Source organism: Alteribacillus sp. YIM 98480, from assembly GCF_009765375.1.
Lineage (GTDB): Bacteria > Bacillota > Bacilli > Bacillales > Marinococcaceae > Alteribacillus.
The window spans coordinates 57672-265572 of record NZ_VTOK01000006.1; the positions used below are offsets into that span (position 1 = coordinate 57672).

At 38.7% G+C, this 207901-nt stretch carries 205 protein-coding genes, 1 tRNA gene, 1 other RNA gene, 1 pseudogene and 1 riboswitch (1 of these 209 running past the window's edge); of the genes and pseudogenes, 85 read left to right on the plus strand and 123 right to left on the minus strand.

The genetic code is table 11. The annotated features are described in order from the left end of the window. Both bioD and FZF09_RS09090 read left to right on the plus strand, forming a co-directional pair. Window positions 1–587, plus strand: the 3' portion of a protein-coding gene (gene bioD / locus FZF09_RS09085; protein ID WP_158736281.1) for a dethiobiotin synthase. Its footprint begins 148 nt before the window's first position; 587 of the gene's 735 nt are visible here — the last part of the coding sequence; its start codon lies beyond the left edge, outside the window; the stop codon is at window positions 585–587. A gap of 445 nt (window positions 588–1032) precedes the next feature. Continuing rightward, on the plus strand, window positions 1033–2145 hold the full coding sequence (locus FZF09_RS09090; protein WP_158736282.1) for an S-layer homology domain-containing protein: 1113 nt from the start codon (window positions 1033–1035) through the stop codon (window positions 2143–2145). A 66-nt stretch (window positions 2146–2211) separates the two neighbouring features. On the opposite strand, the gene FZF09_RS09095 is transcribed toward FZF09_RS09090, so the two are convergent. Then, entirely contained in the window at window positions 2212–3654 is a 1443-nt protein-coding gene (locus FZF09_RS09095) for an NADP-dependent glyceraldehyde-3-phosphate dehydrogenase (RefSeq protein ID WP_158736283.1), read from the minus strand. Between the two features lie 672 nt (window positions 3655–4326). Between FZF09_RS09095 and purT the strand changes: the two genes are divergently transcribed. The 17 genes from purT (at window position 4327) to bluB (ending at window position 22886) form a co-directional block, all read left to right on the plus strand. Beyond that, complete coding sequence (purT, locus tag FZF09_RS09100) at window positions 4327–5514, plus strand: formate-dependent phosphoribosylglycinamide formyltransferase (protein WP_158736284.1); 1188 nt, start codon at window positions 4327–4329, stop codon at window positions 5512–5514. Window positions 5515–5569: 55 nt separating this feature from the next. After that, window positions 5570–7408, plus strand: coding sequence for a LysM peptidoglycan-binding domain-containing protein (locus tag FZF09_RS09105; protein WP_158736285.1), 1839 nt, complete (start codon window positions 5570–5572; stop codon window positions 7406–7408). Window positions 7409–7673: 265 nt separating this feature from the next. After that, complete coding sequence (locus FZF09_RS09110) at window positions 7674–7871, plus strand: cold-shock protein (protein ID WP_091580023.1); 198 nt, start codon at window positions 7674–7676, stop codon at window positions 7869–7871. A gap of 353 nt (window positions 7872–8224) precedes the next feature. Further along, window positions 8225–8421, plus strand: a riboswitch (cobalamin riboswitch). Window positions 8422–8696: 275 nt separating this feature from the next. Then, window positions 8697–10313, plus strand: a complete 1617-nt coding sequence (cobJ, locus tag FZF09_RS09115; RefSeq protein ID WP_158736286.1) for a precorrin-3B C(17)-methyltransferase — start codon at window positions 8697–8699, stop codon at window positions 10311–10313. 13 nt (window positions 10314–10326) lie between these two features. Beyond that, entirely contained in the window at window positions 10327–11235 is a 909-nt protein-coding gene (locus tag FZF09_RS09120; RefSeq protein ID WP_158736287.1) for a sirohydrochlorin chelatase, read from the plus strand. Next, window positions 11232–12008, plus strand: a complete 777-nt coding sequence (gene cobK / locus FZF09_RS09125) for a precorrin-6A reductase (protein WP_158736288.1) — start codon at window positions 11232–11234, stop codon at window positions 12006–12008. Before FZF09_RS09120 ends, cobK begins: the two co-directional genes overlap by 4 nt. After that, window positions 12009–12683: a precorrin-8X methylmutase gene (locus FZF09_RS09130; RefSeq protein ID WP_158736289.1), complete on the plus strand. Its 675-nt coding sequence runs from the start codon at window positions 12009–12011 to the stop codon at window positions 12681–12683. Then, window positions 12661–13791: a cobalt-precorrin-5B (C(1))-methyltransferase gene (locus tag FZF09_RS09135; protein WP_158736290.1), complete on the plus strand. Its 1131-nt coding sequence runs from the start codon at window positions 12661–12663 to the stop codon at window positions 13789–13791. Before FZF09_RS09130 ends, FZF09_RS09135 begins: the two co-directional genes overlap by 23 nt. Beyond that, window positions 13788–14996 carry a precorrin-6y C5,15-methyltransferase (decarboxylating) subunit CbiE gene (gene cbiE / locus FZF09_RS09140; protein ID WP_158736291.1) on the plus strand — a complete coding sequence of 403 codons (1209 nt, stop codon included), beginning with the start codon at window positions 13788–13790 and terminating at the stop codon, window positions 14994–14996. The genes FZF09_RS09135 and cbiE overlap by 4 nt, the downstream gene beginning before the upstream one ends. Then, window positions 14993–15721 (plus strand): precorrin-2 C(20)-methyltransferase, encoded by a 729-nt coding sequence (cobI, locus tag FZF09_RS09145; RefSeq protein WP_158736292.1) that lies wholly within the window; start codon window positions 14993–14995, stop codon window positions 15719–15721. The genes cbiE and cobI overlap by 4 nt, the downstream gene beginning before the upstream one ends. Continuing rightward, window positions 15718–16509 (plus strand): precorrin-4 C(11)-methyltransferase, encoded by a 792-nt coding sequence (gene cobM, locus FZF09_RS09150; protein WP_158736293.1) that lies wholly within the window; start codon window positions 15718–15720, stop codon window positions 16507–16509. Before cobI ends, cobM begins: the two co-directional genes overlap by 4 nt. Next, complete coding sequence (locus FZF09_RS09155; protein ID WP_158736294.1) at window positions 16502–17590, plus strand: cobalt-precorrin 5A hydrolase; 1089 nt, start codon at window positions 16502–16504, stop codon at window positions 17588–17590. Before cobM ends, FZF09_RS09155 begins: the two co-directional genes overlap by 8 nt. 17 nt (window positions 17591–17607) lie before the next feature. Further along, window positions 17608–18987, plus strand: a complete 1380-nt coding sequence (locus FZF09_RS09160) for a cobyrinic acid a,c-diamide synthase CobB (RefSeq protein ID WP_370514442.1) — start codon at window positions 17608–17610, stop codon at window positions 18985–18987. Further along, window positions 18984–19775, plus strand: coding sequence for a uroporphyrinogen-III C-methyltransferase (gene cobA / locus FZF09_RS09165; protein ID WP_158736295.1), 792 nt, complete (start codon window positions 18984–18986; stop codon window positions 19773–19775). The genes FZF09_RS09160 and cobA overlap by 4 nt, the downstream gene beginning before the upstream one ends. Then, window positions 19765–20799: a FecCD family ABC transporter permease gene (locus FZF09_RS09170; RefSeq protein WP_158736296.1), complete on the plus strand. Its 1035-nt coding sequence runs from the start codon at window positions 19765–19767 to the stop codon at window positions 20797–20799. The genes cobA and FZF09_RS09170 overlap by 11 nt, the downstream gene beginning before the upstream one ends. Before the next feature lie 21 nt (window positions 20800–20820). Further along, the gene (locus FZF09_RS09175) at window positions 20821–21744 is read left to right on the plus strand and encodes an ABC transporter substrate-binding protein (RefSeq protein ID WP_158736471.1); all 924 of its coding nucleotides are present in this window, start codon (window positions 20821–20823) and stop codon (window positions 21742–21744) included. 497 nt (window positions 21745–22241) lie between these two features. After that, the gene (bluB, locus tag FZF09_RS09180; protein WP_158736297.1) at window positions 22242–22886 is read left to right on the plus strand and encodes a 5,6-dimethylbenzimidazole synthase; all 645 of its coding nucleotides are present in this window, start codon (window positions 22242–22244) and stop codon (window positions 22884–22886) included. Window positions 22887–23110: 224 nt separating this feature from the next. Here bluB and FZF09_RS09185 read toward each other — a convergent pair whose 3' ends face one another. After that, entirely contained in the window at window positions 23111–23500 is a 390-nt protein-coding gene (locus FZF09_RS09185) for a cbb3-type cytochrome c oxidase subunit I (protein WP_199256766.1), read from the minus strand. 107 nt (window positions 23501–23607) lie between these two features. Between FZF09_RS09185 and FZF09_RS09190 the strand changes: the two genes are divergently transcribed. From FZF09_RS09190 to FZF09_RS09200, 3 genes are all read left to right on the plus strand, one after another. Continuing rightward, complete coding sequence (locus tag FZF09_RS09190; protein WP_158736472.1) at window positions 23608–24603, plus strand: zinc-binding dehydrogenase; 996 nt, start codon at window positions 23608–23610, stop codon at window positions 24601–24603. Window positions 24604–25020: 417 nt separating this feature from the next. After that, the gene (locus FZF09_RS09195; protein ID WP_255450476.1) at window positions 25021–25203 is read left to right on the plus strand and encodes an aspartyl-phosphate phosphatase Spo0E family protein; all 183 of its coding nucleotides are present in this window, start codon (window positions 25021–25023) and stop codon (window positions 25201–25203) included. Between the two features lie 244 nt (window positions 25204–25447). Further along, window positions 25448–26107: an SIMPL domain-containing protein gene (locus FZF09_RS09200; protein WP_158736299.1), complete on the plus strand. Its 660-nt coding sequence runs from the start codon at window positions 25448–25450 to the stop codon at window positions 26105–26107. A gap of 3 nt (window positions 26108–26110) precedes the next feature. On the opposite strand, the gene FZF09_RS09205 is transcribed toward FZF09_RS09200, so the two are convergent. Then, entirely contained in the window at window positions 26111–26557 is a 447-nt protein-coding gene (locus FZF09_RS09205) for a hypothetical protein (protein WP_158736300.1), read from the minus strand. Window positions 26558–26696: 139 nt separating this feature from the next. Here FZF09_RS09205 and FZF09_RS09210 point away from each other — a divergent pair, with 139 nt between their 5' ends. The 5 genes from FZF09_RS09210 to ytxJ all read left to right on the plus strand — a co-directional run bounded on the left by FZF09_RS09210 (window position 26697) and on the right by ytxJ (window position 31005). Beyond that, complete coding sequence (locus tag FZF09_RS09210) at window positions 26697–27137, plus strand: hypothetical protein (RefSeq protein ID WP_158736301.1); 441 nt, start codon at window positions 26697–26699, stop codon at window positions 27135–27137. A gap of 140 nt (window positions 27138–27277) precedes the next feature. Next, window positions 27278–28318 (plus strand): ion channel, encoded by a 1041-nt coding sequence (locus FZF09_RS09215; RefSeq protein WP_158736302.1) that lies wholly within the window; start codon window positions 27278–27280, stop codon window positions 28316–28318. A gap of 108 nt (window positions 28319–28426) precedes the next feature. Beyond that, window positions 28427–29365 (plus strand): AEC family transporter, encoded by a 939-nt coding sequence (locus FZF09_RS09220; RefSeq protein WP_158736303.1) that lies wholly within the window; start codon window positions 28427–28429, stop codon window positions 29363–29365. A gap of 80 nt (window positions 29366–29445) precedes the next feature. Beyond that, complete coding sequence (locus FZF09_RS09225) at window positions 29446–30645, plus strand: class I SAM-dependent rRNA methyltransferase (RefSeq protein ID WP_158736304.1); 1200 nt, start codon at window positions 29446–29448, stop codon at window positions 30643–30645. 15 nt (window positions 30646–30660) lie between these two features. After that, window positions 30661–31005, plus strand: a complete 345-nt coding sequence (gene ytxJ, locus FZF09_RS09230) for a bacillithiol system redox-active protein YtxJ (RefSeq protein WP_233269459.1) — start codon at window positions 30661–30663, stop codon at window positions 31003–31005. Here ytxJ and FZF09_RS09235 read toward each other — a convergent pair. Then, on the minus strand, window positions 31002–32564 hold the full coding sequence (locus FZF09_RS09235; protein ID WP_158736305.1) for an FAD-dependent oxidoreductase: 1563 nt from the start codon (window positions 32562–32564) through the stop codon (window positions 31002–31004). The genes ytxJ and FZF09_RS09235 overlap by 4 nt on opposite strands. 98 nt (window positions 32565–32662) lie before the next feature. Between FZF09_RS09235 and FZF09_RS09240 the strand changes: the two genes are divergently transcribed. From FZF09_RS09240 to FZF09_RS09255, 4 genes are all read left to right on the plus strand, one after another. Further along, window positions 32663–34321 carry a thiamine pyrophosphate-dependent enzyme gene (locus FZF09_RS09240; protein ID WP_158736306.1) on the plus strand — a complete coding sequence of 553 codons (1659 nt, stop codon included), beginning with the start codon at window positions 32663–32665 and terminating at the stop codon, window positions 34319–34321. Between the two features lie 271 nt (window positions 34322–34592). After that, a complete protein-coding gene (locus FZF09_RS09245) occupies window positions 34593–34748 on the plus strand; it encodes a hypothetical protein (protein ID WP_158736307.1) in 156 nt (51 codons plus the stop codon). A 197-nt stretch (window positions 34749–34945) separates the two neighbouring features. Continuing rightward, window positions 34946–35629 carry a M50 family metallopeptidase gene (locus tag FZF09_RS09250; RefSeq protein WP_158736308.1) on the plus strand — a complete coding sequence of 228 codons (684 nt, stop codon included), beginning with the start codon at window positions 34946–34948 and terminating at the stop codon, window positions 35627–35629. Continuing rightward, complete coding sequence (locus FZF09_RS09255) at window positions 35623–36093, plus strand: hemerythrin domain-containing protein (protein WP_233269460.1); 471 nt, start codon at window positions 35623–35625, stop codon at window positions 36091–36093. The genes FZF09_RS09250 and FZF09_RS09255 overlap by 7 nt, the downstream gene beginning before the upstream one ends. A 91-nt stretch (window positions 36094–36184) precedes the next feature. On the opposite strand, the gene FZF09_RS09260 is transcribed toward FZF09_RS09255, so the two are convergent. Next, on the minus strand, window positions 36185–36604 hold the full coding sequence (locus FZF09_RS09260) for a VOC family protein (protein ID WP_158736309.1): 420 nt from the start codon (window positions 36602–36604) through the stop codon (window positions 36185–36187). A gap of 130 nt (window positions 36605–36734) precedes the next feature. Between FZF09_RS09260 and FZF09_RS09265 the strand changes: the two genes are divergently transcribed. After that, window positions 36735–37205, plus strand: coding sequence for an SRPBCC family protein (locus FZF09_RS09265; protein WP_158736310.1), 471 nt, complete (start codon window positions 36735–36737; stop codon window positions 37203–37205). Here the strand turns inward: FZF09_RS09265 and FZF09_RS09270 are convergent. Further along, window positions 37195–37914: a DUF421 domain-containing protein gene (locus FZF09_RS09270; protein WP_233269461.1), complete on the minus strand. Its 720-nt coding sequence runs from the start codon at window positions 37912–37914 to the stop codon at window positions 37195–37197. The two genes, FZF09_RS09265 and FZF09_RS09270, sit on opposite strands and share 11 nt — an antisense overlap. A 155-nt stretch (window positions 37915–38069) precedes the next feature. Between FZF09_RS09270 and cypC the strand changes: the two genes are divergently transcribed. The 4 genes from cypC to FZF09_RS09290 all read left to right on the plus strand — a co-directional run bounded on the left by cypC (window position 38070) and on the right by FZF09_RS09290 (window position 41301). After that, complete coding sequence (cypC, locus tag FZF09_RS09275; protein ID WP_158736311.1) at window positions 38070–39326, plus strand: CYP152 family fatty-acid peroxygenase CypC; 1257 nt, start codon at window positions 38070–38072, stop codon at window positions 39324–39326. 177 nt (window positions 39327–39503) lie between these two features. After that, window positions 39504–40334 carry a GNAT family N-acetyltransferase gene (locus tag FZF09_RS09280; RefSeq protein WP_158736312.1) on the plus strand — a complete coding sequence of 277 codons (831 nt, stop codon included), beginning with the start codon at window positions 39504–39506 and terminating at the stop codon, window positions 40332–40334. 126 nt (window positions 40335–40460) lie between these two features. After that, window positions 40461–41051 (plus strand): DsbA family oxidoreductase, encoded by a 591-nt coding sequence (locus FZF09_RS09285; RefSeq protein WP_158736313.1) that lies wholly within the window; start codon window positions 40461–40463, stop codon window positions 41049–41051. A 94-nt stretch (window positions 41052–41145) separates the two neighbouring features. Continuing rightward, window positions 41146–41301 (plus strand): small acid-soluble spore protein P, encoded by a 156-nt coding sequence (locus FZF09_RS09290; protein WP_158736314.1) that lies wholly within the window; start codon window positions 41146–41148, stop codon window positions 41299–41301. Between the two features lie 61 nt (window positions 41302–41362). On the opposite strand, the gene FZF09_RS09295 is transcribed toward FZF09_RS09290, so the two are convergent. Further along, window positions 41363–42214 carry a protein-glutamine gamma-glutamyltransferase gene (locus FZF09_RS09295; protein WP_158736315.1) on the minus strand — a complete coding sequence of 284 codons (852 nt, stop codon included), beginning with the start codon at window positions 42212–42214 and terminating at the stop codon, window positions 41363–41365. 328 nt (window positions 42215–42542) lie between these two features. Between FZF09_RS09295 and FZF09_RS09300 the strand changes: the two genes are divergently transcribed. Further along, on the plus strand, window positions 42543–42686 hold the full coding sequence (locus tag FZF09_RS09300) for a hypothetical protein (RefSeq protein ID WP_158736316.1): 144 nt from the start codon (window positions 42543–42545) through the stop codon (window positions 42684–42686). A gap of 247 nt (window positions 42687–42933) precedes the next feature. On the opposite strand, the gene FZF09_RS09305 is transcribed toward FZF09_RS09300, so the two are convergent. Next, entirely contained in the window at window positions 42934–43848 is a 915-nt protein-coding gene (locus FZF09_RS09305; protein WP_158736317.1) for a patatin-like phospholipase family protein, read from the minus strand. Window positions 43849–43997: 149 nt separating this feature from the next. Then, window positions 43998–44396 (minus strand): ion channel, encoded by a 399-nt coding sequence (locus FZF09_RS09310; protein ID WP_370514443.1) that lies wholly within the window; start codon window positions 44394–44396, stop codon window positions 43998–44000. 153 nt (window positions 44397–44549) lie between these two features. On the opposite strand from FZF09_RS09310, the gene FZF09_RS09315 reads away from it, so the two are divergent. The 3 genes from FZF09_RS09315 to FZF09_RS09325 all read left to right on the plus strand — a co-directional run bounded on the left by FZF09_RS09315 (window position 44550) and on the right by FZF09_RS09325 (window position 45689). Then, complete coding sequence (locus FZF09_RS09315; protein ID WP_158736318.1) at window positions 44550–44987, plus strand: SRPBCC family protein; 438 nt, start codon at window positions 44550–44552, stop codon at window positions 44985–44987. Continuing rightward, the gene (locus FZF09_RS09320; RefSeq protein ID WP_158736319.1) at window positions 44987–45307 is read left to right on the plus strand and encodes an ArsR/SmtB family transcription factor; all 321 of its coding nucleotides are present in this window, start codon (window positions 44987–44989) and stop codon (window positions 45305–45307) included. Before FZF09_RS09315 ends, FZF09_RS09320 begins: the two co-directional genes overlap by 1 nt. A gap of 181 nt (window positions 45308–45488) precedes the next feature. Then, window positions 45489–45689, plus strand: a complete 201-nt coding sequence (locus FZF09_RS09325) for a hypothetical protein (protein WP_158736320.1) — start codon at window positions 45489–45491, stop codon at window positions 45687–45689. A gap of 76 nt (window positions 45690–45765) precedes the next feature. Here the strand turns inward: FZF09_RS09325 and FZF09_RS09330 are convergent, their stop codons facing one another. After that, window positions 45766–46515 (minus strand): sulfite exporter TauE/SafE family protein, encoded by a 750-nt coding sequence (locus FZF09_RS09330; RefSeq protein ID WP_158736321.1) that lies wholly within the window; start codon window positions 46513–46515, stop codon window positions 45766–45768. Between the two features lie 180 nt (window positions 46516–46695). Here FZF09_RS09330 and FZF09_RS09335 point away from each other — a divergent pair, with 180 nt between their 5' ends. The 4 genes from FZF09_RS09335 to FZF09_RS09350 all read left to right on the plus strand — a co-directional run bounded on the left by FZF09_RS09335 (window position 46696) and on the right by FZF09_RS09350 (window position 49399). Beyond that, on the plus strand, window positions 46696–47577 hold the full coding sequence (locus tag FZF09_RS09335; RefSeq protein WP_158736322.1) for a LysR family transcriptional regulator: 882 nt from the start codon (window positions 46696–46698) through the stop codon (window positions 47575–47577). Between the two features lie 162 nt (window positions 47578–47739). After that, on the plus strand, window positions 47740–48258 hold the full coding sequence (locus tag FZF09_RS09340; RefSeq protein ID WP_158736323.1) for an acyl-CoA thioesterase: 519 nt from the start codon (window positions 47740–47742) through the stop codon (window positions 48256–48258). A gap of 15 nt (window positions 48259–48273) precedes the next feature. Then, the gene (locus tag FZF09_RS09345) at window positions 48274–48639 is read left to right on the plus strand and encodes a hypothetical protein (protein ID WP_158736324.1); all 366 of its coding nucleotides are present in this window, start codon (window positions 48274–48276) and stop codon (window positions 48637–48639) included. Between the two features lie 157 nt (window positions 48640–48796). Then, window positions 48797–49399: a trimeric intracellular cation channel family protein gene (locus FZF09_RS09350; RefSeq protein WP_158736325.1), complete on the plus strand. Its 603-nt coding sequence runs from the start codon at window positions 48797–48799 to the stop codon at window positions 49397–49399. A gap of 33 nt (window positions 49400–49432) precedes the next feature. Here FZF09_RS09350 and FZF09_RS09355 read toward each other — a convergent pair whose 3' ends face one another. Then, window positions 49433–49888 (minus strand): divergent PAP2 family protein, encoded by a 456-nt coding sequence (locus FZF09_RS09355; RefSeq protein WP_158736326.1) that lies wholly within the window; start codon window positions 49886–49888, stop codon window positions 49433–49435. A gap of 645 nt (window positions 49889–50533) precedes the next feature. On the opposite strand from FZF09_RS09355, the gene FZF09_RS09360 reads away from it, so the two are divergent. From FZF09_RS09360 to FZF09_RS09380, 5 genes are all read left to right on the plus strand, one after another. Further along, window positions 50534–52384 carry an assimilatory sulfite reductase (NADPH) flavoprotein subunit gene (locus FZF09_RS09360; RefSeq protein WP_158736327.1) on the plus strand — a complete coding sequence of 617 codons (1851 nt, stop codon included), beginning with the start codon at window positions 50534–50536 and terminating at the stop codon, window positions 52382–52384. A 22-nt stretch (window positions 52385–52406) separates the two neighbouring features. Continuing rightward, window positions 52407–54134, plus strand: a complete 1728-nt coding sequence (gene cysI / locus FZF09_RS09365) for an assimilatory sulfite reductase (NADPH) hemoprotein subunit (RefSeq protein WP_158736328.1) — start codon at window positions 52407–52409, stop codon at window positions 54132–54134. Between the two features lie 74 nt (window positions 54135–54208). Beyond that, window positions 54209–54346 carry a hypothetical protein gene (locus FZF09_RS09370; RefSeq protein WP_158736329.1) on the plus strand — a complete coding sequence of 46 codons (138 nt, stop codon included), beginning with the start codon at window positions 54209–54211 and terminating at the stop codon, window positions 54344–54346. Window positions 54347–54514: 168 nt separating this feature from the next. Next, entirely contained in the window at window positions 54515–55180 is a 666-nt protein-coding gene (locus FZF09_RS09375) for a protein kinase family protein (RefSeq protein WP_158736330.1), read from the plus strand. 196 nt (window positions 55181–55376) lie between these two features. Further along, a complete protein-coding gene (locus FZF09_RS09380; protein WP_158736331.1) occupies window positions 55377–55694 on the plus strand; it encodes an ArsR/SmtB family transcription factor in 318 nt (105 codons plus the stop codon). A gap of 41 nt (window positions 55695–55735) precedes the next feature. Here the strand turns inward: FZF09_RS09380 and FZF09_RS09385 are convergent, their stop codons facing one another. After that, complete coding sequence (locus tag FZF09_RS09385; protein ID WP_158736332.1) at window positions 55736–56632, minus strand: cation diffusion facilitator family transporter; 897 nt, start codon at window positions 56630–56632, stop codon at window positions 55736–55738. 138 nt (window positions 56633–56770) lie between these two features. Between FZF09_RS09385 and uvsE the strand changes: the two genes are divergently transcribed. Continuing rightward, entirely contained in the window at window positions 56771–57736 is a 966-nt protein-coding gene (gene uvsE, locus FZF09_RS09390; RefSeq protein ID WP_158736333.1) for a UV DNA damage repair endonuclease UvsE, read from the plus strand. On the opposite strand, the gene FZF09_RS09395 is transcribed toward uvsE, so the two are convergent. Together FZF09_RS09395 and FZF09_RS09400 are read right to left on the minus strand one after the other, a co-directional pair. Then, window positions 57724–58290, minus strand: coding sequence for a hypothetical protein (locus FZF09_RS09395; RefSeq protein ID WP_158736334.1), 567 nt, complete (start codon window positions 58288–58290; stop codon window positions 57724–57726). The genes uvsE and FZF09_RS09395 overlap by 13 nt on opposite strands. A gap of 11 nt (window positions 58291–58301) precedes the next feature. Beyond that, entirely contained in the window at window positions 58302–58547 is a 246-nt protein-coding gene (locus FZF09_RS09400; RefSeq protein ID WP_158736335.1) for a YczF family membrane protein, read from the minus strand. Between the two features lie 123 nt (window positions 58548–58670). On the opposite strand from FZF09_RS09400, the gene FZF09_RS09405 reads away from it, so the two are divergent. From FZF09_RS09405 to FZF09_RS09415, 3 genes are read left to right on the plus strand one after another with little or no spacing between them, the layout of a single operon-like run. After that, window positions 58671–60254 carry a spore germination protein gene (locus tag FZF09_RS09405; RefSeq protein WP_158736336.1) on the plus strand — a complete coding sequence of 528 codons (1584 nt, stop codon included), beginning with the start codon at window positions 58671–58673 and terminating at the stop codon, window positions 60252–60254. A 41-nt stretch (window positions 60255–60295) separates the two neighbouring features. Beyond that, window positions 60296–61519: a Ger(x)C family spore germination protein gene (locus FZF09_RS09410; protein ID WP_158736337.1), complete on the plus strand. Its 1224-nt coding sequence runs from the start codon at window positions 60296–60298 to the stop codon at window positions 61517–61519. Window positions 61520–61537: 18 nt separating this feature from the next. Beyond that, window positions 61538–62641 (plus strand): GerAB/ArcD/ProY family transporter, encoded by a 1104-nt coding sequence (locus FZF09_RS09415; protein ID WP_158736338.1) that lies wholly within the window; start codon window positions 61538–61540, stop codon window positions 62639–62641. A 27-nt stretch (window positions 62642–62668) separates the two neighbouring features. Here the strand turns inward: FZF09_RS09415 and FZF09_RS09420 are convergent, their stop codons facing one another. Genes FZF09_RS09420 through FZF09_RS09430 form a run of 3 tightly spaced genes read right to left on the minus strand, consistent with a single transcriptional unit; the run spans window position 62669 to window position 64393 of the window. After that, the gene (locus FZF09_RS09420) at window positions 62669–63679 is read right to left on the minus strand and encodes a DUF3231 family protein (protein ID WP_158736339.1); all 1011 of its coding nucleotides are present in this window, start codon (window positions 63677–63679) and stop codon (window positions 62669–62671) included. 36 nt (window positions 63680–63715) lie between these two features. After that, window positions 63716–64195: a hypothetical protein gene (locus FZF09_RS09425; protein WP_233269462.1), complete on the minus strand. Its 480-nt coding sequence runs from the start codon at window positions 64193–64195 to the stop codon at window positions 63716–63718. A 9-nt stretch (window positions 64196–64204) separates the two neighbouring features. Further along, the gene (locus tag FZF09_RS09430) at window positions 64205–64393 is read right to left on the minus strand and encodes a hypothetical protein (protein WP_158736340.1); all 189 of its coding nucleotides are present in this window, start codon (window positions 64391–64393) and stop codon (window positions 64205–64207) included. 317 nt (window positions 64394–64710) lie between these two features. Between FZF09_RS09430 and FZF09_RS09435 the strand changes: the two genes are divergently transcribed. Continuing rightward, complete coding sequence (locus FZF09_RS09435; RefSeq protein ID WP_199256767.1) at window positions 64711–65307, plus strand: polysaccharide deacetylase family protein; 597 nt, start codon at window positions 64711–64713, stop codon at window positions 65305–65307. A 338-nt stretch (window positions 65308–65645) separates the two neighbouring features. On the opposite strand, the gene FZF09_RS09440 is transcribed toward FZF09_RS09435, so the two are convergent. Both FZF09_RS09440 and FZF09_RS09445 read right to left on the minus strand, forming a co-directional pair. Then, the gene (locus FZF09_RS09440) at window positions 65646–66107 is read right to left on the minus strand and encodes a CBO0543 family protein (RefSeq protein WP_233269463.1); all 462 of its coding nucleotides are present in this window, start codon (window positions 66105–66107) and stop codon (window positions 65646–65648) included. Beyond that, the gene (locus tag FZF09_RS09445) at window positions 66028–67194 is read right to left on the minus strand and encodes a DUF2515 family protein (RefSeq protein WP_158736341.1); all 1167 of its coding nucleotides are present in this window, start codon (window positions 67192–67194) and stop codon (window positions 66028–66030) included. Before FZF09_RS09445 ends, FZF09_RS09440 begins: the two co-directional genes overlap by 80 nt. 92 nt (window positions 67195–67286) lie before the next feature. Between FZF09_RS09445 and shc the strand changes: the two genes are divergently transcribed. The 9 genes from shc (at window position 67287) to FZF09_RS09490 (ending at window position 74258) form a co-directional block, all read left to right on the plus strand. After that, window positions 67287–69167, plus strand: a complete 1881-nt coding sequence (gene shc, locus FZF09_RS09450) for a squalene--hopene cyclase (RefSeq protein ID WP_158736342.1) — start codon at window positions 67287–67289, stop codon at window positions 69165–69167. An 81-nt stretch (window positions 69168–69248) separates the two neighbouring features. After that, window positions 69249–70178 (plus strand): hypothetical protein, encoded by a 930-nt coding sequence (locus FZF09_RS09455; protein ID WP_158736343.1) that lies wholly within the window; start codon window positions 69249–69251, stop codon window positions 70176–70178. Window positions 70179–70530: 352 nt separating this feature from the next. Next, window positions 70531–70734, plus strand: a complete 204-nt coding sequence (locus FZF09_RS09460) for a DUF1657 domain-containing protein (RefSeq protein WP_158736344.1) — start codon at window positions 70531–70533, stop codon at window positions 70732–70734. Between the two features lie 88 nt (window positions 70735–70822). Then, window positions 70823–71275 carry a YhcN/YlaJ family sporulation lipoprotein gene (locus FZF09_RS09465; RefSeq protein WP_158736345.1) on the plus strand — a complete coding sequence of 151 codons (453 nt, stop codon included), beginning with the start codon at window positions 70823–70825 and terminating at the stop codon, window positions 71273–71275. A gap of 18 nt (window positions 71276–71293) precedes the next feature. Beyond that, the gene (gene spoVAC / locus FZF09_RS09470; RefSeq protein WP_158736346.1) at window positions 71294–71773 is read left to right on the plus strand and encodes a stage V sporulation protein AC; all 480 of its coding nucleotides are present in this window, start codon (window positions 71294–71296) and stop codon (window positions 71771–71773) included. Continuing rightward, entirely contained in the window at window positions 71773–72792 is a 1020-nt protein-coding gene (gene spoVAD / locus FZF09_RS09475) for a stage V sporulation protein AD (RefSeq protein WP_158736347.1), read from the plus strand. Before spoVAC ends, spoVAD begins: the two co-directional genes overlap by 1 nt. Then, window positions 72789–73139, plus strand: coding sequence for a stage V sporulation protein AE (spoVAE, locus tag FZF09_RS09480; protein WP_158736348.1), 351 nt, complete (start codon window positions 72789–72791; stop codon window positions 73137–73139). Before spoVAD ends, spoVAE begins: the two co-directional genes overlap by 4 nt. Window positions 73140–73152: 13 nt before the next feature. After that, the gene (locus FZF09_RS09485; protein ID WP_158736349.1) at window positions 73153–73359 is read left to right on the plus strand and encodes a DUF1657 domain-containing protein; all 207 of its coding nucleotides are present in this window, start codon (window positions 73153–73155) and stop codon (window positions 73357–73359) included. Between the two features lie 38 nt (window positions 73360–73397). Next, entirely contained in the window at window positions 73398–74258 is an 861-nt protein-coding gene (locus FZF09_RS09490; RefSeq protein WP_158736350.1) for a DUF421 domain-containing protein, read from the plus strand. Window positions 74259–74423: 165 nt separating this feature from the next. On the opposite strand, the gene FZF09_RS09495 is transcribed toward FZF09_RS09490, so the two are convergent. Both FZF09_RS09495 and FZF09_RS09500 read right to left on the minus strand, forming a co-directional pair. After that, window positions 74424–75650 carry a zinc-dependent alcohol dehydrogenase gene (locus tag FZF09_RS09495; RefSeq protein ID WP_158736351.1) on the minus strand — a complete coding sequence of 409 codons (1227 nt, stop codon included), beginning with the start codon at window positions 75648–75650 and terminating at the stop codon, window positions 74424–74426. A gap of 276 nt (window positions 75651–75926) precedes the next feature. After that, a complete protein-coding gene (locus FZF09_RS09500) occupies window positions 75927–77018 on the minus strand; it encodes a class II aldolase/adducin family protein (protein WP_158736352.1) in 1092 nt (363 codons plus the stop codon). A 126-nt stretch (window positions 77019–77144) separates the two neighbouring features. On the opposite strand from FZF09_RS09500, the gene FZF09_RS09505 reads away from it, so the two are divergent. Further along, window positions 77145–77813: a lysophospholipid acyltransferase family protein gene (locus FZF09_RS09505; protein ID WP_158736353.1), complete on the plus strand. Its 669-nt coding sequence runs from the start codon at window positions 77145–77147 to the stop codon at window positions 77811–77813. A gap of 28 nt (window positions 77814–77841) precedes the next feature. Continuing rightward, window positions 77842–78726 (plus strand): diacylglycerol/lipid kinase family protein, encoded by an 885-nt coding sequence (locus tag FZF09_RS09510; protein ID WP_158736354.1) that lies wholly within the window; start codon window positions 77842–77844, stop codon window positions 78724–78726. 211 nt (window positions 78727–78937) lie between these two features. Here the strand turns inward: FZF09_RS09510 and FZF09_RS09515 are convergent, their stop codons facing one another. Next, window positions 78938–80416 (minus strand): alkaline phosphatase family protein, encoded by a 1479-nt coding sequence (locus tag FZF09_RS09515; protein WP_199256768.1) that lies wholly within the window; start codon window positions 80414–80416, stop codon window positions 78938–78940. Window positions 80417–80617: 201 nt separating this feature from the next. Between FZF09_RS09515 and FZF09_RS09520 the strand changes: the two genes are divergently transcribed. Beyond that, window positions 80618–81751 (plus strand): MGDG synthase family glycosyltransferase, encoded by a 1134-nt coding sequence (locus FZF09_RS09520; RefSeq protein ID WP_158736356.1) that lies wholly within the window; start codon window positions 80618–80620, stop codon window positions 81749–81751. A gap of 120 nt (window positions 81752–81871) precedes the next feature. On the opposite strand, the gene FZF09_RS09525 is transcribed toward FZF09_RS09520, so the two are convergent. Further along, complete coding sequence (locus tag FZF09_RS09525; protein ID WP_158736357.1) at window positions 81872–82717, minus strand: alpha/beta hydrolase; 846 nt, start codon at window positions 82715–82717, stop codon at window positions 81872–81874. Between the two features lie 145 nt (window positions 82718–82862). On the opposite strand from FZF09_RS09525, the gene FZF09_RS09530 reads away from it, so the two are divergent. The 5 genes from FZF09_RS09530 to FZF09_RS09550 all read left to right on the plus strand — a co-directional run bounded on the left by FZF09_RS09530 (window position 82863) and on the right by FZF09_RS09550 (window position 86372). Next, entirely contained in the window at window positions 82863–84017 is a 1155-nt protein-coding gene (locus tag FZF09_RS09530) for a glycosyltransferase family 4 protein (RefSeq protein ID WP_158736358.1), read from the plus strand. Window positions 84018–84326: 309 nt separating this feature from the next. Continuing rightward, window positions 84327–84806, plus strand: a complete 480-nt coding sequence (locus FZF09_RS09535; protein WP_158736359.1) for a spore coat protein — start codon at window positions 84327–84329, stop codon at window positions 84804–84806. Between the two features lie 641 nt (window positions 84807–85447). Then, complete coding sequence (locus FZF09_RS09540) at window positions 85448–85813, plus strand: DUF2512 family protein (RefSeq protein ID WP_158736360.1); 366 nt, start codon at window positions 85448–85450, stop codon at window positions 85811–85813. A gap of 79 nt (window positions 85814–85892) precedes the next feature. Beyond that, the gene (locus FZF09_RS09545; protein WP_158736361.1) at window positions 85893–86093 is read left to right on the plus strand and encodes a spore coat protein; all 201 of its coding nucleotides are present in this window, start codon (window positions 85893–85895) and stop codon (window positions 86091–86093) included. A gap of 9 nt (window positions 86094–86102) precedes the next feature. Next, window positions 86103–86372: a spore coat protein gene (locus tag FZF09_RS09550; protein ID WP_158736362.1), complete on the plus strand. Its 270-nt coding sequence runs from the start codon at window positions 86103–86105 to the stop codon at window positions 86370–86372. Window positions 86373–86618: 246 nt separating this feature from the next. Here the strand turns inward: FZF09_RS09550 and FZF09_RS09555 are convergent, their stop codons facing one another. Beyond that, a complete protein-coding gene (locus FZF09_RS09555) occupies window positions 86619–88088 on the minus strand; it encodes an alkaline phosphatase family protein (RefSeq protein WP_158736363.1) in 1470 nt (489 codons plus the stop codon). Window positions 88089–88207: 119 nt separating this feature from the next. Here FZF09_RS09555 and FZF09_RS09560 point away from each other — a divergent pair, with 119 nt between their 5' ends. Beyond that, window positions 88208–88933: an endonuclease/exonuclease/phosphatase family protein gene (locus tag FZF09_RS09560; RefSeq protein WP_233269464.1), complete on the plus strand. Its 726-nt coding sequence runs from the start codon at window positions 88208–88210 to the stop codon at window positions 88931–88933. 17 nt (window positions 88934–88950) lie between these two features. Here FZF09_RS09560 and FZF09_RS09565 read toward each other — a convergent pair whose 3' ends face one another. Next, a complete protein-coding gene (locus tag FZF09_RS09565) occupies window positions 88951–89859 on the minus strand; it encodes a YegS/Rv2252/BmrU family lipid kinase (RefSeq protein WP_158736364.1) in 909 nt (302 codons plus the stop codon). A gap of 279 nt (window positions 89860–90138) precedes the next feature. Between FZF09_RS09565 and FZF09_RS09570 the strand changes: the two genes are divergently transcribed. After that, window positions 90139–91245: an MGDG synthase family glycosyltransferase gene (locus tag FZF09_RS09570; RefSeq protein ID WP_158736365.1), complete on the plus strand. Its 1107-nt coding sequence runs from the start codon at window positions 90139–90141 to the stop codon at window positions 91243–91245. 586 nt (window positions 91246–91831) lie between these two features. On the opposite strand, the gene FZF09_RS09575 is transcribed toward FZF09_RS09570, so the two are convergent. The 15 genes from FZF09_RS09575 to FZF09_RS09645 form a co-directional block, all read right to left on the minus strand. After that, window positions 91832–92770, minus strand: coding sequence for an MBL fold metallo-hydrolase (locus FZF09_RS09575; protein ID WP_158736366.1), 939 nt, complete (start codon window positions 92768–92770; stop codon window positions 91832–91834). 33 nt (window positions 92771–92803) lie between these two features. After that, complete coding sequence (locus tag FZF09_RS09580) at window positions 92804–93205, minus strand: MaoC/PaaZ C-terminal domain-containing protein (RefSeq protein ID WP_158736367.1); 402 nt, start codon at window positions 93203–93205, stop codon at window positions 92804–92806. Next, the gene (locus FZF09_RS09585) at window positions 93183–93653 is read right to left on the minus strand and encodes a MaoC family dehydratase N-terminal domain-containing protein (RefSeq protein WP_158736368.1); all 471 of its coding nucleotides are present in this window, start codon (window positions 93651–93653) and stop codon (window positions 93183–93185) included. The genes FZF09_RS09580 and FZF09_RS09585 overlap by 23 nt, the downstream gene beginning before the upstream one ends. Before the next feature lie 128 nt (window positions 93654–93781). Then, entirely contained in the window at window positions 93782–94282 is a 501-nt protein-coding gene (locus tag FZF09_RS09590) for a metal-dependent hydrolase (protein ID WP_158736369.1), read from the minus strand. A 55-nt stretch (window positions 94283–94337) separates the two neighbouring features. Next, window positions 94338–96797: a DNA topoisomerase IV subunit A gene (parC, locus tag FZF09_RS09595; RefSeq protein ID WP_158736370.1), complete on the minus strand. Its 2460-nt coding sequence runs from the start codon at window positions 96795–96797 to the stop codon at window positions 94338–94340. 3 nt (window positions 96798–96800) lie between these two features. Further along, window positions 96801–98768: a DNA topoisomerase IV subunit B gene (parE, locus tag FZF09_RS09600; RefSeq protein ID WP_158736371.1), complete on the minus strand. Its 1968-nt coding sequence runs from the start codon at window positions 98766–98768 to the stop codon at window positions 96801–96803. Between the two features lie 200 nt (window positions 98769–98968). Further along, window positions 98969–99385, minus strand: a complete 417-nt coding sequence (locus tag FZF09_RS09605) for a CoA-binding protein (RefSeq protein ID WP_158736372.1) — start codon at window positions 99383–99385, stop codon at window positions 98969–98971. Window positions 99386–99407: 22 nt separating this feature from the next. After that, a complete protein-coding gene (locus tag FZF09_RS09610) occupies window positions 99408–100940 on the minus strand; it encodes an ABC transporter permease/substrate-binding protein (RefSeq protein WP_158736373.1) in 1533 nt (510 codons plus the stop codon). 1 nt (window position 100941) lies between these two features. Continuing rightward, window positions 100942–102006 carry an ABC transporter ATP-binding protein gene (locus tag FZF09_RS09615; protein WP_158736374.1) on the minus strand — a complete coding sequence of 355 codons (1065 nt, stop codon included), beginning with the start codon at window positions 102004–102006 and terminating at the stop codon, window positions 100942–100944. A 333-nt stretch (window positions 102007–102339) separates the two neighbouring features. Then, window positions 102340–103080, minus strand: coding sequence for a 3-oxoacyl-[acyl-carrier-protein] reductase (gene fabG, locus FZF09_RS09620; RefSeq protein ID WP_158736375.1), 741 nt, complete (start codon window positions 103078–103080; stop codon window positions 102340–102342). A gap of 112 nt (window positions 103081–103192) precedes the next feature. After that, window positions 103193–104476 carry a GntP family permease gene (locus FZF09_RS09625; RefSeq protein WP_158736376.1) on the minus strand — a complete coding sequence of 428 codons (1284 nt, stop codon included), beginning with the start codon at window positions 104474–104476 and terminating at the stop codon, window positions 103193–103195. A 42-nt stretch (window positions 104477–104518) separates the two neighbouring features. Continuing rightward, window positions 104519–106072, minus strand: coding sequence for an acyl CoA:acetate/3-ketoacid CoA transferase (locus FZF09_RS09630; RefSeq protein WP_158736377.1), 1554 nt, complete (start codon window positions 106070–106072; stop codon window positions 104519–104521). Window positions 106073–106825: 753 nt separating this feature from the next. Further along, complete coding sequence (locus FZF09_RS09635; RefSeq protein ID WP_158736378.1) at window positions 106826–108115, minus strand: sigma-54 interaction domain-containing protein; 1290 nt, start codon at window positions 108113–108115, stop codon at window positions 106826–106828. A gap of 35 nt (window positions 108116–108150) precedes the next feature. Next, a complete protein-coding gene (locus FZF09_RS09640) occupies window positions 108151–108870 on the minus strand; it encodes a CBS domain-containing protein (protein WP_158736379.1) in 720 nt (239 codons plus the stop codon). A gap of 97 nt (window positions 108871–108967) precedes the next feature. Beyond that, a complete protein-coding gene (locus tag FZF09_RS09645) occupies window positions 108968–110152 on the minus strand; it encodes an acetyl-CoA C-acetyltransferase (protein ID WP_158736380.1) in 1185 nt (394 codons plus the stop codon). Window positions 110153–110322: 170 nt separating this feature from the next. Between FZF09_RS09645 and FZF09_RS23030 the strand changes: the two genes are divergently transcribed. Beyond that, the gene (locus FZF09_RS23030) at window positions 110323–110457 is read left to right on the plus strand and encodes a hypothetical protein (RefSeq protein WP_255450463.1); all 135 of its coding nucleotides are present in this window, start codon (window positions 110323–110325) and stop codon (window positions 110455–110457) included. 459 nt (window positions 110458–110916) lie between these two features. Here FZF09_RS23030 and FZF09_RS09650 read toward each other — a convergent pair whose 3' ends face one another. Then, window positions 110917–112467, minus strand: coding sequence for a carboxypeptidase M32 (locus tag FZF09_RS09650; RefSeq protein WP_158736381.1), 1551 nt, complete (start codon window positions 112465–112467; stop codon window positions 110917–110919). A 105-nt stretch (window positions 112468–112572) separates the two neighbouring features. On the opposite strand from FZF09_RS09650, the gene FZF09_RS09655 reads away from it, so the two are divergent. After that, a complete protein-coding gene (locus FZF09_RS09655; RefSeq protein ID WP_158736382.1) occupies window positions 112573–112875 on the plus strand; it encodes a HesB/YadR/YfhF family protein in 303 nt (100 codons plus the stop codon). Window positions 112876–112884: 9 nt separating this feature from the next. On the opposite strand, the gene FZF09_RS09660 is transcribed toward FZF09_RS09655, so the two are convergent. Continuing rightward, window positions 112885–113067: a hypothetical protein gene (locus FZF09_RS09660; RefSeq protein WP_158736383.1), complete on the minus strand. Its 183-nt coding sequence runs from the start codon at window positions 113065–113067 to the stop codon at window positions 112885–112887. A 212-nt stretch (window positions 113068–113279) separates the two neighbouring features. Between FZF09_RS09660 and FZF09_RS09665 the strand changes: the two genes are divergently transcribed. Continuing rightward, entirely contained in the window at window positions 113280–113465 is a 186-nt protein-coding gene (locus FZF09_RS09665) for an H-type small acid-soluble spore protein (protein WP_158736384.1), read from the plus strand. Window positions 113466–113661: 196 nt separating this feature from the next. Here the strand turns inward: FZF09_RS09665 and FZF09_RS09670 are convergent, their stop codons facing one another. The 4 genes from FZF09_RS09670 to FZF09_RS09685 are packed head-to-tail and all read right to left on the minus strand — an operon-like array spanning window position 113662 to window position 114765. After that, window positions 113662–113979 carry a hypothetical protein gene (locus FZF09_RS09670; RefSeq protein ID WP_158736385.1) on the minus strand — a complete coding sequence of 106 codons (318 nt, stop codon included), beginning with the start codon at window positions 113977–113979 and terminating at the stop codon, window positions 113662–113664. Window positions 113980–114023: 44 nt separating this feature from the next. Beyond that, a complete protein-coding gene (locus tag FZF09_RS09675) occupies window positions 114024–114266 on the minus strand; it encodes a hypothetical protein (RefSeq protein WP_158736386.1) in 243 nt (80 codons plus the stop codon). 47 nt (window positions 114267–114313) lie between these two features. Then, the gene (locus FZF09_RS09680) at window positions 114314–114532 is read right to left on the minus strand and encodes a hypothetical protein (protein WP_158736387.1); all 219 of its coding nucleotides are present in this window, start codon (window positions 114530–114532) and stop codon (window positions 114314–114316) included. Between the two features lie 26 nt (window positions 114533–114558). Then, window positions 114559–114765: a hypothetical protein gene (locus FZF09_RS09685; RefSeq protein WP_158736388.1), complete on the minus strand. Its 207-nt coding sequence runs from the start codon at window positions 114763–114765 to the stop codon at window positions 114559–114561. A gap of 283 nt (window positions 114766–115048) precedes the next feature. Between FZF09_RS09685 and FZF09_RS09690 the strand changes: the two genes are divergently transcribed. Beyond that, window positions 115049–116095: a YheC/YheD family endospore coat-associated protein gene (locus FZF09_RS09690; RefSeq protein WP_158736389.1), complete on the plus strand. Its 1047-nt coding sequence runs from the start codon at window positions 115049–115051 to the stop codon at window positions 116093–116095. A gap of 215 nt (window positions 116096–116310) precedes the next feature. Here FZF09_RS09690 and FZF09_RS09695 read toward each other — a convergent pair whose 3' ends face one another. The 44 genes from FZF09_RS09695 to metA form a co-directional block, all read right to left on the minus strand. Further along, the gene (locus tag FZF09_RS09695) at window positions 116311–117453 is read right to left on the minus strand and encodes a THUMP domain-containing class I SAM-dependent RNA methyltransferase (RefSeq protein WP_158736390.1); all 1143 of its coding nucleotides are present in this window, start codon (window positions 117451–117453) and stop codon (window positions 116311–116313) included. A 103-nt stretch (window positions 117454–117556) separates the two neighbouring features. Next, window positions 117557–119605, minus strand: a complete 2049-nt coding sequence (locus FZF09_RS09700) for a sigma-54-dependent Fis family transcriptional regulator (RefSeq protein WP_233269465.1) — start codon at window positions 119603–119605, stop codon at window positions 117557–117559. Window positions 119606–119665: 60 nt separating this feature from the next. Beyond that, window positions 119666–120406: an SDR family NAD(P)-dependent oxidoreductase gene (locus FZF09_RS09705; RefSeq protein WP_158736392.1), complete on the minus strand. Its 741-nt coding sequence runs from the start codon at window positions 120404–120406 to the stop codon at window positions 119666–119668. 58 nt (window positions 120407–120464) lie between these two features. Beyond that, a complete protein-coding gene (locus FZF09_RS09710; RefSeq protein ID WP_158736393.1) occupies window positions 120465–121670 on the minus strand; it encodes an acyl-CoA dehydrogenase family protein in 1206 nt (401 codons plus the stop codon). A gap of 266 nt (window positions 121671–121936) precedes the next feature. Next, the gene (locus tag FZF09_RS09715) at window positions 121937–123484 is read right to left on the minus strand and encodes a class I adenylate-forming enzyme family protein (RefSeq protein WP_158736394.1); all 1548 of its coding nucleotides are present in this window, start codon (window positions 123482–123484) and stop codon (window positions 121937–121939) included. 90 nt (window positions 123485–123574) lie between these two features. Then, window positions 123575–124585, minus strand: a complete 1011-nt coding sequence (locus tag FZF09_RS09720; protein ID WP_158736395.1) for a zinc-binding dehydrogenase — start codon at window positions 124583–124585, stop codon at window positions 123575–123577. A gap of 69 nt (window positions 124586–124654) precedes the next feature. Next, complete coding sequence (locus FZF09_RS09725; protein ID WP_158736396.1) at window positions 124655–125815, minus strand: CaiB/BaiF CoA transferase family protein; 1161 nt, start codon at window positions 125813–125815, stop codon at window positions 124655–124657. 31 nt (window positions 125816–125846) lie between these two features. Next, entirely contained in the window at window positions 125847–126992 is a 1146-nt protein-coding gene (locus tag FZF09_RS09730; protein WP_158736397.1) for an acyl-CoA dehydrogenase family protein, read from the minus strand. Between the two features lie 21 nt (window positions 126993–127013). Next, window positions 127014–128168, minus strand: coding sequence for a thiolase family protein (locus tag FZF09_RS09735; protein ID WP_158736398.1), 1155 nt, complete (start codon window positions 128166–128168; stop codon window positions 127014–127016). A 66-nt stretch (window positions 128169–128234) separates the two neighbouring features. Further along, a complete protein-coding gene (locus FZF09_RS09740; protein WP_158736399.1) occupies window positions 128235–129005 on the minus strand; it encodes a 3-hydroxyacyl-CoA dehydrogenase in 771 nt (256 codons plus the stop codon). A 211-nt stretch (window positions 129006–129216) separates the two neighbouring features. Further along, window positions 129217–129294 (minus strand): AMP-binding enzyme, encoded by a 78-nt coding sequence (locus FZF09_RS23320; RefSeq protein WP_370514445.1) that lies wholly within the window; start codon window positions 129292–129294, stop codon window positions 129217–129219. Between the two features lie 674 nt (window positions 129295–129968). Continuing rightward, window positions 129969–131567, minus strand: coding sequence for a sodium:solute symporter family protein (locus FZF09_RS09750; protein ID WP_158736400.1), 1599 nt, complete (start codon window positions 131565–131567; stop codon window positions 129969–129971). 2 nt (window positions 131568–131569) lie between these two features. Next, complete coding sequence (locus FZF09_RS09755; protein ID WP_158736401.1) at window positions 131570–131746, minus strand: hypothetical protein; 177 nt, start codon at window positions 131744–131746, stop codon at window positions 131570–131572. 36 nt (window positions 131747–131782) lie between these two features. Next, window positions 131783–133132, minus strand: a complete 1350-nt coding sequence (locus FZF09_RS09760; RefSeq protein WP_199256769.1) for a phenylacetate--CoA ligase family protein — start codon at window positions 133130–133132, stop codon at window positions 131783–131785. Window positions 133133–133213: 81 nt separating this feature from the next. Continuing rightward, window positions 133214–133831 (minus strand): TetR/AcrR family transcriptional regulator, encoded by a 618-nt coding sequence (locus FZF09_RS09765; RefSeq protein ID WP_158736402.1) that lies wholly within the window; start codon window positions 133829–133831, stop codon window positions 133214–133216. 89 nt (window positions 133832–133920) lie between these two features. Further along, window positions 133921–135102: a thiolase family protein gene (locus tag FZF09_RS09770; RefSeq protein ID WP_158736403.1), complete on the minus strand. Its 1182-nt coding sequence runs from the start codon at window positions 135100–135102 to the stop codon at window positions 133921–133923. A 20-nt stretch (window positions 135103–135122) separates the two neighbouring features. Beyond that, window positions 135123–135311 (minus strand): ferredoxin, encoded by a 189-nt coding sequence (locus FZF09_RS09775; protein ID WP_158736404.1) that lies wholly within the window; start codon window positions 135309–135311, stop codon window positions 135123–135125. Further along, on the minus strand, window positions 135308–136528 hold the full coding sequence (locus tag FZF09_RS09780; RefSeq protein ID WP_158736405.1) for a cytochrome P450: 1221 nt from the start codon (window positions 136526–136528) through the stop codon (window positions 135308–135310). Before FZF09_RS09780 ends, FZF09_RS09775 begins: the two co-directional genes overlap by 4 nt. Window positions 136529–136760: 232 nt before the next feature. After that, an RNA gene (gene rnpB / locus FZF09_RS09785) (RNase P RNA component class B) lies at window positions 136761–137145 on the minus strand. A gap of 77 nt (window positions 137146–137222) precedes the next feature. Next, complete coding sequence (locus FZF09_RS09790) at window positions 137223–137615, minus strand: reverse transcriptase-like protein (RefSeq protein WP_158736406.1); 393 nt, start codon at window positions 137613–137615, stop codon at window positions 137223–137225. A gap of 159 nt (window positions 137616–137774) precedes the next feature. After that, window positions 137775–138554 (minus strand): nitrilase-related carbon-nitrogen hydrolase, encoded by a 780-nt coding sequence (locus FZF09_RS09795; protein ID WP_158736407.1) that lies wholly within the window; start codon window positions 138552–138554, stop codon window positions 137775–137777. Further along, the gene (gpsB, locus tag FZF09_RS09800; protein WP_158736408.1) at window positions 138547–138885 is read right to left on the minus strand and encodes a cell division regulator GpsB; all 339 of its coding nucleotides are present in this window, start codon (window positions 138883–138885) and stop codon (window positions 138547–138549) included. The genes FZF09_RS09795 and gpsB overlap by 8 nt, the downstream gene beginning before the upstream one ends. A gap of 108 nt (window positions 138886–138993) precedes the next feature. Beyond that, the gene (locus FZF09_RS09805) at window positions 138994–139557 is read right to left on the minus strand and encodes an SLOG family protein (RefSeq protein ID WP_158736409.1); all 564 of its coding nucleotides are present in this window, start codon (window positions 139555–139557) and stop codon (window positions 138994–138996) included. A gap of 191 nt (window positions 139558–139748) precedes the next feature. Continuing rightward, on the minus strand, window positions 139749–140999 hold the full coding sequence (locus FZF09_RS09810) for a ribonuclease H-like domain-containing protein (RefSeq protein WP_158736410.1): 1251 nt from the start codon (window positions 140997–140999) through the stop codon (window positions 139749–139751). After that, entirely contained in the window at window positions 140983–143280 is a 2298-nt protein-coding gene (locus tag FZF09_RS09815) for a DEAD/DEAH box helicase (RefSeq protein ID WP_158736411.1), read from the minus strand. The genes FZF09_RS09810 and FZF09_RS09815 overlap by 17 nt, the downstream gene beginning before the upstream one ends. Window positions 143281–143616: 336 nt before the next feature. Continuing rightward, window positions 143617–144318, minus strand: a complete 702-nt coding sequence (locus FZF09_RS09820) for an ABC transporter ATP-binding protein (protein WP_158736412.1) — start codon at window positions 144316–144318, stop codon at window positions 143617–143619. Next, the gene (locus tag FZF09_RS09825; protein WP_233269466.1) at window positions 144311–145081 is read right to left on the minus strand and encodes an ABC transporter ATP-binding protein; all 771 of its coding nucleotides are present in this window, start codon (window positions 145079–145081) and stop codon (window positions 144311–144313) included. Before FZF09_RS09825 ends, FZF09_RS09820 begins: the two co-directional genes overlap by 8 nt. Window positions 145082–145085: 4 nt before the next feature. Next, a complete protein-coding gene (locus tag FZF09_RS09830; protein ID WP_158736413.1) occupies window positions 145086–146051 on the minus strand; it encodes a branched-chain amino acid ABC transporter permease in 966 nt (321 codons plus the stop codon). Between the two features lie 5 nt (window positions 146052–146056). Beyond that, window positions 146057–146932, minus strand: coding sequence for a branched-chain amino acid ABC transporter permease (locus FZF09_RS09835; protein WP_233269467.1), 876 nt, complete (start codon window positions 146930–146932; stop codon window positions 146057–146059). Window positions 146933–147032: 100 nt separating this feature from the next. Next, window positions 147033–148316 (minus strand): ABC transporter substrate-binding protein, encoded by a 1284-nt coding sequence (locus FZF09_RS09840; RefSeq protein WP_158736414.1) that lies wholly within the window; start codon window positions 148314–148316, stop codon window positions 147033–147035. Window positions 148317–148699: 383 nt separating this feature from the next. Next, the gene (locus FZF09_RS23325) at window positions 148700–148897 is read right to left on the minus strand and encodes an alcohol dehydrogenase catalytic domain-containing protein (protein WP_370514444.1); all 198 of its coding nucleotides are present in this window, start codon (window positions 148895–148897) and stop codon (window positions 148700–148702) included. 401 nt (window positions 148898–149298) lie between these two features. Further along, window positions 149299–149448 carry a hypothetical protein gene (locus FZF09_RS09850; RefSeq protein ID WP_158736416.1) on the minus strand — a complete coding sequence of 50 codons (150 nt, stop codon included), beginning with the start codon at window positions 149446–149448 and terminating at the stop codon, window positions 149299–149301. A gap of 113 nt (window positions 149449–149561) precedes the next feature. Continuing rightward, window positions 149562–149696 carry a hypothetical protein gene (locus FZF09_RS23035; protein ID WP_255450469.1) on the minus strand — a complete coding sequence of 45 codons (135 nt, stop codon included), beginning with the start codon at window positions 149694–149696 and terminating at the stop codon, window positions 149562–149564. A 354-nt stretch (window positions 149697–150050) separates the two neighbouring features. Continuing rightward, entirely contained in the window at window positions 150051–150968 is a 918-nt protein-coding gene (locus FZF09_RS09855) for a chemotaxis protein (protein WP_158736417.1), read from the minus strand. 134 nt (window positions 150969–151102) lie between these two features. Next, a complete protein-coding gene (locus FZF09_RS09860) occupies window positions 151103–151891 on the minus strand; it encodes a SurA N-terminal domain-containing protein (protein ID WP_158736418.1) in 789 nt (262 codons plus the stop codon). A 216-nt stretch (window positions 151892–152107) separates the two neighbouring features. Further along, window positions 152108–152923, minus strand: coding sequence for an ABC transporter ATP-binding protein (locus FZF09_RS09865; RefSeq protein WP_158736419.1), 816 nt, complete (start codon window positions 152921–152923; stop codon window positions 152108–152110). A gap of 88 nt (window positions 152924–153011) precedes the next feature. After that, window positions 153012–153302: a HesB-like (seleno)protein gene (locus FZF09_RS23455; RefSeq protein ID WP_483296080.1), complete on the minus strand. Its 291-nt coding sequence runs from the start codon at window positions 153300–153302 to the stop codon at window positions 153012–153014. Window positions 153303–153376: 74 nt separating this feature from the next. Further along, window positions 153377–154303, minus strand: coding sequence for a dipeptidase (locus FZF09_RS09870; protein ID WP_158736420.1), 927 nt, complete (start codon window positions 154301–154303; stop codon window positions 153377–153379). Between the two features lie 82 nt (window positions 154304–154385). Then, window positions 154386–154556, minus strand: coding sequence for a hypothetical protein (locus tag FZF09_RS09875; protein ID WP_158736421.1), 171 nt, complete (start codon window positions 154554–154556; stop codon window positions 154386–154388). A gap of 243 nt (window positions 154557–154799) precedes the next feature. Further along, window positions 154800–155138 carry a cyclic-phosphate processing receiver domain-containing protein gene (locus FZF09_RS09880; RefSeq protein ID WP_158736422.1) on the minus strand — a complete coding sequence of 113 codons (339 nt, stop codon included), beginning with the start codon at window positions 155136–155138 and terminating at the stop codon, window positions 154800–154802. A gap of 102 nt (window positions 155139–155240) precedes the next feature. After that, the gene (locus FZF09_RS09885; protein WP_158736423.1) at window positions 155241–158945 is read right to left on the minus strand and encodes a dynamin family protein; all 3705 of its coding nucleotides are present in this window, start codon (window positions 158943–158945) and stop codon (window positions 155241–155243) included. Between the two features lie 21 nt (window positions 158946–158966). Next, window positions 158967–160133, minus strand: coding sequence for an MFS transporter (locus FZF09_RS09890; protein WP_158736424.1), 1167 nt, complete (start codon window positions 160131–160133; stop codon window positions 158967–158969). Window positions 160134–160210: 77 nt separating this feature from the next. Then, window positions 160211–161431, minus strand: coding sequence for an EAL domain-containing protein (locus FZF09_RS09895; protein WP_158736425.1), 1221 nt, complete (start codon window positions 161429–161431; stop codon window positions 160211–160213). A gap of 211 nt (window positions 161432–161642) precedes the next feature. After that, complete coding sequence (gene metA / locus FZF09_RS09900) at window positions 161643–162551, minus strand: homoserine O-acetyltransferase MetA (protein WP_158736426.1); 909 nt, start codon at window positions 162549–162551, stop codon at window positions 161643–161645. A 333-nt stretch (window positions 162552–162884) separates the two neighbouring features. Here metA and FZF09_RS09905 point away from each other — a divergent pair, with 333 nt between their 5' ends. Continuing rightward, on the plus strand, window positions 162885–163022 hold the full coding sequence (locus FZF09_RS09905) for a hypothetical protein (protein ID WP_158736427.1): 138 nt from the start codon (window positions 162885–162887) through the stop codon (window positions 163020–163022). Window positions 163023–163375: 353 nt separating this feature from the next. Here FZF09_RS09905 and FZF09_RS09910 read toward each other — a convergent pair whose 3' ends face one another. From FZF09_RS09910 to FZF09_RS23040, 10 genes and pseudogenes are all read right to left on the minus strand, one after another. Next, window positions 163376–163900 (minus strand): DUF4352 domain-containing protein, encoded by a 525-nt coding sequence (locus tag FZF09_RS09910; protein WP_158736428.1) that lies wholly within the window; start codon window positions 163898–163900, stop codon window positions 163376–163378. Window positions 163901–164004: 104 nt separating this feature from the next. After that, complete coding sequence (gene nadE, locus FZF09_RS09915) at window positions 164005–164829, minus strand: ammonia-dependent NAD(+) synthetase (protein ID WP_158736429.1); 825 nt, start codon at window positions 164827–164829, stop codon at window positions 164005–164007. A 26-nt stretch (window positions 164830–164855) separates the two neighbouring features. Beyond that, on the minus strand, window positions 164856–165197 hold the full coding sequence (locus tag FZF09_RS09920; RefSeq protein ID WP_158736430.1) for a hypothetical protein: 342 nt from the start codon (window positions 165195–165197) through the stop codon (window positions 164856–164858). Between the two features lie 75 nt (window positions 165198–165272). Beyond that, window positions 165273–165695: an acyl-CoA thioesterase gene (locus FZF09_RS09925; RefSeq protein ID WP_158736431.1), complete on the minus strand. Its 423-nt coding sequence runs from the start codon at window positions 165693–165695 to the stop codon at window positions 165273–165275. Further along, a complete protein-coding gene (locus FZF09_RS09930; RefSeq protein ID WP_158736432.1) occupies window positions 165670–168045 on the minus strand; it encodes an AAA family ATPase in 2376 nt (791 codons plus the stop codon). Before FZF09_RS09930 ends, FZF09_RS09925 begins: the two co-directional genes overlap by 26 nt. A 239-nt stretch (window positions 168046–168284) precedes the next feature. Next, a complete protein-coding gene (locus FZF09_RS09935; protein WP_158736433.1) occupies window positions 168285–168785 on the minus strand; it encodes a VanZ family protein in 501 nt (166 codons plus the stop codon). Window positions 168786–169002: 217 nt separating this feature from the next. Next, complete coding sequence (locus FZF09_RS09940) at window positions 169003–169128, minus strand: FbpB family small basic protein (RefSeq protein ID WP_158736434.1); 126 nt, start codon at window positions 169126–169128, stop codon at window positions 169003–169005. A gap of 326 nt (window positions 169129–169454) precedes the next feature. Continuing rightward, window positions 169455–172190, minus strand: a complete 2736-nt coding sequence (acnA, locus tag FZF09_RS09945; protein ID WP_158736435.1) for an aconitate hydratase AcnA — start codon at window positions 172188–172190, stop codon at window positions 169455–169457. 220 nt (window positions 172191–172410) lie between these two features. Then, window positions 172411–173829, minus strand: a complete 1419-nt coding sequence (gene selA, locus FZF09_RS09950; protein WP_158736436.1) for an L-seryl-tRNA(Sec) selenium transferase — start codon at window positions 173827–173829, stop codon at window positions 172411–172413. 136 nt (window positions 173830–173965) lie between these two features. Further along, window positions 173966–174148, minus strand: a pseudogene (locus FZF09_RS23040) (Rdx family protein); the annotation flags it as partial. A gap of 155 nt (window positions 174149–174303) precedes the next feature. On the opposite strand from FZF09_RS23040, the gene selD reads away from it, so the two are divergent. After that, window positions 174304–175356 (plus strand): selenide, water dikinase SelD, encoded by a 1053-nt coding sequence (selD, locus tag FZF09_RS09960; RefSeq protein ID WP_158736438.1) that lies wholly within the window; start codon window positions 174304–174306, stop codon window positions 175354–175356. A gap of 165 nt (window positions 175357–175521) precedes the next feature. Here the strand turns inward: selD and FZF09_RS09965 are convergent, their stop codons facing one another. Further along, window positions 175522–176112 (minus strand): TMEM164 family acyltransferase, encoded by a 591-nt coding sequence (locus FZF09_RS09965; protein ID WP_158736439.1) that lies wholly within the window; start codon window positions 176110–176112, stop codon window positions 175522–175524. A gap of 277 nt (window positions 176113–176389) precedes the next feature. Between FZF09_RS09965 and FZF09_RS09970 the strand changes: the two genes are divergently transcribed. After that, on the plus strand, window positions 176390–176578 hold the full coding sequence (locus FZF09_RS09970) for a hypothetical protein (RefSeq protein WP_158736440.1): 189 nt from the start codon (window positions 176390–176392) through the stop codon (window positions 176576–176578). Window positions 176579–176768: 190 nt separating this feature from the next. Here the strand turns inward: FZF09_RS09970 and FZF09_RS09975 are convergent, their stop codons facing one another. From FZF09_RS09975 to phnD, 6 genes are all read right to left on the minus strand, one after another. Continuing rightward, window positions 176769–178220 (minus strand): carbon starvation CstA family protein, encoded by a 1452-nt coding sequence (locus FZF09_RS09975; protein ID WP_158736441.1) that lies wholly within the window; start codon window positions 178218–178220, stop codon window positions 176769–176771. A 386-nt stretch (window positions 178221–178606) separates the two neighbouring features. Continuing rightward, window positions 178607–179344: a LytR/AlgR family response regulator transcription factor gene (locus tag FZF09_RS09980; RefSeq protein ID WP_158736442.1), complete on the minus strand. Its 738-nt coding sequence runs from the start codon at window positions 179342–179344 to the stop codon at window positions 178607–178609. 4 nt (window positions 179345–179348) lie between these two features. Beyond that, window positions 179349–181082 carry a sensor histidine kinase gene (locus FZF09_RS09985; RefSeq protein WP_158736443.1) on the minus strand — a complete coding sequence of 578 codons (1734 nt, stop codon included), beginning with the start codon at window positions 181080–181082 and terminating at the stop codon, window positions 179349–179351. 147 nt (window positions 181083–181229) lie between these two features. After that, a complete protein-coding gene (gene phnC / locus FZF09_RS09990) occupies window positions 181230–181979 on the minus strand; it encodes a phosphonate ABC transporter ATP-binding protein (protein WP_158736444.1) in 750 nt (249 codons plus the stop codon). A gap of 21 nt (window positions 181980–182000) precedes the next feature. Then, window positions 182001–182762 carry a phosphonate ABC transporter, permease protein PhnE gene (phnE, locus tag FZF09_RS09995; protein WP_158736445.1) on the minus strand — a complete coding sequence of 254 codons (762 nt, stop codon included), beginning with the start codon at window positions 182760–182762 and terminating at the stop codon, window positions 182001–182003. 29 nt (window positions 182763–182791) lie between these two features. Next, complete coding sequence (gene phnD / locus FZF09_RS10000; RefSeq protein ID WP_158736446.1) at window positions 182792–183703, minus strand: phosphate/phosphite/phosphonate ABC transporter substrate-binding protein; 912 nt, start codon at window positions 183701–183703, stop codon at window positions 182792–182794. Window positions 183704–183833: 130 nt separating this feature from the next. Here phnD and FZF09_RS10005 point away from each other — a divergent pair, with 130 nt between their 5' ends. Further along, a complete protein-coding gene (locus tag FZF09_RS10005; protein ID WP_158736447.1) occupies window positions 183834–184721 on the plus strand; it encodes a selenium metabolism-associated LysR family transcriptional regulator in 888 nt (295 codons plus the stop codon). A gap of 5 nt (window positions 184722–184726) precedes the next feature. Here FZF09_RS10005 and FZF09_RS10010 read toward each other — a convergent pair whose 3' ends face one another. Continuing rightward, the gene (locus FZF09_RS10010) at window positions 184727–185749 is read right to left on the minus strand and encodes a glycosyltransferase (protein WP_158736448.1); all 1023 of its coding nucleotides are present in this window, start codon (window positions 185747–185749) and stop codon (window positions 184727–184729) included. 1 nt (window position 185750) lies between these two features. Beyond that, the gene (selB, locus tag FZF09_RS10015; protein WP_158736449.1) at window positions 185751–187646 is read right to left on the minus strand and encodes a selenocysteine-specific translation elongation factor; all 1896 of its coding nucleotides are present in this window, start codon (window positions 187644–187646) and stop codon (window positions 185751–185753) included. 142 nt (window positions 187647–187788) lie between these two features. Here selB and FZF09_RS10020 point away from each other — a divergent pair. Then, window positions 187789–187885: transfer RNA gene (locus FZF09_RS10020), tRNA-Sec, on the plus strand. Between the two features lie 79 nt (window positions 187886–187964). Here the strand turns inward: FZF09_RS10020 and FZF09_RS10025 are convergent. From FZF09_RS10025 to FZF09_RS10040, 4 genes are all read right to left on the minus strand, one after another. Further along, window positions 187965–188423 (minus strand): gamma-glutamylcyclotransferase family protein, encoded by a 459-nt coding sequence (locus tag FZF09_RS10025; protein ID WP_158736450.1) that lies wholly within the window; start codon window positions 188421–188423, stop codon window positions 187965–187967. A gap of 107 nt (window positions 188424–188530) precedes the next feature. After that, on the minus strand, window positions 188531–188887 hold the full coding sequence (locus tag FZF09_RS10030; protein WP_158736451.1) for a YuzC family spore coat inner layer protein: 357 nt from the start codon (window positions 188885–188887) through the stop codon (window positions 188531–188533). 247 nt (window positions 188888–189134) lie between these two features. Next, window positions 189135–189881 (minus strand): YheC/YheD family protein, encoded by a 747-nt coding sequence (locus tag FZF09_RS10035; protein WP_158736452.1) that lies wholly within the window; start codon window positions 189879–189881, stop codon window positions 189135–189137. A 74-nt stretch (window positions 189882–189955) separates the two neighbouring features. Then, window positions 189956–190684, minus strand: coding sequence for a YheC/YheD family protein (locus tag FZF09_RS10040; RefSeq protein WP_255450474.1), 729 nt, complete (start codon window positions 190682–190684; stop codon window positions 189956–189958). Between the two features lie 893 nt (window positions 190685–191577). Between FZF09_RS10040 and FZF09_RS10045 the strand changes: the two genes are divergently transcribed. Then, the gene (locus FZF09_RS10045) at window positions 191578–191829 is read left to right on the plus strand and encodes a hypothetical protein (RefSeq protein WP_158736454.1); all 252 of its coding nucleotides are present in this window, start codon (window positions 191578–191580) and stop codon (window positions 191827–191829) included. A gap of 53 nt (window positions 191830–191882) precedes the next feature. Here FZF09_RS10045 and ectB read toward each other — a convergent pair whose 3' ends face one another. Beyond that, a complete protein-coding gene (gene ectB / locus FZF09_RS10050; RefSeq protein WP_158736455.1) occupies window positions 191883–193157 on the minus strand; it encodes a diaminobutyrate--2-oxoglutarate transaminase in 1275 nt (424 codons plus the stop codon). 3 nt (window positions 193158–193160) lie between these two features. Continuing rightward, complete coding sequence (ectA, locus tag FZF09_RS10055; RefSeq protein ID WP_158736456.1) at window positions 193161–193682, minus strand: diaminobutyrate acetyltransferase; 522 nt, start codon at window positions 193680–193682, stop codon at window positions 193161–193163. A 116-nt stretch (window positions 193683–193798) separates the two neighbouring features. Between ectA and FZF09_RS10060 the strand changes: the two genes are divergently transcribed. Continuing rightward, window positions 193799–195037 carry an aspartate kinase gene (locus FZF09_RS10060; protein ID WP_158736457.1) on the plus strand — a complete coding sequence of 413 codons (1239 nt, stop codon included), beginning with the start codon at window positions 193799–193801 and terminating at the stop codon, window positions 195035–195037. 152 nt (window positions 195038–195189) lie between these two features. Here the strand turns inward: FZF09_RS10060 and FZF09_RS10065 are convergent, their stop codons facing one another. The 4 genes from FZF09_RS10065 to FZF09_RS10080 all read right to left on the minus strand — a co-directional run bounded on the left by FZF09_RS10065 (window position 195190) and on the right by FZF09_RS10080 (window position 202728). Next, the gene (locus FZF09_RS10065) at window positions 195190–196674 is read right to left on the minus strand and encodes a glutamate synthase subunit beta (protein ID WP_158736458.1); all 1485 of its coding nucleotides are present in this window, start codon (window positions 196672–196674) and stop codon (window positions 195190–195192) included. Between the two features lie 3 nt (window positions 196675–196677). Further along, a complete protein-coding gene (gene gltB / locus FZF09_RS10070) occupies window positions 196678–201279 on the minus strand; it encodes a glutamate synthase large subunit (RefSeq protein WP_158736459.1) in 4602 nt (1533 codons plus the stop codon). Between the two features lie 571 nt (window positions 201280–201850). Then, window positions 201851–202285 (minus strand): YueI family protein, encoded by a 435-nt coding sequence (locus FZF09_RS10075; RefSeq protein WP_158736460.1) that lies wholly within the window; start codon window positions 202283–202285, stop codon window positions 201851–201853. Between the two features lie 50 nt (window positions 202286–202335). Next, the gene (locus FZF09_RS10080; RefSeq protein WP_158736461.1) at window positions 202336–202728 is read right to left on the minus strand and encodes a hypothetical protein; all 393 of its coding nucleotides are present in this window, start codon (window positions 202726–202728) and stop codon (window positions 202336–202338) included. A gap of 142 nt (window positions 202729–202870) precedes the next feature. Here FZF09_RS10080 and FZF09_RS10085 point away from each other — a divergent pair, with 142 nt between their 5' ends. Beyond that, on the plus strand, window positions 202871–203299 hold the full coding sequence (locus FZF09_RS10085) for a DUF2621 domain-containing protein (protein WP_158736462.1): 429 nt from the start codon (window positions 202871–202873) through the stop codon (window positions 203297–203299). Between the two features lie 497 nt (window positions 203300–203796). Here the strand turns inward: FZF09_RS10085 and FZF09_RS10090 are convergent, their stop codons facing one another. The 4 genes from FZF09_RS10090 to tkt form a co-directional block, all read right to left on the minus strand. Then, window positions 203797–204291, minus strand: coding sequence for a CcdC family protein (locus FZF09_RS10090; RefSeq protein WP_158736484.1), 495 nt, complete (start codon window positions 204289–204291; stop codon window positions 203797–203799). 237 nt (window positions 204292–204528) lie between these two features. Next, window positions 204529–204753, minus strand: coding sequence for a YneF family protein (locus FZF09_RS10095; protein ID WP_026701153.1), 225 nt, complete (start codon window positions 204751–204753; stop codon window positions 204529–204531). Between the two features lie 192 nt (window positions 204754–204945). Next, window positions 204946–205386 (minus strand): sporulation inhibitor of replication protein SirA, encoded by a 441-nt coding sequence (sirA, locus tag FZF09_RS10100; protein WP_158736463.1) that lies wholly within the window; start codon window positions 205384–205386, stop codon window positions 204946–204948. Between the two features lie 218 nt (window positions 205387–205604). Beyond that, a complete protein-coding gene (gene tkt / locus FZF09_RS10105) occupies window positions 205605–207602 on the minus strand; it encodes a transketolase (protein ID WP_158736464.1) in 1998 nt (665 codons plus the stop codon). Window positions 207603–207901: the final 299 nt, after the last annotated feature.

Sequence of the window (207901 nt, forward strand, 5' to 3'; positions counted from 1 at the left end):
CTAACAGCGATAGCTTTCTATTAAAACAAATGGCTGGAGATGAAAATGCCTTACAAGACATCACTCCTTTTGTTTTCGAAGAGGCTCTAGCTCCTTACCTTGCAGCGAAACGGGCCGGTGTTTTTGTGAAGTTAGAAGATATAATAAAAAAATGGAGAAATATTCAAGCAGATCATTCATTCTTTATTGTAGAAGGAGCTGGCGGCATCACTGTGCCTTATGGGGAAGAATATTTAGTAAGCGATGTTGCAAAAGAAATAGGTTTTCCTATTTTAGTAGTAGCCAGAGCTGGTTTAGGTACAGTCAATCACACCATTTTAACTGTAGAACATGCCCGCTGTAAAGGTTTAGAGGTCGCTGGTGTTGTTATTAATGGGTTCAAAGAACAAGGGGATGATCTTGCTTCAAAAACTAACCCCAAACTGATTGAAAAATTTGCTCAAGTGCCTGTGCTAGGAGTGGTGCCATGGGCAGAGAATCTCAATAAAGCGGAAATGGCTGCCTTTTTTAAGAAACATGTGAAGCTTTCTTCGATAGAGTATCATGGAGAAAAGGGCAAGCCGAGCACCATCCCTTTTTTTGCTTAAATGGGTTACCAATTAATTCCTGTTTATTTTCATTAGTTCAAGATAGTTAGAAATCCTGCGAATAATCGAGTATTTGAAAGAAAACTCATTCACACAGAGGGAGTTTTTCTAACAATGATAGGAAAGAATAAAATTCTAGCATGGATTAATCTCGACGTCGTCAAAATGTTGAGGAAATCAGTATAAGTGCAACTAGGAAAATCATCTTCACCTGAATGCTTGGCGCTTGCAAACTTTTATAATGTAAAAAAACAATAATGGTTTAAAAAAACGAGCAGGGAAATATCCTATGCTCGTTTTGCTATTATCTCTAAGTTTTTGAAAATTTTTCTATAAAATACGTTGAATTTTTCTAAAAACCTTCTATAATAAATTTAGCTCACAACTAGATTAATAGATTAGATGGCTTCGTTTTGAAAGCCATTCTTTCAGACAGGAGAAGAAAATGAAGAGACATATATTAATTATGGCAGCTGCTCTATTGTGGAGCACTCCGGTTGCTGTAAATGCAGATAGCCATTTGTCTGCCACTCAAGGAGAAGAATCGGTGTTTACTGATATTAGTTCTGCATATTGGGCTTATAACGAAATTGATCGTATGCGGACATTGGACATTTTTCAAGGATATGCAGACGGAACGTTTCGCCCGAGTAATTCAATTACGCGTATGCAGACTATTATAACTGCTGTAAGACTGCTAGGACTTGAAGAGGAAGCAAATGCAAAAGATTTCAGTACTCCGGTTGATTTTAAAGATGCAGAAAACTATTTTGGCAAAGAGCGCAACCAATGGGCTAAAGGTTATGTGCTTGTAGCCATAGAAGAAGGGCTTCTTTATGAAAATGGTGAACGTTTAGATCCAAATAAACCAGCTGAGCGGCTTTGGGTAGCTAGTGTTTTGATTAGAGCGCTAGGATATGAAGAGGAAGCACAGGAACTAATGTCAGCTGATGTCACATTTAAGGACAAGGAAGAAATTCCGAAAGATGCTGCTGGATATGCTGTTGCAGCAGAGAAATATGGCATTTTTTCGGGTTCCAGTAACGGAGAGTTCCAGCCTTCTGTTTCTATTACAAGAGCTCAGATGGCAACAGTACTCGACCGAACGTATAAAAAACTTCTTGCAAATCCACAAAGTAAAATGTCAAAAGATACGTTCATTTATGCAGAAGGTAACGAAGAGAAAATAAAAGAATTGATTCGTCACGGTGAATCGTATCAAGGCGCAGAATACCTTTTTGGTGCAGACCCGTCTAGCACAGAGTTTTTTGATTGTTCTTCATTTACGAAAAAGATTTATGGGGAGATAGGGATAACCTTGCCGAGAACGTCCAGAAGTCAATTTCAGGCAGGTGAAAAAATAGAACAAGAAGAGCTTCAAACAGGTGATTTAGTGTTTTTTGACACAAACGAAGATGAAGGTATTAACCATGTAGCTGTTTTTATAAATGAAGAAACACTTCTCCACGCTACGCGAAGTAAAGGTGTAGATTACACGGCATTCACAGATTACTGGAAAAAATACTATACAGGAGCCGTTCGCGTTATTGAACAATAAAAGAAAAATGAGCCCCCGACCTTCTTACAGAACGGGGGCTTCATTAATACCTTATGAGTTTGGCAGTTATCCGTTAAAAACTTTAACTTTTTCTCGGCTTAAAGAAAGGAGACTATAGCGCACACCCTGAACTCCTTGTCCAGATTGTTTCACCCCTAAGAAAGGGAAATGGTCTGGACCACGGGAAGTTTTGCCGTTCAGCTGAACGCTCCCTACTTCTAATTGATCAGCTATACGGTTGGCGGCGTCTATATCTTGTGTAAATACGCTTGCTTGCAAACCGTATTCTGATTCGTTCGCAATTTGGACAGCTTCTTCTTCTGATTTAACTCGAATGATTGGCAAGACTGGTCCAAAAGGTTCTTCCCAAGCAACGCGTGATTCAGTTGTTACTTTATCTAACAAAGTAGGGGCCAATAGACTGCCGTTTCTATCATCCCCAGTAATAACTTCCGCACCTTTGTCTATCGCATCATCAATCAGCCCTTGTACATAGTCTGCACTTTTTTTATTAATAAGAGGAGTAATATCTGCATTTTCTTCTGGCTGTCCGACTTTCAGTTCTTCTGCCTTTTCTTTAATCTTCGCAACGAGCTCATCCGCGGTGTCTTCTTTTACGAGCACTCTTTTGATTGCAGTGCAGCGTTGTCCAGAATAAGAAAATGCACCTGCTGCAATTTCTTTTGCTGCCTTATCCAGGTCTGCATCCTCAAGAACAATAGCAGGATCTTTACCGCCAAGTTCTAGCACCATTGGAACCATGCTTGCTTTTTTCGCCATATTCATGCCTGTTTCAGAACCGCCTGTAAAGGAAATTTGATTAATTCCAGGGTTGGTAACAAGCGCATCGCCGATTTCAGATCCACGGCCTGTGGCAATATTTACAAGCCCTTCAGGCAAACCTGCTTTGTCGAGTTCTTCAATCATCATAATTCCACTTAAAGAGCCTTGTGTTGCTGGTTTAAAGACTATACCGTTGCCCATCATAAGAGCAGGAGCTATTTTAGATGCTGAAAGATTGACCGGATAATTAAATGGGGCAATAGCAAGAACCACACCTAAGGGAACGCGATTGACCTGTGCAATTTTCTTAGGTGAACCGCCATTATAGCTGTCTCCAGTAAGAAGATCTCCGGTGATGCGGCACGCTTCTTCGGCCGTGTGACGGATTAAGTCTGCTGTACGCACCACTTCATCAATGGCAGATGATTTTTTCTTAGCCACTTCATGCATAATCATAGAGCCGATTTTCTCTTTGTTTTCTACGAGATTATCAGCCCAGCGGTATAGTAATTGTTTTCTCTCATGAAGTGGGGTGTTTTTCCAATCTTTTTGCGCTGCATTTGCAGTTTTTACTGCTTCATCTACTTCCTTTTCTGAAAGCGCTGGAACACTTCCGATTTCTTCGCCCATTGCTGGGGAATATAAGGTGATACGGTTTCCATTTTCGCTTTCTTTCCATTCACCATTTAAAAGAATATTTTTTTGTTCTGTTTTTACACTATTCATTAACATAAAGACCTCCGCTATAAAATGTGTTTTGCTGTACTAGTTATGAATTTTTTCTGTATCAGTTTTGGAGCTTGTTATATACCTTAACAAAAGTTGCCGAAAAAGTTAATTTTCCTGCTTATGTGATCTAACTCTCGTCAACAAAGGGAATGAAAGCGTTACAATAAAGTTCAGTAAAATCAATTTTTTCAAAAAACTTAAAATAAGGTACTAAAGTAATGGTTAATAAGACTTAATATTTAAGGTTTAATAATGTAAAAAGATCTTAAAAAAAGGAAAAAAATAACTTTAACCTGATATATTTGGTGATATATTCCATAAAAATATTTTTGAAGGTAATGGTTTAAAAAAGGATTGTGTAGAAGAGATTTTCAATAGTAATCCTAAACTAGAATAATAAATAGAACTATTTTGAAATAAAACAAATAAAGTATAACAGAATAAAAAATAAAGTATAACAGAATGTTGGGAGTGGATTTTTCTCAGCAAAAATATAAACCGGTTGCAGAAAAAGATGAAAAATAAATAATGACCTATATATTGTACGGATTTTTCAAATAAATTCAGAGGGTTTTGAAGTTAAAATAAAGGTGTGATACATTTAAAAGCGAATAAAAATATTTATATTAATAAAAACATTCGTATTATAATCATAGAGGAGTGAGAGAGATGTTTGGAGCACCATTAAAAGAAGATGCAAAAAAAATAATGATTCTTGGAGCAGGGGAACTTGGAAAAGAAGTTATTATAGAAGCCCAGCGTTTAGGCGTAGAAACAATTGCTGTTGATCAATACGAAGATGCTCCTGGTATGCAAGTGGCCCATAAATTTTATACGATTAATATGTTATCTAAAAAAGAACTCCAAGGTGTTATTGAAAAAGAAAAGCCAAGTTATATCGTGCCTGAAATCGAAGCGATAGATACAGCAACATTAAAAGAATATGAAGAAAAAGGCTATACTGTTATTCCGGCTGCTTTTGCAACGAAATTAACCATGGACCGAGAAGGAATAAGGGAGCTAGCTTGTAAAGAACTGAATTTACCTACAGCAAAATATACTTTTGCAAATAATATAGAGGAATTAAAAGTGGCAGTTGAAAATATAGGCACGCCATGTGTTATCAAACCGGTAATGAGTTCGTCAGGTAAAGGCCAGAGTATTTGCCGATCTACCATGGAATTTGAAAGTGCATGGAATGAGGCTATTGAAAGCGGAAGAGGTAAAAATTCTCGAGTGATCGTTGAAGAGCTTATTCCGTTTGAGGCCGAAATTACTTTGCTAACCGTTCGCTCTGTGAGTGGGACTGCCTTCTGTGCACCGATTGGCCATGTTCAAAAGGATGGGGATTATGTTGAGTCGTGGCAGCCAGCTGACATTGCTGAGGAACAATTAAAAGAAGCAGAAGAAATTGCAAAAAAAATTACAGATTCATTAGGTGGTTATGGCATTTTTGGGGTTGAATTATTTATCACCCCTGAACGAATATTTTTCAATGAAGTTTCTCCTCGCCCCCATGATACTGGCATGGTGACGATGACAACCCAGGATTTGTCTGAATTTGCTCTTCATGTACGAGCGTTGTTAGGTTTTCCAATTGATGATGTTCATCTTGTGAACAGCGGGGCCACCCGGACAATAAAAGCTAAAAATGAAAGCAATGCTTATCAAATAAGTGGAATGGAAAAGGCTTTACATGTACCGCGGACACAAGTAAGGCTGTTTGGAAAGCCGACTGCTAAACCAGGAAGAAGGATGGGAGTCGTACTTAGCTCGGCAGATACAGTCGAGGCTGCGAGAAAGAAAGCCAATGAGGCAGTTTCTTATATAAACATTATAGATAATCACTCAACGTAATATTGTTCGAATCTCCTCTTGCCTATGTGAATACGTATAGGCAGGGGGGGATTTTTTGCAAGAACTACCATTACAGCATTTTTACACGGTCCGTCCAGGAGATACTTTGTATAACATAGCCAGAAGGTGGGCACTTCCTATTGAAACAGTTATAGCTGCAAATAATGTAACCATTCCTGATATGTTATTTCCAGGGCAGCAGCTATCTATTCCGCCAGGGGTTACCTCTTACAGGGTGGATACTGGTGAAACTATATATCAAATATCTCAATTTTATGGTGTACCTATGTCTGTCATTATAAAAGCTAATAGTTTGCAGGCACCTTATTTCATTTATCCTGGCCAATTGCTTTCTATCCCGGCTGGGGTACCTTATTATACAGTACAGCCAGGAGATACCCTTTTTCAGATAGCTAGAAGGTTTAATGTAGTAACAGCAGGGCATAGCAGACCTGAATTAATTAGACAGGTCAACCAGCTGCCATCTGTTGAAATTATACCTGGGATGAGAATAATGATTCCTTTTGCTCCACCCGGAACTGATGGATTAATAGCTTATACATCTGATAAAAGTGGTATTTTCGATATCTGGCTTTACTCGTTATCTAATGGTAAGCACGTTCAACTAACGAGAAGATTAGGAGCTTCTTTTAGTGAACCTATTTGGGCGCCTGACAGTACTCGCATTGCTTTTACAGGTGAAAACCGATTCATTTATGTACTTTATCTAGAAAGTGGTAAGGCGGCCTTGATCGATCAATTTGAAGTAGAAACCCTTTTTACTTTACATTGGTCTCCAAACAGCCAAATGCTTGCTTATACAAAACATGATTACATTGTATTATATAATGTGATTTCTCATCAGGCTCAAAGCATACCAGAGCCTGGTGCAAGTGATGTACAGTGGTTTCCAAGCGGGGAGGAGATCCTTTTTCAAGCCCCTGATGAGTCAGGTATCAGCCAGTTATTTCGCATGAAAACAGATGGCACGAGTAAACAACAAATTACGCAAAATCAAGATTTTCCGCTTCATAATGTTCGCTTGTCCCCTGATGGGCGTTTTGCTTTGTATACTTCCCCTGGAGTTAGTATCTCTATTATTTATAGTATAGACTTGACGTCTGGTGAATTATTTGAAGTTAGAGGCGGTCCATTAGCTAAAAATTATTACCCTGAATGGTCACCAGATGCTGCTAGAATAGGGTATAGTGCTACTGCTTTTTCTGAAAAGGGAAATTTTTCACTTATCCGAACTGCAGGGAAAAGAGGGGAGAATGATCGTACATGGGCAATTTCTGATTGTTTTGCAACGCCGGTGACCTGGTCTTATGACAGCAAAAAAATTGCTTATCTTTCTGGTTGTAAAGCCGAACAATTATTTGCCGGAGAAATGTGGTATCTAGATCTTTCTCATCCAGTACCTATTGCCCTAACAGCTGGTATAAGAATTACTTCTTTTCAATGGTCTCCACAACCTATTAGTCTGCCAAGAAAAACATATTATAATGAAACTTATAATGTAAGCTTTGAATACCCATTAAATTGGCATAAAGTGACTCCAGAACGCTATGAGGGAGAAGATGGTTTTTTCCAGATTGCTGCTATTTCTGCCGGCCCAGATATAAAAGAAGTTTGCAGAAATGAGGCTTTTCATTCCTTAATGCCCTACGGCTCGCGACCTCAGATCATAAAAACAGAGAAACATTCTCAAGAAGCTTGTTTCATTTTTCCATCTAGTGATCAACCTCTTGAACTAGAAGAGCAAGCTGCTTTCATTGTAAGATATCCTTCTCCGGTTTATATACAAGGGGAGCAATACAATTACTTTATTCTATGGGCAAGCAAGGATGAAATCCACGAACTCGTTTCTACATTAGCTTTTATAAATACGTAAAATTATCGTTAAGTATGTTAATGAACTACTTTATGACTAATGTTTATTTTAAAAATGAAAAGTAATATTGGATATTCATTACAACAAGTTTTTTAATGAGCGTTCTTGCATTCATTTGAAAAACATGGTAAAGTGAATTTACTTAAGTTTGTTCATGCTTCTTAAAGTTAGAAAAAGGGATAACCTATTTCGTCTTACCGCAGAGTAGAACAAGATTTAAGAATAAATGTTGTGTGTTTTAAAACACACAAGGAGGAAATGGAACATGGAACAAGGTACAGTAAAATGGTTTAACGCAGAAAAAGGATTTGGATTTATTGAACGTGAAGGTGCTGACGATGTATTCGTACACTTCTCTGCTATTCAAGACGAAGGGTTTAAAACTTTAGAAGAAGGACAAAGCGTTTCTTTTGACATTGTGGACGGTCAGCGCGGACCACAAGCAGCTAACGTACAAAAATAATACACCAAATCAAGCATATACAAGCATATATATGTGAACATCTACTCGGATACAAACCACCAAAGCTTTATTTGGTGGTTTTATTTTATAAGGTAAGAAGTGATAAATATTTGGCGTTTTTGATGTCTAGCTTTACCGCCCAGCCGCTCGGGGTTTCTTCCCTTTCGACTCCGGGCCGCAGGCGACCCTGCTCGAAAGCTCCAGAACCTGTCGCGGCTGACCAGGGCGCTTACGCTTTTCTGATAAATACCATTTTAGAGTCGGCAGAAATAAACAAAGCGCAAAATAGGATTGACAGTAATAGAAATTTATTCTAGTCTGTTTTGTATAGACTAATATTCATAATCATAAAAAACTACATATTGGGAAAAGGTGAAAACAGTCTATGAAACTGTTTTCTTAATAGGGAAGTCCGGTGAAAAACCGGCGCGGTCCCGCCACTGTAACTGGGTGTCTGCTTGCTAAACCACTTTCGGCTTCATAAACCGGAGGGAAGGATAAGTTGATGAAAACCAGGAGCCAGGAGACCTACCTTTTTCAACAACATCGTTTAACCTACGGGTCATAGGGAGGTGTTAAAGTGCGTGGGTTTCACTGCTCTGTTTGACAGCAGGCGCAACCTATTAATCTCGTGAATACTAAGCATCTTTAACATTCTCCATGAAGTGTTGAAGATGCTTTTTTATTTTTCATAAACTTTTACTAATTCTATTAGATAAACTTGACTTGCCGCCGAGTCCTTATGGTGGAAGTCCTAGTTTTTCTTATACTTTGATCCTTTAACAAAGTAAACTTTCCTAAAGTACCCATGAAAGGATGATACGTATGACAGCCGGAAAGATATTTGTAGTTGGCTTTGGTCCAGGTGATGAAGCCCATATGACACACCGGGCAAAAGAAGCAATTGTAGACTCTGATAGTGTCATTGGCTACAAAACGTATATGGATCTCGTCAGCCATTTAATACAAGGGAAAGAGCTAGTGCGTACAGGGATGACAGAAGAAGTAAGCAGAGCCCAAGAAGCTGTCAAGCAAGCCGAAAACGGAAAAAAAGTCTCGGTTATATCGAGTGGAGATGCTGGTTTATACGGGATGGCTGGTCTTGTTTACGAAGTGTTAATCGAAAAAGGCTGGAAAGAAGATGAAGGAATTAGTGTCGAAATTATTCCTGGCGTTTCAGCAATTAATTCTTGTGCTTCCCTTCTAGGTGCTCCGGTGATGCATGATGCTTGTACTATCAGCCTCAGCGACCATCTAACTCCTTGGGAACTCATTATGACAAGAGTGGAAGCAGCAGCAAAAGCAGATTTTATTATCGCTCTTTATAACCCGAAAAGCGGTAAACGAACGCGCCAAATAGAGGAAACGCAGCGGATACTATTAGAACACCGTGACCCGAAAACACCAGTAGGTCTTGTGAAAAGTGCTTTTCGAGAAAGACAGCATATTGTTATGACGGACCTTGAACATATGCTTGAGTATGAAATTGGAATGCTGACAACGGTCATTATCGGAAATAATTCTACGTTTTACTATGATGGAAAAATGATCACTCCGCGAGGATATCAACGAAAATATACGTTAGGAGAAGAAAAACAGCCTTTAAAGCCAGCACAGCGACTGAAACGTGAAGCTGAACCTTGGGCAATGCATGGCGGAAAAGACGAGAAAGTGGATTCATCTGTAAACCCAAAACCATCACCCATGAATTCAGTTGAACTAGCTGAGGAAGCCCTTTTCGCTGTAACAGGGGAAGCTCCTGAAAAACCGGCAAATGAAAGTCCAATTTTTAAACAAACGGCTGTTTTTGAATTTGCTGTATCTCCAGGTGTTTGGAATAAAAAAGTGAATGCAAAGCAGCTCGCATTTTTAGCAGAGGTAATTGGTGAGAAGGGGGAAGTTTCCTATACAACCAGTCACTATTTGCAGGTGTCTCTAGAAACGGATGAGCCGCAGACGATTACAAGAAAGCTTGAACAGGACGGGTGGCTGATTTCCCCTGTTGGAGATGTCATACATGTGAAAGCATGTGACTTTTGTGACGGAGAAAAGAAAGACGGTATCCCATATGCAGAAGAATTACAAGATAAACTGGGCGGTTTGAAAGTTCCTAAAGTAATGAATATAGGGTTTAACGGCTGCGGAATGGCTTGTTATGGAGCGGTCACTGATGATATTGGGATCATTTACCGAAGAGGGGCGTTTGACTTATTTCTAGGCGCCAAAACAACCGGACGAAATGCTCACACCGGCCAGCCCGTAGCGGAAGGTCTTTCCCCAGATAAGCTAGTGGAGACGATGGTAAACGTCATTGAAGAATATAGAGAAAAAGGGCTGCCAAACGAAAGGTTTCACAAATTTTTTAAACGCATACAAAATATCCAAGGTTTCCAATATCAAGAGATGCCGGAACCTGTCAAAGTGGACAATCCATGCGAATAGAGGGAGGAAGCTAATGAAAGCCGTACTTTTTATTGGCCACGGAAGCCGTAAACGAGAAGGAAACGAGAATATATTATCGTTTGTAGAGAAAGTAAAACAGACCATAGACGTACCAATTGTTGAAACGGGGTTTTTAGAATTTGCGGCGCCAACGATATCAGATGGCATTGACGCGTGTGTTAAACGAGGAGCCGATAATGTTGCATTGGTACCTATTATGTTTTTCCCAGCAGGACATTCCAAAATTCATATCCCTCATGCAATGGATGAAGCGAAAGAAAAATATCCAAACGTTCGTTTTACTTACGGACGGCCAATTGGAATTCACCCAGAAATGGTAAATATTTTACAGGGAAAGTTAACAGATGAAACCGGGCTGCCAGAAGAAGGAGATGTGGACACCGCCGTTCTCCTTGTCGGCCGAGGCAGCAGTGATGCAGATGCTAATAGTGAATTGTTTAAACTCTCCCGGCTGCTTTCCGAAAAATTAAATCATCAGTTAGCAGAAATCTCTTATATCGGTGTTACTAAACCAACGGTAGAAGAAGGGGTGAACCGGCTTTCACGACTTGGAGCGAAGAAAATAATCATGGTTCCGTACTTTTTCTTCAGCGGTATTTTAGTAGATCGAATGGATGAGAAACTATCTGCCTTTGAAACCGAATATCCAGATTTGGATTTTTCTATGACGAAACCAATTGGCTTTCATCCTCGGCTTGAAATCATCTTGGAAGAAAGAGCGAAAGAAGCACTTCAAGGAAATGCCAGCTTAAATTGTGACATGTGTCAATACAGACTGTTTGCCATAGAACATATGGGAATTGATCATCACCATCATCATGAACACGATCATGATCATCCTCATAGTCATAATGAGGACAATGAAGATGCAGTTCAAGCGGTGAAAGGAGAACAGCCATGATATTTATGCTCGCAGGCACAAGTGATGCAAAAGAACTGGCTGAAAAGATAAAACAAGATGGACACTCTCTTTTAGCGTCGGTTGTAACAGAAGAAGCTGCTGATAAACTGGAAGCAAGCGGGATCAAGGCAAGAACGGGACGGTTATCAGCAGATCAAATGACGTCAGTGTTAAAAGAAAACACGGCCAGAGTGGTAGTCGATGCCTCTCATCCGTTTGCAGAAGACGCTTCCCGCCATGCGATACAATCTGCCGAAGAAGCTGGTATTCCATATATTCGCTATGAGCGAAGTTCGATTCATACCTACGATAAAAAAGTAAACAAAGTAAATTCTTATGAAGAAGCAGCCGAGAAAGCAGCTGAAAAAGGCGGCACCGTTTTTCTTACAACAGGAAGCAAAACATTAAGCGTTTTTGCTGAAAAACTTGTGAAAGACGAAAATGTAAGAATGATCTGCCGTATGCTTCCGCGCTTAGAAAACATGGAAAAATGCAAAGAGCTTGGTATAGCTCAAAAAGATATTGTGGCGATGCAAGGCCCTTTTTCAAAAGAACTTAATCATGCTTTGTACAAGCAGTTTGATGTCGATGTTGTCGTTACAAAAGAAAGCGGTAAACAAGGATCATTTGATGAAAAAGTAACCGCAGCACTTGACCTTGATTTAGAAGTGATTTTAATTAAAAGACCTAATGTAGATTATGAAAAAGTGACAGATTACCCTGAGGAAGTACTCGATTATCTTCGAGGTTTACTAATAAAGGAGGAGCAGTAAATGGATTTTTCAACCGAATTTAAACCACTAACAGTGCAGCCAACTGAAATTGAAGGAAAAAGCTTTGAAATGATTACAGAAGAGATCGGAGAACACTCTTTTACAAAAGAGCAATATCCTGTTGTTCAGCGTATCATTCATGCTTCTGCTGATTTTGAATTAGGAAGAAGTGTACAATTTCACCCTGATGCTGTACGAGCAGGCGTAGCTGCAATCCGCTCAGGCAAAGGAATAGTAGCAGATGTACAAATGATACAAGCGGGGATCAGCAAACCGAAGCTCAAAAAATTCGGCGGAGACGTAAATGTTTATATATCCGATCCAGATGTGATTGAAGAAGCGAAGCGTTTAAATACGACCCGTGCGATTGTCTCCACCCGAAAAGCGATCAAACAGGCGGATGGAGCCGTATTTGCCATTGGGAATGCACCAACTGCTCTTTTGGAACTTATTCGTCTTGTGAAAAGTGGAGAAGCTAATCCCGGGCTGGTGATTGGAATGCCGGTGGGATTTGTTTCCGCGCAAGAGTCGAAAGAAGAGCTAGCTAAATTGGACATTCCTCATATTACAAATTTGGGAAGAAAAGGCGGCAGTCCCGTAACCGTTGCTGCTGTAAATGCGCTTATCCGTATCGCAGAAGAACAGGTGGCTCATGAAGAAAAAATCCGCACCTAAAAAAGACCCGAAAGATTTACGATATGGGTATACGACAGGAGCCAATGCGACAGCTGCAGCAAAAGCAGCGATGCTAAGCTTGGCTTCTCAAACAAAGATTATGACAGTAGAAATTACGCTTCCAATCGGAGAGCGTGTGACCTTTCATATGAAAGATATAGAATACGATACGGAATCGGCGCAAGCAAGCATTATTAAAGATGCAGGTGATGATCCTGATGCTACACACCAAGCTGAAATTATAGCGTCAGTAAAGTGGAATGATGAGTTAGTCATAGACGGGGGCAAAGGGGTTGGACGTGTGACCAAAACCGGCCTTCCCGTTCCTGTAGGTGAAGCTGCAATAAACCCGGTGCCGCGAAAAATGATAACAGAAATGGCGAAGGAAGTTCTTGGCGAAACAAAACATGCAGGAGCTGAAATTATTATTTCTGTCCCTGAAGGGGAAACCATTGCAGAACAAACCATGAATGGAAGGCTGGGCATCATCGGAGGAATTTCTATTCTCGGTACACGCGGCACAGTGGTTCCTTTTTCTACTGCTGCATTTAAAGCAAGCATTGCACAAGCAATAAGTGTAGCTTCTGAAAGCAGCTGCGAACATATAATACTTTCAACCGGCGGGCGAAGTGAAAAATATGCGATTACGTTATTCCCAGAGCTGCGAGAAGAAGCGTTTGTAGAAATGGGAGACTTTGTTGGATTCAGCTTAAAACAGTGCAAAGCAAAAAGAAGAAAAAGGGTAACCCTTGTTGGAATGATGGGGAAATTTTCAAAAGTGGCGCAAGGAATTATGATGGTACATTCAAAAAGTGCGCCGGTCGATTTTGGATTTTTAAAAGAATTGGCTGCACAAGCAGGTGCTGATGAGAAGCTGCAGCAAGAAGTAGAAAATGCCAATACGGCAACAGAAGCCGGTAATGTTATGAAAGAAGCAGGTTTGGATGACTTCTTTTCCCTTTTGTGCGAACGTGCAGCTAAATCAGGTTATGAGCATGCAGGCGGAGGAATAGAAGTTGAGGTTATTTTAATGACGATGAAAAATGATCTGCTCGCTCGAGTCGTTTATGAAGGACCGCTTGAAGAGAAAGAAGGGAAACAGGCATGACGATTAAGGTAATTGGTATTGGAGAAGACGGAAAAGAAGGCCTTCTGCCGCTTTATCATGAGTGGATCTATAACAGTGAGCGTTTAGCAGGAGGACATCGCCAGCTTTCTTTTTTTCCAGAATATAAAGGTGAAAAAGTCGTGCTGGAGGGAGGTTTAAAACAGAAAATTGACGGCTGGGAGAACAATCCAAAAGATACTGTTGTTCTCGCTTCTGGAGATCCGCTTTTTTACGGAATAGGTGCTTACCTTTCTAAAAAACTTCCTGATGTCACAACTTATCCTGCTTTAAGCTCGCTTCAACTTGCTTTTGCAAGAATAAAAGAAAGCTGGCAGGATGCAAAATTTCTTAGTGTTCATGGCAGAACATTAAAGGGTCTGGCCCAAAAAATTGCGGGACAGAAGAAAGTATGTTTATTAACTGATAAAAAAAACAATCCAGCTGTGCTGGCCCGATACTTGCTGGATTACGGGATGAAAGAATACGAGATCTGTATTGCTGAACATCTTGGTGGTAAAAACGAAAAAGTACAATGGTTTTCGCTTGAAGAAGCAGCGGGCTATGAGGCAGAACCGTTAAATGTTGTTATTTTAAAAGCAGAAAACCCTAAACCAAAGCCATCTATTGGTATTGCCGATGATTTGTTCAAACAGCGCAAGCCAGATAAAGGGTTGATTACAAAAAAAGAAGTGCGGGTGTTAAGTCTTTCTGCTTTAAACTTAAAAAAAGACAGTACAGTCTGGGATATTGGGACATGCACAGGATCAGTTGCTATTGAAGCCGCTCATATATGTACAGAGGGCAGTGTTTACGCAATAGAAAAAAATGAAGCGGACCTCGCGTATGCGAAAGAAAACGCTGCTGTCCTGCGTGCTGATATACACTTACATCACGGAAAAGCTCCTGAAAATATGGAAGAATGGCCTGCTCCTGATGCCGTGTTTTTAGGAGGTACGGGCGGAAACATCAATAAATTGCTGACATTATGTGTGGAAAAAATGCAGCCGCATGGCAGAATCGTTTTGAACGCAGCTACGATTGAGACACTGCATGAAGCCCAGGACATTTTTAAACAACTTGGCTGTGACGTGGATATAACCATGGCTCATCTTGCACGCAGTAAACCTATTTTACATATGACACGTTTTGAAGGATTGAACCCAGTTTATATTATTACAGCGAAACCAAAGGAGATGACAGAATGAGCCGTTACGGAAAAATTATTGGTACAGGAGTTGGACCGGGGGACCCGGAACTTTTGACGATTAAAGCGTATCGTGCTTTAAAAGAAGCGGATGTCGTAGCGTACCCGCGAAAACGAAAAGGCGCAAAAAGTTATGCTTATCAAATAATTGAACCTTATGAACACATGATTAAAGAAAAAATTGGTCTCGTCTTTCCGATGACAAAAGATAAAGAAATACTAGAAAGAGAGTGGAACCAAATCGCTGTAACTTTATTTGAACAAGTGAAAATGGGCAAAAATGTGGCATTTGTCACAGAAGGAGACCCAATGCTTTACAGTACGTTTATTCATTTATGGAAAACCGTAAAAAAACATTACCCCGAAGTTGAAATTACTTCCATCCCAGGGATCTCTTCTATAACTGCGATTTCTTCCAATATTATGGTTCCGCTTGCAGATGGTGATGAATGGACTGCAATTGTGCCCGCAACAGAAGACCGCGATAAAATGAAGCAAGCACTGTTGCAGCATGACGGGATTGTATTTATCAAAGTGGCGAAAGTACTGCCGATGATGATCAGCTTACTTGAAGAATTAGGACTGGCAGATTCAGCAGCGGTAGCCACAAAAGTGACGTCCAAAGAAGAATGGATTTGGAAAAACGTGGCCGAACTTAAAACAGCAGAACTTGAATATTTAACATTAATGATGGTGCGAAAAGAGAAGAAAGAGGTGCTGACATGACTGAACCAATGGTTTATATTATCGGGGCAGGACCAGGGGATCCTGAACTTGTTACCGTAAAAGGAAAACGTCTCATTGAAGAAGCAGACCTTATTCTTTATACGGATTCTCTTGTTAATCCTGACCTTTTCAAAAACATTAAACCAGAAGCTGTTGTACAAAAAAGTGCAGGAATGGATTTGGAAGAAATTGTACAAGTGATGGTAGAAGCTGCAAAGGATGGCAAAAAAACAGCTCGGGTTCACACTGGGGATCCAACCGTTTATGGCGCTATATTAGAACAAATGAAAAAGCTCACCGAAGAAGGTGTAGAAGCAGAAATCGTTCCCGGAGTGAGCTCTGCTTTTGCCGCTGCAGCAAGCGCCGGTCTGGAACTGACTGTACCTGAATTAACACAAACCGTCATTTTAACAAGAGCAGAAGGGCGCACCCCAATGCCGGATAAAGAAAAACTGGTTGATCTTGCCAGCCACCAGTGCAGTATTGCTCTGTTTCTAAGTGCGACTTTGATTAAAAAAGTAGTTCGTGAGTTTCTTGAAGCTGGCTGGACACAAGAAGATGCTGCGGTTGTTGTATACAAAGCAAGCTGGCCCGATGAAAAAGTAGTCCGTACAACGCTTGGAAATCTTCATGAAGACATGCGTGCAAACGGAATTACAAAACAAGCAATGGTGATCATCAGTAAAGCGGCAGATAAAGAACTCATTCAAAGCGGGACTTATGAATCCAAATTGTATGATAAAACATTTACACATGGCTACCGAAAGGGTGTAAGCGCCCATGAATAAAATAGCGGTTGCTGCTATCACTAAACATGGTACCGAATTAGCTCGTCACATTCATAAAGGGTCCCCTCAAGTAGATGTGTTTTATATGAGCAAGTTTGAAAAAGGAGACGAAAAAGAAAAAGGTTTCACTCTTTTTGAAGGATCTGTCCGCAAACAGCTGCCGGCTTGGTTTGAAAAATATGACGGAATTGTCATGATTATTTCTCTAGGTGCGGTTGTAAGAATGATCAGCCCTCTTTTAAAAGACAAGAAAATTGATCCGGCAGTTGTTGTCATTGATGATAAGGGAGAGTTTGTCATTAGTGTCCTTTCCGGGCATTTAGGGGGAGCTAATAGTTTAACAAGACAATTAGCTTCTCAGCTTCATGCTGAGCCTGTCATTACAACGGCCTCAGACGTACAGGGAACCATTCCAGTCGATATCTTCGGACAAACTTTTGGCTGGACCATTGAGGATTTTACCCATGTCACTCCCGCCAGTGCAGCTGTTGTTAATGAAGAACCGCTTCTCATTATTCAGGAGGCAGGTGAAAAAAATTGGCAGCCTTCCTCTAAACCACTTCCGACCCATATGAAAGTAGTATCTTCCATTAATGAAGCGGAAAATGAAACCGCTAATGCGGCCCTTTTAATCACACATAGGGAGCTTTCTGAAGAAGAACAAGCCAAACTGCCCGATACTCATGTTACTTACCGTCCTAAAGTGATTCATGTAGGGATCGGCTGTAACCGAGGGACAAAAGCAGCTGAAATTGAAGAAGTGATTACCAGCACATTTCAAAAATTGCAGCTAAGTAAATCTTCTATAAAAAAAGTGGTTACCATTGATCTAAAAAAAGATGAAGAAGGACTTTTGCATGTGTGTGAAAAGAACAATTGGCCTTTTGATTATTACTCACCGGAAAAATTAAACCGTGCCCCCATCCAAAATCCTTCAGAGGTCGTGTATAAGTATACAGGAGCTTACGGTGTGAGTGAACCAGCAGCTGTGCTTTCTTCCGGTAATGAAACATTGCTGCTAGAAAAAGAAAAGTCAGGAAATGTAACGATTTCTGTGGCTGTTCAAGAGGAATTTGAATAAAAAGGAGGTAAATTAACATGAATCCAAGAATTGTGATTGCTGGCACAGGAAGCGGCGCGGGTAAAACGACGGTTTCCATCGGTTTAATGGCTGCATTAAAAAAACAAGGATTACACGTTCAGGGGTTTAAATGCGGTCCCGATTATATTGATCCAAGCTATCACACAGCTGTTACAAAAAGACCTTCTAGAAACCTGGACAGCTGGATGTTAGAAGAAGAACTGATGAAAAGCGTGTTCCAACAGGGCAGCCAAGAAGCAGATATTTCTGTCATTGAAGGGGTTATGGGAATGTATGACGGCAAAAGTCCAGAATCCGATGTTGGAAGCACGGCTGAAATCAGTAAAATGCTAAAAGCACCTATTATTCTCGTTATAAATATAGGAGCAATGGCGCGTAGTGCTGCTGCAATTGTGAAGGGATTCCAACTGTTATCTCCGGAAGTTAATATTGGCGGTGTGATTGTCAATCAAGCAGGAAGTGAAGGACATGCTAAACTGTGTCAAAAAGCCATTGAAAAAGAATGCGGTATTCCGGTAGTGGGCTATTTAAAAAAAGGAGATGTGCCGGCCATTCCTGAGCGTCATCTAGGACTTATTCCAGCAATTGAACGCGGAGAATTGGATGATTTTTTTGAACAACTGGGAGAAACAATGAAAGCCCAGGTTGATCTTAAAAAAATACAGGAAATAGCAGGACAGGCCCCTGAATGGACGGTAAAGCCTATAAAACAAGAGCAAGCAGACAAAAAGGTAAACATTGCGATTGCTTATGATGCAGCGTTTAACTTTTATTACCCGGAAAACCTTGAGCTATTAGAAGAAAACGGGGCAAATTTATTGTATTTCAGCCCGCTAGCCGGAGAACTTTTGCCTGAAAACAGTCATGCGCTGTATATTGGCGGCGGCTTTCCTGAAGAATTCGCAAAACAACTGGCAGAACAAGAAGACGTGAAACATTCCATCCGAAACTCTATAAAAAGTGGACTGCCTGTATACGCTGAATGCGGCGGCTACATGTATTTAACAGAAGAGATCATTACAACAGACGGAAACAGCTACCAAATGCTCGGTCTTATCCCAGCCGTAGTTACAATGAAAAATAAGCTGGCCGCTTTAGGATATCGTGAAATTACTGCATTAGAAAATACAACTATTTTAAAAGCTGGTGACACAGCAAAAGGCCATGAATTTCATTATTCCGTTTCTGACGTGAAAGACGATTGGAATGATGCTTATCACGTAAAAGCTCTTAGAAAATCCGGTCAAGAAGGTTTTGTGAAAAACAACATTACAGCCGGTTACACCCACGTTCACTTTGGATCTAATTCTTCTATTGCTAACCGTTTTGTCGAGCAAGCTGCAGAATGGAAAGGCGTCCGGGAGGAAGTTAAATGAAAAAAGGATGCGTTTTTTTAACAGGAGCAGGGCCTGGTGATCCTAAGCTCCTCACGTTAAGGGCTGTTGAAACTCTTCGTATCTCTGATGTTGTGGTGTATGACAGGTTAGTAAACCAGGAAATATTACAAGAAGTAAAACATGGTGCAGAAAAGATATATTGCGGGAAACTGCCGAAAAACCACACGCTTCGCCAAGAACAGATCAATCACATTTTAAGTGAAAAAGCACTAGAAGGAAAAGTGGTAACCCGGTTAAAAGGCGGAGATCCTTTTGTTTTTGGCCGCGGTGGAGAAGAAGCCGTTCATTTAGCATCGTTAGATATTCCTTTTGAAGTTATTCCTGGTATCACCTCTGGTATTGCGGCACCTGCCTATGCAGGCATTCCAGTTACACATCGTGCTTTTGGCGGGACATTAGCTGTCGTAACCGGACATTTGCCAAATGAACAAGACAAAGAGCAATGGAGAGCGTTAGCAAAGGGGATAGATACAGTTGTGTTTTATATGGGTATGAATCAGCTTGAGTCAATCACTACTAGATTAATAGACAGCGGGCAATCTCCTGATACTCCAGCAGCTGCTATTGAGTGGGGAACGACAAGCAGACAGCGTACGGTAACGGCTGCGCTAACGTCACTTCCCTCTGAAGCAAGGAAAGCCGAGATCAGCAATCCGGCTATTATAATAGTAGGCGAAGTAGTGCAGCTTCGTGATAACATGCGCTGGTTTATTGGAGAAGCGGATATAGCCTCGGAGCTATCTGCATTTACACACAATGAAACATAAATACCTGGTACCTATCCCTTTTTTATTTGCCGGATTAACTGCATTCTTGTTTTTATCTTTTTTTGCTTCTTTGATGCTTGGTTCGGCCTCTGTTCCAGTCAATGATGTGTTTGGTGTGTTATGGAAGGCAGCAGCAGGTTATAGCCCAGCTGATATGACAACTTATGATCATATTGTTTGGAGCTTACGTATCCCTAGAACGATTTTAGCTCTTACGGTTGGAGCAGGTCTAGCTATTGTGGGAGTTGCCATTCAAGCGCTCGTTAAAAATCCGCTTGCCGATCCCTACATACTAGGTGTATCTTCTGGTGCATCTGTCGGGGCAACGCTTGTCATATTAGCGGGGGCCTTTTCTTTTTTTGGAACGTATGCCGTTTCCGGAGCTGCTTTTTTAGGAGCTTTATTAACAGTAGTAACGGTTTATATACTTGCTCAAAATCGTTTTAAAATTTCTGTATCGAGACTGCTTTTATCAGGAGTGGCTGTTTCGATGATGCTTAGTGCCTTAACGAGTTTTCTTGTTATGATGAATCCGCGAGAAGAAGGCATACAAACGGCACTTTACTGGATGCTTGGCAGCTTATCCGGAGCAGCTTTTGATGAGTTATGGCTCCCTGTAGCAGTAGTAGCTTTAGGTTACTGCTTTTTGCACCAATCGTTTCGTTCATTAAATGTACTTGTCACAGATGATGCAACTGCGCAGTCTTTAGGATTAAATATAGAATCGTTTAAAGCAGTAATCATTATCATTACTGCGTTAATTACTGGCGTACTGGTAGCGTTCAGCGGTGCGATTGGCTTTGTTGGCTTAATGATTCCTCATATGGCACGCATCATCGTTGGAGCAGATCATCGTGTGCTGCTCCCAGCCAGTGCCATGCTTGGCGCTGTATTTATGGTACTAGCAGATATTGCTGCTAGAATGCTAGTGGCACCAGAAGAGCTTCCGATTGGTATTGTTACAGCTATTTGCGGAGGACCGTTTTTTATATGGCTTTTGCGTAGAAGTAATTACGTAGTCTAGGAGGAAAAAGAATTGAAGAAAATGATCGTTATACTCTCTTTATTGTTTCTAGCAGCGTGTCAAGTTGAGAGTAAAGAGACGACAGCAAGTGATAGTGAAGAAATAAAAGTAGAAAACCAAGACGAAGAAATCATTCTAAAAAATGCTCCAGAACGTGCCATTTCTCTTAATCAGCACGTTACAGAAATAATGCTTGCCCTAGGATTAGAAGATCGTATGGTTGGAACGGCTTATTTAGATGACGCTATTCACCCCGATTTCAAAGACGCGTATGAAAAAGTACCTGTTCTTGCGGAGCAGTATCCCTCTCAAGAAAATATACTTGCAGAAGAACCGGATTTTATTTATGGCGGCTGGGAAAGTGCCTTTCAAAATGAAGCAGCAGGCAGCCGAAAGGAGCTTGAGCAATTTGGGATTGCATCTTACCTACATGAGTCTTCCAATAAAAAAAATCCGCAGCTCGAAGATATTTTTCAGGATATTGAAAATATAGGAAAAATTTTTCAAGAGGAAGATGCAGCTGAAACCTTAATCAATGAAATGCAATCTAAAGTTCAAGAAATAAAGAAAAACATCCCGGATACGGAAAAAAAAGAAGTATTTGTATATGACAGCGGAGATTCTGCCCCATTAACAGCCGGACAGAATTTTTTAAACACACTTATTGAAATCGGAGGAGCCGAAAACATCTTTGGTGATTTAAATAAAGGGTGGGCAACGGTCAGCTGGGAAGAAGTAGCTGAAGCAGATCCTGATGAAATAATTATTATAGATTACGGGGACACAAGTGTTGAGGACAAAAAAACCTTTCTTAACAATCATTCTGTCATGAAAGAGCTGAAAGCTGTGAAAGAGGAAGATTTCACCGTTATTCCGTTGTCTGAAGCTTCCGAAGGCATTCGAGCACCTGAAGCATTGGAAAAAATAGTTGATGGCATATATTAACTTTAGCTGTGGTCACTTTCCATTCCATAATACTGAAAGAGCAGCACGTTCTTTTTTGTAACCTAATTAAAATAATTTACCCTCTTTTATAATATACATAAAAAGAGAGTATTGTGGGAGTAGTATCAATAGAAATGATTGACGAAATTCATTCATGTAAATAAATTATGCAGCTTCAATTGGTGCGGGGATTGCAGGGGATTTGATGTAGGTGTGTTCAAGGAATTGAAGTGGAAAATCCAATACAATTAGCTTATTATCACGGACACAGCAGAAAGTTCATAATATGACTGCTCTGCTTTAACTCACCTTATTTGTCATCGGTCTTCTCCTTTCTACGGTTGTAATTATTTTTCTTCTCTCCTGGGGTTTTTGGAAAGCCCCCAGTGAGAAAAAAGTATATATTTATACTCTATTCTGTGACAGGAATATATTGCATCAGCCTGGGGGCTTGGATGGCCGTCGAATTGTTTTAAAAGCATTTGAGGAGTGAAACAATGAAATTTTTTTCAGAGGAAGAAAAACAAGCTGTTTATCAAACTATTTTTAATAGAAGAGATGTACGCAGTTTTCGTAGTGATCCTGTCCCCTCAGAAATCATTGATCGATTATTAAACGCTGCCCATCACGCACCCTCGGTAGGGTTTATGCAGCCTTGGAATTTTATTATAATAACGTCGGCTGAAAAAAAAGATCGATTAGCATGGGCTGCTGAGAAAGAGAGAAAAGCTCTGGCCATTCATTATGAAGGAGAAAAAGAGACGAAATTTCTTCGTTTAAAAGTAGAAGGGATAAAAGAAGCTCCGTTAACGATCTGTGTTACGTGTGATCCAACACAAGGGGGAGCACATGTTTTAGGGAGGAATTCCATACCGGAAACGGATATGCTATCAACAGCTTGTGCTATTCAAAATATGTGGTTAGCTTCGTATGCCGAAGGATTGGCTATGGGATGGGTCAGTTTTTATAAGAAAAATGATGTCCGTAATATTTTGAAAATACCTCCGCACATTGACCCCATTGCCCTCCTTTCTTTAGGGTATACGGATAACTATCCAGAAAAGCCTATTTTGGAATCGGCAAATTGGGAAAAAAGACAGTCATTACAGGATCGGGTATTTTATAATGAATGGAAAAATTAATTAACAACAAGGAGAACCATGTGCTCGAAAAAGTCGCACATGGTTTTCTTTGCCCAGTTAAGAATAAAAACTCTCTTAGGTAATTAAGTTTAATTTTATGAAATGGATGAAAGTATAACAAAACGATTTTTGCCATAAGGACTCAGCGGAAAGCCGGGTTTTGCTAATTTGGCGACAAGTTGAGTTTTTCTAAAAGGAATTATTATGTTTTTGTTGAATGTAGACTAAGGGTGTGAGGAAGAGGCTTGATTAGCTGAATGACTGAATAAATTAATCATAAATAGGACGGCACCGACAACAACCATAATTGAACCGATAATCGTAAAAAGAACAAGGGAGTGATTATTTGTAAGTATCATAACAAAAAGGGTTCCTTGCATAATAGGAAGCCCTAGATTATGCAGCCAAAAATGGATGCTTGCTAATTTAGTTTGACTTGCAGTTGGATATATATAATAAATGATTCCAAATAGCGACATAGACACCCATCCTAATAAATTGATATGGGCGTGGACAGTGGTGTACTGAAATTGTTGAACGATTCCCATATATAGGCCCATACAAATACCAATGACAAAGTACACAACCGCAATTTTTAAAAATCGTGAAGTCATTTAAATAATCAACTGCCTTTCTTTATTAGTATTTAATCCTATATTTGTTTGTGGTATAAAATGACTAAATAATGAAAAATGACGAAAAGTTTTTAAGGAGGCAAATGATGAAAGCAGTCGTACATGAACGCCAATCTGGAATGGACGGGCTTCATTATCGAAACATGGAACAAATGGAACCAAAAGAAGGGGAGGTAAAAGTAAAACTGAAAACTGCTGGTTTAAATCACCGGGATATATTTCTGCTTGAGCGGCATAAACCTACTGAACCTCCTATCATTCTGGGCTCAGATGGGGCAGGAATTGTTGAAACAGCGGGACAAGGAGTTGAAAATGTAAAAATTGGCGATGAAGTCATCATTAATCCATCTATTGGATGGAAACACAATAGCGAGGCACCGCCTGAGGGTTTTAATGTTCTTGGGTATCCGGATCACGGTACTTTTGCGGAATATATTATTATTTCTGCTGATAACGTAGAGTTAAAACCTGCTTATTTATCGTGGGAAGAAGCAGGAGTATTGTCATTGGCTGCATTAACTGCTTATCGGGCTTTATTTACAAGAGGTCATTTGCGTGCCGGTTCAACTGTGCTCATCCCAGGTATTGGAAGCGGAGTGGCGACTTTTTTATTACAATTTGCAAAGGCTGCTGGAGCAGCAGTTTACGTGACTTCTCGTTCAAAAGATAAATGTGAGAAAGCTCTTGAACTTGGTGCAGATAAAGCTATTGACAGCAATGAAGACTGGAATAAGCAATTAAATAATGAAAAAGTGGATATCGTCATTGAATGTGTAGGTGCTGCAACATTTAATAAGTCTTTTGATCAAGTTCGACGCGGCGGCACCGTTGTCACATTTGGAGCGTCTGCCGGTGATAAAGTAGAAATCGATATTCGGAAATTTTTTTATGGCCAGTACAATTTACTGGGAACAACGATGGGAAGCGCTGAAGAATATAGAGAAATGCTGGAGTTTATACAAAAGCATCAAATAAAACCAGTGCTTGATCAAATATATCCTATTGAGCAGTTTCAGGAAGGATTTTATCGAATGGAAAAAGGGGCTCAGCTCGGAAAGATAGGGTTTGATATTAATACTTAGATGATTACGTAATTTGGGAGTTTGCATATGGTATACTTGAAGGAGGTACATGACTATAATGCCATTTGAAAACCTTTTCATAAATGAATTTGGCTCTTGGTATGCATGAGCCCCGCGCAAGTGTCGAAGATTCAGACTGTTCATTCCTGTTTTTGTACTAAGATACGTTTTGGTTTCCCTTCTTCCATTGACATGTAACTGGGAAGGGAAGAAAAGCTGGATACAGAAGGGTTGGTAACCCCTTCTCCTTTTTCAAAACATCGTCGAAAAAAATTTTCTACAGAAACAATTTTCTACAATATTTTAATTCATTTTCCTGTATGATAGTCTGTGTGAATTCATAACAGCTAAGAATCTTTTCCAATAAAAACATGTGTATTAAAAAAGATAGAGGAGATGGAAACAATTTTTAGGGAAATGGTCTTGCTGAGTCAAATAACGTTGAAAAAAAAGGAAATGCATAAGAAAGCGGATCTTTACGGACTGACTGATCCTAGAACAGTAGATTCGAGCCAGGAGTTAGATATTTTACTTAATGAATTCCAAAGGATACAGACAAAATCAAAAAAAAGCTTGTTCAATATTATTAAAGAATTTTAAGGGATTTGGAAAAACTCGACTTGCGGCCATTTTAAAGCAAATCGCCTAGAAACCCCGTGTCCTGCGGAAACAGGCGGTATAGTCCATCCCTTTGTACTGTTGAGCAACTTATTCTTTATCAGTGTAAAAAAGAACACTGCTTTCCTTTTGGGAGGCAGTGTTTTCTCATGAAAAAACAATCATGCATATTAATGTATCCTTTTTCATGAACTTAAATAATAAATGTTTTAAGGGGGAAGGGATCTTGTACTTTGTCCCAACTTATAATGAATGTCTGTGGAACATTCGCAGTAAACGTATAATGACAGTCTATGGTGCAGGAAACATTTTAGTGGAACCAAACATAGCTAAAGTGCAGTTAGGAGTGGTGACTCAAAGTAAAGAACTTAGCGTTGCACAGCAAGAGAATGCGGCAATAATGCATCAAGTGATCACTTCTTTGATCGAAGCTGGAATCCATGAAGAAAACATTCAGACTGTTGACTTTTTCATTACGCCTCAATATGATTATGTGGATGGAAAACAGGAATTTAGAGAATTTCAGGTAACTCACATGATTACTGTCATGATAGATAACATAAATCAGACTGGAAACATTATAGATATGGCTGTAGAAAACGGAGCGAACCGCGTTTCAGATATTCATTTTTCATTAGAAAATGCTCAACCCTACTACCTGCAATCCCTTCGCGCTGCTTTAGAAGATGCCCTCGCAAAAGCTCAAACCATCGCTGAAACGATGCAGCTTCGTCTGGATCCTTCTCCGATTGATATTAAAGAGCAATTTACTTCTCCTGTTGTAAGTGATTCACCTCAAACGTTTTCATTGTCTGCCGTATCAGTTGAACCCGGACAGTTAACCATTGCTGCACAAGTAGAAGTTCAATTTCAGTTTTATTCCTAACTATTATAGTACTTGATATATCTTCAATATCTTCACATAAAAAGACGTAATCATAAAGCCTATGAGATAAATAAGAAAAGTGAAGAAAATGTTCCATTGCCCGTAATAGTGAATCTTATCCAATAAGACACCTAAATATTCCATGCACGTCGTAACGAAGGTAAACACTATTAGCAGCAAATTGCTGTTCATTAGCTGTTTTATTTTTAAATAAGAAAAAAGACAGCAAATAAAGGGAAAATAACCAAAATTAAACGGAAGCACAGGTAAGGAAGGGTTGTCATGAAATGGTGCTACTAACCAAAAGATTTTAAATCCCCAGTCATTTGCTGCAAAAGCAATAGAAACTCCTAATGGATAGAAAAAGACAATAATTTTGGGATATTTCTTATATAAGAAAAAAGATAAGATTAATGGAATAATAAATCCTAACACTATATTAAAAAACATTCCCTTAACCTCCAGATTCGTCTTAATAAACTTTTCCGATTTTTGATTTATTGATTCTTTGCTTTTTGAAGTCAGTATTCTTATAAGAATGAATAGTTGAATTTTGGTCTGGCTATCATCTCATTAGAGGTGATTTTATATGGCTGTAAATATTATATTTGGATTTATTATCCCCTGGATATGCGGCATTTTATTATTCAAAGATGATAAAAATATAATAAAAAAAGTAGTGCCATTTGTGAGTTTTCTTTCTGTCTTGATAAATGTAGCAGGCAATAAATATTGGCTTGTCAAGCCACGAGTTAACAAATGGCAGTTTTTAACTACTTTTCCACAAAATTTCGGTTACTTTCCCATTTTGGGATGTATCTTTATTTCCACTCTATATAAAAAATATACATTTACTGACATATGGGTGATCTTATTTGCTATTTTTTCTACAGCGGTGGAATATGCAATGGTTGTTATACGAAAAGTTGAATATAGCAAAGGCTGGACGATTGTCCATACGTTTTTTATTTATGTTCTGTCCTTGTGGCTGTTAAAAAACTATTATATTTGGGTTAAAAATGGTTCCTAAACGTAACCCGTCTTACCCATTTTTTACATCGGCCTTAAACTATAAAAGGCAACGAAGATTCTTGGAGACAAGAGTTTTTCAAAAGTATCAGGATACCTTTCCGATAGATAGGGAAAAATGGGAGTAAGGAGGGGAAAGTGTTGTTATTTATTTTTGATTTAATGAAAAACGTAGTAAAAGCAAGGAAGCTTACGATTTTCTTTATTACTATTTTATTTATAGCGTTAAGTTCTTTCTTTATTTCGTATTTAGAGCCGGGGGAATTTACTTCACCTTTTCTTGGTTTCTGGTGGGTAATGACCACCATGACAACGACTGGTTATGGGGATTTGGTTCCTAAAACTGTATCTGGAAAGTTATTTGCGGTATTTTTATACATTTTTGGGGTAGGCTTAATTGGTGTAGTGATTGGAAAAATAGTGGAAAGCTTTGGGATATACAGAAAACTAAAGGAGGAGGGGAAATTGAGTTACAAAGGGAAAGATCATTATGTGATTGTTGGGTGGACGGAAAAAAGTCAAAATACAATTAAAGAGCTGCAGCTTTCTAATCCTGACGTTAATATCGTAGTCATCGATTCATCCTCTAAAGCGCCATTTACGCCATCTGCACGGTTGTTTTATATAAATGGAGATGTAACCGATATAGATACTTATGAAAAAGCAAACCTAACATATGCGAAAGCAGTGCTTGTATATTCTCCTCATGGAATGATCGATGAAACAACTGCTGATGGAATGACTTTACTCATTACAAGTTCTATAAAAAGTTTTATGAGACAAACCAATAAAAATGTTTATACGCTCGTAGAAATAAAAAAGGAAAACCATATAGCCAATTTTAAACACTTAGAAGTAGATGAGTTTGTGCTGGCGGGTGAAGCGTTATCTGATTTAATGGCAAGGTCCGCTATGTTCAAAGGATCGAGTACTTTATTTATGAAGCTGTTAAGCAGAAAATATGATGTCAGCTTATGGAACGTACCTAAAAGTGAAAGCTGGGTAACTTACGAGGATGCTTTTGAAGACTTAAAGAAAAAAGGTGCTCATTTAATAGCTGATAAAGAAAACTTCAATATCATTAAACACTTAGATGAAACGCTGCCAATGGATTCGAAACTGTTTATTATTTGTGAGGAACAAGTGTACAAAAATGTAATGGATTCCATGAAGGAAGGTTAGTCTTGAGCAGTAAATCTCAAGACCTTGTATGGTGAACGGATATAAATCATCTTCTCTCTTCTAACCTATTGTGACAGCTTCACATAGAGTAAAGAGGGAGGATTTTTAATGAATACAATGGTGCCGTTTCTTCAAGAGATGTTAGCCCTTTATGGTATGGTTGTTATTGGATATTTAGCAAGAAAAAAGGCTATCTTAAACACACATGCGGACCACACCCTTACTCAATTAGTATTATGTATCACCCTGCCTGCGTTAATATTGTTTTCAATGGATATTTCCTTTTCAAAAGTTTTGGTGCTGGACATGGTTATTCTAGTTTGTTTATCTGTATATATTTTGTTTCTCGCTTGTGTAATAGGCAGGTTTATGAGAAAGCATTCTACATTATCTGCAGACCGGGAAAGTGTTTTGGAAGGACTTATTATATTCGGGAACCAAGGTTTTCTTGGTTATGCTGTCGCTTATATAGTGTTTAACGAAGTTGGTATTGTCTATGCAACCATGTTTAATGTCGTTTATTTAATATTAATTTGGACATATGGTATCTATCTGTTCGTTCGTTCTAAGGATACGATCGATTGGAAAAGCATATTTATTAATCCAGGTATTATGGCTGTAATGGGAGGGGTGGTGATATTTTTTGCCCCCTTCAGCTGGCCTCATCCCGTTTCAAGTTTATTAGAAAGTATAGGCAAAATGACTATTCCTTTATCAATGATTCTGCTTGGAAGCTTACTTAAAAATGTCACTAGTAATGATATAGTAATTTACTTGAAAAACAAGCTAATGTGGCAAGTGGCAGCCGTTAAGCTCATTATTATACCGTTGTTGTTTATACCAGTAATATATTTATTTCCTATCTCTTATCCTCTGATCACCATAGCTGTGCTTATTGCTGGCATGCCATCAGCTCCAACCATTTCGATATATGCGAAAAAATATGGAGGAGACGCACAATTTGCCTCTACGGTGGTATTTTTTACTACAACTGCTGCTTTTGTTACCATTCCGCTTTTATTTTTTTGTATAAAATTATTCTATTGATTAGACACTTTGCTCGCCAATCCTGTAAAGTACGAGGAAGATAACTCAATAAGACTTGATGCAATGATAGGGTGAAAATAATGTCAAAAGAAATATCACTTAAAGTAAAAAACAAGTTTATAAACAAATATAAAAATGGGTACCCATTATTGTTGAAAGAAGCCATTTTAAACGTAGAACAATTAAAAAAAGAAGGAATGCTGCTACGACTTACGGATGAAAACAACCGTTTTCTCGGAAAAGGTTATTATGGCAGGCAAAATAAAGGAGTTGGCTGGATACTGACTCAAAAGGAAAACGAATCAATCAATCAGAATTTTTTTGATAATAAAATAAGTAAAGCATTAAATAGACGCCGTTCGTTTTTTCAGGATAATACAACGACTGCTTTTCGTGTGTTTAATGGAGAAGGGGACGGCATAGGTGGATTAACGATTGATTATTATGACGGCTATTACGTCATTACTTGGTACAGTCACGGTATATATGCGTTTCAGGATTTGGTCATTCGCTCATTACAAAATGTGACGGCCTTTAAAGGAATTTATCAGAAAAAAAGGTTTAACACTGGTGGTAAATATGTGGACGAAGATGACTTTGTTACCGGAGTAAGAGGAGAGTTCCCTATTATTGTAAAGGAAAATGGCGTTCGTGTGGCGGTAAATGTAAATGAAGGTCCAATGACGGGAATATTTTTAGATCAAAGAAATGTAAGAAAAGCGATTCGAGATAAATTTGCAAAAGGGAGAAGAGTTCTTAATACTTTTTCCTATACCGGTGCTTTCTCTGTGTTTGCTGCACTTGGCGGAGCAGAAAAAACAACCAGTGTAGATCTGGCAAATCGAAGTCTGCCAAAAACGATAGAACAATTCAGTGTAAACGGATTAGATTATGAAGCGCATGACATCAAAGTGATGGATGTTTTTAAATATTTTAACTATGCTTTCAAAAAAGGAATTACCTTTGACATGATTATTCTAGACCCGCCAAGTTTTGCCCGTTCAAAAAAGCACACCTTCAGCGCAGCAAAGGATTATAAAGACCTGTTAAAACAAGCTATTAACATAACAGAAGATAATGGGGTGATTGCAGCGTCAACGAATTACAGCGGTTTTGGCATGGATAAATTTAAATCGTTTATTAAGCAGGCATTTAAGGAGACAGAAAAGAAGTATAAAGTGCTAGAGGAACATGATTTACCAGAAGATTTTCAAACAGTTACAGCATACCCAGAAGGGAACTACTTAAAAGTTGTATTTATTAAAAAATATAGTGAATGAAAGGAAGTTATTGAAGTGGCAGCACTCACCGAATTGACAACAATGGAAGATTGGGAACATACTTTGGAAAAATCTAATGAGCAGGCAGTGATGATTATTAAACACAGTACTGCCTGCCCGATAAGTGCTGAGGCATGGGAGGAAGTACAGGCTGGCGTTAAAGAAATAAACGAAACAGAAGCAGAATTTTTATTTGTTAAGGTTATTGAATCAAGACCCGTCTCCCAGAAAATTGCAGATGATATAGCAATTAAACATGAATCTCCTCAGGCTATTCTTATAAAAAACAAAAAGGCTGTGTGGAACACTTCGCACAGTGATATCACAAAACAAGCAATTCAGAATGCTGTACGCAGCTAGTATCCAGAATCTTCGTCTGTAGCATTTTCTAGCATGGTGTGGTCTTCTCGCTGCAAAGGCTTTTCAGCTGGACCTTCTATGACTTCTCCTGTATAGGAAAATCTTGAACCATGGCATGGGCAGTCCCATGTCCTGTCGCCATGGTTCCACTCAACTTCACACCCAACGTGGGTGCACGTTGTATCTACTATGTGAATCTGCCCTTCTTTATCTTTATAAGCTCCTTTTCGTTTGCCATCGATCGTTACAACAGCCCCTTGGTCAACAGCTAAATCATCCGTGTTTTTATAAGGAATATCTAGCTTTCCTTTCACTAAATGTTTTGCAACATCGACATTTTCCATAAAAAATTTCTTTAAACTAGGATCAGCGTAAAAACGGGAAGGTGAATAAAGGGATGTATATGGGTTTTCTTTTTTCAATACGATGTCGGTTAACAATCGTGCAGCCGCTGTCCCATTTGTCATTCCCCACTTTCGGTACCCTGTGGCGATTAAAACTCGGTGCTGTGTCGATGTAATTGCTCCAATATACGGAATTTTATCGAGTGTTGTTAAATCTTGAGTAGACCAGCGATAGATAATGTTTTCTAGATTAAAAATTTCATTTCCAAACGCTTCTAATGCTTCATAATGTTCTAGAGTATCTTTACCTTGACCGGTTTTATGGCTCTCCCCGCCAATCAAAACTATTTCTTCCCCATTAATGGATGCAGACCGCAAAGAGCGTGTTGGCTGATCAACGTTTAAGTACATGCCTCCTGGGTACGCTTCTTTCGTCTTAACACCTAAAATATAAGAGCGGTCAGCATACATTCTCGTTGAATAAAAGCCCATTCCTTCATAAAAAGGAAAGTGGGAACAAGCTAATATATGACTGCCTGTGATTCGGTGGCCGTTTCTGGTCAAAACCGTCGCTTCTTGACTGTCTGCTTCCACATTTACTGCAGTCGTTTGTTCAAATATGAGACTGCCAGCATCTGTAATAACTTTTAAAAGGTGAGCTAAATATTTTAATGGGTGAAACTGCGCCTGATTTGGCATAGATAAGGCATTATTTACACGAATAGAAAAAGGAATACTCTCTTCCATGCTTCCATCTATAGCTAGTTTTTGATAGGCTTCCCATTCTTTTTCCAGTTTTTGTGCATATTGTTTGGTAGTAGCATATAAATACGCATCTTGTTTTTTAAAATTACAATCGATTTTCTGTTCCTTAACGGTTTGTTCAATAAATTGAAGCGCTTCTGTATTTGCTTCATAATACATTCTAGCTTTACTCTGACCCATGTGCTGGATGATTTCATCGTAAATTAATCCATGCTGAGCCGTAATTTTGGCAGTTGTATGCCCAGTCGTCCCATTCAATACATTATCAGCTTCGATTAACGCAACTTTTACTCCTTCTTTTACTAATCGATATGCGGCCGTGATGCCGGTAATCCCTCCGCCTACTATGATTACATCTGCTTTAATGTCATCATGCAGCGTTTTAAATTCTGGTAAGTCTACTGTGTCTCGCCAATAAGGTTCTGGGAATTGTGGTAATTTTTCAGTCATTGGATTCACTCCGTTTCTTTAAACGTAAGAAGTATAACAAGTGTTTACATTTTAAATAAAATCTATAACCCTCATGGATAGATAGAAGGGATGGTAAAATGAATGTTTATAAAACCGTTGCTGCTCAAATTGTCGACATATTAAAACGAGAAGCGATTAATCGGGTTTTTTCCGTTCCAGGAGAAAGTTTTCTTGATTTAATGGATGAAATATATCTTGAGGAAGCTGTAGATTTTGTTTCCTGCCGTCATGAAGGCGGGGCTTCCTTTATGGCGGAAGCGTATGGAAAACTAACCGGCAGGCCAGGGGTGGTAATGGCTACAAGAGGGGTTGGGGGATCGAATCTTTCTATAGGTGTCCATACTGCACATCAGGATTCTACCCCGATGGTCGTTTTTTTAGGACAGGTGGACCGGAAATTTCGCGGACGAGAAGGCTTTCAGGAAATTGAGCTCGATCGGATGTTTTCTCATGTGGCAAAGTGGACCTATGAACTGACTGATCCAGACCGGGCCAATGAAATGATCAGCAGAGCTTTTCGGGTTGCTCAGTCTGGACGCCCTGGTCCAGTTGTTGTCTCACTGCCTGCCGATATTTTAGAAGAAGAAAGTATTTATCATCCACAGCCTCCTTATACACCTTCTCGACCTGCACCTAATCAAGAAGAAATAAGAAAAGCTCTTTATCTGTTAAAACAATCGAAACGACCTTTAATCATTGCTGGCGGAGGGGTACTTCGTTCAAAGGCTGAAAAAGAACTGTTAGCGTTTGTGCAATCATCAAACATTCCTATAATAGCTTCTTTTCGCAGGCACGATATATTCCCGAATAATCACAGGTTATATGCCGGCCACACTGGCTTAGGAACCTTCCCGGAAATTTTAAATACAATGAGACAGGCAGACACCGTACTAGCTATAGGAACACGACTATCTGAAATAACGACCCAAAGCTATTCCATATTTCAAGAGAATATGACGCTTATTCATATAGATATAGACCCGGATACATTGGGAAAAATTTATTCACCGCAGGTAGGTATTGTGGCAGACGCCTCTCAAGCATTGACTGCTTTATTAGAAAATGGAATAAAACCAAATCAGGAATGGGAAAAGTGGGCCATAGAACGCAGGCAGGTTTATAATAAAGCAACTGCTATTACGGAACATCCAAATAGTGAAACAGTAGATATAGCCCAAATCATCCAAAGTTTACAGGAACTTCTTTTGGATGATGCTGTTATTACAAATGATGCAGGAAACTTCGCGGCTTGGCTGCATAATTATTACAGCTTTAATGAACCAAAAACGTATGCAGGGCCGACGTCAGGAGCAATGGGATACGGTCTTCCGGCAGGTATAGCTGCAAAAATGGTTTTTCCTGAAAAAACGGTCGTTTCTTTGTCGGGAGATGGCGGCTTTATGATGACCGTTCAGGAACTCGAAACCGCCGTTCGTCATAAAGTACCGATCATAGCCGTTGTTTTTAACAACAATATGTACGGAACGATTCGTATGCATCAAGAGAAAGTATTTCCTCACCATGTCATCGGTACAAGTTTAAATGAAATTAATTTTAGTAAATTAGCTGAAGCAATGGGCGTGTATGGGCAGCGTATTAATCATCACAGATCATTTAAAGGAGCTCTGCAAAAAGCAATCCAGCACGAAGGTCCAGCACTTATTGAAGTGATGTGTGATCCGGAAAACATCTCTGTTTTGTCCAATCTATCCGATATTCATAAATCTAATAAATGAATAAGGCTGTCATTAAAGGTTAGTGTAGAGGATGAAATTGGGCAGCGGAAGACCGTGCTGTAAAAGACGAGGAGGCTAAACCGTCGCCCGCGGCAAAGAAGACACTATGAGAACGAGCAAACAGTGCTGGGTTAGAGCTCGCTGCTTGTGCCCTAATGGTGAAAGCGAGTATAGACCAGTTGCGTTTGCTGAGAATGGACTTATGGGACAGCGCCTTCGTCAAATTGGGTTTTTTTAAAAGGTAAGAAATTATAAATATTTGGCGTTTTACATGTCTAGCTCCAGCGCCTATTCGCTCGAAATTCCTTCGGTTCGTCAATGGAAATCAAAGATCAGCTTTCCATATACCGCCCCTCCAGGACTTGTCGCTCGTGAGCAAGGCACTTGCGCTTTTCTTATGGGAAGTTGCTCCATAAACCACGTTTAATCATTAAATTTATTGTATCTTCTTTGCTGTTGTAGAGTTAATTTTTTATCCTATGTGGTGTTTCCCATTGTTTTTTAAAATTACACTTGAGTTAAATATAGGCCTAAGGTTTTTGTTTTCTGAAGGATTCAGAAACAGTACAATTAATCTAGACACTCATAATAACCGACTGTTCTGCACATACGTGAGGTGAATCAATGGAAACTGTTTTTATTGTTGTCGTTATTGGTTTACTTATGTATATACCAGTTATAGGACCATACTTTTCTCTTTTTAATACACTCGTTCATGAAAGCGGGCATGCAGTAATTGCACTATTAACCGGAGGGAAAGTGAAATCTATCTCTCTGTTTAGCAGTACAGAAGGGGTTGCAGCGACTCATCATCACCAGTTTGGTCTCATTTTAACATCATTTTCTGGCTACCCATTCGCATCTGCAGTCTCTGTTCTTTTTATTTACATGGTTGAAAAAGAATGGTATATAGGTGCTGGAATCAGCTTATTGGTTTTGTTGGGGTACAACTTGATGTTTTGGGTGCGAAATTTATTCGGCATCTTTTGGATTCTTTCAATATTGATCGGTACCTATATATTGTGGTACCAGAATTATTTGGGTGTCTTAGAGTACCTGATCATCGGTATTAGTTTAGTGTTATGGATTCAAGCATTCTTTAGCTGCTGGCATATTTTTTTAATTAGTTTTAAAACGCCAAAACAGGCCGGTGATGCATCGATTTTGGCTCGATTAACATTTATTCCTGCCCAGCTATGGGGATTTTTGTTTTTGTTACAAGGATCCCTGTTGTTTTTGATAGGATGGGCTATATGGTTTGACATGGACCTTTTATCAAATTGGAGAGAGGTGGTTCAACTGTGGTAGAGAAGCGCCAGGGGATTATAAGACATAAAGCATTATATCCATTATCGCATCATCATCACCGCGCTCTTTTTGTTGCCATGAATTTAAAACGGGCAGGGACTGAAAAATCTCGGTATTCTTTAGAAGAAACGATAGAAGATGCAGCAGCTTTTTGGGATCCGAGTGGAATCAATCATTTTCGTGATGAGGAAGAAATACTGCTGCCGGCTTTTTCTCAATATGCTTCTATTGAACGTAACGAAATAAAGGAAATGCTGATAGAACATGTAGAAATTCGTGCACTGTTTGACCGTTTATTAAAAAAAGAAGACACTCGTGCTGCTTTTTTAAATCAGTTAGGTGTAAAACTCGAAGCACATATAAGAAACGAAGAAAGAGTTATTTTTCCAATGATAGAACAAGCATTGCCAGAGGAAAAATTAAAGCAGTTATTTTCTTACTTTCATGGGCGCCGTGAAAAGTAAACAGTGGATCCGATATACTGTTTTTAAATGGTTAAAACGTGCGAATTACAAGAAATATCATATTGAATGAGGCAAAACTAGAGCTTGAATGCTATTTCATGTTTGGATAATCACAGTATTCGATGATTGTTCCTTCTGTGTCGGCAGGATTCAAGTAAATTAACCGTCTGCCATGTTTATTAATACGCAATGTTTCTTCCATGACTCGTATCTTTTTCATTTCCAGATCTTTTATCGCACTATCTAAATTATCTACACGATAGGCAATATGATGAACGCCTTTTCCTTTTTGCTTTATAAAGCGGGCAATAGGGGAAGTGGTGTTATTTGTTGGCAGGAGTAATTCTATTCGGTTGCCGCTTACTTCCATAATAGCCACTTCACTTTCTACCCCTTTATCCTCACTTCTATAACGATCCAGTAATACTCCGCTTAAGACATTTTTGTAGAAATTTATGCTTTCTTCTAAGTCTCTTACAGCAATTCCAATGTGATCGAGTTCTTTTTTCATATATTTTCTCCTTGTTCTATAGTGGTTTCATTTTAACATAGGCTGTTTTCGTACGCAGAAAAAGGTTTTCCGCGAATTACTAGAGAATATTTTTAATGAAAAGAAACTTATATGTATGGGGGAAACTTTTATGAAAAAATGGACAGAAGAAACAGAAATCGATGCTCCGATAGAAGAAGTCTGGACATTATTAAATGGCTCTTTAGACAATATGCAGAAAATTATGCCAAACGTTGTGGAACATGAACCGATTAACGTTACAGATGAAGGGGTGGGGAGTGTGTACCGGCAAAAATATAAAGAAGGAAAACGTGTGGAAGAATATGAGGTGGAAACAGTAGAATATATGAACACACCGGAATATAAGAAACTTAAAATTGCTTTTGTACTTGCAAACATGTTTGATATTACTGCGAAATACGAATTAAGAAAACTTACGGATAATAAAACCCATTTTATTTATACAACTACTAACCGTCCTTTAAAATGGTTTGTGAACATCATTTTACTGTTTGCTGGAAATAAGGTAACGGCACAGTTTGTGGAACGTGTAAAACATACAGCAGAAGCAGAATACAGCAAAACAGCGTTTAATGTTTAATGGGCGGTACTGTAATTGTTTCATCTTGTAAAGATACGTGTATGTCTAACTGCTGTGTAATCGAGGCGAAAAAAATATTTGAAATGTCGTCTATATCCTCTTCCGCTAGCTTAGTACGCAGCCATATTTCATCTACATTTAAGTGTGAAAGTACACTTGAATAAACTTCCCCTTCTATTATTACCGGGAAAGCAATCAAAGAATGTTTATTTATACCGATATCTGCAGCGGTTACAGTATTTTTCTCCGGTTTTTTTAATACGCTTAGTGCACCGTTTGCTTCTACGACTGCAGTTTCAACTTCCTTCACATCAAACACGTCTTTTTCACGAAGCATTTGCAAAATATTATCAATGGAATACCTGATCTTTTTTATGTTTTTAACGAGAAAGATTCCATTTTGCACAACTACGGTTGGTTCAAATGTAATCAGCCGTCCTACTTTTCGGCTTGATATTTTCCATCTGGCCACGAGCCGCTGCAAAAGACCAACCGCTAAAATAGCAGCAGCGCTAGGAATGTGGTTAATAGTTGGGTCAGCAATATCTGCTCCTACTATGGCTCCAAGTGTAACAATGATTAAAAAATCGAATATAGGAAGTTCTCCGATCGCACGTTTTCCCATGAAAATAGTAATAACTAATAATAAAGGTAAAATTGTAATAATTCTCCCAAGTACCAGGGCGATATCTTTTATGGTTTCTACCAATGTTTCCACCTCGATAACTATGATAGTGATCTATTTTACAGTTTTTCCAAAACTTTTAATACGGATACAAAGTAGTTTTTTGGTTTATACAATGACACCTTTAGGGAAAATATAGATATGACTTTGATCATTTTCCTGAGGAGGAACGAAGGTGTATGAAACCAAATAACTCTATCCCTCAAGATAAAACATTAGATAATACACTGGCTTTGTTGCAGGAAGGGTTTCAATTTATCCCAAATAGACGGAAACAATTGGACTCTGATATTTTTCAAACCCGATTGTTTGGGCAAAAGGTTATTTGTATGAGCGGAAATGAGGCAGCTGAACTGTTTTATGATAATGAACGATTTCAGCGAAAAGGTGCAGCCCCTAAACGCATTCAAAAAACGTTATTTGGTGAAAATGCCATTCAAGGAATGGACGGGGAGGACCATAAACATCGAAAGCGAATGTTTTTATCCCTCATGACACCGGAACGTTTGAATCACATGGTGGATCTGACCCTGAATCAGTGGAAAAATAAAGTTATAGAATGGGAAAAAGCAAATGAAGTGGTGTTATTTGATGAAACCGAAGAAATGATGTGCAGGGCAGCATGTGAATGGGCAGGTATTCCAATAAGAGAAAAAGAAGTGAATCAAAGGAGCAAAGATTTAGGAGCAATGATAGATGCGTTTGGAGGTGTCGGTCAGAGGTATCGACAAGGTAAACATGCACGTAAAAGAACAGAAAATTGGATAAAAGATTTAATAAAAGAAATTCGTTCTGGTGAATTAAATCCTCTAGAAAATACCGCTTCATATATTGTAGCATGGCATAGAGAACGAAATGGAAAGAAATTAAGCCCTCAAATGGCAGCAATAGAGCTAATTAACGTAATCAGACCGATTGTAGCTATCGGCAGGTATATAACCTTTGGGGCTTTAGCGCTGCATGAATATCCAGAAACTCACAAAAAACTAGAAGAGGATAAGGAAGAGTACAGCAAAATGTTTGTGCAGGAAGTTCGTCGGTTTTACCCGTTTGGACCTTTTACAGGCGCAAGGGTACGCAAACATTTTACCTGGAAGCAGTGCCGTTTTAAAAAAGGGAGGTTAGTATTGTTAGATATTTACGGAACAAATCATCATCCAGATCTATGGGAAGACCCAAATGATTTTAAACCAGAGCGTTTTAAGAATTGGGAAGGCAGTCCTTTTCGTTTTATTCCGCAAGGCGGGGGAGACCATTACATAGGACACCGTTGTGCAGGAGAATGGCTTACGGTGATGGTGATGAAAGAAAGTATGAAATTTATAACAACAGAAATGGAATATGAAGTACCACCTCAAAATTTAAATTACAGTATGGTTAGAATGCCTTCGATACCAAAAAGCCGTTTTGTTATTAGAAAGGTTAGACCAAAATAACGTAACATACGTTTAACAGCTAAGAGCATAGTTTGAATCTTTGGTTTTGATAATGTCAGCTTTTTCAGCAAAAAGTCTGCACCTGCTTGTTAATTATTAATATACTTCTGAAAATGGTATGAAATACAACAAAAAATGAGAACTCGTACTAAATTTAATCAAATGGCAGGGATACAAATGATTTGTGAATTAGAACCAGATGCTTTTGACAGATGCATACCATTACTTGAACCAGATAGTCACGTCGAAGCAAAAGCAGTAGTAGAGGGGGTTAACAGCGGGCGGATATTTGTTAATAATTCTTTATCACCGGAAGCAGGAATGGTTTGGCTTGGTAATAATGATGGTTTCTTTTTTATTGGAAATGAAGGGCAGGCCGATTTCAATAACGAAATTGTAAAGTATGTTGAAGAAGTTATAAAGCCCGAAATGGTAGAAAAAGAGCTCTTTTATTTTGAAATGATGGGAAATCATTCTGGATGGCACTCAACCGTACAAAAACTGTTTATCCACCGGTCGTTAACGAGCTGTACGCAACATGTTTTTATTTTAAAGCCGAATGATTATGTTCCTAAAAACACTGCAGTACGTCCTCCATATAAAATAAAAAAGATTACAAAAGCATTTTATGAGGAGGAGCGTAATATAATAAATATTTCTTATTTAGATCGAAAAATTCAAGAATCCTGGTCCTCAAAAGAGGATTTTTTTAAAAAGGGACTGGGGTATTGCATTGTATGTGAAGACGAGATAGTAGGTATCTGCCACACAAATTTCGCTGCAGACAAGAGGCAGTGCATTGCAATTGAGATATCGGAGGCCCATCAAAACCAAGGACTTGCAAAAACAATAGGACACTATTATGTGAAAGATTGTTTTAGACAAGGGTTTCTTCCATATTGGGATTGTATGGATAGTAATAAATCTTCTCAAGCAGTGGCGGATCATTTAGGTTTTACCCATCAGTTTTCTTACCCAAGCTATGCTTTTTCATTCATAAATTTTTGATTTTATTTGTAGATATTTTAAATTCGAAAAATTTGGCTTACCGCCAATTCTTAAGGGTAGAGGCCATCGTTTTTCTCTTTAACATAGTTAAACTATCTGAAGTTTAAAGAAAGGAAGTGCTGGGTTTTGACTCTTAAAATAAAAGTTTATTCTGATTTTGTGTGACCGTTTTGTTTTCTAGCGGAGGTGCCGCTTCAAGAAGCAATAAAAGGTAAAGACGTGGAAATAGAATGGATGCCGTTTGAATTACGACCTTATCCGAATGAAACGCTAAGACCAGAAGACAATTACTTGCAATCAACTTGGAAACAATCCGTGTACCCGATGGCAGAGAGAATGGGAATCGATATTGTCCTTCCCGGCGTTTCACCTCAACCGCATACCCATTTAGCATTTGAGGGGTATCAATATGCTAAAGAAATGGGAAAAGGAAATGTTTATAATGACAAAGTACTTCGTGCTTTTTTCCAACAAGGACGAGACATTGGCAAGATAGATGTGTTAACGCAGATAGCAGAAGAGGCAGGCTTAAATAAAAACAAATATCAAGAGGTATTAGAACAGCGAACGTACAAAGAAAAACACCAAAAAGCATTAACACATGCCTATAAAGAAGCAAATATTACAGCTGTACCAACTTTTATAATTGGTAATACGACCATTACGGGGATGCGTTCGAAGGAAGCACTCGAGCGCATGATCGAGCAGGAAATGTAGAGAGAAAGAGAAAATCAATTTTTGCAAGTATAGACTGTATTAATATAACAAACCCTATCCTTATAGACGCAATAAGCAAGAAGGAGATAAGGATATGGCAAAACAAAATCCAAAAGGTCCGAAACAACAGGAAAAAGTAAACTTGCCTCAAAGTCCGAAACAACCGTATGGAGAGCCAATGGATGGTTCTCATAAAGTGAAAAACAGAAATCATACACGACAAAAAAAGAACGCTTCTCATGATATGTAAAGTAAGGCCCGCATTTCTTACGATGCGGGCCAAATACGTAGGGTGCATTTTATTCTTCCCCCTAAATGAAAGGATTGGGGAGGGAATATAAATAAAAGATATAACGGTCTAATGATATCGAATTTTCATTGTGCTGAATAATCATATACATCCATTTTCGTCTAACAAAGTCAGGTCGCTGCATGGCAATGTTCGCTAAATGGAAAAAGTTTGGTCTGGCAACTATACTTGATAGGTATGCGGATTGAGTGGCATTTGGTTTTCTTAAATCATTTAAAATCTCCACCATTTCACTAGCGGTCGTAATGCCTATGCCGTGTCCAAAATACATACCGTCATCCAGAACAACGGCATTTTCCCCGCGCCATTGCGACATTTGTGGATGATAGTCCGGATTTTCAAAATATACAACGTCCCCAGGAATAAAGTTATTGGTATTTCTAGTTGTTAAACCTAAATCTGGGTCAAAATTCCAACTGTACAATTGAATATTTTGAAAGAGGCGATTGAATAAATTTTCTCCAATAACATGTAATACAGCATGGTAATAAATAATAATCATAGCCGTTGCACATTCAAATCCGTAAAGAGAGCTGTTTGTAAAGATATCTCGAATAGCATCTGACGGCCTTGCTCCAGGTAATAATTCGATAGCACCGATATTGGTTACGAACCAGTACTGCGGGTTTGCTCGAGTCATAGAAAAGATTTCAAATTCCACATTGCTGTCATGTAAAGCTCTTGCGTTTAAAATGATATTTTTACGCAGTTCTACTTCAAAAGACAATACGTTCATAGAAGGAAAGGAATAGATTAATGAATCCTGCATTAACGCTTTTACAATGCTATTTTCTATACTTCCTGACGGCCAAAGGTTCGTCTGTTGAAAAGCCATTCCCGCCACTTGAATCATAAAATACCTCTTTCTGAGAATAGATATTTATTGTAGCTTATTTTCAAACGGAGGCTTTTATGCGTCATTATTAATACAGACAATAGAAAGGCGATCGGACTTCAAAAAATCCGCTGGTGCAATATCTCCTGGACTGCGGTGAGGAAACAAGTTAATTCCTGTCCTGTAATAAGATTGATCAATCCCTTCAGTACATATAAATCTTTTTTTAAAACTTAGTATCTACTTTAATAACATATTTCAAGATCATGCCAAGTATCCTAAGGTAATCATAAGAACTGCCTTTCTTTTTTAAAAGGTAAGAAATTATAAATAGTTGGCGTTTTACATGTCTAGCGCAAGCGCCTACTCGCTCGAGATTCCTTCGGTTCGTCAATGGAAAGCAAAGATCAGCTTTCCATATGTGCCGACCCTCCAGGACTTGTCGCTCGTGAGCAAGGCGCTTGCGCTTTTCTTAATGCTAAATGAATGATATTGTTTAATTGCTCCTGATGGTATCTACTACTTTAAAAAAATTCGTGTCAATCATTTTTGTTTTATCCATCGCTAAGGCTACATGAGTATATGGCGATTTTGTAGCCCATGAAACCAAGTTTGCTTGGCAGCGTGTTGTTTTTTTATAGAGTAATATGTCTCCCTTTTGCACACGCACCTGTTCCATATGTCACCCAAATTCCTTTCATACTTGTCTGCTATTAGGATGTCCATTTCGATTAATATTAAAAAGATGGATGTTTTCGCGTCTTTTTATGTTTTTCAAAGTCCCAGTTTGATAAAAACTTTTTTGCTGAGACGTATCCCGATTGATAAAGGAATGTAATATCTTCATCCGTAAGGTCAAAATCTGTAGAAGTAATCTTTCCTGTCGGGATTTGTATTGTGCGTTCTTTGGTTTCCTCATTGATATGCCTTAAATCATGCGCTTGCATCATTGTCTTAAAGATATTTTTAAAAAGGTGGATCGGGGTAGGAATAACAGAACAGATGTTTATTTCTTCTTTTACAAAACGAAAACCAAATGTTGGAAAACGAGGAGTGGGAACATCAAAAATCCATATAGGAAAATTACTAAGCAGTCCACCATCTAAAATATATGATTTATGATCATCTTTTGTTTTCCAAATAACCGGCCGAAAGAAAAAAGGCATAGAAGCACTCATCATCACGGCAGTTGATATTTTTAAATCCTGCGGGGTCATATTATAGCGTGCTAAATCATCAGGTAATATGAGCATCTGTCCATTTGAAATATCAGAAGCAATAATTTTTAATTTGTCTTCTGGAAGATCTGCAAAGGTGTGGACGCCTTTTTTCGCTAGCAGGGTATCCATCCAGTTTTCTAAATAGTCATTTTTATAAATTCCTAAGTGAATAGTTAATTCTAAAAAGCTCCCTATAAGAGGAATGTGATGGAGGAAAGTTCTGCCGCGAAACTTCGAATAATCCATCTTTTTTAGCAATTCTTGCATTTCACAGCTTTTATAACCGCTAGCTAAGAGGGCAGCAATGGCAGCTCCTGCTGATGTGCCCGCTAGCCGCTGCCATTCTAAATTTTCTTCTTCCATCGCGTGAATAGCCCCTGTAAAGGCAATCCCGCGAACCCCGCCGCCTTCGAATACTGCATCTGCTTTCAATATAACCCACCTCACGATACCGGTTGAGTACTTCTTTTCCTATATTCTGTCTTTGACAGGAGATTCCTCTGTTCATTCTTTTTCTTTATACTTTTTTGGAAGTTTATTTGTGCTTCCGCCATTTGAATTTGGCAGTAAGCCAAGCTTTTCTAATCCGAACTGCTGATCGCTTTCATAAAATAGGCTGCCGGAAGCAATAAACCAATTGCAGCTTCAATAAGAGAAAAGAACCTGGCGCTTCCAACAGGCACAAGGTCTCCATACCCAACTGATAAAATAGTAACTCCGCTGTAATACACCAAATTTAAAAAAGAATGGTCTGCTGGCTCCCCAGTAGGATCATTTACTTTTAAGACTACTGTCTCTAAAGATATTACATAATAAAGGACCGCAAAACCAAAAGTGATACTTAAAAGCACAAAAAACAATTTATAAAAGAGAGCGGGACTTGCATAACTTTGTTTGTATGATTTGTTAGTAAAAAAATAAAACAGGTTTACGAGAAGAAATAAAATGGTTATTCCGATTAAAATGACAGATAGCATCATAACTCTCCTTTCTACACAATAATTTTCTGTTTACCCGATTTGCTTCAAAATAAAAAGTGAATGTAAGAAAATTGTTGACATGCAACCTTTAGGTTTCGTATTTTTAATATGAAACATAAAAGTTACATATAATCCTGGCAGGAGGAATTTATTATGAGTAAACATTCATCAGAAACGCCTGATATTTGTAAAACGACAGTGATTCATGCGGATATCGAAAAAGTATGGGAGGCAGCGGCGACTTCAAAAGGCATAGAGACTTGGTTTATGCCGAATAATTTTACCCCGCAGGCTGGAGCAGAATTCACGCTGCACACTCCTTTTGGACCTACTCCTTGTAAAGTTTTAGAGCTCGAAGCTCCTTATAAACTGGTTTTTGCGTGGGGAGAAGATGGCTGGACTGTTTCTTTCGAATTAAAAGACTTAGGTAATAAAACGGAATTTACTTTAATTCATTCAGGATGGGGAAAGCCAGAAGATATCGTACCTGGCCCAGGACCGGATCAGACGAACGAAGAGATCAGAAATCGAATGGACGGCGGCTGGGACTCATTAGTAAATGAAAAACTTCGAAAAGCAGTGGAAGAATAATGGGGGCCAAAGAGAAACCTGATATATTTCAAGCCATTGCGGATCCTACGCGGCGAAAAATGCTTACGTTATTAGCAGAGTGCGAGATGCCGGTAACAAGATTGAGTCAACATTTTCCAATGAGCCGTACAGCTGTTTCAAAACATTTGCGTATTCTGTCAGATGCGGAGCTGGTAAGCGTAGAGAAATCTGGACGGGAAAAGCGTTACAAACTACAGCCAGACTCCCTTATAGAACTGAAAGAGTGGCTGTCCTTTTTTGAGCAGTTTTGGGAAAACAAAATGGCTATGTTAAAGCATTACGTAGAAAATGAAGATTAATAAAAAAAGGGAGTAAATCCACCATCTAAATAGGTAGAGAAGGGTTTACTCTTTGTTCTTTTTTAGTATGTGGAAAAAATTGACGAAACTGTTCGAACACCTGTATGATAGTATATAATAGCTCATTGATAGCAGATGCTATCACTTTGATAGTGTCTGCTATTTACAGGAGGTGGGGTTTATGAATTCAGAAAGCACAAAGGTCCAGCTGAATGTTCGTGTCCATAAAGAAACAGCTCAATTGCTAGATGAAGTTGTACATTACTATCAGGAAAACACGAAATATGGAAAGGTACATAAGGGAGAAGTTTTAACAGATATCATCGAAAAATCTCATAAAATTATGGAAAAGCAAAAATTGATGACAAGGCGTAATTACTAGAAGCTGAAAGAAGGAGGAATCAACTGTTATGGATTCCTCCCTTCTAGCTGCCATCATCCCAGTCAGCAGATCGTATCTATGCCAAGAGCAGGCGGAACCCGCCAAACACGGCTAATAATAAGATGATAATATTAAATTGTTTTTGAGGAATCAAAGGCAGAAATTTTATACCTAAATAGGTACCCCCAAAGATAGCCGGGATAAGCCAAGCGTTAAAAGATACTGTTTCCCATGTAATTAATCCTAAGCCAATATACATTGGTACTTTAATGAGATTAACGGAAAGGAAAAACCATGCCCCTGTCCCGATAAATTCTTTTTTGGGAAGAGCGATTGCCAGCAAAAATATGGCCATGATCGGTCCGGCAGCATTACCAACCATTGTAGTGAAACCAGCTAACGTACCCATTATTCCTACAAACCATTTTGATTGAGGGATGGCATCGAGCCACTTTGCACCCCAGCGCTCTCTTAAAATTTGAAGGGCTAACATTATTAATATGATTACCCCTAAAATGATCTCAATCGGCCTGCTTGAAACAATAAAATATAATAAAATGAACCCGCTGAACAATCCTCCTAATACCCAGGGAAGTAAAGAAAACAAGGTTTTCCAATTAACACTTCGTCTATAATATGTAACAGCAACAATATCTGCTGTAATTAACATCGGCAAAACGATGCCTATGGACTCCCGTGCCGGAAAAATAGAGGCCATAACAGCAACAACCAAGATGCCAAGCGTAGGCAATCCAGTTTTAGAAATACCAATTAAAATGGCACATAATACGACGAGAATTATATCTAACGTAGTCAACTCAAACATACTTTTGTGGTCACCTCCTTTAAATGAGTAACATGTCTCATTTTAATAGAATATAAAGAAAACTCAATTAAAATGTTTTTAAAATTGCACTTATTGGTTAAAACGTAGACTTTATCATATGCTGCGTTATAATTATGAATGAAATTATCGTCTGAGAACGGGCCGGGGCAGGTGAAAACGTTGGATATCAAACAACTCCAATATTTTATTGAAATAAATCGTTTCAACAGCTTTAGTAAAGCAGCTGAGCATTTATATGTGACACAACCTACTATTAGTAAAATGATTAAGAATTTAGAGAAAGAGTTTAATGTTAGTTTATTTGACCGCTCGAAAAAACGGGTAGTACTAACAGATGCAGGTAAAATTATTTTGGAGCAAGCTCAAGTAATTCTTAACGCGTTTAAGGATTTAGAAAATCAATTAGAAAACCTGTCTGGGGTAAAACAAGGGCACATTCGGATCGGTTTGCCCCCCATGGTCGGTTCTAGCTTTTTTCCGAATATCATAGGAGCGTTTCGTGAATGTTATCCTGCAATCTCGATTGAATTAATGGAAAACGGATCAAATAAGATTGCAGAAGATGTAGAAGATGGAACCCTTGATCTTGGAGTCGTCGTCTTGCCGATTAATAATGATATATTCGATTCTTTTTCCTTTGTAACAGAAGATATTAAACTGGTCGTTCATCCATCACATGCTTTAGTTAAAAAAGAAAAGATAACATTAAAAGATTTAAAAAGAGAACATTTTATGTTGTTGAATAGTGATTTTGCGTTAAGAAACCGAATCATGTCTGCGTGCAAAAAAGAAGAGTTTCAACCTTTTATCGTTTTTGAAAGTTCGCAATGGGACTTATTAGGAAAGATGGCCGCATCTAAATTAGGGGTGACCCTTTTACCGGAGAGCATATGTGATCAATTAAAAGGGGATATTGTAACATTGCCGATTGAACATTCTGATATGTATTGGAAACTTGCTGTCATTTGGAGAAAAGATAGTTATTTATCTCATGCAGCTAATGAGTGGCTTCGATTTGCCAAGAAAAAGCTTCATTCGTAACGTCTTTTCAAATAGATAATGTGCGGGTCTTTATTTTGTAACCGCCACCATAGACAGAAGTTATCTACTCTCATATAATAATTCCATTTTACGCATAAAACGTTTCATACTATTATAAAGACTGTAAATGAATCGTTTTTTGGTAGAAAAGGTGAATGAAAAATGGAAAGAAAGCACCCGAAAGAAAGCAGAGTTGTTAACACTGATCAGGTTTTATGCAGTGATTTAAATAATTACAATACGTTATTTGGCGGCGTCTTAATGAAAAAACTCGATGGTTGTGCCGTATTGTCAGCAAGGCGTCATTCTAGAGCAAAAGAGTGCGTTACCGCCTCAACAGATTCCATTGATTTTTTAAGTCCTATTTATCAAGCAGATTCGGTTTGTATTGAATCGTTTGTTTCTTATACAGGTGAAAGTTCGATGGAAATATTTTGTAAAGTGGTTGCAGAAGATATGATATCGGGAGAACGCCGTATTGCTACAACCGCTTTTTTAACATTTGTAGCTTTAAATGAAAGGAAAAAACCTATTAAAGTGCCGGGAATTTCCCCTGTCACAGAAGAAGAAAAAAAGCTATTTGAAACTGGCCCGGAGAGGGAACAACTGCGAAAACTAAAAAGAGAAAAAAGTAAGGAATTAGCTGGGTCCATCAGTTTGGAAAAACCATGGGAGATCTAGAAGGGGGAAGAAATAATGATTGCATTATCAAGTTTAGAAGAATTATATTCTATTAAAACAAAGCTTAATGAATTAATGCAGCAGCACCCGGATTTGTATGAAGAATTAGTACACGTGACAAGTTTAACACGACAATTGCACATTAAATACCGGTACTTGGGTTGTATATTAATAGAAGAAGATCCCGATATATATGCAAACCCTCACTTAAGAGCATCTGTTATCAATTTGTATAACGATGAAGTACAGAAATTAAAAAATCATTCTCATTTTGAGGAAATTAGAAAATTGTTTTTTCTTTCTAAAGAAATGGAGCATGAAAACCTCTGCAAGTTAATCCTTGGTCAACGTCCAGAGACTTTAAAAGGGTACTCGGGATAAAAAACGTATATGAATAAAAAAAGCTTGTCTCCGATAAAAAGACAAGCTTTTTTAAATGGTTATAAAAGCATTAAAATTTACTACTATTTAACAGATATGGATAAAATAATATGCTATCCTTTAAGGATAGTGTACTTTATACAAAGGAATGGAAACGATGACCTGGGATATATTAAATGTCATAGGAACAATTGCATTTGCACTTAGCGGTGTGATTGTGGCTATGGAAGAAGAATATGATTTAATGGGTGTTTATATATTAGGGTTTGTAACGGCGTTTGGCGGAGGGGCTATTCGTAATCTTCTCATAGGTGTGCCTGTATCTGCATTGTGGGAACAAGGGGACTTATTTGTTATTGCTTTTATAGCAATGACTATCGCATTTATTCTGCCGAAATTGTGGATACATAAATGGATGAAGTGGGGGGTATTTTTTGATGCGATCGGTTTAGCCTCTTTTGCTATTCAGGGAGCGATTTATGCTGCAAATATTGGGCACCCAGTTAGTGCTGCAATTGCAGCCGCCGCTTTAACAGGTACAGGGGGCGGAATGGTAAGAGATGTGTTAGCAGATAGAAAACCAATGTTTTTACGACAAGAAATCTATATCGCCTGGGCGATGCTGGTAGGTTTAATTATTGGGCTGGGACTGGTTGATTCTGCACCTGGTTACATTCTTTTGCTTATCCTAATTGTAACACTTAGAATGCTTTCCGTTTCTTTTCATTGGCGCCTTCCGTACCGGCGAATAAATGATTAACGAGTGAGTTAAAAATGTGTCTCAGTTATGTTATCAATTTTCTAAGTTAGCGCTAATTAATCCAAGCAGGGTTCCCAATAAAGCTCCCCCAACTACTTCAGCCGGCTGATGGCCAAGGAGTTCATTCAACTGCTCTTCTTGTTTTTCATGCCTTAAACTAGGGAAGTCATCTGAAATCACTTCAATATCTTCGTCAATGTCATTTACCAGTGTGGCAATTTCGCCAGTATGACGTCTGATTCCTTGGGCGTCGTACATTACAATAGCACCAAAAATGACAGCAATAGCCGTTTCAATAGACGTGGTTCCTTTATTTGCTGCAATGTAAGAAGCAAGTGAAGCCACCCCTGCTGAGTGGGAGCTAGGCATGCCGCCGGTCTGAAATACAGTCTTCCATTTCCATTTGTCTGTTTTTCTTTTATGTGTAAAAACTTTAAGACCTTGTGCGATACCAATCGCAGATAATGCCGTCACTATTCCTCGATTCATTTGAATTCACCTCTTATATGGTTTTGTAATTCTTAAAGGTGTTATGTGAATTCCAAAGTATAAGTCTTGCATTTTATAAGGTGCTCGAATTTTTGCATTGTTACTTGATTTGTACAATTATTTTATCCCTTAATTCTTTGATTTATCCGGCATTTTTACAGTTAATAAAGACGCCTGAGCGGCTGGGCGCTGAAGCTAGACATGTAAAACGTCAACTATTTATCATTTCTTACCTTTTAAAAAAGGCGTCAAGTGGAGTTTTAAAAATGTATCATATTGACAAATCCAGTTTAGCTTTAGCATCCCAATCCCACGAAAAGGGTGAAAACAGCCTATCTAGGGTATGTCAGGGGCTTGCACTTTACTAAAAAACTGTTTTTTCTTTTCATTAGTATCAAAAACCAACTTGACACATAGGAATAATAAAGATACGATTAAACATAATAATTCTGACGCTAGATTGCAAGTTTAGTCATCCCTGTATTTTCTCATAGATGCTGTCGAGTTTAAACCAAGGATGTGCCTGACTCAAACATGTCACCGGCATTTGATTCTCATACATAATGGTGATGATTTATCTAGCATTATGTCCGTCTGAAAAATTATGGAGATGGATAAAAAATATGCTTTGTGAGGTGGATACTGTTGCAGCTTCTCATAAATAACAGTCCTTTTAGTCAAGAACAAACGGATTTACTTAATCAAGTGTTGCCAACACTAACAGAGGAACAAAAAATATGGTTGAGCGGGTACCTAGCTGCCAACCAAACAGCAGCTGCGCCTGCAGTACAAAATGCTGCTGCATTGCAAGAAGCACCCCAAATGCTCTCGCAAGGTGCTGCGCAAAGTATTTCTAAAGAAATAACTATTCTCTATGGCTCCCAAACCGGGAATGGGCAGAGTATAGCGGAGGATGCAAGCCAAAAGTTAAAAGAACAAGGTTTTGACGTAACTCTTTCATCAATGGATAGCTTTAAACCAAAAACACTTAAGAAAATAGAAAACCTGCTAGTCATCGTGAGCACCCATGGTGAGGGCGATCCGCCGGACAATGCTCTTTCTTTCTATGAATTTCTGCATGGCAGACGTGCACCTAAATTAGAGGATCTTCGTTACTCTGTCCTTGCCTTAGGTGATACTTCTTATGAGTTTTTCTGTCAAACAGGAAAAGATTTTGATAAGCGATTAGAAGAGCTAGGAGGCGAACGTCTTCACGAGCGTGTTGATTGCGATGTCGACTTTGAAGAGTCTGCTGAAGAATGGTTAGACGGAGTATTAGGTTCACTGCAAGAAGCTACGAAAGAAAACGCAGCTGCTAATCCTTCAGCACCATTGCAAGAAGAGACAGTTACAGAAGGAGCTCCATCATCTTATTCTAGAAAAAACCCTTTTCGAGCAGAACTTTTAGATAATATTAATCTAAATGGACGCGGCTCTAATAAAGAAACACGTCATCTTGAACTATCCCTTGAAGGATCAGGTCTTGAATACGAACCAGGAGATAGTTTAGGAATTTATCCTGAAAATGATCCTGAACTCGTGGATAAATTATTAGATGAAATGAGCTGGGATCCTGACGAATTAATTACAATAAATAAAAAAGGAGAACAGCGGACTTTACGAGAAGCATTAATTTCTATTTATGAAATTACTGTTCTGACCAAACCGCTTCTCGAAAAAGCAGCACCGCTTTCTGATAATAGCGGCCTGCAGCAGCTGGTGGAAAAAGGCAATGAAGATAGCTTAAGAGAATATATTACAGGAAGAGATCTTCTGGATTTAGGCAGAGATTTTGCGCCTTGGAATGTTCCGGCAAGTGAGTTTGTTAAGATTCTTAGGAAAATTCCTCCGCGTTTATATTCTATTGCCAGCTCTCCAACAGCAAATCCAGATGAAGTACACTTAACGATTGGTACAGTTCGTTATGAAACACACGGACGGGCACGTACAGGAGTATGCTCTGGACAATGTGCAGAACGTACGGAACCAGGTGACTTGCTCCCGGTATACATTCAAAAAAATCCAAACTTCAAACTTCCTGAGGATACGGATACACCGATCATAATGATAGGGCCAGGTACTGGTGCCGCACCGTTTAGAGCTTTCTTAGAAGAAAGAGAAGAAACGGAAGCAGAAGGAAAAACGTGGATGTTCTTTGGAGATCAGCATTTTAGATCCGATTTTATTTACCAGGTCGAATGGCAGAGATGGCTAAAAGAAGGTGTCCTAACAAAAATGGATGTGGCCTTCTCGCGTGATACTGCGGAGAAAGTGTATGTACAGCACCGTATGCTTGAGAAGAGTGAGGAGTTTTATAACTGGCTCATGGAAGGCGCTGTCGTTTATGTGTGCGGGGATGAACAATATATGGCCAGCGATGTCCATGAAGCAATAAGAACAATTCTGCAGCAAGAAGGCGGCATGAGTGAGCAGGATGCCGATGCTTATATTGAAGATATGCAGCAGCAAAAACGTTATCAACGCGATGTGTACTAATGGAGAGGAAAGGGGATAAACCATGGAAAAAAATAAAGTAGTGGTACCAGCCCAATCTGGACCTCCCAGTGATAATGAAAGAATAAAAAGAGAAAGTAATTATCTACGGGGAACGTTGGAAGAATCTCTTGCAGATCCGCTTACTGCAGCGGTTTCTGCCGATGATGCCCAATTGACAAAATTTCATGGAAGTTATTTACAAGACGACAGAGATGTACGTAATGAAAGACGTCAGCAAAAGTTAGAGCCAGCATATTCCTTCATGGTACGTGTACGACTTCCTGGCGGAGTGGCTACACCGAAACAATGGTTAACAATGGACGATGTGGCTCATAAATACGGAAATGGTACGCTGCGTTTGACAACGCGTCAAACGTTTCAATTGCACGGTATCTTGAAGTGGGACATGAAAAAAAATATGCAGGCGATGGACGAAGCAATGATGGATACGATTGCTGCTTGCGGTGATGTGAATAGAAATGTAATGTGTAATTCAAATCCATACCAAACAGAGGTCCACGCGGATGTCTACGACTGGGCTACGAAGATCAGTGAGCACCTTCTTCCAAAAACGAGAGCCTACCATGAAATTTGGCTTAACGAAGAAAAAGTAGTGGACAGCTCTCAGACTGAAGATGAAATCGAGCCTATGTATGGAGCATTGTATTTGCCAAGAAAATTTAAAATTGGTATCGCTGTTCCTCCATCAAATGACATTGATGTATTTTCCCAAGATATCGGCTTTATTGCGATTGTGGAAGACGGACAACTGCAAGGATTTAACATTTCCGTTGGCGGGGGACTTGGAATGACCCATGGGGAAACGGACACTTATCCTCAGTTAGGACGAGTCATTGGGTTCTGTAAACCAGAAGATTGCCTTGAGGTAGCAGAAAAGATTCTGACTATCCAGCGAGATTATGGCAACCGCTCGAACCGAAAAAACGCTCGCTTTAAATATACCATTGATGCCAGAGGTTTAGATTGGTTAAAAGATGAACTTCATGAGAGATTGGGTTGGAATTTAGAAGGACAACGAGACTATCATTTTGAAAATAACGGAGACAGCTATGGCTGGGTAAAAGGAATAAACAACCGCTGGCATCTTACGCTGTTTATTCAAAATGGCCGAATTAAAGATACGGAAGATTACCAGCTCATGACTGGGCTTAGAGAAATTGCAAACATTCATACCGGCGATTTTAGACTCACTCCAAATCAGAACTTGATTATTAGCAATGTGACAGCTCAAAAGAAACGTAAAATTAATGAGCTTGTTGAAAAATACGGTCTGTCAGATGGCAAACGCGATTCAGCATTACGTAGAAATTCTATGGCTTGTGTTGCTTTTCCAACATGCGGACTTGCCATGGCAGAATCAGAACGTTACTTGCCGTCTTTAATTGACAAACTGGAGCTTATTATGGAAGAAGCAGGATTGCAAGATGATGAAATAACGATTCGGATGACTGGCTGTCCAAACGGATGTGCTCGCCCAACTTTAGCTGAAATTGGCTTTATTGGTAAAGCACCAGGAAAGTACAACATGTATATGGGTGCTGGATTTGCCGGGGAAAGACTTAATAAACTATATCGTGAAAACATTGGAGAAGAAGAAATATTAGAAACATTACGTCCGATTTTATTAGAATATGCAAAAGAAAGGCAGGAAGGCGAGCACTTTGGTGATTATGTCATCCGTGCCGGGTATGTAAAAGAAGTGGAATCGGGATTAGATTTTCATAACTAATAAGAGTGAAAGCAGGGCCAGTTGAGGTCCTGCTTTTTTAAAAGGTAAAAAATTATAAATATTTGGCGTTTTACATGTCTAGCTACAGCGCCTACTCGCTCGAGGTTTCTTCAGTTCGTCAATGGAAAGCAAAGATCAGCTTTCCATATGCCGACCCTCCAGGACTTGTCGCTCGTGAGCAAGCCGCTTGCGCTTTTCTTATTTCACTTTAAGAACGTTTCTAATCTGCTAATTACAATTCAGGCAGCTTTGTAAAGAAAACTGTCTAAATTTTCTTATTTAAAATTGATTGGTAATCCGAGTTTTTTTGTTCAAGCATCTAAGCAAAGTTTTTCACTCCGAATATGATATAGAATATAACTTCTGTAAACAAAAAGAAGGTGTGCCAAATAGTTAAATGGGATCAGTATAAGGTAGAAGTATCTCCAAAAGGCAGAGGAACATATGGAGAAGTATATTTTGGGTTGGATCTTAAAAATAGACGAAAGGTTTGTATCAAAAAAGTTCCCAATGTCACTATTGCGAAGAAAGAAGTATCAATCATGAAAACGTATGGAAAATCAAAGCATTTACCCGTTTTTTATAAATATTTTGAAAAAAATAATCAAGCACATATTGTAATGGAAGCCATTAAAGGCGAAACACTTGGGACAAGTAATTTTTATTATGCAGGGAAAAAAAGAACTCAGAAGCAAGCTGTACGAATCGTTATTCGTATTTTAAGTGCTCTGCAGCATCTTCACCATAAAGGCATTGTACACAACGACCTTTTACCTAAAAATGTAATGATTCATGATGATACCCCTTCTACAGTAAAACTAATTGATTTTAACTTATCCAAACATACAAAAAGTATAACGAGCAGACAAATTGATTTATACAAAGCGGCTCTAATGTGTGTGTTTCTCATGAATGGAAAAGTACCACAAAGAGTATTCACCTTCGCTATGAAAAATGTACAGCTAAAGAATGTATTATTAAAGGGGATGAAGTCAGGCTATAATTCGGCCCAAGATTTTATGGGAGCTTTGCGTCCTTTTTCATAACAGGCCATTCAGTAAACGGTGAGTTTTGGATAGTATGTTGTTTGATTTGCATTTATGAAAATATGGATTAAAAAAAGCGAAATACTAAACATCACCCCGCAAAACAGAATTTTTCAAGGTATTTACCTTTTCTTTTCTTAGCTGTTTTCGGTATGCTAGTAGTAAAGTGATTTACTTCTTAAAGGAGAATAGATTGATGAGTGAAGCAGACAACCTTAAAAGTAAGGATTTAGATGAAGAGACGTTGTTACTTGTTACTCAAACGTTTAAAGCATTGTCCGATCCGACCCGGGTGAGGATATTACATTTATTAACGCAAAAAGAGTGTGCTGTTTCTCAAATCTCACAGGAATTATCATTGCTTCAATCGACGGTATCCCACCAGTTAAGTTTTTTAAAAAAGCTTCGTTTAGTAAAATTCAGAAGAGAGGGGACATCTATATACTATTCTCTAGAAGACCAGCACGTGGTGTCTCTTTTAAACCAATCGATAAATCACTGCCTGCATGACTAAAAAACAAACCATCCTCATAAATGTGCACATGGTTTGTTTTGTTAGTTACACGTATCATCGTGACGGTGAATCATCGCAGGCCCTTCTAATTGGATAGTGGTGTGATGGATGCCAAATTCCTCTCTCAGCCGATCTGTAACGTTTTGCAGCAACTGGTCTCTGTCAACATCGTCATTAACGACAAGGTGGCAAGTTAATGCAGGAAAATCAGAAGTAATCGTCCAGATGTGTAGGTCATGAATATTGACAACTCCGTTAAAATTTTTAAGACAGTCCCTGACTTCGGAAATTTTTACATGGGCAGGATGTCCTTCCATCAAAACATGAACAGAATCTCTAGTGACTCGCCATCCACTGATTAATATAAGAACAGCAACGATGACACTGGCTATCGGATCGGCAATGCCCCAATCAAAAACCAAAATGAGAAGTGCTGCAATTATCGCGCCCACAGATCCTAATAAATCACCAAGAACATGCAAAAAAGCACTTCTAAGATTTAGGTTATCTGAGGTATCCCCACGCATTAAAATAAAAGCCATGATAATATTAATGAAGAATCCGAGAGAAGCGATAGTTAACATGCCGAAACTGGCTACCTTAGGTGGAGCAGCAAAACGATGAAACGCTTCGTAAAAAATATAGGCGGAAATCACCATTAGAGTGATGCCGTTTAAAAATGCCGCTAGTATTTCAAATCGTTTGTACCCAAACGTTTTGGCTGCATCAGCTTTTTTTTCTCCAAGTTTAAACGCAAGCAAGCTTAACCCCAGAGCAGCAGCATCACTTAGCATGTGTCCGGCATCCGATAAAAGTGCTAAGCTGTTGGTTAGTACACCTCCTATTACTTCTATTATCATAAATAAAGAGATAAGAATAAAACTAATGAGTAATGCCTTTTTGTTTGCGTGATGGGAATGTCCGTGATTATGATCCATTCACAACACCTCTTTACAGAACGTATTAGCTTTCATATGTTATTATATGATCATATATTCATACAGACAATGCTTTTTATATGATTTTTTTGTATCCAAGCACCATATCTTTTCCATACTACAAATGAGGTGAATAACATGACAATAGTGCGTCTTGGTTATGTCGCGATGAGTATGGGATTACAAAATGCTTCCCCATCAAAAACGATGACATATGCTCAATTTCAAAAAATAGGAAATAGGGAAGCTGCCATTCGAAAATTAGAGAGAATAGCACTTTCCAATATACAAAATACGTACCGTCTCCTTATGCATAATGCTGGATCGGATATCCATTTTTATCGTTTAACTTCTCGGCTTATTCCACTGGCAAACCATGAAGAATTAGCTGATTGGGATTACATAACACCCATACAAAAAAAGCTCAGAGAACTAGGTTCTTTTGCTGCGAAACATAAAATGAGAATAGACTTTCATCCAGATCATTTTGTACTTATTAATTCAAAGAAAAAAGAAGTATTAAAAACCACGATTAAAACATTAAGCCTTCATTATCAATTGTTAAAAGAAATGAGTGTAGACACGACTCACCGCTGCGTCATTCATGTGGGAGGTAATTATAAGGAAACAGAGAAATCCCTTGAGCGATTTATAACCAATTGGATGGTTGTACCAAAACACCTTCAAACCATGATCATGCTGGAAAATGATGATACATCTTTTACGCTGGAGGATACACTATATTTGTGTGAAAAATTAGGAATACCACTTGTTTTTGACTATCATCATCATCTTGCTAATCATAAACAGTTACATTGGGAAAAGGAGTGGGACCGCATTATTCAAACATGGCGGTATTCTCCGCTGCCTGTAAAAATGCACATTTCCAGTCCTAAAAGCGAGAAAGAATTTCGCCATCATGCGGACTTAATCGATATTAATATGTTTTTAACCTTTCTAAAAGAAATAAAAGGAAGTGTTCCGCAAATTGACTGCATGATTGAAGCAAAGCGAAAAGATGAAGCCCTTTTTCAATTAATGAATGATATTAAAACTAGCGAAGATATCGACATCGTTGACGGTTCAACTTTTTATTTAAAATGACTCCTTTTAAATTTACAGAATAACTTTGTTACCCAATAACTTACAAAAACAACCGCTATATCAATGAAAAACAAATACGTAAAATTCATGCCTTTATGCATCTTTAACAACTCAACAGCATAAGAAATGCCTCCAAAACCATATGCAAATAGCAGAGAAGCGACAGCAGCATACATATAAAAATTTTTATCTCTATTTGTACAATGCTGATACAATAGCATGAATGTCACGGGGAATAAAACTGCTGTTACCGTCACCCCAAAAGGAAGCAAGTGGGTAAGTGTATGGGGATGGACAAGAATGTTATTCTCAGACAGTATGTTGTCCACATTTGCCCATAACATATGTGCGGTGTATCCAAAAAAGCAGATTTCAAATAGCTTCTTTTTGTCAATATAAAAGTATAAGATCACAAGAGGAATAATAACAGTTACCATATTAAACCAAAAATACCATGTATCGAAACTAGAATAAGAAGTCCAGTATTCATTGATGAGTTGATTGAGCTTTTCCTTTTGTTCTATTATTTGATTATAAAGTTGTTCTTGACCCATATCGTGCCCACCTAAGCTGTATTAACATAGCGTTTATTGGTGTTTTTTTTTTTTGATATCCACATGATAAATGCTTCAGCAAAAAACATCACAACAAAAAACGATAAAACAAACAATTCTACTGGTTCCATGACACGAAATGGATTAAACGCGTTTTTTAAAGCAGCTTTTATATCAATCCCTATAACGAGATCCAATCCAATTACTAAACTCATCAACAGTCCCAGCATAAAAAGAGAAATTCCAACTATTTTCACTTCTATCATCTCCATTTATTATGTTTATCCAAATTCGATTTGTTATACGGCTAAAAAATATGGGAATAAATTATGGCTTCCTTGCAAAAAACTAACAAAAACATACAAAGGAAATTGTGCATTATGAAATTTAAGCTGAGAAAGCTTTCTAGACCTATAACAAAGTCAATACCTAAAAAGCCGGGCAAAAAGGAAGAGCCTTTAGATCATTCGCTGCCGAATAATTTAGACGAATTGATGAAAAGAACGGGAAATAGCTCAGACATTGTGGTACGAAAGCTGACGCTTAATAACGATGCAAAATCAAGGGCAGCGATCATTTTTGTCGAAGGAATCGTGGATAATCGGTCGATTGATGATTTTCTCATTCACTCGCTCATTAATGACGATGACTTACACCGTGTCGAAGCCGAGGATGAAGTATTGGAAAAGATTGCTGCCAAAGTCGTTTCTCTAGGAGACGTAAAACGAATCAATGGTTGGGATAAGCTTTTTCAATCTTTGTTTGCTGGAGATACAATCATTCTTGTAGATGGCATAGCTCAAGGGTTAAGTACGTATACCAAGGGCGGCGAGTCACGTTCTATTGAAGAGCCGCCAACTGAAATTTCTTTACGTGGGCCGCGAGAAGGGTTTACAGAATCCCTTCGTACAAATACTGCATTGGTAAGGCGCCGTATTAAAAATCAAGATTTATGGGTGAAGTCGATTACGCTTGGTGAAATGACCAATACTAATGTGGAAATTATGTATATTGATGGATTGGCAAGAGATAAAGTCGTACAAGAAGTGTGTGACCGGTTAAATAGAATAAATATAGACAGCATTTTGGAATCTGGTTATATTGAAGAGCTGATTGAGGATCAGACTGCAACCACTTTTCCAACCGTTCAACATACAGAACGGCCGGACTCGGTTGCAGGCAATCTTTTAGAAGGCAGGGTTGCCATTTTTGTAGATCGTACGCCATTTGTGTTAATTGTGCCGGCCGTCTTTATTCAATTTTTTCAGTCGGTAGATGATTATTACAGCCGCGCTGATATTGCGACCAGTATTCGTATGTTACGAATTCTTATCTTTTTAATTTCTCTATTTGCTCCTGCTGTGTATGTCGCGGCTACTACATTTCATCAAGAAATGATTCCAACCCAGCTGTTGATTGTTTTAGCTGCTCAACGTGAAGCGGCCCCTTTTCCAGCCGTCATTGAAGCTATTCTTATGGAATTAACATTTGAAATATTGAGGGAAGCAGGCGTAAGAATGCCAAAAGCAGTTGGACAAACGATATCTATTGTTGGTGCTCTCGTCATTGGTCAAGCGGCTGTGCAAGCTGGGATTGTTTCTCCGGCAATGGTCATTATCGTAGCTATTACTGCCATAGCCAGTTTTGCTACCCCTTCCTATTCGATTGCGATATCAGCCCGCCTTATTCGATTTGGGATGATGATCGCCGCAGCTACCTTTGGCTTTTACGGGATTATTCTTTCGTTTATTATTTTGTTGGTGCATTTGTGCAGCCTTCGTTCTTTTGGGGTCCCTTATATGGCACCAATGGCTCCATTTATTGCTTCAGGAGCAGATGATACGATAGTTCGGTTACCATGGTGGGGAGGGAAGGAACGACCAAGGTTAACGGTAGATAAAAATTCAATCCGACAAGGAGATAATCAAAAACCAAAACCTCCATCCAGTCGAACGATGAAATGATCTTTCTATTAAGGTAAAGATCGAATAGGTAAGGTGACAACATGAAAATAGGATCAATTATTATTCTATTGCTGATGAATATGATATTTCTTTCGGGGTGCTGGAGCAATAGAGAACTTCCGGACTTGGCTTTAGTTTCTGCCTTAGGAATCGATAAGGCCGAAAATGGTCAATATGTCGGTACGATACAAGTGATAAATCCGGGAAATGTTGCGGGAGGAGAGGGAACACAGGCAACAGGTTCAGAGAGCACCCCGATCACGACGTATACAGCTTCAGGAGGAAACTTGACAGAAGTCAATAGACATGTATCGAGTCAAGTATCACGCAGGCCATATTATGCTCATACAAATTTACTTGTTATCGGTGAAAAACTTGCCCGCGAAGAAGGTATTGCAAAAATTTTTGATGCATTAGAGCGGGACCCGGAATTCCGAACGACTACAAAAGCAGTAATTGCAACGAATAATACGAAAGCAGAAGATATTATTAGTACATTGACAACCATTGATAAAATCCCTTCCAACAAAGTTATTAAAACATTGGAGTCGACCGAACAAATTTTGGGGCAACATATGAATGTGGACACAAGAGATGTACTATCAAAAATGGCAACACCTGATCAAGCCCCAATCATTACTTGTTTTAGCATGGAAGGAGATGAAAATCAAGGGAAGAGTTTAGAAAACATCCAAGCAACTGTACCAGAGGCGCGACTTCAAGCATCTGGAATAGCAGTTTTAAAAGATGGAAAGATGATTGATACCATTACAGAAGATGTGTCAAAAGGGACAATGTGGGTATTAAATAAAATTAAAGCTACTGCTGTATCCATTGATTGGAAAGGAGAAACAGATGCAATCGTTTACCAAGTGACCCGCCAGAAAACAGACGTTACAGCAGACATGAAAAATACAAATAAGCCTAAAATTTCTGTTGAGGTTTCAGCAGAAGGGAGGATAGGAGAAGCAGCCGTACCCGTTGATCTTAGTAACCCTCTTCTATTAGTCGAATTTGAAGAGGCGTTAGGAGAAAAAATAAAAGAAAACATCATGTCCTCCATTCATAAAGCGCAAGAGCTGAAAGCAGATTATTTAGGCTTCGGTGGCGCTGTTCATCGGGCCGATCCAAACGCGTGGGAAAGCATAAAAGGGGAGTGGGAAGACTCCTATTTTCCTGAAGTGGAGGTTGATGTTACGGTCGATGCATTTGTGAGAAGAACGGGGTTAAGAAATGAACCGCTGCTTTCTAATATGGAGAACTGATAAAGGAGGGTTAAAAGTGTGGAGAATGCGAAAATAAACGCAATGCAGCTGTTTGTTCTCATCTTTTTGTTTGAACTAGGCAGCGCGCTTTTAATTCCTCTTGGAACAGAAGCAAAACAGGATGCCTGGCTTGCCATTCTAGCTGGAGTGGCAGGAGGGGTGTTCTTGTTTTATATATATCTACGGCTGTATAAATATTATCCTGATATTCTGCCGACTGAGTATATGCAAATGTTGCTTGGAAAAATTTTCGGGAAAATACTTGCTTGTATTTATATAGTATATTTTTTGTATATTTCTGCAAGAGTCCTCCGCGATTTTGGAGAAATGCTCGTAACGTTTGCATACGAAGAAACGCCATTATTTATAGTAAATGCTCTGTTGCTGCTTACGATAGTTTATACAGTACATAAAGGTATCGAAGTTATAGCCCGTACAGGTCAGCTGCTTTTTGTCGTGCTGTATTTTTTAGCCGTGGCTGGGTTTATTTTGGTCATCGTATCAGGGTTAATAGAAATTAAAAATTTGAAGCCGGTGCTTGAAAATGGAGTAATGCCGGTAGTAAAAACATTTTTTAAGGAGACATGGTATATTCCATTCGGCGAAGTCGTTGTTTTTATTATGATATTTCCTTATATAAACAGACCGAAAAAGCTGAAAAAAGCGGGGATTGCAGCGATTGTTTTAAGTGGGATAAACCTAGTAATTACGATGGCTATTAATATTGCTGTCCTTGGTGTTGACCTTACTTCACGCTCTCAATTTCCGCTGCTAAATACAATACAAGCAATCCAAGTAGCAGAGTTTTTGGAACGCTTAGACGTTTTCTTTATGATTGCTTTAATTGTTGGTGGATTTATTAAAATAACCATCTATTTTTATGCTGCTGTGACCGGAGTGTCCAATTTATTTCATGTAAAAGAAACATCAAAGCTTGCCTATCCGTTAGGGATTGTTGTACTGATTTTATCGTTATCCATTGCAAGCAGCTACACTGAACATATTCAAGAAGGGCTGATGATTGTCTCGTTGTACATGCATTTACCGCTGCAAGTGATTATACCTATCCTATTGTTAATCGTTGCCTATTTTAAAAATAAAAAGAAAGAGCGCTCTAAGTAAAGAAAACGCTCCATGATTTATATAGGGTTATTCTTTTTTTCTAGCCAGTTTTTCTCTGTCTTTTGTCCCGGGGGGTTGTTCGAGCCAGTTGTGTTTAATCATAATATCGGCTCCGCTTTTTGCATATTTCGCAATTTCAAGAGATAATCGTTCATAGTTTAGAGCTAAATCATTTCGCTGGCTGGCTGCTGCGGCGGTAGCGTAATTCCCTGTTCCAGCCGAGCTTAAAAGCGCCATATGAAACATAATTAATTTGTCAGAAAATGTTTTCGTCGTTGAATCGCTCACGCTCAGATCCGGTAAACGAGGCGTTGTAATATCGTTTTCAAGTAAAATATCAGAAAATATTTGAATATGTTTATTAGATATCTCTTTTCCGCGCAGAATATAATCTTGAATTTCTTTGGAGTGTGACGTTTGTGCAAAACTAAGGCTTAGATTTACACCGAGCGAATTGGTTAATATATTTATATATAAATGAGAAATCTCGATAGCATTTAATGGCCGTTTTCTTGTAAAAGGATTTAAACCGCTGTAATATTTTTTGCTCTCCACATAATCCGTTTCTTTTGGTAATTCAATGTATGGGTGGGTTGCATACAGCTCTTTTGATTCTGCAATTTCTGTCGTTTGATTATAAAGAGTGGAAGTGTCTATCAGCGACTGCGTGAAAAAATCTCTTATATCTTTTCTTTTGCTCATACTTACAAACCCACTGTACGTTATCATTCCAACTTTAGACATGTGGTTCACATATGTTAAACAAAACGCATCGGAATATAACCAAGGAGCATTCATATATACATCTTCTTCGGTAAAACCTCGAGGAACTGCATAATCTTCTTCGGAAAAAAGGCTCAATAATTGATCCAAATGCTTAGATGTTATATCATAACCAAATTGAACAGCTGGTATTATATCTTTGTCTTCTAAATGTTTAAGCATAAACCCAAGAATACATTTTGCCATACTATCATTCATATACGTCGTCCAAAGACAACCAATTTCTGCTGAAGTTAAGCGATTTTTTTTAAGCATTAAGTAACCTCCTAAGATGGACTTTAATCGAAATATTTAAGTATGTCTCATTAACAGTATCCATCTGATCACACTCCCTACTACTAATCCAATGGGTAAAAAGAGAATCGGCAGCCAAATTGGGCCTATTAGCGTTCCAAAAATTGTAAATGAAGGAGAAAAAATTAAGCCTATTGTTACAAAATAGGCCGAAAAGGCGAGCGGCAAGTAGGAAAAAGGTTTTTCGCCTCCTCCTGCATCTTTATATGCATCCCATATGGCAAAGAAATAGAGACAAGGATAAAACATAAGCCACTGATAGTTTGTCTGATCAATTGCTTGTTGAATATTTCCGTGAAAGCTTAATACAATCACATGATTAAAATTCCCCATAACATTAACAAGAAACTCTAAAAAAATTAAAATGATGCCTTTCGTATATTTTCCGTTTAATAAATGTCCAAATCCAGGCAGGGCAATACTCCATAGCAGCATTTCTAGTTTTTTACTACTTGTATGATTTACCTTTTTCATCATGTCTATATATTACCTAACATTCAAATTTACATTTACATTTGCTGCTATAAAGGACTGCATATACCCGCGGGTTGTTTTTATACCCACACGATCCCAGCTTGAGGGGCGTTGTTTCTCTAGCAGCCTGACAAGTTGTAAGTAAGCCCATTTGGAAAGGTCTCTGAATCCTGATTTTATTAAATTTTTAGCTGGTTCCATACACTGTCTTCCTCCTCAGTAAATAACGCACATCGAGAATAGTTTGTCGAAAATGAAATGGGTTTATACAGTGTATCAATAAGAATATATAAACGTAGTACTTAATCGAATTTTACGAATACATATAAGTAGTGATTCATTATTAAAACGCATATAACACAAGCTTCTGCTTGATGCACGTTTATCTTTTGATATAATGAAATCTGGATATTCGAATGGATTCGCCAATAACAGTGCTAAAATCTAATTTTAAATAAATTTACATGTTAGAGGGGTTATATTCTATGCCTCATCCGTGAGTAATAAAAAAAGAAATCGTGTACGATTTCAAAGATGAAAGATGGATAAAAAATATCGAACAACTAAGACAAAAAGATAATAAAGTAATCCTTACGTTTGATGACGGTCCAAGCCGTAAACTAGAAGAGATTTTAGATGTTTTAAAAGAAAAACAGGTTCAAGCAGTTTTTTTCTGGAACTCAAGATTACTTTATCCGCAAAGACCCTGGCAAAGAGTTGTACAAGAAGGCCATATAATCGGTTCCCATGCTCATAACCATAAAAACTTGACGACTTTAACGAAAAACGAACAATATAAGCAAATAAAAACAAGTGTGGAAAAAATACAAGAAATCACAGGGATAGACGTTCATTGGTTCAGGCCGCCATTTGGCCAATATAATGAGGAAACAATGGAAGTTCTTAGAGAGTTATGTTTAACACCTGTATTGTGGGAAATTTCTTCTTATGATTGGGAGAACAAGTCTTCTCCTGAAATGATTGTTACGAATGTGGTAGAACACATTCAGGAAGGATCTATTATCCTTCTCCATGAATTGGAACAAACCTTAAAGATACTTCCAGAACTCATCGATCAAATGAGAGAAAAAGGGTTTGAGTTTGCTTTATTATAGAGGTTCTTTTGACCAGCCCCTAATCGGAAGCGGGCTGGTATTCTTTATCTTTCAGGATCTCTACATATCCTTGATCTCCATCGACTCTACCAGCTTGAATTATTTTGATTGCCTCATCAATTTCCAACCACTACAGGGATGTCTTACCACGGGGCTATGACGGATCCGTGAGTCATCAAACTGCTGACTTCTGTTATCAATCCTTTGGCTGACTGAAATAATGGTAGGTTTGGAAATAGTGCTGTTCTGGGCTGCTATGTTCATTGTAAGGAACGGTGATATAAGAAAAATAATCATATTCAAAAAGGAAAAAGAGGTTTGAATGTATTAAAAGGTATTTAAAAAGACTGGGAAAAGCGGTAAAGCTTCCAAACGATAAATAAAAACAGCATATAGCCGAAAAAAGAATAAGCATGATTCCAATCAGTCCCATGTATAAACCACCCTAATCGTTCGGACAATTGTTCAATTAAACAAACCACAACACTAATAAGAATGATAACCACCCCGCGGACAAGAGAAGAAACTCTTCTTGCTGCAAGTAAAAAGAAAACAGTGAATAAAGGCAGAAGTAATAACGTAAATCCAATATTAATCGTAAAAATTTCAGGAAAGAGCCTAATCGGAAAATGATATACTCCTATTCCAACAAAAAGTAAATCTAAATAAGTCCCAACCAGAGAAGCAAACAGCGCTGTTATAATATAGGCATAAACATTATTACTCCCGTTTAAGAAAGATTGCTTTTTTTGCGATGATAGTTGTCTCGATTTTTTCGATCGTTTTACAATAATTATCATAGATATCCCCGCCAGTGCATATTTCGTCTTCCATTAAATAATCCATTATTCTCCAATCATCAAACCAATCGCCTTTTTCCGCTTCAGGATGATCAATATTTTTCCAGGCGAATTGTAATGGAGGGCTGTAAATACGAGGTGCTCCTTTTTTTAGTTTGCATTCTTTGGTTCTTCGCCGGTAATGGTGACCTGGAAGCATTTCGTTCACGTGATGAAAGAGATGTTCCCAATAATCTTTTCGTGAACCTGTGTGAGGTGTTTGACTAGCCCAAAGCAAAACACCATTTAGCATAGCAGGTGTTTGCTGAAAAAGCAGGGAATACAAGCGTTTGCCTAACAGTATCCGCTCATGAAGAGAAGAAAATTGGTGCAGTGTATCTCCTATCAATTCTTGTTCAGCTGTCGTTTTATTTTTATAAAAGGGAAAAATAATATGATTAAAACGCAAAAAATCATACAGCTTAAAACCAATAGTATTTAATACTGTTTTTTTGAAATGAGGGTGCTGTATCACCCTTTTTTCTAAATAACATTGTTCGTTAATCACCGTAGCAATGGCTAAAAGGGAGCAGTCGCCATACTCCCAAAAGTAATTCCACATTGTTTCCATAAATATAGAAACGTTCAAATATGGAAGCAGATAAAAAAGGTTTTTATTGATTTTTAAACATTGCTGATACAGTAGAAATTGTGGATATACATCTTGAAATATTAACCAGTTTCCCCGTTCTAGAAATAAAAAGAAATCTTCCTGTTCTTTTTCAGATAGCAGTCTTGTAAGAAGATCTCCTTTTAAATCTGTCATATACCACCCCCCGTTGCGAGATACCATATGACCTAATAAAGCCCAATGGATTTCAGGATGCTGAAGAAAAAAATTAAAATATGCCTTTGTTCTTGTAACATTATTTAGATTCCATTTATGCGTCATATCTTTAATATCTTTTAATAGGTTTTTTTCCTCGATAGTCAGCTTGTGTTCTGGAAAAGAGTTTGGTTTATTGTTTTTTTTCTTCTGTAATTCTTTTTTTATTTGAATATAAGGTTGTTTCGTCATTTTCTTTTTGTTCAGCCAGCTGATCTTCATCGATTACCCTTCCTTTCCGTCCTGGAATATCCTTGTGGAGAAAGGAATAAGGATGTAAAAAGTGTTTTAAATAAGAGAGGGTAAGCGATCTGATGAAACAAATTGAAGCAGAAGTAAATCGGTTGGTAAACATATTGATAAAAGAGCAAAATCAAAATGGCTCATGGTCCAGCCCATTTGAAACAGGTATTTCAACCGATTGTTATATGATCATCTTATTACGCACGTTAGAAATAAATGATGAAGAATTCATTTACAAGCTGGTTTGTAGAATTCTAAATAAGCAAGAAGAAAATGGATCATGGAAGTTATTTCATGATGAGGAAAAAGGGAATATATCGACAACAGTTGAAGCTTATTATGCTTTGCTGTACTCGGCTTATCGAACAAAAAACGATCCGGGTATGCGTAAAGCAAAACAGTTTATTTTAAAAAACGGCGGTTTAAACGAAATCAATATGTTTACCAAAGTCATGTTAGCATTAACGGGTCAATACAAATGGCCACATCATTTTCCAATGCCCGTGGAATTACTACTTTTGCCAACTTCTTTTCCAGTTAACTTTTTTGACTTTTCTGTGTATGCCAGAGCGAATCTAATTCCGATATTAATAGCTGCTGATTATAGATTTAGTATAAAGACAGAACGGTCTCCGGATCTATCCGATTTATTTTTAAATAGAATTGATTATGGCTGGGAAAGAGAGTTACATGAATTTAGGTCCTTTCTTTCATTTATTCAACAAGGAATAAATAAGCTGATAGGGTATCCGTACGAGCTTCATCAGTTAGCGTTAGAACGCGCTGAGCAGTATATGCTGCAGCGAATAGAAGCAGATGGGACATTTTATAGTTATTTTAGTTCTACCTTTCTAATGATTTTTGCTTTAATTGCAAGGGGCTATTCGATGCAGCATCCTGTTATCAAGAAAGCTGTTCAAGGATTGAAATCGTATCAGATCAGCATAAATAATGAAACTCATATACAGTTTACAACCGCAAATGTATGGAACACCGCTTTAATCAGCTATGGCTTACAAGAAGCAGGAATATCTTCTTCTTCGAAGACGATTCAAAAGGCTAACCAGTATTTATTGTCTAAACAGCACTTTTTATATGGTGATTGGGCTGTTCATAATCAAAACGTGTTACCTGGAGGGTGGGGGTTTTCTGACATTAATACCATCAATCCTGATATAGATGATACAACGGCTTCCTTAAGATCATTGCAATCCTTTATTTTAAACGAACCCATTTATTATCAAACGTGGGACCGAGCAGTTCAGTGGCTTTTATCCATGCAAAATAATGACGGAGGATGGCCTGCGTTTGAGAAAAATGTCAATAAATCTATTCTTCAATGGCTTCCGGTTGAAGGGGGAGGGAAAATGATACTAGACCCTTCAACTGCGGATTTAACAGGGAGAACATTGGAATTTTTAGGGAATTTCACCCATGCAGATCAATACCATCCTTTTGTAAAGAAAGGGGTGGATTGGCTCTTTCAAGATCAGAAAAAGGATGGGACATGGTACGGCAGATGGGGCATTTGTTATATATATGGAACGTGGGCGGCTGTCACAGGATTAAGGGCCGTAAAGGTACGCAAAGATCATCCGTCTATTCAAAAAGCGATCCGATGGTTATACAACATTCAAAATAAAGATGGTGGTTGGGGCGAGTCGTGTAAAAGTGACATAGAAAAAAGATATGTTCCATTACAGGCAAGCACTCGTACTCATACCGCATGGGCCTTAGACACACTTCTTGCAGCAGAAAAGAAAGAGACAACCGGCATAAAGCAAGGAATTCATTTTTTGTTAGAGACATCTGAGAAAAATGATTGGACAACAACGTATCCAAAAGGGCAGGGTCTCCCCGGAGGATTTTATATTCATTACCATAGTTACGAAAATCTTTTTCCTTTACTAGCATTGAGTCATTATAAGAAAAAGTTTATTTCGGCACTATAGTAAATCAACACTAAGTCATAAAGCAACATTCAAAAAGATCAAAAAAATTATTTTAGAGGTTGGTATAAAGTAAAAGGGGCAGTGCAGAATAGGATTACAAATAACTTGGAAGTGATGGAGTTGAAAAAACAAAAAAGTATTGTACTGTCCTTAGTAATCTCAGCCATTGTTATGAACAGCTCCTTGGTTGTACATGCTTTTGAATCAGAAAAGGTTGATAACATGCAGCAAACAACACCTCCTCACTCTCCATTTGATTATATTATACGTGAGCATTATTATGGTGAAATGCTTTCATGGAAAGACGTTCGACCATTAATACCCCGTAAAGCAACATTTCAAGTCATTGATCTAGACACTGGGATAAGTTTTCAAGTTCAAAAGCGTGCCGGTAATCAACACGCTGATGTACAGCCTTTAACAAAAAACGATACGCAAATCATGAAAGAAATTTATGAGGATAAGTGGAGCTGGAAAAGAAGGGCCATTCTTGTAACCATTGAAGATCGTATGATTGCCGCTTCTATGCATGGGATGCCTCATGGCGGAGGGGCATTATCAAATGGGTTTCCAGGCCATTTTTGTATTCACTTTGCTGGAAGTATGACTCACCGTACGAAAAACACAGATCCAACTCATCAACTGATGGTTTTAAAAGCAGCAGGAAAACTAGAAAAATACCGTGATCAGATGGATCCATATGAAGTAGTTGATCTTTTTTTTACTGCCATTAACCAAAGTGATCTGTATTTATTACAGATGACTCTAGCAGAACCTTATAGGGAACATGCAGCAACTATTTTAAAACGCTTCCATCGGATTGGGGCGGCTGCAAAAGACTTACCATATAAAAAGTCCGATCAACTGCCTGTCATAGCATTGGAATTACCTGTAGATCTTCCATATTATGACCTCAGACAAAAGAAGAAGAGTAAATCAGTTACTCTAACCCTTATACGGGATGGATTAACGAATCGTTGGGAGATTTATTCAAAGGATTTTTTTAACTAACATTATTTAATTTCTTACGATGCGGGCCAAATACTTAATACAGGGAGAATTGTAAAGTGAGACCAACTAGCGTTAAACACTAGAGTTTAAATAGAAATAAAAGGCAGTCGATAAAAACATATTAAAAACCAAATCAAACAAAGCCGGTTCCATCATTTATATAGAACCGGCTTTGTTATGTTTAAAGCATTTCTATATAGAGGAAAGAGTATCGATAATAATTATTAAAAGTTACCAACTATTAACAAAATAACCACATTACCACACTTTGGGTACTAACTATATATTACATAATAGATACTACTTTGAGCATTCTAAAAGCTGTAATAAAAGTTCAGCTAGGAGGAATTATATGACAGTAGCAAGTGATCTAAAAACGACAGTAGCTAATTTGAAGAGTGCTCAAGCCAGCTTTGAATCGTTTGCGTTGGCAACGGAAAATGAACAAGCAAAACAAATGTATCAAAATGCTGCCCAGCAAACTCAACAACTGGTGGATAGCGTTTCCCCGCGTGTTCAACAAATTGAACAAGAAGAACCTCAGTATAAAGAGTAATGAAAAGGAAAGAAAGGTTGGAAAACGCAACCTTTCTTTCCTTTTCATCCGATGACAAGTAGATGATAAAACGAAAAGAGTGTTATACATGAAAACCTTAAACTGTTTGCTTTTAGTTATACTTGTACTAAGTTTTGGTTCCGGATGCACCGAAAACCAAGATCAACTTAGCGATAATGAAGAGCCGACAAAAATAAATACAACAAAACCTAAAGACCAATCCCTTTCTAACCAGGCTAAGGACTTTGCCATTGATAAGGATGAAATAACAGATGTCAAGGCTGTAAATACTGATAATGATCTTTTGCTTGCGATAAAGGTAGGACAATTTGAACGTTTTCAAATCAAAAGCATTGAGAAAAAAGTTAAATCAGATCTTGGAAAAAAGTATCCAAATACAACTGTAGAGGTATCTACTGATCAAAAAATTATTTGGGAGCTAGGAACACTTGAGGAAAAATTGCAGAAAGATAAGATAAAAATGAAAGAGTTAAAGGAAGATATTAAGAGAATTAAAGATCTTATGAAAGAAAAAACATAGAAGAATGGAGGTCAAACCATGGCCAACAATAAAAAGAAAAATTTAACTCCTGTTCAACAGGAATATCAAACATTTGAAAATGAGCGAGAAACGAAAAGACCTCTGATCGGGAACTGTATAAAAGCGTTTATAACCGGAGGGATCATTTGTTTAATTGGCCAGGGGGTGCAAACTCTATACATTTATTTTTTCAACTTCACAGAAGAAACAGCAGATAATCCGACAATAGCAACGATGATATTTATTGCATTGCTGCTTACAGGATTTGGTTTTTACGATCGTATTTCTCAATTTGGAGGAGCTGGTTCTGCGGTCCCCGTTACCGGATTTGGAAACGCGGTTATCTCCGCTGCCATTGAACATCGATCAGAAGGGTTTGTGTTAGGTGTAGGCCCTAATATGTTTAAATTAGCCGGTTCCGTCATTCTATTTGGAACGTTTGCCGCTTTTGTCGTAGCAACGATCAAAACGATTCTTATACAGTGGGGTGGATTGTAATGTTAACCGGACATCGCACGTGGATTTTTGATCAAAAGCCCAAAATCACTTCTACAGGAACGACAGGCGGACCTTTTGAAGCAAAGGGAATGTTGGCAGAAGACTTTGATTTCCTCCATTCTGATTTATGGTTAAAAGAAGATTCATATGAAAAAGCCCATAAGGTTTTGTTAGAAGAAGCGTGTGAACGAGCAATAGAAAAAGCAGGTCTTCAAAAGGAGCAGATTCAATTTTTTTTAGCAGGGGATCTTATAAACCAAATAACACCGACAAGTTTTGCCGCTGAAACCCTTGGTGCCCCGTATTTCGGATTGTTTGGTGCTTGCTCCACATCGATGGAAGGACTGGCTCTTGCAGCCTATATTGTGAACACAGGAGGGGCTAATTATATTTTAACTGGAGCTTCTAGTCACAATACAGCAGTAGAAAAACAATTTAGATATCCAACGGAATATGGGGATCAAAAGCCGCCCACCGCCCAGTGGACTGTTACAGGAGCCGGAGTTGGATTAGTAAGTGATAAAGGAGAGGGGCCCTCTATTACATCTGCTACGATTGGTCGAATTGTAAATATGGGGATGACCGATCCCTACAATATGGGTGGAGCAATGGCTCCCGCAGCTGTGGACACGATTGAAACCCATTTAAAGGAACGGAATATTGATCCTTCTTATTATGATTTGATTGTGACAGGGGATCTTGGACACATAGGGAGAGAAGTATCTTACGATTTGCTTAAAAAACATGGGGTAGAAATACAGGAAGAAAATTATCAGGACTGTGGACTTATGATTTACCGAGAAGGACAGCCCGTTTTATCAGGAGCGAGCGGAGCAGCTTGTTCGGCAGCCGTTGTTTATGGTCATTTGTTAAATCGCATGAAAAAAGGGGATTTAAAAAGAATGTTAGTAGTAGCGACAGGAGCTTTATTATCTCCTTTAACAGTCCAGCAAAATGAAACTATTCCATGCATTGCCCATGCCGTTTCCATTGAATATGGAGGTGATTTAAAGAAATGATATTTTTTTGGGCTTTTGTAGTTGGTGGATTAATTTGTGTAATAGGCCAAATTATGTTCGATGTATTCAAACTATCACCGGCCCATACTTTAAGCACTTTCGTTGTTCTCGGCGCGATTCTCGATGGATTTGGTTTATACGAACCTCTTATTGCGTTTGCGGGTGCTGGAGCTTCGATACCTATCTCAAGCTTTGGTAATGCTCTTGTGCATGGGGCGATGGCAGAAGCAGAACAACACGGATTAGTAGGCGTTGTTACTGGAATGTTCGAAGTAACAAGTTCTGGTATTTCCGCCGCTATTATCTTTGGCATGATAGGAGCATTAATTTTTAAACCAAAAGGATAAGGAGGAAGGTTTCGTGACAGTAGGTTCTGATGTAAAACAATGTCTTTCAAGTATTAAAAACGTTAAAAATAGTTTAGCTAGTGTAGAGTTGCGAACAGAGGATGAGAATGCAAAACAAACCTTCCAAGAAACGATATCAATCATGGAGGAGATAATGGATGACTTGAAAAAAAGGGTTGGCCGACTGGAACTGGAAGAAGATCAATATAGAGGTTTTTAGCCTAGCCGAATATTTAAACATAAGAAGGGGGTCATACAGTGCCAGATTGGTTAGATATTGTTGTCCGGTCGTTAATCTTTTTAGTTATCCTTTTTATAATCACAAAAATAGTAGGAAAAAAACAACTTTCCCAACTTTCCTTTTTTGAATATGTTAGTGGTTTTACGATTGGTAGCATAGGGTCAGAAGTAATCATGAATCTTGATCTTAAGGTTATGCATGGGATTATAGGTATTGTAATTTTTGGAGTAATGCCGTTTGTGGCAGGTTATATTTCATTGAAAAGCAAGAAATTTCGGGATGTTATGGAAGGGAAAGGAACCGTTTTTATTAAGAACGGGAAAGTTATGGAAGAAAATTTAAAAAAGGAAAAATATACGATTGATGAACTGATGCAATTACTACGAACGAAAGATGTTTTTCAAATGTCCGATGTGGAATTTGCTGTATTAGAAGCTAATGGGGAATTAAATGTGTTATTAAAGAAAGAAAATCAACCTTTAACAGCAAAAGATTTTGGAATTAAAGTTCCCTCCTTTAAGGAACCACAAACCGTCATCATGGATGGTGAAATATTAGATGAACCCTTATCTACTATTGGTCAAAATCGAAATTGGTTAAAAACCGAATTAGAAAAGTTAGGTGTAACGATCGAAAACGTTTTTCTCGGTCAGGTGGATTCATTTGGACAGTTATCTGTAGATCTTTTCGATGATAAACTTAAAGTTGCTGACTCCGTAGAAAAACCCTTAATGCTAGCAACAATGAAAAAATGTCAGGCGGATTTAGAACTGTTTGCTCTTGCGACAAATGTAGAAGAAGCAAAGCAGATGTATAGTAAAAACAGCAAGAAATTAGAAAAAGCCATAAATAAAGTAACTCCTCTATTAAGAGAATAAGTAAGAGAATAAGATCATTTTATATCTTGCATAGAGGAGTGCTTCCTTTGTCGAATCAACATATATTTTATCTTGTAATATAAAGATATAGATATAATGTGTTTTATGAAAATCGTTTTACAATTCATTTCATGAAGCAAACGAATGTTGTGCAAATATTTTCCATTATGGTTCAAAAACAACTTTCATTGTGTTTCTTTTTTTCTTATTAGAGGCAGTAGCGATTGCTTCCCGATAACGTTCCAACGGAAAGTAATCGGTGATGAGTGATTCAAGGTTTACTTTTTGTTGAGCCATTAAATCTACCGCAATTTGTAATGTTCTTTTTTGTTTCCCATTGTACAAATCCATACCATAAGCGAAACTTCCTTTGATTTCTAGTTCGTTCAGCCAGATCATCGTCATATCAAGTTTATCCACAAAACTTGCTAACCCTAATAAAACAACCTTTCCTCCTTTTCTGGCAAAACGAAGGGCATCATGTAAACTTTTACGATTGCCTACACATTCGTAAACAATATCAGCCCCTCCATGGACAATAGGATCACCGAAAACAGGATGTAATACATTCGCATCGAAAGATTTAGCTACTTCAGAAACATACTCTTGCTGTCTTGATAAAAAAAAGACTTCATCAGCTCCAAACGCTTTTGCTAACTCCGCTTGAAAAGGATACTTCACTAACACCGCCACCTTGCAAGAAATATCTAAGGACCGAATGGCAGCTATAACACAAATTCCAATAACACCGGAACCTATCACAAATACTGTATCTGTGTTTTTCGGAGGATTATGTAAAACAGTATGTAAAGCACAGCTAAACGGTTCAACGAGAACGCCATTTTTATCATTTACCTTTTCAGGAAGTTTAATGATTTGACTTTCATGAGCTACAACGTTATTCCCCCAGCTTCCACCTGTATCCTTGCATGTGCCAGTGAGCAATCCGGGTGAAATCGAGCCGCTGCTCATGTTTTTACAAAGGTTGTAGTTGCCCTGATTACATTCACGACAAAGAGGTGTGATCCCCCTTGCTTTACAAGATAAAATAGGATCAATAACTACTCGCTCTCCTACAGATAAATGTTCCACCTTACTTCCAACTTTTGAGATAGTTCCTACTATTTCATGGCCAATAGTAAAAGGAAATGAAATAAATGGAGATGTGGCAGGGCTGTCTTTTAGAGAAATTAAGTTTAAATCACTCCCACATATGCCGCCATATTTCACTTTTATCTCAACCCATTTATCTGTAGGAAGTTCTGGAGTTCTAACATCTCGTAATTGAACACATGTGAAGGGTCCATTAACATAAAGCGATGGATGCATTTTGCCCATCGCTTTACTAAAGGTATATTTTGGCAAGTTTAAGTTAAATTGTACAGCTTTCATTATAACTACTCACTTTCTTGTTATTAAATTTTCTCTCTTTATACTTTAGAAAAGGAAAAAAGTATAAGTATAACTACGGCTTCCGCCATTAGGGCTTGGCGGCAAGCCAAGTTTTTCTAAAAAGGTAAGAAATTATAAATAGTTGGCGTTTTTGTCTAGCTTCAGCGCCCAGCCGCTCGGGGTTTCTTCCCTTTCGACTCCGGGGCGCAGGCGACCCTGCGCGAAAGCTCCAGAACCTGTCGCGGCTGTCCAGGGCGCTTTCGCTTTTCTTATATTTTATTGCATGGGTACTTGCGGTATGATTTTTCCTTCGATTCTCTCAAAAATATCATCCAAATCCCGTCCTGTAATGGTAAGACCGTGGTTTTTTAAACCAATAACTGTTTGAGACGGGTTTTTCGATTCACTGACTAATCGAGCAACTGATTCTGCTAGTTCCACTGTTCCACATGGATAATTAAATTCCGTAGCCTTAATTCCATCCATCCACGCATGAATATGAACAATAGCTCCTACTTCAGGGTGTTCTTGATAGATCATCCAATGTTCAATCGCATCAACTGAAGCGCGTTTGGGTGTAATACGAGGTGGAACGCTTACTTTCATAGTATTCTTTTGGTCATCGTAACCAGAAATATAAAGAAAATCTTTTCCTATTTTCCTCATGTTTGATTTATCTATCCCACTTGCACTCATCCAAAAGCTATTTTTATCTTTACGGGCACTGAGATTTCCATAACTTAATCCGCCAATTCCATACAGCTTTTTCAGGTGACGTATGTCTCTTTCGGATAATATCTCCTCAAGGGGAAAGGGAGCAGGCAGAAGGTTCATTTCATCTAGTTTTTTTCCTGATACTCCTAAAGATTTGGTAATTTCATCTCCATTCCAGAGGGTTTCCGGTAAATCTTTATAAAAATCATTATCAATAACAAGTTTAGATGAGGCAAGGGGTTCTAACCGTTCAAAAATCTGTTGAAAAACCTGTTCGTCTCTTTTCTTTGTATCAAACGTTATACTGTAGTTTCCTTGTTCAGGAGTCAAAAAGTATAATTGGGTCTCCTTTTCACCATGAACTATATACATAAGGTGATTCGCCAAACTTCTTATTAGATAAGGATAAGCCTCTTTGTGAATGTCATAAGGTGTAGTTTCTGTTTCAACGATAGAAACGACAAAAGTTCCTTGGGATTTTCTTCGGTATGGACGAGGAGCGTTCCTATTAAGTACATGAAACACAAGCTTTATATTATCCTCTGGAGTCGAATGATAAGTATATCCGTGTTCTAAAAATATGTTCCGTACCCCTTCAAACAACCATTGTGAACAAGGGTTTTCAGGTTTTCCTGTAAACGTAAATGAATTCATATTCCATTCCTCCATTTCCTGATTGAAAGTCGTTTGAATGATGTAATAGATTCCATGCTCAGGAATAATATCATCAAAAAAAGCGAAAGTTATACACGTATATTTCAGTCAGCAGGAGGAAAGAAATTGGTCTATAAGGTACTTAAAATCACAGCTAAATTCATACTTCCGCTATTTTTTACTGTCAAAATTGTGGGGCGTGAAAATATGGTAGAAGACGGTCCCTATATTATTTCTTCCAATCATCTTACTAACTATGATCCAATTTTGATTAGTTTAATTTTTCAAAACCACATTCATTTTTTAGCAAAAGCTGAGTTATGCAATCATCGTTTAACAAGCTGGTTTTTTAATAAACTGCGTGTTATACCAGTAAATCGTCACAGCGGTATAGTCATTCGGCCCGTAAGAAAAACGTTAAAACTATTACAAGAAGGAAAAATGATAGGAATTTTTCCAGAAGGAACAAGAGTTGCAAATGGAAAAGAAATAGAGCCGAAAAAAGGAGTAGCTTTTTTTGCAGTTAAAAGCAACGTCCCTGTTTTGCCGGTAGCCATTACTTTTCACAAGAGCAAATTTAGGTTAAGACAAAAGGCTTTGATTAACATAGGTTCTCCGATTGATTTATCATCGTGTGAAACGGTTGATTATAAGGAGTTGGCTTTTGATATATTGCAGCAATCAAAAAAATTAGCATTAAAAAATACCGAAAACGAAGTAATTTTAAAAAAGGAGCAACGCAGTAAGTTAAATAATATTTTTGAAATAATACCTTCACTATTAAAAAAATCATAACGCCTTGCTACAAGAAGGAGTATAGAAAATGTATGCATTTATCATCAATAAAACTTCTGGCAACGGGAAAGGACATCGAGTATGGAAACGTGTAGAAAAAATATTAGAACAAGAAGACCTTTCCTTTGTTGCTCGGTTTACAGAAGGCCCTCAACATGCCCGAGAGATAGTTAAAGATCTTAACAGGGAAAATTTGAAAACCATTATAGTAGTAGGGGGAGATGGCACTATTCATGAGGTTGCAAATGAGCTTGCGTATAAAAATATATCTTTAGGGATTATTCCAGCAGGTTCAGGTAATGATTTCGCCCGCTGTATAGGAGTTCCAATGAACCCTTTAAAAGCTTTAGAACGGATTACTGCAAATGAAACGAAACAAGTTGACTTACTTCATCTTGGCCATCAATATTGCCTAACTGTAACTGGAATAGGTTTGGACGGACAGATAGCTAAAAACGTGAATGACGGAGCATATAAAAAATTTTTTAATCAATTACGACTAGGTGGGTTGTCTTATGTCATAAGCTTGTTAGAAACATTAAGAGACTACAAACCAACCAATGTTCAAATTACCATTGATGGAGTAGATATGACATTTTCAAACGTTTGGCTTGTAGCTGTTGCAAATGCACCAAACTATGGGGGCGGAATAACTATTTGTCCTGATGCTTCTTATAATGACGGTTTTCTAAACCTTTGTATTGTGCACGGAATAAAAAAATGGGAATTGTTGCGGTTGTTTCCGAAAGCCTATAGAGGAAAACATAAATCAGAAAAAAATGTTACTTTTTTACAGGGAAAGGAAGTGCGGGTCCGTTCTGGAACCTCTATCATGGTACATAGTGATGGCGAACAGATGGCGGTAAGTCCCATTCATATACGTATTGAAAAAGATGCTCTACGAGTGGTGTAAGAGCATCTTTTTCATTTAAAAGCGGTAGCTTAAAACATAACTATTCAACTTCGAAATTATTTGTCTTTTCCTTTATCTTCAAAAATATTCTCATATTCGAGAATAAAGAAGGAGTAAAAGAAATCAGTCAGGAATTCATTTACTATTTCGATAGTATTCTTCATATATGAATCCTCCCTCTTAAGATTAAATATTATGGAGATAGAATTTATTATTTCATCAGGTTAAGAATCCACTTTTTTAAATCAACCAAACGTAAAGACTCAGGAATGGATTCTGTGCCTGTCACTAGCATAGGAATATGTGAATCATTTTTATGAAAGCCTCCGTGACTTGCTCCACCTGGATGGGAAGGAGTAACTTCTCCGCTGAATTCGTAGCCTGGTTTGACGGAGGTGACAACAAAGTTGCCTTGATGGGAATGAAGCGTGCTATGGAGTCTCTTTAAAGCGTCAGGGAAGTTTCCAAAATGAATATTGTGCTCTTGTATGTGAAGGTCAAGTATAGAAGGATCACCGTCTACTGACCACGTTTGATTGTATTCATCTTTCATTTCTCCATCTTCTTTGAAATGAAAGGTATCTTTATTGTTTGTTGAAGTAACATGAATCCAATCATTCATTTTCCAGGCAATGATTTCTACTCGATCATCTTCTTTTAATTTCTCAACAATAGTGGTCAGTGGAACGTCCTCGGTATTTAATGAATAAATCAAACAAGACCTCAGGTTATTAGCTACAACAACTTGGTCATCTTTATGAACACCTCTGCTAAGTTTAGTGATTTTAAGGGGGAGTAAAAGCTTCCGTATGTCAACCATTGCTTGTCTGCGATCTTTTTTTACATGGGACTGGCCATTATCCCCAATAAGTATCCAAATATAATTTTTTAGTGCTTCTTCCCATGTTGGAAAAGAGTCTAATATCGTCTGTAAGTTTTTATCCATATCCTTGATCCCTTTCGTATCCATTGGCCCGTTTTTATGAACATTTTTATCATGATCCGGCAGATAGACAAGTGAAAAGTCGGGAATTTCATTATGATCAACCAAATGTGTAAATTCCTGAACGGAAAAATTATTATTAAATCCGTATTTATTCCACACACGGCTGTATTTTTTCAAAGGACTTAGTTTTGATAGTCGTCCGTATACAAACTTCTCAGCAGTAAACGTTTCCACTTGTTTATCTATAGGAACAAAATAACGAATGAAACGAGGAATCGTTAATTTTTGAGGAGTCTTGCCTCTATGAACCAGCGGGTTTATAGAAGCTGAGTGTTTTCCTTGTTCGTGCAGGTCCTCATGGATGGTTTTTACCTGTTTATTCAAATGTTCATTATTTAATCGGTAGAGAGCATCATACATACTTTTAGAGAGACCTAATTTCATTAGATCCATCACGTGGGTTCCATAATTAATAATTCTATTTTCTTCTTTTTTGTACCACACAAGAGCAGGGACGCCGTGCTGATCGGAATACTGTCCAGTTAATAAAGTACTCTCTACATTTACAGACATAGTGGGAAAAGGTGTAACAACGTTGGAAAAATAATTTCCATGTTCCATAAAATATGTAAATGCGGGTATTCTTTCCTCTTTTAAAGCCCGTTGCAAAGGTTTATCCATTAAGGTATCAAGCATTATCATAATCACACTTTTTGAAGAAGGGCTTGAAGACACGTTAATCATCCTTTTACGTTAATAATTACGTTTTACATTTTATGTGATTTAGTATGGAAGGATCAGAAAAGATTATGTAATAAAATAGCTGGTGGATACCTGGTAGAAAAAAAGGGGGATGACCAATGAAAAAATCATTATAAATATTACAAATTGAGGTGATAGTAAAAAGGGTGAGTGACGAGGCTATTGTGAAAGTGAGGTATTAAGATGAAAAGTCAGCCATTGATTTTTTCTGCATCAATTGGACATGGGCACAATCAGGCTGCGAAAGCTTTAAAATACGAATTTAATAAAAAAGGTTTTTATCCAGAAATGGTTGATACATTTCACGTGATTAGCCCAAATCTTCATCACTTTATGCTTAGCAGTTATATTCGTCTATTGAAACTTGCTCCTTTTATTTGGAGAAAAATTTACTTTTATGCAGAAGAGTATCCATTATATTTATTATTAGATCGGTTTGGTTCTTTTTTTATTGAACATTTGTATACGATAATGAATAGGCAGGCTTGTCCGTTTATCATTTCAACTCATCCATTTGTCACTGCTTTTTTATCAAGGGTTAAAGAGGTAAAGCAATTAGATTTTCCTTTGTATACAGTTATAACGGATTTTGGTTTACACCCTGCATATATCAGGAAAGAAATTGATGGGTATTTTACAGCATCACCTGAGATTGAGGAATTTGCTAAGTTGCATAACGTGCCTTCTCACCTTTTTAACTTAACAGGGATACCAATTTCGAACAACGGATCTATACACACATCAAAATGGAAAGTCCGATATGATTTAGGGCTCGATCAGGGGAAGAAGACATTATTAATAGCCGCTGGCGGCATTGGTTTAACAAATTTTGTACATGTTCTGCAGGTATTAGAGCATTTAAAGGAACAGATCCAGATTTTATGTATGGTAGGACATAATCATAGAGCAAAACATAGGATACTTCAAAAGAAAAGTAAGCACATAATTAAAGTGATAGAATTTACAGATCAATTTTTGTTATATTTAAAAGCGAGTGATGGTATTCTTTCGAAAGCAGGAGGACTAACTATGGCAGAAGCGCTTGCTTGCGAAACACCTATTATTATTTTTAATCCGGTTCCAGGCCATGAGGAGCAGAATGCAAACTATTTAACTCATGCGGGTGCTGCGGTAAAAGTAGATAAATATATTGAATTACCCAATGTTTTGAAGAGAGTCTTATATGAGAAAACATATTATACAAATTTGCAATATAACGCCCAAAAGTTAAAGAAACCAAACGCTGCAAATCAAATTGTGGATCGAATACTTACGTTAACCAATCAAAAAAATGTTTCTGTTACAAAAAAACATTAATGCGGGGGCAGAAAAACTTAAAAATTTTCTTCCCCCGCACATTTATAAATCGTTTTTATTGATTCTGTGGACTTTTCTAGACTGTTCCCACTCAAAAGCAATCAATGAAGTGATTCTTCTTTATATACGAGTATTTAACCATGTCATAACATTATTCAAAGCTTGTTGTTTGTGGTTAGCGTGCCAGGGTCTATGGAGCCCTTCTGTATACATAACATGTTTTTTATCTTCAATTGTAATGGAATTTAAAAAGCGATGGACAGAACCTGGGTGAATAATAGGGTCTTTCTGGTCATAAATACACAAAATCGGAAATCGAAATGTTGAGGCTTCCGCTAATGCGTGAATTCCATTACGAAGTAATTCCGTCAGCCAACGCGGCGTATATTCGAATGTAACAAAAGGATCTTTTAATAAAGTATTACTCTCTGGAAAATAGGGCTTTAACTGACGGACTTTTCGCAGTATCCCAGCCCATTTATACGGTTTGATGGATAATTTCGGTGAAACCCAGGAAATTAAATCTAACGTTCTTTTGAAAAGAAAAGGCATACGAAAACGGATCCCTAATGCAGGAGATGATAAAATAAATCCTTCTGCAGTATGGCGGTACAATTGTCCATAACGAATCACAATAAGTCCACCAAAGCTGTGCCCAAATAAAAATAAGGGGAGGGAGCTATATTGGTTATTAAACAATTCGATTAATGTTTCCAAGTCATGTAAATAATCTTTAAATGAATTAACATGTCCGCGTGCTCCTCCCGATTGACCAAACCCTCGCAAATCGGGAGCAATCAATGCAATTTGATGATCCATACATACTTCCCCAATGTTAGAATAACGACCGGAATGCTCTCCTGCACCATGAACCAAAATTAAAAGGGCGCGCGGTTTTTGAGGTATCCATCCACGATAAAACAGGTTTACATCCTCAGCTCCTTTAAAATAACCGTCAATATACATTTTACACACCTCCCCGTGTCTTTTTATAGACTAACCACATTTTTTATCTCTACACTTGAGTGAGTGCTAGTAATTTTTGTACATACCCTGTGAGTTTATGGAAAATAATAATCTGTATTCGATAACAGATTTGGAGATGGTTTCCTTGAAAATAGCTATTGTCACTGAAACATTTTTACCACAAGTAGACGGCGTCGTTACTCGCGTTACAGCTACTGTTAAATGGCTTAAGGAACAAGGGCATACATTGTTGATTATAGCTCCAGAAGGGGTAAATGAATTTGAAGGAATTCAGGTCAAAGGTATTCCTGCACGGTCCTTTTTTATTTATAAGCACAGAAAGGTAGCACTGCCTAACCCAAAAGTCGGACAGCTGCTGAATGAATTTCAACCGGACGTCGTCCATGTGGTAAATCCTGCGCTTCTTGGGATGGCCGGCATTTTTTACGGCAGAAAATGGCCGCTCGTTGCTTCCTGGCATACGAACATCCCGCAATATGCAGATTATTACAAAGTATCATATTTGAAGCCGGTGTTATGGTGGATTTTGAAAACACTTCATAACAGGGCGGATATAAACTTATGTACATCTAAGTCCGTTCAGGAAGAATTAACAGCACGGGGCTTTAAAAATGTCCACTTATGGAAACGCGGGGTAGATCTAAACAAATTTGGAGTACAATATCGAGATGACGATGTTCGATATCGTTTATGTGAAGGTGAGACCGATAAAACGCTTTTATTATACGTAGGACGTTTAGCGGCAGAAAAAGAAATAGAAAAAATTCGTGACGTTCTGGATGGTTCTAATCGTTTTCGGCTGGCTATTGTAGGGGATGGTCCGCATCGAAGAACACTTGAATCCTACTTTCAAGGAACACCGACAGTTTTTACAGGATTTTTGCATGGAGAAGAGTTAGCAAAGGCTTATGCTTCCTCGGATATTTTTGTTTTTCCTTCAAGAACCGAAACCCTCGGCCTCGTTATTTTAGAAGCGATGGCTTCTGGTCTTCCAATTGTTGTAGCGAATTCTGGACCTACTGCTGAACAGGTGTTAGACGGGGAAAACGGGATGTTGTATAACCCGAACATAAAGGGAGATTTAAAAAATACCATATTAAAACTTCAAGATGTGACAGAGAGACAAATGATGGGAAATCAAGCAAGGGAAACCTCATGCGCTTTTGGTTGGGCTGCTCCAAGTCAACAGCTTTTACGTTTGTATGAAAATTTAAAAGATTCGAGCGATAAAGGGAAGGTATTGCTATCTCAAAATTCCTATAGAGAGAGAGAAAGTTAAAAATAAAAATGACGAGCAGGGGATTTTTCCCTGCTCATTCATTAAAATTGTTTGTGCAATGAACAATGTTCTGCTCTCTCAACAGTTTTCCTTGTGTGATGTTAGGCTGATGTGCGTACATCTTTATGTTTTAAACTGTTAAAAATCGATCTTACCCTGCATTTACTGATAAGTTTATTTGAAATTTAGCGGATTCAAGATTTTCGTATAAGTTGTGAGTAATGAACCTTTCTTCATAAAATAAATATTTGATAATACAATTTCTATAGGAGTGAAAATTTAGTTGACTTGTAGAATGGGGGAGCGCAAATGAATGAAGATCACTTAGCTTGGCATGAAACCCTTGAACTCCATGAATTAGTAGCTTTTCAAAGCATTGGTTTGATAAAGTTAAAACAAATGTATCCCCAGGTTAGCAATCGAGAACTTCAGCAGCTTTATGGAGAAGCTATACAATCCTTGGAGCAAAACTTGAATGAACTGTTACAATTTTTTCCGTATGCTCCTAGGGAGCCACAAGAAAGAAATGAAAGAGATCCCATGACAGGATTTTATGCTGGAGATTTACTTGGGCTTGCCAAGACAACTGTTCGCAATTATGCAATAGCTATAACAGAAACAGCTACCCCTCAACTTAGAGAGGTGTTTAAAAGACAATTAAACAGCGTTATTGATTTACACGCTAGAGTATTTAGGTTTATGTACCAACGAAGTTATTATCCCTCTTATAATTTAGAAAAACTGTTACAAAACGATGTTCAAAATGCATATAGAGCACTGAATTTATGAGTTACTTCGGAGATTCCGAAGTTTTTTTGTGCTTTAGAAAATGTTTAACAAAGATTAAAGTAGAAGCAAAACTACGACTTCCGCCATAATGACTTGGCGAGAAGCCAAGTTTTTCTAAAAAAGGTAAGAAATAGTTGGCGTTTTTGATGTTTAGCTTCAGCGCTCAGGCGCACACGATAAAGAGGAACTTTTGCTAAAACCGCGAACGTCCTGTCGCAACGCAAAAGTCAACACTTCCTGTGCAATCCAGTTCAGCGTTGTCACAGGACGTACTTCCACACGATGTGGTGACTTCCGTTGCACACTCGTCGCCAAAAACGCCACGTCCTGTGGCATTGGCGACATTAGCACATCCTATGCGTCGACGTGTGCGATCTTAGTAGAAGTTCATTAAAATGAGCTGAACGTCTGATGTCTTCCCTTTCGACTACGGGCCGCAGGCGACCCTGCGCGAAAGCTCCAGAACCTGTAGCGGGCTCCCAGGATGGGAGTCAGTTCGGCGTTGTCACAGGACGTGACGCTCGTAGCCGAACTACCTTCTTTTAAGGCGCTTGCACTTTTCTTATGAGAATAATGTAGATGCATAAAACTTCCTTACGGTAACACATCCTAATATAGTCTTTGGAAGAAAGGAGGTAATAATGAAACATGTCATTGCGTTAATAATAAAAACGATTCTTGTTCTTTTTGTACTGGTTACTATTTTATCTTTGGCAAATGGTTATGGTGTAGGAAATGTAATCGGGCTAGCTATGATTGTTGTTGGAGCAGCATATATTATAGGAGATTTGTTTGTTTTACAATCAACTAATAATTGGGTTTCAACCATTGCAGATGTCGGTCTTTGTACTTTAGTTATATGGATTCTTGGACCATACGTTTTGAATGCTCATGTTCCATTTATTTTAGCTTTCCTTTCCGCTCTTCTTATAGGTGCTGGAGAATGGTTTTTTCACAAATATGTTATTAATGCAGTTATTACTAAAAATCCAAAAGTGTACTCATAATTTGATAATACCACTGCAATTAAAAGGAATGTGAATGAATTTAATTTGAAAGGACAATATTAACCACGGGGGTGAAAAAATGCAACAGCAACCAGCTGGATTAGGTATCCATGAAAAAGCAGAATTACATGAAATGCTTGTGTTTAAAACAAACTGTTTAACTAAATCGAAAATGATGAAAAATCAAGTTCAAGATACAGAATTACAACAATTGCTGGACCAAGATATTCAAGCATCAACAGAAAATATTTCTCAATTACAACAACTTTTACAAGGATAGGGGATAAGTATGCAAAATTTTAATGATAGAGCAGCTGCTACAGATTTATTACTAGCTGCAAAATCTGGTGTTAGAAATTGTGCCTACGCGATTACAGAATCTGCTTCTCCAAATGTAAGACAGGCATTATCACAACAATTGCAGCAGTCCGTTAATTTTCACGAACAAGTCACGAATTATATGATTGATAAAGGGTATTATCACCCATATAACTTGAATGAACAGTTACAAATAGACCAGCAGGCAGCACAGCAAACGATGCAACAACCCAATCAATAGATAACGCCAAAGGGGGCAGCCAGAAAATGCTTCGGCCTGTGACTGCTAGTTTATATTTAAACTAGCTAGTCACAGGCCGTCTCTTTTTGATGGATGAAACACCGTGTGTCCCAAACCGACCAAAAACACCTATGTGCACCGCTGTTGTTTCAGATACGCGTATAAAAAGTTTTTTCAACTAGAATACACTTCGTTTCGCGGGAAACGCTACAGCGTCCTCGTGAGCAAAGACCGCTCACTACGGGTTTATTGGTTGAGAGGTTTGTTCATGATCAAACGCATAATCCATGGTTTAAAATCTACAATACGCTCATATTTTGGATAGACCTCTGTTCCTGCCACAATCATAGGAATTAATGATTCTTGTTTATGCAAAGATCCATGTGCAGCTCCACCTACATGAAGGGGGGAACCTGTATCTTTAAATTCATATCCTGGTTTTGCAGTGATCACTAAATAGCTTCCCTTGTGAGATGTTAGACTGCTTGAAAGGCGTGCAAGCGCATCTGGATAATCTCCGTAGTTTATTTTATGGTTTTTTACTGTAATATCTAGAAGCCTTTCCTCTCCCGAAATCGTCCATGTTTGTTCATACTGATCTTGATATAAACCACCTTTAGAAAAAGTGAATTTTCCATCCTTCTCTCCTGAGACAACATGATTTAAGCCTTGTTCCTGCCATGCAATAATATCTATTCGTTTATCCTGTTTTAAACTTGCCAGAATGCGATTTTTTTTAACTCCATTGCCGAGGCAATAAACAAACGCCATTCGCTGATTCACAGCAAGTGCAATTTGATCTTTGCAGGGGATGGGAATATTATCTTTCATGATGACAAAGTCTTTCAGGATTTTTCTAAGGTTAATGACATAATGATGTTTATTATTGCCCATAGAAGCATGCCCGTTATCAGACAAAACAATCCATGTACACTCCTTAAGGGCTTTCTCCCAACTAGAATATAGATTTAGAAGCTTTTGTAGTTCACGATCGATTTTTTGAATGCCTTTTAAATCCATCGGCCCTTTAAGATGAATACGTAAATCAAGATCTTGAATGACACACATCGTAAATGGGGGAAGTTTGTTTCTTTTTATTAGATATTTCAACTCCTTGCAGCCTGCTTTATAGTTACCAGAAAACGTTTGGGGAGTGCTGGTTAAAGGATGAAACTTTGAAAAGGAACCAAGCGACCATAAAGGCGGGGCCTGGATATCCCATGTTCCATTACATCCAGTCACCCAGCGTAAAATTGTAGGTAGATGGATTTGCTGAACTGTATTTCCCCGATATACAAAGGCATTAATTGAGGCGCTTGCAAGTTTTCTTTCTGATAATTCTTCATGTATTGTTTTTACTTGATTACTTAAATGAATACTGTTTAATTCAAAAAACATATCTTTAACAAACGAGGAAAATCCCGTTTTTATAATTTCTTTTACTCCGGTGCCATAGTTTACTATTCTCTTTTCATCCTCATGGTACCATAGGAGTGCTGGCAGATGATGTTTGTCAGCATACTTTCCGGTTAATAAGGTGCTTTCTATTGTAACCGACATGGTTGGAAAGGCACTGACAACATGAGGAAAGTATCTGCCTCTTTCCATTAAATATTGCAAAGCTGGAGCATGTCCGGTTTGAACAGATTCCTCTAGAGGAGTAGACATTAATGTATCAATAATTAATAAAATAACTGGTTTTGGAGTTGGACTCATCACGAACCCCCGTAAGATATAACATTAAGTTTAGCATGAATAAAATCGAGAGTTTTATGCATCTTACAGAAGGGACAAATTCATATTACAAAAAGGGTACAAATAGAGGTGGAAAATTTGTGGAAATAAAGGTCATGACCTATAACATTCATCATGGTAAAGGTATGGATAAACAAATGGATCTGAACAGAATTGCCGAAGTCATTCAAAAAAGTGATGTGGATATGGTTGGACTGAACGAAGTAGATAAACATTTTTCAAAACGAAGTCATTATCAAGATCAAGTGGATGAACTTGCCAAAAAATTGAATATGTACCAAAGTTATGGTCCTGCTATTTCCTTAAAATCCAAAAATACTATGGTGAAGAGGCAATATGGAAATGCCCTGCTGTCCCGTTTTCCAATTCTTCACACAAAGACGTATTTTTTTCATTTTATACCTTGGTTAACAGAAGGCAGGTCACTACTAGACGCTGAGATTCAAATAAATAAGAAGGTCATTCAAGTTAATGTTACACATCTTAGTCTTCATCCTTTTATTCATAATAGGCAAACGAATTTTATTATGAATCAATGGAAAAAAAAGACTCGCCCCTTGATCATAATGGGAGATTGTAATATGAAACCAGGGTCAAGGGGATGGAAAAAAATAAACAGGCAATTTCAAGATGTTTGGCATGCAGCAGGAAGTGGAGAAGGGCACACCTATTCATCGATTCGCCCGAGATATAGATTAGACTATATATTTACTAGTCCCGAATTACATATTATTGATGCTGAAGTTGTAACAGCAATGCCAATGGCTTCTGACCATTTCCCATTAAAAACGACTCTTTTTATTTGAAGTCTACACTCTGCCAATTAGTTTTGCCGTGAGCTAAAAACATGGAGATGCTGGGGTAACACTTTGAATTGAAAGTCCTGTACTTGGTATTTTTCCCCATCAAGATTAAGGGCTATGGAATCTGGAATAGAAAAATGTCCTGACTGTATTTTGGTATGCCTTATAATAGTAGAATTGTTTGAAAGATGGCACAGTTTAGCTAACAATATCACAAAAAGCAGGATTCGATTTGTTTTTTTACAGGCGAGAAGATGGAAATAACCATTATCATTTGTGGAACTTTTAATAAGGCGTTCAAATGGACCGACTGCGTTTCCATTCATAATTAAAAATAATGATAAATCGGAATGTACTTCATCAGTGGAGACATTTACGGTAATCGGGGTGGATTGTTTTGTCATGAAAAATGTTTTAAGAAAGTAAAGAACATATGCCCATTCCCCTATATAAGATTTAAGCAGAGGTGAGGTTTTATAAGTTATATCTGACAACCAGCCTGCTGATGCAATGTTGACAAAGTATTGGCTGCCAAATTTCCCAATGTCAATCGGTTTTGTATAATTAGTTTCAATGACAGAAAGAGCATGATTTATATTGGATGATACTCCGATATATTGAGCAAATTCATTACTGGTTCCAAATGGAAAAATTCCTATTTGAGGACGGTTTTCTTCTTCGGCTATAATTTGTAAACAATTGTTTATCGTACCGTCGCCTCCTGCGATAAAGATCGCATCCCATTTGTTTGAACATGCATTTTTTAATGCAAGGTCTGCCTTCTCCCTTTCTGTTACCTTTTGTATGAAGAGGGCATAACCCAATTCCCTTAGTTTGGTTGTTATTTTTGGGAAGTTTTTATGGATTTTTCTTTGCCCTGAAAAAGGGTTATATATCATCAGTGCTTGTTTTTCTGATGTATGCTTCATATCACAAACCTCATCTGCCGTGTTTTTAAATCCTCTTCATTTGGTTCTTTTTTAGATTGGACAATATCTTCGTTTTTACACGTTTGTTTTTATAGGAAATCGGTATAATATAGCCTTCACACTTACTTCTCTCTATTTTTGAATAATTTTACCTTCATACACGAAAAATACTCGAAGCAGGATACCTATTCAACTAGCTTATAAAGAGCCATTTTACTCACTTCATTATTTAAACCCAATCCCTAGCTGTTTCAGCAAAATAAAGAGAGGCGTATCGACATGAAAAAGATACTGGTAATGCCTTTTTTACAATTATCAACTGGACATCATCAAGTAGCAAAATCATTTATTTCCTGGCTTAAAATATATGATTCCACAATTAAATGCGAAACTGTCGACATTTTTAGTTATGCCTATGGAAACATGGAAAGCTTGGTTTCAAACATCTATATGAAATCAATTGTTTCCATTCCCTCATTTTATAGCTGGCTCTACAAAAAAAACGCATTTGAAAACCATGAGAAAAACCGGTTTCGTGCCTATGAATTGTTATTCGAACGAGCGATGCTTAAATTGTTGGATGAGCAGCAGCCGGATTGTGTAATCTGTACGCATTGTCTACCTTCTTATATATTAAGCTGCCTCAAGCAAAAGAGAGTTATATCCATTCCGATTGTGAATGTATACACGGATTTTTTTATAAATACGATTTGGGGAAAACAGGGAATTGATTTTCATTTAGTTCCTGACTCTCCGCTTAAACAAGCTTTAATTGACAAGGGGATAAAGGCGGAGGATATTATTGTAACAGGGATTCCCGTACATCCATTGATTAAACGCTCAGAAAAACTAAAAGTATCTAGGTCTAAACGTTTAACCATTCTGGTAAGCGGGGGAAGTCTAGGGGTAGGTCAATTAAAATATTTTCTAGCTGCTATTAAACCAAATAGGTATCTCTATTATAAAATTTTATGTGGTAAAAATATTCAACTGTATCAAATGGTCAAAGCATTGAACCATCCAAGTATTATTCCTTTAAAATATATTGATTCTAGAAGTGAAATGAACAACCTGTATCATCAGGCACACGGCATAATTACGAAACCTGGCGGTGTTACAATAAGTGAAGGTTTATATAAAAAAATACCTCTTTTTTTATATGACCCTTTACCTGGACAAGAGGAGATGAACCTCCAATACTTAACATCACAGGGGTTAGCATTTCATTTTCATAATTGGAAAAAAAAGGGCCCGATCGAAAATCAGATCTTTAATAGCCTGAATTCCCATTCGAAATTAAATGACTTAGAGAATAGATTAAACCAATACCATGAGCAAATTGCTAAGAATCAGCTGCTCACATTTTTTCCTCGCATAATTAATTGATTCTTAAGCTTTTTATTAAGATGACAACTTTATGATTTTGTGTAATAGTTCCGGATGTTTCAAATGAAACTAATAACCTAATACTATGAGAAATGAAAGGAGAGAAAAGAATTTGTCATATGGAAAAAGGGGATAAGAGTGGGGAAAACGGTGGAGGCGGTTAGGTTAAGTAAAGTGAATGTTACGGTGGCAACAGTGTGAGCAATAATCAATGATAATAAGTTTTTAAGTGAAGAACGGAAAAAAGAATGTTAATAGCATTAGGAACGAATTGTCGTTCAAACTGATTTTCTTTAAATTGAAAGAAAATAAAGAAACGGATCGGAATGACGGTATCGAAAACTGCTGGTAAGAGGGTTGATAAAGAAAATAAAATGGATATTTAAAAGAGAAAGATTTACCGAGAAGAATTTGGTATCTTCTTTTGAGGTTTATTTCTAGTTTACATAATATATATTATCAGAAGTAAAATAGAAAAATGATTTCTGTCTCAAAAATTAAGTAAACTTGTGATATTGAGACAGAAAAAATTTTAAACTAAACTTTTGATAATTGCTGTTAACTAAGTCTAATCTTAGTATGTCGGTTATTTATAATAAATCCAAGAATTGTTGTACATCTCTCGACCACAATCACCTTTTTTTCGTAAGTATTCTAAATGAGCCAGTGTTTCTCCGACAGCAAAACGTGTTTCGTGTACATTCAGTTCTTTTTCAAACAATTTTTGGCTGGCTTCATAAACATGACATGGTTTTTTTATGATGGTTTGCAGTTTTGCTAATCGTTCTTCATGGTGTTCTTTTATTTCGTCAATTCGTTCGTTTGCTCCGTAAAATGGTTTTCCATGAGAAGGAATAACATAATCTGCATGCAGCGCTCTTATCTTTTCTAATGACTCAAGATACAATTGCAGCGGGTTTTCTTCGCCGTGAAACCAGTATGATATATTCGGAGTTATTTTGGGCAGAATATGATCCGTGCCAAGCAAAACATTATGTTTCGCATTATAAAATGTTACTAATCCATCTGAGTGCCCTGGAGTAAAAATGACTTCGTATTCATAATGACCAATTCTAACCTTCTCCCCCTCTTCTAAATAGTGATCCACTCTAGGATAAGGGGTTACATAATGAATAAATTCTTCTGTGTTATTTTTCATTTTATTCGCTGTCTCGTCTGGTACACCTGCTAATGTGTAATTTCTGCGAATCTCATTAATAAATCCATCCGTCCATGCATTATATCCCAGGTCTGCATCCGTCTTCGTCATTGAGACCTTGGCACCAGTTTTTTCTTGCAGCCCTCCGGCATATCCAAAATGATCCGGGTGGTAGTGCGTAATAATAATGTTATGAATCTCTTTGTTGTTCAGTTCTTTATCCCACAAATTAACGGTATAGTTGTTATGTAAGCCTGTGTCAATAACAGTCCAACCGTCTTCTCCTTCTGCAAGAAAGCAATACACGTGGTTTAATCGAAATGGCAGATCAATTTTTATCTGCTTGATACCTAGTGTATCGATCATAGAAAAACCCCCAATAATCCATATTTAATAAATTTAATAAAGGTTAAAAATAACTGTCCCCTTTGCTGCCGTCGTTTCGTCTTGTTTGACGGCTTTAACGGTGAAAATAAGTTTTTCTTCCTTTTTATCTGCTAATTCAGCTGTGAGTGTTAATACATCGTCTAAAAACACCATACCGGTAAAACGGGTAGAAAACGATTGAATAAAGCCTTGTTCCATGTATGGCGTGAATAATTTACTGATGTTTCCCATCGTCCACATTCCGTGAGCAATAATGCCTGGAAGTCCTGCTTTTTCGGCTTCTTCATCAATGGTGTGGATCGGGTTAAAATCACCTGACGCACCGGCATATTTAATTAAATCAAGCCTAGAGACAGGAGACAGCGTCACCGAAGAAATGCATTCATTCACATTAAGCTCTGTGATTGCTGTCATAATAATCCTCCCCCTCTCTTGCTTGTTCTGTCAGAACGAGTACTACCTTGGATGTGAAAATATTATTTTCTCGCATGTCTTCTCCAATGTTAATAAGGGTTAGAAAGCCGAGGTGACCGGACGCAGCCCGTTTCTCTCGATAATTTTCGACTTTGGAGTGGCAATATATTTCTTCACCGATGAGTAAAGGTCTTTTGTATTCAAATGTCTGCTCGCCGTGAATTAACCCTGCAACTGGCAGGTGTAAACCGGGAATAGTTCCATACGAAAAAGTGCGAGGAAAAGTCGGAGGTGCTATGTTGTTTTGATATTTTGAGTATTTTCCATATTCTTTATCAACGTAAAGAGGATGAGGATCACCTATCGATCTTGCGAACGCTGCTACTGCCCCTCTTTCTACTTGATTTTCTACTTTTTCTGATTGTTTTCCAATTAAATGTTTATACATCGGGTCATATTCCCTCTTTCTGACGTGATAATAACAAGTTTACACTATTCGGAAAATTCGTTCTAGGAAAGTGCTTACATTATAACGCTCCCTCTGTTTCTAGCTAACAGAGGGAGAAAAACAAAAGCTTATCCTGTCATCGTCGTGCTGAAATAAACAATCCAGGCCATCATAAGAAATCCGATAACCCCTTCCCCCATAATTGATCCTGTTTTTGTTGTTAGTGGTGCTTTAATATAAAACTTAGCAGGATACAATAAAGCAACTCCGCGCGGTGTTAGCATATCAAGCAGTAAATGACTGGCTGCACCGATTGTCAGACCGTACTGAAATGGTGCTGCCCAGTTCTCTTGTACAGCTCCGGAAGCTAGAAATAAAAACACTAAAAATAATAAGCTGTGAGTAAATGTACGATGACCGAATATTTTATTGACCATTTTAGATATTAGACCAAGCCTTCTTCCAATCCAGGAAAAAGGCTGGCATATATCTGGAAGTAATCCTCCGGCTATCGTGCTTCCTATAAATATGGCACCATAAATGCTCTCTAATTGAAAAGGCATAGAATAAAATGCATAACATGCGGCTCCTGCTGCTGCAGCTCCTATAGTATGAGTACCTGCATTCATTTTTGATTAACCTTTCTACTTATCCGTTTGTTTACATAATAATATTATAATAAAATTAGCTGTTTTTCGATTCATTTAGCTTTTGATAATCAATTGTTTTCCAAATTTCTTTTACATTTCCATTTGCCTCTGTATCTATAACAAATGAGCCATTGCTGTATCGATCACTTTTTCTCAGCTGATCAGGATATTCTGCTGTAACTTCTCCGCTCTCTGTTAATATTTGAATAGAATCTTCTGCCTCATCAACTAATTCAAGCCCGACAATGTGGTGAGGCTTGGATTTTAACTCTCTTAACATAACTAAACCTCGTTTTGCACGAGTGCTTCTTTCAAATTCTGTTAAAGGCATTTTTTTCATTGCTCCGCGCTGGGTAACCGCAACGACATAAGTTCTGTTATCAGCTGGATTTGTTATGCTGACGCCATTTATGACGTAATCATTTTCTTTAAGGTTAATTCCTTTCACCCCAGCTGCTCTTTGTCCTACAGGAGATACTTCTTCTTCGTGAAAGCGAAGACCGTAGCCTTTTTGCGTACCTATTAGTATCTCGCTCGTTCCGTCCGTCATTTCAACATTAACTACTTCATCGTCTTCTTTCACTTTGACCGCAACAAGCGCTCTTGAATACCGCTGCGCTCTATACGCAGATAATACGGTTTTTTTCACCATACCGTATTTTGTAAAAAATACGAGGAATTGCTCTTCAGTAAAAGAAGAAACAGGAACTGCTTTAATTAACGAATCATCAGGGTCGAGCTGGACGATATTACCTATATGCTGGCCATTATCTTTCCAACGGATATCAGGCAGTTCATGTATCGGCATAAAAAGGTAATTTCCTTTTTTTGTAAAAAGAAGCAGTGTATTGGTCGTATTTAATTCCTGGAAGAAAAGCAGATCATCCGTTTCTTTCATTCCTGGCGGTTCTTCATTGGATGCAGAATAGGAACGCGGGCTTGTACGTTTCACATATCCTTCTTTTGTAGCGGTAACGATAACATCTTCTGAAGGCACCATAACCTCAAGATCAATTTTCAACTCTTCAATTTTATCTTCTATAACGGTGCGGCGTTCATCGTTGTATGTCTTCTTTACGCGTTCAAGCTGTTTTTTAATAACATTAAGAAGCTTTTTCTCACTCGATAGAATACCTTCAAGTCTCTTAATTTGTTTTTTGAGTTCCTCTGCTTCTTTTTCTAACGTTGTAATATCTGTGTTTGTTAAGCGGTATAACTGCAAAGTAACAATGGCTTCTGCTTGAGCTTCTGTAAACTGAAACTGCTCAATAAGGTTATGTTTTGCATCCTTTTTGTCTTTAGAAGCACGAATAGAAGCAATCACATCATCTAAAATGGAAATCGCTTTGATTAACCCATCTACAATATGCTGACGGTCTCTTGCTTTGTTTAATTCATAACGAGATCTATTGGTAATGACATCTTTTTGGTGCTCGACGTAAGCTTGCAGCAACTGTTTTAACCCCAATAGCTTAGGGGTTTTATGATGAATAGCTACCATATTAAAGCTGTAAGACACTTGCAGATCCGTAGTTTTATATAAGTAATTTAAAATGCCATTTGGATCCGCATCTTTTTTTAGTTCTACAACGATACGCAAGCCTGTTCGATCTGTATCATCACGAACTTCTGCGATTCCATCAATTTTTTTATCAAATCGTATTTCATCCATTTTTTTAACGAGGTTTGCTTTGACCACTTCATAAGGAATTTCGGTAATAACAATTTGCTGTCGTCCGCCTCTCACCTCTTCAATGTCAGCTTTTGCACGGACAACCACTTTTCCTTTTCCGGTTTGGTAAGCTTTTTTAATGCCTTCTACTCCTTGGATAATTCCGCCAGTTGGAAAATCTGGTCCCTTTAAAACGGTCATTAAGTCATCGACCGTACAATTTGGATTATCCATTTCCATAAGGACAGCATCAATAACTTCTCCCAGTTGATGAGGTGGGATATCGGTTGCATAGCCAGATGAAATACCTGTAGATCCATTTACTAATAAATTTGGATACATGGCCGGCAGAACAACTGGTTCTTCTAAAGAATCATCAAAGTTAGGGATGTATTCTACCGTATTTTTTTCAATATCTTTTAAAAGCTCTGCAGAAATCGAAGAAAGTCTTGCTTCGGTATAACGCATAGCAGCTGGCGGATCTCCATCAATGGAGCCGTTGTTTCCATGCATTTCAACGAGTAAATTTCGTCCTTTCCATTCCTGGCTCATCCGCACCATTGCGTCATAAACAGATGAATCACCATGCGGATGATAATTACCGATCACATTACCAACAGTTTTCGCTGCTTTTCGGAACGGTTTATCTGCTGTATTTCCATCCTGGAGCATGGCGTACAAAATCCTGCGCTGCACTGGTTTTAAACCATCTCTTGCATCAGGCAGTGCACGCTCTTGAATAATATATTTACTATAGCGGCCAAAACGGTCGCCAAGGACATCTTCTAACGGTAAATCTAGGTATTTTTCAGCTTCCGCCACCTTTTACTCCTCCTCGGCAAAATGAAGGTTTTCGTTTTCTAAGATATTCGTTTCTTCTTCGAGGCCAAATGCGACATGGGATTCAATCCATTTTCGTCTCGGTTCAACTTTATCTCCCATTAAAGTAGTCACCCGTTTATCAGCCCGGGCAAGGTCTTCGACTGTAACTCGGATTAGTGTTCTTGTGTCTGGATTCATCGTCGTTTCCCATAACTGCGTAGCATCCATTTCCCCGAGCCCTTTATAACGTTGAATGGCATAGCCTTTTCCTACTTTATTAATAGCTTCTTTAAGACCGTCTTCATCCCAAGCATATTCGATTTTTTGTTTCGCTCCGCTTCCTTTGCTGACTTTATACAATGGAGGAAGCGCAATATATACTTTGCCTGCTTCTACAAGCGGTCTCATGTAACGGTAAAAGAAAGTAAGCAAAAGCACCTGGATGTGAGCACCATCCGTATCGGCATCTGTCATAATGACTACTTTGTCATAGTTACGGTCTTCCATCGAGAAATCTGCACCAACGCCTGCTCCGAGCGAATAAATAATCGTGCGTACTTCTTCATTTTTCATAATGTCATCAAGTTTTGCTTTTTCTGTATTTATGACTTTTCCTCGAAGCGGCAAAACAGCCTGGAACTTACGGTCTCTTCCCTGTTTGGCAGACCCCCCCGCAGAGTCGCCCTCGACTAAATACAATTCGTTTCTTTCTGGGTTTTTTGATTGTGCTGGTGTAAGTTTTCCGCTTAACAGCACATCTTTTTTGCGGCTCTTTTTGCCGCTTCGTGCTTCTTCGCGTGCTTTTCTAGCCGCTTCTCTAGCTTGTGCAGCTTTAATAGCTTTTTTAATAAGCATACCGCTTACGGTAGGGTTTTCTTCAAAGAAATAGGTCAGTTTATCTGAGACCACTTGATCAACGGCAGAACGTGCTTCTGTGGTGCCGAGCTTTCCTTTTGTCTGTCCTTCAAATTGAAGCATGTTCTCTGGAACCTTAATGGATACGACCGCTGTAAAACCTTCCCTTATATCTGAGCCGTCAAGGTTTTTATCTTTTTCTTTTAAGAAATTCATTTTTCTTGCATATTCATTTACCGCTCTGGTCATGGCTGTTCTAGCTCCTGATTCGTGAGTGCCACCATCTTTTGTGCGTACGTTATTAACAAATGACAAAACATTTTCGGTGTAGGCATCGTTAAATTGAAAAGAAAATTCAACGTCTATATCCTGGCTCGTTCCTTCAAAATAAACAACCGGATGCAGCACTTCCTTGTCTTCATTTAGGTATTCTACAAAAGCTTTAATTCCGGTTTCATACGAAAATGTTTCCGTCTCTTTTTCGTCATGTCTCTCATCGGTAAGCCGTATGCTTACTCCGTTTAATAGAAAAGCAGCTTCGCGCAGCCGTTCTGCCAGCGTTTCATATTGATAGGTCGTCGTACTAAATACATCAGAATCTGGCTTAAAACGAATAATGGTTCCCGTTTTTTTTGTATTCCCTTGTTTTTTTAACGGTGTAACCGGCTGTCCGCCATGAGCGAATTCTTGATAAAAGATTTCACCATCACGATGAATTGTGACAGTCAGCCATTCCGATAGAGCATTGACTACAGAAGCCCCCACTCCGTGCAGTCCCCCGCTCGTTGCATAACCGCCCTGACCAAATTTGCCCCCGGCATGTAATACGGTGAAAATTACTTCCGGTGTAGAACGGCCTGTGCGGTGCGTGCCTGTAGGAATTCCTCTGCCTTCATCGGCCACGGTCACACTGTTGTCTTTATGAAGAATAACATCTATCGTATCACCAAACCCAGCTAGGGCTTCGTCGACTGCATTATCTAATATTTCAAACACCAGATGATGAAGACCGCGTGTGTCCGTGCTGCCAATATACATCCCTGGCCTTTTTCGGACAGCATCAAGTCCTTCTAACACCTGAATAGCATCATCGTTATAATCAAAAGCTTGTTTCAATGGCGTGTTCTCCTTTCTGGAAAAAAGCAAAACCTGTAATCTACACTATAACATACCATAAATAGAACGTATGTTTCATCCTTCAATTTGTAATATGTATTCTTATTCTATCGTTCTTAGGAAAAATGTTAACCCTTCTTTATTAATAACAATGCAAAAAGAAGCGCTCATGTTAAAAAAATGAGCGCCAATTTTAACGATTACATTGTTTTTGCATGTTCTACTTTTATACATTTATCCATAATAACTGTCAAGCCGGCATCTTTTGCGATATGATAGGCTTGTTCATTTTCTAAGCCAAGCTGCGCCCAGAAAACGTCAGCATTTGTTTCGGCTGCGTCTTTGGCTACCCCGGGGAGATGTTCGCTGCGCCGGAACACATTAATAATATCAATGGGCTCCTCAATTTCCTGGAGAGAGGCTGCTGCTTTTTCTCCTAATACTTCTGTTGCTTTTGGATTAACAGGAATAATTTTATAGCCTGCATTCTGCATGACTTTACTCACTTGATAAGAAGTGCGGGAAGGATCCTCAGATAATCCCACCACTGCAATCGTTTTGCTTTCTTTTAAAATGTTTTTAATTTCGTTTTGCGCTGGGTATTCTAGCTTGCTCATCTTATCTCCTCCTTTAATAAAGTTAAGGTAAAAACCCATTCTTTGTAAGATACTCTTTTGCTACAGCACTTGGGTCTTTGTCTTCATAATCGACCATGTAATTCATTTCCTGCATTTCTTCATTTGTAATTCTGCCTGATAATTGATTTAAAATGTCCTCAATCTGCGGATGTTCATCTAATGTTTCTTGTTTAAGCAATGGTGCTCCTTGGTATGGAGGAAACAAATTTTTGTCATCTTCTAAAATGAATAAGTCATATTCTACCATATCAGCGTCTGTGGAATACGCATCAATGAAATCAACTTCTCCTGCTTCAACGGCACGGGTGCGAAGACCTTGATCCATCGTTTCTACGTTATCAAAAGAAAGCCCATACACTTCCTGCATGCCAATATAACCATCTTCTCGATCGGCAAACTCAAAAGTAAATCCAGCTGTCAGCTCTTTCGTATAGTCTTCCATGTCTGATATCTTCTCTATTCCAAGCTCTCTTGCTTTTTCTTCTTTCATGGCAATAGCGTAGGTATTATTAAATTGCATCGGTTCGAGATAAGCCATATTATACTTGGAACTCATCCCATTTCTAGCTTGTTCATACACTTCTTTTTCATTGCTTCCAGGATCAGGCTGTCTATCTAACAAAGCAGTCAGTGCCGTTCCTGTAAACTCAAGATACATATCTACTTCATCAACGGTTAATGCGTTAAACGCCATGTCTGTACTTCCAAACCCGGATTCAACAGTGACGGAAATATCTGTTTCTTCTTCGATTAAGTGTTTATACATGTTCGCAATTATTTCTGGTTCAGCCCCCACTTTTCCTCCTATCACAAGCTCTGATTTTTGATGAAAGGAAAAAAGAGGGATAATGACGACAAGGATAGAGACGGTAAGAACGACGATAATAGGAGTTAGTGCTTTTCCTTGCGATGTTCTCTCGGTCATTCGCAATATAAAATCGAAAAATAGAGCCAACAGAGCTGCTGGTATCGCACCGAGCAGAATATAAGCGTTATCGGCCCGGTCAATCCCTGTCATAATAAAATCACCGAGACCTCCTGCACTGATTAAAGCAGCCAGCGTAGCAGTACCGACAATTAAGACCATTGATGTGCGAATACCTGCCATTATGACAGGAATAGCCATGGGCAGTTCAATTTTTCGAAGCCGCCGAAACGAGCTCATTCCCATCCCCGTTGCTGCTTCTTTTATGGCTGGATCGACTCCTTTAATGCCGGTATATGTGTTTCTTAAAATCGGAAGAAGGGCGTATGCCGTTAACGCAACAACAGCTGGAAACGTACCAATTTGATTTAATAGCAATATCATAAATCCGAGCAGTGCGAGACTCGGAATCGTTTGCAGTACTGCTGCTGCACCAATGATCGGTTCGGCAATTCTTTGTTTTCTTGATAAATAAATGCCAAGCGGGACCGAAATTAATACTGCACAAAGAAGAGAAAATAAGGACATATGGACATGTTCCCACATTAACGTCCAAAATGTGTCCTGTCTTTCTTGGAATAGTTCTATCATAGCTTGATAGGTTCCCATTTCACATCGACTCCCTTTCTAAAGGGCCGTTTACGTCTTTTAGGTAGCGAACAATATCTTTATAGCTTAAGACACCTATTAACTTGCCCTCTTTAATAACAGGAAGAGCGTCCGCGTCCGTTTTCTCAAAATCATAAACCGCTTCCTGCAGCATAGTCTCCGGAGAAATGGAAATATCATGGTCGACAATTTCTTTTCCTTGTCTGCGGCCAAGAAACTGATGATTCGCACCAAAAATATATAAGGGAGCCGTATACAAGGGGAGTTCATTTAGGCTGTCTAGACTTGCAATGAATTCGCTGTGCGGGTCCATTATTTCAGAGACCGGTGTTTCCCATTCGTTTTTTTTGTCTCCGATAAATTCTTTTACAAACGTGTTTGCCGGCTGTCTTGTTAATTCGCGGGGCGTTCCTGCTTGTACGATTTTTCCTTCATTCATTAAACAAATTCTGTCACCTAAAGCGAACGCCTCGTCGATGTCATGTGTCACAAAAACAATTGTTTTTTGAATATCTGTTTGCAGCTTACGGATATCTTTTTGAAGCTGTTCTCTTGTGAGGGGATCAAGCGCACTAAATGGCTCATCCATAAGTAGAATGTCCGGGTCTGCCGCTAAAGCACGTACTACTCCTACCCGCTGCTGCTGACCGCCGGATAACTCTGTTGGTTTTCTGTTTTTATATAATGAAGGGTCCAAGCTTACCATATCGAGAAGTTCATCTACTCGTTTTTTTGTTTTTTGTTTGCCCCATTTTTTCATGTCAGGAACGACTGATACATTTTCTTCTATGGTCATGGTTGGAAAAAGTGCGATTTGCTGCAAGACGTAGCCTGTATTCCAGCGAAGCGCTTGCGTGTTCCAATCGCGAATATCTTTTCCTTCAATGAAAATTTGGCCGTTTGTCGGTTCTATTAAGCGATTAATCATTTTTAACGTAGTCGTTTTTCCGCATCCGCTAGGACCTATTAGTACAAACAATTCTCCTTGATTAATCTTCAGGTTGAATTCGTGAACTGCTTTTGTTCCGTCTGCAAAATGTTTGGTAATATTTTTAAATTTGATCATAGATTGCGACCTCTTTTCATCAAAACAAATCATACATTTGTATTTCACATTTCTTTACCGTTCAAACCCTTCTTTTCCTAGAAAACTTGAGTTCTTCCCTCTTGTAAAGAAACCGTCTAAAAACGCCGCATCCTGTGACACCTGCGCTAGTAGGTTTTATCCAAGCAAAAAACCTGCCAGAATTTCTGACAGGTTTTTGTTCCACTGATAGGAAAGCATAAAATTCTAGCGTGGGTGAATCATCGACGTCGTCAAAATGTTGAGAAAATCAGTATAAGTGCAACTAGGCAATCACCTTCGCCTAAAGGCTTGAAGCCAGCCAACTTTTCTTAATTATATGACAACACCGCCATCGACGCTTAATACGGTTCCTGTTATAAAACGAGCTTCGTCTGAAGCGAGAAATGCATATGCATTCGCGATATCTTCCGGACGGCCAAGTTTATTTAATACAGATTTTTCTTTCATTGTATTTAATACTTTTTCAGGCATTTTTTCCGTCATTGGTGTTAGGATAAAACCTGGAGCAACAGAATTTACTCGGATATTATAGCGGCCAAGCTCTTTTGCCCACGTTTTTGTCATACCGTTCATCCCGAATTTGGTCGCTGCATAATTGGTTTGCCCAAAATTTCCGTAAAGGCCTACTACAGAAGATGCATTTAAAATAACTCCGCTGCTTTGTTCTTTCATTTGCGCGGCTGCTGCTTGGGTCATTAGAAAAACGCCTTTTAAATTAACATCTATTACGTTATCCCACTGGTCTTCTTCCATTTTTAAAAGCTGGGCATCTGCTGTAATTCCTGCATTGTTTATGAGAACATCCACAGTACCAAAGTGTTTAACAGCGGATTCGATGCTATTTTGGGCAGAATCTTTTTTCGTAACGTCTGCTTCTACTCCTACGACTTTCCCTTCATAAGCTGAAAAAGAATTTGCCATTTGCTCAACCTCTTCTTGTTTCAAATCTACTAATACAACATTTGCTCCTTCTGTTAAAAACTTTTCTGCGGTGGCTGCTCCAATGCCGCGTGCTCCGCCTGTAATGACGACTGTTTTATTTTCTAGTTTCATCTTATCTTCCTCCTGCTTTCTCATTATTTAGGAATGTTTAACTTGTTACAGGGTAAGAAAAACTACAGGTTCGGCCATAGAAACTTCACGGCAAGGTGAGTTTTTCTAATGTTTATACCAATCCGACGGATGCTAGAAGAATAGCAACGATAACAGATAGAACCGGAATGCCTACAGCAACGACAAAAATATCTTTGTAGCAATCTTTATGAGTCATACCGGTAATGGTTAAAAGTGTAAGTACAGCACCGTTATGAGGAAGCGCATCCAAACCGCCGGAAGAAAGAGATGCTACACGGTGAAACGCTTCTGGGTCGATTCCTGTATTCATAGCCATTTCATAATATCTTGCCCCCAGTGCTTCAAGAGCAATTCCCATTCCGCCGGATGCAGATCCAGTAGCACCTGCTAAAATATTAACCGCAAACGCTTCGGAAATGAGCGGGCTTCCTTTTACTCCCATCAATATTTCAGTGAGTCTTTCGAACCCAGGCACTGCTTGGACTACGGTCCCAAATCCAACGGCTGCACTGGTGTTAATGATCGCTGTGACAGAACCAGCAGCTCCAAGATTAATCGCCTTAACGAAATGTTTAAATTTTGTTAGATTCAATAGCATTATTAACACAATGCCAGAAACAAGGGCGACTACAATATCCCAGCCGAGCAAATTCAGCGTAATAAGCACAGTTAAAAGCGGTAAAAGAGATAATAGAAAAGGCGGATCTTCTCCTTTTACATCGACAATTTTTTTATCTTTTGGTTCAGTGAATACTTCGCCAGCTTTTGTCATACTCCTTTCACGCCAGCGCAAATAAACATACCCACCAACTGACATGACACCGCCTGCTGCAATTCCCATTATTGGTGCTGCTGTGGCAGACGTATTAAAGTATTCTATCGGAATAAGGTTTTGAATCTGCGGTGTACCGGGTACGGCTGTCATCGTAAATGTAAAGGCTCCAAGTGCCACTGTAGGCGAAATTAATCTTCTGCTGATGTTTGCTTCACGAAATAAAGTTAACGCTAGTGGATAGACAGCAAACACAACCACAAACAAACTAACACCGCCATATGTTAAAACGGCGGCCGAAACGAGCACTCCTAAAATAGCTCGTTTCGTGCCGATTAGTTTTGTTAATGCAACAGCAACCGATCTTGCCATTCCCGTGTCTTCCATCAACTTTCCAAACACAGCCCCGAGCATAAATACAGGAAACCAATCCTTTGCAAAATTAACAAATCCGCCCATATACGTATCTTTATAAGCATCTAATAAATCCAGTCCGCCGGTAAGAGCCACTACTCCGGCCGCAATCGGAGCCACCCAGATAATAGACCAGCCGAGGTAAGCCAGCACCATTAATACAATGAGTCCTAGTAATATACCAAACAATGAAAATTCCTCCTTTATGTTAAGCCTGGATAAGCCGCTTTTTCAGTACATACCGATAAGTTCATTTTTTTCTTCTTTGAAAATTCGCTTATCCATCTCTTTTAAATGTGGTGATATATATGGTTTGAAGCTCATTTGATTGAAAATATCCTTTTCTACCTCAATGCCAGGAGCGTATTCTGTTAATTCAATTCCGCCGGGTACTAGTTTAAAAACAGCTCGTTCTGTTACGTAATACACATCCTGCCCTGTTTCAAGGGCATACTCTCCGCTAAAGGTGATATGTTCCACATCTTGAAGGAACTTGTTAATTTTTCCTTCTTGCAGAATGTGAAGCGCGCCATTATTAATTTCAACGTTTAATCCACCAGCGGTAAATGTCCCGCAGTATACTACTTTTTTGGCGTTTTGTGAGATATTAATAAAACCGCCTGCTCCGGCAATTTTTGGACCAAATTTACTAACATTTACGTTTCCTTTGCGGTCTAACTGGGCTAATCCTAAAAAGGCAACGTCCAGACCGCCGCCGTCATAGAAATCAAATTGATACGGCTGATCGATAATGATGTCTGGGTTGGTAGCGGCTCCAAAGCTTAACCCCCCTGCCGGTACTCCTCCGATTGGTCCAGATTCAACGGTTAAACGCATTTCCTTTCCAATGCCTTCTTCATTTGCTACCATGGCTACCCCCTCGGGCATACCAATCCCTAAGTTTGTAATGGCATTTGGCATAAGTTCCATTGCTGAACGGCGAGCGATGACTTTTCGTTCATCGAGCGGAAGGCGGTTTAGTGATGTAATCGATGTTTTTATTTCTCCGCTGTAAGCAGGATTGTACTGTTCTCCATAGGTTTGCATATGATTTGTAGGTTCTGCTTCTACAATGGCATCTACATAAATCCCTGGTATCTTGGCCATGCGGGGGTCCAAGCTGCCGTTTTCGACGACTTTTTCTACTTGGAGAATTACTTTGCCGCCTGAATTGCGTGCAGCCTGGGCAATTGATAAAATCTCCAGCGTACCCGCTTCTTTTTCCATGGTCGCGTTGCCGTTTTCATCGGCATAGGTGCCGCGAATTAGCGCCACATCTATAGGGAAAGTTTTGTAGAACAAGTAATCCTGTCCATTAATGGAAGTCAGTTCTACCACATCTTCTTTGGTACATTCATTTAGCTTTCCGCCGTCATTACGAGGATCCACAAATGTTTTTAAGCCGACATGGGTGAAGGTGCCCGGTTTTCCGGCAGCGATATCCCGGAAAAGATGGGTGATGACCCCTTGTGGTAAATTGTAGGATTCGATCTTATTTTCAATCGCAAGTTTTTGAAGCTTAGGGGCAAGGCCCCAGTGACCACCAATCACTTTTTTCACAAGGTTTTCATGCCCGAGATGGTTTAGTCCTTTCGTCTTGCCATCTCCTTGACCTGCAGCATATACTACGGTCAAATGCTGCGGGCTCATTTCATCGAGAAACCTTTTTTCTAATGCTTTTGTTAATTCTTCAGGATGACCATTTCCGACGAATCCGCCAGTAGCAATAGTGGAACCGTCTTTAATTAACGCTGCGGCTGCTTTTGCACTCATTACTTTGCTCATGAACTCTACTCCTTTTCTATTTGTATCCGCTTTCATTAACGGTTGATTGTAGTAAAATGCAAGTGTTGTGCCAAAAATATAAGAAGTATTAGAAGGATTTAAAAGGGTAAATGGGTACTCCTTTTAAAAAAACAGCTCCACCTTTTGTTAGCTTAAGTTGACATTTTATAAGCGCTTTCAATTAAAATGTAAATTTATCTTTACAGTTATTGAAAGATGAAGAAAAGTTGTTAAGAAAATCGAACATAAAAGAACCACGTAACAGATAGCCATCTGTTTGTGGTTCTTCTTTTAAAAGGTAAGAAATTATAAATAGTTGGCGTTTTACGTGTCTAGCTCCAGCGCCCAGCCGCTCACGCGCACACGATAAAGAGGAACTTTTGCTAAAACCGCGACGTCCTGTCGCAACGCAAAAGTCAACACCTCCTGTGCAAGCCAGTTCAGCGTTGTCACAGGACGTCCTTCCACACGATGTGGTGACTTCTACGTTGCACACTCGTCGCCAAAAAAGCCACGTCCTGTGGCATTGGCAACATTAGCACATCCTATGCGTCGACGTGTGCGATTTTAGTAGAAGTTCATTAAAATAAGCTGAACGTCTTATGTCTTCCCTTTCGACTCCGGGCCGCAGGCAACCCTGCGCGAAAGCTCCAGAACCTGTCGCGGGCTCCCAGGATGGGAGTCAGTTCGGCGTTGTCACAGGACGTGACGCTCGTAGCCGAACTTCCTTCTTTTAAGGCGCTTGCACTTTTCTTATTCTAACGAATGCTTTTTTATTTTTTCGTAAAGAGCGGTGCGGCTGATGCTTAACATGGCTGCTGCTTTGCTTTTGTTTCCAGCAGCGTTTTGTATGGCTTGAGATACTGCATGTTTTTCCGCTTCATCAAGGACCGATTGCAATGGTTTCGTATTTTGTGGTGAAGTGTCTCTTAGTTTTTCAGAAAAATGTTCTGGTTCTAGAAACGAATGAGGGTCGGCAAGGTTAATAGCTCGTTCGAGAACATTTTCGAGTTCACGAATATTGCCGGGCCAATGGTATTGAAGCAATAAATATTTCGCTTTATCCGAAATGCCTTGGATGTGTTTTCTCATTTGTTCAGAAATTCTATTTAACAAGAGATTGGTTAATTTTTTAATTTCGTTTTCTCGGTCTCGCAGCGGCGGGATAGAGATAGCCACCACATTCAGTCGGTAGTATAAATCGAGGCGGAATTCTCCTTTATCGACCATCTCTTCTAGGTGTCGGTTCGTTGCAGCGATAATGCGGACATCGACGGAAGTTGTGTTGTTTGCTCCTACCTTTTCTACTTCTTTTTCCTGCAACACCCGCAAGAATTTCACCTGCATATGAAGAGGCAGCTCCCCGATTTCGTCCAAAAAGATGGTACCTCCGTCTGCCGCTTCAAATTTTCCTTTTTTACCTCCTTTTTTTGCACCGGTAAAAGATCCTTCTACGTACCCGAATAATTCTGCTTCTAACAATTCAGGCGGTATCGCCGCACAATTTACTTTTACAAAGCTGCCTGGAGCTCTTGCACTGGCGTTATGAATCGCGTGAGCAAACAGCTCTTTACCTGTCCCGCTTTCACCAAGCAGGAGAACATTCGATTCAGTTTCCGCTGCTTTTTCTGCGAGCTGTTTTGTCTGCTTCATTATGCTGCTTTCACCAACAATATGAGAAAATTGATATTTAGCCTGATGCTGTTCTTGCCATTCCCCTTTATATTGTTTTAACTCTTTTTCCATGCGCTGGATTCGTTTATACAAAGCATTGAAACCGCCAACATTTTTAAACAGCACTTTTCCGACAGCACCTGTAATATGCCCGTTTTTAATAATAGGAATCCTCGAGGCGATCATATAATCCCCTTTAATACGCTGTAAATCAGCTATTTCTGCTTTTCCGGTTTGAACCACGATGTGCATTCTCGTATTTTCAATCACTTCTGTAACATGTCGTCCTATTACGTCTTGCAGGTTTACTTCGAGAAAGTCAGCATATTCCTGGCTTAACATCGTTATGTAACCATCTTTATCTACCATAATGATTCCGTCATAAAGGTATTCATAGATTGTTTCTAAAGTTTTGCTCTTTGTCCTGATGTTTGCCAAGCAGAAGAAGTTTGATCTTTTATAAAAGTGAAAAGAAGAGCTGGCTTTTCGTCATAAATGATCTCGAATTTGGCAGCATGAAATGCAGCATCCGGCAAAGCTAACGTTATGCTTTGTTCTTTTTTCGGTTCTAAGCGTTTTAATAAACGCCATTCATTTTCTGTGAAAAGAGACTCCGCAGGCTTCTTCGTTTGGCCAAAAGTTCTCCAGTCTTCTACTATTTTATTCCAAAAGAGAGGGTGATTGTTTTTATCAGTAATTACTATCCCTTCCTGTAGATGGTTTAAAATTGCATGAAAATGATTGTTTTGTTTGGCAAAACATTCTTCTATGAAGTGGATCCATTTTTCAAACGAAAGAAAACCGATAAATTTTCCTTTTTCATCGGCTGCGGGAAGCGGTGCCCGGCACAGATCTTGAGAGCTTAAAGAAGAACGTAACGGCAGTTCGACGGCGGGGGCTGTGCAAATGTCCCCTACTGGCATTTCAGGCGATATACCTTCGACGATGGTTTCGTATAAATCTTCTTTATGTATACGGCCGGCATATTTTTCTTGTTTAGTAATAATGACAGCTTCATCTGTATTTTGTTCTTTTAATTGCCGGGCTGCTTCTTGAATCGACGTAGAAAATTTCATTTTTAAACGAGGCTGTACCGTTATTTCCTCTCGTTTTGGCAATTTCATGGCACTCAACTCCGTTTAGCAGCATGCTTTATTTTTCAGTATACCATTGGTGAAAAAAGGAAGACTGCATGGGTATGACAGTCTCCCTTAACGCGTATTAGCTCTGACGGTTGACGATTAATGCCGTTCCCTGACCGCCGCCAATACATAATGTAGCTAGTCCGCGGGCGGCGTCTCTTCGTTTCATCTCGTGCAAGAGCGTTACGAGAACTCTTGCTCCTGAAGCACCGATAGGATGACCGAGAGCAATGGCTCCTCCATTAACGTTGACACGGTCTGGATCGATCTCTAAATCTTTTAAAACCGCTAAAGATTGCGCGGCAAAAGCTTCGTTTGCTTCAATTAGGTCCATATCTCCAATGGTAAGGCCTGCTCGCTCTAATGCTTGTTTGGAAGCAGGTACCGGCCCGTAGCCCATTATTTTAGGGTCAATTGCAGCATTACCATAGGACGTAATAGAAGCAAGCGGTGTAAGCCCGAGCTCTTCTGCTTTATCCTTTGCCATGACTACAAGCATCGCACTGCCGTCATTAATACCCGAAGCATTCCCGGCTGTTACGGTGCCGTCTTTTTTAAATGCTGGTTTTAATTTTTGAAGCTTTTCTATGGTCATCCCTGGCTTTGGAAATTCATCTGTTTCAACCACAATGGGGTCCCCTTTTCGCTGAGGTATCTCTACAGGGACGATTTCTTCCTTAAAGAGGCCGGATTGTATCGCCTGTTCCGCTCGCTCTTGGCTTTTTAATGCAAAGGCATCCTGCTCTTCACGGGAAAACTCCCATTGCTCGGCAATATTTTCTGCGGTGATGCCCATATGGATGTTATGAAACGAATCCATTAAACCGTCTGTCAGCATCGTATCTATCATTTTGCCTTCCCCCATCCGTTCTCCCCAGCGTGCGCCTGGTAAAACATATGGGGCATTACTCATCGACTCTGTTCCTCCTGCTACAATCACATCGGCGTCTCCTAATGCGATAAACTGAGCGGCCATGCTGACGGTGCGAAGACCTGAACCGCACAATTTATTAATCGTCATGGCCGGTGTACTATCGGGAAGTCCGCTATGAATAGCAATTTGTCTCGCTACATTCTGGCCAAGACCTGCCGATAATATGTTTCCGACGAGCACTTCGTCAATTTCTTCTTTTGCGATACCAGCTCGTTTAATTGCAGCCTTAGCTGCTATAACGCCAAGATCTACGGCTGATTTGGAAGACAGCGCGCCGCCGAAGCTTCCGATCGGTGTTCTTGCTGCACTTACAATAACTGCTTCTCTCATGAAAAAACCTCCTGTGCTTGTTTATGGTTGATAGAGCTCTCTGTATTATCTTTGCAAAAACGGTGCCAAGTTTTTATGAAATGTAGGATGAAGTATGTTGCCATGGGAACTTGGCGGAAAGTCAAGTTTTTCTAAAAAGGTAAGGGAGTAAAAATATTTGGGCGTTTTACATGTTTAGCTCCAGCGCCTACTCGCTCGAGATTCCTTTGGTTCGTCAATGGAAAGCAAAGATAAGCTTTCCATATGCCGACCCTCCAGGACTTGTCGCTCGTGAGCAAGGCGCTTGCGCTTTTCTTATTAGATAAGAGAGTATAAATTTTGGCGTTTTTGATGTCTAGCTTCAGCGCCCAGCCGTTCAGGCGCACACGATAAAGAGGAACTTTTGCTAAAACAGCGACGTCCTGTCGCAACGCAAAAGTCAACACCTCCTGTGCAAGCCCGTTCAGCGTTGTCAGAGGACGTACTTCCACACGATGTGGTGACTTCTACGTTGCACACTCGTCGCCAAAAACGTCACGTCCTGTGGCATTGGCGACATTCGCACATCCTATGCGTCGACGTGTGCGATTTTAGTAGAAGTTCATTAAAATAAGCTGAACGTCTTATGTCTTCTCTTTCGACTCCGGGCCGCAGGCGACCCTGCGCGAAAGCTCCAGAACCTGTCGCGGGCTCCCAGGATGGGAGTCAGTTCGGCGTTGTCACAGGACGTGACGCTCGTAGCCGAACTTCCTTCTTTTAAGGCGCTTGCGCTTTTCTTAGGATGTTTAAAGTTGGTAAAGTCCTTTGTATTTTTCTTTTAGATACGTAAGTAAATGTACAGGATTTACACCTTCCCCAGTTGCATCTTCAAGAATTTCTTCTGGTTTTTTCATACGGCCGTGCTGGTGAACATTTTCAGTGAGCCACTCTTTAATAGGGGCCAATTCTCCTCTTAAACAATGATCATCAAATGTAGGTAAATCTTTGAGCATCGCGTTTTTTAACTGGGCAGCATAAATATAGCCTAATGCATAAGATGGAAAATAACCGAACGCACCAAATGACCAATGTACATCTTGGAGGACTCCTTTACTGTTATTCGGCGGAGTCACACCTAGGTATTCTTCCATTTTTTCATTCCAGACGCGCGGAAGATCTTTTACTTGAAGATCACCGCTGATCAGCGCTTTTTCCATTTCGTAGCGTAAAATAATATGAAGTGAATACGTCATTTCATCTGCTTCAATACGGATTAGAGATGGTTTCGCTTCATTGATAGCGTGATAAAAACGATCGAGAGGTACGTCATCAAATTGGCCGTTCGAATAAGATTTTAATAAATCATAGTTCCTTTCCCAGAAAGAGCGATTGCGGCCGACAAAGTTTTCATAAAATAACGACTGGGATTCATGAATGCCCATAGAAGTGCCATCGCATAGGACGGTTCCTTCTAGTGTATCTGACAGGTTTTGTTCGTAAAGAGCATGACCGCCTTCATGAATTGTGCCAAATACTGCGGTGCGAAAATCGTTTTCATCATATTTGGTTGTTACCCGCACGTCGTTTGGATTTAATCCAATCGCAAATGGATGTATCGTTTCATCAAGCCGGCCGGCTTTAAAGTCATACGTCATTTGTTCTAAAATATCTAAGCTGAATGCGCGCTGCTTTTCTTTTGGAAAAAGTTCGAACAAAAAGCTAGTATCCGGTTTGTGAAAAGAGGAAGTGACTCCTTCCACTAAGGGGATTAATCCGTTTCTCAAACGTCCGAATACGTTATCTAGCTTGTCTACAGTCATCCCTGGTTCATAGTCTTCAATCAAAGCATTATACGGATGGCCTTCATATCCCCAGTACTCAGCAAATTTTCGGTTGAAGTCTACAATTTTCTCGAGGTAAGGCTGATAGGTTTCAAAATCATCTTTTTCCTTTGCTTCTTCCCAAACCGATTCCGTTTTTGACGTTAAAACGCTGTATTCTTTAAATTCGTCTTCCGGAATTTTTTTGGAACGGTCGTATTCTTTTTTCAATTCTTTGGCAGCTTTCGTCGTAATGGAGGAAACAGTATTTTCTGCTCCGCTTTCTAACAGCGTGCCAAGGTATTCTCCGGTTTCTTCAGATGTTTTTAGTTTAAAGAGCTCAGTCGAAAGAAGCCCGAGCACTTCTGAACGCTGATCTGCTCCTTTTTTAGGAGCGCCGGTGCGCGCATCCCAATGCATGACGCCTATGGCTTGTTCGTAGGCAGATAATTTTTTCATATGTTCATGAAAAGCAGCTTCGGTTTTTTTTAGACTCACTATGATTCGCTCCTTTATATGTAGAAAATCCTGCTTCATTCAAAAACAATTTCTTGATAAATAACGATTATCCTGCTGATTTACTGTTATTTTTGAAACATTGCTGACCTCATGTTATAACATAAAACAGAGAGGAGAGATACAATGGAACTGACAATTACCCCGGCAGCAGCTCGTCATTATAAGGATGAAATGGATTTAAAAGAAGGTGAACCCCTAAGATTGTTTGTTCGAATCGGCGGAGTCGGCTCCGGTGGTTTTTCGATTGGAGTGGCAAAAGAAAAACCCGAAGCAGAGGCGTACGTGCTTCAGGAAGAAGGTGTTTCTTTTTTTGTCAATCCGCAAGATAAATGGTATTTAGACGGCATGACAATATCATACGATAAAACCATTGATTTTTTACAGTTTAAGAATCCGAAGATCTATGATGTGATCAACCCGAAATAAGGTTGAGGATTAGTTTTTTAAATGATACTCCCACGCCTGCTGGAGCCGCTCTTTTGCTTCTTCGATCGCTGTTTTCCCCTCTGGCAGACGCGCTGACTCCCCATGCGATTGGAAAGCTTTTTCTGCGTTTCCGATCGCTTTTTCTATTTGCTGCAATGAATACAGCCCTTGATCCTTTTGAAATTTCACCAACTCTATTTCCCTCCTTGAAGGTATTACTCTAAAAGAATATCCAAAACAAGAAAGGAATATGACTACTTTTTTCAGGGTCTTTTGAACGAAAAATGGACTGGCTTCTTTTCAATGATTCTTTTGTTGCTGACCTCAGATTTTAAAAGAAAAAATGCATAATAATGGGAGCTCAGGCGAAAATTATTACTACAAGCTAAAGGAGGGCATTATGTATGAATAAAGAACGTGCAAAAGAAATCTTCCACGCACCTGAAATGATCGATGTGACCCACGATGAAAGACCTGTGTATATTGAAGAGGTTATTGAAAGAAATGAAACCGCTCGGATCCACCCTATGGATCAACCTAACATTACTCAAGAAGTACCGTTGTATGAATTGAAAGAGCCTCAAAACTAACAAGTTGTATTTCTTTAGCTGTTGTTTATAATAAATCTTTTCTAAAATTGAAAAAGCCAGAGTCTCCTTATCTCTCTGGCTCCCCAATTCATATTAAGATTAGAAAAACTCGGCTTGCCGCCAAATCCAAATGGCGGAAGTCATAGTTTTGCTTATACTTTGATCCTTTATCAAAGTATTCCTAAAGTATAAAAAACTATTTACTTCGATTACCCCGTTTACTTCGTATCTCTTCTACTATATTACTTGGTAATTTTCCCATAAACCCCTTTAACTCAGTAGAGCCGGCTTCGACATTATTGGGGGATAACCTGCGTACAGCACATACACTATCACAACAGATATTAATAACGCCAGATATTACATCCAATTGTATAACCGGCGTCATTCGCGTTATAAATCCTTGGATCTCCGCATTTTCTCCTTCTAATTCACATTTAACAGTAACTACGACAAAATCATTTAAATTGATACCCGTTAAAAGGTCTGAACAAGAACAGCTTCTTTTGCTCACGTAATGGGTTCTCTCCTTTCAAAATTATCTTGTAAAGCTTAAGTTTAAACCGTTATTAATCTAGAAATCGCACAAATTTTATTACAGCATACAGTTGTTCGACCTCGATTAAGAATCCCCATCGCATCCAACTGAATCACATGGTCATTAAAATCTTGCAAAAATCCCGCCTCAACAGCTTGTAATGGCATTTCTCCTGGTTGTGCACACTTTGTAAGAACAAACACAAAATCTCCTCGTTGAACGTCTGTTAATAAATTTGTACAAGAGCAGCCTGTATTGCTCATTGACCATCCCCCTTTCTTTTTATGAATAACTAAAATATAACCCTTTCCTATTCAGGTATTAACTCTCTTATGGCACAAATGTTATCACAGCAAATGTTTATAAAATTTGGTGAATCTGGTGGTCCAATTCTTAGACGGATTGCATTTTCATTGATAATACCAACGAAATCACCTACTTCGTTTCCACAGGTGGTTCTAACCATAACAGGGTCATTCGGGTTGAAACCCGCAATTAACTCTGCACAAGGACATACTCTTACTCCCACTGTCTATTCCTCCTTTGTTTATTTGTTTATCCAACGACATTTTTAATCGTACAAATGTTGCTGCAGCAGATGTTGATAAATTGTTCTTCGCTGATGATAAGTCGAATAACGTTAGGTGCGACAACTCCCGCAAATTGCCCAGTCTCAGGTCCGCACTTTGTTTCTACCGTTACATTCTCACCGGTATTGATGCCCATCGCCAATTCAGTACAAGAACAGCCAACTTTGCCCATAAGGTTCCTCCTATGATTTTACAGCTAGCATATGTCGAAGGAAGAAGTGCGTACGAGACAAAAAACCTAGGGAAAATACGGATATTTAAAAAAACAGCAAAATGAATGTACAAAAAAATATTGAGATGAGAGTAAAAAGTAGTGGATGTAAGAAATAGAGGCAAAAGTTCCTCTCATAATTAGGCGAGATGAATGTGTGCAAATCCATACAATTTTTTTTCTATTTCTATAAAATAAACAGAGACATTTCTAATGAAAGTTAAAAACGGGAGGTCAATACATTATGGGAAGGATAGTGCCTTTGATTGGAATAATGGTATCAAACCAAAAAAGAATGCATGAAACCTTATACTATTACATCTTTAAAGACGACCTGCCCATAGAATTGTTTACTTTTACCCCAGCCGACATAAATTGGAAAAAGAAGCACATTCGGGGAATGAGGAGAAAGAAAGGTCAATGGAAGAAGCAGAAGTTCCGCTTTCCTGACGCAGTTTATAATCGCTGTTATCATAAAAACCCAAGATTAATCAGACGTTTAGAAAAGTATATAGGCAGTCGCAAATGTTTTAATCGTTATACCCGATTTGATAAATGGACCATTCATAAAATTTTATTTAAAACGGGGTTGAACAAACACTTGCCTGAAACGTGTTTATATACACCCAGTCAGCTCAATAACAGGCTGCTAAAGGAGAAAAAGGTTATTGTAAAACCTCGCTATGGCGGTTTAGGAGATGGTGTTTATGTTGTGGCATCGACAGAAAATAAGTATAAAATCTATTATAATACATGGTTAGGCGAGCAAGTCTTTCACAATCCGTTTTCATTTTATACAACTTTACATCAATTAAAAGGCAGGGAACAATACCTCATTCAAAATATGTTACGTATGAGTAAGCTGGATGGAAGAGTCATAGATATGAGAATCCTTGTACAAAAAAATAAGAATAAACAATGGACCATGACCAAAGGAGTAAGCAGGGTGGCTCACCACCATTCATTTATAACAAACTTAAGTCAAGAAATATGGGATTTAAAGGAGATTCTAACCACATTGTTTGATGATCCTTTGAAAAGATCTGTTGTTTCTCAAAATATTAAAAAGGTAAGTATAGAGATTGCTAAAACATTAGATGAAAAAATAGGATTATTAGGAGAATTAGGGATAGATCTGGCCATAGATGAAGAAGGAAAAATAGGTATCATTGAAGTAAACGGCAGGTCCCAAAAAGGGTTTTATCATCAAGTAAAGGGAAAAGATTGTGAAAATATCGAATTAATATATAGACGACCTTTAGAATATGCTTATGTTTTAGCTAAATCATAAAGTGTGAAGAAGCCTGATATATTGTACATCTCAACCAATTCATTGTTAAAAAAAGAAGCTGAACAAACAGCTCCATACTATATTATCTTCTTCTCACCTTATTTAATTAACAAACAGGGCCTCCATATTTATAAACGGTTTATATAGTAGCCATAGATATTCTCGAAATAAATGGAAAATAAAAAAGGACACGTGTCTGTGCCCTTTTACGCTTCTTATCTGTTCCGTGGTGGTCTTTTCCCCCAATACTGATAATAGTCCGTTTTTATATTGCCGTTATAAAGTTTGCGTTTTTTCGTCGCTTTTTTTCCGAAGAGGGACTCAAACTTTTCATTTGAAGTCAGAATATAAATCGACCAGCTGTCAAGCGGCCGTAAGGTGGATCCCAGTTGTTTGTAGAGCGTTTCGACAGCTTCTTTATCGCCGAGTCGTTCACCGTATGGCGGGTTGGAGACGAGACAGCCATAATCTTTTTGGGCTTTAAAGTCGGTAACTTGCATTTGTTTAAACGAAACTGCTCCATACAACCCTGCTTCCATCGCATTTTCTTCTGCGAGTTCGACCATTTTATGATCAATATCGGATCCTTGAATGTCCAGGGGCTGATCATAGTTTGCTTTGTCTTCTGCTTCTTCTCGGGCCCGGTCCCAAAGCTGCACAGGAATCCACGGCCATGCTTCAGAAACAAATTCGCGGTTAAAACCAGGAGCGATGTTTTGCCCAATGAGAGCGGCTTCGATTGGAATCGTACCGGAACCGCAAAACGGGTCTCTAAAAGGACGGTCTGGATGCCAGTTGGTAAGCTGAACCATTGCCGCAGCGAGGGTTTCTTTTAAAGGAGCCTTATTGTGTAATGGACGGTATCCTCTTTTATGCAGCCCATCCCCTGACGTGTCAATAGAAAGCACGGCTGTATCTTTATGTATGGCCACTTCTATTTTGAAAAGTGCGCCCGTTTCTTGAAACCAATCCGTGTGATAAGACTGTTTTAATCGCTCAACAATAGCTTTTTTCACAATAGACTGGCAGTCTGGAACACTGTAAAGTTTAGATTTCACGGACCGGCCTGTTACGGGGAATTCTGCATTTTCCGGCAGGAACTTTTCCCATGGCACCGATTTTGTTTGTTCAAATAATTCTTCAAAAGTTACGGCTTTAAAGGAAGCGGCTTTTACTTTAATACGATCGGCTGTACGAATCCACAAATTAGCTCTTGGGATGGCATCAAGCGGCGCAGTAAATTCTACTTTGCCGTTTTCCACGTTAACATTTTCATAGCCGAGAGCTTTTACTTCTCGGCCGACCAGGGATTCTAACCCCATCGTAGCTGTGGCGATTAATGTTACTTTATTTTCCATGCTGGAACTCCTTTGTGCTGCAAAAAATTGTTCGAGATGTTTTGCTTTTTATTTTAGTATAATTCCACTTGAAGAATCGTTTATGTATGATATCACGGCAGTCTTACAAGACGTGGTCATACTTTTTCAGTTTATCATATAACACGGATCGGCTGACACCTAATAATTTGGCTGCCTTGCTTTTGTTGCCTTTTGCTTGATGCAGTGCCTGATGAATGGCTGTTTTTTCAGCTTGTTCCAGGAGGGAATATTGATCATTGTCTTTATTAATACTTGTTCTATCTCGTCCTACTTGATTTAGGACGTAATTTGGCAAATCCTCGACTTGAATCATACCGTGTTCTGCAAAAATCATTGCGCGCTCTAATATATTTCGCAGTTCGCGTACGTTGCCGGGCCAGTGATACTCTATCATGATTTCCTGTGCGAGCGGGTCTATACCGGTAATGCTTGTTCCATTTACTTTATTTAATTGTGGAATAATGTACTGGCTTAATAAATAGATATCTTCTTTTCTCTTTCGCAGCGGTGGAATTTCAAGCGAAATTACATTTAGCCGATAGAATAAGTCTTCTCTAAATTCTCCTTTTTGAACCATTTCTTCGAGGGAACGGTGTGTCGCTGTGATAATTCGAACATCCACTTGTACCCGCTTTGTTCCGCCTACTCTGTAAAAGCCGTTTTCTTGGAGTACGCGCAGCAGTTTAGCTTGCATTAAAAAAGACATATCACCTATTTCATCAAGAAACAACGTTCCTTTATGGGCAAGATCAAATTTTCCTAACTTCCCCTTTTGTACAGCCCCTGTAAACGCGCCTTCTTCATAACCGAAAAATTCAGATTCTAGTAAGTGTTCAGGTATAGCAGCGCAATTAACCGTAATAAAAGGACCGTCTGCGCGTGCACTAACCTGATGAAGGCCGTGTGCGAACAATTCTTTGCCTGTACCGCTTTCTCCGCGAATTAAAATAGTGGAACGGCCTTTTCCCGCTTTCATACCAGCTCGCATCAATTTTTTCATTTGTGAATCGTTTGTAATAATATGATCAAAAGTATATTGGGAAGTTTCTGCTTTCTCGTTATGATCATTGGGGCGCTCTTTTTCACTATCTTCAAATCCCCTTAATCGTTGGTGAACTTCTTGAAGTTGTCTGAAAACTACTTTCCCAATCGCTCCAATAATTTGATCTTCTTGATATAAGGGTATACGGTGGACAATATAATTAATACCTTTTATCTCCTTAAAGTCACTTATGTCAGCTACCCCTGTTTTTAATGTTTTAGGTAACTCGAGATGCGGCAGTGATAATTCAATTGGTGTATTGTTTACTTCTTGATTTTTTAAATCAAATAATTCAAGCAGGGATGGACTGATAAATGTGATACGACCTGTTTCATTCACCATAACCAGCCCGTCATAAGCATTTTCAATAACAGTTTGCAGCGTACTTTTCCATTTCTTTACTGACTCTAGTTCCTGCGACATGTTTTCTAATTCGGAAATGTTTTGAAAAAGAGCGATGGCACCTTTTTTTCCGTCTTTTATATGATATTTAGTTAGACGCATCATAAGGTGATAGTCTCCGATTTTAACACGCTGGTGGCTTTCTTGTTCCATTTCTCGTACTTGTGGCAGCAGGGTGGGGAGCTTGTTATTTAATAGTTGATCTTCGGGAAGACCCATCATATCTTTTAACATTTGATTAACGAAGACAACGTGATTATTTTCATCTGTCATAAGCGCCCCGATATGAGACGTGCTGAGGATTGTTTCTAGCTGTCCTTGTAAGTAATACGATCGATTTAACAAAGCGATAACTGCATTTGTTTTTGTTAATAAACCAGTGGGCTCGCCATTTTCATTAATAACAACTCCAGTGCCGACTTCGCTATTTTCAATGCTTTGCTGCACTTCTTCAAACCCCATATTTTCATTTAATGTACCAATATCTTGTTTTATAAAAGGGCCAATTTCGGTGTTAAACTTGATTTTATTTAATAGCATTTGATAGAGAGTGCTTCTCGTAAATACACCTATTATCTTTTCATTATGGTCCACAACGGGGATTGTATCCCATTTTGAATCTTTCATAAAAGCAATCGCTTCATAAAGAGTCGTGTTAGGATAAAGGCTTTTTTCTACTGGTGTCATTATCTCTTTTAACGATATCAGTTTACATCCCCCTTTTAAGTTTGACATAGATTACCATATTCAGCCTTTTATGGAATATCCTCCGTCTACTATGATATTTTGCCCTGCAACCATTTCCATTTCTTCCTTGCAAAGGTGAATTAATAGATCAGCTACTTCTTGCTTTTGCACTGTCCGTTTTTTGGGTGATCTACTGCCAATGTAATCTAATCTTTTGTCAGCATCTGCAAATACTGAACGAAACGCTTCTGTATCCATTGCTCCAGGCGATACGGTGTTGGCGGTTATTCCGTATTTGCCCCATTCTACTGTTAAATAACGAACAATAGATTCCAAGGCAGCTTTGGCCACCCCAACACTCATGTAACTTGGAATTCCTTTAGATGAACCACTGCTTGAAATACCGAAAATACGCCCGTAGCCGTTTTGTTTCATATGGGAGAACGTTTTTTGAGAGAGAAAAAGAAGAGCCGAAGCATTAACTTGTAAACTTTTTTTCCATTGTTCTATTGATATGCTTTCAGGTTTATTGGATTTGGCGTACACCGCGTTATGAATAAGAATATCAATTCCTGGAAGTTCTTTCATCATGCGATCGATGTCTTCTTCTTTGCTTACATCGGCTTGTATAATTTCTGCTGATCCCCCGTCTTCATTTATAGCATGTTCTGTTATTTTCGCTGCTTTAAGGTCTTTATTATAATTTATAAATACTTGATAATGACAAGCGGCAAAGCGCTTAGCAATTTCTCTTCCTAACCCTTTTCCGCCGCCAGTTATTAAAACGGTTTTATTATGCAAGGTCCTACCTCCTTATTCAAATGGTGACAAGAACGGATGTGAATGTATAAATTTCAGTTTAAGAATATTGTTTTAATTCCAGTCTTCCGATGTCACGACGGTGTACTTCATCAGGACCGTCAACGAGACGCAGCGTTCGTGCATTTGCCCAATGTTCAGCCAGAGGAAAATCATCGCTCACCCCGCCGGCTCCAAAGGTTTGAATGGCTTTATCCATAACGTCGAGGCACATTTTTGGAACAGCAACTTTGATCATCGCAATTTCTTTTCGTGCTTGTTTCGCACCGACGGTATCCATCATGTAAGCTGTTTTCATGGTTAAAAGACGAGCTTGCTCAATCCCCATTCTAGCGTTGGCAATCCACTCGCGGATCACTCCTTGTTCTGCCAATGGTTTGCCAAAAGGAGTACGATCTAAAGAACGTTTGCATAATAATTCAAGTGCCCGTTCTGCTGCGCCGATGGCTCTCATACAGTGATGAACACGTCCTGGACCAAGTCTGCCCTGGGCAATAGCGAATCCTTTCCCTTCTCCCCATAAAATATTGGAAGCAGGTACTCGCACATTTTCCAGAGAGATTTCAGCGTGTCCTGTCGGTGCATGATCATAACCAAAAACAGGCAGTACCCTTTCCACTTTAAATCCAGGGGTATCAAACGGTACTAAAATCATAGATTGTTGTTCATGTCTAGCTGCGTTTGGGTCGGTTTTTCCCATGAAAATTCCGATTTTGGTGCGTCTGTCTCCACCATTTGTAATCCACCACTTGCGGCCGTTTAAAACATACTCGTCCCCATCGCGTATGATGCTTGATTGAACATTCGTAGCATCCGATGACGCTACTGCGGGTTCAGTCATTAAAAAGCTGGAACGAATTTCACCTTCAAGCAGAGGAACGAGCCATTTATCTTTTTGCTCTTTCGTACCATAATGAAGAAGCACTTCCATATTACCTGTATCTGGTGCATTGCAGTTAAACACTTCTGGTCCAATTAAAGAGCGTCCCATAATTTCACAAAGCGGGGCATACTCCACATTGGTTAATCCTTCTCCATATTCGCTATCTGGCATAAATAGATTCCAAAGCCCCGATGTTTTCGCTTTTTCCTTTAATAGTTCCATCGTTTCAGAAGCTTGAAAGCGATCACCTGATGCACTCAGCTCTTCTTCGTATTTTTTTTCATTAGGATATACATGTTCCTCCATAAATTCTGAAACCTGTTTTTGTAAATTTTTCACCTTATCCGAATGTTCGAAGTACATGTGCTTCACATCCTCCAGTTTTTGTTTAATTTATATTAATATTTATGGATAAATTCGATTGAGATGGTCGATTATTTCACTAGCGTAAGCCATCAATTATTTTATTTTCATATCATGTTCTTTAAACCGCAGCCCCATTTTATAACGGTAATACATTTGCTGCAGGACGACCGCAAACCGAAAGTGGATAAATTCAACGCTGCGGCCCGACGTTAAAGAGTACTAATAAATGAACTTCTAACGGGAAACAAAACCGTTCATATGTGTTACGGTCGGCTGTTCCGCGTGTACTGGTTCGTTTCAGACCACTCTTTTAACTTTCGTTTCATCAGCTTCCCTGTCGGTGTTTTCGGTACTTTATCAACAAACTGAATTTTTCTGATTTGTTTATAAGGGGCCAGCTGTTTTTTACAAAATGCTTGAATATCTTCTGATTTGGGGGACGTTCCCTTTTTGGGAACAATAAAGGCTTTTGGAATCTCTCCAAGTCGGTCATCTGACTCCCCGATAACAGCAGCCTCTAGAACACTTGGATGTTCATACAGTACATTTTCGAGCTCCACAGGATAAACATTATAGCCGCCAACGATGATCAAATCTTTTTTTCTGTCTAAGAGATAGACATACCCATCTTTATCGAGCCTGCCAATATCTCCTGTGTAAAGATAGCCATTCTTGATTGTTTTTTTCGTCTCTGCTTCTTTTTTCCAATATCCTTTCATGACACAATGGCCGCTAACAACAATTTCTCCTTCTTTTCCAGGGGGGAGTTCGTTGCCGTCTGAATCCATAATTTTTACATCAAGGTGAGGAAGGGGGTATCCGACGCTCTCAAATCGTCTTTCTATATCTCTTCTGTCGACTGTTATGACAGGGGAGCTTTCCGTTTGTCCATATGCTTGCAGAACTTGTGTTTCATAAGTTTTTTCAAATTTTTTACGCACTTCAAGAGGCATATGTCCTCCGCTGGTTAAACAAATATCAAGGCTGTTCATATGAAATTTCTTCTCGTTTGGAAGCGTTAAAAACATATAGTACATGGTGGGAACGCCGATAAAGAAAGAAATATGTTCGTTATGAATCGTTTCTGCAACCACTTCCAAATCGAAACGTTCAAATAATCTAAATTTTCCACCTTTCATGAAAATAAGTAACAGACCGGCCATAAGAACTAAAAGATGGGAAAGCGGTGTGACAATACAACCAAAATGGTCTTCGTTTAATTGGATCCCCTCTGCGTAAAATTCGGCATTTGTGTTTAAGTTATAATGGGTCAGCTCTACTCCCTTTGGCTGGCCGGTTGTTCCAGACGTGTATAAAATGCATGCGGTTACGTCTGGAGAAAGATCGATAGCTTCAGCTTCTTGATCCACTTCTTTTATTTTCTCAGAGACAGAGTATGTCGGCGCTTTTATCAGGCCGTTTGTATCCGTTAACATTATCATTTCCAAATGGGGAAGCTCGGAAAAAACGGACTCGACGTCGTTTGCTTTTTCAGAAGTGGTAAAGAGAATTTTCGTTTCAGAGTTTGATAAAATATATTCCGCTTCTTTTATTTTGAACATGTAATTGAGCGGTACAACGATGGCACCTAGTTTGAGAACAGCATAAAAAAGATAAATAAATTCCATGCTGTTTGGCAGCCAGACAGCGACCCGGTCGCCTTTATTTACGCCGGCATTTATCAAAAGATTTACATAAGCATTTGTCTGCTGATTAATAAATTTATAAGTATACGTATTCTCTTTATATCGCACCGCTTCTGCCGTTGGTTTTCTCCATGCTTGCCTTTCAAGTGAGAAAGCCAGGTTCATTCGTTAACCTCCTTTTGTGAAACAAGACTCGTCCGTTGGGTTTTCCTGTAACGTAAGAAGCTAGTAATTTTCAAAGAAAGGATGTCCATATTAATGCGGTATAGAAAGAACTAATTTCCCGAAATTTGCGCCTTGATCTATTTTTTTGTGGGCCTCGGCTGCATCTGAGAGCTCAAAGATTTCGTCTATAACAGGGTGAATACGAAGAGCTTCCCAGAAGTTAAGCATTTGCTGAAATTCATTGGGCGATCCCATCGTAGAGCCGAATATATTTAATTGCTTAAAGAAAATCCGCGGCATGACTAATTTTTCCACCGGCCCTTTTGTAGCTCCAAAAGAGACGATTCGGCTTGCAGGTTTTGCTAAAGTGATGAGATCATTAAAAACATCTCCGCCAATACTGTCTACCGCCAGATCAGCTCCTCCGCTCATTTCTTTTAATTCTTTAACCCAGTTGGTTGACTCCTTGTAATTTACACCTCCAGCAGCCCCCATATTTATTGCTTTTTGGATTTTTTCCTCACTGCTTGAAGTAACAAATACTTTTGCTCCAAGTGCAGCTGCGATTTGTAAAACGAATGTGGCAACACCTCCGCCGATACCAGGGATAATGACACTTTCTCCAGGTTTTATCTGCCCCCTAGTTACTGCAGCTCTAAATGCGGTTACTCCGCCCAGCGGAATAGCTGCCGCTTCTTCAAAGCTTAGATGGTCTGGTTTTTGGAAAACATTTTCTTTAGGAATGCTTATATATTGAGCATAAGTTCCATCGATAGGAACTCCTAGTACCGAAAAATTTGGCCCTGCATAATCTGGATGATCTCCCCAATTCATTGTTGGGTTTATGACAACCTTTTGCCCATTTTGTACATTTTTAACCCCTTCTCCAACTTCTACAATTTCGCCTGAACCATCCGCGCCAAGGATGGATGGAAGTTTAATTCCAGGGTATTGGCCGTAGCGAATAAATAAATCGCGACGATTTACAGCAGCGGCGTGAAGTTTTACCAATACATGTCCTTCTTTTATGAAAGGATCCGTTGTTTCTTCGTAATAAAGTTCACCAGGATTGCCAATTTCTTTTAAGATAATTGCTTTCACCCTTTGCCTCCTATCCATAAATACATTTTACTTTTCAAAGGTTGCTCTGTGTCATGTGACGGGGCTAATTTAAAGCATAACCCCATTTTCTTTTAAACGTTTATATTCTTCACTTGAAATATTTATTTCGGCCAACAATTCTTCTGCATGTTCTCCAAGCCTAGGTGCCTTTTGTTTGTAAGTGCCAGGCGTTTTCGACATTTTAATAGGGGGAGAAATATGAGGATGACTTTCTGTCTTTATCATTTCTCTAGCAACCACCTGCGGGTTATGTTTCATTTCTTCAAGGGTTAAAACAGGTGCCACACAGGTGTCCATATCAGAAAAAATAGTCAGCCATGTTTCTAATGGCTTTTCTGCAATGATTGTTTGAATATCCGCTTTTAATTGATGCTGTTTTAATAAGGGAGCATCTAAAAGCGGTATAAACTCTTCTTTTCCAATTCCTTTACAAAATGCTTCCCAAAATTTTAGTTCCAAAGCTCCAACGGATAAGTAACGCTTGTCTTTTGTTTCATACACTTCATAACAAGCTTTGCCCCCAGAAAGGGTTAATTCTCCGGGGCGAGGTTCGGCGCTGGTCGCTAAATAATCAGGGAGAATAGTCTGCATCCACGAAATGACATTATCAAGCATAGATATATCGATAAACTGTCCTTTTCCTGACTTTTCTCTTTCTAATAAAGCCATCATAATCCCAAGCGCTGCGGGTAATGCTCCTCCACCTAAATCGGCTATTTGCGCAGGGGGAACAGTTGGTTTTGTGTTAGGTCTTCCAAAAAAATGGAGGAGACCAGAATAACTAAGATAATTTATGTCGTGGCCGGGCAGGTCTTTATATGGTCCGGTTTGGCCATATCCTGTAATGGCACAATATACGAGGGCAGGATTAACGGATGCTAAAACGTCATAGCCAATACCAAGTCTGTTCATCACCCCGGGGCGGAAGGACTCCACCACGACATCAGCTTCTTTCACCAGCTTTAAAAAAATATCTTTGCCTTGTTCTGCTTTTAAATCAATACTTATACTTTTTTTGTTTCTATTTAGAGAATCAAAAAATGCGCTGTTTTCTTCATCTATTTTTGGTTCTTCCCATCTTGCATAATCGCCGGTTTTCATATCTTCTACTTTGATTACTTCCGCTCCGTAATCGGCGAGCAGCAGCGTACAATAGGGTCCTGGCAATAGTCTTGTTAAATCAAGAACACGATAGGAATGTAGCGGCATAATTTAAACACCTCCTGCTTCGTTAAAGAGTTTATAGGTTAAGATTTTTTGCAATAATGCCTTTCATAATTTCATTGGAGCCCGCATAAATCGAAGTGACAGCGGTATCACGAAATCTTCTCGCAATTTCGTATTCTTCCATATATCCATAGCCTCCATGTAGCTGCATACACTCCACTGAAACTTTTTTTGCTAAATCTGTCGTCCACCATTTAGCCATAGAAACTTCTGTAACGACATCTGCTCGGTCCATATGTTTCTCTATCAATTGATCCACAAACGTGCGGCCAATTTCTACTTCAGTTGCCATTTCTGCTATTTTAAATTGTGTATTCTGAAAGGAGCTGATAGATTTTCCAAATGCTTTTCGTTCCTTTACGTAGTTCATTGTCATTTCTAGCATCTTTTCAGCGGATGTGATCGCTTGAATAGCGACAATTAATCGTTCCTGCTGAAGCTTATTCATTAAATAATAAAATCCTTTGTTTTTTTCTCCGAGTATATGGTCAGCAGGAACCTTTGCATCTTCAAAGATTAGTTCAGAAGTTGCTTGAGAGTGCTGACCAACTTTATTTAATTGTTTCCCTTTGATAAACCCGGGGGTACCGGCTTCGACAAGCAGCAGACTAATTCCTTTATGAACGGGATTGGCATCCGGATCGGTTTTACAAACCACGACAATGAGATCTGCATCTATTCCATTGGTAATAAATGTTTTTTCTCCATTTACAATATAATGATCACCGTTTTTTACAGCTGTTGTTCGAATTCCTGCTAAATCAGAGCCTGCTCCTGGTTCGGTCATAGCGATGGCAGAAATGAGTTCTCCGCTTACTGCACCAGGAAACCAGCGTTCCTTCTGCTGCTTTGTCCCGTACTCGCTGATGTAGGGCATGACAATATCATTATGAAGCGCTATACCACCTAATCCGGTTCCGACTTTTTCCAATTCTTCATTAATAATCACGGAATACGGAAAGTCCGCTTCTAATCCTCCGTATATTTCTTCGGACCACGGGCATAAAAAGCCTTGTTCCCCAAGCTTTTTCCAAAATGAACGAGGGATGGTTTTTTGACTTTCCCATGTTGTAAAATGTGGTTCAGCTTCTTGTTTTAAAAATTTTTGAAGAGAAGCACGAAAGATTTGATGTTCTTCCTTTACATATTGTTGGTTCATGTTACTGCCCCCGTTTTCTATTTAACTCAATCGTTCGATAATGGTTGCATTGGCCATACCGTGGCCTTCACACATTGTTTGCAGACCGTATCTTCCCCCTGTTCTCTCCAATTCGTGAATCATTGTTGTCATTAGTCTTCCGCCGCTTGCTCCTAATGGATGACCAAGTGCAATGGCTCCACCGTTTGGATTTAACTTTTTCGGGTCGGCTCCTGTCTCTTTAAGCCAGGCGAGCGGTACCGGCGCAAAGGCTTCATTGACTTCAAAATGATCGATATCGTTTATCGTAAGACCTGCTTTTTTAAGCACTTTTTCTGTTGCTGGAATGGGACCAGTTAACATAAGAGTAGGGTCAGAACCTACAACACTGCGAGCGAGGACTCGAAAACGCGGGTTTAAACCAAGTTGTTCTGCTTTTGTTCGTGACATTAATAAAATGGCCACGGCGCCGTCGCTGATTTGGCTCGAATTCCCTGGATGAATTTTTCCATTTTCAGCAAAGGACGGTTTTAAGCTTCCCAATTTTTCTAAACTGCTGTTTGCTCTTGGTCCTTCATCGTTCTTCATCGTTTCTGATACATTACTCTCTGGGGGAGTTACTTCAAGCGGCATAATTTCTCTTTCAAAGCGTCCTTCCTTTTGAGCAGTAATCGCTTTTTCATGACTTTCAAGCGAAAATTCATCCAGTTGTTCTCGGCTGAATCCCCATTTTTTTGTGATTCGTTCAGCAGACAGTCCTTGATTGATCATTTCATAGCGAGATGTTAATTCATCGCTGAACTCAACTCCTTGGATGTTGGAGAACATAGGAACACGTGACATGTTTTCAATTCCCCCTGCTACAACCACATCCATATCCCCGCTTGCAATTGCTTGAGCTGCAAAATGTACTGCTTGTTGACTCGACCCGCATTGGCGGTCAAGCGTTGTACCAGGAACCTCGATCGGATAATCCGCAATAAGTGCGGAAACCCTTGCAATATCAAAAGCCTGTTCACCTACTTGGGATACACAGCCGAAAATCACATCTTCAATGAGGCCAGACTCTATATTTGTCCGTTTTACGAGTTCTTTTAACGGTTGTGCTGCTAATTCATCAGCACGTACTCCGCTAAGTTTACCTTTTCTTTTTCCAACCGGTGTTCTTACAGCTTCTACTATTACAGGTTCGTTCATCTCTTATCTCCCTCTCCTTTTTGTTTTCATGCCCTTTTATTTGGAACATTCTGATATAAATGTATTTTATTTCGGCTGCATTCTGATGGCACCGTCGAGGCGGATTGTTTCTCCGTTCAGCATTGGGTTTTCAATGATGCTTTGGGTTAAATGTGCAAATTCTTCCGGACGCCCTAAGCGGGATGGGAATGGAACCATAGCACCAAGGGAAGCACGTGCCTCTTCTGAAAGCGTTTGAAATAATGGTGTTTCAATTAATCCAGGCGCAATAGTCATTACTCTTATCCCATGTTTCGCAAATTCTCTAGCGATTGGCAGAGTCATAGAAACGATCCCGCCTTTTGACGCGCTATAAGCTGCCTGCCCAATTTGTCCTTCAAAAGCCGCGACAGAGGCTGTGTTAATAATCAATCCTCGTTCGCCTTCTTCTTTTTGTTCATTTTGGATCATTCTTTCTGCAGCCAATCTCAGCACATTAAATGTTCCTATTAAATTGACTTGGATAATGGTATGAAAAGAAGATAAGTCTTGAGCTTTTCCTTTACTCACTACTTTTTCAGGTGTTCCGATTCCTGCACAATTGACAACAATATCAATCGTTCCAAACCGATCTATTGCTGCATCGAGTGCTTCATTGACATCTTGTTCATTGGTTACATCTGTTTTCTGAAAAAGTACGTTTTCATCACCTAGTTTTTTTACAAGAGCCGTGCCTTTTTCTTCTCCTACATCAAGAATGACCGCTTTACCGCCTTTTTCAATAATATTTGATACAGTGGCTTCCCCTAGACCAGATGCTCCTCCGGTGACAACAGCTACTTTATTAATTATTTTCATTATCGTTTCCTCCTTTATTGGTTTACGTTTATTTTTCTTAATACAAAACGTTGTAATTTCCCGCTCGACGTTTTAGGAAGCTGTTTGACAAATTGTACTTCTCACGGATATTGATGTTTAGATAATTTATTTTTTACAAAGGTGCTGATTTCCTCTGCTATGCATCAGAAGCAGTGCAGGCAGTGTCTAGTACAATGTAAGCTTTGACAATTTATCCTTTCAGATCGTCTGGCATTCCTACAACAGCCGATTCGGTTACTGCTGGATGTTCTAGCAGACAGATCTCCACTTCAAAAGGGCCGATTCGATATCCTGTACTTGAGATAATGTCATCGGATCTGCCTTGAAATCAAAAATTACCTTCGTCATCTTTTAAAGCAAGATCCCCTGTTAAAAACCATTTTCCTACTTTTTTCTCTGCTGATTTATCAGGTTCTTTCCATTATCCGCGGAATGGAAAAGGAAAGTCTTCGGCGTCAACGGCGATTTGGCCGATTTCTCCGTCATGAACGGGTTGTCCTGCCCCATCAACAATCGTTAAATGATTGATTGGGATCGAAATGATAGGATCGTACAGCCTCCTCCCAAGTAAAGTCTTTCGCTAATTCTACATAAGATAATTTTTGAATCATCTGACAGCTCTCCTTTTTGAGCAAAAATAATACATGTATATCCCTTGCACCTTCTATATTATGCAAGAAAATTGCCAATCTTAAAAAGTTTATAAAATAAGGATGTACAGAGACTTTTCCAGTTATTTTTGTTTGAATATCGTACAAATGCTAGCTCATAAGTGTATTATAATCAAACGATTTCGTTTTCTTATGAAGATATTCCGTGCTGAAAAAATTAATGGACTTGTACGGTTATTTTATCCTTGTTATTTTGATAGGCTTGTTCAAACAATGTTTGCATTGTTTCTTTATATATTTGCACCACGCTCCTAACGGAAAAAGATTATCTTTAAACTTTCAATGCCACTTCGATAATAAAGTAGCCAAAAAAGATAAAAGCAATAATAGATGAAAAAATAGCGAGATTTCTAGTAGATTTATAGTCTTTCACCAATGCTGAGCGTTTTCCTTCAAATTGATTCAGCGTTTCTTCGTTCAGCGAGACTGCTTTCATTTTTTCATAATTTTCTATATAACTTTGTTCTGTTTTTCCTGTTATAGATACAACGTACAGAAGTGCACAGGAAATGATAACTGCTGGAATCACCGGATCGATGCCATACGGTAAAGTGAAGGTTCCCCATCTTTCGACCATTTGATACAAAAGGATGTAACTAATGGTTCCGCCGATCATAGAAGAGATGATTCCATATTTATTTGCCTTTTTCCAATGGAATCCAGCTACTAATACAGGAAGCCAGGATACTGCAAACAGTGCCCCTGCCCAGGCACCTATCCAATAAATCGATACAGGCTGCATTAAGGCAATAACTAACATTAAAGCCGCAATTATCGCTTGAGATATTCGTGCTGCTCCTATTTTTTCTTTATCAGAAAGCTCACGTTTGCTCATTCTTTCATATAAATCACGAGAAAGTGCAAATCCAGCGAATATAAAAATGGTAGATGTTGTTGAAAGAATAGCCGCCATTATTCCGGCAATGCCGATGCCTCCAACGACAGGATTTACTAACGTTTGCGCCATCCAAATTAAGACACCATCTGGAGGATCAATGGCTGGGTTTAGCACACGAACAGCAAAAACTCCTAGATATAGTATGGTAACCATCATGGTAGCTAATAAAATTGACCAAATCGCTGATTTCATGACTACAAAGTCGTTTTTTGCTGGCAAGACACGGGTGGCAAGCCATGGGGCAGCTGCCATGAATAGAGCCCACAACGCAAATTGACCAACAGACCAGCCGATGGGAGCTTGCAACACTGCTCCGCCGCTGCTGAAATATAAAGGGTTTTCCCTATACAACGTCTCTGTAATGGCCGTTAATCCACCAGACTCGATAATTCCTGCCGGAGCAATATAAAACGTAGCGATAATAAATGTAATACACATTACCGTATCTGTTACGATAACGGCCCACATTCCGCCTAAAGCTCCGAATATTAACAATACACCAATAAAAAGGATGATCATTAATTCATAAGATAAACCAGTGATGGAAGTTAAAACAACGCCAGCCCCCATTAATTGAATTAAACCATATCCAATTAAACCAACCAGCATAATAATAGTGCCAATAATTCTTACACTGCTGCCAAATCTATATTCAAGAAAGTCAGGCATTGTCTTACAGCCAGAAGCGCGCAGCTGCCTTCCTGTATAAAGAGCTGCTAAAACAACGCCAATCCATGAGGTAAACACGAGTAAAAAAATCGGCGGTCCGTTTTCATAAACGATGCCGGCAATCCCCATAAACGTTGAAGAACTTAAGAAACTTGCTAATAACGTACCAGTAATAAGTAAAGTCGTGCCTCGATTACTCATAACATAAAAATCGTTTGAGTTTTTAATATACTTAGCTAATAGACTAGCAATACCAATGTATAAAAAGATAAATATCCAAAATATGATACTGATCGTATTCATTTTTAAGCACCCCCTTTGTATGAATCATCAGAATGTTCCCCTGATTTTTGCTGTTTCTCATCTAGATCTGCTTGAATAAACGGCGCATATTCTTTTTTCAAAATGTATAACACAATGCCAGAAGCAGCAAAAACACTAAACATTGGGTGTAAAAATGAAAATATTGCCGCCCAGTTCATTTCCTTCCCCCCTTATTTGATGATTATATTGGTTGATTATCTTTTATCTACTACACGTTTTGCTTTGAATATCGTTTCTGGAAGCTCTCCCTGCTTTTTGATTTCAACCGGTACTCGAATTCCCAGCTGTTTTTTAAACAAGTATTCGGCTTCATTTCTCATTTGTTCTACTGTGAGCTCGTTCTTTGGTAATTTTTGTTTTTCGATTACTAATTTCATTTCATCTAAGGCACCTCGTTTTTCGACAATAATTTGATATTCCGGACCGCTCCAATGAAAGGAACGAACTATATTTTCTATCGCACTTGGATATACATTAGCGCCGCGAATGACAAGCATATCATCTAAACGTCCTAACACTCCTTCCGGTAATTTCGGATATGTTCGTCCGCAAGAGCACCTTTCTTCACTCATATAGCTTTCATCTCCGGGCCAAAAACGAATCATCGGCTGAGACTTTCTCCATAAATGTGTATATACAATAGCTCCTCTTTCTCCCATTTCGACCCCTTCATTAGAATCATCTTTATTTACTATTTCGGTATAAACTTCATCGGTACATACATGAACACCAGCTTGCGCTTCACATTCTACATTCGTTTGAAATGGATACATCTCTGAAGTGGACGCTACATCGTGTACGCTTGCTCCCCATTCATTATTTAACACTTGTTTCGTACTTGCGAGCGACCCTCCAGCTTCTCCCCCAACGATTAATCTATTGACGGAACCTTCTGATAAATTCATTTTCAAATCTTCAGCTTTATTGGCTAAATGCAAACAATATGACGGAGTAGCCGAGAAAACAGTAGATTTTATTTTTTGCATTAACTCAAGTTGTTTTTCAGATTCCATAGGGCCGAGCGGAAAAACAGTTGCTCCGAGACGCTCGGCTCCCTGAATCACTCCCCAACCTCCGAAAAATAAGGAGAATGGGAACCCAATTTGGACGATGTCATCAGGACGGACTCCTGCAGCCCATTGAGCCATGGCATGGATTTCTGCAGCTCGTTTCCAGTCTTCTTTACTCACTTGATAAAAAGTAGGTGTTCCTGATGTACCGCTTGATCCTTGAATACGGGCAATTTCATCTTGCGTAAAATCACCTGCATAACTCCCAAATAATGGATTTTCTTGTTGATCTTCTACCAGCATTTTCTTTGTTACAATCGGCACTTTTTCTGTGAAATCCTGCAAAGTTTTTACATCATTTGGATGAAAGTTATGCTTATCATAAAGTTTCTTGTAAAAAGGCAGCGCATCATAAACATAATGGAGCTGTTGTTGTATCTTTTTTAAGATGACTTTTTCTCTCTCTTTAGGTTCCATTGTTTCTCTTTCTTCATTCCAATATTTTTTATACCCTCTTTCTGTCGTAACACCCACTTTATATCCCTCCAATGTGTAATCGCTTACAAAAAATCTTAATAAAATAATGCCTTTCCTCTTTTAGGAGCTGGAATAGATTCAGTCTTTTACCATAACCATTTTCATTAGATGCTCTGCATATTTATGAGCTATTTCTTTTGTGTTTTTATTTCCCTTTGGAGAATACCATTGTTCCGTTGCGTTTAAGGCGCCTAACATAATGAGTCTTGTCATTTTTACATCTACGTTTATAAACTCATTTTTTCGGATTCCTTCCTGAAGGAATTCATCAAAATAAAGGGCATATTTTTTTCTTTCTTGTAGAACGGCCTGCAAACGACTTTTGGAAAATACTTGTTCGGGTTTGTTCATTATGCTGAACATTGCTTTTTCTTCTAATCCGTGTTCCATATGAGAAATAATCGCTTTTCTTAACTTTTGGGTAGGGGTTTGGTAATAGGCAGCGATCCATTTCATTCTTTGTATACTGGTCTCAATGATCTTTTTTTGACATTCGTACATTAAATCTTCTTTATTGTCGAAATAATTATATAACGCCCCTTTTGTCATTCGCAGTTTTGATGCAATCTCTTCCATTGTAGTGCCGTAGTATCCTTTTTCATATAACACTTCTGCTGCAGAACGAAGGATATCGTCTTTTCGATAGTGAGTCTTATTTTCAAGTGGATTTGCAGCGGCTGCTTTTTTATTAATCATCACCACCTGCTTTTCTTATAAATTTTAGGTTGCTGCGAAATAAGTTATTTGCAGCTGCTCCTTTGTATTGCTGTCTTTAAGGAAGCTGATTATGTTGTTAAAATAGTGATGGTGCAGGCTGCATTTTCGTTTCCGAGGTGGCCGCCTGCGTTTTCAGCGAAGCCAACTTTAGGAGAGTTCTTAACTTGTCTGCTGCCTGCTTCCCCTCTTAATTGCCAAACTAATTCAACAATCTGCCCCAGTCCGGTTGCACCAATTGGATGCCCTTTTGCTTCCAAACCACCACTCGCATTGACAGGCTTTTTTCCATGTAATTCAGTCATGTTGTTATCGACAAGTTTTGCCGTTTCCCCAGGCTCACATAGCCCGATTTCTTCATATGCCATCAATTCAGCAGAAGCTGTTGCATCGTGCACCTCAATGACATCTAAATCTTCTGGACCTAAACCTGCTTTTTCAAAAGCAGATTTGCTTGCTTTTTTAATAACTCCTTCGTTCTCTAAAGGCTGCAGTTCGCTTGAGGTTACTACAGAGGAGGCAAGATAGACAGGTGGTTTATTCGTTTTTTTGGCAAAATCTTTCGAACAAAGGACAAGGGCAGCAGCACCATCACTGACAGGAGAACACATTGAGCGTGTAAACGGGTCAACAATAAGACGGTCATTCAATACATCTTCTACACTTTTCGCTTTTCTATTCTGGGCGAAAGGATTTAACCGGCCGTTGTTATGATTTTTGGCAGCAATTTTTGCCAGATGTTCTTTTGTTACACTATAACGATTCATATAATCTTTTGCTTTTTGCGCGTACACGTCCATAAAAATGCTGCGCGTTCCGGGTGACTGATCAAGCTGGGTTTTCATTGCTTCTACGTCGACCCCGCCTTCAAATGCTTTAAAAGTAACGTTTCGGTCCGCATGGGTCATTTTTTCCACACCAACAATAAGAGCACAATCATACACTCCAGCGGCAATGCCGACAGAAGCTAAGTGAAAGGCGGTAGAAGAACTTGCACAAGCGTTTTCAACATTGAATATAGGAATGCCGCCAATCTTCGCATCTCTTAATACGACTTGTCCTCTAATCGTCTCTTGTCCCGTGATGACACCAGCTACAGAATTTCCTACATAAGCAGACTCAATTGTTTCTTTAGAAACTCCTGCGTCTTCTAAGGCTTTATTAACGGATTCTCTTGTTAAATCTTTTAATCCCTTTTCAAAAAATTTACCGAACTTTGTCATTCCTACGCCAGAAACAATTACATCACGCAAATACGTTTCCCCTCCTTTTACTACTTCTTTTCTATTACAATAGCTTGTACCGGACAGTTGTCAGCAGATTTGTTAATGTCATTAATACCTTCAGCTTCGTTATTAGCAACAACAGCTTGGCCGTCTTCATTTATGTCAAAAACATTTGGCGCGATAATTGTACAAGTGGCAGATCCTACACATTTTTCTTTATCTATCCAAACTCTCAACTGCTTGTCCCCCTCAATGTAACAGGCAATCGTTTTAATGCCCTGTTAATAATAGTTGGCTGCCATTCTATTTGCACATCTTCTAATGTCATCTGAGGAAAGCGTTGAATCAACTGCTTGATGGCAATTTCTCCTTCTACCCTGGCAAGGGGCGCTCCTAAGCAGTAATGTATCCCTCTTCCAAATCCTAAGTGTTGATTGGGATGTCTAGTAATATCTAACTTATCAGGTTTAGTAAACTTCGCGGGGTCCCGATTTGCAGATGCTTGGACCAGTAAAAGTCGTTCATTCTGCTTAATTTTCTTCCCTCCTAATTCTAGATCTTCTTTTGCTATTCGAATCATTGCCTTGCTCGGCCCTTCATAACGTAGAAACTCTTCTACAGCGCTTGATATCAATGATGGATTGTCTTTTAGTTCCTTATACGCTTGTGGGTGAGTTAATAGGGACATCATTCCATTAGCAATTAAATTTGTCGTCGTTTCATGACCTCCAAATACGAGCAGACTGCAGGTGGATATAATTTCGTCTGTTGTTAATTTATCGCCTCCGTCTCCTGCGAATGCAATAGCAGATATCAAATCATCTTGGGGATTTTCTCTTCTTTTCGAAGCAATATCATGCAAATAATCATACATTTCTTGTAAACTTTTTTGTGCTTTTTCATGGCGATCCGGAACATCTACAGCTCCAAAAACAAGTAACATTAAATCATCGGACCACTTTTTAATTTTGTCTCGGTCATTTTTTGGTAAACCCAGCATTTCAGATATGACTAAAATGGGTAATGCATAAGCATAATCTTTAATAATATCTGCCTTTTCGTTGTTTGCCATTTCGTCTAGCAATTCATTACTAATTTCAACAATACGCGGCTTTATTTTTTCTACGGCAGAAGGTGTAAACGCTTTATTAACAAGTAATCGTAAACGTGTATGTTTTGGAGGATCATTAAACACCATCCAATGAGACAGCACATTATAGGTAGAAGCAAGTTCTTTCTTTTTCTTCTCGGATGCTTTTCTAGAAGGTGTCACTCGTTCTGCAGAAAAGCGCGTTTGATCCTGGAATGCAAAGGCTACATCTTCATACCGGGTAACTATCCATCCGCCAAAATCGTCACTCCAGTGAACCGGATCATTTGTACGAATTTCTGCAAAATAAGTATATGGATCTGAAATGACGCTTGGATCCATTAAGTTATCTTGAATCTGCATGACTATTCCTCCTGCGTGAACGCATGATTAATTTTTGAACCGTTGTTTATTCGATTATATTTTAAATTTTTAGAAAAATCAACATATTTTTAAATGTTACAAAAGTATAATGCAATGTTTATAAAAGTTTTTCATTGCAACGGTTACTACTAATTGCTCTGCAAGCAGCAAGTCAAGTTTTTTAATAATAAAAAAACCCCTGATCAGGGGTTCGTTCAGAGGCACAAAACATTCTAGTAAGCCATGTTCTGTTCCATTGTGCTGCTGCGGTTTTTCACCTTGCACTCCGGAGGCAGTCATCTATCTGCAGAGTTTGACTCTGCCCTTTCTTTCCGTTTTATTCCTTCAGAAAGGCGCCCCTACCAACATTTGGGTTTCTCGCTCGAGGGGTTTACCGCGTTCCACTCCGTTTGTTTCCAAACGGACTACGTCACTGTGGCACTTTTCAGGGTAATAAGACCATATCATAGCGACACAGGTCGTTTCCCCGCCGTCAGCCTAGTAAGGTACCAGACTGCCCTAACTTATGGTTTCGTCAGGCACGAACACTACAGCCGTCTCAGGCTGTGCGAGCATGGACTTTCCTCTGCACCATACGTGCAGCGACTGCCAGAATGTTTAATGCTTCATTTTGTGACAAATGCTATTATAACGCGAATGAGTTTGTTTGGCAACCTATTATTTCAGAAAAGTTTTAGGAGTTTTTTTGGATCGCACGTTTCGATAGCTGGTCAGCAGCCCGATTAGTACTAGAAGGTATCCACTTTACGAAACACAACTCACATTCTTCTAATTGAATTAATATTTCAGAAAGGTATGGCTTATACGCAGCTTTTTTTGTATGGCGTTTTTCTACAGCTTCGTCGACGAGTTTTGAGTCTGTACATATTGAAGCCATTTTCCAATTGTTTTCTTTGCATAACTTTAATGCTTCGAGAAGCGCTGCAAATTCAGCTTCGTGATTAGTCATTTGACCAAGTGGGATGGCGTAGTGTTCATTTTCTCCGTTCCCTTTATTAATAAAAATTCCTGCACCAGCAGGACCAGGATTTCCAGCACTTGCTCCATCTACAAATATCTTTAACAATCTTCCCTTTAACCTCCCGTAAAGAAAAATGCGAGCGTCCGGCCCACGTTTACCCTTTCTAAGCAGACTAGACAATAGAAAAACCTCATTTTGTGCTCCTTATTGACAGACAATGGGAATCTTGTGAAATATACAACGCATATTATAACTGTTGCTTTTTTAAAAATCCATCTCTTTTAAATAAGGGATTTCTGAGCGGGCATTCTCTAAAATATTTTTATCAAAATGCCCGTATATCAACTCTTCCTGATGAATAGAGGCTTTTTGAAGCACTTTTCCGAAAGGATCGATCCATTGTGTACTTCCGCATGCGTTGTCAGATACTGTATTTACACCAGCAACATAACATTGGTTATCTAATGCCCGGCAAGGCAGTTGAATATCCCAGCGTAACTTTGCCATTTTGCTCCAGACAGAAGGGCAGAGAATGAGGTCAGTTCCTTTTTTGGCTAGTTCTCTTGCTGGTTCAGGGAATTCCATATCATAACAAAGTAAAATACCAATACGTCCAAACCGAGTGGGAATAGGGTTATAGCTCTTAGGACCCGGGGAAAAAATTTCTTTTTCTGCTCCCCATAATTTTGATTTTCGGTAAAAGTCGAGCTGCCCTGCCGGTTCATCTATAAATGCAGTCGTAATATATATATGATCTTCGTTTCTTTCTGGAAACGAAACAACTATGGCTATCCCCGTTTTTTCACTGAGATTTCTAAAAAATTGAATGCCAGGTGTGTTTTTTTGTGCTGGTTCTGCTAGTTGAAAAAGGACTTCTTTTTCTGCATGATAACCGCTTAATGTAAGCTCAGGAAATACTACTAAATCTGTACCTTTCGATGCAGCTATTCTTACAGTTTCCGCACAATGCTTTTTATTTTCCTCCACTTCTCCATGAAATGAAAGTTGTTGTGCTAAACATAGTTTGAAGCTGTTTTTAGTCATATAATTTTTTGCCAAACACTTCTTTTTCTAAATTGGACAATCTTTTTAGAATATCATAATTTGTACCGCCCGCTGCCTGTACAGAAGATGTCTGATCTGCTGCAGCTGCTTGAGGTTCCGCGTTAAACCGTGTTTCACCAGCAGCTCTATTAGAACGTTTTTTTGATTGTTCTAAAGATTGTTCTAGTTCATTTATTCTCTCTTCGAATGCTTCATAATCTTGAATAATCATGTCAAGAAATTGGTCCACTTCATCTTTATTATAGCCTTTCATGCTGCTTTTAAAGTCTTTATCTAAAATTTCTTTGGCTGATAAACGGATGTTTTGCATGGTTTGGTTCACCCCAAATATCATTTCAGTTTAAATTACGAAAATTATAAATCGTTATTTGTATTTCATTTTTTCAGAACTTCAGGTAAAAGTCAATTTGTATTGCCTTTACTCTTCAAAGGCGTCTAGTTCTTCTGACATATCTTCTACCGTTTGCTGCAGGTCATCTGGTGTAATTCTGTATATTGGATAATGAGCTGTGGCAGCTTTTCGTTCGGCAGCCTGCAAATAATAACGAGGGGTTCCTTCTTGTTCTTCGGAATATAAAATCAACAGGGCATCTGTTTTCATGACAATAAAATCATTTTTCGCTCGCAGCTGTCCTGGATTATCATAGGGCTTTTTAGATATTGCTTCTGTGAAATCAGCCTGATTTATGATACGTTGGTACCTTTCCTGTGCTTGCTCCGGCCATATGCTTTCTTGTTCCAAAAAAGGAGGAAGAATGGCAAGTTTTAAAGCATCCCATGAATGTTTTAAATCAATGACCACTTCTGCGGCCCATTGTTCAACACCGGGCTGACCTGAAACAACGATCCATTCAAGACCTCCTTCTAAAAAACCAATCAGTCTATTTTCAATTGTTTTTTTGATATAAATAATTTCGTTTGCATTCGGTTGAAAGATCCCCATTTCCTGAGGTTTATAACCAGTAACCGCAAGTACTCTCAAAAAATTGACACCTCTATTTCTGCTTTGAAATGAAACCGACCTGTGAACCGTCGGTTTATTTCCCTTCCATTCTTTCGTTCGACATAATCGCTTCCATTTGGGTGGTCATATTCTTGTCGTAAAACAGTAAATTTTCCCTAAATATGTTCTATTCTGCGCTTGCCCGGGAAATATTTCATGTCATCATTTCCTTATTTCCTTATTTCCTCTTTATTTTGTAAGCGCTTCATTCTTTTGTTTAATTCCGGAGTCACATTACCATTCATTTTAACTGCTTTATGAACAAAGTGCAGTGCTTTTTCTGGATTTTTTTCTCGATGTTCATAAAATTTGGCAATTTCAATGGCAGCAGTTGCGCTGTTAGCGCTATTATTTTCTAATATTTGAAGGAAACACTCTACTGCTTCTTTTTCTTGATTTAATTTTTTATATACAAAGCCAAGCGCAAACATGCACTCTTCTTGCCATTTCCTTCTCTCTATTGTTGTGTTGAGAGCTTTTTCAAAACACCACCTTGCTTTGTTCCATTCTTTACAGTGAGCGTACCATCGTCCTATTTCATAGGTTTCTCGACCGCATGACCTTTTGCTTAGCACTCGTTTGGACAAATCAATATATAGCGTGATTAAAGATAGAACATCCCACTCATTATGCGTGAGCACCCCTTTAATATATTCGGGATGTTTTTCATTTAAAAAGTCAAAATAAAGCATGGGTGCTAGATATCCCGGGGTATCATCGATACGCTCAAATTGTAATATTTCTTTTTCTACGACAGAAAGCTTACAAGAAGACAGCCGATGTTTAAAGAGCCGGCGGGCAGCATGCAATAAATCAAAATGACCGTATGAAGGCAGTTTAGGAACTTCGTTTCGGACAAATGTGTGCCTCGTTTTAAGCTGCGGCCAGTCAAACGCTTTTCCGTTATATGTGACAAGGTTCTGTGTAGAAGCCGTATCTTTTAAAAAATGATGATACAAGGCGACTTCAGCTTCTGGACCTGGCAGAAAAAACTGATTGACTTGTACATGTTCCTCCGTAAATTGTGCACCGCCGAGTAAAAAAATCATATTTCCTGTCCCGCTGTTTAAACCCGTTGTTTCGGTATCAAAAAATAAAAGATCTTCCGGACTTCTTTCATTCGGGTGAAGAGGGTGAAACGCTGTTTCGTTTTTCCACTCTTCCCAAACATTAAAAAGCTCCTGTAATTTATATTTTCCGTGAAGGTGGTCGAATGGGTAAACGACTTCCCTTTTTATCATGTATTGGTCTTCTAAAAAGCGGGAAGCCGCATTCAAATCCTCCCATTCCTTTGCAAAAGGAATATCTTTATTATGGTGATGATCGGCAGAAACGATTTCCTTTTCTTCCATTTCTGACTGAACTGACTTATTATCTCCTAAATGGTGTTTCATGCGATGTAGTTTATTTTTCAGCTTCAAATTGGTGTTCCTCCTCTAACAATCGCATTAGACGAAGTGTGAGCCATTTTGCTTCTTCGCCTAGATTTAAATCAGAACCAACGCATGACGGACATCCGGTCGTACAAGGACAAGATCGTATAAGTTTTTTGCCGTTTTGCAGCAGTTCCAGGAAGTTGTTATAGACTGCAGAAGATAAGCCTACTCCACCAGGATATCTGTCATATAAAAAGATGGTCGGCTTTTCAGAATGAGTTGCTTTCATCTGCGGGACCACATGGAGATCGCTTTGGTCACACATGACATGTATGGGTGCTACATGACGGAGAACATTAGCAATTCCTATTAAGGCTTGTTCTAACGGTTCTTTTCCAAACTTGGATACAGTCTGGTCTGGAAAACTTATCCAGCAGGCATTGGTATGCAATTCTTCTTCAGGAAGATGTATAGAACCCGAACCGATATTTTCAAAGGTGGTCATTTTTATTTTTTTAAAGATCGTCGCTTTTGCGTTAACCATCACGTCACCAAACGCAGTTTCAAAAGACGGATATTCCGTTCTTTTATCTTCTTCTAACACTTTTAATTCCACAGCAAGATTAGCATCTGTAAAATATTCTACTTGCACTTCTTTGACATAAGCTTTCTTTTCTTCCCAGTCAAGTTCCTCCACTTGGTATTGAACACCCTGATGTAAATAAATGGCTTTATCATGTAACAGGGTCATTGCGCTAAATCGGTCCATTTCTCCGATCACTTTCACGTTAGCAACGTCCGTTTGATCAATAATAACAACATTTTCTTGTGAGGCAGACCGTAAGCTGACACCATGAGCCGGGAAGCCGTCATTCATCCAATACCACTTATGGCCGCGGTGGTGCAATACTTGTTCTTCCGTTAAATATTCAAGTACTTCTTCAATCTCCACCCCATTAAACGTTTCTCCTTCTTGAAATGGGAGTTCAAACGCAGCGCATTTAATGTGGTCTACTAAAATAATAAGATTATCTGGATGAATTCTGGCTGATTCTGGAGTTTGATCCAAGAAGAACTCGGGCTGCTGAATCATATATTGGTCAACGGGAGCTGAACTGGCAACAAGAAGGATCAGTGATTCATCCTGCCTTCTGCCTGCGCGTCCAGCCTGCTGCCATGCACTTGCAACAGAACCTGGATAGCCCGTCATAATGCAAACTTGAAGCTGGCCGATATCTACCCCTAACTCTAGGGCGTTTGTACTGACTACTCCCATAATGTCTCCGTTTCGAAGTCCTTTTTCAATTGCCCTTCTTTGTTTCGGAAGATACCCTCCTCTGTACCCTTGTATTGATTTGGGGCCGAGGTCTTTTTTTACTAACTCTTGCAGATGGCTTAATATCACTTCTACTCTAACCCGGCTCCTGGCAAATACGATCGTTTGTATTTTTTCTTTTAAAAAAAGCGAAGCCAATTTATTGACTTCCGAGGTCGCTCCTTTACGAATATTCATTGCTTCATTAACTATCGGAGGATTATAAAAAACGAAATGTTTTTTTCCTCGCGGGGCTCCATTGTTATCAATTAAATAAAAGGATTCACCCGTAAGTGTTTCGGCTAGTTCTTTTGGGTTTGCAATCGTTGCAGACGTACAAATAAAAACAGGGGAACTGCCGTAAAAATTCGCGATTCTCTTTAACCGCCTTACTACATTGGCAACATGACTGCCGAATACACCGCGATACGTATGTAATTCATCAATAATAATATATTTAAGATTTTCAAATAAAGAAACCCATTTTGTATGGTGAGGCAAGATTGCTGAATGGAGCATATCAGGGTTTGTAATAACAACATGGCCGGCCTTGCGGATAACCTGCCTGATATTTGGAGCTGTATCCCCGTCATATGTATAGCTTTTAATATCCACTTCCATTTCATCTATAAATTCATTGATTTCACTTTTTTGATCCTGGGCTAGAGCCTTTGTTGGAAACAAATACAGTGCTCTAGATTCTTTATCGTTAAGAATGGATTGAAGTACTGGTAAATTATAAGATAATGTTTTACCGGAGGCTGTTGGTGTAACAGATACCGTATGTTTTTGTTCCACACCACTTTTTTCAAAAGCAGTGTGCTGGTGCGTATAAAGAGACGTAATATTCCTATTTTCCAGAGCTCTCCCTATCCGTTTATCCAGTGATGAAGGGAACGAAACCGTTTTGGCTTCTTTTTCCTCCAGCGTATGCCAATATTCGATTTTATCGTGTAAAGTGGTTTCTTTTTTCATCCAATCAATTAATTCTTCTAATGACTTTTTTCTCATTATATTCACCTCTTTTTATGGGGTTAGTCTGAGATGCGCGCAAACACAGCATTACATTAATGTTTCTTCGTTTGGGACAATCTTTTTTTACTCTCTAAAAAAATGCGATCGAGTACGATTACATGCATCTCGGATTAACCCCTGTCAATAAAGCTATATACATTACAGAATAAAACCTTCACGGCTTGGACGAAAAGTATGAAAAAACAATCTAAGATCTTTCCATTTCAAAACCAACATTTATCCTTCGTTTTCTTTTAGCATATAAAACAAGCCGTGATTATGTGGTGACGCTCACATAATAACGGCTTGAGCCCAAAAAGAAAGTATTAATGTCTATGCCCCTAAATAAAGTTGACGCACTTGATCATTTTCTTTTAATTCTTCTGTTGACCCTTGCAGCTCAATTTTACCATTTTCTAAGATATAAGCATACTTTGCTGTTTCTAAAGCCAAATGTGCATTTTGTTCAACGAGCAGGATAGATATGCCTTCTTCATTAATTTGTTTAATAATTTCAAAAATTTCTCGAACCAAATTAGGTGCTAAACCTAGTGAAGGTTCATCTAGCAACAAAATTTTCGGGTCCCCCATTAACGCCCGGCCAATTGCTAACATCTGCTGTTCACCGCCGCTTAATGTGCCTGCAAACTGGTCCATTCTTTCACCTAGTCTTGGGAAGTAGCTAAGTACGCGGTCTAAATCTTGTTTCAATTTATTATCTTTACGAATATAGGCTCCCACTCGAAGATTTTCTTCTACGGTCAGCTCTGGAAACACGCGGCGATTTTCTGGACAATGAATTACTTGTTTTTTCACAATAGAATGTGGAGATTGTTTGTTGACAGTTTTTCCATTTAATTCATATGTGCCTCTTTTTATATTAACTAATCGGGATATAGCTTTTAAGGTAGTGCTCTTACCGGCGCCATTTGCACCGAGCAGTGTAACAATATCTCCTTTTGGAACCTCAAGTGAAACGCCATCTAATGCTTGAATAGAACCATAATATACATGCACGTCCATTAACTTAAGCATGAGAAACATCCTCTCCTCCTAGGTAAGCTTCAATCACAGCCGGATCATTTCTAACCATAGCAGGCACTCCTTCAGATATTTTTTTGCCGAAGTTTACAACGGTAACAAAATCTGAAATTTCCATTACCATGGACATATCGTGTTCAATGAGAAAAATAGTGAAACCAAAGTCATGTTTTAACCGAAGTAATAATTCACTAATTTGTTTTGTTTCTACATTATTCATTCCGGCAACAGGTTCATCTAACAAAAGCAGTTCTGGGTTAACCATCATTGCCCGGCCTATATCTACCATTTTTTGGTAACCAAAAGGCAAGTTCTTTACTACTTCATCTTCTAGATGTCGTATTTGCAGCAATTCTAACGTTTCTATCGTTTTTTTTCTGTTTTCTTGTTCGATTCGTCGAACAGAAGGTAAATGCAGCATAGTGGAAAATATATTTTTCTTCGTTAGTGGATGAAGTCCGACTAATAAATTGTCCATCACGGTCATATTGGCAAATAATTCCGTGTTTTGAAAACTACGGGTAATACCTAAACGGATAACTTCGTTTGGTTTATAATTTAAAATATTTTCATTATTAAATTTTATATTTCCTGATGTGAGATTCACAAACCGGCTGATCGTATTGAATACCGTAGTTTTTCCTGCTCCATTAGGTCCGATAAGTGAATGTATCTGCCCTTTGGATATTTCCATGTTCAAGTCATTGACAGCTGTTAAACCTCCAAATTCCACTCTTGCTTTATCTAAAGTCAGCAATGGTTCATGAACCCCTTTCTTTGCTAATTGTATCTGCTTTTTCCATAGTTTTGTTCATTTTAAACCAATCGACAATGGTGACTAATCCTTCAGGTCTAAACAAAATAATAATAACTAATATTAATCCGATGACAATGTTTGTTATTCCCATGAATTCATCAGTAAAGTGCGGGATGATCGAAAACAAAACGGCTCCAAAAATCGGACCATAAAATGAATGCATTCCACCAACTACAATCATGGCTAACAATAAGAAAGATATCGTAACGGGGAAGTCAGTCGGTCCGACAAAACCGATCCAATAGGCATAAAGTCCGCCTGCCATACCCGTAAAAAAAGAACTAATAACAAACATTAAGGTTTTGTAGAATGTTGTGTTAATACCAGAAGACTGAGCTGCAATCTCACTTTCTCTAATGGAAATAAACGCTCTGCCAAAGCTGCTGTGCAAGATGTTATACATGAACCAGAGAAACAATACAGTGCACCCAACGATAAAATAATAGAGGGACAATTCACTCAGAATGGCAGGCCTTGTGACCAGCATTCCTGAATATCCATTTGTAAGAGAAGTCCAGTTTAAGGCAATAACAGGGACAGAAATACCAAAACCTAGTGTTACGACTGCTAGAAAATGCCCTTTGAGCCTAACAGCAGAGAAGGAAATAATCAGCCCGACAAACGCTGTTATAATACCTGCTAACAACAGGGTTATGACAAAAGGAAGTTCAAACCGGTCGGCTATTATTGCTACGGAATACGACCCGATCATTAAAAATCCCGCATGTCCAATGGATATTTGCCCGCCATATCCTATCATAATATTTAGTGCGACTGCGGTAATGCCATAAATAGTCATCATAACGAGAAGAGTCATCCAATATCCAGACATATTCATTAAAAACGGATACACAATAATAAATAGAAGAACGACGGAATTGAAAATATATTTCAATTTTTGACTTTTCAATTGCATCACACCTTTTTAACGTATTTTGCTCCAAACAGTCCAGTAGGTTTTACATATAATACTAGTACTATTAGTAGAAAAACAAAGGCTACACTTAACTCTGATCCTATATAATAACTAACCCAGTTACTATATACTCCTACTATTAATCCTCCAATAACAGCTCCGGGTAGATTTACAAATCCACCAAATACAGCTGCTGCAAAGCCCATTATTAAAATATCTATCATCATGCTGGGCTCTAAGTAGGTGATTGGAGCTGTTAGTATGCCGGCAACGCCTCCAAGTATTGCACCTGCTGCCCAAGTCAAGTTAAATACTTGAGATACTTTTATTCCCATTAGAGAAGAGGTTTGCATATCTTGCTGAGTTGCACGCATGGCCAGGCCAATTTTAGTGTATTTAAATAAAATAAAGAAAAGAATCATCAATGCTAACGTAATACCAAGAATAAACAACTGGTGCGGGGACATAAAAACACTACCTACTTGAAAAGAATCCCCTCTTAGGGCGCTGGGATATCCGTGCGGAGTATATCCCCAAATTAAACCTGCAATTCCGTTAAAAGCCAAAAATAAACCTAACGTAACAACAATTTGATTAAGGGGAGGAGCATTTTGAACACGTTTTATGATTGCCTGATAAACAGTCATTCCAAATATCGCTGCAAAAATTAATGCTAATAAAAAAGATACAAAAAAGGATAATCCAACCATTTGGAGAAAAGTGAAGCTGATGAAGGTTGTGATCATTGCCATTTCCCCATGAGCGAAGTTAACAACATCCGTTGTTTTGTAAATCATTACGATTCCTATCGCAGCCAGAGCATAGATGCTTCCGAAAATTAAACCGCCGAAAGTTATCTGTAACAGTGCTTCCAATGATATTCCTCCTTTTTGCAGCTATTTAATGTTTACTATGCTTTGATCGTTGATTGAACAATCACAGCGAGACATACGACATCCCGCTGTGATTCATTCATTATTCGTAATTGATTTCCCCGGTTTCAGGATCATAATTTATTAGATCTGTCACCGATTCAATCGTTCCATTTTGCGCTCTCGTCATAAATAGAGTTGTTAAGCCATAGTGGTTTTCCGGACTAAATGTGACACCTGCATATGTCCCTTCTGTCCAATTATCAAATGAGTACAGGGCTTCTCTGAAAGTGTCATAGTTAAGATCTTCTCCAGCACGTTCCAATGCTTCTACGAAGACTTCAGCACCTGCATATCCCCATTGTGGAACGCCGCTGTAGTTTTCACCCGGGTAAGCTTCTGTATATTGCTCAAGGTATGTTTCTATTGCTTCATTACCTTCAGCTTCAGGAGCATCAGGTACCGGGATGGAGCCTGCACTGTATGTGCCTTCCCATACATCTTCACCGGCAAGTTCAAACATGGTCGTGTCATTTCCGCCGACAGATGAAACAATATAATTAATATCAGTTAAGCCGATGGCGTGAAATTCTTGTTTAAGCCGAGCGGCAGGGTTTGGTGTAGATAACATAATGACGGTGTCTACATCCGCATCTTTGACTTTTTGCGCATGGGTCGTATAGTCCTCTTCATTGGCTACAAACGGTACTTCCGTAACGACTTCTGCATCATAATCATCGCGAACAGCTTCTACTGCCTCGTACCCTTCTTTACCGTAATCATCATTTTGGTAAACAATCGCAATCCTTCCAGCATCTAACTCATTAACCGCATAATCATAAAACACTCTTGTTTCTATTCGATAGTTTGCTATCTCAGAACCGAAAAAGAAATCACTTGGAGGTTCATAAAATTGTTGTGCTCCAGATCCGAGCATCATATTTATGACTCCTTGTTCCTCGTAATATTCTTTGGTAGCGGTATTACACGGTGTGCAATCATTCCCTAGCATGAGAAAGACTTCTTCTTCTTCCACTAATCTTTGAGCTTGCTGCATTTCTACTGCCGGGGTATACTCACCGTCATATGCAAGAAGTTTTAACTGGCGTCCATGAACACCGCCGTTTTCATTGACATAATCAAAGTATGTTTGTATTCCCTGCGCAATTTGGCCGTAGATGGCTTGGGGGCCGGATTGGGCTACAATATTTCCTATTATTATTTCATCATCTGTCACCCCGCGTACTTCTTCCCCAGTTGACCCTCCATCGGAATTGTTTCCTTCTGCATCTGATCCAGTTTGTTCAGACTCCCCTCCGCACGCAGTTAAGAATATAATCATTCCTAAACTTAAAATGAAGAGATACGTAGACTTCCATTTCATCATCAAGGTCCCCCTTATTAGTATAAAGACTTCCTCCATGTAGTCCCTGCTTTATTATCCTGCTCTTATTTACATCCCCCCTTTAAAGTAATACAAAGCAAAAGACATGCTTTACTAATTAACGGTTCCGTGTGATTTCATTATTGTAAGCGCATACATTTTAGTGTGGTAAAATATAATGTTACGTTTGATTTAGTAACTGTGAATAAGGAAATAGATGAAAAGAATTATTTTATTAATATTTTTAATATTAAGTTAATGAAAAGTGGTAAATTGGTTAATGGAGAAATGAAGGTTGTTTATTCTGAATATAGTTGAAGACAAACTTTTACGGCTTTAGAGGCATCCAATTGTTTTAAATTCTCCGACTGTGCCGCCATATCCTATTAAACCACCTGTAAAAACTTTTTCGTATAAGTGAGGCTGTCCTGTAAACATTGGCAGCAGGAACAACAATTCCCCAATGGTTTAATGACTACACGATCTCCTTTTTTTACGCCTGAAACAGAGTTGCCGGCAACTTGGACTCTTCCTGAAAACTCTTGGCCCATTACTTGACCAGGTTCCACATATGATCCTTTCACATACGTATGTAATTAAGATCCGCAAATCCCGCAGTATTCTACTGGCTAATATTTCATCTTCTTTAGGGTGCGAAACAGGCGTCTGCTAGTTCGAGTTTCCTTTTATCCCAATAGACAACTGATTTCATTATCATCCCCCTATCCTAACTCATTTTTGAATGCGGACATTGTTCTATTAAACCTTTATTTGAAATTCAAACTTCGGTTTGTTTTCCTCTATTATAAAAGATTGTTTCTATTTTGTAAAACAGTATTTATAAAATTCAAAATATTATTTCATTAGATGGCGAATTATTTATAAATACCACTACACACTTACTTTTAGACGTATAAAAGATTTTAAAAAACATCCTTCGCCTAAAGGGAAGGATGTTTTTCTCAAGCAGAATAAAGAAGCTGTATTATTTTTTAGATGGGACGGTACGATCTATTACTCTTTCTTTATAAAGTTTGTTCATTTCTTCATCATTTAGTCTTACAAGAAGTGAGTGCGGAATGCCGCAAAGTTCTTCTAGTTCTCTTATGAGGTTTATGCGATCTATTTCCTTCATAAAGATCGTCTCCCCTTTGCTAATGATTAATATACTTATTTTTTATTATACGTCATGAAACGGAATATTCAAAACATTTTATAAAAAGTTGTATTAATACAGCTATATGTAAGTCATGATATAAGAAAAGCGCAAGCGCCTTGCTCACGAGCGACAAGTCCTGGAGGGTCGGCATATGGAAAGCTAATCTTTGCTTTCCATTGACGAACCGAAGGAATCCCGAGCGAGTAGGCGCTTGCGCTAGACATGTAAAACGCCAACTATTTATAATTTCTTATCTGTCAAAAAAAAAACAATAACGGGATATCTCCGTTATTGTACTAATATTTTAAAAATATTGTTTTTTTATCGAACAGTGTAATAATCGTTAATCATCTGCAAAATAGATTTTTCTTCTTTGTTTGGTGTAAAACGGCGTTCGTTTGTCTTTTTTTGTGTTTGTTTCATTCTAACCACTCCCAATTTGTTATATGTTAATGATAATTATACAACTGTGTTATAAAACAGTCAATTGTTTTTTTGGAAATTGTATATAACAAAAAATTTCATTTCGAGAAAAAAAGCTTTAAAAGGGGTGTCCCTTTTAAAGCTTTTAATCATCATTACGTTAATATTAACTTATCAATTTCATCGACTAATTTACCGATTTCAGGCTTGCTGACTTGGGCATTTGCCCCAACTCTCTCCCCTTTATGGTATAAATCTTCGGTAATTAACGATGAAAAAATAACAACTGGCAGATGCTGAAGTTCTTCATGTTCTTTTATTTTAATGGTTAAATGATGCCCGTCCATTCTTGGCATCTCAAGGTCAGTTATAATTAAATCCGGTAACCGTTTATTATCGGTGCCATCTGTTTCGGTAAGAGAACCAATGTAATCCCAAGCTTCTTTTCCGTCTTGATATAATACAGAAGATGTGTAACCTGCATCCTCAAGCGTATCTTCAAGCAGTTTTCTGAGGACCGGCGAGTCTTCGACAATCATTAGTGTTTTATGAGCACGTTCCTTAGCATGTTCATCATTTCTCTTAATCCCTTGCATTTCTGAACTGGGAGCAATATCCATTACAATTTTTTCATAATCCAGCAGCAGTGACATTCCTTGCTCCATTTTAACGATACCTATTGTATTTGCATCATGGCCTTTTGACAGGTCACCAGGTTTTTCAATCTGCTCCCAAGAAATACGGTGAATGCGAGATACCGAATGGACGTGAAAAGCTACTTTCATTTGATTCAATTCTGCTATAATAAACTTGTCATATTTAGGGTGGTCAGCGGGTGGGTATCCTAGTACTTTAGCTAGATCTATTACTGGGATTACTTCTTCGCGCAAACGTATAACACCTTCTAAATGCTCATGCCGATTAGGCGTTTCTGTTATATCTACCGGTTGAAGAATTTCACGTACTTTTAATACGTTAATACCAAATGTACCCGTTCCCACGTTAAACATAACAATTTCTAATTCATTCGTTCCGCTTTCAAGTAATATGTCTGATTGATTTGTGACAGCCATAATTGTCCCCCTCTAGTGAAATCCAAAAATAAACCAAATAGTACTTTTGTCTCTATTTTACCGTATTCTGAGCCGACTGCAATATAATCGCATAAAAAAATCCGGCAGATTTTTCTGCCGGATCGTGTGCAGCGTTAAATATTAACGGTCACATCTCCGCTTTCACGAAGTTCTTCTACTAATTTTTGAATTTCTTCTCCTTCTTTTTGCTGCACCATTTGTTCTTCTAGCTGTGGTTTCATCTCTTCAAAGGAAGGGCTGTCTTCTCCCTCTTCTCCGTCTTGAGCTTGGCTCATTTGTTCATACATTTCCCGTAATTCATCTTCGGAAACTTCAATTTCTCCAGCCTCATCTTCTACTAACTTTTCAACTTTCACTTGTTTTTCGATATCGCTTTGAAGGTCGTCTTCGGATAGATTTTCACTTTCAAGAGCCTGTTGAAACTCTTCATCCGAGCCAAATCGTTCTTTTAAGGAGCTGAGTTCTGCTTCTACCTCATCCTGGCTGGCACTCAATTCGCGATTATTTGCTTCTTGTACTAATAATTCTTGACCGATCAGCTGTTCTACTGTTTGTTCTTGAATTTGCTGTTTCATTTCACCGCCATCATCTTGCTCTTCAATGTTCATTCCTTGCATCGCATAGGTATTAAGAGTGGAAACATAAACAGATTCAAATTCATCTTTAGATATCTCTTCTCCATTTACCTCAGCTACTACATCAGGTATATCTTCAAGGTCTGGATCTGGCATTTCTTGTTCTTCAGGAGCTTCTTCATTCGCTTCATCCTCTTGCCCCTCTTCTTGCTGCTGGCCTTCTCCTTCTTGACCTTCTTGTCCATCTTGAGCTTCTTCATCTCCACATGCAGCTGTTACCGATACGGATACAGCAAGGGCGAGACTTAATATCCACTTTTTACTCAAAGGAATTCTCCTTTCCAATTATTACTGAAATGTATTGTAACATATCGTGTGTAATTAAAAATACTTACAATGCTTAACTGCCTTCATGTAGAAAGAAATTTGGTGAAAATCTCAAAACGATCAAATACTTGAATGCTGATACGACAGGCAGTTCAAATTTTATGTACAATCCGAAAGACAAATTTGTAAAAATTTAAAAAACGTTACCACATCTCTCTAACATCTTTCAGGAGAGGAAATAACAAGCCAAGGCCTTGCTTGTTCCCAGACAATGCGTGCGTCCACATCGAACGCGCGCTGCACATACTCATCTGTCAATGTATCATATTTTGATCCTTTAGTCATGATTTCCCCATTTTTCAATAATAATACGTTTTGTATCGAAGATGGCATCTCTTCTAGGTGGTGAGTAACATAAAGAAGAGCAGGGGCATTATCAAGATGAAGTAAATGTTCTAAAGAAGATAGAAATTCTTCTCTGCCCTTTACATCAAGTCCAGAACAAGGTTCATCTAACAGTAATAATGGGGGTTCAGCAATCCAAGCTCTTGCCAGCAGGGATCTTGTTTTTTCTCCTTGTGATAAGTGCAGATAAGGGGTGTTTCTAAGATGATATATTCCAAAGAAATCAAGCCAGTACTCTGCTTTTTTGATATCCTCCGTTTTGAATGTTTCATAAAGACCAATGGAGGCGAAAAGACCGCTTAATACCACTTCAAGAGCGGTACTGGTTTGTTTCGTCCGATATCTGTCATCTAAAGATTCACTAACCCAGCCTATTTGCTGACGAAGTTTTTGAATATCAATTTTTCCATATGTACCTTGCCAGCTCTCCAAATATCCTTTACTGGCCCACACATATCCTGCTATAACTTTTAAAAGTGTTGTTTTTCCAGAACCGTTCAAGCCTAATAAGCCCCAATGCTCCCCTTTTTTTATGTCAAACGTAATATCTTTCAGTCTTTGATTCCCTCCTGTGGTGACACTAACATTTTGAAAGGATAAAAGTGTATCATTATTAAAGTCTTCCACAGTTTTTCCTCCTTTAACCGTTTTCAAAATGGCAATTGTCAAGAAAAGACACCCTTCAATGATGGGAAAGGGTGCCACATGTCATCTATTAACAGCAGTCGCTGTTGGTTCCGCCTTTCATGACAAGTCCTACTTGCCCCTCACCGGAACTTTCAACATCTAAGGTCACGTTTTGAACGTGAGAAACGATTTGTTCTTCGATTGCTACGTTAATTCCGTTAACTTCTTGCTTAACATCGCTTTCTGCCGGCTCATCCAGAGCCAGTCCTAATTTTGGACCGCCTCAGCCCATGCCGGAGAATACAACCCGGATCGTAGACATGTCATGTTCATTCATCACTTCTTTAATAAAATCTTTTGCTTGATTTGTAATTTCCACGAATCATCACCTCTTTCTCTATTTATATTTTAGATGATCTCTTTATTTTTGCAAAGGAAAATGCAATAGGATTATTATTCTGTTCGTTTCCGATTCCAGAAATGATGAAAATTCGCTCCTGCTATTCCTTCAATAATTTTTTCATTAAAATGCTTTGATAGCCATTCTAATAAACGAGGGAAATCTGCGGGACTTTCTAACCCTTTTATCGTCGAATCAATCCCGTCGAAGTCAGAACCAAATCCAATAATGTTTTCCGCTCCTTTGCTGCAAAGGTAATCAATTTGTTTTGCTAAATCCGTAAAAGCAGCGGAGTTAGAACCATTGATAAACCGGGGGTAAAAAGTTAATCCAATAAAGCTGTTTTGTTTTGCTAAAGCCTCTATCTGTTGATCGCTTAAATTTCTAGGATGGTCATACAAGGCTTTTACATTTGCATGGCTTACAGCGACATGTTTCGCATGTTCCAAAACATCCCAAAAGCTGCGTTCGTTTAAGTGTGCAGCATCCACAATCATATGATTTTTATTTTGCCATGATATGACTTTTTTACCGGCTTTTGTCAAGCCGTATTTGTTTGATTGAGAACTCCCCGCAGCGAGCTCGTTTTTTTCGTTCCAGGTAAGGCTTGCCATTTCCACACCATTTTCCTTTAAATTTTTCCATTCATGAAGGTTATCCCCGAACATCCCTGCCCCTTCTAAGGATAAAATAGCATGCGTGTAAGAAGGTGTGATTTGTATCGGCTTCCAAGGGGTCCATTTGATATGGTTATCACTAGCAATATATTTATTGAATAAATACAACTCTTTTATTATATTTTTTTTTTGATGACTTATAGAATTCTTTACTGACGTGTATAGAGCAAAATTTTGAATTTTTACATTTCCTTGTTTAAGGCTGCTCGTATTCACACCAAGCGGTGATGACCCATTAAAGGAAGGCTGCTTCATAGCCAGCATTTTCCATAAAGCATCACAATGAGCGTCTGCAATAAACATGCGGCTAGTCTCCTTTATTATTCTCTCTTAAGAGTATGATATGCGTCTATGACCAGGTGTGTAACGAGCAGTTAGGAATCGTTTAGTATTTCTTCATTTTTATTCCTATCGCAAGGGTTTCATTTTTGTTTTTTAATATCCAGCCAAACGACGGATGGCGATCTAAAGACGGCTGATCGCCAGCATGCTGCAGAACGCCAGCCTCAGTAAAAACGGACAACGTTTCAGAGCTGTTTGATTCCTCCAGAATCAAAGAAAATTCTACATTTCCCTGTCAACCGCCTGTTAAGGAGGAAGTTAGAATAATCCTTGGATGTTTATAATCTGAGTGGTTATGGATAAAATCTTTCGCTCTATCTGTAAGCATTACTTTATTCATTTTTTATCTCCTTTCTCAGTAGGATAGCTCAGTTGGACCGATTCGTTAAAACTAAAAAGGACTGCCCCCTTTTTAAGTGGGGACAATCCTGCAATACTGGTTTCTCTTTGTTTAATCCTAAGAAAATCTAAGCGGAAGCGGCCGGTGAAGAACTTTTACATGCGCCGGAAGTACTCCTGATTCCTGTGCATGGAGTAAGTGATGATACATTTTTTTACCTGCTGCTGCATTTGCTGAGTGTATCGTGATTCGTTCTGGAAATTGTTTATTTTCTAATAGGTATAATACTACTTCAAACCCGTTCTTATTTTTACTGCCAAGATCATGATCAAGTGACAGATGAGAAATTGGCTGATTTTCTTTTAAGAGCAGAATACAATCTTCTGCTGTCGTAACCAAAATATGATCATCTGGACTAGGCCTCACATCGTCTAGAAATATGTTACATCGTTCCATATTAAAACCATCCTTTAACATCATTCTTCTGTCGGAACTTAGCGATGTTTGTGCCTTTATGAGTATTTTAACACAGCAGTTAATTATAAACAAAATTTTCCTTCAAATCAGAGATTTTAGATGGTTGATGATTTGATCCAACTCCGTTGTGTCTTCTGTTTGGTTTTCTTCTTTCCAATCTGTAATAAGTGTTTCTGCGGCTTGGGAAAAATCCTTCAGAAAACCTTCCCATTGCTTATAAAAAAAGGATTTATATTCTTGTTTCAATTGATGATGGTATCTTTCAATTAATTGGTCTCCGTATGGACGAAGCGTTTCTTCTAGTTGTTCTTTCATCACTTTGTTTTTTTGCTCTACAAAAAAGTGGTGATAAGAGGTATAGTTTGAAATAAAAGAGAACGTACTGCTGTTTACTGGGACATGTTCTTTTATTTTCGTTGCAGGGAAATTATTAATATGTTTTCGGACAAAAAAACCACGAATTTCAGGTATCAGCTTTTCATGTATACTATCTTGCAGCTCCCCCCATTGCTTTTGTATAAAGTGTTCTATGCGAATGATTGTTGCTCTTATTTCTTGAACAATTTCATGAAAAATAAACTGAATCAATTCATTTGTGTAACGATGCAGTTGTGAGGAAAAGCTTTCATTATTTTCGAAACGAGCTGCGTTAAACAGTACTTTATATTCATCATAATATCTGTAAAAAACCCGCTGTTTCACATAAAATAATAATTCTTCTAGTTCTTGTTCTATCCATTTCCATTCTGTACCGGGATTCGTAGTTTGCAACCATTCAACAAAAGATTCTAACTCTTTTTGCCAGAATTGTTTCTTGGCAATGCGGATTTGCTCTTCTTCAGAGAAACTCTTTTTCTGCTGCTGCAAAATCGTTATTGCTTGTCTTATTTCAGCGATTCCTTCTTTCATGATTGTATTCTCTAAAGTACTTTTGGCAAACTGTTGAAAGTGATCCAAAAATCCTGCAGCTCCAGAAGTATGCCAGTATTCGTTCGGTCTATTACTATACGATTTTAAGGCGTTTTTCCCCGATATTGGAAGAACATGTGGTTTGGTAATATGTAAACGGATCAGCTGATCTTTTACATAATCTAATACCGTATTTAATTCTTTTTTACTTTGGGCAAGGTCGGCTGCATTTACTAGGAAGAAAAATTTATCATAAGAAAAATAATTTTTTGTTCTGCCTAGCTGTAATAAAAATTCACGATCTGCTTTTGAAAATGCATGGTTATAATAACTTACAAATAGCACGGCATCTGATTTTTTCATTTCTTCAAAAGCGATTTGGCTATGGCGGCGGTAAATGGATCCTATGCCAGGTGTATCGACTAATAAATATCCATTTCTTGTAAAAGAACAATCGTAATAAATATTGACGTTATTAATGAGAAGGGCATGCTCTTCATTTGCTGCAGCTTGTTTATATATTTCATAGTCTGCATTTTTTATTTCTCCGATAGCATCTTTGAACGTATGAAAGGATTGATAATATTGTTGTGCTAATGTGATTTCTTCCTCTTTAAGAAGCTCCATCGGATCAGGTTTTTGATTTTCTTCTTTATCACTTTCGTCTCTGGAATCTGCGAGCTTTTCTTTGTTTTTAGCATAAACGTCGTACCAATCTTCAACAGATGCTAGGGTTAGATTGGCTGGTCTTAAAATATCATTCATATCATCCATAATCTCTTGTTCGGATTTGTAAAATATGTCCACCGAACGATGAGAGTGGTTATGGTCGGGTGCTTGAATATAATGTACAGAAGCAGTAGTCGGATTTGCAGAAACAGGAAGAAAATGCTCTCCGAGAAGCGCATTAGCTATCGATGATTTTCCAGCACTGAATGCCCCAAACAACGTAATACGGTGCGTTTTCTGATGAAGACGAGAAGCTTTCTCTTTTAAAGATTGTTCTATTTCAGACAATCCTTTTTTATTTAAAGAGGTTACGGCCGTTTCTAATTTTTGAGCTGCCTTTTCTTTTGATTCAAAAAAAGTTTCGCGGTGCTGCTGTTTAGCATTTCCATAGAAAGAACCAATATCCACTTCCGTGCCCTTTATATTAAGGTTATTCCATTTGTACAATGTCTGCGTATGACCGAATGAACCAGAAGGGAAAGATATAGGTTCACGCGCATTCTTTAACTGTGTAATGACTTCATTTATCCATTTTGTTAACGAATGATGGTCTTTCTCCCATTGAGCCCATTCTTCTGTAATATCTTGTAATTTCGATACTTCTTCTGATAACTGCCTCGTTTGAATACGTTGTTGTTCTCGGACTGCTTTCTTTATAGACGGTAGTAAATCAATGAGTATTTCCTTGTATCTTTTTCTGATTTCGTCTAGAACGATGCGGCTGTAAGTTAAAACATAATCTTGCGAAAATTGAGCCCCGAAGCGCTCCGCTCGTTTTAACAAAGTCGAATCAATGTGGTAATGAATTGAAAGCAGCTCATTAGAGAATGATCTGGAATGGATGCTGTAATTAGACAAAATACGCTGTATGCCATTTCTTAAATGCACGTCTATATAGTTTTTTACATTCTCATTTAAACTGTCTATTAGTTTTTGTTTTCGTTTTTCTTTTTCCAAAGATGTTTTGTTTTTTGAGAAAATTCCTTTTAAACGAAACGAAGATTGTCTTGATTCTAAGTAATCTCGAACCAAGTTTCTTGTGTGGTAAGGAGTGATTTTTGCATTTTTAAATATAGCTTCGCATTCTCGAAAGATATCTTTGTCAATTAAACGTTCCCATTCTGGTACGGTTTTTAATGTTTCTTTTTTTTCATTTAACGCACGTTCTACTGCTGGCAGTGAAATATAGGCGCGCATGTGTTGGACCGTCTTTTCTGAGGGTTGAATGTGTTCCTTTACAAATGCTGCGAGATGTTCGAGTTCACGGTAAATTCCCAGTGCACATGTTTGAATGACTTGATCAACAGTTGATTCATTATTTATAAATAATTCATTTAAAAAAGCATTCCAATCTTTTTTATTTACCGAAGGATCTGCAGCAGAGATAAAATATATGTTTTGCACATGTATGTTTTTTTTAAGCAAACTCGCTTGAATTTTTTGTTGAAAGACAGAAAACGCCATTTCTTCTTTCTCATGTTTGTCGATTTGATTGATAAGAAGGACCGGTGTTATGTAAGATTGGTTTAATTGTTTTAAAAAAGTAAAATTTTCTTCTGACTCCACTTTTTGATAATCTACCGTGTAATAAACCGTGTCCGCCTCCACGAGACGTGCTTCTGCAAGGGATTTGTGACTTTTTACTGTAGAATCAATCCCGGGAGTGTCCAATATTTCAAGGTTCGTCGGAAAATGCGGTACAGGTAGTGTCAGATACACTTCTGTTATTTTATCCGACTTTGTAAACCATTCTTCATTCCATTGATTATCGGTTAATCTGTGGGTTTCTCCTGTTTTAGAGTCCAAATAAGAAAAAGCAGCTGGGCTTCCGCTCTGAAAATGAACAATATTTGCGCTCGTTGGAATGGGGTGGGACGGTAATAGATTTTCTCCTATAATCTGATTAATTAATGTCGATTTACCTGCAGAAAAATGTCCGCAAAAAGCAGCTGTTCGTCGTTTATTCTCTAATTTTAAAATCAGTTCGTGTATATTATGAAAAACACGCGGACATTCATAATATGAGGCCGCGTGCTGTATTTTTTTGGCTATCTCCATAAGGTTTATATCAGAAAACGTATGCTCAGTAAACATCTTTGTACGCTCGTTTTCGGTTAAAAAACAGGATAATATATTTAAATCTTGCATAAGGAAAGCCTCCTTAGTCCGTTAAAAAGCTGCATTTATCTTTTTCTTTTTCATGACAACAGCATAAATAGAGAGAGACACCGCACCTAGTAAGCTGCTTATTCCAAGCCACTTATAAAGCCCAGCCCCGCCAAATTGATCCATTGCCCATCCTCCCCCTAGAGAACCAGCAATCCCGGAAATACCGAAAAATGTGGTAATAAATAATAAATGGCCAGTTGCTTGAAGTTCTTCTGGGACAAGCTTTGTAATATATGATAAAGAGGAAAAATACATTAATCCAAACGATACACCGTGAAACACTTGGAGCCAAATCAAATCTACAGGGTCATCAGTCACCCCCATGATTAACCAGCGGCTTGCATAAATGAGTCCTGAAATAATGATGAAAATGAGCGGATGAAAACGGCGAAACCATAAAACGGATAAGAAAAAAATGACAGCTTCCGATACAACGCCGACAAACCATGCTCTTCCAATAAATGATTCTCTGCCGCCAAGTTCAAGGATATATAAACCAAGAAAACTATCATTAGCACGGTGTCCTATTGAAATAAAGAAAATCAGTATTAGAAAAATAAATACGTGAGGCTGCAGTCCAAATTTTACCGCATTTAACAATGTTACTGGTTTTTTCGAAGGTTTTACATCGCTTAGAAAAAAGATTAATATAAAAGCTAGAACCGCACAAATTTGAAAAGGCAATGGAATAAAAGCCGGACTGTACGTTTCGAGAATAAAACCGGTTACAAGAGAAGTCACGGCAAATCCAAGAGATCCCCACATTCTAATAGAACCAAAATTCACTTTCTCCTGAATAGCTGTTTTTTGCGCTAAACTGTCCCCCAATGCCGTACACGGTGCTAGAAATATAAATAAACAGAACATAAAAAGCATAAGCGTGGGAAGTGAATTCATTTGAAATAAAATAATACTCATAACAATAGCTGCCCCCATACATACCATGAGGACTTTTTTTATTGATTTCCATTTATCGCTTCTATATCCCCAAAACGGCTGGGCAAATACAGAAGCAAGTGGACCGATCGCCATCAGCCAGCCGATATGTGTTTGAGATATTCCTTTATATTGAAAGTAAACCGGTGCATATCCTACGATTATAGTTAAAGCAGAATAGGCAAAAAACAAATAAATCATTAAAGGGAAAATTCCTTGCTGCCGAATCATTTCTTTCCTCCTTCTTGTCCATAAAGAAGGCCAAGCCAATTATAGATTTGGCCCGACCATCATCACAATATAATTATCTATAATAAAAAGTCTTTTTCATATAGATAGGAATATGGAATATCTAAGAAAACATAAAGTTCTTCATTCACAGGGAAAGAATATGTTCGTATTCTTTCTTCCCTGTGAATATCAGTGTATAAATCTGACAATATCCCTCTATTTTCATAGTTCATTCGGATAATGTTTTCCAAAAAGTAAGGACGCCAGCTCCAGTTTCGGTTGCGTTCTTCTGCTCTGTATTGCCAATTTCCTTCTTCATCTTTTACAGCGTTCCCCGATTGCTGAAATCCTTCTTGGTTACAAATATATACCCGAAAGGTGATATCCTCTAGTGCTGACGCGATATTCTGGGTAAGTTTGTCGATATCATCCAATGCTTTATTATCTTTTAATTGTTCTTGAAGTCGCTGGTTTAATGTGTTCATTAAATCGAGCTGTGCTTGAATTTTCTTTTTTTCAAATTGAAGAAAGTGGTGGAAATCTTTTCGCAGCGTCTTTGCAAATGACATTTTATCGAGAAATTGAGATTTTGGTTTTCCTAGATAAACCCCTTGGTAATACCGGGCTCCATGTCTCCAGGCATAGTTCAGTTGACTAAATTCTCTAATGCGTTTAAATAAAAGGGAGGCGCCTATTTTTCGAGATAACATAGACAAGGAATGCAGGACATCACTAAATATGCTTGGGAATGAATGGTCCTCCATAAATTCTAAATCTACTTTTATAATATTAGGCTCTAAAAATGCAATAGCATCTAAATTCCTCGTATTTTTTCCAACGTCATCAAGCGCGACTTTAATTTGCATGCTTTGTACGTATTGAATGAAATGTTTTAAGTGCGAAACTTCTCCTGCGAATTCATGTTCTTTTATTTCTAGAACGATATTTTCAAAGGAAAGACCTTGTTCTTTATAATTTGTCAGATTTTCAAAAAAATGCTCTCCTCCATCTGACACGATTATATTTGCATCAATACTTAAGAAAAGAAAGTCGGTTCTATTTTCATTTAAATAAGTCATTAACGCTTGGTGTTGAATGTGTTCATTTATTTCTAATCGATATTCTTCAGGTATGTTTGGATCATGAAAAAAAGAACCGAGTCCGATTACTTCCCCATCTTCTTTTTCGTACCGTCCAAGAACTTCATAACCTATAATTTCTTGTTTGTCAGCACTAATAATAGGTTGGTAGTACGGAAACACTCTATCTTTGTTCATTACAATATCAAGGACGTCCATATTTATCACCTATTTTTCAAGGAAGTTAATTAATTGCTTACGGTTAATAATAAGAACTGCAGAAGTATCAAGCTCCTGTCCAACTCCCTGCTTGCTGCATGGATAGTCTGCATGTGAGGGTTGTGGACTGGAACTAGACATTTTAAACAGTGCAAAAAAAATCTGTATAAGGTGCTTTTCTTATACAGATCCGAGTGCTTTAAACCTTATTTCAAGCGAAATCATAAGGTGTTTGCTGATAAACATAGTAGTTCAGCCAATTGGTAAACAATAGATTTGAATGGGCTCTCCAGCGTAAAGGAGGATCGAGTAAATGATTATCTTCTGGAAAATAATTATCTGGAATATCTGTAGAGAGACCTTTTTTATTATCTCTTTCAAATTCGTCCCGTAAGGTCTCTGTATCATATTCACTATGACCTGTTACAAAGATCTGTTTCCCGTTTTGGGCAGAAACAATATATAAACCGGCCTCTTTTGATTCTGCTAATATTTCTAAGTCGTCTACTTTCTCGACGTCTTCTCTTTTTGTTTCTGTATATCTTGAATGCGGCACATAAAACACATCATCAAAACCTCGCAGCAAATTATGATTTGGATTATTTACACTATGTTTATAAATTCCAAATTTCTTTTTTGGCAAAGGATATTTTGGCACACCGTAGTGATAATATAATCCAGCTTGCGCTCCCCAGCAAATATGAAGAGTAGAAGTTACATTGGTTTTGCTCCATTCTAAAATTTTTGTTAATTCTTCCCAATAATCAACAGTTTCAAATGGCAGCTTCTCTACCGGTGCCCCCGTGATGATCATTCCATCAAATTTTCGATAACTCACTTCATCAATGGTTTTATAAAAAGCAGCTAAATGCTCTTGAGGAGTATTTTTAGATTGATGTGTATCCGGATGCATAAATGATACATCTACTTGCAGCGGGGTATTGCCGAGCATTCTTAAAATCTGGGTTTCTGTTGTTTCTTTTAAAGGCATTAAATTTAAAATCAGAATTTTAAGAGGCCGAATGTCCTGTGTGTACGCACGGCTTTCATTCATAACGAAAATATTTTCTTTAGTCAATATATCTTTTGCCGGTAAATGGTCAGGTACTTTAATAGGCATACGTCTCTCTTACTCCTTCGTCTTATTTCTATTTCTCTCTATTATTTTGTTTCATTACGGGTTCTTTAGTTCTACAAAATATCATGAAATTGAAAAATAGGCAATAACAATCCGCGGATTATTTCTTTATCTTTTTTTTGTTCAATTGTTTCTAGCAGTTTGTTTGCTAAAGATACAGAAATGGCAGTCGTAGGGTTCTATGTATTGTTAATGATAAAAATCAGAGCCTCGAAAGGTTTCTGTCCGTTTCTTTTTCCCGATCTTCTGGCATAGGACGGAGGCAAGCCGAGTTTTTCTAAAAAGGTAAGAAATGATAAATATTTGGCGTTTTACATGTCTAGCGCAAGCGCCTACTCGCTCGAGATTCCTTCGGTTCGGAAATGGAAAGCAAAGATCAGCTTTCCATATGCCGACCCTCTTGCCAAAGTACCTATCAAAAGTTTCTGCAATGAAAGCGTGTATGCTTTTTAACTAAAGCCCTAGCTCCATGCGGAGGGCCGACATTACCTCCATCCACATGTTCTAGAGAATGATTTTTAACGATTGTATTTTTTGCGGCATTACATGCAGCCGTTTCCATGCATTATTCTCTGTTCTTCTAGGACTGATTTTTATATTAATTCCATAGCCATATGTACACTTTTACCATTAAATTTCGTAGATACTTCCATACGGTTTATAATAGTTAAACCTGGTGTACGTTTTTATACCGTTTATTGTGTCTGTCTGTTAGTGCAACGATTGACAACTCTATTTGATAACATGCTTGCATTCATTCAGACGGGGTATATCCCCCGTCTGATGCTGTCGAATGCATGTGTCAATCAGCTTTTTTCATTTGTATTGCCTTCTTTTTCCTCATTTAACTCCAAATTCCAAGTGGCCATTCCCCTGCCGGTATGGTCCATGTAGGAAAACTCATAATGAGAAGAAGGATTTACTTGAAAAGCTATCGTTCCACGGCGAAGTCCCTCTGGACGTAATTGTCCTCCTATGAGACGTTGATCATCATGCCTCGATTCGTATTCTGATGCATGACCTTCTTCATCAATCACGAGAGTGTTAAAAAGGGGAATTTCTCTCGCTTCCTCTGAAGTATTAAAAAATGAAACGTCGACAACAACATAACGACTATCCTCTTCATTCACTATGTAAGCTTCATGAACCGTAATATCAAAACGATTTACCCGGCCAGTCTCCTCCATTTCCAGTAAATGTTCAGAGTCGGCGGAGACAGTTTGATAAAATTGTTCCCCGCTATCTGCTCCTCGCTGTGATTGAACAAACATACCGCTAAAAAAACCTAGAATGAGTGTTAAGCCAAGCAAGAGCCAATATTTTTTGTCCATCTTCTTTCCTCTCTCCCATTCCCATCAGAAGCCTGATCTATCATTGCAGTCAGAAAAAGTCCCGGAAATTCCGGGAAAGATTCGTTTGAAATAAGTACCTATTTTTATTTCCACCAATCATCGTGAATGGTAACTGGCAATTGCCGTTTGTGTTCGGTTTGTTCATATCTTTTTATAAGATTTTCTTCCGTTTTTGGATCGATACGTTTTCCCTCTAGAAAGTTATCAATTTGATCATATGTCATTCCTAAAGCTTCTTCGTCTGGCAATCCTGGTTTATCACTTTCTAAATCAGCTGTCGGTACTTTTTCAAATAATTGAGATGGTGCTTGTAATTCTCTTAAAAGTTCTTTTCCTTGCCGTTTGTTTAAGCCAAACAACGGCGCAATATCGCAAGCCCCGTCTCCATGCTTTGTGAAAAAACCAGTTACCGCTTCTGCAGCATGATCGGTTCCTATAACAAGACAACCATATTCAGCGGCAATATCATACTGTACTTTCATACGCTCTCTTGCCTTTGTATTCCCTTTGTTAAAATCGCTCATTTTTCTGTCTGTAGCTTCTTCAAAAGCACGTTCTGCTGCATCGGCTGCTTCTTTTATATTAACAGTTATTGATTGAGTAGGTGAAATGAAATCCATTGCAGAAATAGCGTCCTCTTCATCAAATTGTTCACCATATGGAAGCCTTAACGCTATAAATGTATATGATTTAGTTTCTTCATTATTCAATTCATCTACAGCCATCTGCGCTAATTTTCCAGCTAAAGAGGAGTCTTGACCGCCGGAAATTCCCAGTACAAATCCATTTACTCCGGTCTTTTTGGCATACTCTTTCATGAAATTTTTACGAGTTTCAATTTCATCTTTTGGAATAATAGATGGCTTTACGTTTAATGCGTCGATAATTTCTTCTTGTGTAACTTTCATTTGTAATCCCTCCACGAGTATACTGATTATCTTTTCCTGCTATGATCCGTTTTTAAACCTTTTGACTTATATAAGGAAAAGCGTGCAATCTGATGATATTGCCCTTCTGCTTCAAGAATATGAATTTGATTACTGCCCAGCAAATCAAAGTGCGGAAATGAAAGTCGCTGATGAATCCATTCTTTTTTTAAACCATATTGCTTTCCCCATTGTGCAAGCTTATCAATATTAGCGCAGCCAACTTTTGTTACGGTATGGCAGTCAGGGAATCTTTCATCATACCAATAATGCGTTATAAAAGCAATCTCTTCCATTTCTACTTTTTTTTTCCACGCTTTTAATTCTTCTTTTTTGATCCCAAAAGCCATAGTGCTAGATCCCTCTTTCTCTTTATACCATAAGTTGACGCTATAAAAGAATATCCATGATAGATTTACTTTCATTTAGTTGGACTTTTTATTTTTCTCATAAACTTCATGCCACTCTGGCAGCTGTTTTTTTATAGAGACGGGGCGGAAGGAATCTTTTTTTACGCAGACATGGCTGCTGCTTCCGTGTGCACATATCTGTCCATTCTGATTAATAATTTTGTATCCATAAACAACTCTAAGTCCGTCATAAGTATCAACCCAGGTTGAAATCGTTACTGATTCTCCAAATCGAGCAGGAAATTTGTAATCAAGGTCGATGTTTATGACCGGAGAAACAATACCTGCTGCTTCTAATTCGCTGTAATCGAAACCGAGTTCTTTTATTAATTTCGTACGGCCTAATTCGCACCAGACGATATAATTAGAGTGGTGAACTACTCCCATTTGATCTGTTTCTGCATATCTTACATCAATTTTTGTTTCCGCTATTTTCATTTTTTCTGTCCCCGCTTTCTGACTGTTTATAGATGAATGCTGCGTTTATATCTTCTTTGGTTAATAACCGTAAAGCATCTAACGCTGTCTCGTTATTTTCTGTCAATCGAAACGCTTGCTGTTGAAATAGTTCTTCTGCCATATCTTCAGCAAAGCGAGCATTGCCGGAGGTATCCATGGTTACATAGACATCTTTTAAATAATCTAAAGCTCCGTTTTCAAAATAATAACCATAACTGCGGACATATTGATCGGTGACGGCCGTAAGTTCCTCCGGATCAAAAGAAGGAAAATAAAAAGATTTTTTGAAACGGGACTCTAAACCAGGGTTTGTTTGAAACAATTGATTCATGGGGCCTTGATATCCCGAAAGAATAACTACTAAATTTTCATCATGTTTGGTCATTTCTTCTACAAGGGTATCTAGCGCTTCTCTTCCAAAATCTCCTCTCCCTGGTGCTGCTAAGGAGTAGGCTTCATCAATAAACAGCACACCGCCAAGAGCCTCTCTAATCTTTCGCCTTGTTTTTGCAGCTGTCTGGCCGGTATACTCTGCTACTAGATCACTTCTACCGCAAACGATAGTATGGCCGCGTTTTAATAAGCCCATATCTTTTAGAATACTGGCATATAAATTTGCTACCGTTGTCTTTCCTGTTCCCGGAGGTCCAGTAAATACTGTATGAAGCTGGATGGGCGCGACTGGGATTTCTGCTTTTCTTCGTTCGTTTTGTATATGAATAAACGAGGCCAGCTTTTTCATTTCCTGTTTTACTTCTTTTAATCCTATAAGCGAATCTAAACGAGATAAAGGAGAATCACTGTCCTTAGTGTGTTCTGTTAGGGCTGGATCTTTCATATCTTCAGCTGTAAGCAAAGCGAAATCGTCCATGTGAGAAGTTGATTCTCCCCCAATTTTAGCCCCCTTTTGAAAAATAGCATCCATAACAATATTTTTTACTGTACGTGCATTCCCAAATGTTTCATCAACTTGTTCTTTTTCTATTCGATTTTCAAGTTCTTTTTTTCCATCCTCACTTATGACGAAATCATTATCTAACGCAACTTTCTCTGCAATCTCAAGAAGTTCATCGGCTGAGTAATCGGGAAGATGGATATGGTTGCTTTCAGGAAACCGGCTGCGAAGCCCCGGATTTGATCTAAGAAATTGCCGCATTTCTTCTGGATATCCAGCTAAAATGACGGCAAATGTTCCTGCATATTCACCGCTTGTCATTGCTGACACAAGGGTATCAATAGCTGTTTGTCCAAAATCGTTTCCTGACATGCCTTCTCTTTTCAAGCTGTAAGCTTCATCAATAAACAAAATACCGCCTACAGCTTCTTTCACTAGGTTTATCGTTTTTTCTTCCGTTTGTCCGACATAGCCGCCTACAAGCTGCGAACGATCTGCTTCAAGTACTTCATCGCGCTGCAAGAGTCCGAGCTGATGGTAAATCTTTGCTAAGAGACGTGCAAGCATTGTTTTGCCCGTTCCAGGATTACCAGTAAGGATCATATGCAAACTTCGTTCATCGTTTAAGTGATAACCTTTTTCTTTACGCTGTTTTTGATATTGAAGATAATGATATAAACGGTGAACTCGATTTTTTACACTTGTTAATCCAATCATTTGGTGAAGTTCATCCAAAGGGTTTTGTTCTGTATGTGGAATGGCTGCCGTCTGCTGCAGCAATTCATGCCATTGTTGTTTTAGTTCTGTGAGATCTGTTACGGCTGTTTTAATAATCTTCACTTGCTCAGGTGAATAAAACGATCCTGCGGCTGTACGCAAGTATTCATCTGCTGCGTTGTGCAATGTTGTATATAAACCAAGACCTTTATCTATTAACTCATCGAGAGTATGTAAATCAAAGGATTGTTCTGAAGCTAATTGTTCCAATGTATCGTGTTTGCTGTTTAGTAATTCTTTCGTTTCATGCAGAGCATGAAGTTCTTTATCAGCTATATCTTTTAATTGAGCTGCAGCTTTTTTTCTAGCGCTGCTTTGATCGGTTTCCCTCATAGAAGTTAAAGGAAGAGAAAAGACAGTATCTTTCATATATTCGATTTGTTCTAAAGCGGATAGTTTTAATAAAAAAGGCTCTTCGTCATTTAATTCTAAACCTTTTGCTATCCAGTTTTTTACCATAGGATCAAATCTATATCGTTTATTGTAGCGGTCTCTAGCTAACAGACCATAAATTTTTGCTGCTGTTTGTTTTTCTTGTTCATTTTCCAAGTCCGCTTGTTCCAAAATATACTTAACTTCCTTAGGGGAAAAATAGTTCATTTGGTTTTCCCATGTCTCAATATCCAATTGCACCGCATCGTAGTTAGAAAAGGCCAAAACGTAAACGCTCCTTAATCATAAGTCTCTAATTATATTTTACCTTATTTTTCATTCATATAAAAAAATAATGAATAATATTTGATGAATGGTCGTTGATAACGGACGCAGCAGAACATATCAATATGTCTGTCCCATTATTAAAACTCTTCTTGTCGGATATCAAACAATTCGCGATGTCGTTTTAACAGTGCAAAAAAGCTGTTCCTTAAAATATAAGAAACAGCTAGCTATCGAGGTTATTTTATTTTAATCCATTTAAATATCAATCTAAGTATTAAAATAGACCAAGCTCCAATTAGACCGCCGGCTGTATTTAAGATTACGTCATCAATGTTTGCTACACGATGTGTGAAAATAAATTGATTCATTTCTATAAAGGTTGATAAACCAATAGATAACAGTGGGATAACCCATGCGGCTCTTCGTTTTTTCTTAAAAAGAGCAGCTGTCAAAATTCCAAAAGGAAGGAACATAAAAATATTGCCGCCAAGTATTCGAACAGGATTGTCGATATCTGGACTATAATAAGCAATGCGAAAAATGCTGCGAAACGGAACTAAATTATAATTTCTCCCTCCAGGACCTAATGGACCGTAAGAAGATCCATAGTTCCAGGCAAATAAAGTAACATAGAAAAGAGTGCCCAGATACACAAGGAGAAGTATTAAAATGGTGGTTTTCCAAGATACGTTGATTTTGTTGGGTGTTGGGTTGGAAGGTGTGTCCAGATTATCCATGTATAACTCCTGCCTTCGTTTACTTTTCTTTATTCATTATGGTTTCTCAATGTAATTTTAGCAAGAAGAATCGTCATGTATTAATCGACAAAAAATGTTTAATAATACTTGGCTCCGTACAAAACGTACTTCTACTAAAAACGCACACGTCCTGTGCATCGACGTGTGCGTTTTTAGTAGAAAATCCTTTACTTTTTTTAGACGGTTTCTTTTATGATTACTTCATCGCTTTTTTGTTTTCCCATTTTTCTTCAATCTTTTCTAAAATGGATGGATCCTTTAATATTTCTTGTTTATTCTCTTCTAACAATTCTTTCATTGAAATTCGTTTCTTTTTATTCATAGTAAACCCTCCTTTTAATTTTATTGTTTTTGGTTTTTCTTTTTTAAAAGGTAAGAAATGATAAATATGTGGCGTTTTACATGTCTAGCTCAGCGCCTACTCGCTCGAGATTCCTTCGGTTCGTCAATGGAAAGCAAAGATCAGCTTTCCATATGCCGCCTCTCCAGGACTTGTTGCTCGTGAGCAAGGCGCTTGAGCTTTTCTTACTAAGTACAGCTTTTCTAAATTATTTGATTTTTATACTCATTTTGTAATTACGGTACGTGAAATTTTATATAAACGAAAGAAAAACCGAACCCGATTAGTCAGGTTCGGCCTTCTCTCTTTTAGTTTTTAGCGCTTCTTGCTTCAGCAAGTTTGCTGCGAAGTACCATTTGAAGAATGCCGCCGTGACGATAATAGTCTGTTTCCACTTCACTATCAAAGCGTGCAAGAGCTTCAAATGTTTTCTTGTTGCCATCTTCATCGGTTGCTTCTATTTCTACATAATCATGTGGTTGAACATTGTTGTCAATTTTCACGTTGAAAGATTCTTTTCCAGTAAGACCGAGGCTTTCTGCATTTTCACCTTCTTTGAACTGAAGCGGCAGAACACCCATTAATACAAGATTGCTGCGGTGAATGCGCTCAAAGCTTTCGGCAATTACGGTTTTAATTCCGAGCAGGTTTGTACCTTTTGCAGCCCAGTCACGAGAACTTCCCATTCCGTAGTCCTTGCCTGCAATAACCATAAGACCGGTGTTATCTTCTTTATATTTCATTGCAGCATCATAAATGGCCATTACTTCTCCATTTGGCCAATATGTTGTATATCCGCCTTCTGTACCCGGAGCAAGTTGGTTTTTAATACGGATGTTTGCAAAGGTACCTCTCATCATCACCTCATGGTTTCCGCGGCGGGAGCCATAAGAGTTAAATTGAGCAGGTTTAAGCCCTTTGTCCATCAAGTACTTACCAGCCGGGCTGTCTTTTGCAATAGAACCTGCCGGAGAAATGTGGTCTGTCGTAACAGAATCTCCAAATTTACCGATGACGCGCAGGTCATTAAGCTCTTTAATGTCTTCAGGTTCTTCAGACATTTCTTCAAAGAACGGCGGGTTTTGAATATAGGTGGATTCGTCTTCCCAGTCATACAATGCCGCGTTTTCATCAGATTGAAGATCATTCCAACGTTCGTTATTATCGAATACACTTTCGTATTCTTTTTTGAACATCTCAGGTGATACGTTGTTATGAACAAATTCTTTAATTTCGGCAGCTGTCGGCCAAATGTCTTCAAAGTACACATCATTGCCGTCTTTATCCTTGCCGAAAGAATCGTTGTTCATGTCGAAATTTACATTCCCCGCAAGAGCATATGCCACTACCAACGGAGGAGAAGCAAGATAATTTGCTTTTACAAGCGGGTGAATACGACCTTCAAAGTTACGGTTACCACTCAATACCGAAGAAACGAGCATATCATTTTCTGCAATAGCTTCCTCAATTTCTTCTGGAAGCGGACCGCTGTTTCCGATACACGTTGTACAACCATATCCTACTAGGTTGAAACCAAGTTGATCGAGATAAGGCATCAAGCCTGCATCTTCTAAATAACGCGTAACGACTTTTGAACCAGGAGCAAGGGATGTTTTTACGTATTCAGGTACGTCCAATCCTTTTTCAATTGCTTTTTTGGCAATCAATCCAGCTCCGATCATTACGTATGGGTTCGAAGTATTCGTACAGCTTGTGATAGCTGCGATTGTTACTGCACCTGTTTCAAGTTCAGAAGTTTTACCGTTTGGATGTTTTACTTCAGCTTTTTTGTTAATATCCTCCGGCGCCAATCCAAATCCTTGATTTCCGGCAGGTGCTGTTAAAGCATCATTAAATTGCTTTTGCATCTCAGACATTGGAATCAAGTCCTGTGGACGCTTTGGACCAGACAAGCTTGGTTCAATTTGAGAAAGATCGATTTCGACTACTTTTGTGAAATCCGGTTCTTCTTTCCCGTCTTCATAGAAAAGATCATTTGCTTTGCAATACTCTTCTACCAATTTAATATGGTCTTCCGTACGTCCTGTAAGGCGTAAATAATTTAATGATTCTTGGTCTATCGGGAAGAAACCGCATGTTGCACCGTATTCTGGCGCCATGTTTGAAATGGTTGCACGGTCTGCAAGCGGCATTTCAGCAAGACCAGGACCAAAGAATTCAACAAATTTACCGACTACGTTAGTCTCACGAAGTGTTTGAGTCACTTTAAGAGCGAGGTCAGTAGCAGTTGCACCGTTTGGAAGAGAACCTTTCAAACGAACCCCGATCACTTCAGGTGCCGGGAAATATGATGGCTGCTGCAGCATGCCAGCTTCTGCTTCAATACCGCCTACACCCCAGCCAAGCACACCAAGTCCATTAATCATTGTCGTGTGAGAGTCTGTTCCGACTAACGTGTCTGGGTATGTTTCTACTTCACCGTTTTCGGTCTCATTAGCATGAACAACAGAAGCAAGATATTCCAAGTTTACTTGGTGGACAATTCCTGTAGCCGGCGGAACTGCACTGTAATTATCAAATGCTTTTGTAGCCCAGCTAAGAAGTTTGTATCTTTCTTCGTTTCTTTCAAACTCCAGATCCATATTACGTCGAAGAGAATCGGACGAACCAAATTCATCCACCTGTACAGAGTGGTCTACGACAAGGTCTACTGGGATAGCAGGATTAATTTTTTCTGCATCTCCGCCAATATCTGCCATTGCTTTTCTCAAAGATGCAAGGTCTACTACAGCAGGTACACCAGTGAAATCTTGAAGGATAACCCGGGACGGTTTAAAAGGAACATCTTCCTTTCCGCCTTCATCCTGTCCCCAATTAGCCAGGCTTTCTACGTGTTCTTTTTTAATTACTTTTCCATCCAACTGTCTTAGCACAGATTCCAACAGCACTTTAATAGAGTAAGGAAGCTTGGATACATTACCTATGCCAGCTTGCTCTAGTGCTTTAATGTCATAGTAATAATACGTCTTCCCATCAGATGTGAAAGACTTTCGCGCGTTAAAGACATCTTGATTTGTACTCATATGTATTCCCTCCTCAAAAACTATGATATAACAGATTGAAGAAAAAGTCGAAATCTTGTTTCCGCTTAAAAATTACCGGAAAAATTCGATGATTTCCACCCACTATCTAAGAATAGCAAAACTTTTTACAAATATAAAGTGAAACTTATACCCAGCAGCAGTTCTGTCTTACCCTACAGTGCATGCATTTCTTCTAAAGAAGCCGTCGGTTTCTAATTACCTATGATAAAGACAGCATCTCTTTTTCTATCGTTTGCAGTGCGCTTGCAATAATTTTACCTTCTTCTTCTGTAATGGTGCGGAAATCAAAGACTGCTTTTTCTTCTTTTATACGGGCGACGACAGCTGGTTTCGTTTCTGTACGAAGCTTATCTATTACAACTTGTGCAGGGGTATGGCCTGAATGTAAATGTACTACGGCAGTAGGGAGCGTCACTTCCGGCATCGTACCTCCCCCTACTTTCGATACATCTTCTTTAATAGAAGTTTTCCATTCAGATAATTTTATTAATTCAGTGAATGCCTCTGCTCGCTTTTTTACCGCTTGTTTTGTTTCTAAAACCCGTTTTGCAGCAGGTATGGAATACACGCCATCTTCTCCTTGCAAATATGCTTTTAGCGTTTCTTCTAATGCTGCAAGTGTCATTTTATCTACTCGCAAAACTCTAGCAAGCTGGTGTTTTTTTAAGCGATCGATCCATTTCTTTTTCCCTGCAATAATTCCAGCTTGAGGGCCGCCAAGCAATTTGTCTCCGGAAAAAGTCACAAGATCTGCTCCGTGGATTATAGCCTCGGAAACAGTAGGTTCCTCCCCGATACCATGGTTTCTGAAGTCATAAAGCGCTCCGCTTCCAAGATCTTCATATACAATCAGGTCTTCGTTTTCCTTTGCTATAATAACTAGTTCTTTTAACGGTACTTCAGCTGTAAATCCAATTGTTTTAAAGTTGCTCGTATGTACCTTCATTATCATAGCTGTTTGTTCATTTACTGCTTCTTTATAATCATGCGGGTGAGTTTTGTTCGTTGTGCCTACTTCTACCAAAGAGGCACCGCTTTCTTCCATTATGGAAGACACTCTAAACGAACCGCCAATCTCCACGAGTTGTCCTCTTGAAACAATCACTTCTTTTCCTTCTGTTAACCCTTTTAATACTAAATACACAGCTGCAGCGTTATTATTTACTACCATAGCTGCTTCTGCTCCTGTACACTCTTTTATTAAGTCTTCTAGAATAGAGTGTCGAGAGCCTCTTTGTCCAGAAGTTATTTCATATTCTAGGTTTGTATAGGACCTGGCAGCCATGGCAACTTTGTTTACTGCTGCCTCACTCATGCTAGCACGACCGAGATTGGTATGAAGAATTGTACCTGTGGCATTTATCACACGTTGGAGCCGATCTTCCTGAAAGTATTGACTTTTAAGCTTTAAACGCTTTAAAAGGTATGTTTTTATTTCTTCTGTTGTATGTACATCTGGCCCGCTATTTTCTAGAAATGCTTGTCTGAGCAGGTCCACTTCATTACGCAGCCAGCTAGTCACAACTTTTTCTTCTCCTATTTGTTCAGCTGCTTGCTGAAAAAGCTGATTTTGCTGCAATTCATGAACAGGCGGTATTTTTCTTAACTTTTCTTTCATTTTAATCTCCTTTATTAGGGAGAAAACTTGGGTTCACGGCAGTTCTGTTTGTTAAAACTGTTCACCGTTAATATTTACCCTTTTCTACTAGTGGAAAAGCCAGAAAAAATAAATTTTTTCTGGCAAGCCTTCCAAATTAACTTCCGAGCTTCTCTACAAGTTCATCTTCATCTGGGAAATCGCCCGTTTCCTTTTTGGAAAAAATTTTCTCTCCATTTAATGAAACTTCAAACACCCCGCCAGAACTAGTAATAAGCTGGATTGATTCAATTTCTCCCCTGTATTTATCATATAGTTTGTCCGTGAGACTCACGGCTTTAGGAGCATAGTTTCACTGCATGCAAAATTCAATACTTAATTTCATCGTTTCTCGTCCTTTCTTCGATAGGTTTCTTTTTTCATTTTAGTTTATCGTTTGTATTCATGCAAACAAACGAATTATAATAAGACTAGATGCCGACTGGAGGTGAGCGTATGAGTAAGGAAGAAAAAATCAGATTAACAAGCCTGTCTTCAAAAGCTGGCTGAGGATGCAAAATTGGTCCTGAGGATCTGGCGCAAGTATTGCGTCACTTACCTGAACGAGAGACAGACCCTAATTTGCTAGTAGGTATGGATACTTCTGATGATGGGGGTGTCTATAAACTAACAGATGATATTGCCCTCGTACAGTCGGTCGATTACTTTACACCGATTGTGGATGATCCATATATGTTCGGGCAAATTGCTGCTGCTAACGCGTTAAGTGACATATATGCCATGGGGGGAAAACCAACAACGGTATTAAACATTGTCGGCTTTCCTATTAAAGAGCTTCCCGATGAAATTTTAGCCGGTATGATGAAAGGAGCATCTGATAAAGTAGACGAAGCAGGAGCTGCCATCGTAGGCGGTCATTCAATTGATGATCAGGAACCAAAGTTTGGACTGGCTGCAACCGGTATTGTTCACCCAGAAAAAGTATGGGCAAACAAAGGGGCAGAACCAGGAGATGTTCTCGTGTTAACTAAGCCGCTTGGTGTTGGTATTTTAACAACCGCTATTAAACGAGAAGCTGCAACTGCCGACCAGGAAAAAGCCGTAACTAAAGTAATGGCACAGCTTAATAGAACGGCTGCTGAAACATTGTCTGCTTATACTCCTCATGCCGTTACAGATGTCACAGGATTTGGCCTTCTCGGTCATGCATTTGAAATGGCAGAAGCGAGTCATGTTACATTTTCTTTTGATTCGGAAACGATTCCGCTTTTAGACGGAGCAGCTGCCCTAGCGAAACAAGGAATTATTCCTGGAGGTTCCAAGGCAAATGCTAACTACCTTGCACCTCACATTGCCCGAGAAAATCATATTTCTGAGTTAATGCAGTCTATTCTTTGTGATGCCATTACATCGGGCGGTCTCCTCATCGCCATGTCAGAGGATGAAGCTGCAAATTATGTCCAAGACATGCATGATAAAGGAGAAACCGATTCAACAATCATCGGTAAAGTAATAGAAAGAAATACAAAATCCATTTATCTCAAGTAATAAATAAGTACAATGTATAACAGCCAGACCATAGACAAGGTCTGGCTGTTTATTATTTGATAGCCATAGGAAGCGTTTAAAAAGACTCTTCCTAAAATAAAAACCAGCTTTGATAAATGATTATCTAATACTGTTTTTTCAATATATGGCTTTGAATTTTTCGAGTCAATGCTTAATTCCAGAGCCTCCAACCCTTATCATTGTTGTCATTATTTTCATCCCTTTTAATAAATAATAGAAGCCAAATAAGGTTGTCAAAGTTGCTGCGTTAAGAATGAAATAGTAATTAACTGGCAGTTGAAAAACAGGAGTTGTAACAAACATATAATTAGAACCTATGATGGGATTGATGATTCCTACACAGGCTGCACATAAATAAATGAAAACACCATTATACATCATCGTTTTATAAGAAATCTCAAATCTAATTTTGATTAAATGATAAATCCCAATAAATAGTATGACAAGATGATAATAAAAAAAGTAAATAGCATATTCTGTTCCATAGGAAACAATGCCAAATGGGTAGGAAATGGCAATTGCCGGTCCAATAATTAATGGACAAATCATGATTTCTATAATTCTTTTGTCGTTTTTGAGTGCAGCATATACCGCGAGTATTTGCATAATGTTGCATAGATGTAAAGGGGATTGTCTAGAAATATCAAACAAACCGTCCTTTACCAACATAGAATAATAAATACTCCAGCCGATCGTTATCAAAACACATACTGTGATTCGAAATGTTTTAGTCATTTTACCACCAATAGCAAATATTCGCAGGGTTTTAGCTTATTATTTCAAATGGATTCACAGTTTATGTATATTTATTTTGTAAAGAATTACTAGCGAAAAGGTAAAATCAATGACTTTTGCCCCTGTCAACACTGCATCCGCAGCAACTTTTCTATTGTTCCATTCCTACCTTTTTAATCCATTTAAATATTCTGCTAGTACTTTAAACTTGTTCCTCCCAATGACAGACATTTTCCGCTATTATTCACATAGTATGATGGAGAAAGGAGGAATCAAGATGGATAGTTGGATTTTTTTAATGTTAGCAAGTATTTTGGCTGGGTTTGCTTTAATAAAAGTTCCATTAGAAGGGACCTTCTTAGAAGGTATCATTCCCGTTACTACTATCATTGGAATTCTTTCTGTACTAATTTTTTCTTTTTATCTTATTTTTAAAGGTGTAAGGTTTCTGTTTGGTAAACATTAAAAGAAAGGCTAAAAAAACCCAAGCGAATCGCTACAAGGTTGAATTGTGTGCGTCTAAGCAGGCTTGGCACAGAAATTTACCAGCACATACGCCAAATTTAATACTTTGTTATTTTTGAAAAAAGAAACTCCTCCGCCTTAAAAGAGCCGAGGAGTTTCTTTTTCATGTCAATATCCTTATGCATTGATTTTTACGCGACATTGTTCTTATCATTAACACCTTCTTCTAACGGAATTTCGTTCGTGCGGGCTTTGTTCGCTGCTCGGAAAAAGAGAACGGTTACAATAATCGTTGCAATTGCAGCACCAATGTAGGAAAGGTTCATTGGTAAGCCAAAACCGATCGGTGCATTCAAAATATAAGTTGTCGTGGCCATCGTCATAAATATTCCTGGAATCATAGCAATCCAATAGTTTTTCTTTGCAATAAATAGATACATTGATCCGACCCATAAAGCAATTACCGCTGTAGACTGGTTTGCCCAGCTAAAGTAACGCCAAAGCAGCTCAAAATCAACATTAGTTAATACAAAGGAAATAGCAAATAGTGGAAGAGCAATCCATAAACGACTACGCCATTTCTTTTGAGGCAGTTTAATATAATCGGCAATAATCATTCTTGCACTTCGAAAGGCCGTGTCACCAGAAGTAATTGGCAGAACGATAACACCAAGTACAGCTAATGTTCCTCCAACGGCACCAAGCATTAAAGTGGACGCTTCACTAACAATGGCTGCCGGACCTCCATCTGCAAGCAGTTCGTTTAACCCTGCAGGGCCGTTGAACAGACTCATCGCAGCTGCCGCCCAAATCATGGCAATAATTCCTTCTGCAATCATCATTCCGTAAAAGATTTTACGACCTTGTTTTTCATTTTGTGTCGTACGAGAAATTATTGGTGTCTGTGTAGCATGAAAACCTGATAATGCCCCACATGAAATAGTTAAGAACAATAATGGAAAAATTGGTGCATTGTCAGGATGAAGATTTGTAAAAGAAAGTTCTGGGATCGGTGCTCCGGTAAACACCAGCATTCCCCCGACACCAAGTGCACTAATTAATAACAAAGCTCCTAAAAACGGATAAACGCGGCCTATGATTTTGTCTACAGGTAAAAGTGTAGCAACAATAAAATAAACAAAGATAGCAGCTAAAATGAGACCCATCGTTGTCCAGCCATTTGATAAACTAAAAAGCAGCTCAGCTGGAGCGGAAACAAACACGGTACCAACTAATACAAGCAGCAAAACAGCAAACGCATTAACCACATGCTTCATTACATTTCCTAAAAATTTACCTGCAAGTTCAGGCAAGTGAGCACCACGATTACGAATCGAGATCATACCTGTTAAATAATCATGGACGGCTCCAGCAAAAATACAGCCAAATACGATCCAAAGAAAAGCTACAGGCCCATAAAGCGCTCCCATAATTGGTCCGAAAATTGGTCCAACTCCTGCAATATTCAGCAGCTGAATTAGTGAATTCTTTTTCGTATTCATCGGCAGGTAATCTACATTATCTTGATTAACATAAGCTGGAGTGGTCCTGCCTTCATTGACTCCAAACACTTTTTCTACAAACTTCCCATATGTGAAATATCCGATAACTAATAAAATAATGGCAATTAAAAAGGTATACATGCTATTATCCTCCTTTTCATAACTATGAATGCGGTTACATAGAAGTATAACGCAGCGTACGCTCTAATAGTGAATACAGGAAGTAACATGTAGAAAACCAGCACTATCATGTCGTATTACCACACTCAAACGCAAAAAATGTAAACCTTTTCTTATGATTCACTTGGACAACATGATAACATCGCTTTTCCGTATCCATATTTTCACAAAACTAACCGGAAGTTCCGGTTTACTCGCCTATCTACGCAATTTACTCGCCGTTTTATTGATTTTACTCGCCAATCTCTTAATAAGGACTTGGACGACTAACGACATCACTTACAACACTATCCGTTTCCCATCTGAGCAAAATGAAAAAACAGTTCGCTTTATCCAGCGAACTGCTTTTACAGTTCTAATCGTGCTCTTAATGCTTTCACGTAGTTTCGACTAACAGAAAGTGTATTCTTTGCGCCTTTCACTTCAAGTTGATAAGCGCCGTTAAACCATGGAGTAAGGCGAACGACATAATCTAAATTGACAAGATAGCTTTTGTGTATTCGAAAAAAAGCATAAGAAGACAGCCTTGTTTCTAAATCTTTTAATGGTGTTTTCACTTCATATGTCGCCTTATTTGTAATAACCTTTGAAACTTTTTCCTCTCGGTAGATATAAATAATTTGTTTTGGATCAAGGTAAAATATTTCACCATCTTCATCGACCGCCAGTTTTCCAAGTGGTTTTTTTATGGTTTGGTTTTCGGTTGATGATGGCTGCAAAATTTTTTTAATTCTCTTAATCGCCTGGTTTAATTGATCTTCATCATAAGGTTTTAACAAATAGTCGATAGCTTCGTAACGAAAGGCTTCTGCTGCAAATTGTGGATAAGCAGTGGCAAATACAATTAGCGGTACTTTTTTTAATTCTTCAAGTGATTTAGCTGTTTGCATGCCATTCATTTTTGGCATTTCTACATCTAAAAACATAACGTCTGGTTCAAGTTGGAGAGCTTTAATAATAGCATTTTCTCCGGAATCAGCTTCACCTACAATGGAAAGCGAAGGATGTTCACTGATTAAATGTTTTAATTCATCCCGGCTGTAACGTTCGTCATCAACGATGAGTACGGTAATAGCTGTTTCCATTTCATTATCCTCCTTCACTAGGTAAGAAAAAAGTGATCTCCGTTCCAATGTCAAGTTTGCTTGTTATTTGAAGGGCAGCTTTCTCCCCGAACGTCATCGTAAGTCTTCGATTAACATTGAAAAGTCCAATGCCCGCTCCCGTTTCTGACAATGTCCGTCCATGTTGAATCTTATCAATCGTCTCTTCAGCCATCCCTTGTCCATTATCTTCTACTTTCACTTCTACTCCATGCTGATTTTTGTGAATAACAATATTTACGAAACAATCCTCGTTTTTATTTTTCAGTCCATGTTTAATTGAGTTCTCTACAATTGGCTGCAGTGTAAGCGGTGGAATGTTTGTCTTAAGCCCATCCTCATCAATGTCGTAGAAGATTTTTAACTTATCTACAAAACGTGCTTCTTCTATCGCTAAATAAGCTTTAACGTGCTGAAGTTCTTGGGCCAAAGATATCATATCAACGGTAGTACCAGTTAAATTTTGTCGTAAAAAATGAGAAAGTGACACAAGTAAATTCCGAGCTTTTTTAGGATTCATTCGAATCAAAGAAACAATGATATTAAGCGAGTTAAAAAGAAAGTGAGGACTAATTTGTGCTTGTAAAGCTTTAATTTCCGCTTCTTTTGCAAGCTGGTATGCTTTATCTGCTTGGGCGACTTCAAGCTGATGACTTAAAAGATCACTCAGCCCTGCAATTAATTCTTTGATAATACTAGTAATTTCTTTTTCGGAATGAAAATAAATTTTTAATGTTCCAACAGTTTCACCACGCTGCTTTAATGGGGCAATAATAGCTGCACCGAGCTGGCAATCTTCATTCGCGCAGTGTATCGTTTGATCCGTGGCAACCACAAGCGTTCCTTTGTTTAGTACATTTTTTGTTATATCCGTTTGGATAAGGCTGTTCGTACGATGATGAGAGCTTCCGTCCCCAATATGAGCCAATATATGGGTTTGGTCTGTAATGGCCACTGCACTGGAATCAATCTCATTGTATAAAATCCGGCAAACCTGCTGGGCAGATGCCGTTGTCATGCCCTGGCGGAGGTGTGATAATGTTTGATCAGTTATCCTTAATGTTTTTTGTGCTTGCAAAGCCCCTGCTTTTTCTTCTTCATTCATTACATTTTTTATCACTAAAAGAAAAAGAGCTGAACCGAGTCCGTTGGCGATAATCATTGGAATACCAATGGCTTCCACCAATGTGACAGCTGCTTCGAATGGCCTTGAAAGCATTAAAATAATGACCATCTGCACTGCTTCGGCAACCCCTCCTACAAAAAATGCGGTTTTAAGTTTTACATGATGGTTTCGCTTGTACACTGCCCCTGCGATAAGACCAGCTGCGATAGAAGCGATACTGCATGAAAAACCGGTAAAGCCGCCAAGAGTAAAACGATGAATACCAGCGATGAGACCAGCACCTAAGCCTACTTTATAACCTCCAAGCAACCCAGCTAATACAACACCAATTACTCGAGAATTAGCAATTGCTTCATCTGCAGCAACTTCAGCTGTCCAACGATTAAATTGGAGAGTTTCCGTACTAAAAGTTAATCCAGAATACGTTCCTATAATACCAAAAAAGCCAAAGAAAAAAATCGCGGTATACTGTTGTTTTCGGTTTAACCGGTCTTGATAAAACAACCCTCTAAAAAAAGGAAACCGAGTGAGGATAAACGCAATCGTTACAATAATCCCCAGACGTTCTATCATCGTGAACAATAATTCAAACATGAATGTACCCCTTATTACATGCTTTTGGCATGGTTAGATTAAAACGTTTATATAAACAATTGGTTACTTTATTCTTTTCCAAAAAAGTGTAAAAAACTCGAGATACCACATTAGGATCTCGAGCATTAATTGAATATAAAAATCATTTTACGCTTGAAGCGCTTTTCCGTAAATAGTTTCAAGGCCTATAGAGGTTAAGTCGTCTGGTGAGCCATTAAAAATGACTTCACCATGAGATAATCCGATGATACGAGTGGCAAATTCCTTAGCAAGTGTAACATCATGAACATTTATTATCGTGGTGAGATTTTTCCTTTCATGGATCTCTCTTAAAAGCTGAAAAATTGATCGGGCTGTGCCTGGGTCGAGACTTGCAACCGGTTCATCTCCTAAAAAAACTTCGGGCTCCTGCATAAGTGCTCTGGCTACTCCAACGCGCTGTTTTTGTCCACCGCTGAGCCATTCTACCCGTCGGTCAGCCATTTCTTCCAAACCGACTTGCTTTAATATCGCTTGTGCTTTGTCTTTTTCGGATGGGGAAAAAACACCTGCAAACGCCGCGATGGCACGTTTTTGCCCAAAAAGACCCGTTAAAACATTATGTTCTACCGTTAGCCTAGGAATAAGATGAAAATGCTGAAAAATCATACCGGTTCGGCTTCTCCACTGTCGTTTTTTCCATTCTGACCAATCAGCAATATCGCTCCCATCAATGATAACTTGACCGTCTGTCGCCTGCTGCAAAGCGTTAATCGTACGTATCATAGTAGATTTACCTGCGCCGCTTGGACCTAGTACACAAACAAACTCCCCTCGATCGAAGGAAAGATTTAGATTATTCAAGGCAGGTTCCTCAGATTTTGGGTAAAACACAGTCACATTATTTAACTCAATCATTTTCTCACCTCGTGCACTTGCTTAAATAACTTTTTTACGTACGAACGCTCCAAATAAATCTACAATAATAACCAAGAGCATGATCAATATAACTTCTACTGTTACAGCTGTATAGTTAAAACTGTTAAAATCATTAATTAGTTTCTGTCCAATTCCACCCCCGCCAATGAACCCAAGAATCAGGGATGTGCGAATGGCTACCTCAAAACGATAAAAGTAATGGGATAATACATTTGGCCAAATTTGCGGCAATATCGAAAATAAATTTCCAATACGCCGTCCTGCTCCTACCGATTGCATTGCTTCTTGAGGTCCTGCATCAGCTGCTTCAATAAGTTCTGATATTAATTTGCCCAAAACTCCAATATTATGAAGTAAAATAGCCATCACTGCAGGAAACGGACCAAGCCCTAATACGACAACAAACACCAAACCAAATACGATTTCCGGAACCGAACGTAGTATAGATAAAAAAAACCGGTTAACATAATACAGAAAAAGGTTTGCCGTTGTATTTTTTGCAGCTGCAAAGCTTAACGGCAAGGCAATGAGCAATGCAATAAATGTTCCTAAAAAAGCTACAGCTAATGTGACAAGAATAGGATCAATAAGACTTGGCAATATATCCCAGCTTGCCGGCAGAAACCGATCATGAATAAAAGAATATGCATTGCTGAATTCTTCAAAATTGTGCCATTCAAATTCTGTTTTCCCCATGCTCCACCAAGTAAACAGCCCTAACAGGACTGCATAAACCCAGGCTCTTTTCCGGAACCAGCTCATTGCCTTTACTCCTTTACTTGACTGTAATGCTAATCTTCAATGCTTTCCATATTCAGCATGCCAAAGTCTTCGGCTGCTTTCGAAATACTTTCATAATGGCTGTGATCCGTTTCTACAAACGCCGAAGCACCGCCGAATATTTCAAGAATCTCTTCATCTTCGATACTAGTAAATGCATCTTGTAATGCTTGTTTTGTTTCGTCATCCATATCACTTGGAACCGCCCAAGGATATTGATATAACTGTTCTGATTCCCATATAATTTTTAGTTGACTGTCGTCTACTACTCCATCAGCAACTAATTCATTGTAAATAGCACTGTCAATCGCACCAGCATCTACTTCCTGACTTTCAATTGCGCTAGCTGTAACATCATGTGAACCCGTGTAACGAACCGATGCAAAATCATGTTCGTCTTCGGACTCAAATACACCTCTGTCTCTTAATTCAAGACCTGGAATGAGAGAACCGGAAGTAGAAGAAATACTTCCAAATGCAAAATCAACTTCCTCGGAATCCCCCAGTAGATCATCTAAGCTGTCCCAGGGCTGGTCTTTATGGGTAAGAATGTAGGAATAATAATAAGGTTCTCCATCGATTTCTTGTGTAATTATAGCTTCTGCTCCACTTTCTTCATTTGCAACAACATAAGTAAGCGGTCCGAGATAAGCCATATCAATATGCCCATAATTTAAAGCTTCTACAACCGCATTATAATTAGGATAGTGTTCTACAGCTACTTCCTGGTCCATGCTATCATTTAACGTATCTTCTAGTTTTGCCAACCCTTCTTCCATTTCTCCAGAAGATTGTGCGGGTATTACGGCAATTTCTAATGCATCCTCAGCTTCACTGCCATTTTCATTTTCTTCATCAGCCCCGCCGCAAGCTCCTAAAAAAAGTAAGGAACTTACAGCAACAGCAATAGGCCACGTTCTCATCACAGTACCCCTCCCCATTTCTAATTTGTAATGAGTATGATTCCATATTGGAATACCCTTGCGTTAATAAGCTATCACTGTTTATGATCATTGTAAAGGATTTAGCATCTGTATAAAGGAGCACCTCAAAATGAATGAAAAACAATTAGAGGTTTTTGCAGAGCTTGCAGCTTGGCGGAGCTTTTCAAAAACAGCTCAAAAGCTGGGCGTATCACAATCAACCGTAACAAAACAGCTTAAAAGCCTCGAACAAGAACTTGGCAGCCGTTTAATAAACAGACAGACTGCTGCACTAACAGAAGAGGGCGAGCTAGTATGTGAAAAAGCAAATGAATGGCTGAAAGAATGGAGAGATCTTCGCAAACTCTGTCAAAAGCGCGGAAAAAAGTATACACAAACCTTACGAATCGGTGCAAGCACAACACCAGGGACATATTTTTTACCATCTATATGTAAAGAATGCCATAATCAGTTTCCACATCTGCGTTTAAACCTTTATATTGATGATTCAAACAATGTTTTAACATTACTTTCTGAAAACAAAATAGATATTGCGGTTGTCGGCACAAAATCGTCTTCTGCCACGATCGATATGTATCCGCTTTGGAAAGACCGACTTGCCGTTATCGGTCCTCCTGATGCAGACGATGACCCAATTACTCACTTTTCTGATCTTCAATCCTTTTCTTTTGTAAAAAGAAAGCAAGGCTCTGGTACGTACCAAGCGGTCGAGATAGCTTTAAGCAGCTGGAGAGGCTCACTCCCTGAGTTAGAAACAGCTGCTATAGTACCGAATACGGAAAGCCTGCTTTCTCTAGTAGAAGCAGGGATAGGCTACGGATTTATTTCCGAATTAGCCCTTCCTTCGGCAAAAGCGAGAGGCTGTGTTTTCAAAGGATTTTTGCCGTATAATAGAGACTTTTATATTGCCTGTTCAAAAAGTGTTGAAGACATGGAAACGGTTACCGCTTTTAAAAACGCCGCGGAGATATGGAAAACAGTTTATAGAAAAACATAGAGCCATTACTCCAATATATTTCTATACAGTTCCATGTACCGTTTCGCTTCTTCTGCAGGATGATGATAAGTCAAAACGTAGTCACGAGCCTGCTCGGACAGCTTTTGGTAAAGTTCACTGTTAGAAAAAAGCTGTTCAAATTGACTGGAAAATTGGTCGGGCGATGAAAATAAATAGCCATTGCAGCCAGGCTGCACAACACTCTGGTTGCCCGGGTTGTTTCTAGCTAATGCAGGAACTCCCTCTGTCATTCCTTCTAAAAGACTGACAGGTTGTCCTTCTGATTCAGAAGTATTGACTACCGCATCTGCCCATTTATAAAGGATGTGCATTTCTTCTGGTTCAACTGGCGGATAATAGGTAAACCAAGGGCGTTTACTAGTTTCATGAACGACTTGCTGCTCGATTTCTTTATTTAACGGCTCTCCTATCAACACAAATCTTATATTAGGATAGGACTTCTTTTTTTCATCTAGTTCATCAAGCATGTACAGCACATCTTTCACAGGACGAAGACCAGCTGGCAGCAAAATGTTGGGGAAACCATTGGGCAGTGCCAAATTGGTATGCTGTTTAGCTAAGGGTATATTTACAGCCTGTGGAATAACATGTATTTTTCCACGAAGGAAGGGGAAATCCTGTACCGCCTTTTCTTTTCCATCTTCAGTAAAAACTGTTAATGCTGCTGCATCCGCTAAAAGCTGGGCCATGCTGTCTTTTTTTTGTTGTTCTTTTAGATCTACATTTATATCTGTTCCGCCGGTGGTTAAAAGAAACGGTTTTTGAATGGAGATTTCATTCGAATTAAGCCAATCAGCAGTTCTTCTAACATGAAGAGCATGAACAATATCTGCTTGTTCTAAATATTGTTGTCCAAAACCGGTTTCCTCTTCAAAAGCAAAGACATTCACGGTTACACCAGCTTTATTTAAATATTCCTTCATTCGTTTTGCAGTGGTCGCATTACCTCGTTTTGAGTAATAATAGGGTGTTAAATATAATACGTTTAATTTTTCTCCGGTTTTCATGTCAGTTCCGCCACACTCTTTCCTGATCTATTCTTTTTGTCCTTCCTGATTCATCCATCCACTCTAAAAGGGGAACTAGATATTTCCTTGTTAAGCGAAGTACTTCTTTTGCCTCCTGCAGGGTAAATGAGGCTGGGTGGTGAACACGAAGCTTTTGTGCAGCTTCATCTGCTGCTTGCAAAGACCAAATATGCTTATCATCCATTCCGACAGCTTCCTCTTGGTGCATAAGCGACCATTTCAATTCTTCTGATAGTTCTTTTGGCAGCTGTTGTTCTTTTGCATACTCGTCCCACGTTTTCACTGAAATCCCGTCTTTTCTCCAGTTTTCTAGCAATTGCTGCATCCTTTTTTCCCAGCCTTTTGGATAATACGGGACGAAACTATGCAGAGATACATATTGTTTATGCTTTTTGATTTTGTTCTCTGTTTCTGCTTCTTCTAAAAATCGTTCGATGAGTTCTTTTGGCAGAGATCGTGATTTCAATGACTGCAATTCTTCTTTATTTTTACCTGTTCTTAAAGGATACATTTCATGATAATCTTTTAATTCATCTATTAATTCCTCCCAAAACTGTTCGTATGTTTCCTTTAACACCAGTTTCTTATTAGAAAGCTCCCAAATCGAGCTATTTTCTAGTAATTGAGTCACCAGCTCATTCACGTCCTCTTTCGTTAGTCCTGTCTGTTTCGCAATATCTTCTCTTGTCAGCCATTTTTCTTCAAGAAGAGCGCTTTTAATGTGTTCGTCGGGTGTGCCTTCTAATTCTTTTTCAAGACGCTGCACCGATTTTTCACCAAAAGGAAGACGTTCTCCTTGAGGATTTATGATCCAGCCGCCTCCGATTGTTTCAGTAGGTGTTGGCCGGCGTAAAATAAACCGATCTTCTCGTTTGGTAACGACCGGTTTGTCTAAGCGCAGCTGACAAACTACTTTTTGTACTCCCGGTTCTAATACATTACGGTCAAAAAACACTATGTTTCCGTAAACTTCGGCAGTGCCAAGATGAAGCTTTATATATCCCCGCTGTTTTAAAGCATAGAAAAATTCTTTAGAAGTGAATAATACAACGTGAACGATAGATGTAGTGACATAATGTTCGGCAGCCACAACGACATCTCCTCGTCTTATTTCTTCTTTTGAAACACCGCTAAGATTCATTGCAAGCCTTTGACCAGCAACACCTTCCTGTACTTGACTGCCGTGAATTTGAAGCTGTCTTATTTTTGTTTTTTTACGTTTTGGGAGGACTTGGACCGTATCTCCTTCGAAAATACTTCCTTCATATACGGTGCCTCGTACAACGGTTCCTTGTCCATGGACCGTAAACACCTGATCAATTGGAAGTCTAAAAGCCCCTTTTTTGTCTCGAACAGGGATTTTTTCTAAAATATATATTAACTGTTCACGGACTTCTTCTACTCCGCGACCGGTCAAACTATCGACAAATACCATCTCTGCTTTTTCAAAAGGGGTTCCCTTTACTTCTTCACGAATGTCTTCTCCAGCAAGCTCCAGCAAATCATCATCTACTTTATCTGCCTTTGTGACCGCAATAAGTCCGCCCTTTACATCAAGCAAAGATAAAATATCGAGGTGCTCTTTTGTTTGCGGCATCACTCCTTCATCCGCGGCAACAGTAAGGACAACTGCATCAATGCCTGCTACTCCAGCAATCATCTGCCGGATAAACCTTTCATGTCCAGGAACATCGATAATGGAAACATCCAAATCATCTGTTAACTGTAAAGGTGCAAATCCGGGCTCGATTGAAATATTACGTTCTTTTTCTTCTTTTAAACGATCCGTATCTATTTTCGTTAATGCTTTTGTTAGCGTGGTTTTTCCGTGATCGATATGACCAGCCATTCCTATTGTTAATGTCCTCTTCCCCATTTGACTTCCCGCCTTTTTATTGCTCGATCCGATACTATTTATTATGTGTCCATCTTACTATAAGTAAGAAAGGATTGAAAATAATTCTATCTGCTTGCATAATACAGACAGAGCGGGTAAAATACATTTCGTGATCGATTATGGGGCCGGTTGCGATGCTGGTGCACGCCGAGGTCTTCAAAACCTTCAGGGAGGCGCGTGCCGTCTCCGCTGGGTTCGATTCCCAGACGGTCCCGCCATAATTTTTTGTTTTCCTTGTATAACCTGAAATTTTCCATACAAAACCCTTCTGTCAAAGAGAGCAGAAGGGTTTTTAGCTTATTCATAACTTTTGGGCTCATTTTGAAGTTTTTTGGTAAGAGCTTTAATTTTTTGCTGATACTCTTCGGTTAATTCTTTTGCCCCTTCAATAATTAAACCAGAATAGTAAGCGAAAGGAGCGATATCCACCGCAGACTTCTCTACGACACTGTAGGTTTTTGCTTCGACCCATTCTTTTGTCTCTAATAACTGTACACTCACTTCGATTCTTTTGTAAAAGTGAGGGTGGCCTTCTCTTTTGTCTAGTCCTTTAAAGTCGGGAACCTCAAACAAAATCCCTTCCACTTCATTGCCTGTCTCCGGGATTATGTCTGCTACCCCGCCTTTTCTAGCCTTTGAATATGCACGGTAGCCAAATCGATAGTCTTTAAGTACTGCTGCTCCGACAGGCTTAGCATTCACCGTTCTTTTTATATCTCTTATATTCATACACGAACCATACGCAAAATAATACATGTTAATAAATCCTCCCATAACATTGCAGGGCTTCGATCCATCACTTTTCTAAAAATAATGGAAACATTCTCCTATTATACCAAACAGAGACGAAGCAACAAACTTCATTAATTCCATCTCAGTGCTAAAGTTAATTTACAGCAGTCCAAATCCTCTATCTGTGATTTAAATTCTAAACGAATGCCGTCAGGATTGTAATGCACTTCTACATCTGAGGTTACTCCGATGGAATAAATCAACCGAAAAACCTCTTCTTCATCCGATTCTTGTGCAGCTAACATTAAAAAAGCAGCAAATTCTTTTGAAGCAGATAAACTTTCGACAACTATATTCGCATCTCTTAGAAGCTTTTTCATTTCATGAGCTGAATTATACAAAAGATCAGGGTTTACTGGCGGTGTTTGTCTAAGAGGTAAATAGTGCATAGGAACATAACAGCAGCATGGTGGATAAAAGTAATGCATAAAAAAGTACCCCCCTAGAAGAAGAAGTACTATTAATTATATGACTATTCATTTGTTTCAGTTACTTGTTTGAAAAATTCACCTAACCATTATAAAAATATCAGAACATTCGCCGCCGTTTTTTGTACTCTGCACCACTTTATTAAAATGAAAAAATGAACGGATGGAGTGTTAAAGGAATCGTTTACCATCATAAAATATATTATAAATGCAAAAAAATCTTTCTTAAATCATCCTTCACTATTTTTTACTTTTTCGCTTTCCTTTTATACTCCCTGATTTTTTTATATTGGGTTTTATCCTTTAGGCTCTTAAACCCTTGAATTAACGGCCAGCGATTGAGCTCGAAAATATAAAGAGAACCATCTTCTTTCATTCCAATATCTACGCCAAATATTTTTTGGTTAGGAAATGAACGTCCTAACGTATCAGCAGCAGCAAGAGCTGTTTTTTTAATTTCTTCTACGATAAAATCTTTATCTTCCACTACATTTAATTTTTCCATTGCTGTTTCTAAGGGCAGCACAATTCCGTGGCGGCGTTTATTCGTTACTTTATATCCCGCTCCAGCTTTTCTTGCGATGATGCCATTTACGACCCAATCATCTTTTGTTGTTAATCGTTGTACGATAATCCTGAAATCAAAACGCTTTCCATCAATGGTGGCAAGATCAATTTCTTGTTGAATAATAAACTTCCTTTTTCCCGCTGACTTTTTAATATAATTGTAAGCGGCTGTTCTTCTTTTAAAGTGTTTTCTTAATTTATTGATATGCACTACATACTTTGCTTTCCTTTTACTCACAAAAAAAATTCTTTGACCCTGACGGCCGCTTCGTGGTTTAATAACAACAGAATTGTATTTTTTTAGCATTTTAATAAAATTTTGTTTATTGCATTTCAATGTAGCAGGAAGATGTTTTTGGAGATCTTTATCTTTCTTTAAAGCCAAATACATTTTATATTTATTTCTTCCTTTTAATTTCACTACCATCCTAACATCACTCTTTCATTTGAAGATATAAGGTAAAAAGAGAAAGCAGCGAATAAACGAAAAAATTTACCGTATTATCTTCCTTCTTTATACTCCTTAAGCAGGTGTTGCTGACTATTAGTAAATCCCTTTAAAGAAGGTTTACGGTTGATCTCAAAAATATGAAGCGATCCATCCTTTTTTATTCCAATATCTATCCCATAAAGACGTTTTTTTGGATAATAAGGATTTAATGCGTTTGCTGCTAGAATAGAAACATCTTTAATGTGCTCTAACAAATATCCCTTTTTTTCATTTGGAATATTACTTTGGTCCATGGCCTCTTCAAAAGTTAAAATATTCCCGCCCTTACTGGCATTAGTTACCATTCTTCCTTTTCTTGCTACCCTTACTTTATGAGCCGTTGCATCCCATGGTAAAGTCGCAGATTTTCTTTGCAAAATGACCCGGATATCAAAGGGTCGTCCGTCTATTTTAGCCATTTCAATACGTTTTTGAATAATATAGGAGGTATTGTTAATTCTTTTTTTCATATATGCGTATACTCTTTGACGTGATGAAAAGTAAATTTTATTTTCGTTTAGTTGAACAACATAACTACCTGATTTTCGTTTGAATATGAAATAAATATTTTTTGCCTTCAATCCTTTGTTTGGTTTTACAACAATAGATTTGTTTTTAGATAACATTTTCTCAAAATTTTTTTTATTCCACTTTTTCGTGTGAACGAGATAAGGCCTTAGCTCTTTATTTCTCTTCATCGCAAGGTACAATTTCCATTTATTTCTCCCGCTTATTTTCAATTTTCATACTCCCCCCTCTTTTTATCACTGAATCTATTACCTTATCAGTTTATTCATAAATATAAAAAGAGTAAGGGTATATATGGCAGAAAGTAGAGCGAATATTGAAAATAAGACTTTCAACTATTAATAGAATCGCTAAGAAAAGCGTAAATGCCCTGGTCAGCCACGACAGGTTCTGGAGCTTTCGCGCAGGGTCGCCTGCGGCCCGGAGTCGAAAGGGAAGACATAAGACGTTCAGCTCATTTTAATGAACTTCTACTAAGATCGCACACGTCGACGCATAGAATGTGCGAATGTCGCCAATGCCACAGGATATGGCGTTTTTGGCGACGAGTGTGCAACGTAGAAGTCACCACATTGTGTGGAAGTACGTCCTGTGACAACGCTGAACTGGCTTGCACTGGAGGTGTTGACTTTTGCGTTGCGACAGGACGGTCGCGGTTTTAGCAAAAGTTCCTCTTTATCGTGTGCGCCTATGCGGCTGGGCGCTGAAGCTAGACATCAAAAACGCCAACTATTTATAATTTCTTACCTTTTAAAAAAGAATGTCAAATCAGCCTTCTTTTACCTATGCTTATTTGATAGATTTTTATTTAAAAATCAATTAATTTGGAATAAAATACTCTTTTTCCTAAAATAATCAACTCGCTAACATGCATGTATACCGGCTAAACACAAATAATAAGAAAAACACAAGCGTATATCTGTTAGACAGTTTGTATACTAGAAAACTTAGCTTGTGCCATGTAGTGGAAACCGCATTAAAAGGTAACAGAACTTCTACTACTAAATATCACACCATTGTACGTTGAGTGCCGTAGTTTTGCTTGTACTGTTAACTATAAAAACTTATTTTTTTCTAAGTATGAGACAAAGGAGGGATCAGATTCTTGCATATTTCAACACAAACACAGAAAGAAAAAGTTATGTTAGAAGGTTTTTTGCGCTCGCTTGAACAAGATAATACAAAAGCAGAATACGAACCTATTCTTCAAATGTTAAAAGAAGCTGTACAGGAAGATAATACGCCAAGTACAACTGCTTCTTCATCATTTAACTCAGAAGCATCTTTAAGTGAAGCCTGTAATGTGAAAAACGCTTGGGAAGACAGCGATTGCTGGTATGAAGATGTGCCGGAATAAAGCGTGTTGGAAAAAAGCATTCATGGAGCGTTCCATGAATGCCTTTCCTTTTGTTATTTTTTTAAGACCGTTTTAACACTTTCTTCCAAAATGTCTAGTCCTTTTTCTAAGGTTTCCTCTTTAATATTTAATGGCGGCATTACTTTTACCACTTCATCATCAATACCTGCTGTTTCTAATATTAATCCTTTTTCAAATGCGCTGCAGCAAATGTCACTTCCCATTCCCTCCACGTGACAGGCTAATCCTTTCATTAGCCCTCTTCCACGTACTTCTCCATTCAGTTCTGGATGATGCTCAACTAATTTCTCTAATCGTGCTTGAACGATGTCACCTTTGCGTTCTACTTCTTTAGATAACGTGTCATCTTCCCAGAAATGTAAAGCTTCTGAAGCTGTTACGAACGCTAAATTGTTTCCTCGAAACGTTCCATTATGCTCCCCTGGTTCCCAAATGTCATGTTCAGGTTTCATTAACGTAATAGCAAATGGAAGGCCGTATCCACCGATTGATTTAGACAAACAGATGATATCCGGCTTAATTCCGGCTGGTTCAAAACTAAAGAACGTTCCGGTTCGACCTACTCCGGCTTGTATATCATCAACAATTAAAAAGATGTCAAATTTCCGGCAAATTTCTTCGACTCGTTTAAGCCAATCAAAACTAGCAACATTAATACCGCCTTCTCCTTGTACAGTTTCTAAAATAATCGCAGCTGGTTTTGAGACGCCGCTGCCATTATCCGCTAAAAACTGTTCAAGATATTTGGTCGAATCTGACCCATCTTTTAAAAAGTTATCATATGGCATGACAACCGCGTTATGCAGTGGAATCCCTGCCCCATGACGTTTAAATTCGTTGCCGGTTATAGAAAGGGCCCCTAAGGTCATACCGTGAAAGGCATTAGTGAAACTCATTATCGTTGTGCGTCCTGTTATTTTCCGTGCTAATTTTAACGCGCCTTCTACCGCATTCGTTCCCGTCGGTCCTGGAAACATCACTTTATATGCCATATTCCGAGGTTTAAGAACGATCGATTGAAGCTGTTTAATAAAGTCTTCCTTTGCTTCTGTTGCCATATCCAGTCCGTGGGTAACTCCATCTTTTTGCACATATTCTAAAAGCTTTTCTTTCATTTTAGGATGGTTATGACCGTAATTTAATGCTCCAGCACCTGCAAAAAAATCTATAAACTCATTGCCGTCTTTATCCCATAGAAACTCTCCTTGGGCTTTCGAAAAAATGGTTGGGAAGCTGCGGCAATAGCTGCGAACTTCAGATTCATGTTCATTAAAAATATTCAAATCTGTATTAATATTTATCGCCAAGATTTATTCCTCCTCTTTTCTATTTCGCAAAATAGGGCTAATCTCATACGTTTGTTCCGCTTCATGCTCATTGCCTGGAAAGGCGTCCGGAGAAAACCGCAGTGTTTTCACCATGTTTGCTCCGAGCTGTTCCGAAAGTTTTCGAAAAAGAGCTAGGGATGCTTTATTGGAAGGTGAAATTGTTGTTTGAATAGCTTTAATATCCGAACATTCATCGCTTTTTAGAAGCTTTTGGATCAAGGTTGTGGCAAGACCTTCTCCCCGCTCTGATTCAGCAACAGCTACTTGCCAAACAAACAAAATATCGTGATGTTCAGGATGACGAAATCCAGAAACAAAACCAACGATTTCTCCCTCGTTCTCTGCTATCATGCACGTATTGGAAAAATACTCACACAAAATTAAGTAGTAATAAGATGAATTTAAATCCAATACATCTATTTCTCGAACGAGCTCCCAAACTTTTTTACCGTCATTAATATTAGGATGGCGAAACGTGTGAGTTTTAATCGAAGTCAGTGTCATCTCCCCCAAAAAATTTATTTATATTGATTAATATCCGTAAAAAAACAAACACTTATTAGTACAACCTTACTCCAATTATTGAAATTTCTACATAAACTTAAAGGTGGGTAACGATCATGGGAATTGTCGTGCAAAAATATGGCGGAACATCTGTTGGAGATGTGTCAAAAATAAAAAAAGTGGCAGAACGTGTAAAAAAAACAGTAGAGGAAGGTGATAAAGTTATCGTCGTCGTTTCTGCAATGGGAGACCAAACAGACAAATTGGTATCTTTAATGTATGAAGTAACAGATGCTCCGCCTCGTCGTGAAATGGATATGATATTAACAACCGGAGAACAAGTGTCAATTGCTTTATTATCAGCTTCTCTGCAGGAAATGAATGTGCCATCCATCTCTTATACAGGCTGGCAGGCTGGAATAGCCACAGAACCTCATTTTGGTAATGCCCGAATCATTAATATAGAATCAGAGCGAATACAAGAATCAATTGATGAAGGAAAAGTCGTCATTGTAGCGGGTTTTCAAGGAATGACGAATGAAAAAGAAATCGCAACGTTAGGAAGAGGAGGTTCTGATACAACAGCAGTAGCAGTAGCTGCTGCATTAAAGGCCGATCGTTGTGAAATAAACACAGATGTGGACGGTATCTATAGCACGGATCCTAGAATCGTACCATACGCCAAAAAGCTCTCCACCATTTCGTTCGATGAAATGTTAGAAATGGCGGTATTAGGTGCTTCTGTTCTCCATCCTAGAGCCGTTGAATTAGCCAAAGTTCACGGAGTAAATTTGCTAGTTCGATCTAGTTTTTCAGACAAAGAAGGAACGTATGTAAAGGAGGAAAACACGTTGGAAAAGGAAATCGTTGTTAGTGGAGTTGCATACGATGAAGATGTGAGCAAAATAGAGGTATTGGATATACGAAATGAAATTGGGGCAATGTCTAAAGTGTTTGACTCCCTTGCACAGGCCAATATTAACGTTGATATGATCGTGTTAAGTGAACATGGAGCAGAAACCTTTCATCTAGCCTTTACAGTTGGTAAAGAAGAAGCCGAACGCGCTATGGAAATTATTGAAAAACAGAAAGAAAATTTAAGCTTTCGCCGCGCCTTTTTCGAAAAAGATGTTGCTAAAGTTTCTATTATCGGAGCGGGCATGATTACTAACACCGGGGTAGCAGCTAAAATGTTTAACGTATTAAACAACAACGACATTCGTATGAAAATGATTACAACATCAGAGATTAAAGTCTCCTGTCTTGTTCCGCTCGAAAACGGCAAACAATCCGTAAAAATACTCCACCGTGCATATGATTTAGATACAGAAAGTGAAACCCAAATAGAAACATAACGAGTAAATTAGAAAAACTTGCCTTACTGCCAAATTCAAATGTCGGAACGAAGCCGTAGTTTTTCTAATACTTTCATCCTTTAACAAAGGTAAACATTTCTAAAGTGAAAAAAGGGACCATTCACCAATCTTAGTGAATAGGTCCTTTTATACTATGGCAGCTCTGTTGTACCCATTAAATAGCGATCACATTCTCTGGCTGCTTCTCTTCCTTCATTGATCGCCCATACAATTAAACTTTGCCCGCGTCTCATATCACCTGCTGCAAAAACCCCTTTTACATTCGTGCGATAGTTACCATATTCCGCCTTTACATTTGACCTTTCATTCGTATTAATTCCAAGAGATTGAATTAAGCTTTGTTCTGGCCCGCTAAAGCCTATAGCTAAAAGAACAAGTTGAGCCGGCCATATTTTTTCAGTCCCAGGTACTTCTATTCTTTTTTTGTTTCCATTATTATCGATTTTTTCCTCTACATTTATTGTATGGACTTCTTTTACGCGGCCATTTTCGTCTCCGACAAACTTAGTCGTTTGCACCATATAAGCACGCGGGTCTTCTCCAAAGACAGTGGCTGCTTCTTTTTGTCCGTATTCTACCCGGTGGATAATCGGCCATTGCGGCCATGGATTATAATCTGGACGATCTGTTTGTTTTTTGCCATGAATATCAAATTGCGTTAAGGATTTACATTGATGTCTTATTGATGTGGCAAGACAATCCGTTCCTGTGTCTCCTCCTCCAATAACAATCACATCTTTTCCTTTTGCTGAAATATATTGACCGTCCTCTAGCTTTGTATCCAATAAACTTTTTGTATTGGCATGCAAAAAGTCCATCGCTAAGTGAATTCCTTTTAAGTCCCGGCCTTCAATTGTTAAATCACGATGTTGTGAAGCACCACCGCAAAGGATAACCGCATTAAACTCTGTTTGAAGTTTAGAAACAGGATAATCTTTTCCTACCTCTGTGTTCGTAATAAACGTAATACCTTCTTGTTTTAATAAATCAACTCGGCGTTCCACTACACTATAAGAGAGTTTCATTTCAGGTATACCGTATGTTAAAAGACCCCCTATACGGTCATTTCTTTCAAAAACAGTAACATCATGACCGGCTTTATTCAGCTGAGCAGCACAAGCTAGACCTGCTGGGCCTGATCCAACTACAGCCGCTTTTTTCCCGGTCCGATGTGAAGGCGGTTCCGGTTTGACCCACCCTTCTTCAAATCCCTTTTCAATAATCGCGCGTTCTATCGATCTTATCGCAACCGGTGGCTCGTTAATTCCAAGTACACATGCTCCTTCACATGGAGCAGGACAAGCCATACCCGTAAACTCTGGAAAATTATTCATTTTGTGTTCTCGCTCTAAAGCTTCTTTCCACTGGCCTTGATAAACGAGGTCATTCCATTCAGGGATGAGGTGATAAACGGGACAGCCAGTTGTCATTCCATTTATATTTGTTCCCATATGACAGGTGGGAATACCACAATCCATACAACGAGCTCCTTGTATTTTTGCTTCTTCCTCTGCCATCGGTAATGTATAATCGTGCCAATCTTTCACCCGATCTGCCGGATGACGTTCTGGCCAAGTTTGACGTTGATACTCCATAAAACCAGTTGGCTTACCCATCGTCTATCCCTCCAGTTCCATCGGTTCTTTTATTTCTTCTACCGCCTTTTTACTTTCGTTAAAGGCGGTAATCGCTGCCTCTTGTTTTGTCATTCCTTCTGCTTCCAGCTTTTGCAGTCTTGTTTGCATTTCTAAATAATCTTTTGGAATGACTTTAACAAGAGAAGACAATAGATGTTTCCAATTATCAAGCACGTATTGAGCTTTCGTGCTGTTTGTATACTGAACATGTTTTTTGATCAGCATGTATATGTCTTTTTCTTCATCTTGATCCGTTACATGCTGTAGAAGTACTTGTTCCTGATTGCATTTTTCATGAAAGAAAGAATCTTCATCAAGCACATAGGCAATTCCTCCTGACATGCCAGCTGCAAAATTTTTTCCGGTGGCTCCTAAAACAATGACTTTTCCTCCTGTCATGTACTCACAACCATGATCACCAATTCCTTCAACGACTACTTCGGCTCCGCTGTTTCTAACACAAAAACGTTCGCCGGCTATACCGCTGAGATAAGCTTCTCCAGAAATTGATCCATAAAAACAAACATTGCCGGCAATAATATTTTCTTCAGCAGGAAAGGTTGATTTTTTTGAAGGATGGATAATTAATTTACCGCCTGAAAGTCCTTTGCCTACATAATCATTGGCATCACCTATTAGTCTCATTGTAATTCCAGGAGGAATGAACGCACCAAAACTCTGTCCAGCCGACCCTTTACATGTTAAATGTATCGTATCTTCAGGCAAGCCGTTCCGCCCGTATCGTTTAGTGATTTCATTTCCTAACATAGTCCCTGCTACACGATTAATATTCCGAATAGAGACGGTCGCTTTTACTGATTTTTTCTCTTCGATTGCTTGGTTACACATCGGAATAAGTTCTTGCTGGTCTAACGTTTTATCAAGACCGTGAACCTGCTCTATCATGCTGTAGCGGCTGACATGCTCAGGAACGTCAGGTTGATACAGAAGCGCATCCAAATTTATTCCTCGTGATTTCCAGTGGGATAAAGCTTGTTCATCAGCTTCTAATACATCGGTCCGTCCAATCATTTCATTTATCGTTCGAAACCCAAGTTCAGCCATCCATTCCCGCACTTCTTGCGCAACAAATTCCATAAAATTCACGACGTGGCCTGGACTGCCTGTAAATTTTCTTCTTAATTCAGGGTCTTGCGTTGCAACTCCTACAGGACAAGTGTCTAAATGACAAACTCTCATCATGACACAACCGAGTACAACCAACGGTGCGGTAGAAAACCCAAACTCTTCAGCTCCGAGTAAGGCAGCTACAACCACGTCTCGACCAGTCATCATTTTGCCGTCGGTTTCTACAACGATCCGATCTCTAAGGCGGTTCATCAATAGTGTTTGGTGGGTTTCCGCTAAACCAATTTCCCAAGGGAGCCCGGTGTGCTTGATGCTGGTGCGCGGAGCTGCTCCGGTGCCTCCGTCATATCCGCTGATTAAAACGAGGTCTGCTCTTCCCTTTGCTACACCTGCAGCTATTGTCCCTACCCCTACAGCAGAAACAAGTTTCACACTAACACGGGCTTTAGGATTTGCATTTTTTAAGTTATGAATTAATTCAGCTAAATCCTCAATGGAATAAATATCGTGATGCGGAGGCGGTGAGATCAAAGCCACACCTGGCGTAGATCTTCTAACTTCTGCGATCCAAGGGTATACCTTTTTTCCTGGCAAATGACCTCCTTCCCCTGGTTTAGCACCTTGAGCAATTTTAATTTGAATTTCATCGGCGTTAGACAAATAGTGACTATTCACCCCAAAACGGCCTGAAGCTACTTGCTTAATCGAGCTGCGCCGCCAATCTCCATTCGAGTCTTTTGTAAATCGCGATTCCTCTTCTCCACCTTCTCCTGAATTGCTTCGTCCGCCAATCCGGTTCATTGCAATAGCTAACGCTTCATGAGCTTCTTCGCTTATGGAACCATAAGACATTGCTCCTGTTTTAAAACGTGCTACAATTTTTTCAATGGGCTCGACTTCTTCGATTGGAATTGGTTTTCTTTTTTTTAATGTCAATAAACCTCTTAACGATTGCAGATGGTTGGTTGAATCCGTCAATAAGTGAGAATACTTTTTGAAGAGCTCATAGTTATTGTTCCGGCACGCCTGCTGAAGCAGATGGATCGTTTGCGGGTTATATTGGTGATCTTCGCCATGTTTTCGCCATTGAAATTCGTCGCCTGATTCTAAAGTTGGCGTCCCTCTGTTTATTCGAAAAGCTTTTTTATGCCTCATTAATACCTCTTTTTCAATTATATCTAAACCTATTCCGCCTAATCTCGAAGCTGTTCGTGTAAAATATTTATCGATAACATCCGTATGAATACCAACTGCTTCAAAAATTTGGGCCCCGCGATAGCTTTGAATGGTGGAAATTCCCATTTTAGAGAGTATTTTCACCACTCCATCCACTGCAGCTTCCACATATGTTTTAATGGCTTTTTGTTCATCGATTTGCCGAAGATCTCCTTGCTTAATCAGCTGACGTATAGATTCATATGCAAGATAAGGATGAATTGCTTCAGCTCCGTAGCCGAGCAGCATTGCAAAATGATGAACCTCTCTAGGTTCCGCCGAATCTAGCAGAATACTGACTTTTGTTCGTAATCCTTTCCGTATTAAATGGTGATGCAAACCAGATACCGCTAGTAAAGCAGGAAGTGCTGCATTGTCAACGTCTACCCCGCGATCGGATAATATTAATAATGTCACGCCATTTTCAATAGCTTGCTCGGCTTCTTTAAATAACACGTCTAATCTATTTTCTAATTCATTTTCTTTTTTCTTAACACTAAATAAAATCGACAACGTTTTTGTTTGAAATTCTTCATACGTATTTAAGCGAAGTTTTTCTAATTGAGTACTTGTCAAAACAGGCTTCTCCAAACGTATTTTTTTACAGCTTTCAGGCTTTGGTTGAACTAGATTTCCCTCAGGACCAATTGTCGTTTCCACAGCCGTAATTACTTTTTCTCTGATTGCATCAAGCGGTGGATTCGTGACTTGTGCAAACAGTTGTTTAAAATAATTGTACAAAAGCTGGGGACGTTTGGATAAAACTGCAAGCGGAGAATCATATCCCATAGAACCAACCGGATCTTTTTTATCCGTTATCATCGGTTTTAATATTTTATTCAGTTCTTCTGTCGTATACCCAAATGCTTGCTGAAGCGTTATTAGTTCCTCCGCTGTTACAGACTCCTCTGTATTTAGCTCAGACAATTCTTCAAGACTAACCATATGTTCATCCACCCATTTCTCATATGGTTCTTCTAAAGCAATCGTATGTTTCAGCTCATCATCACTAATAATCTTCCCTTCTTCTATATCGACAAGCAGCATTTTTCCTGGATGAAGCCTTTCTTTGTACTCAATTTCTTCCGGGTATATATCGAGTACTCCGACTTCTGAACCGAACACTATCATACCGTCTTTTGTGACATAATACCTCGCTGGTCTTAAACCATTTCTGTCTAGACATGCACCTATTTGTTTTCCATCTGTATACACTACCGCAGCAGGGCCGTCCCACGGTTCCATTAAACAGCTGTGATATTCATAAAAGGATCTTTTTGCAGCGCTCATTCGTTCATCGTTAACCCAGGGTTCTGGTATCATCATCATAGCTGTATGAGCGAGAGAACGACCAGACAAGTGCAGAAATTCAAAACAATTATCAAACATAGAAGAATCACTTCCATTTGTGTCGATAACAGGTAATACTTTTTCTAATCTCGAACTATTAAACGCTTCAGAATGGCAAAACTTTTCCCTTGCCCGCATCCAGTTTACATTACCGCGAAGTGTATTAAATTCTCCGTTGTGTATCGTTAAACGGTTTGGGTGAGAGCGTTCCCAGCTAGGGAATGTATTCGTACTAAAGCGAGAATGAACGAGAGCCAATGCTGATTTGAAATCGGGATGATTTAAATCAATATAGAAAGAATCAAGTTGTTCTGGTATTAACATACCTTTATAAACAATAGTAGTGCTCGATAAACTGCATATATAAAATGTCCCTTCTATATTGCCGGTTTCTTTTTCAGACCGTTTCCGAATAATATATAACTGTCTTTCAAATTCCATTCTATCGTTTGAATCCGTTTTAGGAGCAATAAAAACTTGACGGATAAAGGGTTTTGACTTCTTTGCATGGTCGCCAACAAAAGAGTCGTTAACAGGCACCGTTCGCCATCCTAGAAATGTAAGACCTTCCTTGTTAATAATTCTTTCGACTATTTGCTCGCATTTTTTTCGCTCTTCTGGTTTTTGCGGCAAAAACACCATCCCTATCCCATAACTTCCTTTTGAAGGGAGTTCGATATCGAGTTTTTCACAGGCTTGTTTGAAAAAGGAATGTGGAATCTGCGTTAATATTCCAGCTCCATCACCTGTACTGATATCAGCAGATTGTCCGCCTCGATGTTCAAGGTTGCAAAGTATCGTAATTGCATTCTGAACGATATCATGTGATTTTCTCCCGTTTATGTTCGCAATCATACCAATCCCGCAAGCTTCATGCTCGTTTGCAGGATCATATAACCCTTGAGCCTTAGGATAGTCATTCGCTTTCATGAAATCACTCCCTTGGAAAAGTAACCCATTTCTACAAGGTAGTTTTTGTATATAGCAAATGCATTATTCCATAGGAAGGTAATTAGAAAAACTTGGCTTTCCACTATGTTAAGCAGCTGATTCCTATTTTCTAATTTCCTAAGTAATAAGAAAAGCGCAAGCGCCCTGGTCAGCCACGACAGGTTCTGGAGCTTTCGCGCAGGGTCGCCTGCGGCCCGGAGTCGAAAGGGAAGACATAAGACGTTCAGCTCATTTTAATGAACTTCTACTAAGATCGCACACGTCGACGCATTAGATGTGCTAATGTCGCCAATGCCACAGGACGTGGCGTTTTTGGCGACGAGTGTGCAACGTAGAAGTCACCACCCGTGTGGAAGTACGTCCTGTGACAACGCTGAACGGGCTTGCACAGGAGGTGTTGACTTTTGCGTTGCGACAAGACGTTCGCGGTTTTAGCAAAAATTCCTCTTTATCGTGTGCGCCTGAGCGGCTGGGCGCTGAAGCTAGACATCAAAAACGCCAACTATTTATAATTTCTTATATATAAAAACCGATGGAGTAACCACCGGTTTTAGGTCAAACTGAATATTTTTTTCCACCAAGGCTTTTTTTCTTCTTTCCCATCTTGATTATTGTTTTGTTTCTCAATAAAAATCCTTTCTTTATTTACAGGGTACTCTTTAGCGAGCACAAGACCAATATCCGTTTTCTTATCCATATTTGTTACTCGCTTAGCGTGAACACCATAATGAGCAGCCATTTTAGTGTAAGGAGACAATGCCGTATATGCTAATTTTCCATTCACGATCATCAAAGCATCCGCATGGTTTTGTAGCGCTTCTTCTATTTCTGGATACGTACCTTTTTCCATCACTTGTTTTTTGGTAAGGGCTAGAAGCACACGTTCTCTGTACGTACCTAGAAATCTTCGTTTTTCCTCTGGATTTGTTTCTTTTGGTCCGTAGATCCCTTGTTCTATATAATCGTTCACATCTTTTTTGGCCATCGTTTTCGTACATCCTTTCTTACGACAATAATTAGTATGTACCATTCACATTAAAACCAATTGGCAAACTTCAATATAAACATTCCTATTATAGTCACAGTAAGCATGGAACTGAATGTTAATACAGAACGATCTTTATTGTTATTTCCCATGGATAGACGAAGGTTTTTGGCAGTTACTCCTAAAAGAGCCCCGATGGTGAGCCAAAGTACGAAAACAACAATAAGCCACCACGATAACCCGTTTTGTATAAGAAAAATTCCGGTAATAATAGAGCCGATTAGTCCAACGTGAGCGAAATGCATGATTGGACGGTACAGTTTCTTAATGAATAGGAGATTCTCTCCTTGCATCCCTTTTAAGAAAAAGGGTAAGGGAATCAGCATAAAAAAAGCTAAAGCCATCAGCCAATGAATAATAAAACTGCTAATTTCTAACCACATGTCTTTCTCTCCTTCCATTGGAAGTATACCAAATCAGCCTTCATTTTGATATTGTGAAAGATATGAAATCTATATCTTCTCCTGCTTTTTTGTGATTTCTATGATAAAATATCGATGAGATTCAGCAAATGAGGTGAATCGGATGCCTTCCGATATATTTATGTGGTTTATTGTTTTCTGGTCGGTTTTTCTTACGGTCGTTATGTTTATCGGCGGTTATTTTATGTTTCGCAAGTTTTTAAAAAGATTTCCAAAAGAAGACGGGAAATCTATTTTAGACTGGCAGGATTACTACCTCGAAAAAACGATTCATTTGTGGCCGCAGGAAAAAAAGGATCTGCTAGAAGAGTTGGTAGAACCTGTCCCGGAACTGTTCAGAGATACAGCCAGAGAAAAAATTGCTGGAAAGATCGGGGAACTTGCGTTACAAGAAGACGCAAACCAAATTGATGAGGACCTTTTAATCCGTGGTTACATAATCGCTACCCCCAAAAGAGATCACAAATTTTTACGAAAAAAACTAAATGAAAAGGATATAGATGTTTCTCCCTATGAACATTTATTTTCGTAAAACAAGCCAAAAAGCTTCTAATGAAGGGTGGAAGTGAAAGCAGGCGCCTAAGAAAAGCGCAAGCATCCTGGTCAGCCGCGGCAGGTTCTGGAGGTTTCGCACAGGGTCCGGAGTCGAAAGGGAAGACATAGTACGTTCAGCTCATTTAAATGAACTTCTACTAAGATCGCACACGTCGACGCATAGGATGTGCTAATGTCGCCAATGCCACAGGACGTGGCGTTTTTGGCGACCAGTGTGCAACGTAGAAGTCACCACATTGTGTGGAAGTACGTCCTGTGACAACGTTGAACGGGCTTGCACAGGAGGTGTTGACTTTTGCGTTGCGACAGGACGTTCGCGGTTTTAGCAAAAGTTCCTCTTTATCATGTGCGCCTGAGCGGCTGGGCGCTGAAGCTAGACATGTAAAACGCCCAAATCTTTATAATTTCTTACCTTTAAAAAAGAGGGCTGTCCGCGTGTAATTACGCAGACAGCCCGTTTCTTTTCGATCAACGTTATGACCGAAAAGCCACAGCTGTGGATTTTTCTTCTAACCGCATTTGTCTTTCCATTTTTTTATAGGCAATAAGCATAAATATCCGCCATGGAATAATCATGCCATAAGCAAGAATAAAAAACATTGCTCCTAATTCTTCTATGTTTATAGCATCACCAATCAATAGTTTAAAAATGATTCGTGCAATTAATAAACCGAATAAAATAAAGACAAACGCTTTAGAGCGTTTCATATAGATATGTTGATCTCTAATTTCAAAACTTGACGTTTTTATTAGGAGCAGTGAAAATATTAGACCAACCGATAAAGCTTCTATCGTTTGTGATATCGTAATATGGGTTGGTTCATATAAAAACATTAAAAAACCAGTAGACATGAACAATGGCGGTAAAATTATTTTTTTTGCTGTTGCCGGCTTTTTTATTGCTTTCATTCGAATAAAAATGGCTATAGCTGCCATCATTGCGGCGCCGAAGGTAGTAATTATTAACATGGTGTTCATTCTTTCCAACTCCCCTCCCTGCTTGATATCATATGCTGTGATCACAGGGACGCTCATTAAAAAAACATTACTACTATGATACAACGAGTGAGAGAATTCATGCAAACAGGTTTAAACCTTTTGAATTCGAATATTAATCAATAATACATTTTTCCAAAACAAAAGACTGCTTCAAAACGGCATGTGAAACTCTATACGTTCACAGTTCCCTTTGAAACAGCCTCTTGATTACTTTTTATCTTGTTGCTTCTGCATTGCTTTCATCATCTGATTTATTTTCTTTTGAGAAGGGTTTTGTCCCATTTGCATCATCATTACCCGGAGCATTTGCTCGTTTATTGGCGGGTTTTTCTTCAAATAGTTCATCATAGTTTTTCGAGCAATAAAAAATCCTAATGCAGCACCCGCCAATAGACAAAGCACACCGACGAGTACAAACCAAAGCCAGTCCATCCTCTAATTTCCTCCTTCTAAAGCCATTAAAACAAATATTCTGTAATAATTGCCACGTTTAACCTATATAATTATAACGTATCCCCTGTGCCATTAAAAGAGGTGAAGAAAATTTCTTTATAGAGGCGGCTGAAAATACGGAATTTCATAAAAATAGAAAGAGCAAAATTAGAGACGAAGTTTTACAAAAACTTATAAAACGGAAAACACTTTTAAGGGTTTTAACCAGCCGTACGTTTCTTTTTCAAAATTGACAGCAAATAAATACGGTGACAAGCTTTTTAAACAGTCAAAGACTTCCCATTCGACTTTAGGAGAACCTGAGTGAGTAAAATAAACAAATCTGTCATCAACAAATAGTTTACTTTTTGACTTTTCTGAAAAATATAAATAACCTGTTTCGGCTTTCTCTTCTTTATACCCAATGTTGTGCAGTTGACATGACAGGGAGTCATTCCAGTGAGCAGGTAAGATGGCCTCCGTAATATAACGTATTTGTTTTTCTAAAACAGGACGAGCCCACTCGTAAGCACGCTCATAATCAAGAAACAAACGAAACAACTTGTTTTCAGATTGATAATATTGCATCGCTACTTCTTTTGTAATAATGACCATTTGAAACCGGGTTGTCATGATTTCTCCCCCTTCACTGCTTTTATTATATGATACCTCATCATAAGTAAAAGTCCTGTCATTTTCTGAAAATAATTAATACTGATTTTGTCGAATGAAATATCGAGAACATAGTTAGAGGTAAATGAATAACACCTTTATATCTTTATACCTAAAAAAGTAGAAAAAGCCCCGAAAAAGGAGCAATTATTTGATTACCCTTTTACGAGGCGCCAGGATTATTTTGAATCCAACAAAGATTTTGCTTTAGCTACAGCATTTTCCACTGTAAAACCGTATTCCTGCACAATTTTATCTCCAGGAGCAGAAGCACCAAATCGATCAATGCCTAAAACCGCCCCATGATAACCTACATACTTATGCCATCCATGGGAAGCCCCCATTTCTAATGCAAGAGCAGGAACGCCTTGTGGAAGAATTTGTTCTTGATACGTTGTGTCTTGTTCATCAAAAGCTTTCCAGTTTGGCATACTTATGACATTTGCTTGTATTCCATCCTTTTCCAGCTCATCTTTTGCTTCTATGGCTAGAGATACTTCAGAACCTGTAGCGAGGAGAAGTATATCCGGACGCTTGGAAGATTCTGAAAGAACATATGCTCCTTTTTGCACTCCTTCTTCTGCTTTTTCAACAGTACCTGGAAGTGTTGGGAGACCTTGTCGAGTTAATACAAGTGCGGTTGGTGTATTTTCACTTTGAAGAGCAGCTTTCCATGCAGCCGTTGTTTCATTTCCATCAGCCGGACGAATAACATTTAAATTAGGAACTGCTCTTAAAGAAGATATTTGCTCAATAGGCTCATGAGTTGGGCCGTCTTCCCCAACAGCAATGCTGTCGTGAGTGAACACATAAGTTAACGGCAGCTTCATGAGAGAACTTAGGCGAAGAGCCGGGCGCAAATAGTCCGAAAATACGAGAAAGGTTGAAACGTAAGGATGTACGCCTCCATGAAGTTTTAAACCGTTTCCGGCAGCAGCCATCGCAAATTCACGCACTCCAAACCATACATTTCTCCCTTTATAATTATCACGGCTGAAATCTGATTCTTCTTTAATTAATGTTTTATTAGAAGAAGCAAGATCAGCTGAGCCGCCAAACAAAGAGGGAACCGCTTTTGATATTTTTTGTAGCGCTTCTCCGGAAGCTGCTCTTGTAGCAAGTTTTTCATCATTGTATACAGGCAGTTCTTTTTCCCAGTTTGCCGGGAGCTCTCCTTTTATAGCACGAATAAATTGTTCAGCAAGTTCGGGATATTTTTCTTTATATGTTGTTACCTTGTCGTTCCATTCTTGTTCCTTTCGTGCACCTTCTGCTTTGCCTTCAGCAAAATGTTCTGTCACTTCAGCAGGCACATGAAATTCTTCTTCAAAATCCCACTTATACGTCCCTTTGGCTAGTGTTACTTCATCCTCACCTAGCGGAGCACCATGAGCTGCATTTGTACCGCCTTTGTTCGGAGAGCCAAATCCAATCTCTGTTTTTACTTCAATGAGAGAGGGACGATCCGAGTTTCTCGCTTCTTCGATAGCGCTTTCGATTGCATCAAGATCATTTCCATCTTTTACAAGAATTGTGTGCCAACCATAAGCTTCATATCGTGTCATTACATCTTCGGAGAAAGATTGATGCAGATCTCCATCAAGAGAAATATCGTTTGAATCATAGAGTACAATTAACTTTCCTAATTTCAAGTGGCCAGCTAATGATGCAGATTCAGAGGATACCCCTTCCATCAAATCTCCATCACCGCATAAAACATACGTGTTATGATCTACTACGTTAATATCATCCTTATTATAAACAGCAGCTAAATGACGTTCTGCCATTGCCATTCCTGTGGCCATCGCCAATCCTTGTCCAAGCGGTCCTGTTGTAGCTTCCACACCAGGTGTGTCTCCATATTCAGGATGTCCTGGAGTCTTACTATTCCACTGTCTAAAATTTTTTAATTCATCCAGTGATAAATCATACCCGCTTAAATGAAGGAGACTGTATAAAAGCATGGAACCGTGCCCCGCTGATAATACAAATCGATCTCGGTCAAACCAGTCCGGATTCCCTGGATTATGTTTCATAAACTTACTCCACAATGTATAGGCCATAGGAGCAGCGCCCATCGGTAATCCCGGATGACCGGAACTGGCCTTTTCAATACTGTCAATAGATAGTGTACGGATAGTGTTAATGGCTAATTCTTCCACGTTCTTAGCTGCCATGTCGTTCCCTTCCTTTCCCAAAATTCAATATGTATTATTACCTACGTTTTTAATCATAAACGTTCTATCTTAATAGTACAAGGCTGATGTCAAGTAATATCGATAAACGACCTTCAATTTATTTATTTTTTGGAAATAAAATACTTGAAAATGACTCCTAATATTAGCACGTTGAAGCTTCGTTTTATTTCACATCTTGTAACTGGAATGTAAGCAATTTCCTCAAAATACAAAGAGGCTGGGACAAAACCCAGTAATTAAAAAGAGTGGTCCTCGCCAATACGTTGGTGAGGACCACT

What these genes read in the sequence shown, in the direction of transcription:
- FZF09_RS09135 (WP_158736290.1), top strand. Translation starts at nt 12,661, where the DNA reads ATGAAGAAAAAATCCGCACCTAAAAAAGACCCGAAAGATTTACGATAT.
- cypC (WP_158736311.1), top strand. Translation starts at nt 38,070, where the DNA reads ATGAAACCAAATAACTCTATCCCTCAAGATAAAACATTAGATAATACA.
- FZF09_RS09540 (WP_158736360.1), top strand. Translation starts at nt 85,448, where the DNA reads ATGAAACATGTCATTGCGTTAATAATAAAAACGATTCTTGTTCTTTTT.
- FZF09_RS09565 (WP_158736364.1), bottom strand. Translation starts at nt 89,859, where the DNA reads ATGAAGCATACATCAGAAAAACAAGCACTGATGATATATAACCCTTTT.
- gltB (WP_158736459.1), bottom strand. Translation starts at nt 201,279, where the DNA reads ATGAAAGCGAATGACTATCCTAAGGCTCAAGGGTTATATGATCCTGCA.
- FZF09_RS09260 (WP_158736309.1), bottom strand. Translation starts at nt 36,604, where the DNA reads ATGAAAAAAGAACTCGATCACATTGGAATTGCTGTAAGAGACTTAGAA.
- FZF09_RS09975 (WP_158736441.1), bottom strand. Translation starts at nt 178,220, where the DNA reads ATGTATACCTTTTTAATTGCCATTATTTTATTAGTTATCGGATATTTC.
- FZF09_RS09735 (WP_158736398.1), bottom strand. Translation starts at nt 128,168, where the DNA reads ATGAACGAACCTGTAATAGTAGAAGCTGTAAGAACACCGGTTGGAAAA.
- FZF09_RS09580 (WP_158736367.1), bottom strand. Translation starts at nt 93,205, where the DNA reads ATGACAGCAATCACAGAGCTTAATGTGAATGAATGCATTTCTTCGGTG.
- FZF09_RS09840 (WP_158736414.1), bottom strand. Translation starts at nt 148,316, where the DNA reads ATGATGAAATGGAAGTCTACGTATCTCTTCATTTTAAGTTTAGGAATG.
- FZF09_RS09265 (WP_158736310.1), top strand. Translation starts at nt 36,735, where the DNA reads ATGAAAAAATGGACAGAAGAAACAGAAATCGATGCTCCGATAGAAGAA.
- FZF09_RS09575 (WP_158736366.1), bottom strand. Translation starts at nt 92,770, where the DNA reads ATGATCGATACACTAGGTATCAAGCAGATAAAAATTGATCTGCCATTT.
- FZF09_RS09350 (WP_158736325.1), top strand. Translation starts at nt 48,797, where the DNA reads ATGACCTGGGATATATTAAATGTCATAGGAACAATTGCATTTGCACTT.
- FZF09_RS09245 (WP_158736307.1), top strand. Translation starts at nt 34,593, where the DNA reads ATGTCTAGCTCCAGCGCCTATTCGCTCGAAATTCCTTCGGTTCGTCAA.
- FZF09_RS09425 (WP_233269462.1), bottom strand. Translation starts at nt 64,195, where the DNA reads ATGATGAAAAAGGTAAATCATACAAGTAGTAAAAAACTAGAAATGCTG.
- uvsE (WP_158736333.1), top strand. Translation starts at nt 56,771, where the DNA reads ATGACAATAGTGCGTCTTGGTTATGTCGCGATGAGTATGGGATTACAA.
- FZF09_RS09430 (WP_158736340.1), bottom strand. Translation starts at nt 64,393, where the DNA reads ATGGAACCAGCTAAAAATTTAATAAAATCAGGATTCAGAGACCTTTCC.
- FZF09_RS09585 (WP_158736368.1), bottom strand. Translation starts at nt 93,653, where the DNA reads ATGTATAAACATTTAATTGGAAAACAATCAGAAAAAGTAGAAAATCAA.
- FZF09_RS09410 (WP_158736337.1), top strand. Translation starts at nt 60,296, where the DNA reads ATGAAAATAGGATCAATTATTATTCTATTGCTGATGAATATGATATTT.
- FZF09_RS23035 (WP_255450469.1), bottom strand. Translation starts at nt 149,696, where the DNA reads ATGTCTAGCGCAAGCGCCTACTCGCTCGGGATTCCTTCGGTTCGTCAA.
- FZF09_RS09630 (WP_158736377.1), bottom strand. Translation starts at nt 106,072, where the DNA reads ATGAGCAAAGTAATGAGTGCAAAAGCAGCCGCAGCGTTAATTAAAGAC.
- FZF09_RS09545 (WP_158736361.1), top strand. Translation starts at nt 85,893, where the DNA reads ATGCAACAGCAACCAGCTGGATTAGGTATCCATGAAAAAGCAGAATTA.
- FZF09_RS09615 (WP_158736374.1), bottom strand. Translation starts at nt 102,006, where the DNA reads ATGATCAAATTTAAAAATATTACCAAACATTTTGCAGACGGAACAAAA.
- FZF09_RS09675 (WP_158736386.1), bottom strand. Translation starts at nt 114,266, where the DNA reads ATGAGCAATACAGGCTGCTCTTGTACAAATTTATTAACAGACGTTCAA.
- FZF09_RS10065 (WP_158736458.1), bottom strand. Translation starts at nt 196,674, where the DNA reads ATGGGTAAGCCAACTGGTTTTATGGAGTATCAACGTCAAACTTGGCCA.
- FZF09_RS09685 (WP_158736388.1), bottom strand. Translation starts at nt 114,765, where the DNA reads ATGGGCAAAGTTGGCTGTTCTTGTACTGAATTGGCGATGGGCATCAAT.
- FZF09_RS09535 (WP_158736359.1), top strand. Translation starts at nt 84,327, where the DNA reads ATGAATGAAGATCACTTAGCTTGGCATGAAACCCTTGAACTCCATGAA.
- FZF09_RS09160 (WP_370514442.1), top strand. Translation starts at nt 17,608, where the DNA reads ATGAATCCAAGAATTGTGATTGCTGGCACAGGAAGCGGCGCGGGTAAA.
- FZF09_RS09765 (WP_158736402.1), bottom strand. Translation starts at nt 133,831, where the DNA reads ATGATTAATAAAAAAGCAGCCGCTGCAAATCCACTTGAAAATAAGACT.
- FZF09_RS09460 (WP_158736344.1), top strand. Translation starts at nt 70,531, where the DNA reads ATGACAGTAGCAAGTGATCTAAAAACGACAGTAGCTAATTTGAAGAGT.
- FZF09_RS09235 (WP_158736305.1), bottom strand. Translation starts at nt 32,564, where the DNA reads ATGACTGAAAAATTACCACAATTCCCAGAACCTTATTGGCGAGACACA.
- FZF09_RS09320 (WP_158736319.1), top strand. Translation starts at nt 44,987, where the DNA reads ATGGGGGCCAAAGAGAAACCTGATATATTTCAAGCCATTGCGGATCCT.
- FZF09_RS09905 (WP_158736427.1), top strand. Translation starts at nt 162,885, where the DNA reads ATGTCTAGCGCAAGCGCCTACTCGCTCGAGATTCCTTCGGTTCGGAAA.
- FZF09_RS09345 (WP_158736324.1), top strand. Translation starts at nt 48,274, where the DNA reads ATGATTGCATTATCAAGTTTAGAAGAATTATATTCTATTAAAACAAAG.
- bluB (WP_158736297.1), top strand. Translation starts at nt 22,242, where the DNA reads ATGAAATTTTTTTCAGAGGAAGAAAAACAAGCTGTTTATCAAACTATT.
- spoVAE (WP_158736348.1), top strand. Translation starts at nt 72,789, where the DNA reads ATGATATTTTTTTGGGCTTTTGTAGTTGGTGGATTAATTTGTGTAATA.
- FZF09_RS09465 (WP_158736345.1), top strand. Translation starts at nt 70,823, where the DNA reads ATGAAAACCTTAAACTGTTTGCTTTTAGTTATACTTGTACTAAGTTTT.
- FZF09_RS23030 (WP_255450463.1), top strand. Translation starts at nt 110,323, where the DNA reads ATGTTTAGCTCCAGCGCCTACTCGCTCGAGATTCCTTTGGTTCGTCAA.
- cobI (WP_158736292.1), top strand. Translation starts at nt 14,993, where the DNA reads ATGAGCCGTTACGGAAAAATTATTGGTACAGGAGTTGGACCGGGGGAC.
- FZF09_RS09665 (WP_158736384.1), top strand. Translation starts at nt 113,280, where the DNA reads ATGAATAAAGAACGTGCAAAAGAAATCTTCCACGCACCTGAAATGATC.
- ectA (WP_158736456.1), bottom strand. Translation starts at nt 193,682, where the DNA reads ATGACACTGACTTCGATTAAAACTCACACGTTTCGCCATCCTAATATT.
- FZF09_RS09880 (WP_158736422.1), bottom strand. Translation starts at nt 155,138, where the DNA reads ATGGAACGATGTAACATATTTCTAGACGATGTGAGGCCTAGTCCAGAT.
- FZF09_RS09175 (WP_158736471.1), top strand. Translation starts at nt 20,821, where the DNA reads ATGATCGTTATACTCTCTTTATTGTTTCTAGCAGCGTGTCAAGTTGAG.
- sirA (WP_158736463.1), bottom strand. Translation starts at nt 205,386, where the DNA reads ATGACAACCCGGTTTCAAATGGTCATTATTACAAAAGAAGTAGCGATG.
- FZF09_RS09650 (WP_158736381.1), bottom strand. Translation starts at nt 112,467, where the DNA reads ATGAAGCAGGATTTTCTACATATAAAGGAGCGAATCATAGTGAGTCTA.
- FZF09_RS09355 (WP_158736326.1), bottom strand. Translation starts at nt 49,888, where the DNA reads ATGAATCGAGGAATAGTGACGGCATTATCTGCGATTGGTATCGCACAA.
- FZF09_RS09380 (WP_158736331.1), top strand. Translation starts at nt 55,377, where the DNA reads ATGAGTGAAGCAGACAACCTTAAAAGTAAGGATTTAGATGAAGAGACG.
- FZF09_RS09190 (WP_158736472.1), top strand. Translation starts at nt 23,608, where the DNA reads ATGAAAGCAGTCGTACATGAACGCCAATCTGGAATGGACGGGCTTCAT.
- FZF09_RS09795 (WP_158736407.1), bottom strand. Translation starts at nt 138,554, where the DNA reads ATGACTAAAAACAGCTTCAAACTATGTTTAGCACAACAACTTTCATTT.
- phnC (WP_158736444.1), bottom strand. Translation starts at nt 181,979, where the DNA reads ATGATTGAGTTAAATAATGTGACTGTGTTTTACCCAAAATCTGAGGAA.
- FZF09_RS09710 (WP_158736393.1), bottom strand. Translation starts at nt 121,670, where the DNA reads ATGTACTTCGAACATTCGGATAAGGTGAAAAATTTACAAAAACAGGTT.
- FZF09_RS09405 (WP_158736336.1), top strand. Translation starts at nt 58,671, where the DNA reads ATGAAATTTAAGCTGAGAAAGCTTTCTAGACCTATAACAAAGTCAATA.
- FZF09_RS09695 (WP_158736390.1), bottom strand. Translation starts at nt 117,453, where the DNA reads ATGGAAAATAAAGTAACATTAATCGCCACAGCTACGATGGGGTTAGAA.
- metA (WP_158736426.1), bottom strand. Translation starts at nt 162,551, where the DNA reads ATGCCTATTAAAGTACCTGACCATTTACCGGCAAAAGATATATTGACT.
- FZF09_RS09750 (WP_158736400.1), bottom strand. Translation starts at nt 131,567, where the DNA reads ATGAATACGATCAGTATCATATTTTGGATATTTATCTTTTTATACATT.
- FZF09_RS09740 (WP_158736399.1), bottom strand. Translation starts at nt 129,005, where the DNA reads ATGAAAATAATTAATAAAGTAGCTGTTGTCACCGGAGGAGCATCTGGT.
- FZF09_RS09725 (WP_158736396.1), bottom strand. Translation starts at nt 125,815, where the DNA reads ATGCCGCTACATTCCTATCGTGTTCTTGATTTAACAAGACTATTGCCA.
- FZF09_RS09155 (WP_158736294.1), top strand. Translation starts at nt 16,502, where the DNA reads ATGAATAAAATAGCGGTTGCTGCTATCACTAAACATGGTACCGAATTA.
- FZF09_RS09640 (WP_158736379.1), bottom strand. Translation starts at nt 108,870, where the DNA reads ATGAAATTGCCAAAACGAGAGGAAATAACGGTACAGCCTCGTTTAAAA.
- FZF09_RS09730 (WP_158736397.1), bottom strand. Translation starts at nt 126,992, where the DNA reads ATGAACCAACAATATGTAAAGGAAGAACATCAAATCTTTCGTGCTTCT.
- FZF09_RS09520 (WP_158736356.1), top strand. Translation starts at nt 80,618, where the DNA reads ATGAAAAGTCAGCCATTGATTTTTTCTGCATCAATTGGACATGGGCAC.
- FZF09_RS09330 (WP_158736321.1), bottom strand. Translation starts at nt 46,515, where the DNA reads ATGTTTGAGTTGACTACGTTAGATATAATTCTCGTCGTATTATGTGCC.
- FZF09_RS09095 (WP_158736283.1), bottom strand. Translation starts at nt 3,654, where the DNA reads ATGAATAGTGTAAAAACAGAACAAAAAAATATTCTTTTAAATGGTGAA.
- fabG (WP_158736375.1), bottom strand. Translation starts at nt 103,080, where the DNA reads ATGAAACTAGAAAATAAAACAGTCGTCATTACAGGCGGAGCACGCGGC.
- FZF09_RS09495 (WP_158736351.1), bottom strand. Translation starts at nt 75,650, where the DNA reads ATGAAAGCTGTACAATTTAACTTAAACTTGCCAAAATATACCTTTAGT.
- FZF09_RS09850 (WP_158736416.1), bottom strand. Translation starts at nt 149,448, where the DNA reads ATGAAGGAAATAGATCGCATAAACCTCATAAGAGAACTAGAAGAACTT.
- cobK (WP_158736288.1), top strand. Translation starts at nt 11,232, where the DNA reads ATGATATTTATGCTCGCAGGCACAAGTGATGCAAAAGAACTGGCTGAA.
- FZF09_RS09315 (WP_158736318.1), top strand. Translation starts at nt 44,550, where the DNA reads ATGAGTAAACATTCATCAGAAACGCCTGATATTTGTAAAACGACAGTG.
- nadE (WP_158736429.1), bottom strand. Translation starts at nt 164,829, where the DNA reads ATGAAAGTTACACAAGAAGAAATTATCGACGCATTAAACGTAAAGCCA.
- FZF09_RS09440 (WP_233269463.1), bottom strand. Translation starts at nt 66,107, where the DNA reads ATGATAATTATTGTAAAACGATCGAAAAAATCGAGACAACTATCATCG.
- FZF09_RS09325 (WP_158736320.1), top strand. Translation starts at nt 45,489, where the DNA reads ATGAATTCAGAAAGCACAAAGGTCCAGCTGAATGTTCGTGTCCATAAA.
- spoVAC (WP_158736346.1), top strand. Translation starts at nt 71,294, where the DNA reads ATGGCCAACAATAAAAAGAAAAATTTAACTCCTGTTCAACAGGAATAT.
- FZF09_RS09550 (WP_158736362.1), top strand. Translation starts at nt 86,103, where the DNA reads ATGCAAAATTTTAATGATAGAGCAGCTGCTACAGATTTATTACTAGCT.
- FZF09_RS09920 (WP_158736430.1), bottom strand. Translation starts at nt 165,197, where the DNA reads ATGGCTTTTGGGATCAAAAAAGAAGAATTAAAAGCGTGGAAAAAAAAA.
- FZF09_RS09605 (WP_158736372.1), bottom strand. Translation starts at nt 99,385, where the DNA reads ATGAGCAAGCTAGAATACCCAGCGCAAAACGAAATTAAAAACATTTTA.
- FZF09_RS09910 (WP_158736428.1), bottom strand. Translation starts at nt 163,900, where the DNA reads ATGGACAAAAAATATTGGCTCTTGCTTGGCTTAACACTCATTCTAGGT.
- FZF09_RS09120 (WP_158736287.1), top strand. Translation starts at nt 10,327, where the DNA reads ATGAAAGCCGTACTTTTTATTGGCCACGGAAGCCGTAAACGAGAAGGA.
- FZF09_RS09935 (WP_158736433.1), bottom strand. Translation starts at nt 168,785, where the DNA reads ATGGATAATCTGGACACACCTTCCAACCCAACACCCAACAAAATCAAC.
- FZF09_RS09340 (WP_158736323.1), top strand. Translation starts at nt 47,740, where the DNA reads ATGGAAAGAAAGCACCCGAAAGAAAGCAGAGTTGTTAACACTGATCAG.
- FZF09_RS09645 (WP_158736380.1), bottom strand. Translation starts at nt 110,152, where the DNA reads ATGAGAGAAGCAGTTATTGTAAGTGCAGCAAGAACACCGATCGGAAGC.
- FZF09_RS09690 (WP_158736389.1), top strand. Translation starts at nt 115,049, where the DNA reads ATGGGAAGGATAGTGCCTTTGATTGGAATAATGGTATCAAACCAAAAA.
- FZF09_RS09500 (WP_158736352.1), bottom strand. Translation starts at nt 77,018, where the DNA reads ATGAATTCATTTACGTTTACAGGAAAACCTGAAAACCCTTGTTCACAA.
- spoVAD (WP_158736347.1), top strand. Translation starts at nt 71,773, where the DNA reads ATGTTAACCGGACATCGCACGTGGATTTTTGATCAAAAGCCCAAAATC.
- phnD (WP_158736446.1), bottom strand. Translation starts at nt 183,703, where the DNA reads ATGAGAACGTGGCCTATTGCTGTTGCTGTAAGTTCCTTACTTTTTTTA.
- acnA (WP_158736435.1), bottom strand. Translation starts at nt 172,190, where the DNA reads ATGAGTACAAATCAAGATGTCTTTAACGCGCGAAAGTCTTTCACATCT.
- FZF09_RS09220 (WP_158736303.1), top strand. Translation starts at nt 28,427, where the DNA reads ATGAATACAATGGTGCCGTTTCTTCAAGAGATGTTAGCCCTTTATGGT.
- FZF09_RS09700 (WP_233269465.1), bottom strand. Translation starts at nt 119,605, where the DNA reads ATGACACCAGTAGAAAAAAGCCTTTATCCTAACACGACTCTTTATGAA.
- FZF09_RS09515 (WP_199256768.1), bottom strand. Translation starts at nt 80,416, where the DNA reads ATGATTAACGTGTCTTCAAGCCCTTCTTCAAAAAGTGTGATTATGATA.
- FZF09_RS09395 (WP_158736334.1), bottom strand. Translation starts at nt 58,290, where the DNA reads ATGGGTCAAGAACAACTTTATAATCAAATAATAGAACAAAAGGAAAAG.
- FZF09_RS09815 (WP_158736411.1), bottom strand. Translation starts at nt 143,280, where the DNA reads ATGAGAAAAAAGTCATTAGAAGAATTAATTGATTGGATGAAAAAAGAA.
- FZF09_RS09185 (WP_199256766.1), bottom strand. Translation starts at nt 23,500, where the DNA reads ATGACTTCACGATTTTTAAAAATTGCGGTTGTGTACTTTGTCATTGGT.
- FZF09_RS09780 (WP_158736405.1), bottom strand. Translation starts at nt 136,528, where the DNA reads ATGCAGATTCAAGATAACTTAATGGATCCAAGCGTCATTTCAGATCCA.
- FZF09_RS09610 (WP_158736373.1), bottom strand. Translation starts at nt 100,940, where the DNA reads ATGGGAACCTATCAAGCTATGATAGAACTATTCCAAGAAAGACAGGAC.
- FZF09_RS10080 (WP_158736461.1), bottom strand. Translation starts at nt 202,728, where the DNA reads ATGTGGTTAGAAATTAGCAGTTTTATTATTCATTGGCTGATGGCTTTA.
- FZF09_RS09205 (WP_158736300.1), bottom strand. Translation starts at nt 26,557, where the DNA reads ATGTTTTTTAATATAGTGTTAGGATTTATTATTCCATTAATCTTATCT.
- cbiE (WP_158736291.1), top strand. Translation starts at nt 13,788, where the DNA reads ATGACGATTAAGGTAATTGGTATTGGAGAAGACGGAAAAGAAGGCCTT.
- FZF09_RS09590 (WP_158736369.1), bottom strand. Translation starts at nt 94,282, where the DNA reads ATGAATGCAGGTACTCATACTATAGGAGCTGCAGCAGCAGGAGCCGCA.
- FZF09_RS10075 (WP_158736460.1), bottom strand. Translation starts at nt 202,285, where the DNA reads ATGGCCAAAAAAGATGTGAACGATTATATAGAACAAGGGATCTACGGA.
- FZF09_RS09110 (WP_091580023.1), top strand. Translation starts at nt 7,674, where the DNA reads ATGGAACAAGGTACAGTAAAATGGTTTAACGCAGAAAAAGGATTTGGA.
- FZF09_RS09525 (WP_158736357.1), bottom strand. Translation starts at nt 82,717, where the DNA reads ATGTATATTGACGGTTATTTTAAAGGAGCTGAGGATGTAAACCTGTTT.
- shc (WP_158736342.1), top strand. Translation starts at nt 67,287, where the DNA reads ATGAAACAAATTGAAGCAGAAGTAAATCGGTTGGTAAACATATTGATA.
- FZF09_RS09225 (WP_158736304.1), top strand. Translation starts at nt 29,446, where the DNA reads ATGTCAAAAGAAATATCACTTAAAGTAAAAAACAAGTTTATAAACAAA.
- FZF09_RS09655 (WP_158736382.1), top strand. Translation starts at nt 112,573, where the DNA reads ATGGAACTGACAATTACCCCGGCAGCAGCTCGTCATTATAAGGATGAA.
- FZF09_RS09250 (WP_158736308.1), top strand. Translation starts at nt 34,946, where the DNA reads ATGGAAACTGTTTTTATTGTTGTCGTTATTGGTTTACTTATGTATATA.
- selA (WP_158736436.1), bottom strand. Translation starts at nt 173,829, where the DNA reads ATGAAAGAAAAGTTAAGAAAAATACCGCCTGTTCATGAATTGCAGCAA.
- FZF09_RS09290 (WP_158736314.1), top strand. Translation starts at nt 41,146, where the DNA reads ATGGCAAAACAAAATCCAAAAGGTCCGAAACAACAGGAAAAAGTAAAC.
- FZF09_RS09890 (WP_158736424.1), bottom strand. Translation starts at nt 160,133, where the DNA reads ATGATTCGGCAGCAAGGAATTTTCCCTTTAATGATTTATTTGTTTTTT.
- FZF09_RS10035 (WP_158736452.1), bottom strand. Translation starts at nt 189,881, where the DNA reads ATGGTAGTGAAATTAAAAGGAAGAAATAAATATAAAATGTATTTGGCT.
- FZF09_RS09310 (WP_370514443.1), bottom strand. Translation starts at nt 44,396, where the DNA reads ATGATGCTATCTGTCATTTTAATCGGAATAACCATTTTATTTCTTCTC.
- FZF09_RS10025 (WP_158736450.1), bottom strand. Translation starts at nt 188,423, where the DNA reads ATGTATTATTTTGCGTATGGTTCGTGTATGAATATAAGAGATATAAAA.
- FZF09_RS09885 (WP_158736423.1), bottom strand. Translation starts at nt 158,945, where the DNA reads ATGCAAGATTTAAATATATTATCCTGTTTTTTAACCGAAAACGAGCGT.
- FZF09_RS09385 (WP_158736332.1), bottom strand. Translation starts at nt 56,632, where the DNA reads ATGGATCATAATCACGGACATTCCCATCACGCAAACAAAAAGGCATTA.
- FZF09_RS09510 (WP_158736354.1), top strand. Translation starts at nt 77,842, where the DNA reads ATGTATGCATTTATCATCAATAAAACTTCTGGCAACGGGAAAGGACAT.
- FZF09_RS10095 (WP_026701153.1), bottom strand. Translation starts at nt 204,753, where the DNA reads ATGGACTGGCTTTGGTTTGTACTCGTCGGTGTGCTTTGTCTATTGGCG.
- cobA (WP_158736295.1), top strand. Translation starts at nt 18,984, where the DNA reads ATGAAAAAAGGATGCGTTTTTTTAACAGGAGCAGGGCCTGGTGATCCT.
- FZF09_RS09755 (WP_158736401.1), bottom strand. Translation starts at nt 131,746, where the DNA reads ATGAACTGGGCGGCAATATTTTCATTTTTACACCCAATGTTTAGTGTT.
- FZF09_RS09925 (WP_158736431.1), bottom strand. Translation starts at nt 165,695, where the DNA reads ATGAAAATAGCGGAAACAAAAATTGATGTAAGATATGCAGAAACAGAT.
- FZF09_RS09370 (WP_158736329.1), top strand. Translation starts at nt 54,209, where the DNA reads ATGTCTAGCTACAGCGCCTACTCGCTCGAGGTTTCTTCAGTTCGTCAA.
- FZF09_RS10005 (WP_158736447.1), top strand. Translation starts at nt 183,834, where the DNA reads ATGAATGAAAAACAATTAGAGGTTTTTGCAGAGCTTGCAGCTTGGCGG.
- FZF09_RS09715 (WP_158736394.1), bottom strand. Translation starts at nt 123,484, where the DNA reads ATGAACCTGGCTTTCTCACTTGAAAGGCAAGCATGGAGAAAACCAACG.
- FZF09_RS10010 (WP_158736448.1), bottom strand. Translation starts at nt 185,749, where the DNA reads ATGAAAACCGGAGAAAAATTAAACGTATTATATTTAACACCCTATTAT.
- FZF09_RS09420 (WP_158736339.1), bottom strand. Translation starts at nt 63,679, where the DNA reads ATGCTTAAAAAAAATCGCTTAACTTCAGCAGAAATTGGTTGTCTTTGG.
- FZF09_RS09970 (WP_158736440.1), top strand. Translation starts at nt 176,390, where the DNA reads ATGGATAGTTGGATTTTTTTAATGTTAGCAAGTATTTTGGCTGGGTTT.
- cysI (WP_158736328.1), top strand. Translation starts at nt 52,407, where the DNA reads ATGGAAAAAAATAAAGTAGTGGTACCAGCCCAATCTGGACCTCCCAGT.
- FZF09_RS10030 (WP_158736451.1), bottom strand. Translation starts at nt 188,887, where the DNA reads ATGCATTACTTTTATCCACCATGCTGCTGTTATGTTCCTATGCACTAT.
- FZF09_RS09820 (WP_158736412.1), bottom strand. Translation starts at nt 144,318, where the DNA reads ATGCTTAAGTTAATGGACGTGCATGTATATTATGGTTCTATTCAAGCA.
- FZF09_RS09855 (WP_158736417.1), bottom strand. Translation starts at nt 150,968, where the DNA reads ATGGCTGTCACAAATCAATCAGACATATTACTTGAAAGCGGAACGAAT.
- FZF09_RS09965 (WP_158736439.1), bottom strand. Translation starts at nt 176,112, where the DNA reads ATGACTAAAACATTTCGAATCACAGTATGTGTTTTGATAACGATCGGC.
- FZF09_RS09240 (WP_158736306.1), top strand. Translation starts at nt 32,663, where the DNA reads ATGAATGTTTATAAAACCGTTGCTGCTCAAATTGTCGACATATTAAAA.
- FZF09_RS09980 (WP_158736442.1), bottom strand. Translation starts at nt 179,344, where the DNA reads ATGGAAACAGCTATTACCGTACTCATCGTTGATGACGAACGTTACAGC.
- purT (WP_158736284.1), top strand. Translation starts at nt 4,327, where the DNA reads ATGTTTGGAGCACCATTAAAAGAAGATGCAAAAAAAATAATGATTCTT.
- phnE (WP_158736445.1), bottom strand. Translation starts at nt 182,762, where the DNA reads ATGAGCTGGTTCCGGAAAAGAGCCTGGGTTTATGCAGTCCTGTTAGGG.
- FZF09_RS09635 (WP_158736378.1), bottom strand. Translation starts at nt 108,115, where the DNA reads ATGGTAGATAAAGATGGTTACATAACGATGTTAAGCCAGGAATATGCT.
- selB (WP_158736449.1), bottom strand. Translation starts at nt 187,646, where the DNA reads ATGGGGAAGAGGACATTAACAATAGGAATGGCTGGTCATATCGATCAC.
- cobJ (WP_158736286.1), top strand. Translation starts at nt 8,697, where the DNA reads ATGACAGCCGGAAAGATATTTGTAGTTGGCTTTGGTCCAGGTGATGAA.
- FZF09_RS09295 (WP_158736315.1), bottom strand. Translation starts at nt 42,214, where the DNA reads ATGATTCAAGTGGCGGGAATGGCTTTTCAACAGACGAACCTTTGGCCG.
- FZF09_RS10060 (WP_158736457.1), top strand. Translation starts at nt 193,799, where the DNA reads ATGGGAATTGTCGTGCAAAAATATGGCGGAACATCTGTTGGAGATGTG.
- FZF09_RS09985 (WP_158736443.1), bottom strand. Translation starts at nt 181,082, where the DNA reads ATGTTTGAATTATTGTTCACGATGATAGAACGTCTGGGGATTATTGTA.
- FZF09_RS09090 (WP_158736282.1), top strand. Translation starts at nt 1,033, where the DNA reads ATGAAGAGACATATATTAATTATGGCAGCTGCTCTATTGTGGAGCACT.
- FZF09_RS09940 (WP_158736434.1), bottom strand. Translation starts at nt 169,128, where the DNA reads ATGAATAAAAAGAAACGAATTTCAATGAAAGAATTGTTAGAAGAGAAT.
- FZF09_RS09280 (WP_158736312.1), top strand. Translation starts at nt 39,504, where the DNA reads ATGATTTGTGAATTAGAACCAGATGCTTTTGACAGATGCATACCATTA.
- cobM (WP_158736293.1), top strand. Translation starts at nt 15,718, where the DNA reads ATGACTGAACCAATGGTTTATATTATCGGGGCAGGACCAGGGGATCCT.
- FZF09_RS09895 (WP_158736425.1), bottom strand. Translation starts at nt 161,431, where the DNA reads ATGGACGTCCTTGATATTGTAATGAACAAAGATAGAGTGTTTCCGTAC.
- FZF09_RS09300 (WP_158736316.1), top strand. Translation starts at nt 42,543, where the DNA reads ATGTCTAGCGCAAGCGCCTACTCGCTCGAGATTCCTTCGGTTCGTCAA.
- FZF09_RS09210 (WP_158736301.1), top strand. Translation starts at nt 26,697, where the DNA reads ATGGCTGTAAATATTATATTTGGATTTATTATCCCCTGGATATGCGGC.
- FZF09_RS09170 (WP_158736296.1), top strand. Translation starts at nt 19,765, where the DNA reads ATGAAACATAAATACCTGGTACCTATCCCTTTTTTATTTGCCGGATTA.
- gpsB (WP_158736408.1), bottom strand. Translation starts at nt 138,885, where the DNA reads ATGCAAAACATCCGTTTATCAGCCAAAGAAATTTTAGATAAAGACTTT.
- FZF09_RS09570 (WP_158736365.1), top strand. Translation starts at nt 90,139, where the DNA reads ATGAAAAAGATACTGGTAATGCCTTTTTTACAATTATCAACTGGACAT.
- FZF09_RS10085 (WP_158736462.1), top strand. Translation starts at nt 202,871, where the DNA reads ATGCCTTCCGATATATTTATGTGGTTTATTGTTTTCTGGTCGGTTTTT.
- FZF09_RS09195 (WP_255450476.1), top strand. Translation starts at nt 25,021, where the DNA reads ATGGTCTTGCTGAGTCAAATAACGTTGAAAAAAAAGGAAATGCATAAG.
- FZF09_RS09130 (WP_158736289.1), top strand. Translation starts at nt 12,009, where the DNA reads ATGGATTTTTCAACCGAATTTAAACCACTAACAGTGCAGCCAACTGAA.
- FZF09_RS09870 (WP_158736420.1), bottom strand. Translation starts at nt 154,303, where the DNA reads ATGTTTATTGCAGACGCTCATTGTGATGCTTTATGGAAAATGCTGGCT.
- tkt (WP_158736464.1), bottom strand. Translation starts at nt 207,602, where the DNA reads ATGGCAGCTAAGAACGTGGAAGAATTAGCCATTAACACTATCCGTACA.
- FZF09_RS10090 (WP_158736484.1), bottom strand. Translation starts at nt 204,291, where the DNA reads ATGTTAATAATTACTACCTTCGGCGCCGCAATGATGGCAGCTATAGCC.
- FZF09_RS09555 (WP_158736363.1), bottom strand. Translation starts at nt 88,088, where the DNA reads ATGAGTCCAACTCCAAAACCAGTTATTTTATTAATTATTGATACATTA.
- FZF09_RS09445 (WP_158736341.1), bottom strand. Translation starts at nt 67,194, where the DNA reads ATGAAGATCAGCTGGCTGAACAAAAAGAAAATGACGAAACAACCTTAT.